Annotated in this window: 209 protein-coding genes, 1 tRNA gene and 9 pseudogenes (1 of these 219 cut by a window edge); 106 read left to right on the top strand and 113 right to left on the bottom strand. The window is 71.9% G+C overall.

What is annotated here, in order from left to right:
* The 4 genes from ACGFIO_RS14345 to adhP all read right to left on the bottom strand — a co-directional run.
* Nucleotides 1–518: the 5' portion of a DoxX family membrane protein gene (locus tag ACGFIO_RS14345; protein ID WP_392826354.1), read on the bottom strand. 67 nt of this gene lie to the left of the window's left edge; the window shows 518 of its 585 coding nt (coding positions 1–518); it begins with the start codon at nt 516–518; its stop codon lies beyond the left edge, outside the window.
* Between the two features lie 100 nt (nt 519–618).
* Complete coding sequence (pflA, locus tag ACGFIO_RS14340) at nt 619–1,338, bottom strand: pyruvate formate-lyase-activating protein (protein ID WP_392826420.1); 720 nt, start codon at nt 1,336–1,338, stop codon at nt 619–621.
* A 5-nt stretch (nt 1,339–1,343) separates the two neighbouring features.
* Nucleotides 1,344–3,578: a formate C-acetyltransferase gene (gene pflB / locus ACGFIO_RS14335; protein WP_392826352.1), complete on the bottom strand. Its 2,235-nt coding sequence runs from the start codon at nt 3,576–3,578 to the stop codon at nt 1,344–1,346.
* Between the two features lie 94 nt (nt 3,579–3,672).
* Nucleotides 3,673–4,683 (bottom strand): alcohol dehydrogenase AdhP, encoded by a 1,011-nt coding sequence (gene adhP / locus ACGFIO_RS14330; protein ID WP_392826351.1) that lies wholly within the window; start codon nt 4,681–4,683, stop codon nt 3,673–3,675.
* 117 nt (nt 4,684–4,800) lie between these two features.
* Here adhP and sulP point away from each other — a divergent pair, with 117 nt between their 5' ends.
* Nucleotides 4,801–6,474 carry a sulfate permease gene (sulP, locus tag ACGFIO_RS14325; RefSeq protein ID WP_392826349.1) on the top strand — a complete coding sequence of 558 codons (1,674 nt, stop codon included), beginning with the start codon at nt 4,801–4,803 and terminating at the stop codon, nt 6,472–6,474.
* Here sulP and ACGFIO_RS14320 read toward each other — a convergent pair.
* Complete coding sequence (locus tag ACGFIO_RS14320) at nt 6,434–7,444, bottom strand: Acg family FMN-binding oxidoreductase (protein WP_392826347.1); 1,011 nt, start codon at nt 7,442–7,444, stop codon at nt 6,434–6,436. The genes sulP and ACGFIO_RS14320 overlap by 41 nt on opposite strands.
* Nucleotides 7,445–7,596: 152 nt before the next feature.
* Here ACGFIO_RS14320 and ACGFIO_RS14315 point away from each other — a divergent pair, with 152 nt between their 5' ends.
* Nucleotides 7,597–7,923, top strand: a complete 327-nt coding sequence (locus ACGFIO_RS14315; RefSeq protein WP_392826346.1) for an HPF/RaiA family ribosome-associated protein — start codon at nt 7,597–7,599, stop codon at nt 7,921–7,923.
* 3 nt (nt 7,924–7,926) lie between these two features.
* Here the strand turns inward: ACGFIO_RS14315 and ACGFIO_RS14310 are convergent, their stop codons facing one another.
* From ACGFIO_RS14310 to ACGFIO_RS14285, 6 genes are all read right to left on the bottom strand, one after another.
* Nucleotides 7,927–10,335, bottom strand: a complete 2,409-nt coding sequence (locus ACGFIO_RS14310) for a phosphoketolase (protein WP_392826345.1) — start codon at nt 10,333–10,335, stop codon at nt 7,927–7,929.
* Nucleotides 10,336–10,457: 122 nt separating this feature from the next.
* Complete coding sequence (locus tag ACGFIO_RS14305) at nt 10,458–10,964, bottom strand: flavodoxin domain-containing protein (RefSeq protein WP_392826344.1); 507 nt, start codon at nt 10,962–10,964, stop codon at nt 10,458–10,460.
* Between the two features lie 10 nt (nt 10,965–10,974).
* Nucleotides 10,975–11,862 carry a class I fructose-bisphosphate aldolase gene (locus ACGFIO_RS14300; RefSeq protein WP_392826343.1) on the bottom strand — a complete coding sequence of 296 codons (888 nt, stop codon included), beginning with the start codon at nt 11,860–11,862 and terminating at the stop codon, nt 10,975–10,977.
* 23 nt (nt 11,863–11,885) lie between these two features.
* Entirely contained in the window at nt 11,886–13,412 is a 1,527-nt protein-coding gene (locus ACGFIO_RS14295) for an AAA family ATPase (RefSeq protein WP_392826342.1), read from the bottom strand.
* A complete protein-coding gene (locus tag ACGFIO_RS14290) occupies nt 13,409–13,585 on the bottom strand; it encodes a universal stress protein (RefSeq protein WP_392826341.1) in 177 nt (58 codons plus the stop codon). The genes ACGFIO_RS14295 and ACGFIO_RS14290 overlap by 4 nt, the downstream gene beginning before the upstream one ends.
* A 52-nt stretch (nt 13,586–13,637) precedes the next feature.
* Nucleotides 13,638–14,513 carry a universal stress protein gene (locus ACGFIO_RS14285; RefSeq protein ID WP_392826340.1) on the bottom strand — a complete coding sequence of 292 codons (876 nt, stop codon included), beginning with the start codon at nt 14,511–14,513 and terminating at the stop codon, nt 13,638–13,640.
* A 290-nt stretch (nt 14,514–14,803) separates the two neighbouring features.
* On the opposite strand from ACGFIO_RS14285, the gene ACGFIO_RS14280 reads away from it, so the two are divergent.
* From ACGFIO_RS14280 to ACGFIO_RS14270, 3 genes are all read left to right on the top strand, one after another.
* Nucleotides 14,804–16,036, top strand: coding sequence for a DUF4872 domain-containing protein (locus tag ACGFIO_RS14280; protein ID WP_392826338.1), 1,233 nt, complete (start codon nt 14,804–14,806; stop codon nt 16,034–16,036).
* Nucleotides 16,037–16,100: 64 nt separating this feature from the next.
* Nucleotides 16,101–16,742: an SRPBCC family protein gene (locus tag ACGFIO_RS14275; protein WP_392826336.1), complete on the top strand. Its 642-nt coding sequence runs from the start codon at nt 16,101–16,103 to the stop codon at nt 16,740–16,742.
* Complete coding sequence (locus ACGFIO_RS14270) at nt 16,732–17,592, top strand: universal stress protein (RefSeq protein WP_392826335.1); 861 nt, start codon at nt 16,732–16,734, stop codon at nt 17,590–17,592. The genes ACGFIO_RS14275 and ACGFIO_RS14270 overlap by 11 nt, the downstream gene beginning before the upstream one ends.
* A 66-nt stretch (nt 17,593–17,658) precedes the next feature.
* Here the strand turns inward: ACGFIO_RS14270 and ACGFIO_RS14265 are convergent.
* A pseudogene (locus ACGFIO_RS14265) lies at nt 17,659–17,832 on the bottom strand (hypothetical protein); the annotation flags it as partial.
* A gap of 176 nt (nt 17,833–18,008) precedes the next feature.
* Here ACGFIO_RS14265 and ACGFIO_RS14260 point away from each other — a divergent pair.
* On the top strand, nt 18,009–18,392 hold the full coding sequence (locus ACGFIO_RS14260) for a carboxymuconolactone decarboxylase family protein (RefSeq protein ID WP_392826334.1): 384 nt from the start codon (nt 18,009–18,011) through the stop codon (nt 18,390–18,392).
* Nucleotides 18,389–18,910 carry a flavodoxin domain-containing protein gene (locus ACGFIO_RS14255; protein WP_392826332.1) on the top strand — a complete coding sequence of 174 codons (522 nt, stop codon included), beginning with the start codon at nt 18,389–18,391 and terminating at the stop codon, nt 18,908–18,910. Before ACGFIO_RS14260 ends, ACGFIO_RS14255 begins: the two co-directional genes overlap by 4 nt.
* 222 nt (nt 18,911–19,132) lie before the next feature.
* Here ACGFIO_RS14255 and ACGFIO_RS14250 read toward each other — a convergent pair whose 3' ends face one another.
* The gene (locus ACGFIO_RS14250; protein WP_392826330.1) at nt 19,133–19,621 is read right to left on the bottom strand and encodes a pyridoxamine 5'-phosphate oxidase family protein; all 489 of its coding nucleotides are present in this window, start codon (nt 19,619–19,621) and stop codon (nt 19,133–19,135) included.
* Nucleotides 19,622–19,866: 245 nt separating this feature from the next.
* On the opposite strand from ACGFIO_RS14250, the gene ACGFIO_RS14245 reads away from it, so the two are divergent.
* Together ACGFIO_RS14245 and ACGFIO_RS14240 are read left to right on the top strand one after the other, a co-directional pair.
* Nucleotides 19,867–20,586: a CBS domain-containing protein gene (locus ACGFIO_RS14245; protein ID WP_392826328.1), complete on the top strand. Its 720-nt coding sequence runs from the start codon at nt 19,867–19,869 to the stop codon at nt 20,584–20,586.
* 28 nt (nt 20,587–20,614) lie between these two features.
* Nucleotides 20,615–20,737, top strand: a complete 123-nt coding sequence (locus ACGFIO_RS14240; RefSeq protein ID WP_392826326.1) for a hypothetical protein — start codon at nt 20,615–20,617, stop codon at nt 20,735–20,737.
* A gap of 47 nt (nt 20,738–20,784) precedes the next feature.
* On the opposite strand, the gene ACGFIO_RS14235 is transcribed toward ACGFIO_RS14240, so the two are convergent.
* Complete coding sequence (locus ACGFIO_RS14235; RefSeq protein WP_392826324.1) at nt 20,785–22,245, bottom strand: DUF4389 domain-containing protein; 1,461 nt, start codon at nt 22,243–22,245, stop codon at nt 20,785–20,787.
* 222 nt (nt 22,246–22,467) lie between these two features.
* Here ACGFIO_RS14235 and ACGFIO_RS14230 point away from each other — a divergent pair, with 222 nt between their 5' ends.
* Nucleotides 22,468–23,868: a wax ester/triacylglycerol synthase family O-acyltransferase gene (locus ACGFIO_RS14230; RefSeq protein WP_392826322.1), complete on the top strand. Its 1,401-nt coding sequence runs from the start codon at nt 22,468–22,470 to the stop codon at nt 23,866–23,868.
* Nucleotides 23,869–23,978: 110 nt separating this feature from the next.
* Complete coding sequence (locus ACGFIO_RS14225; protein ID WP_392826321.1) at nt 23,979–24,161, top strand: hypothetical protein; 183 nt, start codon at nt 23,979–23,981, stop codon at nt 24,159–24,161.
* Between the two features lie 13 nt (nt 24,162–24,174).
* On the opposite strand, the gene ACGFIO_RS14220 is transcribed toward ACGFIO_RS14225, so the two are convergent.
* The 6 genes and pseudogenes from ACGFIO_RS14220 to ACGFIO_RS14195 form a co-directional block, all read right to left on the bottom strand.
* Complete coding sequence (locus ACGFIO_RS14220; RefSeq protein ID WP_392826320.1) at nt 24,175–24,546, bottom strand: hypothetical protein; 372 nt, start codon at nt 24,544–24,546, stop codon at nt 24,175–24,177.
* A gap of 63 nt (nt 24,547–24,609) precedes the next feature.
* On the bottom strand, nt 24,610–24,966 hold the full coding sequence (locus ACGFIO_RS14215) for a hypothetical protein (protein WP_392826319.1): 357 nt from the start codon (nt 24,964–24,966) through the stop codon (nt 24,610–24,612).
* A gap of 22 nt (nt 24,967–24,988) precedes the next feature.
* A pseudogene (locus ACGFIO_RS14210) lies at nt 24,989–25,597 on the bottom strand (GAF domain-containing protein); the annotation flags it as partial.
* Nucleotides 25,598–25,768: 171 nt separating this feature from the next.
* On the bottom strand, nt 25,769–26,152 hold the full coding sequence (locus ACGFIO_RS14205) for a hypothetical protein (RefSeq protein ID WP_392826317.1): 384 nt from the start codon (nt 26,150–26,152) through the stop codon (nt 25,769–25,771).
* 32 nt (nt 26,153–26,184) lie between these two features.
* Nucleotides 26,185–26,649, bottom strand: a complete 465-nt coding sequence (locus ACGFIO_RS14200; RefSeq protein WP_392826316.1) for an FMN-binding protein — start codon at nt 26,647–26,649, stop codon at nt 26,185–26,187.
* Between the two features lie 16 nt (nt 26,650–26,665).
* Nucleotides 26,666–28,066, bottom strand: a complete 1,401-nt coding sequence (locus ACGFIO_RS14195; protein WP_392826314.1) for a ferric reductase-like transmembrane domain-containing protein — start codon at nt 28,064–28,066, stop codon at nt 26,666–26,668.
* Nucleotides 28,067–28,333: 267 nt separating this feature from the next.
* On the opposite strand from ACGFIO_RS14195, the gene ACGFIO_RS14190 reads away from it, so the two are divergent.
* Nucleotides 28,334–28,804 (top strand): hypothetical protein, encoded by a 471-nt coding sequence (locus tag ACGFIO_RS14190; RefSeq protein WP_392826313.1) that lies wholly within the window; start codon nt 28,334–28,336, stop codon nt 28,802–28,804.
* A 220-nt stretch (nt 28,805–29,024) separates the two neighbouring features.
* On the opposite strand, the gene ACGFIO_RS14185 is transcribed toward ACGFIO_RS14190, so the two are convergent.
* Both ACGFIO_RS14185 and ACGFIO_RS14180 read right to left on the bottom strand, forming a co-directional pair.
* Nucleotides 29,025–31,016, bottom strand: coding sequence for a SpoIIE family protein phosphatase (locus ACGFIO_RS14185; protein ID WP_392826312.1), 1,992 nt, complete (start codon nt 31,014–31,016; stop codon nt 29,025–29,027).
* 434 nt (nt 31,017–31,450) lie between these two features.
* Entirely contained in the window at nt 31,451–33,091 is a 1,641-nt protein-coding gene (locus ACGFIO_RS14180; protein WP_392826310.1) for an ABC transporter permease, read from the bottom strand.
* A gap of 206 nt (nt 33,092–33,297) precedes the next feature.
* Between ACGFIO_RS14180 and ACGFIO_RS14175 the strand changes: the two genes are divergently transcribed.
* Nucleotides 33,298–33,942: a hypothetical protein gene (locus ACGFIO_RS14175; protein WP_392826309.1), complete on the top strand. Its 645-nt coding sequence runs from the start codon at nt 33,298–33,300 to the stop codon at nt 33,940–33,942.
* On the opposite strand, the gene ACGFIO_RS14170 is transcribed toward ACGFIO_RS14175, so the two are convergent.
* Nucleotides 33,930–34,556, bottom strand: a complete 627-nt coding sequence (locus ACGFIO_RS14170; protein WP_392826307.1) for an NAD(P)H-dependent oxidoreductase — start codon at nt 34,554–34,556, stop codon at nt 33,930–33,932. The two genes, ACGFIO_RS14175 and ACGFIO_RS14170, sit on opposite strands and share 13 nt — an antisense overlap.
* 102 nt (nt 34,557–34,658) lie before the next feature.
* Between ACGFIO_RS14170 and ACGFIO_RS14165 the strand changes: the two genes are divergently transcribed.
* Nucleotides 34,659–35,531 carry a helix-turn-helix transcriptional regulator gene (locus ACGFIO_RS14165; protein WP_392826305.1) on the top strand — a complete coding sequence of 291 codons (873 nt, stop codon included), beginning with the start codon at nt 34,659–34,661 and terminating at the stop codon, nt 35,529–35,531.
* Nucleotide 35,532: 1 nt separating this feature from the next.
* Here ACGFIO_RS14165 and ACGFIO_RS14160 read toward each other — a convergent pair whose 3' ends face one another.
* Together ACGFIO_RS14160 and ACGFIO_RS14155 are read right to left on the bottom strand one after the other, a co-directional pair.
* Entirely contained in the window at nt 35,533–36,363 is an 831-nt protein-coding gene (locus ACGFIO_RS14160) for an SPFH domain-containing protein (protein WP_392826304.1), read from the bottom strand.
* Nucleotides 36,336–36,548, bottom strand: a complete 213-nt coding sequence (locus ACGFIO_RS14155; protein WP_392826302.1) for a hypothetical protein — start codon at nt 36,546–36,548, stop codon at nt 36,336–36,338. Before ACGFIO_RS14155 ends, ACGFIO_RS14160 begins: the two co-directional genes overlap by 28 nt.
* Before the next feature lie 388 nt (nt 36,549–36,936).
* Between ACGFIO_RS14155 and ACGFIO_RS14150 the strand changes: the two genes are divergently transcribed.
* Genes ACGFIO_RS14150 through ACGFIO_RS14140 form a run of 3 tightly spaced genes read left to right on the top strand, consistent with a single transcriptional unit; the run spans nt 36,937 to nt 38,114 of the window.
* A complete protein-coding gene (locus ACGFIO_RS14150) occupies nt 36,937–37,464 on the top strand; it encodes a Crp/Fnr family transcriptional regulator (protein WP_392826301.1) in 528 nt (175 codons plus the stop codon).
* Entirely contained in the window at nt 37,424–37,696 is a 273-nt protein-coding gene (locus ACGFIO_RS14145) for a DUF1876 domain-containing protein (RefSeq protein WP_392826299.1), read from the top strand. The genes ACGFIO_RS14150 and ACGFIO_RS14145 overlap by 41 nt, the downstream gene beginning before the upstream one ends.
* Nucleotides 37,697–37,748: 52 nt before the next feature.
* A complete protein-coding gene (locus tag ACGFIO_RS14140) occupies nt 37,749–38,114 on the top strand; it encodes a hypothetical protein (protein WP_392826297.1) in 366 nt (121 codons plus the stop codon).
* A gap of 162 nt (nt 38,115–38,276) precedes the next feature.
* Here ACGFIO_RS14140 and ACGFIO_RS14135 read toward each other — a convergent pair whose 3' ends face one another.
* From ACGFIO_RS14135 to ACGFIO_RS14125, 3 genes are read right to left on the bottom strand one after another with little or no spacing between them, the layout of a single operon-like run.
* Entirely contained in the window at nt 38,277–39,725 is a 1,449-nt protein-coding gene (locus tag ACGFIO_RS14135; protein WP_392826295.1) for an ABC transporter permease, read from the bottom strand.
* A complete protein-coding gene (locus tag ACGFIO_RS14130; protein ID WP_392826293.1) occupies nt 39,715–40,626 on the bottom strand; it encodes an ABC transporter ATP-binding protein in 912 nt (303 codons plus the stop codon). Before ACGFIO_RS14130 ends, ACGFIO_RS14135 begins: the two co-directional genes overlap by 11 nt.
* A 10-nt stretch (nt 40,627–40,636) precedes the next feature.
* A complete protein-coding gene (locus ACGFIO_RS14125) occupies nt 40,637–40,834 on the bottom strand; it encodes a DUF1918 domain-containing protein (protein WP_392826292.1) in 198 nt (65 codons plus the stop codon).
* Nucleotides 40,835–40,996: 162 nt separating this feature from the next.
* Here ACGFIO_RS14125 and ACGFIO_RS14120 point away from each other — a divergent pair, with 162 nt between their 5' ends.
* Both ACGFIO_RS14120 and ACGFIO_RS14115 read left to right on the top strand, forming a co-directional pair.
* Entirely contained in the window at nt 40,997–41,140 is a 144-nt protein-coding gene (locus ACGFIO_RS14120) for a hypothetical protein (protein WP_392826291.1), read from the top strand.
* A gap of 91 nt (nt 41,141–41,231) precedes the next feature.
* Complete coding sequence (locus ACGFIO_RS14115; RefSeq protein WP_392826290.1) at nt 41,232–41,627, top strand: Hsp20/alpha crystallin family protein; 396 nt, start codon at nt 41,232–41,234, stop codon at nt 41,625–41,627.
* A gap of 51 nt (nt 41,628–41,678) precedes the next feature.
* On the opposite strand, the gene ACGFIO_RS14110 is transcribed toward ACGFIO_RS14115, so the two are convergent.
* From ACGFIO_RS14110 to ppdK, 9 genes and pseudogenes are all read right to left on the bottom strand, one after another.
* Complete coding sequence (locus ACGFIO_RS14110; RefSeq protein WP_392826289.1) at nt 41,679–41,801, bottom strand: hypothetical protein; 123 nt, start codon at nt 41,799–41,801, stop codon at nt 41,679–41,681.
* A gap of 1 nt (nt 41,802) precedes the next feature.
* Nucleotides 41,803–42,108: a putative quinol monooxygenase gene (locus tag ACGFIO_RS14105; RefSeq protein ID WP_392826287.1), complete on the bottom strand. Its 306-nt coding sequence runs from the start codon at nt 42,106–42,108 to the stop codon at nt 41,803–41,805.
* 150 nt (nt 42,109–42,258) lie between these two features.
* Nucleotides 42,259–42,459, bottom strand: a pseudogene (locus ACGFIO_RS14100) (DsrE/DsrF/DrsH-like family protein); the annotation flags it as partial.
* A gap of 117 nt (nt 42,460–42,576) precedes the next feature.
* Nucleotides 42,577–43,161, bottom strand: coding sequence for a hypothetical protein (locus tag ACGFIO_RS14095; protein WP_392826286.1), 585 nt, complete (start codon nt 43,159–43,161; stop codon nt 42,577–42,579).
* A gap of 53 nt (nt 43,162–43,214) precedes the next feature.
* The gene (locus ACGFIO_RS14090; RefSeq protein ID WP_392826284.1) at nt 43,215–45,710 is read right to left on the bottom strand and encodes a cation-translocating P-type ATPase; all 2,496 of its coding nucleotides are present in this window, start codon (nt 45,708–45,710) and stop codon (nt 43,215–43,217) included.
* A 4-nt stretch (nt 45,711–45,714) separates the two neighbouring features.
* Nucleotides 45,715–46,686 (bottom strand): Acg family FMN-binding oxidoreductase, encoded by a 972-nt coding sequence (locus tag ACGFIO_RS14085; RefSeq protein WP_392826283.1) that lies wholly within the window; start codon nt 46,684–46,686, stop codon nt 45,715–45,717.
* Nucleotides 46,687–46,695: 9 nt separating this feature from the next.
* The gene (locus ACGFIO_RS14080; RefSeq protein ID WP_392826282.1) at nt 46,696–47,565 is read right to left on the bottom strand and encodes a universal stress protein; all 870 of its coding nucleotides are present in this window, start codon (nt 47,563–47,565) and stop codon (nt 46,696–46,698) included.
* 33 nt (nt 47,566–47,598) lie between these two features.
* Nucleotides 47,599–47,988 (bottom strand): hypothetical protein, encoded by a 390-nt coding sequence (locus ACGFIO_RS14075; RefSeq protein ID WP_392826281.1) that lies wholly within the window; start codon nt 47,986–47,988, stop codon nt 47,599–47,601.
* 9 nt (nt 47,989–47,997) lie between these two features.
* Nucleotides 47,998–50,631 (bottom strand): pyruvate, phosphate dikinase, encoded by a 2,634-nt coding sequence (gene ppdK / locus ACGFIO_RS14070; RefSeq protein ID WP_392826280.1) that lies wholly within the window; start codon nt 50,629–50,631, stop codon nt 47,998–48,000.
* Here ppdK and ACGFIO_RS14065 point away from each other — a divergent pair.
* Nucleotides 50,630–51,139: a cation transporting ATPase C-terminal domain-containing protein gene (locus ACGFIO_RS14065; protein ID WP_392826278.1), complete on the top strand. Its 510-nt coding sequence runs from the start codon at nt 50,630–50,632 to the stop codon at nt 51,137–51,139. The two genes, ppdK and ACGFIO_RS14065, sit on opposite strands and share 2 nt — an antisense overlap.
* Here ACGFIO_RS14065 and ACGFIO_RS14060 read toward each other — a convergent pair.
* Entirely contained in the window at nt 51,120–52,091 is a 972-nt protein-coding gene (locus ACGFIO_RS14060; RefSeq protein ID WP_392826277.1) for an Acg family FMN-binding oxidoreductase, read from the bottom strand. The genes ACGFIO_RS14065 and ACGFIO_RS14060 overlap by 20 nt on opposite strands.
* A gap of 187 nt (nt 52,092–52,278) precedes the next feature.
* On the opposite strand from ACGFIO_RS14060, the gene cydD reads away from it, so the two are divergent.
* From cydD to cydB, 4 genes are all read left to right on the top strand, one after another.
* Complete coding sequence (gene cydD, locus ACGFIO_RS14055) at nt 52,279–53,922, top strand: thiol reductant ABC exporter subunit CydD (protein ID WP_392826276.1); 1,644 nt, start codon at nt 52,279–52,281, stop codon at nt 53,920–53,922.
* A gap of 98 nt (nt 53,923–54,020) precedes the next feature.
* Entirely contained in the window at nt 54,021–55,730 is a 1,710-nt protein-coding gene (gene cydC / locus ACGFIO_RS14050; RefSeq protein ID WP_392826274.1) for a thiol reductant ABC exporter subunit CydC, read from the top strand.
* Nucleotides 55,717–57,105: a cytochrome ubiquinol oxidase subunit I gene (locus ACGFIO_RS14045; RefSeq protein ID WP_392826273.1), complete on the top strand. Its 1,389-nt coding sequence runs from the start codon at nt 55,717–55,719 to the stop codon at nt 57,103–57,105. Before cydC ends, ACGFIO_RS14045 begins: the two co-directional genes overlap by 14 nt.
* Nucleotides 57,106–57,116: 11 nt before the next feature.
* Nucleotides 57,117–58,112 carry a cytochrome d ubiquinol oxidase subunit II gene (cydB, locus tag ACGFIO_RS14040; RefSeq protein WP_392826272.1) on the top strand — a complete coding sequence of 332 codons (996 nt, stop codon included), beginning with the start codon at nt 57,117–57,119 and terminating at the stop codon, nt 58,110–58,112.
* 62 nt (nt 58,113–58,174) lie between these two features.
* Here cydB and ACGFIO_RS14035 read toward each other — a convergent pair whose 3' ends face one another.
* A complete protein-coding gene (locus ACGFIO_RS14035) occupies nt 58,175–59,125 on the bottom strand; it encodes an Acg family FMN-binding oxidoreductase (protein ID WP_392826271.1) in 951 nt (316 codons plus the stop codon).
* A gap of 64 nt (nt 59,126–59,189) precedes the next feature.
* Complete coding sequence (locus ACGFIO_RS14030; RefSeq protein WP_392826270.1) at nt 59,190–60,875, bottom strand: GAF domain-containing sensor histidine kinase; 1,686 nt, start codon at nt 60,873–60,875, stop codon at nt 59,190–59,192.
* An 86-nt stretch (nt 60,876–60,961) separates the two neighbouring features.
* On the opposite strand from ACGFIO_RS14030, the gene ACGFIO_RS14025 reads away from it, so the two are divergent.
* Both ACGFIO_RS14025 and ACGFIO_RS14020 read left to right on the top strand, forming a co-directional pair.
* Complete coding sequence (locus ACGFIO_RS14025; protein ID WP_392826268.1) at nt 60,962–61,603, top strand: response regulator; 642 nt, start codon at nt 60,962–60,964, stop codon at nt 61,601–61,603.
* Between the two features lie 74 nt (nt 61,604–61,677).
* Nucleotides 61,678–62,715, top strand: a complete 1,038-nt coding sequence (locus ACGFIO_RS14020; RefSeq protein WP_392826266.1) for a zinc-dependent alcohol dehydrogenase family protein — start codon at nt 61,678–61,680, stop codon at nt 62,713–62,715.
* A gap of 6 nt (nt 62,716–62,721) precedes the next feature.
* Here ACGFIO_RS14020 and ACGFIO_RS14015 read toward each other — a convergent pair whose 3' ends face one another.
* Entirely contained in the window at nt 62,722–63,249 is a 528-nt protein-coding gene (locus ACGFIO_RS14015; RefSeq protein WP_392826265.1) for a DUF2231 domain-containing protein, read from the bottom strand.
* A gap of 62 nt (nt 63,250–63,311) precedes the next feature.
* Between ACGFIO_RS14015 and ACGFIO_RS14010 the strand changes: the two genes are divergently transcribed.
* The 4 genes from ACGFIO_RS14010 (at nt 63,312) to ACGFIO_RS13995 (ending at nt 66,538) form a co-directional block, all read left to right on the top strand.
* A complete protein-coding gene (locus ACGFIO_RS14010; RefSeq protein WP_392826263.1) occupies nt 63,312–63,983 on the top strand; it encodes a response regulator transcription factor in 672 nt (223 codons plus the stop codon).
* Nucleotides 63,980–65,203 (top strand): sensor histidine kinase, encoded by a 1,224-nt coding sequence (locus ACGFIO_RS14005; protein WP_392826262.1) that lies wholly within the window; start codon nt 63,980–63,982, stop codon nt 65,201–65,203. Before ACGFIO_RS14010 ends, ACGFIO_RS14005 begins: the two co-directional genes overlap by 4 nt.
* Nucleotides 65,204–65,213: 10 nt before the next feature.
* Nucleotides 65,214–65,933: a VIT family protein gene (locus ACGFIO_RS14000; protein ID WP_392826260.1), complete on the top strand. Its 720-nt coding sequence runs from the start codon at nt 65,214–65,216 to the stop codon at nt 65,931–65,933.
* Nucleotides 65,934–66,034: 101 nt separating this feature from the next.
* Entirely contained in the window at nt 66,035–66,538 is a 504-nt protein-coding gene (locus ACGFIO_RS13995) for a nitroreductase/quinone reductase family protein (protein WP_392826258.1), read from the top strand.
* Nucleotides 66,539–66,733: 195 nt separating this feature from the next.
* On the opposite strand, the gene ACGFIO_RS13990 is transcribed toward ACGFIO_RS13995, so the two are convergent.
* Nucleotides 66,734–67,333: an NAD(P)-dependent oxidoreductase gene (locus tag ACGFIO_RS13990; protein ID WP_392826256.1), complete on the bottom strand. Its 600-nt coding sequence runs from the start codon at nt 67,331–67,333 to the stop codon at nt 66,734–66,736.
* Between the two features lie 9 nt (nt 67,334–67,342).
* On the opposite strand from ACGFIO_RS13990, the gene ACGFIO_RS13985 reads away from it, so the two are divergent.
* Nucleotides 67,343–67,483: a hypothetical protein gene (locus tag ACGFIO_RS13985; RefSeq protein WP_392826254.1), complete on the top strand. Its 141-nt coding sequence runs from the start codon at nt 67,343–67,345 to the stop codon at nt 67,481–67,483.
* Here ACGFIO_RS13985 and ACGFIO_RS13980 read toward each other — a convergent pair.
* The gene (locus ACGFIO_RS13980; RefSeq protein ID WP_392826252.1) at nt 67,455–67,994 is read right to left on the bottom strand and encodes a TetR/AcrR family transcriptional regulator; all 540 of its coding nucleotides are present in this window, start codon (nt 67,992–67,994) and stop codon (nt 67,455–67,457) included. The two genes, ACGFIO_RS13985 and ACGFIO_RS13980, sit on opposite strands and share 29 nt — an antisense overlap.
* A gap of 84 nt (nt 67,995–68,078) precedes the next feature.
* Between ACGFIO_RS13980 and ACGFIO_RS13975 the strand changes: the two genes are divergently transcribed.
* The 3 genes from ACGFIO_RS13975 (at nt 68,079) to ACGFIO_RS13965 (ending at nt 72,821) form a co-directional block, all read left to right on the top strand.
* Nucleotides 68,079–68,933, top strand: a complete 855-nt coding sequence (locus tag ACGFIO_RS13975) for an SDR family NAD(P)-dependent oxidoreductase (RefSeq protein WP_392826250.1) — start codon at nt 68,079–68,081, stop codon at nt 68,931–68,933.
* A 103-nt stretch (nt 68,934–69,036) separates the two neighbouring features.
* Nucleotides 69,037–69,468 carry an HIT family protein gene (locus tag ACGFIO_RS13970; RefSeq protein ID WP_392826248.1) on the top strand — a complete coding sequence of 144 codons (432 nt, stop codon included), beginning with the start codon at nt 69,037–69,039 and terminating at the stop codon, nt 69,466–69,468.
* A gap of 104 nt (nt 69,469–69,572) precedes the next feature.
* The gene (locus ACGFIO_RS13965) at nt 69,573–72,821 is read left to right on the top strand and encodes a DUF4132 domain-containing protein (RefSeq protein WP_392826246.1); all 3,249 of its coding nucleotides are present in this window, start codon (nt 69,573–69,575) and stop codon (nt 72,819–72,821) included.
* Between the two features lie 161 nt (nt 72,822–72,982).
* Here the strand turns inward: ACGFIO_RS13965 and ACGFIO_RS13960 are convergent, their stop codons facing one another.
* Nucleotides 72,983–73,732 carry an SDR family NAD(P)-dependent oxidoreductase gene (locus ACGFIO_RS13960; RefSeq protein WP_392826245.1) on the bottom strand — a complete coding sequence of 250 codons (750 nt, stop codon included), beginning with the start codon at nt 73,730–73,732 and terminating at the stop codon, nt 72,983–72,985.
* A 165-nt stretch (nt 73,733–73,897) separates the two neighbouring features.
* On the opposite strand from ACGFIO_RS13960, the gene ACGFIO_RS13955 reads away from it, so the two are divergent.
* Both ACGFIO_RS13955 and ACGFIO_RS13950 read left to right on the top strand, forming a co-directional pair.
* Nucleotides 73,898–74,434 carry a TetR/AcrR family transcriptional regulator gene (locus ACGFIO_RS13955; RefSeq protein ID WP_392826243.1) on the top strand — a complete coding sequence of 179 codons (537 nt, stop codon included), beginning with the start codon at nt 73,898–73,900 and terminating at the stop codon, nt 74,432–74,434.
* Nucleotides 74,435–74,775: 341 nt separating this feature from the next.
* Nucleotides 74,776–76,308 (top strand): M1 family metallopeptidase, encoded by a 1,533-nt coding sequence (locus ACGFIO_RS13950; protein ID WP_392826241.1) that lies wholly within the window; start codon nt 74,776–74,778, stop codon nt 76,306–76,308.
* Between the two features lie 53 nt (nt 76,309–76,361).
* Here the strand turns inward: ACGFIO_RS13950 and ACGFIO_RS13945 are convergent, their stop codons facing one another.
* The 3 genes from ACGFIO_RS13945 to ACGFIO_RS13935 form a co-directional block, all read right to left on the bottom strand.
* A complete protein-coding gene (locus ACGFIO_RS13945) occupies nt 76,362–76,631 on the bottom strand; it encodes a hypothetical protein (protein WP_392826239.1) in 270 nt (89 codons plus the stop codon).
* A gap of 212 nt (nt 76,632–76,843) precedes the next feature.
* Nucleotides 76,844–77,392 carry a hypothetical protein gene (locus ACGFIO_RS13940; RefSeq protein ID WP_392826237.1) on the bottom strand — a complete coding sequence of 183 codons (549 nt, stop codon included), beginning with the start codon at nt 77,390–77,392 and terminating at the stop codon, nt 76,844–76,846.
* Between the two features lie 28 nt (nt 77,393–77,420).
* A complete protein-coding gene (locus ACGFIO_RS13935; RefSeq protein WP_392826235.1) occupies nt 77,421–86,213 on the bottom strand; it encodes a DNRLRE domain-containing protein in 8,793 nt (2,930 codons plus the stop codon).
* A gap of 398 nt (nt 86,214–86,611) precedes the next feature.
* Here ACGFIO_RS13935 and ACGFIO_RS13930 point away from each other — a divergent pair, with 398 nt between their 5' ends.
* Nucleotides 86,612–87,640, top strand: a complete 1,029-nt coding sequence (locus ACGFIO_RS13930; RefSeq protein WP_392826233.1) for a YncE family protein — start codon at nt 86,612–86,614, stop codon at nt 87,638–87,640.
* Between the two features lie 4 nt (nt 87,641–87,644).
* On the opposite strand, the gene ACGFIO_RS13925 is transcribed toward ACGFIO_RS13930, so the two are convergent.
* Entirely contained in the window at nt 87,645–88,526 is an 882-nt protein-coding gene (locus ACGFIO_RS13925; RefSeq protein WP_392826231.1) for an SDR family oxidoreductase, read from the bottom strand.
* Nucleotides 88,527–88,611: 85 nt separating this feature from the next.
* On the opposite strand from ACGFIO_RS13925, the gene ACGFIO_RS13920 reads away from it, so the two are divergent.
* Nucleotides 88,612–89,178: a TetR/AcrR family transcriptional regulator gene (locus ACGFIO_RS13920; protein WP_392826230.1), complete on the top strand. Its 567-nt coding sequence runs from the start codon at nt 88,612–88,614 to the stop codon at nt 89,176–89,178.
* On the opposite strand, the gene ACGFIO_RS13915 is transcribed toward ACGFIO_RS13920, so the two are convergent.
* The 5 genes from ACGFIO_RS13915 to ACGFIO_RS13895 all read right to left on the bottom strand — a co-directional run bounded on the left by ACGFIO_RS13915 (nt 89,173) and on the right by ACGFIO_RS13895 (nt 94,860).
* Nucleotides 89,173–89,469 carry a DUF4387 domain-containing protein gene (locus ACGFIO_RS13915; protein ID WP_392826228.1) on the bottom strand — a complete coding sequence of 99 codons (297 nt, stop codon included), beginning with the start codon at nt 89,467–89,469 and terminating at the stop codon, nt 89,173–89,175. The genes ACGFIO_RS13920 and ACGFIO_RS13915 overlap by 6 nt on opposite strands.
* Entirely contained in the window at nt 89,462–90,811 is a 1,350-nt protein-coding gene (locus tag ACGFIO_RS13910) for an acyclic terpene utilization AtuA family protein (RefSeq protein WP_392826226.1), read from the bottom strand. The genes ACGFIO_RS13915 and ACGFIO_RS13910 overlap by 8 nt, the downstream gene beginning before the upstream one ends.
* A complete protein-coding gene (locus ACGFIO_RS13905) occupies nt 90,808–92,469 on the bottom strand; it encodes an FAD-binding dehydrogenase (RefSeq protein ID WP_392826225.1) in 1,662 nt (553 codons plus the stop codon). The genes ACGFIO_RS13910 and ACGFIO_RS13905 overlap by 4 nt, the downstream gene beginning before the upstream one ends.
* Entirely contained in the window at nt 92,466–93,413 is a 948-nt protein-coding gene (locus ACGFIO_RS13900) for a phosphoglycerate dehydrogenase (protein ID WP_392826224.1), read from the bottom strand. The genes ACGFIO_RS13905 and ACGFIO_RS13900 overlap by 4 nt, the downstream gene beginning before the upstream one ends.
* Before the next feature lie 199 nt (nt 93,414–93,612).
* The gene (locus tag ACGFIO_RS13895; RefSeq protein WP_392826222.1) at nt 93,613–94,860 is read right to left on the bottom strand and encodes an MFS transporter; all 1,248 of its coding nucleotides are present in this window, start codon (nt 94,858–94,860) and stop codon (nt 93,613–93,615) included.
* Nucleotides 94,861–94,963: 103 nt separating this feature from the next.
* Here ACGFIO_RS13895 and ACGFIO_RS13890 point away from each other — a divergent pair, with 103 nt between their 5' ends.
* Entirely contained in the window at nt 94,964–95,656 is a 693-nt protein-coding gene (locus ACGFIO_RS13890) for a GntR family transcriptional regulator (protein ID WP_392826221.1), read from the top strand.
* The gene (locus tag ACGFIO_RS13885) at nt 95,653–96,735 is read left to right on the top strand and encodes a tartrate dehydrogenase (RefSeq protein ID WP_392826220.1); all 1,083 of its coding nucleotides are present in this window, start codon (nt 95,653–95,655) and stop codon (nt 96,733–96,735) included. The genes ACGFIO_RS13890 and ACGFIO_RS13885 overlap by 4 nt, the downstream gene beginning before the upstream one ends.
* Nucleotides 96,736–96,906: 171 nt before the next feature.
* Here ACGFIO_RS13885 and ACGFIO_RS13880 read toward each other — a convergent pair whose 3' ends face one another.
* The gene (locus tag ACGFIO_RS13880; protein WP_392826217.1) at nt 96,907–97,812 is read right to left on the bottom strand and encodes an NAD-dependent epimerase/dehydratase family protein; all 906 of its coding nucleotides are present in this window, start codon (nt 97,810–97,812) and stop codon (nt 96,907–96,909) included.
* Between the two features lie 89 nt (nt 97,813–97,901).
* Here ACGFIO_RS13880 and ACGFIO_RS13875 point away from each other — a divergent pair, with 89 nt between their 5' ends.
* Nucleotides 97,902–99,083, top strand: a complete 1,182-nt coding sequence (locus ACGFIO_RS13875) for a YndJ family transporter (RefSeq protein ID WP_392826215.1) — start codon at nt 97,902–97,904, stop codon at nt 99,081–99,083.
* On the opposite strand, the gene ACGFIO_RS13870 is transcribed toward ACGFIO_RS13875, so the two are convergent.
* Nucleotides 99,055–99,681: a M15 family metallopeptidase gene (locus tag ACGFIO_RS13870; RefSeq protein WP_392826213.1), complete on the bottom strand. Its 627-nt coding sequence runs from the start codon at nt 99,679–99,681 to the stop codon at nt 99,055–99,057. The two genes, ACGFIO_RS13875 and ACGFIO_RS13870, sit on opposite strands and share 29 nt — an antisense overlap.
* 27 nt (nt 99,682–99,708) lie before the next feature.
* Nucleotides 99,709–100,359, bottom strand: a complete 651-nt coding sequence (locus ACGFIO_RS13865; protein WP_392826210.1) for a hypothetical protein — start codon at nt 100,357–100,359, stop codon at nt 99,709–99,711.
* A gap of 247 nt (nt 100,360–100,606) precedes the next feature.
* On the opposite strand from ACGFIO_RS13865, the gene ACGFIO_RS13860 reads away from it, so the two are divergent.
* Entirely contained in the window at nt 100,607–100,999 is a 393-nt protein-coding gene (locus ACGFIO_RS13860; protein ID WP_392826418.1) for a DUF805 domain-containing protein, read from the top strand.
* A 153-nt stretch (nt 101,000–101,152) separates the two neighbouring features.
* On the opposite strand, the pseudogene ACGFIO_RS13855 reads toward ACGFIO_RS13860, so the two are convergent.
* From ACGFIO_RS13855 to ACGFIO_RS13830, 6 genes and pseudogenes are all read right to left on the bottom strand, one after another.
* Nucleotides 101,153–102,157: pseudogene (locus ACGFIO_RS13855) on the bottom strand (beta-ketoacyl synthase N-terminal-like domain-containing protein); the annotation flags it as partial.
* Between the two features lie 119 nt (nt 102,158–102,276).
* A complete protein-coding gene (locus tag ACGFIO_RS13850; protein WP_392826207.1) occupies nt 102,277–103,272 on the bottom strand; it encodes an alpha/beta hydrolase family esterase in 996 nt (331 codons plus the stop codon).
* Between the two features lie 32 nt (nt 103,273–103,304).
* Nucleotides 103,305–105,062 carry a selenocysteine-specific translation elongation factor gene (gene selB, locus ACGFIO_RS13845; protein ID WP_392826417.1) on the bottom strand — a complete coding sequence of 586 codons (1,758 nt, stop codon included), beginning with the start codon at nt 105,060–105,062 and terminating at the stop codon, nt 103,305–103,307.
* 238 nt (nt 105,063–105,300) lie between these two features.
* A pseudogene (selA, locus tag ACGFIO_RS13840) lies at nt 105,301–106,590 on the bottom strand (L-seryl-tRNA(Sec) selenium transferase); the annotation flags it as partial.
* Between the two features lie 97 nt (nt 106,591–106,687).
* The gene (locus ACGFIO_RS13835; RefSeq protein WP_392826205.1) at nt 106,688–107,158 is read right to left on the bottom strand and encodes a helix-turn-helix domain-containing protein; all 471 of its coding nucleotides are present in this window, start codon (nt 107,156–107,158) and stop codon (nt 106,688–106,690) included.
* A 336-nt stretch (nt 107,159–107,494) separates the two neighbouring features.
* Nucleotides 107,495–107,588: transfer RNA gene (locus ACGFIO_RS13830), tRNA-Sec, on the bottom strand.
* 28 nt (nt 107,589–107,616) lie between these two features.
* Between ACGFIO_RS13830 and selD the strand changes: the two genes are divergently transcribed.
* The 8 genes and pseudogenes from selD to ACGFIO_RS13790 form a co-directional block, all read left to right on the top strand.
* Nucleotides 107,617–108,624, top strand: a complete 1,008-nt coding sequence (selD, locus tag ACGFIO_RS13825; protein ID WP_392826203.1) for a selenide, water dikinase SelD — start codon at nt 107,617–107,619, stop codon at nt 108,622–108,624.
* Between the two features lie 5 nt (nt 108,625–108,629).
* Nucleotides 108,630–111,893 carry a formate dehydrogenase gene (fdh, locus tag ACGFIO_RS13820; protein WP_392826201.1) on the top strand — a complete coding sequence of 1,088 codons (3,264 nt, stop codon included), beginning with the start codon at nt 108,630–108,632 and terminating at the stop codon, nt 111,891–111,893.
* A 2-nt stretch (nt 111,894–111,895) separates the two neighbouring features.
* Complete coding sequence (locus ACGFIO_RS13815; protein ID WP_392826199.1) at nt 111,896–112,816, top strand: 4Fe-4S dicluster domain-containing protein; 921 nt, start codon at nt 111,896–111,898, stop codon at nt 112,814–112,816.
* Nucleotides 112,813–113,760, top strand: coding sequence for an NrfD/PsrC family molybdoenzyme membrane anchor subunit (gene nrfD / locus ACGFIO_RS13810; RefSeq protein ID WP_392826197.1), 948 nt, complete (start codon nt 112,813–112,815; stop codon nt 113,758–113,760). Before ACGFIO_RS13815 ends, nrfD begins: the two co-directional genes overlap by 4 nt.
* Before the next feature lie 30 nt (nt 113,761–113,790).
* Nucleotides 113,791–114,543 carry a ZIP family metal transporter gene (locus ACGFIO_RS13805; RefSeq protein WP_392826194.1) on the top strand — a complete coding sequence of 251 codons (753 nt, stop codon included), beginning with the start codon at nt 113,791–113,793 and terminating at the stop codon, nt 114,541–114,543.
* A gap of 310 nt (nt 114,544–114,853) precedes the next feature.
* Complete coding sequence (locus ACGFIO_RS13800) at nt 114,854–117,808, top strand: hypothetical protein (protein WP_392826191.1); 2,955 nt, start codon at nt 114,854–114,856, stop codon at nt 117,806–117,808.
* 633 nt (nt 117,809–118,441) lie between these two features.
* Nucleotides 118,442–118,621 carry a hypothetical protein gene (locus ACGFIO_RS13795; protein WP_392826189.1) on the top strand — a complete coding sequence of 60 codons (180 nt, stop codon included), beginning with the start codon at nt 118,442–118,444 and terminating at the stop codon, nt 118,619–118,621.
* Between the two features lie 592 nt (nt 118,622–119,213).
* Nucleotides 119,214–119,603: pseudogene (locus ACGFIO_RS13790) on the top strand (transposase); the annotation flags it as partial.
* 57 nt (nt 119,604–119,660) lie between these two features.
* On the opposite strand, the gene ACGFIO_RS13785 reads toward ACGFIO_RS13790, so the two are convergent.
* Entirely contained in the window at nt 119,661–121,070 is a 1,410-nt protein-coding gene (locus ACGFIO_RS13785; RefSeq protein WP_392826186.1) for a pyridoxal phosphate-dependent decarboxylase family protein, read from the bottom strand.
* A gap of 190 nt (nt 121,071–121,260) precedes the next feature.
* On the opposite strand from ACGFIO_RS13785, the pseudogene ACGFIO_RS13780 reads away from it, so the two are divergent.
* Together ACGFIO_RS13780 and ACGFIO_RS13775 are read left to right on the top strand one after the other, a co-directional pair.
* Nucleotides 121,261–122,627, top strand: a pseudogene (locus ACGFIO_RS13780) (IS1380 family transposase).
* A 1,691-nt stretch (nt 122,628–124,318) separates the two neighbouring features.
* Entirely contained in the window at nt 124,319–124,522 is a 204-nt protein-coding gene (locus ACGFIO_RS13775) for a hypothetical protein (RefSeq protein WP_392826184.1), read from the top strand.
* A 66-nt stretch (nt 124,523–124,588) separates the two neighbouring features.
* On the opposite strand, the gene ACGFIO_RS13770 is transcribed toward ACGFIO_RS13775, so the two are convergent.
* Together ACGFIO_RS13770 and ACGFIO_RS13765 are read right to left on the bottom strand one after the other, a co-directional pair.
* Complete coding sequence (locus ACGFIO_RS13770) at nt 124,589–125,443, bottom strand: LLM class flavin-dependent oxidoreductase (RefSeq protein ID WP_392826181.1); 855 nt, start codon at nt 125,441–125,443, stop codon at nt 124,589–124,591.
* Nucleotides 125,440–127,161: an LLM class flavin-dependent oxidoreductase gene (locus tag ACGFIO_RS13765; protein ID WP_392826178.1), complete on the bottom strand. Its 1,722-nt coding sequence runs from the start codon at nt 127,159–127,161 to the stop codon at nt 125,440–125,442. Before ACGFIO_RS13765 ends, ACGFIO_RS13770 begins: the two co-directional genes overlap by 4 nt.
* Before the next feature lie 81 nt (nt 127,162–127,242).
* Between ACGFIO_RS13765 and ACGFIO_RS13760 the strand changes: the two genes are divergently transcribed.
* Complete coding sequence (locus tag ACGFIO_RS13760) at nt 127,243–127,719, top strand: MarR family winged helix-turn-helix transcriptional regulator (protein WP_392826176.1); 477 nt, start codon at nt 127,243–127,245, stop codon at nt 127,717–127,719.
* Nucleotides 127,720–127,980: 261 nt separating this feature from the next.
* Here ACGFIO_RS13760 and ACGFIO_RS13755 read toward each other — a convergent pair whose 3' ends face one another.
* The 4 genes from ACGFIO_RS13755 to ACGFIO_RS13740 are packed head-to-tail and all read right to left on the bottom strand — an operon-like array spanning nt 127,981 to nt 131,409.
* Entirely contained in the window at nt 127,981–129,216 is a 1,236-nt protein-coding gene (locus ACGFIO_RS13755; protein ID WP_392826174.1) for an ABC transporter permease, read from the bottom strand.
* Entirely contained in the window at nt 129,213–129,860 is a 648-nt protein-coding gene (locus ACGFIO_RS13750; RefSeq protein WP_392826416.1) for an ABC transporter ATP-binding protein, read from the bottom strand. The genes ACGFIO_RS13755 and ACGFIO_RS13750 overlap by 4 nt, the downstream gene beginning before the upstream one ends.
* A 5-nt stretch (nt 129,861–129,865) precedes the next feature.
* Nucleotides 129,866–130,906 (bottom strand): peptidoglycan-binding protein, encoded by a 1,041-nt coding sequence (locus ACGFIO_RS13745; RefSeq protein ID WP_392826171.1) that lies wholly within the window; start codon nt 130,904–130,906, stop codon nt 129,866–129,868.
* Nucleotides 130,906–131,409, bottom strand: coding sequence for a hypothetical protein (locus tag ACGFIO_RS13740; RefSeq protein WP_392826170.1), 504 nt, complete (start codon nt 131,407–131,409; stop codon nt 130,906–130,908). Before ACGFIO_RS13740 ends, ACGFIO_RS13745 begins: the two co-directional genes overlap by 1 nt.
* A gap of 88 nt (nt 131,410–131,497) precedes the next feature.
* Here ACGFIO_RS13740 and ACGFIO_RS13735 point away from each other — a divergent pair, with 88 nt between their 5' ends.
* Nucleotides 131,498–132,148: a response regulator transcription factor gene (locus ACGFIO_RS13735; protein WP_392826168.1), complete on the top strand. Its 651-nt coding sequence runs from the start codon at nt 131,498–131,500 to the stop codon at nt 132,146–132,148.
* Nucleotides 132,145–133,341 (top strand): sensor histidine kinase, encoded by a 1,197-nt coding sequence (locus tag ACGFIO_RS13730; protein ID WP_392826166.1) that lies wholly within the window; start codon nt 132,145–132,147, stop codon nt 133,339–133,341. The genes ACGFIO_RS13735 and ACGFIO_RS13730 overlap by 4 nt, the downstream gene beginning before the upstream one ends.
* On the opposite strand, the gene ACGFIO_RS13725 is transcribed toward ACGFIO_RS13730, so the two are convergent.
* Nucleotides 133,295–134,110 carry an SAM-dependent methyltransferase gene (locus ACGFIO_RS13725; protein WP_392826163.1) on the bottom strand — a complete coding sequence of 272 codons (816 nt, stop codon included), beginning with the start codon at nt 134,108–134,110 and terminating at the stop codon, nt 133,295–133,297. The two genes, ACGFIO_RS13730 and ACGFIO_RS13725, sit on opposite strands and share 47 nt — an antisense overlap.
* Before the next feature lie 48 nt (nt 134,111–134,158).
* On the opposite strand from ACGFIO_RS13725, the gene ACGFIO_RS13720 reads away from it, so the two are divergent.
* Complete coding sequence (locus ACGFIO_RS13720) at nt 134,159–134,857, top strand: VOC family protein (protein WP_392826162.1); 699 nt, start codon at nt 134,159–134,161, stop codon at nt 134,855–134,857.
* Between the two features lie 141 nt (nt 134,858–134,998).
* Here the strand turns inward: ACGFIO_RS13720 and ACGFIO_RS13715 are convergent, their stop codons facing one another.
* From ACGFIO_RS13715 to ACGFIO_RS13695, 5 genes are all read right to left on the bottom strand, one after another.
* Nucleotides 134,999–135,610, bottom strand: a complete 612-nt coding sequence (locus ACGFIO_RS13715; protein ID WP_392826160.1) for a nitroreductase family protein — start codon at nt 135,608–135,610, stop codon at nt 134,999–135,001.
* A gap of 53 nt (nt 135,611–135,663) precedes the next feature.
* Nucleotides 135,664–136,071 (bottom strand): TIGR03618 family F420-dependent PPOX class oxidoreductase, encoded by a 408-nt coding sequence (locus tag ACGFIO_RS13710; protein WP_392826157.1) that lies wholly within the window; start codon nt 136,069–136,071, stop codon nt 135,664–135,666.
* Between the two features lie 12 nt (nt 136,072–136,083).
* Nucleotides 136,084–136,713, bottom strand: a complete 630-nt coding sequence (locus ACGFIO_RS13705; RefSeq protein WP_392826155.1) for a hypothetical protein — start codon at nt 136,711–136,713, stop codon at nt 136,084–136,086.
* Nucleotides 136,714–136,734: 21 nt separating this feature from the next.
* Nucleotides 136,735–137,412: a lytic transglycosylase domain-containing protein gene (locus tag ACGFIO_RS13700; RefSeq protein ID WP_392826152.1), complete on the bottom strand. Its 678-nt coding sequence runs from the start codon at nt 137,410–137,412 to the stop codon at nt 136,735–136,737.
* Between the two features lie 245 nt (nt 137,413–137,657).
* Nucleotides 137,658–138,095: a MarR family winged helix-turn-helix transcriptional regulator gene (locus ACGFIO_RS13695; protein WP_392826149.1), complete on the bottom strand. Its 438-nt coding sequence runs from the start codon at nt 138,093–138,095 to the stop codon at nt 137,658–137,660.
* Nucleotides 138,096–138,192: 97 nt separating this feature from the next.
* On the opposite strand from ACGFIO_RS13695, the gene ACGFIO_RS13690 reads away from it, so the two are divergent.
* Complete coding sequence (locus ACGFIO_RS13690) at nt 138,193–139,227, top strand: LLM class flavin-dependent oxidoreductase (RefSeq protein WP_392826147.1); 1,035 nt, start codon at nt 138,193–138,195, stop codon at nt 139,225–139,227.
* 2 nt (nt 139,228–139,229) lie between these two features.
* The gene (locus tag ACGFIO_RS13685) at nt 139,230–139,898 is read left to right on the top strand and encodes an NADPH-dependent F420 reductase (RefSeq protein ID WP_392826146.1); all 669 of its coding nucleotides are present in this window, start codon (nt 139,230–139,232) and stop codon (nt 139,896–139,898) included.
* On the opposite strand, the gene ACGFIO_RS13680 is transcribed toward ACGFIO_RS13685, so the two are convergent.
* A complete protein-coding gene (locus ACGFIO_RS13680) occupies nt 139,899–140,261 on the bottom strand; it encodes a hypothetical protein (RefSeq protein WP_392826144.1) in 363 nt (120 codons plus the stop codon).
* 86 nt (nt 140,262–140,347) lie between these two features.
* On the opposite strand from ACGFIO_RS13680, the gene aroA reads away from it, so the two are divergent.
* The 8 genes from aroA (at nt 140,348) to ACGFIO_RS13640 (ending at nt 147,929) form a co-directional block, all read left to right on the top strand.
* Nucleotides 140,348–141,601 carry a 3-phosphoshikimate 1-carboxyvinyltransferase gene (gene aroA, locus ACGFIO_RS13675; RefSeq protein WP_392826142.1) on the top strand — a complete coding sequence of 418 codons (1,254 nt, stop codon included), beginning with the start codon at nt 140,348–140,350 and terminating at the stop codon, nt 141,599–141,601.
* Between the two features lie 179 nt (nt 141,602–141,780).
* Complete coding sequence (locus tag ACGFIO_RS13670) at nt 141,781–143,349, top strand: methyl-accepting chemotaxis protein (RefSeq protein WP_392826140.1); 1,569 nt, start codon at nt 141,781–141,783, stop codon at nt 143,347–143,349.
* A 29-nt stretch (nt 143,350–143,378) separates the two neighbouring features.
* Nucleotides 143,379–144,164: a maleylpyruvate isomerase family mycothiol-dependent enzyme gene (locus ACGFIO_RS13665; RefSeq protein ID WP_392826139.1), complete on the top strand. Its 786-nt coding sequence runs from the start codon at nt 143,379–143,381 to the stop codon at nt 144,162–144,164.
* Between the two features lie 90 nt (nt 144,165–144,254).
* The gene (locus ACGFIO_RS13660) at nt 144,255–144,803 is read left to right on the top strand and encodes an RNA polymerase sigma factor (protein WP_392826137.1); all 549 of its coding nucleotides are present in this window, start codon (nt 144,255–144,257) and stop codon (nt 144,801–144,803) included.
* On the top strand, nt 144,800–145,630 hold the full coding sequence (locus ACGFIO_RS13655) for a zf-HC2 domain-containing protein (RefSeq protein WP_392826135.1): 831 nt from the start codon (nt 144,800–144,802) through the stop codon (nt 145,628–145,630). The genes ACGFIO_RS13660 and ACGFIO_RS13655 overlap by 4 nt, the downstream gene beginning before the upstream one ends.
* Nucleotides 145,627–146,271 (top strand): hypothetical protein, encoded by a 645-nt coding sequence (locus ACGFIO_RS13650; RefSeq protein ID WP_392826133.1) that lies wholly within the window; start codon nt 145,627–145,629, stop codon nt 146,269–146,271. Before ACGFIO_RS13655 ends, ACGFIO_RS13650 begins: the two co-directional genes overlap by 4 nt.
* A complete protein-coding gene (locus tag ACGFIO_RS13645) occupies nt 146,268–147,041 on the top strand; it encodes a hypothetical protein (protein WP_392826130.1) in 774 nt (257 codons plus the stop codon). Before ACGFIO_RS13650 ends, ACGFIO_RS13645 begins: the two co-directional genes overlap by 4 nt.
* 9 nt (nt 147,042–147,050) lie before the next feature.
* The gene (locus tag ACGFIO_RS13640; RefSeq protein ID WP_392826128.1) at nt 147,051–147,929 is read left to right on the top strand and encodes an ABC transporter ATP-binding protein; all 879 of its coding nucleotides are present in this window, start codon (nt 147,051–147,053) and stop codon (nt 147,927–147,929) included.
* 62 nt (nt 147,930–147,991) lie between these two features.
* Here ACGFIO_RS13640 and ACGFIO_RS13635 read toward each other — a convergent pair whose 3' ends face one another.
* Both ACGFIO_RS13635 and ACGFIO_RS13630 read right to left on the bottom strand, forming a co-directional pair.
* Complete coding sequence (locus tag ACGFIO_RS13635) at nt 147,992–149,713, bottom strand: sensor histidine kinase (protein WP_392826125.1); 1,722 nt, start codon at nt 149,711–149,713, stop codon at nt 147,992–147,994.
* Complete coding sequence (locus ACGFIO_RS13630; RefSeq protein WP_392826123.1) at nt 149,710–150,393, bottom strand: response regulator transcription factor; 684 nt, start codon at nt 150,391–150,393, stop codon at nt 149,710–149,712. Before ACGFIO_RS13630 ends, ACGFIO_RS13635 begins: the two co-directional genes overlap by 4 nt.
* Nucleotides 150,394–150,472: 79 nt before the next feature.
* On the opposite strand from ACGFIO_RS13630, the gene ACGFIO_RS13625 reads away from it, so the two are divergent.
* The 7 genes and pseudogenes from ACGFIO_RS13625 to ACGFIO_RS13595 all read left to right on the top strand — a co-directional run bounded on the left by ACGFIO_RS13625 (nt 150,473) and on the right by ACGFIO_RS13595 (nt 157,369).
* Nucleotides 150,473–151,603 (top strand): efflux RND transporter periplasmic adaptor subunit, encoded by a 1,131-nt coding sequence (locus ACGFIO_RS13625; protein ID WP_392826121.1) that lies wholly within the window; start codon nt 150,473–150,475, stop codon nt 151,601–151,603.
* A pseudogene (locus tag ACGFIO_RS13620) lies at nt 151,600–152,256 on the top strand (ABC transporter ATP-binding protein); the annotation flags it as partial. The gene ACGFIO_RS13625 and the pseudogene ACGFIO_RS13620, both read left to right, overlap by 4 nt.
* Before the next feature lie 122 nt (nt 152,257–152,378).
* Nucleotides 152,379–153,578: an ABC transporter permease gene (locus tag ACGFIO_RS13615; protein WP_392826119.1), complete on the top strand. Its 1,200-nt coding sequence runs from the start codon at nt 152,379–152,381 to the stop codon at nt 153,576–153,578.
* A gap of 28 nt (nt 153,579–153,606) precedes the next feature.
* Nucleotides 153,607–154,176 (top strand): hypothetical protein, encoded by a 570-nt coding sequence (locus ACGFIO_RS13610; RefSeq protein WP_392826117.1) that lies wholly within the window; start codon nt 153,607–153,609, stop codon nt 154,174–154,176.
* Nucleotides 154,177–154,260: 84 nt separating this feature from the next.
* On the top strand, nt 154,261–154,533 hold the full coding sequence (locus ACGFIO_RS13605) for a DUF6412 domain-containing protein (protein WP_392826115.1): 273 nt from the start codon (nt 154,261–154,263) through the stop codon (nt 154,531–154,533).
* Between the two features lie 97 nt (nt 154,534–154,630).
* Nucleotides 154,631–155,275, top strand: coding sequence for a YidC/Oxa1 family membrane protein insertase (locus ACGFIO_RS13600; RefSeq protein WP_392826113.1), 645 nt, complete (start codon nt 154,631–154,633; stop codon nt 155,273–155,275).
* A gap of 351 nt (nt 155,276–155,626) precedes the next feature.
* Nucleotides 155,627–157,369, top strand: coding sequence for a hypothetical protein (locus tag ACGFIO_RS13595; RefSeq protein ID WP_392826111.1), 1,743 nt, complete (start codon nt 155,627–155,629; stop codon nt 157,367–157,369).
* A gap of 77 nt (nt 157,370–157,446) precedes the next feature.
* Here ACGFIO_RS13595 and ACGFIO_RS13590 read toward each other — a convergent pair whose 3' ends face one another.
* On the bottom strand, nt 157,447–158,961 hold the full coding sequence (locus ACGFIO_RS13590) for a LuxR C-terminal-related transcriptional regulator (RefSeq protein ID WP_392826108.1): 1,515 nt from the start codon (nt 158,959–158,961) through the stop codon (nt 157,447–157,449).
* Between the two features lie 39 nt (nt 158,962–159,000).
* Between ACGFIO_RS13590 and ACGFIO_RS13585 the strand changes: the two genes are divergently transcribed.
* The 3 genes from ACGFIO_RS13585 to ACGFIO_RS13575 are packed head-to-tail and all read left to right on the top strand — an operon-like array spanning nt 159,001 to nt 162,051.
* Nucleotides 159,001–159,495 (top strand): glyoxalase, encoded by a 495-nt coding sequence (locus ACGFIO_RS13585; RefSeq protein WP_392826106.1) that lies wholly within the window; start codon nt 159,001–159,003, stop codon nt 159,493–159,495.
* A complete protein-coding gene (locus ACGFIO_RS13580) occupies nt 159,492–160,814 on the top strand; it encodes a dihydrolipoyl dehydrogenase family protein (RefSeq protein WP_392826105.1) in 1,323 nt (440 codons plus the stop codon). The genes ACGFIO_RS13585 and ACGFIO_RS13580 overlap by 4 nt, the downstream gene beginning before the upstream one ends.
* Nucleotides 160,815–160,845: 31 nt before the next feature.
* Nucleotides 160,846–162,051: a hypothetical protein gene (locus ACGFIO_RS13575; protein ID WP_392826102.1), complete on the top strand. Its 1,206-nt coding sequence runs from the start codon at nt 160,846–160,848 to the stop codon at nt 162,049–162,051.
* A gap of 156 nt (nt 162,052–162,207) precedes the next feature.
* On the opposite strand, the gene ACGFIO_RS13570 is transcribed toward ACGFIO_RS13575, so the two are convergent.
* Complete coding sequence (locus ACGFIO_RS13570; protein ID WP_392826101.1) at nt 162,208–163,044, bottom strand: helix-turn-helix domain-containing protein; 837 nt, start codon at nt 163,042–163,044, stop codon at nt 162,208–162,210.
* 102 nt (nt 163,045–163,146) lie between these two features.
* On the opposite strand from ACGFIO_RS13570, the gene ACGFIO_RS13565 reads away from it, so the two are divergent.
* Nucleotides 163,147–163,359 carry a 4-oxalocrotonate tautomerase family protein gene (locus tag ACGFIO_RS13565; RefSeq protein WP_392826099.1) on the top strand — a complete coding sequence of 71 codons (213 nt, stop codon included), beginning with the start codon at nt 163,147–163,149 and terminating at the stop codon, nt 163,357–163,359.
* Between the two features lie 8 nt (nt 163,360–163,367).
* Here the strand turns inward: ACGFIO_RS13565 and ACGFIO_RS13560 are convergent, their stop codons facing one another.
* The 5 genes from ACGFIO_RS13560 to ACGFIO_RS13540 form a co-directional block, all read right to left on the bottom strand.
* Nucleotides 163,368–163,943 carry a DUF6518 family protein gene (locus ACGFIO_RS13560; RefSeq protein WP_392826097.1) on the bottom strand — a complete coding sequence of 192 codons (576 nt, stop codon included), beginning with the start codon at nt 163,941–163,943 and terminating at the stop codon, nt 163,368–163,370.
* Nucleotides 163,944–164,128: 185 nt separating this feature from the next.
* Nucleotides 164,129–165,859 (bottom strand): FAD-dependent monooxygenase, encoded by a 1,731-nt coding sequence (locus ACGFIO_RS13555; RefSeq protein ID WP_392826096.1) that lies wholly within the window; start codon nt 165,857–165,859, stop codon nt 164,129–164,131.
* A gap of 4 nt (nt 165,860–165,863) precedes the next feature.
* Entirely contained in the window at nt 165,864–166,217 is a 354-nt protein-coding gene (locus tag ACGFIO_RS13550) for a putative quinol monooxygenase (protein WP_392826094.1), read from the bottom strand.
* A 63-nt stretch (nt 166,218–166,280) separates the two neighbouring features.
* Nucleotides 166,281–167,891, bottom strand: coding sequence for a methyl-accepting chemotaxis protein (locus ACGFIO_RS13545; RefSeq protein WP_392826093.1), 1,611 nt, complete (start codon nt 167,889–167,891; stop codon nt 166,281–166,283).
* A 47-nt stretch (nt 167,892–167,938) separates the two neighbouring features.
* On the bottom strand, nt 167,939–168,820 hold the full coding sequence (locus tag ACGFIO_RS13540) for a polysaccharide deacetylase family protein (RefSeq protein WP_392826090.1): 882 nt from the start codon (nt 168,818–168,820) through the stop codon (nt 167,939–167,941).
* A gap of 105 nt (nt 168,821–168,925) precedes the next feature.
* Here ACGFIO_RS13540 and ACGFIO_RS13535 point away from each other — a divergent pair, with 105 nt between their 5' ends.
* Nucleotides 168,926–169,423: a metalloregulator ArsR/SmtB family transcription factor gene (locus ACGFIO_RS13535; protein ID WP_392826088.1), complete on the top strand. Its 498-nt coding sequence runs from the start codon at nt 168,926–168,928 to the stop codon at nt 169,421–169,423.
* Nucleotides 169,420–169,914, top strand: a complete 495-nt coding sequence (locus tag ACGFIO_RS13530; RefSeq protein ID WP_392826086.1) for an SRPBCC family protein — start codon at nt 169,420–169,422, stop codon at nt 169,912–169,914. Before ACGFIO_RS13535 ends, ACGFIO_RS13530 begins: the two co-directional genes overlap by 4 nt.
* Here ACGFIO_RS13530 and ACGFIO_RS13525 read toward each other — a convergent pair.
* The 4 genes from ACGFIO_RS13525 to ACGFIO_RS13510 all read right to left on the bottom strand — a co-directional run bounded on the left by ACGFIO_RS13525 (nt 169,893) and on the right by ACGFIO_RS13510 (nt 174,703).
* Nucleotides 169,893–170,873, bottom strand: a complete 981-nt coding sequence (locus ACGFIO_RS13525; RefSeq protein WP_392826084.1) for a phosphotransferase — start codon at nt 170,871–170,873, stop codon at nt 169,893–169,895. The genes ACGFIO_RS13530 and ACGFIO_RS13525 overlap by 22 nt on opposite strands.
* A gap of 60 nt (nt 170,874–170,933) precedes the next feature.
* Nucleotides 170,934–172,580: an EAL domain-containing protein gene (locus ACGFIO_RS13520; protein WP_392826082.1), complete on the bottom strand. Its 1,647-nt coding sequence runs from the start codon at nt 172,578–172,580 to the stop codon at nt 170,934–170,936.
* Between the two features lie 227 nt (nt 172,581–172,807).
* Nucleotides 172,808–173,623: an SAM-dependent methyltransferase gene (locus tag ACGFIO_RS13515; RefSeq protein WP_392826081.1), complete on the bottom strand. Its 816-nt coding sequence runs from the start codon at nt 173,621–173,623 to the stop codon at nt 172,808–172,810.
* Nucleotides 173,624–174,091: 468 nt separating this feature from the next.
* Nucleotides 174,092–174,703 carry an SDR family oxidoreductase gene (locus ACGFIO_RS13510; protein WP_392826079.1) on the bottom strand — a complete coding sequence of 204 codons (612 nt, stop codon included), beginning with the start codon at nt 174,701–174,703 and terminating at the stop codon, nt 174,092–174,094.
* Between the two features lie 213 nt (nt 174,704–174,916).
* Between ACGFIO_RS13510 and ACGFIO_RS13505 the strand changes: the two genes are divergently transcribed.
* The gene (locus ACGFIO_RS13505) at nt 174,917–176,833 is read left to right on the top strand and encodes an acyl-CoA dehydrogenase family protein (protein WP_392826076.1); all 1,917 of its coding nucleotides are present in this window, start codon (nt 174,917–174,919) and stop codon (nt 176,831–176,833) included.
* On the opposite strand, the gene ACGFIO_RS13500 is transcribed toward ACGFIO_RS13505, so the two are convergent.
* Complete coding sequence (locus ACGFIO_RS13500) at nt 176,830–177,288, bottom strand: MarR family winged helix-turn-helix transcriptional regulator (protein WP_392826074.1); 459 nt, start codon at nt 177,286–177,288, stop codon at nt 176,830–176,832. The two genes, ACGFIO_RS13505 and ACGFIO_RS13500, sit on opposite strands and share 4 nt — an antisense overlap.
* 110 nt (nt 177,289–177,398) lie before the next feature.
* On the opposite strand from ACGFIO_RS13500, the gene ACGFIO_RS13495 reads away from it, so the two are divergent.
* Nucleotides 177,399–178,340 carry an NADP-dependent oxidoreductase gene (locus ACGFIO_RS13495; protein ID WP_392826072.1) on the top strand — a complete coding sequence of 314 codons (942 nt, stop codon included), beginning with the start codon at nt 177,399–177,401 and terminating at the stop codon, nt 178,338–178,340.
* A gap of 14 nt (nt 178,341–178,354) precedes the next feature.
* A complete protein-coding gene (locus tag ACGFIO_RS13490; RefSeq protein ID WP_392826070.1) occupies nt 178,355–179,212 on the top strand; it encodes a hypothetical protein in 858 nt (285 codons plus the stop codon).
* A gap of 68 nt (nt 179,213–179,280) precedes the next feature.
* Here ACGFIO_RS13490 and ACGFIO_RS13485 read toward each other — a convergent pair whose 3' ends face one another.
* Both ACGFIO_RS13485 and ACGFIO_RS13480 read right to left on the bottom strand, forming a co-directional pair.
* A complete protein-coding gene (locus ACGFIO_RS13485; protein WP_392826068.1) occupies nt 179,281–179,964 on the bottom strand; it encodes an HAD family hydrolase in 684 nt (227 codons plus the stop codon).
* A 20-nt stretch (nt 179,965–179,984) separates the two neighbouring features.
* Nucleotides 179,985–180,665, bottom strand: coding sequence for an SDR family NAD(P)-dependent oxidoreductase (locus ACGFIO_RS13480; protein WP_392826066.1), 681 nt, complete (start codon nt 180,663–180,665; stop codon nt 179,985–179,987).
* A 101-nt stretch (nt 180,666–180,766) separates the two neighbouring features.
* On the opposite strand from ACGFIO_RS13480, the gene ACGFIO_RS13475 reads away from it, so the two are divergent.
* On the top strand, nt 180,767–181,618 hold the full coding sequence (locus ACGFIO_RS13475) for a helix-turn-helix transcriptional regulator (RefSeq protein WP_392826064.1): 852 nt from the start codon (nt 180,767–180,769) through the stop codon (nt 181,616–181,618).
* On the opposite strand, the gene ACGFIO_RS13470 is transcribed toward ACGFIO_RS13475, so the two are convergent.
* Nucleotides 181,601–182,665 (bottom strand): CaiB/BaiF CoA transferase family protein, encoded by a 1,065-nt coding sequence (locus ACGFIO_RS13470; protein WP_392826062.1) that lies wholly within the window; start codon nt 182,663–182,665, stop codon nt 181,601–181,603. The genes ACGFIO_RS13475 and ACGFIO_RS13470 overlap by 18 nt on opposite strands.
* Nucleotides 182,666–182,989: 324 nt before the next feature.
* Here ACGFIO_RS13470 and ACGFIO_RS13465 point away from each other — a divergent pair, with 324 nt between their 5' ends.
* Entirely contained in the window at nt 182,990–183,922 is a 933-nt protein-coding gene (locus ACGFIO_RS13465; RefSeq protein ID WP_392826061.1) for a hypothetical protein, read from the top strand.
* Nucleotides 183,923–184,267: 345 nt separating this feature from the next.
* Nucleotides 184,268–185,968, top strand: coding sequence for a hypothetical protein (locus ACGFIO_RS13460; RefSeq protein ID WP_392826059.1), 1,701 nt, complete (start codon nt 184,268–184,270; stop codon nt 185,966–185,968).
* A gap of 164 nt (nt 185,969–186,132) precedes the next feature.
* On the opposite strand, the gene ACGFIO_RS13455 is transcribed toward ACGFIO_RS13460, so the two are convergent.
* Nucleotides 186,133–188,559 (bottom strand): hypothetical protein, encoded by a 2,427-nt coding sequence (locus tag ACGFIO_RS13455; protein WP_392826057.1) that lies wholly within the window; start codon nt 188,557–188,559, stop codon nt 186,133–186,135.
* A 143-nt stretch (nt 188,560–188,702) separates the two neighbouring features.
* Here ACGFIO_RS13455 and ACGFIO_RS13450 point away from each other — a divergent pair.
* The 3 genes and pseudogenes from ACGFIO_RS13450 to ACGFIO_RS13440 all read left to right on the top strand — a co-directional run.
* A pseudogene (locus tag ACGFIO_RS13450) lies at nt 188,703–189,305 on the top strand (DedA family protein); the annotation flags it as partial.
* Between the two features lie 14 nt (nt 189,306–189,319).
* On the top strand, nt 189,320–190,447 hold the full coding sequence (locus ACGFIO_RS13445) for a sensor histidine kinase (RefSeq protein ID WP_392826055.1): 1,128 nt from the start codon (nt 189,320–189,322) through the stop codon (nt 190,445–190,447).
* Nucleotides 190,438–191,082, top strand: a complete 645-nt coding sequence (locus ACGFIO_RS13440) for a response regulator (RefSeq protein ID WP_392826053.1) — start codon at nt 190,438–190,440, stop codon at nt 191,080–191,082. The genes ACGFIO_RS13445 and ACGFIO_RS13440 overlap by 10 nt, the downstream gene beginning before the upstream one ends.
* Here the strand turns inward: ACGFIO_RS13440 and ACGFIO_RS13435 are convergent.
* The 3 genes from ACGFIO_RS13435 to ACGFIO_RS13425 all read right to left on the bottom strand — a co-directional run bounded on the left by ACGFIO_RS13435 (nt 191,067) and on the right by ACGFIO_RS13425 (nt 195,094).
* Nucleotides 191,067–191,417 carry a sigma factor gene (locus tag ACGFIO_RS13435; protein ID WP_392826051.1) on the bottom strand — a complete coding sequence of 117 codons (351 nt, stop codon included), beginning with the start codon at nt 191,415–191,417 and terminating at the stop codon, nt 191,067–191,069. The two genes, ACGFIO_RS13440 and ACGFIO_RS13435, sit on opposite strands and share 16 nt — an antisense overlap.
* A 246-nt stretch (nt 191,418–191,663) precedes the next feature.
* Nucleotides 191,664–193,649 carry a tachylectin-related carbohydrate-binding protein gene (locus ACGFIO_RS13430; RefSeq protein ID WP_392826050.1) on the bottom strand — a complete coding sequence of 662 codons (1,986 nt, stop codon included), beginning with the start codon at nt 193,647–193,649 and terminating at the stop codon, nt 191,664–191,666.
* A 50-nt stretch (nt 193,650–193,699) separates the two neighbouring features.
* Nucleotides 193,700–195,094, bottom strand: coding sequence for an Nramp family divalent metal transporter (locus ACGFIO_RS13425; RefSeq protein ID WP_392826048.1), 1,395 nt, complete (start codon nt 195,092–195,094; stop codon nt 193,700–193,702).
* A gap of 103 nt (nt 195,095–195,197) precedes the next feature.
* On the opposite strand from ACGFIO_RS13425, the gene ACGFIO_RS13420 reads away from it, so the two are divergent.
* Nucleotides 195,198–196,403: a serine hydrolase domain-containing protein gene (locus tag ACGFIO_RS13420; RefSeq protein WP_392826046.1), complete on the top strand. Its 1,206-nt coding sequence runs from the start codon at nt 195,198–195,200 to the stop codon at nt 196,401–196,403.
* A 73-nt stretch (nt 196,404–196,476) separates the two neighbouring features.
* Nucleotides 196,477–197,871: a flavin-dependent oxidoreductase gene (locus ACGFIO_RS13415; RefSeq protein ID WP_392826043.1), complete on the top strand. Its 1,395-nt coding sequence runs from the start codon at nt 196,477–196,479 to the stop codon at nt 197,869–197,871.
* A gap of 76 nt (nt 197,872–197,947) precedes the next feature.
* Here the strand turns inward: ACGFIO_RS13415 and ACGFIO_RS13410 are convergent, their stop codons facing one another.
* Nucleotides 197,948–198,343 carry a nuclear transport factor 2 family protein gene (locus ACGFIO_RS13410; RefSeq protein ID WP_392826042.1) on the bottom strand — a complete coding sequence of 132 codons (396 nt, stop codon included), beginning with the start codon at nt 198,341–198,343 and terminating at the stop codon, nt 197,948–197,950.
* A gap of 38 nt (nt 198,344–198,381) precedes the next feature.
* Between ACGFIO_RS13410 and ACGFIO_RS13405 the strand changes: the two genes are divergently transcribed.
* Nucleotides 198,382–199,269 (top strand): hypothetical protein, encoded by an 888-nt coding sequence (locus ACGFIO_RS13405; RefSeq protein ID WP_392826039.1) that lies wholly within the window; start codon nt 198,382–198,384, stop codon nt 199,267–199,269.
* A gap of 20 nt (nt 199,270–199,289) precedes the next feature.
* Nucleotides 199,290–199,829: a sigma-70 family RNA polymerase sigma factor gene (locus ACGFIO_RS13400; RefSeq protein WP_392826037.1), complete on the top strand. Its 540-nt coding sequence runs from the start codon at nt 199,290–199,292 to the stop codon at nt 199,827–199,829.
* 61 nt (nt 199,830–199,890) lie between these two features.
* Here ACGFIO_RS13400 and ACGFIO_RS13395 read toward each other — a convergent pair whose 3' ends face one another.
* On the bottom strand, nt 199,891–200,775 hold the full coding sequence (locus ACGFIO_RS13395; RefSeq protein ID WP_392826035.1) for a cyclase family protein: 885 nt from the start codon (nt 200,773–200,775) through the stop codon (nt 199,891–199,893).
* Nucleotides 200,776–200,828: 53 nt separating this feature from the next.
* Here ACGFIO_RS13395 and ACGFIO_RS13390 point away from each other — a divergent pair, with 53 nt between their 5' ends.
* Nucleotides 200,829–201,296 carry a nitroreductase/quinone reductase family protein gene (locus tag ACGFIO_RS13390; protein WP_392826034.1) on the top strand — a complete coding sequence of 156 codons (468 nt, stop codon included), beginning with the start codon at nt 200,829–200,831 and terminating at the stop codon, nt 201,294–201,296.
* Here the strand turns inward: ACGFIO_RS13390 and ACGFIO_RS13385 are convergent.
* Nucleotides 201,276–201,836, bottom strand: coding sequence for a TetR family transcriptional regulator (locus ACGFIO_RS13385; RefSeq protein ID WP_392826032.1), 561 nt, complete (start codon nt 201,834–201,836; stop codon nt 201,276–201,278). The genes ACGFIO_RS13390 and ACGFIO_RS13385 overlap by 21 nt on opposite strands.
* Before the next feature lie 92 nt (nt 201,837–201,928).
* On the opposite strand from ACGFIO_RS13385, the gene ACGFIO_RS13380 reads away from it, so the two are divergent.
* Together ACGFIO_RS13380 and ACGFIO_RS13375 are read left to right on the top strand one after the other, a co-directional pair.
* Nucleotides 201,929–202,999, top strand: a complete 1,071-nt coding sequence (locus ACGFIO_RS13380; RefSeq protein ID WP_392826031.1) for a hypothetical protein — start codon at nt 201,929–201,931, stop codon at nt 202,997–202,999.
* 54 nt (nt 203,000–203,053) lie between these two features.
* The gene (locus ACGFIO_RS13375; protein WP_392826029.1) at nt 203,054–203,773 is read left to right on the top strand and encodes a class I SAM-dependent methyltransferase; all 720 of its coding nucleotides are present in this window, start codon (nt 203,054–203,056) and stop codon (nt 203,771–203,773) included.
* On the opposite strand, the gene ACGFIO_RS13370 is transcribed toward ACGFIO_RS13375, so the two are convergent.
* On the bottom strand, nt 203,757–204,419 hold the full coding sequence (locus tag ACGFIO_RS13370; protein WP_392826028.1) for a GntR family transcriptional regulator: 663 nt from the start codon (nt 204,417–204,419) through the stop codon (nt 203,757–203,759). The genes ACGFIO_RS13375 and ACGFIO_RS13370 overlap by 17 nt on opposite strands.
* Nucleotides 204,420–204,435: 16 nt before the next feature.
* Between ACGFIO_RS13370 and ACGFIO_RS13365 the strand changes: the two genes are divergently transcribed.
* A complete protein-coding gene (locus ACGFIO_RS13365; protein WP_392826026.1) occupies nt 204,436–207,204 on the top strand; it encodes an FAD-binding and (Fe-S)-binding domain-containing protein in 2,769 nt (922 codons plus the stop codon).
* A 102-nt stretch (nt 207,205–207,306) separates the two neighbouring features.
* Here ACGFIO_RS13365 and ACGFIO_RS13360 read toward each other — a convergent pair whose 3' ends face one another.
* The gene (locus tag ACGFIO_RS13360; RefSeq protein WP_392826024.1) at nt 207,307–208,257 is read right to left on the bottom strand and encodes a GlxA family transcriptional regulator; all 951 of its coding nucleotides are present in this window, start codon (nt 208,255–208,257) and stop codon (nt 207,307–207,309) included.
* A 95-nt stretch (nt 208,258–208,352) separates the two neighbouring features.
* Between ACGFIO_RS13360 and ACGFIO_RS13355 the strand changes: the two genes are divergently transcribed.
* Both ACGFIO_RS13355 and ACGFIO_RS13350 read left to right on the top strand, forming a co-directional pair.
* The gene (locus ACGFIO_RS13355) at nt 208,353–208,769 is read left to right on the top strand and encodes a hypothetical protein (protein ID WP_392826022.1); all 417 of its coding nucleotides are present in this window, start codon (nt 208,353–208,355) and stop codon (nt 208,767–208,769) included.
* On the top strand, nt 208,766–209,002 hold the full coding sequence (locus ACGFIO_RS13350) for a DUF3817 domain-containing protein (protein WP_392826020.1): 237 nt from the start codon (nt 208,766–208,768) through the stop codon (nt 209,000–209,002). The genes ACGFIO_RS13355 and ACGFIO_RS13350 overlap by 4 nt, the downstream gene beginning before the upstream one ends.
* Here the strand turns inward: ACGFIO_RS13350 and ACGFIO_RS13345 are convergent.
* The 6 genes from ACGFIO_RS13345 to ACGFIO_RS13320 all read right to left on the bottom strand — a co-directional run bounded on the left by ACGFIO_RS13345 (nt 208,962) and on the right by ACGFIO_RS13320 (nt 214,059).
* Complete coding sequence (locus tag ACGFIO_RS13345; protein ID WP_392826018.1) at nt 208,962–209,792, bottom strand: alpha/beta fold hydrolase; 831 nt, start codon at nt 209,790–209,792, stop codon at nt 208,962–208,964. The genes ACGFIO_RS13350 and ACGFIO_RS13345 overlap by 41 nt on opposite strands.
* Nucleotides 209,789–210,472: a MerR family transcriptional regulator gene (locus tag ACGFIO_RS13340; RefSeq protein WP_392826015.1), complete on the bottom strand. Its 684-nt coding sequence runs from the start codon at nt 210,470–210,472 to the stop codon at nt 209,789–209,791. The genes ACGFIO_RS13345 and ACGFIO_RS13340 overlap by 4 nt, the downstream gene beginning before the upstream one ends.
* A 128-nt stretch (nt 210,473–210,600) precedes the next feature.
* Complete coding sequence (locus ACGFIO_RS13335; protein WP_392826012.1) at nt 210,601–211,410, bottom strand: SAM-dependent methyltransferase; 810 nt, start codon at nt 211,408–211,410, stop codon at nt 210,601–210,603.
* 71 nt (nt 211,411–211,481) lie between these two features.
* Nucleotides 211,482–212,411: a hypothetical protein gene (locus ACGFIO_RS13330; protein ID WP_392826009.1), complete on the bottom strand. Its 930-nt coding sequence runs from the start codon at nt 212,409–212,411 to the stop codon at nt 211,482–211,484.
* Nucleotides 212,408–212,944, bottom strand: coding sequence for an RNA polymerase sigma factor (locus ACGFIO_RS13325; protein ID WP_392826007.1), 537 nt, complete (start codon nt 212,942–212,944; stop codon nt 212,408–212,410). The genes ACGFIO_RS13330 and ACGFIO_RS13325 overlap by 4 nt, the downstream gene beginning before the upstream one ends.
* A complete protein-coding gene (locus ACGFIO_RS13320; protein ID WP_392826005.1) occupies nt 212,941–214,059 on the bottom strand; it encodes an acyltransferase family protein in 1,119 nt (372 codons plus the stop codon). Before ACGFIO_RS13320 ends, ACGFIO_RS13325 begins: the two co-directional genes overlap by 4 nt.
* A gap of 150 nt (nt 214,060–214,209) precedes the next feature.
* Here ACGFIO_RS13320 and ACGFIO_RS13315 point away from each other — a divergent pair, with 150 nt between their 5' ends.
* A complete protein-coding gene (locus ACGFIO_RS13315) occupies nt 214,210–214,746 on the top strand; it encodes an EVE domain-containing protein (RefSeq protein WP_392826003.1) in 537 nt (178 codons plus the stop codon).
* A gap of 130 nt (nt 214,747–214,876) precedes the next feature.
* Here the strand turns inward: ACGFIO_RS13315 and ACGFIO_RS13310 are convergent, their stop codons facing one another.
* The 3 genes from ACGFIO_RS13310 to ACGFIO_RS13300 all read right to left on the bottom strand — a co-directional run bounded on the left by ACGFIO_RS13310 (nt 214,877) and on the right by ACGFIO_RS13300 (nt 216,659).
* Nucleotides 214,877–215,179, bottom strand: a complete 303-nt coding sequence (locus ACGFIO_RS13310) for a winged helix-turn-helix domain-containing protein (RefSeq protein ID WP_392826000.1) — start codon at nt 215,177–215,179, stop codon at nt 214,877–214,879.
* Entirely contained in the window at nt 215,176–215,637 is a 462-nt protein-coding gene (locus ACGFIO_RS13305) for a hypothetical protein (protein WP_392825997.1), read from the bottom strand. Before ACGFIO_RS13305 ends, ACGFIO_RS13310 begins: the two co-directional genes overlap by 4 nt.
* A 65-nt stretch (nt 215,638–215,702) precedes the next feature.
* Entirely contained in the window at nt 215,703–216,659 is a 957-nt protein-coding gene (locus ACGFIO_RS13300) for an Lrp/AsnC family transcriptional regulator (protein WP_392825994.1), read from the bottom strand.
* Between the two features lie 78 nt (nt 216,660–216,737).
* On the opposite strand from ACGFIO_RS13300, the gene ACGFIO_RS13295 reads away from it, so the two are divergent.
* Both ACGFIO_RS13295 and ACGFIO_RS13290 read left to right on the top strand, forming a co-directional pair.
* Nucleotides 216,738–217,640, top strand: a complete 903-nt coding sequence (locus ACGFIO_RS13295) for an NADP-dependent oxidoreductase (protein ID WP_392825991.1) — start codon at nt 216,738–216,740, stop codon at nt 217,638–217,640.
* 149 nt (nt 217,641–217,789) lie between these two features.
* Complete coding sequence (locus tag ACGFIO_RS13290) at nt 217,790–218,089, top strand: antibiotic biosynthesis monooxygenase family protein (protein WP_392825988.1); 300 nt, start codon at nt 217,790–217,792, stop codon at nt 218,087–218,089.
* Between the two features lie 100 nt (nt 218,090–218,189).
* Here the strand turns inward: ACGFIO_RS13290 and ACGFIO_RS13285 are convergent, their stop codons facing one another.
* Nucleotides 218,190–218,795: a TetR/AcrR family transcriptional regulator gene (locus tag ACGFIO_RS13285; protein WP_392825986.1), complete on the bottom strand. Its 606-nt coding sequence runs from the start codon at nt 218,793–218,795 to the stop codon at nt 218,190–218,192.
* A gap of 49 nt (nt 218,796–218,844) precedes the next feature.
* Here ACGFIO_RS13285 and ACGFIO_RS13280 point away from each other — a divergent pair, with 49 nt between their 5' ends.
* The 4 genes from ACGFIO_RS13280 to ACGFIO_RS13265 all read left to right on the top strand — a co-directional run bounded on the left by ACGFIO_RS13280 (nt 218,845) and on the right by ACGFIO_RS13265 (nt 222,271).
* Complete coding sequence (locus ACGFIO_RS13280) at nt 218,845–220,059, top strand: FAD-binding oxidoreductase (protein WP_392825983.1); 1,215 nt, start codon at nt 218,845–218,847, stop codon at nt 220,057–220,059.
* Between the two features lie 77 nt (nt 220,060–220,136).
* Nucleotides 220,137–220,919 carry a DedA family protein gene (locus ACGFIO_RS13275; protein WP_392825981.1) on the top strand — a complete coding sequence of 261 codons (783 nt, stop codon included), beginning with the start codon at nt 220,137–220,139 and terminating at the stop codon, nt 220,917–220,919.
* A 169-nt stretch (nt 220,920–221,088) separates the two neighbouring features.
* Entirely contained in the window at nt 221,089–221,343 is a 255-nt protein-coding gene (locus ACGFIO_RS13270; protein ID WP_392825979.1) for a hypothetical protein, read from the top strand.
* Nucleotides 221,344–221,347: 4 nt separating this feature from the next.
* Nucleotides 221,348–222,271, top strand: a complete 924-nt coding sequence (locus ACGFIO_RS13265; RefSeq protein ID WP_392825977.1) for an AEC family transporter — start codon at nt 221,348–221,350, stop codon at nt 222,269–222,271.
* Between the two features lie 283 nt (nt 222,272–222,554).
* Here ACGFIO_RS13265 and ACGFIO_RS13260 read toward each other — a convergent pair whose 3' ends face one another.
* A complete protein-coding gene (locus ACGFIO_RS13260) occupies nt 222,555–223,157 on the bottom strand; it encodes an AAA family ATPase (protein ID WP_392825975.1) in 603 nt (200 codons plus the stop codon).
* A gap of 305 nt (nt 223,158–223,462) precedes the next feature.
* Between ACGFIO_RS13260 and ACGFIO_RS13255 the strand changes: the two genes are divergently transcribed.
* Nucleotides 223,463–224,478: FG-GAP repeat domain-containing protein (locus ACGFIO_RS13255; RefSeq protein ID WP_392825973.1), on the top strand; the 1,016-nt coding region annotated here is incomplete at its 3' end.

Here is a 224,478-nt window from a genome sequence, read left to right as displayed (position 1 = left end):
GAGCCGGCGTAGGTCAGGGCGAGGGTGACGGCGCTGACGGCGTAGACGAAGTGGTAGTCGGTGACCGGGTTGCTCGAGTGGGTCGCCTCGCCGGCGCTGGTGTGCTGGGCCAGGGGGAACTCGGCGAACCACATCATGGCCATCATCGCGACCGCGGCGACCGCGGCGATGCGCATGCCGACGCCCAGGATCAGGGCCACCCCGATGCCGAGCAGGCCGAGCATGAACGCCCAGTCGGCCCAGGCCGCGCCGGCGATGGTGTGGAAGAAGCCCTGCAGCGGGCCGACGTCGACGCTGGACAGGAAGCCCTTGGTCGGCGAGCCGCCGTTGAGCCAGGAACGCTCGGCCGGGGTCGAGTAGCCCAGGCCGAAGGTCTTGTCCAGGAACGCCCACAGGAACACGAACCCGGTGGCGACACGCAACACGGCGAGGGTACGGGCGGCGGTCTTGGTGAGCATGGCACCGGGCGCCTCGACGTGCTCGAGATGCGCCGCGTGGCTCCGGCCGATGATGGTCATGATGTCCTCCTCGATCTCTCTCTGACACCTCTGACTCTGCCCTGGTAAGGAGCCCCGCACCCGAGTCGAAGCACCCGCATGATCGGGACCAAGGTCCCGTTCAGACCGCCGGCAGACCGTGGTCGCGGAACTGGGCCCGGACCCGGTCGATCAGGGCGCCGTCCGGCGGCGGCGTGTCGGCGAGCGGGAACGGCAGGCCGAGCGCGGCGTACTTGGCCGCGCCGAGGCGGTGGAACGGCAGCACCTCGACGCGCTCGACGGTCGGGACCGACGCCGCGACGGCCGCCACGGCGTCGACGTTGGCCGGGTCGTCGGTGAGGCCGGGCACCAGGACGAAACGGACCCAGATGGGGGTGCCGCGGTCGGCCAGGCGATGGGCGAAACGTACGGTCGGGGCCAGGCGGCCCGTGCCGGTCACCGTACGGTAGGTCCGTGGGTCTCCGCTCTTGATGTCCAGCAGCACCAGGTCGACCGCGTCGAGCAGGGCCTCGCCGGCCTTTGCGCCGAGGAAGCCGCTGGTGTCCAGGGCCGTGTGCAGCCCCATCTCCTTGCAGCCGCGCAGCACCTCGGCGACGAAGGCCGGCTGCTGCAACGGTTCGCCGCCGCTGATCGTGACCCCGCCGCCGGCCACCTTGAGGAAGCGTTCGTAGCGGCGGATCTCGGCCAGCAGGCCCGGGCCGGTGGCCGGGGTTCCGCTGCGGCGGTACCACGTGTCGGGGCTGTGGCAGTAGAGGCAGCGCAGCGGGCAGCCGGCCAGGAACGCCACGAATCGCGTGCCGGGGCCGTCGACGCCGGTGGAGACGTCGTACGAGTGCAGCATGCCGTTCACAGCGCACCGTGGAAGGTCCGCGAGATGACGTCGCGCTGCTGCTCGGCGGTGAGCCGGACGAAGTTGACGGCGTAGCCGGAGACCCGGATGGTCAGCTGCGGGTACTTCTCCGGATGGGCCATGGCGTCCTCGAGGGTGGCCTGGTCGAGCACGTTGACGTTGAGGTGGAAGCCGCCCGCGTCGGTGTAGGCGTCGAGGACGCCGGCCAGGTTGGTGACGCGTTCGGCGCGGGTGTGCCCGAGGCCGTCGGGGGTGACGGTGCTGGTCATCGAGATGCCGTCGCGGGCGCAGCGGTACGGCAGCTTCGCCACTGACAACGCGGAGGCGACCAGCCCGTGGCGGTCCCGGCCGTTCATCGGGTTGGCGCCGGGCGCGAACGGCTCGCCCGCCCGCCGGCCGTCGGGCGTGTTGCCGGTGTGCTTGCCGTACACCACGTTGGAGGTGATGGTCAGCACCGACAGCGACGGCTCGGCGTTGCGGTAGGTCGGCTGGCGGCGGATCTTCGCCATGAACCGCTCGACCAGATCGACGGCGATCGCGTCGACGCGGTCGTCGTTGTTCCCGAACGCCGGGAAGTCGCCGTCGACCGCGTAGTCGACGGCCAGCCCGTCCGCGTCACGCAGCACCTTCACGTGCGCGTGCTTGATGGCCGACAGGCTGTCGGCGGCGATCGACAGCCCGGCGATGCCGGTGGCCATGAACCGGTGCACCGGGAAGTCGTGCAGGGCCATCTCGAGCCGCTCGTAGGCGTACCGGTCGTGCATGTGGTGGATGACGTTGAGAGCGTCGACGTAGGTCTCGGCCAGCCAGTCGAGCATCCGGTCGTACGCGGCGAGCACCTCCTCGTAGTCCAGCACGTCGCCCTCGACCGGTGGCGTGGGCGGGGCCACCTGCTCGCCGCTGATCTCGTCGCGGCCGCCGTTGATCGCGTACAGCAGGGCTTTGGCCAGGTTGGCGCGGGCGCCGAAGAACTGCATGTCCTTGCCGACCCGCATGGCCGAGACGCAGCAGGCGATCGCGGTGTCGTCGCTGTACGCCGGCCGGATCAGCTCGTCGTTCTCGTACTGGATGGCGCTGGTGTCCAGCGAGACCTGGGCGCAGAACCGCTTGAAGCCGGCCGGCAGCCGCGGCGACCACAGCACGGTCAGGTTCGGTTCCGGTGCGGGCCCGAGGTTGTACAGCGTCTGCAGGTAGCGGAAGCTGGTTCGGGTCACCAGCGGGCGCCCGTCGCCGCCGATGCCGCCCAGCGACTCGGTCACCCAGGTCGGATCGCCCGAGAAGAGCTGGTCGTAGTCGGGCGTTCGCAGGAACCGGATGATGCGCAGCTTGATGACGAAGTCGTCGACGAGTTCCTGGGCCGCCGACTCGGTCAGCGTCCCCTCGGCCAGATCCCGTTGCAGATAGACGTCAACGAAGCTCGAGGTACGCCCGAGCGACATCGCCGCGCCGTTCTGCTCCTTGGTCGCGGCCAGGTAGGCGAAGTACAGCCACTGGATGGCCTCCTGCCCGGTGGTCGCCGGCCCGGAGATGTCGTGGTCGTAGCGGGCCGCCATCCACTTCAGGTCCTCCAGCGCCCGGATCTGGTCGGCCAGTTCCTCGCGGTCGCGGATCACGTCGTCGCTGGAGAGCTCGGCGTCCAGCGCGGCCTTGCGGGCCCGGCGTTCGGCGATCAGGAAGTCGACGCCGTAGAGCGGGACACGGCGGTAGTCGCCGATGATGCGGCCCCGGCCGTACGCGTCGGGCAGGCCGGTGATCAGGTGCGAGCGGCGCGCGGCGAGGACGTCGGCCGGGTAGGCGTCGAAGACCGCGTCGTTGTGGGTCTTGCGGTACTGCGAGAAGATCATGCGTACGTACGGGTCGAGGCTGTAGCCGTACGCGGCCAGCCCGCTCTGCACCATCCGCAGCCCACCGGCCGGCATGATCGCCCGGCGCAGCGGCGCGCTGGTCTGCAGCCCGACGATCAGCTCGTGCCCGCGGTCGAGGTAGCCGGGCGCGTGCGAGGTGATGGTCGACGGCGTGTGCGTGTCCACGTCGTAGACGCCGCGGCGTCGCTCCTCGGCGAACATGTCCCGCAGGTCGTCCCAGATCCGCGTGGTGCGGTGGGTCGGCCCGGTCAGGAAGCTCGCGTCCCCCTCGTACGGGGTGACGTTGTCGTGGATGAACGCGCCGACGTCGATCGTCGTACGCCAGTCGTCGCCGGTGAACCCACGCCACGCCTCGGTGTGCCGCATGACCCCTCCTCGAATGTCTCTTTTCCAGCCTTTCGCGGCGGCCGGCCGCCCGGTCAGGGCCGAAGGTCCCGATCGGGCGGGCCCGGTCACCCGATCAGGGCATCAGCACCAGCCGGGCCGGCACCCGGGCGGCGAGGACGTCCTCGATCGCGGTGTTGATGTCCTCCAGCGGCCGCGGTTCGTAGAGCACCTCGGTGCGGCCCGCCGCGTGCAGCCGGAACACCTCGGCCAGGTCGGCGCGGCTGCCGACGATCGAACCGATCACCCGGATGCCCTTGAGCACGGTCTGGAAGATCGGCAGCGCCATCACGTTGTCCTTGGGCAGCGACACCAGGATCAGCCGTCCGCCGCGGCGCAGGGCGGAGTGGGCCTGCTCGACCACCTTGGGGTCGGCGGCCAGCACCACGGCCACGTCGGCGCCGCCCAGCTTCTCGATCTCGGCGACCGGGTCGGTGGTGGCGGCGTTGATCACGTGCGCGGCGCCGAGCTGCTTGGCCAGCGACAGCTTCTCCTCGGTGACGTCCACCGCGATGGTCTCGCCGCCGAATATCCGGGCGTACTGCAGCGCCAGGTGGCCCAGGCCGCCGACGCCGAAGATCGCCACTCGGTCGCCCGGGACGACTCCGCCGACCTTGATCGCCTTGTAGGTGGTCACGCCGGCGCAGGTCAGCGGTGCGGCCTCGGCCGGATCGATGCCATCGGGTACGCCGACCACATAGCGCGCGTCGGCCACCGCGTACTCGGCGTGCCCGCCGTCGATCGAGTACCCGGTGTTCTGCTGCGCCTCGCACAGCGTCTCCCACCCGGTGACGCAGTAGTCGCAGGTCCCGCAGGCGTGACCCAGCCACGGGACGGCCACCCGGTCACCCACCTGGTGCTCGGTGACGCCGGCGCCGAGTGCCTCGACGATGCCGACACCCTCGTGGCCGGGCGTGAACGGCGGCTGCGGCTTGACCGGCCAGTCACCGCGGGCGGCGTGGATGTCGGTGTGGCACAGGCCGCTGGCCTCGATGCGTACCAGCACCTGTCCGGGGCCGGGCTCGGGCACCGGCAGGTCCTTGATCTCCAACGGCTTGTCGAAGCCGGTAACGACGGCTGCTCGCATGGGGGCCTCCTTGATCGTTCTCCCAGCTCCCACCCTGTCGGCCCGGTTGATCGGCGAGCAGAGGCAGGTGGCCCGTCAGGCCGGGACCTCTTTCCCCGGATGAGCGAAGATCCTGATGTGGCGGCATCCAAGTTCCTGCCCGGCGTGGGCGTGCTCCGGGCGTACCGGAAGTCCTGGCTGCGTGGCGACCTGCTGGCCGGGCTCACCGTGGCGGCCTACCTCGTGCCCCAGGTGATGGCCTACGCCGGTCTGGCCGGGCTCCCGCCGGTGGCCGGGCTGTGGGCGATCCTGCCGCCGCTCGTGCTCTACGCCGTGCTCGGCTCCTCGCGGCACCTGTCGGTCGGCCCGGAGTCGACCACGGCCCTGATGACCGCGGCCGTCGTAGGGCCGCTGGCCGCCGGCGACCCGGCCCGCTACGCCGGTCTGGCCGCCGCGCTCGCCGTGGTCGTCGGCGTGCTGTTCCTGGTCGCCTTCGTGGCCCGGCTCGGCTTCGTCGCCGATCTGCTGTCCCGGCCGATCCTGGTCGGTTATCTGGCCGGGGTGGCCCTGACGATGGTCTCCGGGCAGCTCGGGAAGCTGACCGGGGTGCGGGTCGGCGGCGACACCGTGCTCGGCGAACTGGCCTCCTTCGTGACCCGGCTGGGCCAGGTGCACGTCGCCACCGCGCTGCTCGGGCTGGCCGTGCTGGCGCTGCTGTTCCTCGGGCAGTGGCGGTTTCCCCGGCTGCCGGTGCCGCTGGTCGTGGTGCTGCTCGCCACCGTCGCGGTGCTGGTCCTCGACCTTCGAAGCCATGGTGTCGCCGTGGTCGGCGAGGTGCCGCGGGGAGTGCCCGGGCCGGCGCTGCCCGACCTGTCGGAGGCCGCGTCGCTGCTGCTGCCGGCGGTCGGGGTGCTGGTCGTCGGGTACACCGACACCGTGCTGACCGCGCGGGCCTTCGCCGGGCGTAGCGGCGACGCCGTGGACGCCAACCAGGAGCTGCTCGCGCTGGGCGTGGCCAACCTCGGCGCCGGGCTGCTGCGCGGGTTCCCGATCAGCAGCAGCGGCAGCCGCACCGCGCTGGGTGTCGCGAGCGGAGCGCGTACCCAGATGTACTCGCTCTTCGCCCTGCTCTGTGTCGTGGCCGTGCTGCTGTTCGCCGGCCCGGCGCTCGCCCTGTTCCCGGCCGCGGCGCTGGGCGCCCTCGTCGTCTACGCGGCGATCCGCCTGGTCGACATCGCGGGGTTCCGGCGGCTGGCCGCGTTCCGCCGCACCGAACTGCTGCTCGCCCTGGCCGCGTTGGCCGGGGTGGTCGTGTTCGACATCCTGACCGGGGTGCTGCTGGCCGTCGGGCTGTCCGTCGCCGACATGCTGCACCGGGTGGCCCGCCCGCACGACGCGGTCCTCGGCATCGTGCCCGGCCTGGCCGGGATGCACGACGTGGACGACTTCCCGGCCGCTCGGACCGTGCCCGGCCTGCTGATCTACCGGTACGACTCGCCGCTGTTCTTCGCCAACGCCGAGAACTTCCGGCAGCGCGCCCTGGCGGCGGTGGCCGATGAGCGCGAGCCGGTCCGCTGGTTCGTGCTCAACGCCGAGGCCAACGTCGAGGTGGACAGCACCGGGCTGGACGCGCTCGACCGGCTGCGGGCCGAGCTGACCGGCCGCGGCATCGTGTTCGGGCTGGCCCGGGTCAAGCAGGACCTTCAGGCCCAGCTGGACGCGTACGGTCTGACCGCGTCGATCGGCCCGGACCACATCTATCCGACCCTGCCTACGGCTGTGCGGGCTTATCAGCGCTCGACCGGAACGTGATGACCTCATTCGCCGTCCGGCGCGGCGTCGCCGGCAGCGACTCGGCCTCGTCGACGTAACCCAGCCGGACCACCAGATACGGTTCGCCGATCCCGGAGAGCAGCTCGCCGAGCAGGTACTTCGACCAGGACACCTCGACCGCCTCGCTGAGCGGCGCGGTCGACAGGCCCCGCGCCGTCGCGGTGAGCAGCAGCGCGGACATCGCCTCGCCGGCGCGCAGCAGATCGGCCGGTTCGGCGTCCATGCCGTACAGAATCGTGTACGCCGCACCCTGGTCGTGGTCCTGACCGGCGGCCAGCACCTCACCGCCCTGCGGGGCGAACTCGCGCACCGGCACCCGGCGCAGGGCCGGCGCGACCGCCGTCGCCGGTGGCACCCCGTCGCCGGTCCAGGCCGGCCGGTTGGTCCAGCGGGTCAGATCCTTGCGGTACGCGGGGTCCAGGTATTCCGCGTCGGCCGCCTGCTCGACCAGAATGCCCAGCATCGGCACCTGGTCGTGCGGCACCACGTGCAGGTAGGCGCCGTGCGCCTCAACGACACGGCGCAGGTCCGAGAGCGTCTCCTCGTCCACCGCGCGGTCGCCGAAGGCCCGGCGGTCGGTGCGGCGCCGGGCGATCGCCTCGACCAGCGCACGGGCGGCGGGGTCGGGCGTCACCGGTCCGGCCTCGTCCAGGCGTACGCGGGCCAGCACGTCCCCGTCCCCGGCCGGGAACCGCGTGACGGTGGCCGGCCAGCCCGCCGCGGCCAGCCCGGTGAGCGCGTGGTGCAGGGCGCCGCCGCAGCTCATCAGCATGAGCCGCCGGTCCGGGTCGATGGCCGGCACTCGGCGTTCCGGGTCGGCCGACAGCTCCATCACCCCGGCCCCGATCGTCCACCGCCACGGTTGCGTGTTGAACACCGAGGGCGCGCGCAGCGCCACCCGGGCCGCACCTTCCAGAACGGCGCGCATCTCCTCTGGCAACGCACTCATGGCGGGACCTCCTATCTGCTGCTCCGTACCCACCCACGATGGCGGGCGGGGGTGCCGAGTCGTCAGGGCCGAAGGACCCTTTCGCCCGGCGGCGAACCGTTGATCAATTGAGGTATCCGGACACGCGGTCCGGGAAGGTCACGGGAGGCGTCATGACACGTATCGAGCAGGTCATCACCCCTCAGGTGCACACGCACGGCCGGGTCGGCGGCTGGGCCCGGGAGTACGCCGTCAGCAAGCTCGAGGCCGCCCTGCAGCACGCGCCGGGCCGGGTCCACCGCACCTCGCTGACGCTGGACTCGGCAGCACCGGGCAACCGGGTCGACGCCCACGTCGACGTGGACGGGACCGCCGTCCACGTCCACGCCGTGGGGGAGACCCTGCAGGAGGCGGCCGACCTCCTGCAGGAGCGGCTCCGCTCGCGGTTGCGCCGGCTGCGCCGCACGCACCACCAGGGCCCGGTCCCGTCCGAGTCGTAACCCTCAGTCGTGTCGCGGCTGGTCGCCCAGCGACCAGTCGCGCACCTCGGGCATGTCCTCCAGGTGCTCGACCACGTATTCCTCGTGCCGGGCGAGCTGGGCCTCGCACCACTTCTTGAGTGCGGTCGCCCCACGCGGCAGCCGCTTGGAGTTGTTGATCGCGTCCATCACCAGGTGGTAGCGCGACGCCCGGTTGCGCACCGTCATGTCGAACGGCGTGGTGGTCGTGCCCTGCTCGATGAAGCCGCGCACCCGGAACCGGTCGGCGTCCGGCCGGCCGTGCACCAGCTGGTGGATCGCGCCGGGGTAGCCGTGGAACGAGAAGACCACGTCGACCGTGTCGGTGAACAGTTCGGTGAAGTAGGTCTCGCTCATCCCGTGCGGGTGGTCGCGGTGCCGGACCAGGCTCATCAGGTCGACCACGTTGACCACGCGGACCTTCATGCCGGGCAGGCGTTCCTTCAGGATCTGGGCGGCCGCGACGGTCTCCATCGTGACCACGTCGCCGGCGCAGGCCAGGACGATGTCCGGGTCGCTGGTGCCGTCGTCGGTGCCGGCCCACTCCCAGACCCCCGCACCCTTCGCGCAGTGGTCGATCGCCTGGCCCATGGTCAGGTACTGCAGCTGTGGCTGCTTGTCGATGACGATCAGGTTGACGTACGAGCGGGAGCGGAAGCAGTGGTCGGCCACCGAGAGCAGGCAGTTGGCATCCGGCGGCAGGTAGACCCGGGCGACGTCGCCGCGCTGGGTGAGCACGGTCTGGATCAGGCCCGGTCCCTGGTGCGAGAAGCCGTTGTGGTCGTTACGCCACGCCGTCGACGTGAGCAGCACGTTGAGGCTGGGCACCTTGGCCCGCCAGGGCAGGTGCGACGCCTCCTGCAGCCATTTGCCGTGCTGGATCGTCTGCGAGGCGCTGACCATGGCGAACGCCTCGTAGGTGGCGAACATGCCGTGCCGCCCGGTCAGGTTGTAGCCCTCCAGCCAGCCGTGGCAGTTGTGCTCGGAGAGCACCTCCATCACCCGGCCGTCCGGCCCGATGGCCACGTCGTCCGGGGTCACGCGTTCCATGAACGCCCGGTCGGTGGCCTCGAAGACCGCGCCGAGCCGGTTGCTGTTGGTCTCGTCCGGGCAGAACAGCCGGAACCGGTCCGGGTTGCCGCGGTAGATGTCGCGCATCAGCTCACCGAGCTTGCGGGTCGACTCGGCCCGCAGCCGGCCCGGGGCGTCGACGTCGACCCCGTAGTCCCGGAAGTCCGGCAGATCCAGGTCGCGGGTGAGCAGGCCGCCGTTGGCGTGCGGGCTGGCGCTCATCCGCAGGTCGCCCCGGGGCGCGAGATCCCGGATCGCGGCGACGGGGGTGCCGGCGTCGTCGAACAGCTCCTCCGGCCGGTACGACCGCAGCCAGCGCTCCAGGATCGCCAGGTGTTCCGGGTTCTCCCGGACGCCGGACAGCGGCACCTGGTGCGACCGCCAGGTACCGGTCATCCGGATACCGTCCACCTCGGACGGGCCGGTCCAGCCCTTCGGTGACCGCAGGATGATCAGCGGCCAGCGTGGCCGGGAGCCGTCCGACTCGCCGGCCCGGGCCTCCCGCTGCACCTCCCGGATACGCGACCACGCGTCGGCCAGAGCGGCCGCGAAGCGCTGGTGCATGCCGGGCAGGTCCTCGCCCTCGACCTCGATCACGTCGTACCCGTGGCCGTGGAGAAGCCCGTGCACCTCGGCGCGTTCCTTGCGCGCCAGCACCGTGGGACCGGAGATCTTCGCGCCGTTGAGATGCAGGATCGGCAGCACCGCACCGTCCCGGGCGGCGTTGATGAACGACAGCCCCTTCCAGGAGCCTTCCAGCGGCGCCGTCTCGGCCTCGCCGTCACCCACCACGGCGACGGCCAGCAGATCCGGGTTGTCCATGACCGCGCCGTACGCGTGCACCAGCACGTAGCCGAGCTCGCCGCCCTCGTGGATCGAGCCGGGCGTGGTCACCGACACGTGGCTGGGAATGCCGCCGGGCGCCGAGAACTGCCGGAACAGGCGCAGCATGCCGGCCTCGTCCTGGGACACCCGCGGGTAGATCTCGCTGTAGGTGCCCTCCAGCCAGCCGGCGGCGACCAGGGCCGGGCCACCGTGCCCCGGGCCGGCCAGGTAGATCGCCTGCTGGCCGGTCATCCGGACCAGCCGCGACACGTGGGCGTAGATCAGCGACAGGCCCGGGCTGGTGCCCCAGTGGCCGAGCAGCCGGGGCTTGATGTCCTCGGCGGTCAGCGCCCGGCGCAGCAGCGGGTTGGCGCGCAGGTAGATCTGGCCGATGGTCAGATAGTTGGCGGCCCGCCACCACGCGTCCAGCTGCGCCACGTCGTTGTCGTCCGGGTCGGTGAGCTGCCGGAGCAGCTCCTCGTCGGTCACGGTGGTCACGGCGCTTCTCCCTCGAGAGGTTCGACTTTGGGGTCGCTCTCGAAGGTAGGTGCTCGCCGTACCGGTCGATCAGAGGCGAGCGGCAGCCCCCGGCGGCCCGGAGGTCCCTACCGTCCGGGACTTTAGTCCCGGTCGCCGACGGCCTCCGCGACCGCCTCGCCCCACCGCCGGGCGCGTTCCCGTTCGCCCGCCACCAGCGGCCCCGCCACCCCCGTGACATGGAAACTCATCGCCGGCAGGGCGGCCCGGCAGCCCTTGCGCCGCAGCCGGCGCAGGGCCTTGCGCCCGGCGGACCCGGTCAGCGGCTTGCCGATCGAGGTGTCGAACGCCGCCCCGATGGTGTCCCGGGGGAAATCCGGCGCGGTGTCCAGCCACTCCCGCAGGCCCACCTCGGCCACGCCCGTGCGGGTCGCGCCCTGCCGGACGGCGTCCTCACGGGTCGCCGGCCGGCTCAGCCCGAAGGCGTGGGTCGGCCCGCCCACCACGACGACGTCCACGCCGGCGGCGCGCGGCATGCTGCGGGCGTCGGCCAGGGTGACGTCGAACCGGTCGGCCAGGCCGTCGGCGACCGCCTGGGCGATCGTCTCGCTGTTGCCGAACATCGACTCGTAGACGACGAGAGCCTTCACGATGCGCTCCTCACGGGGTCGGATACTTGGCCAGCACGTCGCGCAGCTCGGCGACGAAACGCAGGGAGTCGTCGTAGTCGCGCTGCCAGACGTTGCGCCCGAAGATGAGCCCGGTCGCGCCGGCCGACATCGACTCGGCGGCCTTCTCGACCATCGCCTCGTCGCTGGCCAGCGAGCCGCCGGAGACCAGGACCAGGGTGCGGTTGGCGGCCCGGACGACCTCGTCGATCGCCTCCTGACTGCCGAGATCGGACAGGTACGCCGGTGGTACGTGCTTCTCCGGATGCGGGAAGTTGACCTTGACGACGTCGGCGCCGAGCTCACTCGCGGTCCGCGCCGCATAGTGCACGGCGTAGAACGAGTCCCGGCCGCCCTTGTTGTCGATGGCCTCACCCCGCGGGTACGCCCAGACGATCAGCGGTATGCCGAAGCGTTGCGCGTCCCGGCGGACCACGTGGAACTGCGCGAAGTCCTCCTCCTGGGCCGGCGTGCCGACGTACAACGTGTAGCCGACCGCGTCCGCGCCCAGCCGGACCGCGTCCTCGACCGAGGCGTGCACCGGCGACAACGCGTTCGCCTCCGGCGGGATCTCGGTCTTGCCGTTCAGCTTGAGGATCAGCGGAACCTCGCCGGCGTAGTCCCAGTAGAACTTCTCGGCCAGGCCGATCTGGATGGCGACGCCGTTGAAACCGCCCTCCAGGGCCAGCTTCATGATGTAGCGGGGGTCCGCGGCCCGCGGGTTGGCGAAGAAGTCCCTCGGCCCGTGTTCCAGCCCCTGGTCGTACGGCAGGAACAACGCCGTGCCGTTACGCAATCCGTGGTGGTAGAGAATGCGGTGCAGTCGGGCTTTCTTGCCCGCGCCCAACCCGCACTGTTCTAGTCGTAGCCGCGCGGTCATGGCGGCCTCCTTCCCTTCACCCTTCACCCTTCACCCTCGCGGCCGGCGGCCGGGACAGGTAGGGCAGTGGGGCCCGTAGCGAGCGGACCTTCCGCGGCTCGGATGAAGGCCAACGCCTCGGCCACCACCTCGGCCGGAGCGGTCTCGGTGGAGAGCGTGTGCGCTTCGGGCCAGTGATCCGCGTCGGCCGTCAGCGCCGCGGCGATCATCCGATTCGCGTCCGAGCCGGCCGTCACGGCTTCCGCCCGGCGGTGCAACCGCTCCGCGATGGTCCCCGGGTCCGCCGTGCACCGCAGAGACATCAGGGGGACGTGCGCCTCCGAGGCGAGCCGGGTCGCCGCCTTCCGCTGCCGGTCCCGCAGCCACGACGCGTCGAGCACCACGGTTTCGCCGCGCTCCAGCAGCCGGCCGGCCCGGTGCAGCAGCTCGCGATAGGTGCGCTCGGTCCACTCCAGGGTGTAGATACCGTGCCGATAGCCGGCCGCCGCCGAACGGTCCGGATCGAGCCCGGCGATCTCCTTACGGATGCGGTCACTGCTCAACAGCACCGCGCCGAGCCGGTCGGCCAGGCCGCCGGCCAGCGTGGTCTTGCCCGTCCCGGGGGTACCGCCGACCAGGATCAGACGGACCACCCCCTCCCGCAGGTGCCGCAGGGTCAGATCGGTGTAATGCGCGACGTCGGCCGCCGCCCGCGGGTCACCCTGGCGGTGGCGGAAACAGGCCACCTTGGCGCGTACGAAGGCGCGGTAGGCCGCATAGTGATGGCGCAACGCGATCGGCGCGGCGTCTCCGCTGAACTCGGCGTACCAGTGCAGGAACCCCCGGGCCGACGCGGTCGCGCCCAGTTGCTCGAGGTCCATGGCCAGGAAGGCGGCGTCGTCCCACCCGTCGACGTAGCGCAGCTGGTCGTCGAACTCGATGCAGTCCAGCACCCGGGGCCCGTCGTCGAGGCAGAAGATGTCGTCGGCCAGCAGATCGGCGTGACCGTCGACCACGCGTCCGGCGGCGATCCGATCCTCGAACAGCGGCGCACGGCCGGCCAGGAAGTCGTGGACGAGGTGCTCGACCGTGGTCGCGGCACCGTCGTCCAGCACGTTGCCGTGGAACGGGCGGAGCTGCTCGAAGGTGTCGTCCCACCGTCCGAGCAGGGCGTCGCGGCTACCCTCGGCTGAGATCTCTGGCCCGCGCCGGGCCTCCGCGTGGAACGCCGCCAGCATCCGCGCCAGCCGACGCAGCTGCTCCGCGACCGGCTGCCCGGCCCGGACCATCGTCGACAGCCGCCGGTCCTCGGGCATCCGGTGCATCACCACCAGGTGATCGCACGGCCGGCCGTCCGGGCCGAGCACGTCGGCCACCCCGAGGTAGACGTCCGGGGCGAGCCGGCGGTTGAGCTCGACCTCGCGGTGGCAGACCCGCTCCCGTTCGGCCCGGTCGCGGAAGTCGAGGAAGCCGAGATCCACCGGCTTCTTCAGCTTGTACGCCCGGTCGGCGACCAGGACTATGAGGGCCGCGTGGGTCTCCCGGACGGCGGGCGGGCCGAAGCTGGTCATGACCGCTCGCTCTCGACCACCACGACCGGGCAGGGGGCGTGATGGATGAGGTGCTGCCTCACCGACCCGAGCAGCAGGCCGGCGAAACCGCCCCGCCCACGGCGGGTCGCATCCAGCGCCCGGGCCGATCCGTCGATGCCGACGACCACCGGTGCGTCGTTCCGCGTCGTCATGGGATCACCTCGCAACGTCTGCTTCCAGCCTGCGCCGGTCGGCGCGGACCGGTCAGGGCCGATGGTCCCCACCCGCGGCCCGCTCGCGGACCACCCAGACCGGGCACTCGGCGTGGTGCATCAGGTAGGTGCCGGTCGAGCCGAGCAGCGCGCCGGCCACCACGCCGTGCCCGCGGTTGCCGACCACGACAAGCCGCGCGCCCGTCGACAGGTCGGCCAGCAACGAGCCGGGGCCACCGGGCCGGACCACCGTGCGAACCGGGATCCGCGGGTACTTCCCGCGCCAGCGCTCCACCAGATCCACGATCTGAGCGTGCTCGACGGCGTCCTCGTCCGCTCCGGCCGTCGCCGAGGACGGCAGGTCGATGCCCCACAGCGGTGCGATCGGCAGGTAGGTGTGGGCCACGACGAGGTCGGCGCCACGATCGGCGGCGGCGGCGAACGCGGTCTGGAGGACGTGTTCCGCGGTGTCGGCCAGGTCCACCCCGGCCACCACCGGGCCGCCGGTCGGGTCGCCGCGGCCGTGCACCACCACCAGCGGACACGGCGCCTGGGCGATCAGGTGCCGGCCGACCCGGTCGGAGAGCAGCCCCGCCAGGCCGGTCCGTCCCCGGCTGCCGACGACCAGCAGATCCGCGTACTCGGCCACGTCCAGCAGACACAGCACCGGATCGCCGGCGGTCGTCGACGTGACCACCTCCACGGCCGGGCTGATCGCGTGGACGGCGCGCTCGGCCTCGCCGACCAGCGCTTCCGCCAGGTGCCGGTCGGCTTCCCCGTTCGCGCACTCCGCCGGATCCGTCCGGTCGTACGCGTGCACGACCCGCAGCCGCGCGTGGCGGTAGGCCGCCTCCCGCGCCGCCCATTCCACCGCGGCCCCACCCGGCGGCGTGCCGTCGGTACCGACCACGATCTCCCTGATCCGCATGGCTCCTCCTCCCAGTTGCCTTCACCGTGGTCCGGACGCGGCCACCGCCGGGAGGGGCGAAGGACCGGTCCGGCCGGGCTGACCGGCTCTGCCCGGGGGACCCGCTACACTGCGCTCGGCGCGCCCGCGCGCCGTACCCCTCCGGCCGGTGGCCCACGCCCACCGGGAGCCTCACGGGGAAAAGGTGGCCCCCATGCCGTCGCGGACGACCGGTCCTGCCCTTTTCTGGCGGCGACCGCGCCGCCGGCGTGGGCGGGCGACGCGGTGGTGCCGCCGGTGAGGCGCCGACCATGACCACCCAGCGAGAGCTCAAGCGACTGATCCGGGAGCGCGCCGCGCGGACCGGCGAGTCCTACACCACGGCCCGCCGGCATGTGCTGGCCCACGCCGGCCGGTCCGGGCCGTCCCCGGTGCCCGGCTATCCGCGGTTCGGCGGCGGGCTGCATCACGAGAGCACGCTGCTGGCGCATCTGCTCGAGCAGGCCGGGCACGTCGCGCCGCACACCGGCCGGCCGTACACCGAGACCACGTTGTGCGGCCTCGCGGGCGGGATCGGCTTCCTGTACGCCGTCTTCGAGTACCGCGGGTTGCCCGCCCCGCTGGTCACCGTCGTCGCCCAGCACCACCCGCAGCCCTGGCTGCCGGCCGCGCTGGACCGGCTCGGCATCGGCTACCGGACCGAGCACGGCCGGGCGGCGGTGGCCCTGCGTACCGTCGACCAACCGATGCACTGCCTGGTCAGCCGGGCCGACCTGCCTTGGAACAGCGACGTGACCGCGCTCGCCGCCGACCCCTACCCGGTCGTGGTCGTGGCCCGCGACGGCGGCGACCTGCTCGTCGACGACGAGGCGCCGGAGCCGCGGCGGGTCCCCGAGGAGACGTTCCGCTCGGCCTGGTCGGCCTACCGCAAGGGCCGCAACCAGCGGATCCTGATCGATCCGCCGGCGGGGGCGCCAGACCTCGCGACCGCGATGCGCGCGGCCGTCACCACCACGGCCCGGCATCTGACCGGACCGGTTCTCGGCAACGCGTTCGACGTCAACATGGGCCTGTCCGGGATGGCCCGGCTGGCCGCGCAGCTGCGGGACCGGCGCGGGAGGTCCGGCTGGACACGCCGGTTCGCCGCACTGGGCGCACTGCCGTTCGCGGCCCTGCGACTGTACGAATGCCTGGAGCTGCGGTACACCGCACCGGCCGCCACCCGGCCGCTGTACGCCGGCTACCTCGACGAGGCGGCGACCGTGCTCGGCGACGTTCGGCTGACCGAGGCGGCGGTGGAGTTCCGCCGGTCCGGCGCCCGGTGGGCCGAGCTGGCCGAGCATGCGCTGGCCGTGGCCGGTGAGGCCGGACGACGGATCGAGGAACGTCTCTTCCAGCAGATGACCGGAGCCGGCCCGGACCCGGAACCCGAGAGCGGGGAGGTGCCGCCCGCCGATCACGACGAGTTCCTGGTCGCGGCGGCCGACCTGGTCGACGAGGCGCTGGCCGCCGAGACCCGTGCCGCCGCGTTGCTGCTGCCCTGATCGGGACCTCCGGCCCTGCCGGTGGAGGCCGGTGGCTTCCTAGCGTCAGAGGTGAGGAGGAGTCATGACGCCGGGACGACCGATGCGAGGCGCCACCTGGGCCGCTGCCGCGCTGCTGCTGACCGCCACCACCGTGCCGTTCCTCCGGCGCTGGTACCTCACCTGGGGTGCCACTCCGGAGGAGACACGGCGGACGTTACCCGGTGACGATCTGCTGTCCCCGGCCGACATGATCAGCACCCGGGCGATCACCATCGACGTACCGCCCGAGCGGGTCTGGCCGTGGCTGGTGCAGATGGGCAGCGGGCGCGGTGGCGCCTACACCTACGACTGGATCGAGAACCTGTTCGGGCTGGGCATGCACAGCGCCGACCGCATCCTGCCCGAGTTCCAGAACCTGGACGTGGGTGACGTGCTGCCGATGGGTCAGAACGGCCCCGGCATGCGGGTCGAGGTCTGCGAGCCCGGCCGCGCCCTGGCCTTCCGCTCCGAGGACGGCCAGTGGGTGTGGTCGTTCACGCTGACCCCGGAGGGCGGCGGGACCCGGCTGGTCAGCCGGAATCGGATCGCGGAGACCGGCGCCTCGACCGGCCGCCGGCTCGCCGACCGGCTGATCATGGAGCCGGGCAGCCTGGTGATGGAACGCAAGATGCTGCGCGGTATCCGCGACCGTGCCCAGTCGGAAGGGAAGAGCCATGTCGGGTAACAGGATCGTGGTGGGGTACGACGCCAGCCCGCCGTCGGACCGGGCGCTGGCCTGGGCGCTGGACGAGGCGGCGAGGACCGGCGCGACCGTCGACCTGGTGTACGCGCTGGCCTTCCCGGCGTACGCCCCGGCCGTGTACATCGTGCCCGGCACCGTGGCGTGGCCGGACGTACCGACCAAGGACGCGGCGTGGGCCCTGCTCGCCGCGGCCGCCGCGAAGGCCCGGGCCGGCCATCCCAAGGTGGCCGTCTCCGAGATCGTGGAGGAGGGCCCGGCCGCGGCGGTGCTGCGGGACAGCTCCACGGACGCCGCTCTGGTCGTCGTCGGCGGCCACAGTCATCACCCGGTCGCGGACCAGGTGCTCGGTTCGGTCGCGGTCTCGGTCGCCGCGCACGCGTTCTGCTCCGTCGTGATCGTCCGCGATCTCGAGGCGGTCGGCCGCCCGGTCGTCCTCGGGCTGGACGAGTGGGCGCACGCCGAGGAGGCGGGACAGTTCGCGCTCCGGCAGGCGGCCGCCCGCGGTGTGCCGCTGCGCGCGGTGCACGCCTGGATGCCGCCACCGGACCCGGCGATCGGCCGCCGGTTCCCGAACCGGGACGAGGCCGCGATCGCCGAACTGGTGTGGGCGAAGAACCGCCTGTCGCCGTGGCGGGCCGAGTTCCCCGGCGTGCACGTCGACATCGCGTCGGTCGTCGGCCACCCGTACCAGGTGCTGACCGCCGCGACGCGCGAGTCGCAGCTGACCGTCGTCGGCGCGCGTGGCCGCGGCGGGTTCCGTGATCTGCGGCTGGGCTCGGTCACCCGGCACCTGCTGCACCACGGCACCGGGCCGATCGCGATCATCCGCTGAGCGGCCGATCCGCTCGAGACGGCACCCCGCGGGACGATCGTCCCACGGGGTGCTTCGTTCCCAACCTCACCGCAGTCCGTACGGCAGGTGCCCCGGCGCCTCGATCTCGATCAGGCGGTTGTACTTCGCCACCCGCTCGCCCCGGGCCGGAGCGCCGGTCTTGAGCTGGCCGCAGCCCGTGCCGGTGGCGAGATCGGCGATGAACGTGTCCTCGGTCTCGCCGGAACGGTGCGAGACCATCTGCGCCCAGCGGCCTCCCGGCACAGCCGCATCGTCTCCAGCGTGTCCCGGCCCCGAGCCGCTCCACCAGGGACGATCGGCCCGCCAGGGCCGGGACCATGGCCCGTGGTGCGGAAGGTGCGACCCATCGACGATGAGGGCGGTCGATTCCCCCATCCGTCAGAAGGGCTTCTGCCATGACCTACGGCAACGCGGTACGCGAGGCGCTCAGAGGACCGACTCGAGCGCTGCGGCAGGCCATCCCCGACGTCTACCGGGGCTACCGTGAACTGCACGATGCCGCGCTGGCCGGCGGCGCTCTGGACGCGCGGACCAAGGAGTTGATCGCCTTGGCCATCGCGATCGGCAAGGAGTGCGACGGCTGCATCGCCGCGCACGCCCACGCGGCCGTCCGGGAGGGGGCGACCCCGGCCGAGGCCGCCGAGGCGATCGGGGTGACCTTCCTGATGAACGGCGGCCCGGCGACCGTCTACGGAGCACGGGCGTACGACGCTTTCCGCGAATTCTACGAGGAGCGCGCCGCCCGCGAGCCGGCCGCGGCGAAACGGAGCCAGACATGAGCGTCCTGGTCGCTTACGGCAGTACCGGCGGCGGAACGGCCGAGATCGCCGCGTGGATCGCCGGCCAACTGCGGGCCGAAGGCCTTGCGGTCCACCTCGAACCGGCGGCCGAGATCTCCACGGTCGACGATTACGACGCCGTCGTGCTCGGCTCCGCGTTGTACGCCCACGGCTGGCACGTCGACGTCCGCCGGTTCGTGCACCGGTTCGCCGGGCGGTTCACCGACCGGCCCGTGTGGCTGTTCAGCAGCGGGCCGCTGGACCGGTCGGCCGACACCGGTCCCGTCCCGCCGATCCACCACGCGGAGGCGGCCCTGCGTGACCTCCCGGCGCGCGAGCATGTGACCTTCGGCGGCCGGATGACCACCGAGGCCCACGGCTGGCTCGGCCGGGTGGCCGGACAGCTCGCCCGGGAGGGCCACGCCGGCGATTTCCGGAATCCGGAACGGGTACGGGCGTGGGCCAGCCGCGTCGCCGCCGACATCCGCTCGGTGCCCGGCCGTGACATTCGTGGCTGACGGCCGTGCGCCGAGGTGAGGGGCCTGGTCTGATCGGCCGGCGGCCGGGCGCGCTGATCCTGGCGGCGATCGTGCTGCCGCTCACCGCCATGGTGGCGGAGCCGGGCCGGGCCGCTGATGGCGAGCCGTCAGTTCGAGCCGGCCGGCGGCCACGGCCGGGTGCTCTACCGGCGGTAAGACGACCACCTGGGACTGCTCTCCGTCGGATGACGACCGCTCGGGTCAGATCGAGGCGGTCCGGGCACGGGCTTGCGCCGGGTCGCGCATCTGCCGGAGCGGCACGTCGACCCCGTAGGTGACGAAGTGACCGATCGGCCGGATCTCCACGATCGTGGCGTCCGACCGCCGGGCCGGCGGCACCAGACGGACCAGTTCCGGCATCCCGGCCAGTTGGTCCCCGGGGTGCAGCGTGGCCACACCGGCGAAGCTGATCGTCGCGGGCGGGATCGGCAGCATCAATGACAGCAGCCCACCCCGGCGGACCGGGACGGTGACCGCCACTATGCCGTCCGCGCCGATGTGCCGGGCCTTCCAGCTGTCCGGTGCGACGGCGACGTACATGCTGCCGCCGCTGACGGCGTACACGACGCCGCTCGAACGAGGGGCGCCGGTCGGCGTCACGTGACTGAGCACCGCGAATGACGCGCGTGACACCACCTTCCACACCTGCTGCGGGGACAGCCGCGCTGCTCCCACCTTCTCGATCACCATGAGGCACCTCCCGCGCTCGATCCAGGCATACCGCCCGACGGGAACCAGGTGACAGTGCCGGTCGACCCGGCACCTGGGGCGAAGCGGCCCTGACGCGCCCACCGGCCACCGCACGACCATCGAGGCTCCCCTCGTTCGCCAGGGCGCGGGGGGCGGACGGCCCGTGGTGTCGGGACCTCTGGCGCTGCCGGATTCGCAGCCCGGGCGCGACGCTCGACGTGACGCATCCCGGTGAGGAGAGACCGATGAAGCGATGGACGGTTGCTGACGTGATGACGCGGGACGTTGTTTCGATCCCGCCGGAAGCGTCCTACCGCGAGACGGTGGACACGTTGATCGTCGGCGGCATCAGCGCGGCCCCGGTCGTCGACGCGGACGGGCGTGTGCTCGGTGTCGTCTCGGAGGCGGACCTGCTGCACAAGATCGAGGCGGCCGACGACCACGAGCACCGCCGGGTGATCCGGGCGCCGCACCGCGCGGCGACGGCGAAGGCCCACGCCGCGACCGCGGCCGAGCTGATGAGCTCGCCGGCGATCACGGTGAAGCCCGAGGTCTCGGTCCCGGCGGCGGCCCGGCAGCTGGAACACGACCGGGTCAAGCGGTTGCCGGTGGTCGATGCCGGCGGCCGGCTGGTCGGGATCGTGTCCCGGCGTGATCTGTTGCGTGTCCACCTGCGCACGGATCAGGAGATCCGCGCCGACGTGGTCGACGACGTGCTGATGCGTACGTTGTGGATCGATCCGGCCACCGTCGCGGTCGAGGTCGACCGGGGCACGGTCACGCTCGGCGGAGGTGTGGACACCCGCACCCTGGCCGGGCTGGCGGTGGAGCTCACCGCCAAGGTGGCCGGCGTGGTCGCCGTCGTCGACAAGCTGGTCTGGGACGTGGACGACCAGGTGGTGTCCCGATCCCATGGTTACGCGTTCGGTGACGCCGACCGCCTGATGCGTCCCGGCCGGGACTGACCAGGTCTCCGGGAAGGGAGGAACCATCATGTTGAAGCGACAGTTCATCGCCCTCACCCACGCCATTCTGCTGCCTCTCGCCGGCGCCGTGGCCGCCGTGGCCGTGGCTGTGGTGGTCGGGGCGGCGGCGGACGATCATCACCGCCGTTGACACGGAGCATCCCCGGTGGATCCCACCGGGGATGCGTTTGTCCGCGGTCACCTCGTCGTCGTGACCAGCGGCGGCGGCCCGGTCACCGGCGGGCCCGAGGGCGCGGCCGGCGGTGGCAGGGTGCCGCTGTGCCGGCGGCCCAGGCCCATCGCCCCGAGCACGATCAGCAGGATCGCCAGGACATCGAGCAGGATGCCGGTGATCAACAGCCCGGTGCCGGGACCGGCCAGGCCGGGCACCTGGGTCGCGGCCCGGACGTCGGCGGTCACACCGGTCGAGCCGTCGGCGTTGGCGACCACGACCGCGTACGTGCCGGAGGTGGCCTCCCAGGTGAGGGTGGCGTCACCCGTCCCGGTGCCGCTGGCCAGCCAGAACGATTGCGCGGCGGGGGAGGGGGCGGCCCGGCGTGCGCCCGGCGCCCGGTCGTAGCGCGCGTCGCCCGACGACATGCCGATCAGCTCGTCGTGTGCGGTACCACGCAGCCACGCGTCCACATCGGACGAGCTGGCGATACCGACGAACAGCTCGTCGCCCGCCGGGCCGGTGGCAGTGACGCGGAAGCCGCCGATGTCGGCGAACCCACGGGTGAACACGTCGCCGGCCTGGAGCGTGATGCTCTCGGCGGTGACCGCGGCGGTGGAGGTCCGTACGCTGACGGCCGGACTGGTCACGTACCCGGCCGCGTCGCGGGCGTCGTTCAACGCGAGCAGGGCGCCGCCGCCGATCGCCAGGCCGGCCCCGGGCACCAGCAGCAGTACGCCGGCGATCAGCCCGAGGACCGGCCCCACGACCCCGCCTCGGTGCACGGGGGCGGCGGCCGGCGCCGCGGGCTCCGGCGGCGCCGGTGGCACCGGGTCGTCGACCGGTTCGCTGCCGCCCTGGTCCAGGCGGAACGGCGGGTAGCGGGGCGTCAGCAGGGTCAGGTAGGACACGACGCGCAGGTTCCAGCGGGTCACGCCGACCAGCAGGTCGTGCAGGCCGCCGGGGAGTCGGCCGGTGAACAGCAGGGCGACGCCGGCGACGATGACGGCCGCGCTGATCACGCTGAGCGGCGTCGTCGTGCGATCTCCGCCGTTCCCGCCCGACCAGGTGACCGCGCCGGACAGGGCGCCGAGCAGCAGCAGATGCGGTACGGCGAACAGCCAAGCCACCAGGGGCAGCCAGCGTGGTGGGTGCGGCGCCTCGGTCAGGCTGACCCGCGCCGGATGCTCCGGCACGTCGGCCATCGTGAACGGTGGGTACCGGTCGGTGCCGAGCGCCTGGTAGCCGTAGTAGCCCACCCGCCAGCTCCAGCGCAGGACGCCGAGATTGTAGGCCGCGATGGCGGGCGGGTAGCGCCCGGTGAACAGCACCGCGAGGTACGCGACCAGAGTCAGTACCACCAGGCCGAGGTAGAGGACGAGCAGGACGACGTAGTGCGGGATGAGCAGGAACCACTTGACGAGCCAGAGCCATCGGCTCGGCGACTCGTCGCGGCGTGCTTCGACCCGTAGTGGATAACCTCGCATGGGTTCCTCCCGGGACCGTTTTCTCCAGCACATCCCCGGTTTCCGGCGCCCGGCCAGGGCCGGACGTCCCGACCTGGGCCGCCGTGCCGCCCGGACGCGGCTGGAGGGACCATCGATGCTCCGGAGAGCAGCCCCGGCACACGGGTCATCCGGCCCTGTAGCGGGCCACCGGCCACGAGAGAGGCTGTCAGCAGAGCCGCGGACGGTTGCCGGGAGGTCGTGGTGGACTATCTGAGCCCGCTGGATGCAGCGTTCCTCGACGCCGAGGACGGGGATCCGCACGCGTCACTGGCCATCGCATCCATCGCCGTGGCGGACGGGCCGGCGCCGTCCGCGGCCGCCTTCACCGCTGCCGTCCGCGGCCGCCTCCCGCTCGTCCCGCGCTACCGGCAGAAGGTACGCCGGTTGCCGTTGAACCTGGGTCTCCCGGTCTGGGTCGACGACCCCGGCTTCGACCTCGACTTCCATCTGCGCCGCACCGCGCTGGCCGCACCCGGCGACGACGCCGCCCTGGGCCGCCTGATCGGACGGATCATGAGCCACCGGCTCGATCGCGAACGCCCGCTGTGGGAGTACTGGCTGATCGAAGGGCTACCGGAGGGCCGCTGGGCGGTGTTGTCCAAGGTGCACCACTGCATGGTCGACGGCATGACCGGCAACGAGCTCTACCGCATCATGTGCGACCCGACCCCGGAACCGCGCCCGCCGGTGCCGGACCACTGGCACCCGTCGCCCGACGGGGATCGCGCCGGCCTCACCCTCGACGCCCTGCGGCGGCTGGCCGCGCTCCCGTTCGAGCAGCTGCGGTGGATCGCCCGCGGGGTCCGCGACCCGGCGGCGACGGTGCGGCGCGCCCGCGACACCTGGCAGGGCGTGCGCGCCCTGGCCGAGGCGATCACACCGGGTCGGCCGACGTCGCTGAGCGGGCCACTGGGCCTGCCCCGGCGGTACGCGTTCGCGCGGATCCCGTTCATCGAGATCAGGTCGGCGGCGCGGCGGCACAAGGTGACCGTGAACGACGTCTACCTGGCCGCCGTGGCCGGTGCGTTCCGGCGGCTGATGCTCGACCGCGACGAGGAACCGGCCGCCGACGCCATCCGCACGCTGGTGCCGGTGAACGTCCGGCCCGACGGCGACACCACCATCGCCAACCGGATCGTCTCGCTGCTGGTCCAGCTGCCGGTGGAGGTCGCCGACCCGGTCGAGCGGCTCGCCGTCGTGCACCGGCGGATCGCCGAGCTGCGCGGGTCGCACGAGATCGAGACCGGTGCGGCCCTGCTCGAGCTGGCCGACCATGAGCCGTTCGCCGCGGTGGCCCTGGGCGTACGCACGGCTCTGCGCCTGCCGCAGCGGGCGATCGTCACCGTGACCACCAACGTCCCCGGGCCGCCCGGGCAGCTCTACCTGCTCGGCCACCCGATCCGGGAGATCCTGCCGTACGTGCCGATCGCCGAACGCATGCGCATCGGGGTGTCGGTGCTCACCTACGGCGGGCAGGCCGCCATCGGGGTCACCGCCGACTTCGCGTCCGTACCCGAGGCCGGCACCTTCCCCGCGGGCATCGTCGCCGAGATCCGCGCCCTGACCGCGCGTCCCACCCGGCCGACCGCGGACCTCGTCTGACCCGCCCGAGGAGACGATGTCGACTGCCGACGCCAGGCCCAGTTCCGCCGGTCGTCGCGGCTGACGCGCCCGGCGCGGTACCACCGAAGAATTGCACGAAGGGAGTCATCATGAGCACCACGTCGGCGTCGCCGGTCGAGATCAGGGAGGTCAGCCTGCCACCGCGGATCGTCGTCGGCCTGCGGGAGCGGGTCGGCGTCGGTGAGTTGGCCGGCTTCTTCGCCCGCACCATCCCCGCGGACGGGGAGGACGAGACGCCGTGCCGGACTCGGGTGGTCTTCCCGCTGCGCTGAAAAGGGGACCCGGTCAAGAGTTGTTCGGGTGGCCGAGGGCGAGCACGGTGTCGCGGATGTCGCGGATGATGGCGTCGACCTCGTCGATCTGATCCTGGACGCGCGACCGAACCTCCTCGGAGCGCACCCGGTTGCCGAGTTCCTGCAACGCGAGGCCGTGCCGGAAGAGACGCTGGATCGCGTGGTCCCGCAGGCCTTCGCCGATGTGCTCGCGGTCCCCCAGCAACCGCAGGCGTTCCGCGTCCCGCTGAGACTCCGACAGTTGCAGGATGAGGCCGGCATGAGCGGCCACGCCACCGATCAGGTCCCGGTCGAGTGCGTCGAAGGGCTCCCGGCCGCCGCGTACCGCCAACAGGACGCCGCGCGGGCCGTTCTCCGAGAGCATGGGCGCCGCTATGCATTCCATCCCGTCGGTCAGCTCGATCGGGTACGGGCCCTCGGGCAGCCGTCACCGGCCGGCCGTCACCGGCACGCCGGCCTCGACGGCGTCGGCGAGGATCGAGTTGTCCGTCGGGAGCGTTGCTCCGAGCCATCGGTGCAGGGAGCCCTCGGCCACCACGACCGCCGAGGTCCCGGCCTGCTCGGTGGCCATCGCCGCGGCGGCCCCGTCGACGTGGAGCACGTCCAGGGCGGATTGAACGATGCCGGCCAGGACGGCCTCGGGTTCGGCGCCGCCGAGCAGATCGGTCGTCACCCGGACCATCGCGGTCTGCCACGACTGCCGGCGGCGGCCCTCGGCCAGCAGGGTGGCGTTCTCGATCGCCACGCCCCGCGGCCGCAGCCAGGGCCAGGACCAGTTCCTCATCGTCGGCGGTGAACGCGCCGGCGTCCCGTTTCTCGGTCAGGTAGAGGTTGCCGAACACCCGGTCGCCGACCCGGATCGGTACGCCCAGGAAGCTGTGCATCGGCGGATGACCGGCCGGGAACCCGACCGAGGCCACGTGCTCGGCGATGTCCTCGAGCCGGACCGGCCGGGGCGCGTCGACCAACGCGCCGAGAACACCCTTGCCCTCGGGCAATCGTCCTATCCGGGCAACCGTCGCCGCTTCCATGCCGGTGTGGATGAACCGGACCAGACTGCCGCGGACGATCACACCCAGGGCGGCGTAGCGTGCGTCGACCAGGGCCCGCGCCGCCTCCACGATGTGCCGCAGGACGTCGTCGAGGTCGTCCGCCCGGGCGACGGCCAGATAGGCGCGGAGCAGCCCGCGCAGCCGTCCCTGGCTCGCCTGCACCTGGCGGGCACTGGCCACCAGGTTTTCCAGAATGTCGTCGAACTGCAATCGGGCGGCGTGCGCGAAGCTGAGGCCGCTGACCGGATCGTCGGGTGCCGTCACAGGTCTGCCGTCATCTTGGATCGCCTCCGAAGATGGGCTGTCGCGAGCATCCTCCCACCTGCGGTGACCACGCGTAACCCCCTGACCGGCAAGCGTCATGAGCCGCACTCGAGCCTCGTCGAGGGCCCGTTGCTGCTCGGGCGGCCTCCTCGTCGGTCAGGCGCCGGGCATAGCCACCCTCGCCGGTCGCGGCCGGTGCGTCCAGGCGCAGCACGCTCGCCCCGGTCGAGGCGATGTCGGCGCGGGCCGCCTCGCGGACGTCGTACCCGGTCACCACCGCGCCCGGCTGAGCGTGCGGGGGAGCAGGTCGAGGCTGAGGGCGGTCACCCCGGCGGCGGCGAGCCGCTGCGGCACCCGTGGGTCGTCGAGCGGCCCCAGCAGCCCGATCAGCGTCTGCCCGTCGTGCGTGGCGTCGAGATCGTCCGGCGCCCGCAGGCACACGATGATGTCGCTGCCGGCGTACACCTCGGATCGGCCGGCGACCCGCGCCCCGGCCGACGCGTACGCCTCATCCTCGTGCCACGCGCCCGCGCCGGCCTTCGACTCGACCATCACCCGCAGGTCGTGGCCGTGTAACCGGCCGACGTCCGCGGGTACCAGGGCCACTCGCCGTTCGCCGGGTGCGGTCTCGCGGATCACGCCGATGGTCACCATCCACCCAGCTTCCACCAAGCGTGAGTGTGCGGCTACCCGATGTTCGCGGCGTCCAGGGCGGCCTGCAGCGACTCCACGTACCCGTCGGTGGTGACCGTGGCACCGGAGACGCTGTCGATCCGGGCGCTCTGCGCGTCCACCGTCTCCTGGGTGAGGATCGGCAGGGCGTACGCGTTGATCTCCTCGTCGCGGTGGTTGCCGTTGGGGTAGACCGGCACCTGGACGGCGGTGATCTTCCCGTCGGTGACCGTGATGCTCACCTGCACGTCACCCCAGCGGGTCGACGCGGTGGAGCCGAGGTAGGTCTTGGTCGCGCCGGACGAGCTCCCCGACGACGTACTGCTGGGGCTCGGCGACGGCGCCGAGCCGGGCGTGGCCGGGGCCGCGGCCACCGCGGGGGTGGACGCCGCCGGGCCGGCGTTGGTGCTGGTGCGGTAGCTGAACAACAGCACCAGGGCGGCGATGGTGGAGAACAACCACAGGGTGATCCGTCGCATCATGGTTCCTTTCGGGTCACCAGGAGAAGAGTTCGGTGTGTACGCGGCCGGCCGGCACCCCGGCCTCGTGCGCGGCGGCGCGGGCGGCGTGGGCCCACTCGTCCGGGCCGCAGACATAGACCTGGGCGCCGGCGATGTCCGGGGCCATCTGCCGCAGCGCCGCGGCCTCGCCCAGGTGGGCGTACTGGGCCGGCAGCCAGGACGGGTGACCGGCCCGGCCGCCGAGCAGGTGCACCACCCGGACGCCCCGGTGGGCCGCGAACCAGTCCAGCTCGTCGCCGAACGCCAGCTCGGCCTGGTTGCGGGCCCGGTAGATCAGGGTCGCCTGGCCGGGCCGGTAGGACAGCTCACCGAGCAGCGACAGCAGCGGCGTGACACCGATGCCGCAGGCCAGCAGCACGACCGGCCCGCCGGTGTGGTGGTGCGCGGTCAGCGTCCCGTACGGTCCCTCGATCAGCGCGCGCGTCCCCGGCCGCAGCCCGGCCACCCGAGCGCTGCCGTCACCCAGGTCCTTCACCGTGATCCGCAGCATGTGCCCGTGCGGCGTCGCCGACAGCGAGTAGGGGTGCGCCCGGCTCCACCCCGGCCCGTCCAGGAACCGCCACTGGAAGAACTGCCCGGCCCGGGCGGGCAGCCGGTCGAGGTGCCGGCCGCTCAGATAGACCGAGGTCAGGCCCGGCCCCTCCGGGACCACCCGGTCGACCACGAGCCGGTGCCGCAGGTTGCGCCAGACCGGCAGACCGATCCGGTACGCGAGGACGGCGCCCGCCGCCACCCCGTAGAGAGTCCACCAGTACACCGTGGCGGCGGTCGAGCCGACGAAGTCGGTGCCGGTCCACAGCTGGTGCGGCAGGGCCAGGCCGACGCCCAGGTAGGCGTACAGGTGCATCAGGTGCCACGACTCGTACCGAAGCCGGCGCCGGGCCGCCCGGACCGATGTCACCACGACCATGACCAGCGCCGCCGTCGCCGCGGTGGCCAGCAGCATCCCGGGATAGGTCCGGATCAGGTCCCACAGCTCGGCCACCGCGTTCGCGTGATCGGCCGCCGCGTACCCCAGGGTGATCACCACGATGTGGGCGACCATCAGCCAGAACGAGCTGAACCCGGCCCAGCGGTGCCAGCGGGCCAGCCGGTCCTGGCCGAACGCGCGCTCGGCCGCCGGGATCCGGGCCATCAGCAGCACCTGCAGCAACAGCAGGTCCGAGGCCCACAGCCCGGCCAGCCGGCCGACCGCCGAGACCGCGTCGGCGCCGCCGCCGGCCACCTGCTGGATTCCGCCGTTGCCGACCCAGAGGGCGGTGACGACGAGCAGGGTCAGCCCGGCGGCGGCCCCGGCGACGTCGGCCCACCACCGCGGGGGCGCGGCGGCGACCGGCGCCGGGCGCCCGACCTGGGGTACGACAGTGGAAGTCATGCTCAGAGCATCGGCCGGAAACCTAAGCGTCCGAGGCCCCGGAGCTGTGCATCACTTATGAAGTCGCTGTGAACGCACGACCGCAGCATGGCCGGCGGCCGGGCGCCGGTCCATGCCGCACCGGTGCGGCATGGACCGGCCGGTTCGGATCGGCGACCATCGGGGCGGAGCCCGAAACCACATCCCGGAGGCGTGATGTCCCCACAGGATCCGGCTGCCCTCGGTGCGCATCCGGCCTCACCGCCGGCGGCATCCCGTCGAGGGCTGGTGATCGGCCTGGTCGCGGCCGTGGCGCTGGTCCTCGTGGCGGTGGCGGTGGCCGTGCCGATCATCCGGGGCCGCAACGGGCCGGCCGGCCAGTTCGAACGGGCGGCCCAGACGTTCCATGACGCCTACGACCGCACGGCGCGATCCCTGAACGACAAGCTCGCCACGTCGTCCGGCGGCGGCTTCGGCGATCCGTCCCGCGCGGCCGTCATGGTCGAGGCCGAGAAGCTCGCCGACGTCTTCGACGCTTACACCAGAGCCCTGCGAGCCATCTCGTTCCCCGCCGAGGCGACAACGGCGGCGAACCAGCTGATCAAGGTCACTGATTTCGGGCACACGCTGATGACGAACTTCGCGAACGGCTTCGGTGTCGGTACGGCGAACACGATGCTGGCGGAGTTCGGGCCGAAGATGGAAGCCGCTCTCGCCGACGCGGAAAAGGACCTCCGGACCGGATTGGCTGCCCGGTGAACGTCGCCCGGAGCGCCCTTTGGGCGCGTTCCAGGACGCGTTCAACGACCCGTCCGGCAGGGTACTCGCGCTGGCGGCCGGCGCTTTTCGGCGCTTTAGGTGCTTTTAGGCGTTTTTTTGGCCCGACCACTCACGCACGTGGAGCGGAGCGACCCTCGGCGTGAGCGACGGTCCGCACCACCCACCCCGCTACGACATCGGTCTTTGTGTGTTGAGGGGTTTACGGGTCGGGTTGGGCGCGGGTGAGGCAGAGCATAGCGACGTCGTCGCGGCGCGGGCGGGGGCCGACGTCGCCGGCCAGAATGTGGTCGATGATCTTGGTCGGGTCGGTTGAGGGGGCGGCGCGCAGCGCCCGGCGGAGCTCGTCCAACCCCAGGTCCAGCGGGTGCTGATGGTCCTCGACGAGGCCGTCGGTGTACAGCAGCAGCGTCGCACCCGAGGGCAGCACGAACGAGGTGTCACGATAGGCCGGCACACGCTGGGTGCCCAGCGGCGCGCCCGGCGGCAGGGCCAGGAAGGACGTCTGGCCGCCATGCCGGAGCAGGGGCGGCGGATGGCCGGCCAGCACGCCGGTGACCGCGCCCGTAGTGACCTCCAGCTCGAGATAGCAGCAGGTCGCGAAGGTGTCCAGGCCGATGTCGCGGATCAGCCGGCCGGTGCGTTCCATCACCGCCGAGGGGCGGTGGCCGTCCAGCGCGTACGCGCGGAGAGCATCCCGGACCTGGCCCATCGCCGCCGCCGCGGCGGTGTTGTGGCCGGCCACGTCACCGACGACGACGCCGACGACACCGTCCCGGATCGTGATGATGTCGTACCAGTCGCCGCCCACCTCGGTGCCACGGGTCCAAGGCAGGTAGCGGGCGGCGTGCCGCAGGCCCGGAGTGTCGGGCAGCCGGGCCGGGAGCAGGGCGTGCTGCAACTCGGTGGCGATCGAGCTGCTCGTCTCGTACAGCAGCGCCCGCTGCAGGGCCTGCGCGCTCAGGCCGGCCAGGGCCATCAGCGTCGTCGTGGTGTCGGCGTCGAAGTCGCGGGGCCGGTGGTAGCCGACCACCAGGGCGCCCAGCACGTCACCGGCCACGGCCAGCGGGAGGAAGGCCCACGCCTGCCGGTCGCCCGGCGGCACCGGGTCGGTGCAGGCCGACTGGGCCTGGTGGAAATGCGTGGGCGAAGAGAGGAAGCGGGGGCGGCCGGTGCGGGCCACGGCGGTGGCCGGGTACGGGTGACCGATCGGCAGCTCGGCCAGGCGGGCGGCGACGTCCGGCTCGTACCCGGCGTGGAAGCTCAGGCGCAGGTGCTCGTCGTCGCGCAGCAGCAGGGCCAGGCTCTCGCCGCCGGCCGACGGGCGCAGCACCGCGCCGATCGCGGCGTACACGTCGGTGGTGGTGCTGGCCGCGACCAGGGCGTTCGTCACGCTCTCGAGGGCGCCGGCCCGGGCCACACTGTCGGCGAGCTGGCGCTCCCGGCGTACCTGCTCGGTGATCTCCCGGAACGAGATGGCGACGAACCCGGCGCCGTCCCGCCCGATCTTGATCTCCCACACCTGGCTGATCGACGGGTACGACAACTCCTGCCGCCACGGCTCCCCGGACCGGACGACCGTGCGGTAGCGCTCGAACAGGCCGTCCGGCCACGCCTCGGGCGAGATCTCACTGAGCCGATGACCGATCACATCCTCCACCGCCCGGCCGGTGAGCTTGGCGCCGAGCTGGTTGACGTACTCGCAGACGAAGTCCGTGATCTCGCCGTCGGCGTCGTGCACCGGCCGCAGCACCGTGAACCCGTCGAAGGCGGCGTCGATCAGGTCGTACAGCCGGCTGCCGCCGTCCGACCGGGGTGACACCGTGACCTGCCGCAGGTCGATGAACCGGACCAGGAAACCGTCCCCGTACGGCCCCACGTTCAGCTCGAAGTGCCCGGAGACGGTGGAACGGTCGTAGAAGACCGTCCGCGTCGCGGGCCGCCCGGTCTCCACCACCGAGCGGTAGAGCGGCAGCGTGCCGTCGTGCACCGTCTCGGGCCACAACTCGCGGTAGCGCCGGCCGACCAGCTCACCGCGGTCACGGCCCAAGATCTGGCACCCGGCGTAGTTGATGTAGCAGAGGACGAAGTCGGCGATCGTGCCGCCCTCGCGCACCGCCCGGGCCAGCACCCAGCCTTGCGGATCGGCGTCCAGCATGGCGAGCATCTGGGCATCGGGAAGCTCCGAGACCACCCGGCACCTCCTGACCGCGACCCGGCGACGCAGACATCATCGCGCATCCGCACCCGCCTTGAAGAGACCCTCGGCGAGGGGTGTTGGCCCGTTCGGACGAGACCATCGGCCCTGCCCGTCCCTTCGTGGGCGACCAACGATGAAATCAGCGTCGTCCCACGCATTTGACCAGGACCGACTTGCCGGCGCCGTTGTCACCGCACAGTGCGGTCACCTGCCGGCCGGAACCTCCAGGTCGACGCCGTCCAGAGCATGCACGGGCCCGAAACTCTTGTGCAGGTCGCGCACCCGCAGCAGCGGCGTGGTGGTGTCCATCAGTCCCGCCGTCCTCCCGGTCCCGCCTGCCCGGCTCGGACAGTCCGCCATCTCCTGAATACGTCCGGACGGTGGCCGCGCCCAGAGGACAACGACCCGGTGCGCGCCGCCGGCCGACCTCAGCGAAGGTCACGCCGGCGGAACGCGGCGAGGCCACCGGTGGCGAGGACCACAGCCACGCCGGACAGCCACACCAGCGGCGTGCCGACCAGCCGGGTGCCGGGCAGCTTGGGCACGTGCGTGAACGGCGACGTGTCCATCACCCAGTGGTTGAGGCCGAGGATCGCCCCCAGCTCGACGATCAGCACCGAGGTGACCAGGACGGCCCAGGCGATGGCGGCCAGCCGGGCCGAGAAACCGAACAGGGCGACGCCGATCGCGCCCACCACCCAGGCGGCCGGAAGCTGGACCAGGGCGGCGACGGTCAGGCGGGCGACCTGCCCGGCGATGTCGCCGGTGGACGCGCCGTACACCAGTCCGGCCGCCGCGCCGAACACCGCCAGCAGCAGCGCCGTGCCCAGCGCGGCGAAGACCAGATGGCTGGTCGCCCACCGGGTCCGGCTGATCGGGGTGGCGAGCAGCGGCTCGGTACGGCCGCCGCTCTCCTCGGCGCGCAGCCGCATCGTCGCCTGGACCGTGTAGGCGGCGGCGGTCAGGCCGGCGATGCCCATCACCGCGGCCAGGAACTGGTCGGCCAGCGCCTTGCGGCCACCCATCCGGGCCAGCAGCTCGGTCATCTGCGGACTGAGATCGCCGGCATCGCTGACGCCGTGCACGGCGCCACCCATCACCGCGCCCGCCACCGCGAGCCCGATCATCCAGCCCAGCAGGGTGCCGCGGTGCAGCCGCCAGGCCAGCCCGAGCGGGCTGCTCAGCGAGGCGCCGGCGGTCGCCGGAGCGGGACGCTCGGGCAGCACTCCCGTGCCTTGGTCACGGGCGGCCACGAACCGGTACGCGACGGTCAGCAGCGCGACGAGCAGGGCCGCGAACAGGGCGACCACCCACCAGCGCTCCCCGGCGTACGGCCGCAGCCGCGTCGCCCAGCCGATCGGCGAGACCCAGCTCAACCCGGCCGGGCCGGTGTCGCCGAGCGCCCGGAGCAGATAGGCGACCCCGAGCACCGCGGCGGCCATCCCGTTGGCCGTACGGGCGCCGGTACCGAGCTGGGCGGTCACCGCGGCGACGGCGGCGAACACCAGGCCGACCAGCCCGATCGACAATCCCAGCGCGACCGAACCGGTCCCGGGCAGGCCCACGGCGACCAGGCCGGCGGCGGTCACCAGGGCGATGCCGCCATTCGCCAGCCCGGCGGTCAGCAGCGCGGCGGTGAGCGGGGCATTCCGCCCGACGACCGTGGCGCCCAGCAGTTCCAGCCGGCCGGTCTCCTCCTCGGCCCGAGTGTGGCGCACCACCGTGAAGATGCTCATCAGCGCGGCCATCAGGTACGCCGTCACGCCGATCTTCCAGCTGGTCAACGAGCCGATGGACACCCGGAACAGCGGCCCGTTGAGTGCCACCAGCGCCGGAGTGCCGACCACGCCACGGACGACGTCGAGGGACGCCTCGGTCGGGTACAGCTTCTGGTAGTTGGCGGCGGTCGCGGCCGGCATGGCCCCGACGACGAGCACCCACGCGGTCAGACGGACCCGGTCCAGCCGCAGCGCCAGCCTGGTGAGCGCCCCGGTACGGGCCAGGGCGTTCATGCCGCCGCCCGCGCGAGCCGGGGTGACGTCCCCGGCCGCGGTGATCGCATCGGCCATCGCGCATCCCCTCGCTGGAGTCCTGCTCCGACGCTCCTCCGGTGCCCGCCTTCCCGCCCGGGCCGGAACACCCGACCGGCCGGGACCAAAGTCTCGTCCGGACAGTGGCACACCGGAAGGGCCGAACGGCCCTGAACACGATCTGTACCGCCGACGAACGTGGTGTCGATACCCCCCTTTCACCCACCGACGAAATGGAGTTGGTCATGCGCGTACGTCTTCACCTCCGAGTTCTGCTGATGACGGCGGCCGGGGTCGTCTCGCTGATGGTGGCCGCCCCGGCGGCGGCGCGGAGCGGGATGGCACCGGCCGGGACCATCCCGGGCTCGGCCATGCTCCAGCCGGCCGACCTGGCCGGCGCCGTCCCGGTGCCGGCCGATCAGGATCTGTGGCCGTGGCTGCGTCCGCCGGCGCCACACGCCTATCTGTCGAGGGTGGGTGTCCGGACGGCCGAACGTGCGGTCCGGGTCGTCTATCCGGTGGCCGAGACCCAGCCGACGGTCCTGCTCGAGTACGTCGCGGTGTACCGGGGCATGGGTGCCGAGCGGTACCTGTGGCGGCTGCGCGGCGCGGTGTCCCGGCCGCACGCCCGTTGCGCCGCCGACGGCCGGACCTGGCGGCTGGCGGCAACGGGTGTCGCCGGCCGCGATTCGCTGCTGCTGAGCGTCAGCCAGACCGTGCAGTACCCGGACGGAACCGGCCGGGTGCAGACTGCCTACGTCGCGGTCGCCCGGGTCGGGCACGCCCTGGTCGTGGTCGCCGACGTGGGCTGGGAGTACGGCGACGGACATCGGTCCCTGACACGACGGCTGGCGCCGGTCGCCGTGCGCCGGGCGGCTCAGCTCCGATGATCCGCGGCGGGCCGTGACGTGTCCAGCATCGCGAGCTGTTTGTCCAGGTGAGTGGCGTAGTCCTCGATGCCGGCGGCGACGTCGGTGTGGTGGATGTCGTAGATCCCGTAGCTCTCCAGAATGGTGTAGCCGACGAATTTGTAGTTGGTACTGATGGCGAGCAGCAGGTCGTCCACGCTCTTTCCTTCGAACAGCACACTGTCGGCGTTGCTGAAGATGCCGGCCGGCGCGTTCCAGGTCGCGGCGGTGAAGAAGCCCCGGCCGTGCATCCGGCCGCCGGTGCCGTACTGCCGGGACGGGTCGGAGCGGGTGCGCCCATCGGTGGCGAGAAACGTCTTGCTGTGCAGGCCGGCGTTGAAGACCTCGTCGACGTACCGCTTGTAGATCCACGGAGCGCCGAACCAGTTGATCGGGGTCTGCAGGATCACCAGCCTGGCGTCGAGGTGCCGCCGCACCTCGACGGCCGGGTCGAAATGCTCCTCGACCCGGGTTTCGGTGACCTCGTGGCCGCGGTCGAGGAGGTACTCCTTGGCCTTCTCGGCCATCGCTCGGTTCAGAACGCCCTCGGACCAGTTCGGATAGGTCAGATGCGCATTGACGACATGTACCCTCATGCGCTCCACCCTTCGCGCCCGCCGCCGGTCGAGGGAGTCCCCGGCCATGGGGTCATTGCTGGTGCCCCCCTCCGCGGCCGGCGCGGCCGTAGATTCGACGGCATGGACGCCCAGAACGAGCTCCGCGAGTTCCTGACCTCGCGCCGCGGCCGGCTCACCCTGGAACGGGCCGGCCTGCCGGACTTCGGCGGCCGCCGGCGCGTGGCCGGGCTGCGCCGCGAGGAGGTCGCGCTGCTGGCCGGGATGAGCGTGGAGTACTACAAGCGGCTCGAGCGCGGCAACGCGACGGGGGTGTCCGAGGCGATCCTGGAGGGCGTCGGCCGGGCCCTGCAGCTCGACGACGCCGAGCGTACCCACCTGCACAACCTGGCCCGGGGCGCGCAGCCGCGGCGGCGAAGCACGCCGGCCCGCGCCGAAACGGTCCGGCCCATCGTCCGGCAGATCCTCGACGGGATGCGCGACATCCCCGCGTTCGTGCAGAACGGCCGCCTCGACATCCTCGCCACCAACCGGCTCGCCGGGGCCCTGCTGTCGCCGCTGTACGAACAGCCGCACCGGCCGGCCAACTTCGGCCGGTTCGTGTTCCTCGACCCGCGGGCGAAGACGTTCCACCGCGACTGGACCGCCACCGCGGCGCAGACCGTCGCCGTGCTGCGGGCCGAAGCCGGGCGGGCCCCGTACGACCGCATGCTCACCGGGCTGGTCGGTGAACTGTCCACCCGCAGCCAGGAGTTCCGGCAGCTCTGGGCGGCCCACGAGGTCCGCGAGCGCCGAGCCGACATCACCAGCCTGCGCCACCCTGTGGTCGGCGACCTCGACCTCGGCTGCGAGGGCATGGAACTCACCCACGACCACGGCCTTGTCCTGATCGCGTACGCGGCCGCTGACCAACCGTCCGCGGACGGCCTGCGCCTGCTCGCGAGCTGGTCCGCCGCCGCGACCTCGGGCGAAGCGGCGGACCAGCCCACGACATGACTCAGTGGGCGGCGAGCCGTTCCAGATCCGGGTGCAGCACCGGCGGCGCCGGTTCGGCCGTGGCTGCGGCCGTACCCGTCAGCTTGTCGAAGAACCGCAGCAGCTCCACCGGGAACGGCATGACCAGCGTGCTGTTCTTCTCCGCGGCCACGTCGACCACGGTCTGCAACAGGCGCAGCTGGTATGCGCCGGGTGTCGCCGCCATCGCCCTGGCCGCGTCGGCCAGCCGTTGCGACGCCTGGAACTCGCCGTCGGCGGCGATCACCCGGGCGCGCCGCTCACGCTCGGCCTCGGCCTGCCGGGACATGGACCGCTTCATCGAGTCGGGCAGGGCGACGTCCTTGACCTCGACCCGCTCGACCAGCAGACCCCACGGCTTCTCGGTGGGCGCGTCGATGACCGCCTTCAGCTCCGCGTTGATCCGCTCGCGGTCGCTGAGGACGACGTCCAGGTCGGCCCGGCCGATCACCGATCGCAGCGAGGTCTGCGCGACCTGGAGGATGGCGTTCGGGTAGTCACGCACGTTGACCAGGGCGCGTATCGGGTCGACGACACGGTAGTAGACGACCGCGTCGACGGTCAGTGTCACGTTGTCCCGGGTGATCGCGCCCTGGGCCGGTACCGGCATGACCACGGTCTGCATGGTCACCTTCACCATCCGGTCGGCGATCGGGATGATCACCCGCAGGCCCGGCTGCCGGGCCTGGTCGAGGACGCGACCGAAGCGGAAGACGATGCCGCGCTGGTACTGCTGCACCAGCCGCAGGCTCATCGAGAGCAGGATGACGACGCCGATGCCGATGATCAGTGCCGTGGTGGCCGGTGTGGACATGGCTGCCTCGTTTCCTCGTACTTCGGCTCACTGTGGTCGGGGGTGCCGCCGAGCTGGGCGATGAGCAGGGCCCGGCGTACGTCCGAGGCGCTGATCACGCCGTACGGCCGGCCGTCGCGGACCACCACGGCCAACTCCTCACCGGGCGAGAATCTGCCGGCGTGCACATGGCGGAGGGCGCTCACCGGAGGTGCCACCGCACCGGCCGGTGCCCGTCTTGGCGACGGTGGGTCTGGCGGCTCCGGTAGGGGGGCAGCCACCCGGATCATCAGCCGATCCGGTGCGGTGGTCGGGCTCTCCGGTGAGCGTCACGGCCAGCATGGCGCTCCGCGTACGCCATCGGCAGGGTCTTTGGTCCCCGGAACGGCCCGGCCCTCGCGGTGCGGTGAGCGGGACTGTCGGCCCTGTCGATCGCGGGCGGGCGCGGCCAGGCTGAACCGGAGGGAGGCGCCCGATGTCAGTCCTGGCCACTGCCGGAGTCCTGCTGCTGTTCGCGATCCTGATCAGCGCCGGACCCGTGCTGGAAGCCCTGTTCGACCGGGTCCGGCGCGGGCCGCGTGGAGGAGGTGGGTGATGACGTCCCTGACGGTCTTCGACCAGGTCGCCATGCACGGCTTCCTGAGCGACCTGCCCGCCGACCGGCTGCGGCGGATCGCCGTCCACGGCCGGCCGGTCCTACGGCACCCGGGCACCCGGCTGTTCGCCGAGGGCGACCCGGCCGAGTCGTTCTGGCTGGTGCGTTCCGGCGTCGTGGCACTCGATTTCGCCGTACCTGGGCGCGGCGACATCAGGTTCGAGCAGATCACCGGCGGTTCCGTCGTCGGGTGGTCGTGGCTCGTACCCCCGCACCGCTGCACGCTCGGTGCGGTGGTCGCGCAGGAGATGCGTGCGGTCGAGTTCCGCGCGGCCGGCGTCCGGGCCTTGATCGGCGAGGACCCCGACCTGGGCCGGGAGCTGCACACGCGTTTCCTGGCCGTGGTGGCCGACCGCCTGGCCGCCTCGCGGCGCCGGCTGGCCACTCTGTACGCCCTGTCACAGCCAACGGACGAGGAGTTCCGTCATGCACATCCGGACATGGACCGTCGAGATCAACATCAGTGAGCTGGAGGAGGACCGGCGCACCAGGGCGGTCGCCCGTCTGCACACCGACTGCCGGTCGCCGATGCTGGGCGAGGGGGAGGCACGGCGCCGGCCCCTCGACCGTGAGGTTCCCGAGATCGGCGATGAGCTGGCCACCGCGCGGGCTCTGGCCGACCTCGCCTACAAGCTGCTCGACGTCAGTGCCGCCGACATCGAGCAGTTCACCCACAAGCCGGTGCACCTGACCTCGTGAGGCGGGACCTCCGGCCCTGCCCGCCGGGCCGTCCCGGCCGGACGATGAAGGTATGACCAGCACCCGTGCGATTGTCGCGGCGGTGATCGGGCCGGCACCGGCCGACCCGGTGCTCCGGGCCGCGTTGATCGAGGCCGACCGTCGGCGATTGCCCGTCGTGGTCCTCGGCGTCGGCGCGGCCACACCGTCCGACGAGGTCGCTCTCGACGATCAGGTCCGGCGGTGGGCGGAGAAGTATCCGGACGTGACGGTGACCGTGTTCATCCGGCGGCAGCTGGACGCCGCGGTCACCCTGGTCGCCGCCAGCCGGACGGCCGAGCTGCTGGTGGCCGATCCGTCCGGCGGACCGGCGGCCGCGGCGGTCGTCCGGGCGGTGCGCCACCGGGCCGGGTGCCCGGTGACGGTCGTCCAGGACTGACCAGGGCCGGCTCAGGCGGAACGCCGCCACCGGACGACGACCGCCGCCGCTGCCGTCCAGAGCAATACCACCCCGAGATCGGCCCAGCTCACCCCGGCACCGCCGACATCCGGCCGGGTCGCCGCGAGCATCGCCTCGAACACGTGTCGCAGCGGGAAGACGTCACCGATCGCGGCCAGCCAGCCCGGCCACGAACACCTCGGACACGAAGCACAACGGCAGCAGCACGCCGAGCGTGATCGCGATCAGGGACCGCGCACCCGGCCGCAATGCGACCAGCGCCAGTCCCAGCAGCGCGAAGCAGAGCCCGCCGAGGACGACGGACAGGAGCAGCGCCAGCAGCCGGGCGAGATCCAGCCGGACGTCCTGGCCCACCACCGCGGTCACCATCAGCAGCATCACCCCGGCCAGACCGGTCAGCATGGCGGTGGCGATTCGCGCGCCGAGGAAGACCGGGTACGGCAGCGGGGTGCCGCGTAGCCGTTCGACCACGCCGGCGGTCCGTGCCGCGGCCAGATCCTCCGGCAGGTTGACGAAGCCGGCCACCGCGAGTGTGTAGGTCACCATGCCCGGCAGCTGGTACTGCGCCATGGGCAGGCCGTGCACCCGGGTGTCGCCGAAGACCGCCGGGAACAGGATCAGCATGAACACCGGGAAGACAATCGTGAAGAACACCGGCAGAGCGTTCCGGAACACACCCCGCAGCGCGTGCCGGACCTGCCCCTGGAACAACGCCGCCGTGCCCGGCCGGCCGGGCACGGCCGGCGCGGACAGCCGATCCCGCTCGTACCCGATGATCTTGGTCTTGGGTGTCGTGCCCGATGATGAGCCGCGCGGTGCCCAGCCGAACCGCCACGCCGCGACCGCCGCACCGGCGACGGTCCAGCCCGCCAGCACGGCGAGACGGCCGGGAGAGAAGCCGGACCCGGCGCCGGGTTCGAACGCCGTCGCGGCCACCCGCGCGAAGTGTTTGAGCGGGAGCAGGGAGCCGGCCACGTCGAGGACGCGGGGCAGGTCGGCGCCCACGATGAAGACGTCCGAGATGAAGGCGAGGGGGATCAGAATGCCCTGAGCAATCGCCTGCGCGGCCGTCACGGTGCGGGTGAGCGACGTCAGTGCCAGGCCGAGAGCGCACAGGCAAGCCACCCCGAGAACGACGGTGACCAGCAGGGCCGGCAGCTTGTGCCCGACGATGTGCACGCCGTACACCCCGGCCCCGACGCCGGTCACCAGGGCCAGCGACAGCAACGCGGCGACCAGTGAGGCCGCGATCCGCGAGGCGATCACGGCGGCGGCCGTCACCGGCGCGCCGCGCAGCCGCAGCAACACCCCGCTCTCCCGGAGAGCGGCGGTGTCGACCGCGAGCACGGTGAACGACGCCTGCGCCATGCCGAAGACCGCGAACGGCGTCACCAGGTATTGCGCCACCGGTACGCCGTCCGGAGTGCGCTCGTCACCGACGAGTGCCGCCACGATGATGAGGAACAGCAGCGGGAACGCCACCGTGAAGAACGCCGCCATCGGGTTGCGGAAGAACGCGCCGATCGCGTGCCCGGACAGGCTCACCCACGGCCGGACCGGTCCCGTGCGGACGGCGAGTTCACTGTTCACGACCGGCCTCCCCGGTCAAGGCCAGGTACGCGGCCTCCAGGGTCGGCTGCGTCACCGCGAAGTCGGCCAGCTCGAACCCGGCCGCGAGCGCCCAGTCGGTGAGCTGCCAGGTGTCGGACACGGTATGGCGGGTGTCGACCACGACCGTGCCGTCGTCGGCGCGCGCCTCGCCGGTGAGGGCGGGCAGATCCGCGACGGTCGTGGCGGGCGGCAACCGGAAGGTGATCGTGCCCGGCAGACGACCGCCCGCCCGCAACTCGTCCGGGGTGCCGATCGCGATCAGCCGCCCGGACCGCAGCACGGCCACCCGGTCGGCCAGCTCCTGCGCCTCCTCCAGATAGTGGGTGGTGAGCAGGACGGTGGTGCCGAGCTGCCGCAGCCGGCCGATCAGCTGCCAGGCACGGTGCCGGGCGGCGGGGTCGAACCCCGTCGTGGGCTCGTCCAGGAACAGCAGGTCGGGCGCGCCGACCAGGCCCAGCGCGAGGTCCAAGCGCCGGCGCTGGCCGCCGGAGAGCTCCTTGACCCGGCTGGTGCGCTTCGCGCCCAGCTCGACCAGGTCGATCAGCTCGTCCGGGTCGTGCCGGCGCGGATACAGCGACGCCTGCAGGCGGAGCAGCTCGCGTACGGTGAACTCCTCCTCGAACCCGGCCGTCTGCAACACGATCCCGATCCGTTCGCGGAACTCCCGGCCGCCGGTGTCCGGGTCGAAGCCCAGCACCCGCACCTCGCCGCTGTCCCGCCGCCGATACCCCTCCAGGATCTCCACCGTGGTGGTCTTGCCCGCGCCGTTGGGGCCGAGCAGGGCGAAGACCTCGCCGGCGGCCACCGTGAAGCCGATCCCGTCGACCGCGCGCACCGGACCGTAGGCCCGGCGCAGGTCCCGTACCACGATGGCGTCCATCGGTACGGCTTCAGCGCGCGGCCGTGGCCGGTTCGATGTGCGCCTCCGGCCCGGGGAAGATCAGCGACGTGTGGTCGTTGTCGAACCAGCGGACCTGGTACGGCGGGGTGCCGTCCACCCGGTCCACGGCGATCACCAGTCCCACCCGGCGGTGTTCACCGAGACGGGCTCCTTCCACGACGATCCGATCACCGACGTGCGCGAACATGGGGAACCTCCTCAGCTCGCGCGCCCCGGACGGGCGCGCCACGACCAGGATGCGCCGGCCCGGGCGGCCGTGACAGGGCCGTTGGACCGGGCCGATGGTCGCGTGGCGGAGTGGTCCAACGGCCCTGTCCCACCCTGGCCGGCATCGCCGCCCGGGGTGCGGGTGTCGCTCGATCTGCTGGCCGAGTTCGCCGACCGCGGTGCGGCCTTCCCGGCCCAGCTCGTCTTCGCGCGAACCCGCGTCCGCTCGGTCCGTCTCGCGATGCTGAGGGCCGCGCACCGGCAGCGCCGCCTCGCCCAGACGTAGGGCGCCCGCTCGCGGTGATCGGGTCTTTCGGCCCTGTCCGTCGCCCCCGCACCGCAGTGCAGTGGAGAGAGAGGAACGGAAGGAGGACACCATGGTGTCGCTGCTGCCGCGCCTGTTCGGTGACGTCACCGACTGGTTCGACATGGATTTCCCCCGCCCGATGCCGGCGATCCGGATCGAGGATCGGATGACCGACGAGGAGTACGTGCTGCGCGCCGAGTTGCCGGGACTCGACCCCGACAAGGACGTGCAGATCACGTCGCACGGCGGAATCCTGACGGTCAAGGCCGAACGGCACGAGGAGGACAAGGGCCTGAACCGCTCGGAGTTCCGTTACGGCATGCTCCAGCGCTCGTTCCGCCTGCCGTCCAATGCGGACGAGGCGGCGATCAAGGCCACGTACGGCAAGGGCATTCTCGAGGTGACCATCCCGCTCACGTCGCCGGAACCGACCGGCCGGCAGATCGAGATCAACGCCACGGAATGACCGCGAGAACACCGGCCGGCGACCGCGGGACGTCGCCGGCCGGCTCGCGTCTCAGACGGGATCGACGGCGGTGCCGGGGCCGGATCCGAGGAGGCGGGCCAGCCACGCGGTGCGGGTCCGGCGGGCGGCGACCGAGATCGGCGCGTCCGGGAAGAGGGCGTCGACCAGTTCCATCTCAGAACCGTGCCTTGCCGCCGACCGGCACCTCGTCGGAGTACCGCGAGTCCCCGGCGAGCAACGGCTGCAGTGCGGCGACCAGCGCCTGGGCCGGCTCGGTGGCGAAGAACTCGCTGTGCGCTCCGGCGCTGGTCCATCCTTCGGTGACGTGTACGACGTCGGGGTCCGCGGCCGAGCGGCCGACCAGGAACACGACGCAGTCCGGGTGCGGCAGCGACGGCGCGTCCAGCAGCAGCCGGATCACCTCGTCGCCCCGCCCGGGCCGGGCCGTCATGGTGGCGTGGAAGCCATGTGTCACGTTCATGCCTCCACGATGGCCGAGCGGACCGGGCGTTACCTAGATCGATCCGGGCGGGCCGTTGCCCGATCCTGCCCGGTCGGCGGATCCGCTCAGATGAAGAGCAGCTGGGCGCCGTCGGTCTTCTCGATGAAGTCGGCGGCGTTGATGACGGCCTCGACGCCCGGTGATCATGTCGAAGCCCCAGAAGGTGAAGAACAGGTGCGTCTCCACGCCTTCGCCGAGGGCGGCGTTGGCGAGCACCAGGCCCGGGTAGGCCATGTCCAGGTTGCCCTTGGAGCAGATGATGGCGAGCTTGCGGCCGGTGGTCTCCTCGTCGTCGAAGTTCGGGACGCGGCGGAGCTTGTTGACCACCATGGTGCCCGCCGTGCCGGCACCCAGGACGAGTAGACGTCGCATCGTGTCCACCTCCGGAAGAATCGGCGGGCCGGCATGGTCGCCGGCCCGCCGATCGGTACTGCGCGGTGCTGTGGGTCAGATGAGCCAGCGGTGCTTCTGGACGAAGGGGAGCTGCGCCCACCAGCGGCCGAGGCCCCAGGTGTGTCCGGCGTAGGTGACGGCCAGGGCGATGGCCGCGACGCCGTACATGAAGTGGTAGTCGGTGATCGGGTTGGTCGAGTGCGTCGCCTCGCCCGCCGCGTTGTGCTGGGCCGGCGGGAACTCGGCGAACCACATCAGGGCCATCATCAGGGCGCCGGCGCCGGCCGCGATCCGCATGCCGATGCCGAGGACCAGGGCGAGCCCGACACCGAGCAGGCCGAGCATGAACAGCCCGTCCGCGTACCAGGTGCCGGCGATGGAGTGGAACGTTCCCTGGAAGGGGCCGACGTCGACGCCGGAGAGGAAGCCTTTGGTCGGCGAGCCGCCGTTGAGCCACGAGCGCTCGCCGGGAGTCGCGTAGCTCCAGCCGAAGGTCTTGTCGAGGAACGCCCACAGAAAGACGAACCCGGTGGAGATGCGCAGCACGGCGAGGACACGAGCCGCGGTGGTGGTGAGCATGGAGCCAGGCGCCTCGACCTTCTCGAGATGGCCTGCCGGGCCCCGGCCGGTGGTGGTCATGATTTCCTCCTCAGTGGATTTCTCTTATGCCCTTACGATCGCCGACGCGGCGGTCACGCACCCGGGCCGGCAGCCCGTCGCGTGCGGGACCTAAGTCCCGAACTTCGCGTGACCCGGAGGGCCAGGCCGGGCAGGACGGCGACCGCGGCGCAGGCCAGCAACTCGGCCAGAGTCAGGGGATCGGTGCCGAGCAGGACCCGCAGCGACGGCACGAGCACGCCCGCCACCTGGAGCAGACCGGACACACCGACCGCCACGAGCAGCCACGGGTTCCCGGGTCGCCCGGGTCCGGGCACCGCGCGGACCGCCAGCGCCACGCCGAGCTGGGCCAGGCCGAGCACCACGAACATCACCGACTGCCAGGGCCGGTCGAGCCGGTGCGCAGCCACCCCGGCGGCCAGGACGACCGACGCCACACAGAGGCCACCGAGGAGCACATCGCGCAGCAGGCCGTCGCCGAGGACGGACTCCTGCGGCGACCGGGGCGGGCGGCGCCGGACATCCGCCTCGGCCGGTTCGGCGCCGAGCGCGACCCCGGGCACGCCGTGGGTCAGCAGGTTCACCCACAGCAGCTGGGCCGGCAGCAGCGCCAGCGGCATGCCCAGCAGCGGGCCGGCCAGCATCACGAGCAGTTCCGCGACCCCGCCGGACAGCGCGTAGCGCAGGAAGCGGCGGATGTTGTCGTAGATGCGGCGGCCCTCACCGATCGCGTCGGCCACGGTGCCGAGGTTGTCGTCGACCAGGATCAGGTCGCCGGCCTGCCGGGCCACCTCGGTACCCCCGCCCATCGCGATCCCGATGTCGGCCCGGCGCAACGCGGGGGCGTCGTTGACACCGTCGCCGGTCATCGCCACGATCTCGCCCCGCCGCTGCAGCGCGGCGATGATGTCGAGCTTCTGCTCCGGCCGGGTCCGGGCGTACACCCGGGCCTCCTCCGCGGTCACCCCCCGATCGCCGTTGACTACCTCGTCCCCGGGGCCGAGGATGCCGAGCCGGCGGCCGATCGCCGCGGCCGTCGCCGGGTGATCCCCGGTGATCATGACCAGCCGTACGCCGGCGTCGTCGAAGTCGGCCGCGGTGTGGCGGGCCGCGTCCCGCAGCGGGTCGCCGACGCCGACGATGCCGAGCGCCCGCATCGGCGCCTCGTCCGTGGAAGTCGCGGTGGCCAGGGCGAGTACCCGCAGGCCACGGGCCGCCATCGCCGCCGCGGCGGCCAGCAGCACGCGGTCCCGGTTCTGGTCCAGCACCGTCTCGGGAGCTCCCTTGCAAGCCACCAGGCCGGATTCGTGCACCGTCACCATCCGCCTGGTGCGCTGGTCGAAGGGGTGCTCGGCGACCCGTGGCGCGGATTCCCGTTCGGCGGCCGGGTCGAGCCCGCACCGGCCCGCGAAGGCGAGCAACGAGGCCTCCATGGGATCCCCGGCCGCCTCCCAGCCGGCCCGGTCACCCCCGGGTGCGACGAGTTCGGCGTCGTTGCACAGGACCCCGGCGCGGGCGAGTTCACGCAGGTCCCCGCCGGCGACGACCGGCGCGCCGTCGCGGCGGACGACGCCGTCCGGCGCGTAGCCGGTGCCGCTGAGTGTGTACCGTGCCCCGTCCGGGCACACCGCCTCCTGGACCACCATCCGGTTCTGGGTCAGGGTGCCGGTCTTGTCCGACGCGATAACGGTGACCGAGCCGAGGGTCTCCACGGCCTGGAGCCGGCGGGGGATGGCGCTGGTGTGCGCCATCCGGCGGGCCCCGAGGGCGAGCGCCAGTGTCACCACGGCGGGCAGCGACTCCGGGACCGCGGCGACCACCAGACTCACCGCCGTGACGGCCATCCGGATCACCGGCTGCCCGGCCAGCACTCCGGCGGCGAACACCACCGCGGACACCGCGACCGCGACCATGCCCAGCGTCCGGCCGAGAGCCGCCAGCCGGCGCTGCAGGGGGGTTGGTCCCGGCCGGGTCCGCGCGACCAGGCCGGCCACGCGGCCCAGGGAACTGGCCGGTCCGGTCCGGACGACCACGCCGGTCGCGCGGCCGGTGGTGAGCACTGTTCCGGCCGCCGCGATCGCGCCGGGTTCGCGGGTCACCGGGACGGACTCACCGGTCAGCGTCGACTCGTCGAAGGCGGCCCGCTGTGCCTCGGAGAGTTCCAGGTCGGCGGGCACGATGTCGCCGGCGTCCAGCCGTACCAGGTCGCCGTGCACCACCTCCGCCGCGGGCACGATGACGTCGACGCCGTCCCGTACGACGCGGGCGGTGGGCGCGGCCAGCCGGTCGAGGGCCGCGATGGCCCGGTCCGCCCTGACCTCCTGGACCACCCCGATCACGGTGTTGACCAGCACCACCAGCACGATCACGGCGGTGTCGGGCAGGTCGCGCAGGACGGCGGTGACCACGGCCGCCGCCAGCAGCAGGGCGACCAGGGGGTCGCCGAGCTGACGGCCGATCCGGCCGGCCAGCCGGCGTGGCCGCGGCGGGGTGACCGTGTTCGGCCCGTCCGCGGCCAGCCGATCGGCGGCCTCGGCGGACGTGAGTCCGGCGACGAGTAGATCCGTCATCGGGTCAGGTCCTTCCGGCAACGTGCTCGATGATCGCCGCGGCCGGCAGACGCGGGCTACGGGGTGGGGTGCAGGCCGGTTCGCCGGCCGCGAACCTCAGGACGAGATGTGGGTAGCCGTCGCCGACCAGGTCACGGACCATCGAGCGGCTGGCCGCGACCTCGATCACGCCGCTCAGCGGCAGCACCGAGACCTCGATGCGGGTTGCGGTCAGCCAACCCGCGGAGAGGGCCTCGCCGGCGCGGAGCCACGCCGGCCGGGTGTCGGTCGTCGTGCTGAGCACACCCAGCACGGCGGCATGGTCCCGGAGGTCCCGGACGCTCGTCGTGCCCGCCCCGAGGAGCGCCGGTCCCGGGCCGCCGGGCAGGGCCGCCGCGGGAATTCCGGTGTACGCCCGCCGTACGCCACCGAGCCAGGTCTCGACCTCGGCCTGCCACGCCGGGTCCGCCGTCTCGGCCGCCGCCAGCCGCACCGCGGCCGCGAGCAGGTGGATCTGCCGGGGACGCAGCAGCGTCAGCCGGGCCTCCTCGCGGCGGACGGCCGCGGCGACGGTCCGAAGCTTGTCATGGTCCAGCGGTGCGCTCGGACGGGTACGCCGGTCGGTGCTCCGGCGCAGGGTCGCCCGGACCATCCGCCCCGCGTACCGGTCGGGTTCGGCGCGGCCGCCCAGGCTGATCCGGGCGAGCTGGTCACCGTCGTCCGCCGGGTGACGGTCCACCCCGGTCCGCCACCCGCTCGCGGCCAGCTCCAGCCGGGCGTGATGCAGCGCGGCGCCGCAGCTGACCACGGCCAACCGCGCGTCCGGGTCGGCCGTGGTGAGCAGCCGGGACCGTTCCAGCAGCAGGTCGAGCGTGTCCGGCCCGATCCGCCAGCGCCACGGCTGACTGTTGTGGATCGACGGCGCCGTGCCGCCGAGCACGGCCGCCCTGACCAGCGCGGAGGTGCGCTGGTCAGGGCGGACGTCACCGGGGACCATGACCGTGCCTCAGGTCGACGCGGGGGTACGGACGACCGCGACGCTGACCGGGCACCGGTGCAGCAGATGCCGGCTGACCGAGCCGAGCAGCGCCCCGCGGACCGGGCCCCGGCCGCGGCTGCCGACGACCACGAGCCTGGCCCCGGCCGATGCCCGGTCCAGTGCCGCCGCGGGGTGCTCGGGCACGACGTCGGCGGTGACCTTCACACCGGGGTAGCGGGCTCCGAAGACGGCCAGACGATCGTCCAGCAGCCTGGCGCGGGCGGACAGTTCCTCCTCCGGCACCGGCTCGCGGACACCGCGCAGCCAGTCGAAGGATCCGGGGCACGCGTGCACCACCCGCAGCTCGCCACCCCGGCCGGCGGCGGCCTCGAAGGCGAACGCCAGCACGGCGGTGGCGCCGTCCGTATCGTCCACGCCGGCCACCACCGGACCGGTGTCGGGGTCACCACGAACCACCACGACCGGGCACCGGGCATGCGTGCTGACCGCGGTGCTCACCGAGCCGAGCAGGCCCGCGACGGCGCTGTGGCCCTGCCCGCCGAGCACCACCAGGCCGGCGCCCGCCGACCGGTCGATCAACGTCAGCGCCGCGGGTGCCTGGACCAGCCGGGCGGTCGCCGGGACGCCGGGGTGGCTGCGGTGCGCGTCGGTCACCACGGTCTCGAGCAGGTCGTGGATGACCCGCTCGGTCTCGTTGTCCGGCCACACCGCCGTGCCGAGCATCATCGAGGCCGCGGGCGTCCAGGTCGGCCACTCGTACGCGTAGAGGAACTCGACCGATGCTCCGGTCCGTTCCGCCTCGTCCAGCGCCCACCGGGCAGCGGCCGCCGCTCCCGTCGACCGGTCGTATCCCACCAGGACCTTGTTGGCGGCCATGGCTGCTCCTTCCACGAGCCGATATCTCCGTCCTCAGCGTCGGCCGCCGCGCCCGCTCCGGCACAGGGCGGGAGGTCCCGTCCGTACGGGACCCAACGCCCCCAGCCGGTGGGCCCGCAGCACATGGGCCCACCACGGCCGGGGCGTGGCGTCGTGCAGGGGCGGGACACCGGTCCGCTTCAGGCTGACCCAGCCGCCCGGCCCCATCGAGATGGCGCCGACCACCGGCCGCCGTCGCAGCGCGACCGCGGCCGAGAGGGCGACGGCCATCGCCGTGGCGGCTCCGAGGGCCGCCATGGCGATGCGGGACACGTCGACCGCCGGCACGTACGTCACCCGGTCGTCCGGTCCGGGGACGTAGGCGCCGATCGTGCGGTCGCCGTGCCGTACCGGAACGATCGTGAGGTTGCCGCCGTCGTCCATGGCCGGCGCCTAACGGCTGTCCGACGCGGTGGCCGACTCCGCGACGGCGGCCCGGCCGGCCTCCAGCCGGGCGATCGGGACCCGGAACGGTGAGCAGGACACGTAGTCCAGCCCGGCCTCGTGGAAGAACCGGATCGAGGCGGGGTCCCCGCCGTGTTCGCCGCAGACTCCCATGGTGAGGTTGGGCCGGGCGGCGCGGCCGCGTTCGACGGCGATCCGGACCAGTTCGCCGACGCCGCCGCTGTCGATGGTCTCGAACGGCGAGACCGCGAAGATGCCCAGCGACAGGTACCGGCCGAAGAACGCGCCCTCCACGTCGTCGCGGGAGAAGCCCCACGTCATCTGGGTGAGGTCGTTGGTGCCGAAGGAGAAGAATTCGGCCGCGTGCGCGATCTCGCCGGCGGTCAGCGCCGCCCGCGGCACCTCGATCATGGTGCCGATCGGGATCCGCGAGGCTCCGGTGACCGCCGCGAGGACGGTCTCGGCCTCCGCGCGTACCGTCTCCAGCTCCTGCACCGTGCCGACCAGCGGGATCATGATCTCCGGGCGGGGGTCGCCGCCGGCGGTGACCCGCCGGGCCGCGGCCTCGGCCACCGCCCGGATCTGCATGGCGAAGAGCCCGGGGATGACCAGGCCCAGACGTACGCCGCGCAGCCCCAGCATCGGGTTGGCCTCGTGCATCCGGCGGACGGCGGTCAGCAGCGTCGCGTCCCGCCCCGGATCCGTGCCGCGGGCTTCGGCGGTGGCCACCCGGGCGGCCAGCTCGTCCAGCGGCGGCAGGAACTCGTGCAGCGGCGGGTCGATCAGCCGGATCGTCACCGGCTGCCCGTCCATCGCCGCGAGCAGGTCCTCGAAGTCGGCCCGCTGCAACGGCAGCAGGTCGGCCAGGGCGGCGTCCCGTTCCACCTCGTCCTCGGCCAGAATCAGCCGCTCGACCAGCACCCGGCGATCGCCCAGGAACATGTGCTCGGTGCGGCACAGCCCGACCCCGGTGGCGCCGTAGCGGCGGGCCCGGGCGGCGTCGCGGGCGGTGTCGGCGTTGGCGTGCACGCCCAGCCGGGCGACGTGGCCGGCGTGGGTCATCAGCCGCTGGATGGCGCCCAGGAGCTGGTCGCCGTGGGGCGGCAGCTCGCCCTCGAAGAACCGCACCACCGGCGACGGGCGCACCGGCAGTTCACCGGCGTACACCCGGCCCGTGGTCCCGTCGATCGAGATGATCTCGCCGGCCCGCACCACGCGGCCGCCCACGGTGAACTGGCCGTCGCCGACCTCGATCTCCTCGGCCCCGCAGACACAGGTCTGGCCCATGCCCCGGGCCACCACGGCCGCGTGCGAGGTCTTGCCGCCGCGGCTGGTCAGGATGCCCTGCGCGGCGATCATGCCGGGCAGGTCGTCGGGGTTGGTCTCGCGGCGGACCAGGATCACCGGCCCGGTGGCGGCGGACGCGGCTGCCGAGTCGAACACCACCGCGCCGGATGCGGCCCCCGGCGAGGCGGGTACGCCGGTGGTCAACGCGGGTGGGGCGGCGGCCAGGTCGAAACTGGGGAACATCAGGTGGGCCAGCTGCTCGCCGTTGACCCGCAGCAGCGCCTCGTCGAGGGTGATGACGCTCTCGTCGACCAGCTGCGCGGCGATCACGAAGGCGGCCGCCGGCGTCCGCTTGCCGACGCGCGTCTGCAGCATCCAGAGCTTGCCGTTCTCGATGGTGAACTCGATGTCGCAGAGATCGCGGTAGCGCTGCTCCAGCCGTTCCATGATGGACAGCAGCTGCCGGTAGCTCGCCGGGTCGATGCCGGCCAGCGCGCTCAGGCTGACCGTGTTGCGGATGCCGGCCACGACGTCCTCGCCCTGCGCGTTCGGCAGGTAGTCGCCGTAGACACCGCGGCGCCCGGTGGCCGGGTCCCGGGTGAACGCCACGCCGGTACCCGAGTCCGGGCCCCGGTTGCCGAACACCATCGCCATCACGTTGACGGCGGTGCCGAGATCCTGCGGGATCCGCTCCTGCCGCCGGTAGAGCACCGCGCGTTCGGCGTTCCAGGACCGGAAGACCGCGGTGATGGCGAGGAAGAGCTGTTCGTGCGGCGCCTGCGGAAATTCCCTTCCGGTGTACGCCCGGAACGCCTTCTTGTGTGCCTCGACGAGATCGCGCAGCTCGGCCACACCCATCTGCTCGGTCGGCGACCCGGTCTCGAACTCCGCAGCGGGCACGTCGAACACCGTCCGGCCAAGCATCTGGATCAGCCGCCGGTAGGAGTCCCAGGCGAAGCGCTCGTCGCCGCTGCGGGCGGCCAGCCCCTCGACGCTGGCGTCGGACAGCCCGATGTCGAGGATCGTCTCCATCATCCCGGGCATCGAGAACTTGCCGCCCGACCGCACCGACAGCAGCAGCGGGTCGTGCGCGTCGTCGAGCCGCTTCCCGAGCTGTGTCTCGACCCGGCGCAGATGGTCCTCGACCTCGGCGAACAGGCCGGACGGAACGTTGCCGGTCCGTAGGTAGGCGCGGCAGGCCTCGGTGCTGATGGTGAAGCCGGGCGGCACCGGCAGACCCATCCGGGTCATCTCGGCGAGGTTGGCGCCCTTGCCGCCGAGCAGGTCCTTCTGGTCCTTGCTGCCTTCGGTGAAGTCGTACACATACCTCGACATGCCCAACCGCCTCCCGGTGTCGATGTCTCTCCCGCCGAGGAAACTCCGCGTGAGGACCCGCCCAGTAGGGCCGGAGGGCCCGTCCACCAGCCCTGGAGGACCTTCGGCCCTGCTGCGGGTGCACCACGGCGGCCGACGGTGGAGTCATGACCGAGACGACCGCCGGCGTCGGCGTGGTCGACGAACGCACGCCTACCAACAGGCCACCACGATGACGTTCGCGGGCATCGTGGCCTGCCAGATCGGTACGGCCTTCGCGGCCCGCACCGACCGGGCCGCGCTGCGCTCGATCGGGCTGTTCAGCAACCGGCCGCTGCTCGCCGGCATCGCGTTCGAGCTGGTCTTCGCGGCCGCCCTGATCTACCTGCCGCCACTGCGGGCGGTGTTCGGCACCGCGGCCCTGCACCCGGCCCAGCTCGCCGTGCTGCTCCCGTTCCCGTTGCTGGTGTGGGGAGCCGACGAGTGGTACCGGGCGCATGGGCGCCGTGTCACGGCTCGATCTCGATGACCTGCTCGGCCCGGCGGCGCGGGGCGGGCGGCAGATCGCGGCCGGCGTCGCTGTAGCCCAGGCGCACCACCACGAACGGCTCGCCCGTTCCGGCCAGCAGCTCGCGAACCAGGTGCCGGGGCCAGCTCACCTCGATCGCGTCGGTCAGCGGCGCGGTGCTGAGCCCGTCGGCCGTCGCCCGGAGCAGCAGGGCGGACAGGGCCTCGCCCGCGTGCAGCAGGTCGATCCGGTCGTCGCCGGTGCCGAAGACCACGGCGTACTCGGCGCCCTGGTCGCGGCCGCCACCGACTGGCAGACCGGCGATCCGGTCGGGCGCGAAGTCGCGCACCGGCACGCGCCGCAGACCGGGTGCGACCGCGGTGGTCGCCGGCACGCCGTCACCGTCCCAGGGCGTACGGGTGGTCCACCGGTCGATCTCGGCCCGGTAGTCCGGGTCGTCGGCCTCGGCCGCCTCGGCCAGCTCGGCCGAGATGCCCAGCATCACCACCTGGTCCGGGCGCAGCAGGTGCAGGTAGGCGCCTTCGGCCTCGACCGCGGCGCGCAGACCGTCGATCACCGGACCGGGTACGGCGCGGTCCCCGAACGCCCGCCGGTCGGTCCGCCGCCGCTCGATGGCCGCGGCCAGCGCCTCGGTCGCGGGCGCGACCGGGGTGGTCCCGGTCACCCGCAGCTCGGCGATCAGGTCCGGGCGGTGGTGGTCGGGCAGCCGGTCGACCGCCACGTCGTGCCCGGCAGCGGCGAGCGCGACCCGGGCGTGATGGAGCGCGGCGCCGAGACTCAGCATCAGGAGCCGGCCCTCCGGGTCGGTGATCTCGAGCTGACGGGCCGGGTCGGACCACAGCTGCAGCGCGTCGGCGGTCACCCGCCAGACCCACGGCTGGGTGTTGAACACGGACGGCGCGTGCAGCGCGGTACGCGCCGCCGACGCCAGGGTCTCGCGGATGGCGGACATGGCCTTCCTCCTTGATTCGGTCACCACCACGGTGCCGGGGCCGTCCCGGCCGGGCTCAGGGCCGAAGGTCCCGTTCCGCCGTGCCGTCCGCCCGGGCCGGAGGCCTGTCCGGGTCGGGACCTTCGGCCCTGCGGGAGCCGGACTGAAGATCCGCAGACTGAGGCCGTACCCGTGGAAAGGAACGCCCGTGCGCCCTCTCGACCCGCGCCTGATCCGGTACGCCCGGACCACCCGGGTGTTCCTCGCCGGGACCGTCGCGCTGGGCCTCGCTCTGGCCGGCCTGATCGTCGCCCAGGCCACCCTGCTGGCCGACAGCATCACCGCCGTCTTCCTCGACGGCGCCGGCCTTGCCGCGCTGACCCCGGCCCTGGCCTGGCTGGCCGTCGTGGTGGCCGCCCGCGCGCTGCTCTCCTGGGCGCAGGAGGTGCTGGCCGCCCGCTCAGCCGCCGGCGTGAAGAGCGAGCTGCGGGCGCGGCTGCTCGCCCGGCTGGTCGAGCGCGGCCCGGCCGGGGACACCGGCGCGTCGGTCACGCTGGTGGTCCGCGGGCTGGACGCGCTCGACGCCTATTTCGCCCGCTACCTGCCCCAGCTGGTGCTGGCCGCGCTGGTGCCGGTGATCGTGCTGGCCCGGCTGGCGCCCGCTGACCTGGTCGCCACGGCCACGGTCGCGGTCACGCTGCCGCTCGTCCCGGTCTTCATGGCGCTGGTCGGCATGCACACCGAGGCGGCCAACCGGCGCCAGTTCCGGCGGTTGTCCCGGCTGGCGCACCACTTCCTCGACGTCGTCACCGGACTCCCCGCGCTGAAGATCTTCGGGCGGGCGAAGGCCCAGGCGTCGATCATCCGGCGGTTCAGCGACGAACAACGGCGGCTGACCATGCGTACGCTGCGCACCGCGTTCCTGTCCTCGCTGGTGCTGGAGCTGCTCGCCACGCTGTCGGTGGCGCTGGTCGCGGTCGGTATCGGGCTGCGCCTGGTCTCCGGCCACCTCGACCTGGCCACCGCGTTGCTGGTGCTGATCCTGGCGCCGGAGGCGTACCTGCCGCTGCGCCAGGTCGGTGCCAACTACCACGCCAGCGCCGAAGGTCTGGCCGCCGCTGAGGACGCGTTCGCGATCCTCGACGCGCCTGTGGACAACGCGTCAGTTCGTCATCTTCGTGCGCTACATTCCTGCCCACCCACAGGGGCGGGGGAGGCGGGCGGCGGCGCGAACCCCGGCCAAGATCGACTGAGGTTCGAGAACGTCGTCGTCAGCTATCCCGACCGCGCCGAGCCGGCCCTCCGGCTGGACGCCACGATCGAGCCAGGTGAAACCGTCGCGCTCACCGGCCCGAGCGGCTCCGGCAAGTCGACCGCCCTCAACCTTCTGCTCGGCTTCGTGCAACCGACGACGGGCAGCGTTCAGACCCCGGACCGCCACCGGATCGCCTGGGTGCCACAGCGGCCGCGCCTCTTCGCCGGCACGATCCGCGACAACGTGCGCCTCGGCGCCGGGGCGGCGACCGACGTCGACATCCGGCGGGCCCTCAACTACGCCGGCGCCGCCGAGTTCGTGTCCGCGCTGCCCGACGGCCTGGACACCCGCCTGAGCGACGACGGCGCGGGTCTGTCCTCCGGCCAGCGCCAGCGGATCGCCCTGGCCCGCGCGTTCCTCCGCGACGCCCCGATCGTCCTGCTCGACGAGCCGACGGCCAACCTGGACGCCGCCACCGCGGCCGACGTGACCGCCGCGATCCGGCGCCTGTCGGCCGGCCGCACGGTCCTGATCGCCGCGCATCGCCCCGAGCTGATCGCCATCGCCGACCGCGTGATCACGGCCGGTGCCCGATGAGCCGCCCGAGGCTGGCCGGTGATCGGGCGGGTCGGTTGAGGCTGGCCGGTGATCGGGCGGGACGGCTGAGGCTGGTCGATGATCGAGTGGAACACCGGATGCCCACCGGTGGTCGGGGCGGATGGCTCGGGCCCGCGATCGTCGCCCTGCTCGCCGGCACCGGCGCGGCTGCCTCCGGGGTCGGGCTGATGGCCGTCGCCGCCTGGCTGATCTCCCGGGCCGCCCTGCACCCGCCGGTCCTGCATCTGATGGTCGCGATCGTCGCTGTCCGCGCCTTCGGCCTCGCCCGCGGCGTGCTGCGCTACGTCGAGCGGCTGCTCGGCCACGACGCCGCGCTGCGCGTGCTCACCGAGGTCCGGGTCCGCATGTTCCGCCGCCTGGAACTGCTCGCCCCGGCCGGGTTGCCCGCGTTCCGCCGCGCCGATCTGACCCAGCGGCTCGCCACCGACGTCGACGCCGTCCTCGACCTGCTCACCCGGGTGGTGCTCCCGTACGCCGTCGCGATCCTGGTCGGCGGGGCCGCCGTGGCCGTCGTCGGCGCGCTGTCCCCGCTCACCGGCGTCGTGCTGGCCGCCGGCCTGATCGTGGTCGGGGTGCTGGTGCCGCTGCTGCAGGCGGCCACCGCCCGCCGCGCCGACGGACGACTGGCCGACCTGCGCGGTGAACTGGCCGTCCGGACCGCCGACCTGGTGCAGGGCCTGCCCGACCTGATCGCCTACCAGGCCACCGGGACACACCTGGCCGGCCTGGCCGAGGCCGACGCCCGGCTGCGGCGAGCCGAGCGGCGGGCCGCCCTGACGGCCGGCACGTCGGCCGCGGTGACCGCCCTGGTGACCGGGCTGTGCGTGCTGACCGGCCTGGCGGCGGGTGCGGCCGGGGTGCGGTCCGGCGCGCTCGGCGGGGAACTGCTGGCCGTGGTCGTGCTGACCCCGCTCGCGGTCTTCGAGGTCGCCGGTGGGCTGCCGGCCGCGGCCCAGCGTTTCGCCGGGGTCCGGGCCGCGCTGCGGCGGGTTTCGGCCGTGCTGACCGCCGAGCCGGTGGTGACCGAGCCGGCCGATCCGCTGCCGGTGCCGGACGGGCCGCACACCCTGCGCCTGGAGAACGTCAGCGCCGCCTGGGAGCCGGGCCGCCCGGCGGTGCGGGACCTGAGCCTGGAGGTGCGCCCGGGGGAGCGCGTCGCGCTGGTCGGCCCGAGCGGGTCGGGCAAGAGCACTGTCGCGGCACTGTTGGTCAAGTTCCTTCAGCCGTACGCCGGGAAGGTCACCCTCGACGGCCTCGACCTGCGCGACCTGGCCGGGGACCGGGTCCGCGAGCTGGTCGGATACCTGCCCGAGGACGCACACCTCTTCGACACGACGATCGAAGGCAACCTGCGGATCGGCCGTCCGGCGGCGACGCCCGGCGAACTGCGCGCCGCCCTGGCCGATGCCCGCCTGCTCGACTGGGTGGACGGTCTGCCGCTGGGCCTGGAGACCCCGGTGGGGGAGCACGGGATGCGGCTCTCCGGCGGGCAGCGGCGGCGGCTCGCGCTGGCCCGGACGCTGCTGGCCGGCTTCTCGACGGTGATCCTGGACGAGCCGACCGAGCACCTCGACGACGAGACGGCCGCCGCCCTCACCCACGACCTGCTCCGTGCGGCCGGCGACCGCGCCGTCCTGCTGATCACCCACCGCGCCGACATCGCCGCCGAGGTCGATCGCGTGGTGGCGATCGGGACCCCGGCGGGACCTTCGGCCCTGAGCACCGGCGCGAAAGAACCGCAGAATCTGGGCGTACTCACCGAAAGGAAATCCCGTGGACGCGCTTGACCTGGCCCGATGGCAGTTCGGCATCACGACCGTCTACCACTTCATCTTCGTGCCGATCACGATCGGGCTGTCCGCGCTGGTCGCCGGTCTGCAGACCGCGTGGGTCCGCACCGGCAAGGAGCACTATCTGCGGGCCACCAAGTTCTGGGGCAAGCTGTTCCTGATCAACTTCGCGATGGGCGTGGTCACCGGCATCGTGCAGGAGTTCCAGTTCGGCATGAACTGGAGCGACTACTCGCGCTTCGTCGGGGACATCTTCGGTGCCCCGCTGGCGATCGAGGGCCTGCTCGCGTTCTTCCTCGAGTCCACGTTCCTGGGACTGTGGATCTTCGGCTGGGACCGGTTGCCGAAGCGGCTGCACCTGGCCACGATCTGGCTGGCGTCGATCGGGACGCTGCTGTCGGCGTACTTCATCCTGGCCGCCAACTCGTGGATGCAGCACCCGGTCGGGTACGAGGTGAACACCATGAGCGGCCGGGCCGAGCTGCACAGCATCGGCGCCGTGCTGACCAACGTCACCACGCTCGTCACGTTCCCGCACACCATCACCGCCTGCTTCCTGACCGCCGGCGCGCTCATGCTCGCGGTCAGCGCCTGGCACCTGCGTAAACGCAGTCAGGAGGAGGTGTTCCGCCCCGGCCTGCGGCTGGGCGCCTGGGTGGTGCTGATCGCCGGGCTGGGCGTACTGATCACCGGTGACCTGCAGGCCCGGGTGATGACCGAACAGCAGCCGATGAAGATGGCCGCCGCCGAGGCGCTCTACGAGACGTCCTCGCCCGCCTCGTTCTCGCTGTTCACCGTCGGGTCGCTGGACGGGCGCGAGGAGGTGGCCAGCGTCCGCATCCCCTCGCTGCTGTCGTTCATAGCCACCGGCAGCCCGTCGGGCCAGGTCGAGGGCATCAACAACCTGCAGGCCGAGTACGCCCGGAAGTACGGCCCCGGTGACTACACCCCGTACGTGCCGGTGACCTACTGGTCGTTCCGCCTGATGATCGGCTTCGGGGGGCTGGCCATGCTGATCGCCGCCCTGGCCCTGTGGACCAGCCGGAGGGGCCGCACACCGGCCAACCGCTGGCTGTGGGCCGCCGCCGTCGCCACCGTCGGGATGCCGCTGCTGGCCAACTCGTTCGGCTGGATCTTCACCGAGATGGGCCGCCAGCCGTGGACCGTCTTCGGTGTCTTCAAAACCGCCCAGAGCGGCTCGCCGTCGGTCAGCGCCGGCGAGGCCGGCACGTCGCTGGTGGTGCTGACGCTGCTCTACGGCGTACTCGCGGTGATCGAGGTCGGCCTCTTCCTGCGGTACGCGCGGGCCGGCGCGCCGGCGATCGAGCCGGTGTCCGAAGACCCCGACCGTCCCCTGACCTTCGCCTACTGAGGACAACGACCATGGAACTCACCACCGTCTGGTTCAGCCTGATCGCCATCCTCTGGGCGGGCTACTTCCTGCTCGAGGGCTTCGACTTCGGCGTCGGCATGCTGCTGCCGGTGCTCGGCCGCGATGACCGCGAACGCCGCCTGCTGATCAACACCATCGGCCCGGTCTGGGACGGCAACGAGGTGTGGCTGCTGGTCGCCGGCGGCGCCACCTTCGCGGCGTTCCCCGAGTGGTACGCCACCCTGTTCTCCGGCTTCTACCTGCCCCTGCTGCTCATCCTGGTGGCGCTGATCCTGCGCGGCGTGGCGTTCGAGTACCGCGGCAAGCGCGACGACGCGGCCTGGAGACGCCGGTGGGACTGGTGCATCATCGGTGGCAGTCTCGTCCCCGCGGTGCTGTGGGGCGTGGCCTTCGGCAACATCATCCGAGGGGTACGCCTGGACGCCAACCACGAGTACGTCGGCGGCTTCTTCACCCTGCTCAATCCGTACGCGCTGCTCGGCGGTCTCACCACGCTCACGCTGTTCCTGCTGCACGGGGCGGTGTTCCTGGCCCTGAAGACGGACGGCGAGACCCGCCGGCGAGCGGGCGCGCTGGCCGCCGGGCTGGCCTTCCCGGCGATCGCCGTGGCCGGCGGCTTCCTGCTGTGGACCAGCCTGGCCCAGGGCGACGCGATCGGCGCGCTGCTGTCGGTGGCCGCCGCGGCCGCGCTGGCCGGTGCCACCGTCGCCGCCCGGTTCCGCCGCGAGGGCTGGGCCTTCCTGGCCACCGGCGCGACCATCGTGCTGGCGACCTTCGCGCTGTTCGTGACCCTGTTCCCCAACGTCATGCCCTCCAGCATCGATCCGGCGTACAGCCTGACCGTGCACAACGCTTCCTCGACGGCGTACACGCTGAAGGTGATGACCTGGGTGGCGGTCGCGTTCACCCCGATCGTCCTGGCCTACCAGGGCTGGACCTACTGGGTGTTCCGCAAGCGCCTGACCATGGAAAACATCCCGGTCTGACACCGGACGAACGAGATGGCCGGTACGTCCACCAGGACGTACCGGCCATCGGCGTCGCGGCCTCAGACGAGGACGTCGGCCAGGTCGCGCCGGGGCGAGAGGCGGCCCGGGTCGCCGTAGCCGACCCGGATCGCGATCTGGGGTGTGCCGGTGCGGCGCAGTGAACGGCGTAGCTGGTCGCGCGCGGCCGGGACCTCGATCGGCTGGGAGATCATCGACGTGGCCAGGCCGGCCGCGGTCGCGGTGAGCAGCACACGTTGCAACGCCTGGCCGGCCGCGATCTGGTCGGCCGGGTGGTCGCCGGTCGTGCCGAGGATCGCCACCAGTGGTTCCGGCTCGAAGTCCCGTCCGGGGGCACGACCACGGGTCCCGTACGGCCGCTGCGGCAGCAGATCGTGCGGCTCGGCCACCGGGCCGCCGGCGTACACCGGGACACCGTCGGGCGCCGCGTCGGCGTGGATCCAGCTACTCATCTCGGCCTGGTACGCGAAGTCCCGCCGCAGCACCCGCTCGGCGCTGCGGGCGATCTCGGCGAAGCCGCTGAGCGCGGTCATCCCCACCAGTAGGTCCATCCAGACGCCCTGGTCCCGGGCGGCGGCCAGCAGGGCCGCGCGTGCCTCGGGCGGCACCGGGTCGGGCCAGAACGGCCGCCGGTTGCTGTGCCGGCGGCCGATGGCGCGGGCGAGCTCCAGTTCCGGGTAGCCGGGCCGCCGCGGGCCGGCCGGCGTGAGCCGGGCGACGACGTCGGATCCGCGGTCCGGCCGCAGCGCGACCGTCGCGGGGGTCCCGGCGGCGGCGAGGGCCAGCCCGGCGTTGAACGTCGCGGCGCCACAGGCGATCCGGACCGCCCAACCGCCGCTGTCGGCCACCGCGAGTTGCCGTTCGTTGTCGGCGATCACGTCGATCGCGCCGTCGGCGAGCCGGAAGCGCCAGGGCTGGCTGTTGTGCAGCGATGGGGCCCTGATGGCGGCTTCGGCCGCCCGGCGCAGATCCTGCTGGTCGTACGGTGTCATACCACCACGGTGCCGGGCCCGATCGGGGACCGGGCAGGGCCGAAAGACCCGTTCTTGCGGGCCCTCAGGTGAGCGGCACCCGCCACATCACAACGGTGCCGCCCGCGGGGCCGGGACCGATCTCGAAGGTGCCCCCCAGATCGTGGGCGCGCTCGCCCATGTTGACCACGCCGCCGCGGGCCAGGGCCGGGTCGATGCCCACGCCGTCGTCCTCGACCCGCAGCGTGACGGTGCCGTCCCCGGCGCTGACCGACACCCGGGCCGTGGAGGCGCCGGCGTGCCGGGCGACGTTGGACAACGCCTCGCGCAGCACGGCCAGCAGCTCGGCCACGATGTCGTCGGGTACCGCGCTGTCCACCGGGCCGGACACGTCGATCGTCGGACGGAAGCCCAGCGTCCCGGCCGCCGCCTCGACCGCGTCCCGCAGCTCGGTCCGCAGGCTGGTGCCGGCCGGCGCGCGTAGCTCGAAGATCGACCGGCGGATGTCGCGGATGGTGGCGTCCAGGTCGTCCACGGCCGCGTTGATCCGCTGCGCCGCCTCGGGACGGACGGCCTGGGCGGCCGCGCCCTGCAGCTGCATCCCGGTGGCGAACAGCCGCTGGATCACCACGTCGTGCAGGTCGCGGGCGATGCGCTCACGGTCCTCGAGGACGACCAGCTGCTCGCGTTCCTCCTGCGCGCGGACGCGTTCCAGGGCGAGGGCGGCCTGACCGGCGAAGGAGGACATCAGAACGGCGTCCTCCTCCTGGATGGCGTACCCGGGCGCGAAGGCCACGACCAGCACGCCCAGGAACGTCCCGGCGCCGGCCAGCGGTGCGGCCAGCGCCGGGCCGGCCGGCACCGCCTCGGGCCAGTCGGCGCCCTTCTGCAGGTTCTCGATCAGGCGGTAGTTCTCGTGTGCGAACTCCCGTGCCGTGGCCGACTCGACGGGCACGAACTGACCCGTGAGACTCGACGCCGCGTCGTCGCCGTCGGCCACCTCGATCCGGTGGCGGGCGTTCTGCTCGTCGTACAGCAGCACCATCACCAGGGCCGCGTCCGTGACGTCACGAGCATGCCGGGCGATCAGCCGCAACGCCTCGGTCCGGCGGACCCGGCCCAGCAGCAGGCTGGTGATCTCGGCGGTGGCCGACAGCCAACGTTCCCGGCGCTGGGCCAGGGCGAACAGCCGGGCGTTGTCGATCGCCACGCCGGCCGCCGCGGCCAGGGCCACCACGATCTCCTCGTCGTCGTCGGAGAACTCGGCCGCGCCCCGCTTGTCGGCCAGGTAGAGGTTGCCGAAGATCTGGTCCCGGGTGCGCACCGGGACGCCGAGAAAGCTGTGCATCGGCGGATGGTGGGCCGGGAAGCCGTACGACCGGGGGTGCTTGGTGATGTCCGGCATGCGTACCGGTTGGGGATCGGTGATCAGCAGGCCCAGAACCCCGCGGCCGTGCGGCAGGTCGCCGATCGCGGCGTGGGTCTCGGCGTCGATGCCGTGCGTGATGAAGTCGGACAGGTCCCGGTCGGCCCCGATCACGCCGAGAGCGCCGTACCGAGCCCCGGCCAGGCCGCACGCCGCCTCGACGATGCGTTGCAGGGTGCTGCGCAGATCGAGGTCGGAACCGATGCCGACGACCGCGTCGAGCAGCGACCGGAGCCGCTCCCGGCTGGTGACCACCTCGCTGACCCGGTCCAGCATCTCCTGCAGCAGTTCGTCCAGTCGCACCCGGGACAGCGGCGACAGGCCCAGCGAGGGAGGGTCTTCCATGCCGTCAGGCTATCGGTGCCGGAGAGTTCGGTGTGGCGGGACTTTGGTCCCTTGGGCGCGGCCGGACGACAGGGTAGGAATAAGGCATGATCCGAGTCTTCCTGCTCGACGACCACGAGGTCGTCCGTCGTGGCCTCGCCGACCTGTTGCAAGCCGGCGGGGACATCGAGGTGGTCGGCGAGTCGGCCTCCGCGCAGGAGGCCACCCGCCGGATCCCGGCGTTGCGGCCCGACGTCGCGGTCCTCGACGCCCGACTGCCCGACGGCAACGGCATCGACGTGTGCCGGGACGTGCGCGCCATCGACTCGACGATCAAGGGCTTGATCCTGACCTCGTACGACGATGACGAGGCGCTGTTCGCCGCGATCATGGCCGGCGCGTCCGGTTACGTGCTCAAGCAGATCCGCGGCACCGACCTGGTCGACGCGGTGCGCCGGGTCGCCGAGGGCCAGTCGCTGCTCGACCCGGCGGTCACCCAGCGCGTCCTGGAACGCATCCGGCACGGCGTCGAGCAGCCCCGCGAGCTGGCCGCCCTGACCGACCAGGAACGCCGCATCCTGGAGTACATCGCCCAGGGCCTGACCAACCGCGAGATCGCCGGGCGGATGTTCCTGGCAGAGAAGACGGTCAAGAACTACGTCTCCAGCCTGTTGGCCAAGCTCGGCCTGGAACGGCGTACCCAGGCCGCCGTGCTCGCCACCCGCCTGCTCGGCGAACACCCGCACTGATCAGGTCTTCCGGCCCTGCCCTCGACCCGACGGGCGGTGCAGCGTCAGGGGTGACATCGACGCGAGGAGGCGTGATGAAGGCCCTGGTTTACGGCGGTCCGGGTGTGAAGTCCTGGACGGAGGTTCCCGACCCGGTGGTGAGCGACCCGCGGGACGCGATCATCCGGGTCGACGCGGTGACGATCTGCGGTACGGATCTGCACATTCTCGGCGGCGACGTGCCCGAGGTGCGGCCCGGCCGGGTGCTCGGCCACGAGGCGGTCGGCACGGTGGTGGCGGTCGGATCCGGGGTGGCCGGGCTGGCCGAGGGCGACCGGGTGCTCGCTTCCTGCATCTCGGCGTGCGGCGTGTGCCGGTTCTGCCGCGAGGGCGCCTACGGCCAGTGCCGCGGTGGCGGCGGCTGGATCCTCGGGCACCTGGTCGACGGCGTGCAGGCGGAATACGCGCGCGTCCCGTTCGCCGACCTGTCCACCTACAAGCTGCCGGAGCAGGTCTCCGACGAGGCGGCGGTGCTGCTGGCCGACATCCTGCCCACCTCGTACGAGGTCGGCGTGCTCAACGGCAACGTGCGCCCCGGCGACACCGTGGCGATCGTCGGGGCCGGCCCGATCGGCCTGGCCGCGATCATCGGCGCGCGGCTCTTCTCGCCTGCGCACATCGTTGCGATCGACAAGGCCGACAGCCGGTTGCAGGCGGCGAAGATGCTCGGCGCCGACACCACGGTGCTGGCTGACGAGGATCCGAAGGCCGTCGTCGACCAGCTGACCGGCGGCCTCGGTGCGGACGTGGTGATGGAGGCGGTGGGCGTACCCGAGACCTTCGAGCTCTGCACCCGGCTGGTCCGTCCGGGCGGGCGGGTCGCCAACATCGGCGTGCACGGCAAACCCGCCACGCTGCACCTCGAGGACCTGTGGATCCGCAACGTCACCATCACCACCGGCCTGGTCGACACGTTCTCCACGCCGAAACTGCTCGGCATGCTGGTGGCCGGGCAGCTCGACGTCGGTCAGATGGTGACCCACCGGTTCCCACTGGAGGACATCATGGCGGCGTACGACGTGTTCTCCCGCCCGGCACAGACCGGCGCGCTGAAGGTCGTGCTGTCCCGCTGAGCCCGGTCAGCGCGGCCGTTCCGGGCCGCCCTCGACCGGGGTCGCGCTGAAGTTGCCGGTCCAGGCCGCCTTGGCGCCGGAGTCGCCGATCCGGTAGGTGCCGATGCCACCGGCCAGGCCGGCCAGGATGGCCAGGGCGGCGATCACCCGGGTGACGGCCATCGACTGCGGCGCGAGCCAGGTCCGGCCGCCGACCCGGGCGGTGCCCTCGGTCGCCTCCCGCTGCCGCCACCACACCAGCACGGCCAGTACCGCGATCGGGATGGCGATGAAGAGCGCGAGGTCGCCCAGCTCGGCGTGCTGGTGGATGAGCTCGGTCGAAGGCACCCGGTGCTCCAGCCACTCGCCGGCCTCGGTGGTGATCGGTGTCAGGATGAGGACGCCGACCGCCAGGATGGCGTTCGGGCCGGCCAGCCGGCGTCGCGCGGCCGGCCAGACGGCCGTGAGGACGAGCAGGAACGCCGCGAGTGGCAGCAGCACGACGACGGCGTGAACCAGCAGGATGTGGGCCGGGAGCCCATTCACAGTGCTCATGATCGAAGGGTATGGGCGCGAATCTTGGAGTTTTCCCATCTTCGGGAAGGCAGGGTGGTCCGATGATGGTGAGCGGCACGCGGATCCTGGTGGTCGAGGACGACCGGGAGGTCGGCGAGTTGCTGTTGCGTCTGTTCCGGTCGGCCGGGTACGCCGCCGATATCGCCCCGGACGGCCAGGCCGGCCTGCACCGGGCGCTGGTCGGCCGGTACGACGTCCTGATCGTCGACCGGGGCCTGCCCGCGATCGAGGGCCTGGACCTGCTGGCCCGCCTCCGGCGTTCCGGTGTCGAGGCGCCCGCCCTGATCCTCACCGCTCTGGGCGCGGTCGAGGACCGGGTCGCCGGGCTCGACCACGGCGCCGAGGACTACCTGGTCAAGCCGTTCGACGTGGAGGAGCTGCTGGCCCGGGTCCGGGCGTTGCTGCGCCGCCGGCCGTCCCGGACCGAACCGGTCCTGACCTTCGGCGAGGCGGAGTTCAACCTGGTCACCCGGAAGGTGTCGGTGGGCGACGGGGAGCCGGTCGGATTGTCCGGCCGGGAGAGTGACCTGCTGCGGCTGTTCGCCGAGAACCCCGGGCAGGTGTTCCGCCGGGAGGAGATCGTCGACCGGGTGTTCCCCGACGCCTCGGCCGTCGCGCTGGTCGACACCTACGTGCACTACCTGCGCCGCAAGCTCGGTCCCGACGTGATCACGACGGTCCGCGGCCAGGGCTACCGGCTGGGCCGGCCGTGAGCGCGGCCGACCCCGACCGCCGGCTCCTGCACAGGGCCCAGCGGACCCTGACCGTGCAGACCGCCGCCGCGATCGTGCTCGGCATGCTGGTGGTCGGCGCGCTCGCGATCGTGGTGGTCGCGCGGACCCAGCGCTCCACCCTCGATTCGTCGATGCGACGCACGGCGGCCGCCGCCGAGGACACCGACGACCCACCACCCGACATGTGGATCTTCGAGGAGAACACGGCGGGCCACCTTTCCGGAACCCCGGGCGCCCCCGACGACCTGCCGGACCGCGCCGACCTGGACCGCGTCCGGTCCGGTGGCACCTCGGGCATCCGCCGCGTCATCGCCGGCGACGAGGACTACATGGTGCTGACCACGCGCCGCGAGGACAAACTCGTCCAGGTCGTCGCCGACCTGGAACCGACCGAGCGGGAGCGCCACCGCCTGTTCTTGGCGTTGCTCCTGGCCGAGGTCGTGGGCCTGGCCATCGCCGTGTTGCTGGCGCTGCCGCTGGCCCGCCGGGCCACCGCCCCGCTGGGCGAGGCGCTGAGCCGGCAACGCCGGTTCGTCGCCGATGCCAGCCATGAGCTGCGCACCCCGCTCACCCAGCTGCACACCCGGGCCCAGCTGCTCGCCCGCGACCTGCGGGCCGGCGCCGCCCCGGGCGCGGTGGCCGACGACGTCGACCACCTGGTGTCCGGCACCCGGCAGCTCGGCGAGATGGTCGAGGACCTGCTGCTGTCGTCGCAGATGGGGCGGGGTGAGGACGGCCACCGGACCGCCGTCGACCTCGGCGTGGTGGCCGCCGGGGCGCTCAGCGAGATGGCGCCGCGGGCGGCCGACAAGGGCGTCGCGCTCGAGCTCGTGCCCGATCCGGACCGGCCCGCGGTGGCCGGTGGGCGGGAGGCGGCGCTGCGCCGGGTCCTGGTCGCCCTGGTCGACAACGCGATCAGCCACACGGCGGCCGGCGGTTCGGTCGTCGTGACCCTGACCGCCGGACCGGACCAGGTCACCATCGTGGTCCAGGACGACGGCGAGGGCTTCGACCCGGCCGACGCCGAACGTATCTTCGGCCGGTTCGCCCGGGCCGGCGCCACCGATCAGCGCCGGTTCGGGCTGGGCCTGGCCCTGGCCCGCGAGGTGGTGACCGGCCACGGCGGCAGCATCCGGGCCGAGGGAAGGCCCGGGCGGGGCGCGACGTTCACCGTACGGTTGCCCGCGCACCGGGACTGAGGAGGTCACCATGTCCGAGCCCACCGTCACCCATGCCGGCGAACCGCACGACCCGGCGATCGCCACCCGGCTCAACTGGCTGCGGGCCGGTGTGCTCGGCGCCAACGACGGCATCGTGTCCACGGCCGGCCTGGTGCTGGGTGTGGCCGCCGCCGGCACGGCCACCGGCCCGATCCTCACCGCCGGGGTGGCCGGTCTGGTCGCCGGCGCGGTGTCGATGGCGCTGGGCGAGTACGTGTCGGTGAGCAGCCAGCGCGACACCGAGAGGGCGCTGCTGGCCAAGGAGCGCGCCGAGCTGGCCGACTTCCCCGAGCAGGAGCTCGAGGAGCTGATCGCCCTGTACGAGGCGAAGGGCCTGTCGCCGCGGACCGCCCGCCTGGTGGCCGAGGAACTGACCGAGCGGGACGCCTTCGCCGCGCACGCCGACGCCGAGCTGCACATCGACCCGGACGAGTTGACCAACCCGTGGCACGCGGCGGGCGCGTCGGCGCTGGCCTTCACCGTCGGGTCGCTGCTGCCGCTGGTCGCGATCCTGCTGCCGCCGGCCGGCGCCCGCGTCCCGGTCACGTTCGTCGCGGTGGCCGCCGCGCTGGCCCTGACCGGCTATCTGAGCGCCCGGCTGGGCGGTGCCGCCGCGCGGCGGGCGGTCGTCCGGTTGGTCGTCGGCGGTGCGGTGGCCATGGCTGTGACCTTCGCCGTCGGCCATCTCGTGGGCACCGCCGTCGGCTGACGGCCGGTCCGGATCGGGACCAACGGCCCTGACCCGGGCGACGGCCGCGGGCGCATCGTGGTGGAGTCAGTCAGTCGCCGACGGCACCCGGGACGGCAATCATGGAAACCATCGGGGTACGCGAGCCAGGCCGGATTCGCCGGTGGATGTACCGCTCCGGCCGGCCGAACCGGCTGGCCGCCGCGCTCAACCGGGTCACCGTCTGGGCCGGCGAGACCGGCTGGTTCCGGAGCCGGCTGATCACACTCGAGGTCCGGGGCCGGCGCACCGGTCGCCCGATCACCCTGCCGCTCGTCCCGGTGGTCCACGACGGGCACCGCTATCTGGTCGCCATGCTCGGCGAACGCACGGGCTGGGTCGCCAACGTGCGTGCGGCGGGCGGTCGCGCGGTCATCCGGTCCGGTGGCTGGGAATGCGTCCGGCTGGTCGAGGTCGAACCGGAGCTGCGGCCGCCGATCCTGGCGGCGTACCTGCGGGTGGCGCCGGGCGCGCGTCCGCACATCCCGGTCGACCGGCACGCGGACCCGGCCGCCTTCGCCGCGATCGCCGCCGGCGTCCCCGTGTTCCAGATCTGTGCCGACCACGGCGTCGCCGATCCGTCCTGACCAACCGGCCGGGCTCGGTGCTGCCCTTCTCTCGGCCGGGCTCGGCGCTGGCCCTTCACTCGGCCGGGCTCGGCGCTGCCCTTCTCTCGGCCGGGCTCGGTGCCGGCCCTTCTCTCGGCCAGGCTCGGCGCTGGCCCTTCACTCGACCAGGCTCGGGCGCCGGCCACTCGCTCGGCCGGGCTCGGTGTCGGCCATTCACTCGGCCAGGCTCGGCGCGCGCCGCGACCAGCGGTGCTCGGTCAGCTCGGCGGCGATGAAGCGGGCCAGATCGGTGCGGGTGATCCGCCGGCCGCCGGGCGGGGTGGCGTTGTCGGTAACCCGGTAGGTGCCGGTGGGTGGGTGGTCCCGCAGATGGCTCGGGCGTACGAACGTCCAGTCCAGCTCGGTGGCCCGCACGATCTCCTCCATCCGGTGCATGTCGGCGTAGAGGTCGGCGGCGATCGGGCGTAGCAGGTAGCGGTACCACCAGGCGGCGTGCGGGTCGTCGGGGCGGACGCCGACCGAGCTCAGTGCCAGGTAGCGCCGGACGCCGGTGGCCCGCATGGCGGCGACGGTGGCCCGGGCGCCGTCGGAGTAGAGGTTGCCGGAGCGGCGGCCGGGCGGGCCGATCGCGGACACCACCACGTCGTGCCCGGCGATGGCGGAGCGCAGGCTGGCCTCGTCGCGGACGTCAGCGTGGACCATTCCCTCGGCGCGGCGGGCGGCGGCGGTCACGTGGTGGCCGGCCCGCGCCACTTCCTCGACGATCAGTTGCCCGGTCCGGCCGGCGGCACCCAGAACGATGACTCGACTCATGGACGAACAATGTTCGCCACGAACGCCGTTCGTCAATCGGCCGCCGCGTACGACCTGAGGCTGTCCGAGGTGGAGCTGCCGGGCGACGGCGACTGGCGTACCCGGCTCGAGCTGCGGGTGATCATCGACGGGCGGCCGGCGGCGCGCTGATCCCCTCGATCGACAGGGTGATCAGGCGGATGGCGTCGTCCGCGTTGCGCGTGGCCAGCGAGACGGCGTTGGCCACGGTCAGCAGGTCGACGATGGCGACGTCGGGGCGTACCGCGTCGGCCGCCTGGGCCCGTCGCAGCAGCTCGCCCCCGGCGTCGAGCAGCATGACCTCGCAGTCGCTGGTCGCCGGGGCGGCGTAGAGCACCGACTCGGCCAGCCCGCGGGTGGTCGCGCCGTGGACCGCGACCTCGCGCAGCCAGTCGGCCAGGGCCCGCCCCGGGTCGGCCGTCGTGGCCAGCTCGCGGGCCCGGGCGCACAGCCCCTCGACCCGGTCGTGGAAGACCGCCTCCAGCAACGCCTGGCGGCTGGGGAAGTGCCGGTGCAGTGTGGCCGAGCCCACCCCGGCGTCGCGGGCGATCTTTTCCAGCGAGGCGTCGGCCCCGGACCGGGCGATCTCCGCCTCGGCCGCGGCGACGATCTGCTCGTAGTTGCGTCGTGCATCCGCTCGCACGTTCCGCATCCTAGTGAGTTGACAAACGGGGTACCACCCCGCTTTAGTGGGGTGGTGCCCCACTTTCTTCGTACAGGGAGAACCATGGATGTCTTGGTGACCGGCGCGAGCAGCGGCTTCGGGCGGTTGACGGTGGAGAGCCTGGCCCGGCGCGGGCATCGCGTCGTGGCGGGACTGCGGGATGTGGGCGGCCGCAACGAGAAGGCCGCGGCCGAGCTGACCGCGTTCGCCGGCAACCCGCGGGTGGTCGAGATCGACGTCACCGACCAGGATTCGGTCGACCGGGCGGTGGCCGGCCTGGATCGGCTCGACGCGGTGGTCAACAACGCCGGCGGCATCTTCGCCGGGCCGGTGGAGGCGTTCACCGCCGAGGAGGCGGCCCGCCAGCTCGACGTCAACGTGCTCGGCGCGCTGCGGGTCGGCCGGGCCGTGCTGCCCGGCCTGCGCCGGCAGGGGAGTGGGGTGCTGATCCAGATCGGCTCCCTCTCGGGGCGGGTCGCGCTGCCGTTCTCCGGGCTGTACGCGGCCAGCAAGGCGGCCCTGGGCAGTGTGACCGAGGCATGGCACCACGAGCTGGCGCCGTTCGGGGTGGAGTCGGTGGTCGTGGAGGCGGCGTCGTACCCGACCAACATCGGCCTCAACGCCACCGTGCCGGCCGACGCCGAGCGGATGGCCCCGTACACCGAGGCGGTCGGCGGTTTCACCCAGGCCGTGATCAAGCGGTCGACCGAGCTCGCCGCCGACCCCCAGGTCGTGGCCGACGCCGTCGTCGCCCTGGTCGAGACACCCGCCGGCCGGCGTCCGCTGCGGACGGTGGTCGCCCACCCCGGCCAGCTGGAGGCGGTCGAGGCCTTCAACCGGCTCGGCGCCGAGACCACGCGGGCGGTCGCCGACGCGATGGGTGTGGGCGCCTACCTGACGGGTGGCCGATCGTCCTGATGTCGAGGAGGCGCCCAGCCTCCGACTGTGGACGGTGGGTGACACTGGCGGACCACCCCACCTGATCGCACCCGGCTGCCCGCCGGACCGGTACCGTCCGGGCATGACCAGCATCTTCTCGAAGATCATCGCCGGCGAGTTGCCCGGCCGTTTCGTCTGGCAGGACGACCAGGTGGTGGCGTTCCTGACCATCGCACCGCTGCGCGCCGGGCACACCCTGGTCGTACCCCGGCAGGAGATCGACAAATGGACCGATCTGCCGCCGGAGCTGCTGACCCGGGTGATGACCGTCGCCCAGACGATCGGCCGGGCCGTCGAGCGTGCCTTCGACGCCCCGCGCGCCGGGCTGGCCATCGCCGGCCTCGAGGTGCCGCACTGCCACGTGCACGTCAGCCCGATGTGGGAGATGGCCGACCTCGACTTCGCCCACATGGCGCCCGAGAACGACGCGGCGAAGCTCGACGACGCCGCCCGCCGCCTGCGGTCCGCGTTGCGTGAGCTGGGCGAGCCGGCCCACGTGCCGCGGGTGGACTGAAGGGGCGGCTCCTCGGCCGGCCGCGCGACCGGGCGGTCCGAGGGCACCCGCGGCCTGGGCCTGCGACAACCCGCCAATGACGGCCTGCCATATGCTCCATCGTCATGCGTGAGAACGTGACGTACCTGGACGAGGACGTGCTGCTTCTGCCGGATGACTGGGATCCGCCGCTCGCTGTGCGCGGCGAGACCGAGGTCAGGCCGGTGAAAGCACGTTCCCTCGAGGTGGTGGACGGCATCCTGGCGGCCACGGCTCCCGAGGCGGCCGCCGTGCTGGCCCGGGAGGCCGTGGCGCCGGAGGTGGCGTCGGCGCCGCCGGACAGCCCTCTGCGGGCGGCCACGCTGGCCTACATCGCCGACCGGAACACCGGAGGCCTGTACAACGACCTTCGAGAGGAGAGTCGCGAGAGCCCCACGCTGCGTCGCCATCTCGCTGACGCGTGGGTCTCGGGACGGGGCCTCGCCTTTGCCGTCCGAGCCGTGACCGATCTGGCGAGGATGTCGCACGACAGCAGGATGTTGTACGAATTCGACACGCACTTCATGCGGCGGCACGACCCGCAGAGGTTCGAGGACGAGAAGCACACCGGCCTGTGGCGTACGGACGAGGTGTCCAGTCTCGCTGCTGCTGGTCCGATCCTGGTGCGCCTGCGGGAGCTCGTGGCCGGCCTGCCGGACGACGAGTACGCCGCGATGCTCGAAACGCTCGCCGAGCTCCGGGCCGAGTTGCCGGCGGAGATGCGGGTGATGACCTCGTTCCTGGCGCCGACACAGTCGGCGTGGATCGAGGAGGATTTCGCGACCTGGGAGCTGCCGACGACGCCCGACTGGCGGAAGGGGGCGCAGTCCGTGCTGTTGACGGGATGCGTCCGGGATCCGGATCGGCTGGCATCGCAGATCGGCCGGGCCGGATTGTCGGGCGACCTGCCGGGGATCCTGACGACCTACGTGTCGCTGGTCGGCGAACGGTCGGTCGAGCATTTCAAGGGGTCGTCGCAGTCGGGCAAGTGGCTCTGGGCGCTGCCCTACGACTCGGCCTATCGGCTCCAACGTGACCGGATGGGGGATGTCGACGCCCTGCCCTGGCTGGCCCTGGCCTCGGAGCGGTTCCCCGCGCGGGCCGTCCGCCTGCTCGCCGAGGACGACGACCACGAGCCGGCCGCGGAGTTGTTGCGCCAGCATGTGCTCGCCCATCCCGAGGTGGCGGCTCAGGTGCTGCCGGCGCTGACCGGCGCTCAGCGGGAGAAGGTCGCGGTCGTCCTGGCCGAGCTGGACGCCGTCGGGCCCGGTGCGGTCCCGCCGATTCTGGCTCAACCGCCGTGGACGATCAAGACGAAGGCCACGAAGCCGGTCGTGATCGAGGGACTGCGATGCGATGATCCGCTCGAAATCGACTGGCTACCCGGTGAGCGACCGAAAATCACCGACGGGGAGTGGGCCGGTCAGGTCAACCAGGCACTGGCCCAGAACTTCGACGTCGGGATGTTGAAGGGGACGGTCGATGACGTCCGCCCGCTGGTGCGCGAGTTCCGCGTCTCGCACGAGTATCTGGCGAGGGTACTGCTGCCCGGGCTGATCGACCGGTTCGAGCTGGACGCGTTTCCGGTCGCGTCCGATTATCTGCGGCAGGATGTGAAACGGGCAGCGCGGTTCATGCTTCCGTACACGTCGCCGGAGCTGGCGGTGACCGTCGCGACCTGGAACAGCCGGCTGAAGAGCGTACGCGGTGTCGCTCGCGAATGGTTCGACCGCCACCCGGCGGCGGCCGCCCGCGCGCTGATCCCGAACGCGCTCGGCCGGTCCCGAGCGGCCCGGCGAGAGGCCGAAGAGGCGTTGTCGCTGCTCGCCGAGCTGGGGCATGACGGCACCGTCCGGGAGGCCGCGGCCGGGTACGGTCCGGAGGCCGCCGCGGCGATCGGTGCCCTGCTGGAACCGGGCCGGAAGGCGGTCGGGCCGGTACGGATCCCGAAGATCTGGCCGCCGTTGCGGAGCGGCGTCCTGCCTCCGCTGCTGCGCGACGGGACGGGGCGGCTGCCTGCCTCCGTGGTGCCGGACCTGCTCACCGTCTTCATGTTGAGCACGTTCGAGAAGCCGTACGAGGCGGTCGCGGCGGTCAAGGACGCACTCGACCCGGCCGACCTGGCCCGGTTCGCCTGGGACCTGCTCCGGCGCTGGTGCACGACTGGCACCCAGTCGAAGCACGACTGGGTCTTCACGGTGCTTGGGCTGGCCGGGGACGACGACACCGCCCGACGGCTGGCCAAGACTGTCCTTTCGGCACCGTACGTCTTGGGCGCCCGGGCCGGCCGGGCCCTCGAAGCGATGCAGGCCATCGGCACCGACGCCGCCCTGATCCAGTTGCAGCGCGTGGCGCAGCGCAGCTCGGTCCGGCCGTTCCGGACCATCGCCGAGCAGCGGATCTCGGAGGTGGCCGCGAAGCTGGGGCTCACCGCCGGTCAGCTGGCCGACCGGCTGGTGCCGGACTTCGGGCTGGCCGCCACCGGCGCCTTGACGATCGACTACGGGTCGCGGCGATTCTTCGCCCGCTTCGACGAAAAGCTGATCCCGTACGTGACCGACGAGAACGGCCGGCGGTTGAGTGCGCTGCCGAAACCGGGCGCGAAGGACGACCGGGAGCTGGCCGAGGCGTCGGCGAAGAGCTTCGCCGAGGTGAAGAAGAACCTCCGCACCGTTGTCGACGGCCTGCTCAGTCGGTACGAGCTCGCGATGGTCGAGCGGTACGAGTGGTCGGTCGCCGACTTCCGGACCTATCTGGCCGGGCATCGGCTGGTGGCTCAGATCGTCCGCCGGCTGCTGTGGACGGTCGACGGAGTGCCGGTGCGGATCGCCGAGGACGGCACGTTCGCCGACGTCGACGACGAACTCGTCGAGGCGGCGGAGGGGATCGTCACGGTCGCCCATCCCGTACAGCTGGGCACCGACCTCGAGGCGTGGTTGAAGGCCTTCGACGACTATCAGATCATGCAGCCGTTCCCGCAGCTGACGCGGGAAACGTATCGGCTGACCGCGGAGGAGACCGAGTCCGGCCGGCTGGTGCGGTTCGAGGGCGCCGAGGTCACCATCGCACGGTTGCGCAGGCTGGAGGAGCGCGGCTGGCGGCCCGGTGCCGAGGAGCACGGCGGCATCGTGTACGAGTTCTCCCGCCGGTTCCCGCGCGGCGGTGGCCTGACGATAACGCTGGAGACCGGCTTTCCGATCGGCGGCGCCCGCGACTCGGTGAGCCGCCTGGACACGATCGAGCTGGACGGGGCTCCCGGCGACGCGCACGATCCGATCGCCTGCTCGGAACTGATCCGCGACCTGTCCGGCGTGATCACCCCGGAGGCCTCTTGAGCGGGTGACATCGGTGACCCTCCGAGCGGGCCGCCGCGCGGTGGCCGTCGTGTACGTCGCCCGCCGGGTGTAGTTCCCGGCGGCACTCGTTCGATGGCCGGCCATCGATCCCGGCCGTGCGGTAGCACGGCCGGGACGGGGCGGGAGGGGCTCGGTCGTGGTCAGATCTGCCGTTCGCCGCCGTCGACGAACAGGTTGGCCCCGAGCAGGAAGGTGCTGTCGTCGGAGGCGAGGAACGCCAACACGGCGGCTACCTCCTCGGAGCGGCCCATGCGGCCGACGGGCAGCCTGGCGGCCTGGCTCGCCTTGATGCTGGCTGCTTCCTCCGCGTCGAAGAGGCTTTCGACCGCGCCCGTGTCGATGGGGCCGGGGGAGATGGCGTTGACCCGGATGCGGCGGCTTCGGAGCTCGTTGGACCACGTACGGGCGAAGGACCGGACGGCCGCCTTGGACGCCGCGTACGTGGTGAACGCCTCGTCACCCTTGTCCAGCGCGGTGGATGCGTTGAGGACGACCGAGGCGCCGTCGTTGAGTAGCGGCAGGGCCTTCTGGACGGTGAACAGCGTACCCCGGACGTTGACGCCGAAGGTCTGGTCGAAGTGCTCCTCCGTGATGTTCTCCAGCGGTACGGCCCATCCGATCGCCGCGTTGGCGAAGAGCACGTCGATGCCCCGGCCCCGGGTGCGAACGGCGTCGTAGAGCCGGTCCAGGTCATTCAGTTTGGAGATGTCCGCGACCACGGCAGTGGCGGCCGCCGCGCCGATGCTCTCGACTGCCGCGTCCAGCTGGGCCTCGCGTCGTCCGGTGACGAACACGTGTGCGCCCTCGGCGGCCAGCCGCTGGGCCGTCGCCAAGCCGATCCCGGTGCCGCCACCAGTGATGACAGCGGTCTTCCCGTCAAGTCGTCCCACGTCGACAGATCCCTCCACTTTGGTCTTGATCATTTGCGTCAGCCGAACGTAGCACTTCTGCAGTGGTCAATACAGAAGTAGTAGACTTCTCACATGGAAGAGTGCCGGAAGCCGCCGATGGGCAGGCCGAGAGGCTTCGACACGGAGGCCGTACTCGAGCGGGCCATGCTGGTCTTCTGGCAGTACGGCTACGATCGCGCGTCGCTGACCGATCTGACCACCGCCATGGGCATCGCGGGCACCAGCATGTACGCCGCCTTCGGCAGCAAGGAGGAGCTGTTCCGCAAGGCGCTCGTGCGCTACACCGACGCATTCACCCAGTACGAGGCCCGGGCGCTGGCCGAGCCGACCGCTCGCGAGGTCGCCGCGAACCTTCTCAACGGTACGGTTCAGGCGACCACCGCCCCCGGCCACCCCACCGGCTGTTTCGCCGTCCAGAGTTCGCTCATCGCCGGAAATCCGGGGCGCGACATCTTGGCGGCCTGGCACGACGTGGGCTGGGGCCGCCTCCGCGACCGCTTCCGGCGAGCCATCGACGAGGGGGACCTGCCGCCCGAAACCGATCCCGGCGTGCTCGCTCGATATCTCAAAACAGTGGCCAACGGCCTCGCGGTTCAAGCGGCGGGCGGCGCCTGCCGCGCGGAACTGCAACAGGTCGCCGACGCGACGCTACGAAGCTGGCCCGGCCCTGCCGAGCGGTGACGGCCGGGGCGAGTCAGCCGGCGTCGGCGGCCATGATCGAACCGGCGCCGAGGGGTGTGTCGGTGGCGAAGACCTGATGCCGTTGATCGTGTCGAACAGCCACAGCCGCGCGCCCGGGTGCGGGCGTTGCCGGCGGCAGATCAGCCGGGTGCCGGCCGGGAACGAGGCTGGTCCTTCGGGTGGATGCCCAGCACGCCCGGCCGGCCTGCTGTCCCGCGTCGACGCGGGACAGCAGGCCGATGGCGCGATGCTCCCGCCCGGGGGCCGGCGTCGGGAAAATCACCCCTGACTCGATGGCAATTGAATTGCGGTGAGGGTCCGGTGGCGTAACGTCACCCGCCATGAGAACCCACATAGGCAGTCGTCTCTCTGTCTTACTGGCGAGCACCACAGTGGTGCTCGTCGGGTCGGTCGGTGCCGTGGCGCCGGCGTACGCGGGGGGCGCCGGCCCGACGCCCGGCTCGGCCGGCGTCGGTGACCGTCTGTATCCGACACTCGGCAACGGTGGCTACGACGTGCAGAATTACGACCTGCACGTCACGTACCCGCAGAAAGATCCGAAACAGACAGTGACCGGTGACGTGACGATCACCGCGGTCGCCACGCAGAACCTGTCCCGTTTCGACCTCGACTTCGGCGGTGACTCGGTCGGGTCGGTCAAGGTGAACGGTGACCCCGCGACGTTCACCCGGGACGGTGACGAGCTGGTCATCACGCCCAAGCATCACCTGCCCAAGGGGCAGCGTTTCCGGGTGAAGGTCAGCGGTTACAAGTCCACGCCGATCGCGGCCAACGCGAGCTCGCCGGCCGGCTTCGTGACCACCACCGACGGCACGTTCGTGGCCGGTCAGCCCAGCGAGTCGCACAACTATTTCCCGAGCAACGACCACCCCAGCGACCTGGCCACGTACACCATCGCCCTGACCTTCCCGCAGGGCTGGATCGGCGTGGCCAACGGCGTGCACCTCGGCGACACCACCGCCGGCGGGCAGGTGACCTCGACCTATCGCGAGAGCAAGCCGTTGGCCAGCGAGCTGATCCAGGCCGCGGTCGGTGACTACGTGGTGCAGGACCGCCCGGCGGTGCAGGGCATCCCGATCCGTGACGTGGTGCCGCGCCGGCTCGCCGCCGGCCTGCTGCCGAAGGCCGAGGTCGAGCGCGATCAGCTGGCCTGGATGATCGGCAAGGTCGGCAAGTACCCGTTCGAGAACTACGGGTCGCTGGTCGTCGACACCAACCTGGGTTTCGCCCTCGAGACCCAGACCATTTCGCTGTACGACACCAGCCTGTTCGCCGCGCCGAAGTTCGTCCTCGACCCGGTGATGACCCACGAGCTGTCGCACATGTGGTTCGGTGACAGTGTGGCGCCGTCCGAGTGGAGCAGCGTCTGGCAGAGCGAGGGCCACGCCACCTGGTACGAGCTGCAATACGCCGAGGAGACCGGCGTCTTCGAGGACTACACCGGCACGCCCGACCGCGAGACCTACTTCAAGCAGGTGTACGCCCGCGGCGACTCGTATCGCAAGCGTTACGGCCCGGTTGCGGCCCCGCTCAAGGCCGACGTGATCTGGGACGTCTTCAACCCCAACGTGTACGACGGGGGAGCGCTCGTCCTCTACGCCCTGCAGCAGAAGATCGGCGAGCGTGACTTCCAGCGCCTCGAGCGCGAGTGGGTCAAGCTCAACCGCGGCAAGGCCGTCGACAGCCACGACTTCATCAACCTGGCCTCCGCGATCTCCGGCCAGAACCTGAAGCCGTTCCTGACCGACTGGCTCTACGGCACCAAGACCCCGCCCATGCCCGGCCACCCGGACTGGACGGTAACTCCCGCCGCGTCGAGCGCGCCCCTCGCCGCCACGGCCCGGCACCGCTGACCCGACCCGCCCCGGGGACCCACGTCCCCGGGGCGGTCACCGCGGGTCACCGCTCACTCGTCCGGTTCGTAGGGCACCGGCTCGAGCCCGTCCTCACCCTGCCACCAGCGCGAATCCGGCCCGTAGTAGATGTCGCGGGCCCACTCGTCGGGCGACTGGTGAAAGATCAGATCGGTGTCGCCGATGTAGTCGATGTGTCCCCAGGTCTGGTTCACCCGGCCCACCGCTTCGTCCTGGGTGATCGGGAACCGGGCGGCCATCTGGTACACCACCTGCCCGACGAAGCGACGGGCCCGGTCGGACATGCGCGGCTTCAGTCCCACGACGCGCTCCCGGGCCGCCGCCTGCCGCGTGTCACGACGCCGGCTCCTTGTGGTGCTCGGCGACCTCACGGAAGAAGGCCGCGGCCTGCGCTCCACTCGTGCTCATCACTCCTCCGTCGACCTCGCCCGCCCCGCCCGCCGGCCCGCCCCGCCCGCCGGCCCGCCGCGCTCACCGGCCCGCCCCGCCGACGTGAGGCGGGGCGGGACCGGGTTCAGTCCTCGGGACGGTCGAAGGAGACCAGCTTGGTCCGGTAGGTCTCCTTCCCCGACTCGGGAACGATCTCGATCACGAAGTCGGGGAGCGCGCCCTCCTTGGGCTCGTCGTTCTCGTCGGCCATTCCGGGCTCGTCCATCCAGTCGATCATGTGGATGGTGACCGCGTACCGGCCCGCCTCGGTCGGCAGCACCGTGATCTCGTCGTCGCCGAGGTCACGGCCCACTCGCTCCAGCCCGCTGAGCGCGGTTTCACCCTCGGCGACCAGGAGGTATGGCTCCGACGAAACCGTCAGGAACTGCCGCTCGCGGTCGCTCAGCGGCTCGACCGGATCGCCGAGCCGGACAGTGAACTGCCAGGACCCGTCGCTCTCGATGTTGACCGGTACGAAGGCACCGGCTTCGACGTGCTGGAGCAGTGCCGCGTCCTCGGCCAACCGGTCGTCCCAGTTGTCCTCGGTCACGTCCGCGAAGTGTTCGGGCTGCCAGAGTCCGAACATTCCGGCGTCGGTGCGGACCGGCTGGGTCGTCTCCCACTGGTTGGGCACGGCACTGCTCCTGTCAGTCGTACTGGCGTCATCTGTCCGAGATGTTGACCCTAGCGACGGGATCGCCAGGTTTCAGTCCGAGCTTGTTCATCTGATTGCTGATCTGGGCGCCGATACTTCGGTTGACCGAGGAATCCAGTGGCCACATGTTGCCCGCGTCGTCCTTGCCGCCGAGCTGCAGCTCGATCTTGTGGTCGATGTCGGAGCCCGGAACCGTCTTGTTGCCGGCCTTCTTCCAGGTCCGGCTGGCGCCGGCGCCCCGCTTGACGTTGGTGACGACGAGCTTGTCGGCCTTGTTGAGGAAGCCCACCTTCTGGTCGGCGGCCTTGCGCTGCGCCTTGCCCCAGGTGTCCTTGTACTTGAGTTCGAGCGTGGCGCCCTTGCAGTTGTGCACCAGGACGGGCGCGTCGCCGACCCGTACGTAGTAGGTGTGGATCCCGTCGACGGTGAGGTTGTGAACCGTGCGGTTCTCGGTCCAGTGCTTGACCGACAGCACGGTCACCAGGTGGCCGTCCGGCGTCCGGATCTCGTCCCCGGCGACCAGGTCACCGGCGTCGAGGAAGACGCCCTGGTTGTCCACCCAGAACGGGTGTCCGTCGGTGGCGACCACCGAGCCCGTCCGGTCACCGGCCGCGCCGTCGGTGTCGACGGTGACCCGGACCAGGTCTTTCTGGCCGTGGCCCTCGATCAGGTCGACCACCGGCCGGCCCGCGGTGATGCCGAGTTCGGGGTCGGTGGCGAGCACCTCGTCGCCGACCTGGACGTCCTCGATGGGTTCGTAGGTGCCGTCGGCCATGAGCACCGCCGTGCCGGGGATGAAGCTGTTCGCGGCGCAGTTTCCGCCTCGCGCGGCCGCGCTGCTGCCGCCTCCACCGGCCTTGCCCGCACCGCCGCCTCCGCCGCCGGCGCGGGACGGTGAGCCACCGCCGGTCCGGGCGCCGGGGCCGCCGGCTCCCTTGCCGGCCGAGCCGCCGCTCCCGCCGGCCTTGGCCGGTCCGGCGCTGCCACCACCGCCCGCGGCCCGGGCGCCACCTGTCGCTCCGCCACCACCGGAGGCGGCCTTGCCCGGTGACGGTGCCGCCTTGCCGGCGCTCTGGGCGCCGTTGGCCGCCTTGGCGCCGCTGCGGGCCGCGTCCGCGCCCTTGGCCGCCGACTGGGCCGCGTCGGCACCCTTGGCGGCGTACTTCACGCCCTTGGCCGCGGAGGCCGCGTACCCGGCGAACGGGATGGCCGAGGCGGCCGATAGCGCGGCGTTGGCGTAGTCGCCCTCGGCCGCGTACCAGGCCGCGTTGGCCAGGTCGGCGACCTCACCGACGCCCGGCACGAGGCCGGCCACGTCGAGGGCGGCGTGCCCGATGTCGCTGAGCGAGAAGTGGCCGTCGATCTCGACCTGGGAGACCGGGTTGCCGCCACCGAACGCGTACCGGTTGTTGGTGAACGGGTCGGTGGTCAGGTTCATGTCGTCCAGGGCGCCGTTGTAGTTGTCCTGGGTGAGGAACCTGTTCAGGCCGGGGTCGTAGTCGCGGAACCCCATGTCGTAGTCGCCGGACGACTGGTCGAGCCGCTTGCCGTTGAAGCGGTACGCGTTGTACGGCTCCTGGGCCGGCTCCTCCGGGTTGGAGGGCTTGTCGACGCCGCTGAACTGGCTGTCGTCTTCGTTGCCGTAGGCCGAGTATCCGTACGTCGACCGCGAATCACCCTGCTCGTCGGTGATCTGCTCGACGTCGGTGTGCGGGTTGTAGCCCTGGTACGACGTCTCGAAGCTACCGTCGTCGGAGAACTTGGCCTGTGACAACATCTCGCCGTCGGGCCCGTACTGGTAGGTCTTGCGAAGCTTGCCGCCCTCCTCCTCGGACAGCAGCTGGTCGGTCAGCCCGAGGTACGAGAACGTGGTCGTCTTGCCGCCTTCCTTGCGGGTCAGCTGCCGGTCCAGCGGGTCGTAGGTGTACTCGGTGTCCTTGTCCGCCTTCTTGGTGTGCTTGATGACCCGGTCGAAGCCGTCGTAGGTGTACTTCTCCATCTCCAGCTGGCCGGTCACCGTGCGCGACTGCCGGCCGAAGTCGTCGTACTCGTACTTCGTCTCGACACCCGAGGTGGAGGAGGTCTTCAGCCGGTTCCGGTCGTAGTTGAAGGTGGTGACGGTGTTCTTGATCTCTTGCCGGATGACGTTGCTGTTGGCGTCGTGCAGGTATTTCTCGGTGCCCGCCCCACTGCCGGTCTTGGTCTGCTCACGGATCCGGTCACGCGGGTCGTAGTCGTACGTCGTCGTGGTGTCGATGTTCGCCGACTTGTTGTCCGCGTTCTGCTTCTTGGCGACGTCCTTGGAGCGGTTGCCGTTGGCGTTGTACTCGATGGTGTGCTCGTTGACGACCGTCGAGTTGTTCGACTTCTTCTCGACCTGGTGCTGCATCTGCTCGTCGAGGTAGTAGTCGTACGTGACGGTGTTGCCGTTGCCCTTCTTCTCGGTCTTCACCTGCTGCCGGGGCGTGTAGGTGAAGCTCGTCGTCTTGGCGTCCGGGTCGTCCGAGGTCTTGCCGTTCTTGACGCTGGCGACCAGGTCGGCGTCGTCGTAGGTGTATTCCGAGAACGTCTTGTCGTGGGTCCGCTTGAGCAGGTCGTCGTTGACGTCGTAGTCGTAGGTCGTGGTGTTCTTGACCGACCCGTTCAGCTTCTCCTCGATCTTGGTGGAGCGGTTCACGACGTCGTACGTCATCAGGTAGGTGTCGATCTTGGCGTCGCCGCTCTTGTCGAGCATCTGCGTGAGGTTGGCGTTGACGTCGTAGGTGAACTCGAAGTTCTTGCGCGGCTTGTCCCCGCCCTCGCCGTCGTCCCGTTGCGTCTTCTGCTTGCCGTCCGGGAAGAACGTCCACGTCTGCTGGCGGGTCTTGCCGTTCGCCCCGGTGAGCTTGCGGGACGTCTGGTCGCCGATCGCGTCGTAGTCGAACTCGGACTTGATGTTCCACGGGTCGGTGCTGGTGCGGTTCCAGCCGTTGTCCCAGTACGTGTACGTCGTGTCGGCCCGCTTGTCCTCACCGTCGGAGGGCGGCGCGCTGACCTTCGCGGTGTTGCCGGCCTTGTCGTACTCGTAGATCGTCTTGGCCGCGGTGCGGTAACGCGGCTCCGGATCGTCGTCGTTGACCGGCTGCTGTTCCTCCTTCACCCGGTTCAGCACGTCGTAGACGGTGACCGCGGTGAAGTCGTTGGGGTCGGAGGTCTCGGTGCCACGCGGCGACTCGACGTGGGTCTGGTTGCCCACCTCGTCGTAGCGGAACCGGGTGGTGCGTAGGACGAGGTCGCTGCCGGAGCCCTTGTGCGGCACCTGCTGCTCGGAGAGCATCGAACGCTCGTCGTACTTGAGCAGAGTGCGGTTGTGCTCCTCGTCCTCGCTGACGGTCATGTTGCCGTCGCGGTCGTACTCCTGCTTGCTGACGTTGCCCTTGGCGTCGGTGACCGCGGTGGTCCGGCCGTTGAGGTCGTAGTCGTATTTGACGTTGTAGTCGTCCGGGTTCGGGGTCTTGGACTTGCGCTGGTCGGCGAAGGTCTTGAGGTTGCCGACGACGTCGTAGGTGGCGGTGACGTCGCCGTTGATGGCGTCCCGGGCCTTGAGCATCTGGTTGAGCTCGTCGTAGGTGTACGTGATCGTGTAGTCGTCCGGGTTGGCGGTCAGCGTCCCCTTGGGCTCGGTCTCCCGCCGCAGGTTGCCGACGTTGTCGTACTCGTAGGTGGTGATCCGGTCGGCGGCGCCGGTGCCGTCGCTGGGGTCCTTGCGGAACACCACCCGGTCGGACGGGTCGTGTCCGGCTTCCACGACGGCGCCGTTGGCGGCCTCTTCACGGACCACGTTGTCGTTGCCGTCGTAGGTGGCGCCCGGCGTGAAGATGTAGACGTTGTTCGCGGCGTCCTTGGGCTCCCGCGAGCCGAGCGGCCGGCCGAAGACGTCGTAGGTGTATGTCGAGGTCTTGTCGGCCGCGTCGGTGATCGACACGACGTTGCCGATCCCGTCGTACTCGTACTTCTCGACCTGGTTGAGCGCGTCGGTGATGGTCGTCGGGTACCCGACCGGGTCGTAGTCGGAGTACTTCGTGGTGTTGTCGTTGGCGTCGGTCGAGGTGAGCTGCTGTCCCCAGGTGTCGTACGTGTAGACCGACGTGTAGTCGCCGGTCTCGGGCGTGGCGTTGCCCTTGGGGTCGGTGACCGAGGTCAGGTTGCCGTACTGGTCGTAGCCGAAGGTGTGCTTGCGTCCCCCCGGACTGGTCTTCGCGGTCAGGTCGGCGACGTGCCCGTTGAGCCCGAAGCGGTACTCGTATTTCTGTGGCGCCGTGTTGTTCTTGTTGGCCTCGGGGTCGCGGATCTCCAGCGGCAGGCCGGTCTTCTCGTCGTAGGTCCAGGTGGTGACCGCGCCGTTGGCCTCCTGCATGCGCCGGACGTTGTTGTCGGCGTCCCAGGTCAACTCGGTCTTGTTGCGCTTGACGTCGGTCAGCAGGGTCGGCCGGCCGTAGCCGTCGAGCGAGTAGGTCGACGCGTTGCCGTTGGCGTCGGTGACCACGTTCTCGATGGACGAGCCGGTAGTGCCGTCGGGGTCGCGGTAGCCGAACGCGGTCGCCTTGTCGTTGCGGTCGCTGACCCGTTCGGTCCGCCACTTCAGCAGTTCACCGGCCGACGGCTGGTAGTAGCCGAGCGTCGTCCCGTTGCCCCGTGGGTCGTCCACCCGCACCAGCCGGGGGTTGAGCAGGCCGCCCGCGTCGTCGTAGTAGAAGCCGAACGGTTTCTCGGCCGGGTCGCCCTGGCCGTCGATCACCTGACGCAGCTGCCCGGAGTCGTTGTAGGTGAAGGTGATCCGCCGTCCGGTGACGTCGGTGATCGCCCGCAGCTGGCTGACGATCTGCGCGTTGTTCAGGTTGGCGGCGCTGCGCTTGTCGTCGCTGTTGCCGACGTAGTAGTCGAAGCTGTCGCCGAGGTTGTGGTACTCGAAGGTCAGCGTGCGGCGGCCGGTGGCGTCGGTGATGTATTTGAGCACTCCGGTGTTGCGGTTGCCGATCGCCACCCGTTCGTAGGTGAACCGCATCTCGTTGCCGTTCTTGTCGACGACCGCGGTCTGGTAGCCGTCGGAGTCGAAGTAGAACTGGCTGCGGTCGGGCCGGGTCATCACCCAGGTGCGCATCGGGTCGCTGTCGCCGTTGCGCTGCAGATAGAGGTGTACGCCGGCCGGGCTGTCGTAGTCCCAGTCCTTCTCGTCGGTGCTGTCGTGCCGGTTGAGCTCGAACCAGTGGCTGGTGCCGTCGCCGTCGGTCAGCGTGATCTTCTCGGGCCAGCGTGGGTCGAGCCCGGTGAACTGCAGCGGGGAACCGAGCCGGGTCACTGTCGAGGTGGACAGCGACCAGCCGTACCCGAGGTAGGAGTTGGAGCTGTCCTGGCTGTTGTAGGACAGGCGCAGGAACGTGGACAGCCCGCGGCTCGGGTTGCTGAACGCGTTGTAGCTGAACACCGCGTTGCCGGAGAACTGGTTGACCATCACGGTCGAGCCGGAGCCCGCGTTCTGCCCGGTGTACTGGTAGAACTTTTCCAGGCCGAGCTGGTCGGAGGTCGGGTCCTCGACGGTGATCGGCTGGGCCAGCGGCGGGATCTCCCACACCTGCGACAGCCACTGCCCGGTGGTCTTGTTCTTCAGGTCCCACTTGAGGACGAACTTCTGCCGCTTGTTGCCCTGGTCGAACCGGACCGGGGTCATGATCTTGGCGTTGACCGTGGTGACCGCGCCGGACGCGAGGTCAACCGGCAGCGCCGTCTCGCGCTGGTTGTCCGGGTTGGTGACGTCGGTGCCGTCGGCCAGCTCCCAGTGGTACGAGAGCACCCAGTCGTTCTTGGCCCAGGTCGAGCTGGTCGAGTTGGTGATGGTGACCGGCGCGGTGTACTCGTCGCCGGGGATCATCCGGGACGGCACGGTCGGCGCGTAGTACGTGTTTTCCGTGGCCGGCGCGGTGTAGATCACTTCGAGCCGGGGCCGCTGGCGCAGGTCGGGCACCTCGCCCGCGGTGAAGAGCACCCGCTGGCTCGGCGACGTCTCGTTGGCCAGCCGGAACAGCACGCCCTTGTTGCTGGTGGCGCTGTTGACCCAGCCCTGCACCAGCGAGGTGGCGTCCCAGTTCTGCCAGCGCGGATCGGTGCCGACGTTGTCCACGTAGGAGGCGGCCGCGGCGGTGTAGTCGCCGCCCGCCGTGGTCCACGCGGCGGCGCTGCTGGCGCGGTCCCACGAGCCCGTCGCCTCGTCGAAATCCCTGGTCAGGCCGTGCATCTGGAACCGGGCCCCGGTGCCGCCCTCGGAGTAGACGCCCCACATGCTGGCCGTGGCCCGCAGCACCTTGGTCCCGGTCGGCAGGCCGGTCATGCTCGGCCACTTCACCACGGTGCGGCTGGTGCCGTAGACGGTGCCGTTGTTGCCGACCTGGACCAGGCCGCCGCCGTCGAGCACGTCGTGCCCGGTGGTCGGCTCCTTGCTGGTCAGCGTGGTGTCGGTGGAGTTGCCCTGCAGTACCCGGACGATGTGGCCGGCCTTGGGCAGCTGCACCTGCTCGGTCGGCGACGGGATCAGTTCGCCGGACTTGGTCTTCACCACGATCATGTAGTACGACGGCGGCCCGAACTCGCTCGGATTGTTCGCCGGCGTCGGTTTGCCGCTGGTGTCGCTGTAGCTGGTGCGGTCGGCGCGGACCGGCGCGACAAGCGTGCGGTCGGTCGGGATGAAGCTCTGTGCGGTGCTGCGGTGGACCTGGTATTCCAGGATGTCGTCGCCGGCGTAGGCGCTCCAGGCGAGTTCGGCCCCGGTTGACCTGACGGTCGTCGGCATCTGCAGCGTGACACCGGGCTTGCCCCAGGTCAGCAGCAGCGTCGGGAAGGTGTCGACCTCGCCACCGAAGGCGTTCTCGGCGCCCTCGTAGCGCGGGCCGCTGAGCACCTGGGCCTCGTTCGGGGTCTTCAGGACGAAGCCGTTGTTGGTCTGCTTGCCGTCGACCCAGTCCTGCACGATATTGCGCACGCTGAACGTGTGCCAGACGTGGTTCTGCTTCTTGCCGCGGTGCTCGGTGGCCGACTTGACCAGCCGGATGCCGTCGGCGACGACTGTCTTGTTGGCGACGTCGCCGAGCATGACCTTGTGGGTCGTGCCGGCGTTGAAGGTGAACCGGCCGAGCGAGACCCACGCGCCGTTGCCCGAGCCGGTGGTCTGGTTGACGTCGACCTTGGTGCTGCCGCCGGCGTGGAAGACGGTGTACGGCGTCTTGGTCGACCGGTCCGAGCCGGGCACGTAGTGGGTGAACACCTCGTACGAGCCGGCCTCGGTGACCCGCGGCACCCAGGTGAACGTGTCACCGGTCTTGGCGCCGCTGTTGGCGCGGTACGAACCGCCGAGGGCCGCGGCCGACGTGACCGAACTCCACTCGCCGTTGACCGCGACCTTCGTGCCGTCGGAGTTGTCGATCTGCTCGGTATTGGTGCCCAGCTCGCCGACGGCGTTCTTGACCGTGTTCCAGGTGACCGAGTTCTCCGACCAGGGCACGGTGGCCCGGTGGGCGCTCACGTCCATCTCGGTGTCGTCGTACGTGTTGAGCATGTTCTGGTCGAAGTAGAGCTTGAGCTGCGCCGAGTCGAGGCGGGTGCCGGCCGGCACCTCGGTCAGCGGGAACTTGACCAGGCTGCGGAACGTCGCGTTGGTGCTGGCGTCGATCGGGTTGGTGCCGACCGACAGCCGCCAGTTCGCGTCGTAGTTGGTGGCCGGCTCGTACGAGTTGACCATGCCGTCCTGCGCGTCGCCGACCTGCGGCTGCACCTTGATCGTGGGGTCGATGACCACCGGGTAGCGGCGGTTCCGGTCGCGCAGCCAGGCGTTGTCGGCGGTCACGGTCAGCCGCAGGTCACGGCCGGTGCCGCTGAGCGTCTGGGTGACCTTGCCGCTGAACCCGGTGCCGGTGGCCGTGCCGGGCGCCGCCGCGCTGTCGTACATGAACGGCTTGGGCAGGTAGAACAGCGGCCGGCCGTCGGCGTCGGCGGCCCGGAACGCGACCGAGCCGTCGGCCTGCTGGGCGGCGGTCACACCGTCGAGGGAGAGCCGGAACGTGTACGTGGCCGGACCGCTCGGCGCGCGGTCGAGGACGATCTTCTCCTTGAGCGCGGAGGAGGTCACGTCGTACGCCACGTCGGCGGTCCCGAACACGTCCGGGAAGCTCACCTTGCTGCCGGTCACCGCCGGTGTGACCGCCCGGCCGGTGCCCTCGGCACCCACCACGACCGAGCGGCCACCCAGCTCGTAACGGACCAGGCGGTCGGTCCGGTCGCCGAACTGGCCGGCGAAGGTGTTCCGGAGCGAGGCGTACGGGTACCCGGCGGCGTTCGAGCGGGTGATCCGCGTGTCGATGTCCTGCCAGCGCCCCTTGCCGTCGCGGTAGTGCACCGGGGTGGCGCTGACCTCGGCCTGGGTACGGCCGTCGGCGAGCCGCCACACCGTGGCGTTGGCCGTGCGTGCGCCGGTCACCTCGGCCACCCGCTTGGCCGCGGGCATGGCCTTGGCCGCGGGCGGATGCGCCGGATGGGCCATCGTGCTGCCCGGCCCGGGCGGCGTCGCGGCGACCGGCCGGCCGCGGACCGGCTGCAACCCGGCGGCCCGGTCGGCGGCCTCCTGTGCCGCGTGGATCTCGGCGTCGGACAGACGACCGTCGTCGCGCAGCAGCCGCGGTGCGACCACCGCGGTGGTGCCGGCCACGGCCAGGGCGAGCAGGCCGGCACCGATGGCGGTGCGCCGCCGACGATTCCGGTCGGGTGAGCTTTGCATTGCGAATCCCCCCGATTGCGCAATTGCGCACGATTCAGCGCCACACGCCCCGTCGATAAAATGGGCGTGCGTGAATAAGAGTCGGAACAGATGTCTCAGACGCGTACAGAGCGCGTCGGACCGAGCAGACTCGGCCCCCCGTGTGTGGTTGCTCTACGGCAACTGACCGTGAAAATATCAGCACCGCCGCGCTTCGGCAACGACCATCCTCAATGGTCAGTCCTCTGTGCTGCGGCGGATTGTCCGTTTCCCCGATAACCAAGAATCACATTCGAACCGCCCGGCGCGATCATGAAAGGTGTGGTTAGCCTTCCTGCGCTCAAGCTTTGTACCCACGGGGGGAGTACACAATGAGGCTTTCCGTAAAACGTGTGCTGGCAACCGCATCCGCTGTCGTATTGACGACCGCATTGGGCGTTGCCGCGACGGAGGGACCGGCCGCCGCCGACACCGACCTGGGCCTGCCCGGATACGGCGACCTGATCGCCAACGACGAGCACGACCGGGTCTTCGTCAGCGGCGGTCCGTCGTCCAACGGCATCACCGTCACCGACCTCGACGGCGAGGTCGTCAAGCACATCAAGAACCAGTACGGCGCCACCGGCCTGGCCCAGGACGCCGATACCGAGTGGGTGTACGCCGCGCTGGCCGCGGGCGACGCGATCACCGAGATCGACGTGCACACGCTCAAGGAGTCCGACCACATCCAGCTGCCGGCCAACACCTGCCCGACCCATCTCGCCATGGCCGACGACGTGCTCTGGTTCGGGCACGGCTGCGGCGACAACTGGAGCGGGGGCATCGGCCGGGTCACCTGGCCCGAGCCGACCGAGGAGAACCCCGACCCCGAGCCCGTGGTCGACCTGAACGTGCAGGGTGACCTGCGCTTCCAGCGCGCGCCGCTGCTCGCGGTGCGCGACGACGGCGACCCGGACGAGCGCGGCACCCTGGTGGCGGCCCAGCTCAACCTGAGCTTCTCCACCGTGTCCGTCTACGACATCGGCGAGGACCGCGGGCTCACCTCGCGCGCGTCGTCCAGCGCGCCGGGCAGCAACCTCTTCGACATCGGCCTCGACCAGTACGGCGAGACGCTGCTGACCGGCGCCGGCGGCCGCAACGCGACCCAGGCGTACGCGACCGCCGACCTGTCCGGCCGTGGCTCGTACTACACCGGCTACCACCCGCTGGCCGTGGCCGCCTCACCCGACGACTGCTACGTGGTCAGCGGCGTCCGCGCCACCGGCGACGACATCTATCTGTACGAGACCGGCGGCGTCGTCCCCGAGAAGCGCATCGACATCACCGACGACGTGCTCGCCCCGCGCGGCCTCACCTTCTCGGACGACATGGAGCACCTGTACGCCGTGACCGTCCCGGCCGCCGGCGGCGCCCCGGAGCTGCACGTCATCCACGACTGGCGGCCGTGACCGCTCAGGGCTGGATGTTCTCCAGGTCGGCCAGCAGGCTGGGGTGCTTCGGCTCCCAGCCCAGGGCCTGCCGGGTGTAGGTGCTGGTCGCGGGCTGGTCGGCGGCGAAGATGGGGCCGATCGGGCCGAAGTTCGCGGCCGGGACGGCCTGGACCGGCAGGCCCAGGCGCCGACCGATGACCGCCGCGATGTCGCGCACCTGGTCGCCCTCGTCGGCCACCGCGTGCCAGGCGGTGCCGGCCGGCGCCTGCTCCAGGGCCAGCCGGAACAGCACCGCCGCATCCAGCGCGTGCACGGCCGGCCAGCGCTGGGTGCCGTCGCCGGGGTAGCCGGCCACCCCGGTCTGCCGGGCGATCTGGGTCAGCAGGCCGGCGAAGCCACCGTCGCCGTTGTTGTGGACCGTGCGGGGCAGGCGGATGGCCGAGCTGCGTACGCCGCGGGAAGCGAGGTCCAGCACGGCCATGACGGCGCGGCCGCGACCGCCGACCGGCCCGTCGGTCGAGGTCGGGTCGGTTTCGGTGGACGGGCGGCCGGGCGCCCAGGGCGTGCCCGAGACCGTGACGAGCGGCCGGTCGCTGCCCTCCAGCGCCGCGCCGAGGGCCTGCTGGGCCGCCGTTTCCTCGGCGACCGACGCGGCCAGGGCCTCGTCGCTGCTGAAGTCGTTGCTGAAGGCCAGGTGGATCACGCCGTCGGCCTGCGCGGCGCCCGCCCGCAGGACGTCCAGGTCGGCCAGGCCGCCCCGGACCGGCTCGGCCCCGGCCGCGTCGGCGGCCTTGGCCGAGGCGTCGGAACGGGCCAGGGCGAGGACGGTGTGGCCGTGATCGAGCAGTTCGGCGACGACGGCGGAGCCGATCAGGCCGGTGCCGCCGGTGATGAAGACGCGCATGGAACACTCCCCAAAGCGATGGGACCTTTGTCCCGTCACTCTAGCAGGGTGATGGGACAAAGGTCCCGTCAACTATGATGGGCCGATGGCGCGATGGGAACCGGGTGCACGCGAACGGCTGGTCCTGGCCGCCCTCGACCTGTTCACCGAGCAGGGGTACGACGCCACCACCGTCGCGCAGATCGCCGAGCGCGCCGGAGTCACCAAGAGCACCTTCTTCCGGCACTTCCCGGACAAACGCGAGCTGCTGGTGGCCGGGCAGGACGCGCTCAGCCAGCTCCTGGCCGAGGGCATCGCCGCGGCGCCCGCCGACGCCGGCCCGCTCGAGGCGGTCGCCGCCGGCCTGCGACGCGCCTCGGACTCGATGGGACCGGTGAACCGTGAGCTCGGCCCGCGGCTGAAAGCGGCCGTCGCCGCCAGCGCCGAGCTGCGGGAACGGGACGCCCTCAAGAGCGTCGGGCTCGCCGCCGCGATGACGACCGCCCTGGTCGCCCGGGGCGTGCCCGAGACCACCGCGGCGGTCGCCGGTGAGTTCGGCGTGCTGGCCTTCAAGCGGGGGTACGCCGCCTGGGTCGAGGACGACCGCGCCGACCTGGCCACGCACACCCTGGCCGCCCTGCGTGACCTGAGGGCGGCCAGCGCCTCTCTATAGGTCGAGCTCGGCCAGCGGCACGTGATGCTGGCCCGCGTGCATGTCCCGGTCGCGCAGGCTGCCCTGGGTGACCGGCCGCGGGAACGAGATCTTGACGACGTTCAGTGACGGGATCCGGAAGATCTGAACGCTGTCCTCGGCCACGCCGTAGAGCCGGGCCACCAGCGACGCGTCCACGAAGGACACCGCCCGGAAACCGGCCTCGTCGCGCATGAACAGCTCCATCGTCGTCCAGAACGGCCCGGCGTTCTTGGAGCGGACCTCGACGGCGAGATCGCCGATGCTAGCCACGTGCGGCCTCCGGGAACTCGATGCGGAACAGGGCGGTGGGGGAGTCGGCGTCGACGACGTGGTTGAGGACGAACTCGTACGCGGCGCCGCGCTCGGTCTCGGCCGGCGAGAACGGGAACGCCAGGCTGGGCAGGTGTTTCATGTCCGGCGTGGGCAGGTGCAGCATGAGCGGGTTGGCGATCTTCGCGATGGCCGTGGCGGTCGCCTGGTCGGCCGCATTGACCAGCAGCATCACGCCGACCTCGCGCGGCGGCGTCTCCTCACGCGTGCCCAGCACCGCGTTGTGGCCGTAGAGGCGGATGTCGAACGCGTAATCGTCGGGCGCGAGGGCGAGGGTCTGGCTGACCCGCTCGACCAGGACCTGTCGCAGCAGGGCGGCCCAGGTGGCGATCTGACCGAGGATGTGCGGGTCACGGATCGCGGTGAACGACATCGTCTCGTAGCCGGTGATCCGTGAGCCTTCGAGCTTGTTGGTGTACTGCTCGGCGAGCTCGAAACGGGAGCCCTCCACCCGTACCCGCCGATGGTCCAAAGCCTTGTAGACCGCGTCGGCGACCTGCAGAGTGCCGGCCGGCTCGCGCATCGAGAACGGGTTCACGGTCTCGTAGAGCATGTGCGCGGCCACCGAGTGCGGCGTGCAGGCGACGCCCTCGGAGAGCGGCTCGACGGTGAAGCCGGTGGCGTCGATGGTGGCGAACACGCCGCTCGACCGCGGGTCGGTGGTGCACTGCGCGCCGCACTCGACGATCTTCGCCGCGTGCCAGGTGGGCCCGGCCGGCATGCCGTGCAGCAGCGGAAAGGCGGCCGCCACGGCGGTGTCGGTGGCCCGCCCGGCCAGCACCACGCCGGCGCCATCGGCCAGGGCCTGGGCGATCGGCTCGTGGCCCATCATCGCCACGATGTGCTCGCAGCTCTCCAAGGTGGACGAATCCAGCTCGCCGTGCGGCGCGAGCGGATGGATCCGGTCCAGGCGCTCCTTGAGATCGGTGGCCCGCTGCTCGCTGTAGATGCGGGCAACCCTCAGATCCGTGCCGATCTCTTGAATCAGGGAGAAGACCCAGTCGACGCCGGAATCGGTGCCGCTGGTCCCGCACGAGCCGACGATCAGCGGAATGCGCGCCGACTCGGCCGCCCGCAGCAACATCCGCAGGTCACGCCGGACCGCCGCCGCCGTCGTCTTGGCCGTGCCCGTGCCCAGGTAGTAGGGCCCCGAGTCGGTCGAGCCGCCGTCCACGGCGATCACGTCGGCGCCGAGTTCGAGCCCGCGGTCGACTATCGACTGCGGGAAGCCGGCCCCGAGCATGCCGGTCGGCACCAGGATGCGTACGGAATCGCGTGTCACAGTGATCCTTTCAGGGATTGGCCGGCCCGTCGTCCGGAGAAGAGGCAGCCGCCCAGGAACGTGCCCTCGAGCGCCCGGTACCCGTGCATGCCACCGCCCCCGAAGCCGCTGACCTCGCCGGCCGCGTACAGCCCGGGAATGGGTTCGCCGCCGGCGTCGAGGACCCGGGCGTCCAGGTCGGTGTGCAGGCCGCCGAGGGTCTTGCGGGTGAGGACGTGCAGGCGTACGCCGATCAGCGGTCCCGCCTTCGGGTCGAGGATCCGGTGCGGCGCCGCCACCCGGATCAGCCGGTCCCCGCGGTACCGGCGGAAGTTGTGGATGGCCGCCACCTGCATGTCCTTGGTGAAGCCGTTGGCCAGCTCGCGGTCCCGGGCCTCGACGACCCGCCGCACCTCGACCGGGTCCAGCAGCGGCTCCGGCGTGAGCTCGTTCATGCCCTTGACCAGCTCGTCCAGGTCGCGGGAGACGACGAAGTCGGGCCCGTTCCGTTTGAACGCCTCGACCGGCGGGGTCGCCCCCGGACGCACCCGGCCCAGCGTCTGCCGCCAGCTGCGCCCGGTCAGGTCCGGGTTCTGCTCGGAGCCGGAGAGCGCGAACTCCTTCTCGATGATCTTCTGGGTGAGCACGAACCAGCTGTGGTCGTGCCCGGTCGTCCGCAAATGCGCGAGCGTGCCGAGCGTGTCGAAACCCGGATACAGCGGTACGGGCAGCCGCTTGCCGGTCGCGTCGAGCCAGATCGGCGACGGGCCGGGCAGGATCCGGATGCCGTGCCGCGGCCAGATCGGGTCGAAGTTCTTGATGCCCTCGACGTAGTGCCACATCCGGTCCGGGTTGATGACCGCGCCACCGGCCTGTTCGGTGATGCCGATCATCCGGCCGTCCACGTGCGCCGGCACGCCGCTGATCATGTGCTCCGGGGGCGTGCCGAGCCGCTCCGGCCAGGCCGAGCGGACGAGCTCGTGGTTGCCGCCGATGCCGCCGGAGGTCACCACGACGGCCTGGGCGGCGTACCCGAAATCACCGATCTCGACCCTGGAACTGGCCTGGCCACGCTCCACGTCGCTCGGTTCCAGCAGGGCGCCCGAAACGCCGGTGACCCGCCCGGCGGTGGTGGTGAGCGCGTCGACCCGGTGGCGGAAACCGAACGTCACGCGGCCCTCGGCCGCCGCCTGCCGCACGACCGCGACGAACGGCTCGATCACGCCCGGTCCGGTACCCCAGACGATGTGGAAGCGCGGCACCGAGTTGCCGTGCCCGGTCGCGTCGTAACCACCCCGCTCGGCCCAGTTGACCAGGGGAAAGAGCTTTATGCCGAGGGTACGCAGCCACGCGCGCTTCTCGCCCGCCGCGAAGTCGACATACGCCTCGGCCCAGCGCCGCGGCCACGCGTCCTCCTCCCGGTCGAAGCCCGCCGTGCCCAGCCAGTCCTGCCACGCCAGCGCGTGCGAGTCGCGGATGCCCATCCGCCGCTGCTCGGGCGAGTCGACCAGGAACAGCCCGCCGAACGACCAGAACGCCTGCCCGCCCAGACTCTGCTCGGGTTCCTGGTCGAGCAGCAGCACCGACTTGCCCGCCGCGGCCAGCTCGGCCGTGGCGACCAGCCCCGCCAGCCCCGCTCCGACGACGATGACGTCCGCTTCCGCGGTCCTGCTGCTCATGGGCGTTCCCCTGTCAGGTGGGCGTTCACGGACGAGGCCGGGCGGCCCGCGAGCGCGGCGACGAGTTCGGTGGCCCCGTCCAGTCCCGCGGCGCGGCGGGCCTCGACGGTCTGCCCGGCCATATGTGAGTAAATCTCAAGTCCGTCCACGCCGCGCAACGCACTGGCCTCCGGCAGCGGTTCGGTGCCCACCACGTCCAGGGCGGCGCCCGCGATCCGGCCCGCGCGCACGGCCTCGGCCAGCGCGTTCTCGTCGACGATCGGCCCGCGCGCGGTGTTGATCAGGTGGGCGGTCGGCTTCATCCTGGCGATGGCCGCGGCGTCGATCAGATTCCGCGTACGCCCGGTCAAGGCCGTGTGCACCGAGACGAAGTCCGACTCCCGCAACACCTCATCCAGCCCGGCACTCTCCGCGTCGGGCACGCTCGTGTGGCACAGCACCCGCATCCCGAACGCCGCCGCCAGCGGCGCCACCGCCCGGGCCGCCGCACCCCAGCCGATCAGCCCGAGCGTCTTGCCGCGCAGCTCGAACCCGTCCCGCCGCGGCCACCCGCCGCCCCGCACCGCCGCGGCCATCGGCACCAGCCGCCGCGCCTGGGCCAGCATCAGCCCGATCGTGTACTCGGCCACCGCGTTGGCGTTGACGCCGGGCAGATTGCTGACGCTGATCCCGAGGCCCGTGGCGGCGTCCACGTCCACCGAGTCGTAGCCGACACCGGTGCGCACGATCGCCTTGAGGGTGGGCGCGTGGCGCAGCACGTGGGCGGTCATCGGCTCGTTGGCGATCAGCGCGCCGTCGACGTCGGCCAGGGCGGCGATCAGCTGGTCCTGGTCGCGCGGGCCGCGCATCGGATCGTGCCGGGTCGTGAAGCCCAGGCCGGTCAGGTAGGCGTCCACCTCGTCGCCCGGTAACAGGTAGTCGGTGGTGATCAGGATGGTCGGCATCGCTCTCTTCCGGTCCGGCGTTCGAGTCGGGCGGCTCTTGGTGCGCAGAGCGGCTCTGCTTACGAATAGGGCTCGTTCGGGTGGGGCGATTCCTGGTGCGCAGAGCGGCTCTGCTTACCAATAGGGCGTGTTCGGGTGGGGCGACTCCTGGTGCGCAGAGCGGCTCTGCTTACCAATAGGGCGCGTTCGGGAGGGGTGGCTATCGGTGCGCAGAGCCGCTCTGCGCACCGAGAGGGGACAGGCGGGCCAGTCGGGTGACTACCAGGACGGCGAGCAGGGCGAGGACGGCGACGTAACCGAGCATCCCGGTCCAGCCGAACAGGTCGACCACGCCGCCGATCAGGGCCGGCCCGCCGAAGCCGCCGAGATACCAGGTCACCGCGTACAGGCCGGTGTAGGTGCCGAGCACCCGGCTGGAGGGCGCCAGGTTCCACAGGGCGACCGCCGCGTTGATCGTGAAACCGGCCGCACCGACCGACGCGACGCAGAACACGACGACGGTCGCGGTGGCCGTCTGCGCGACGGCCCCGGCGGCCAGGGCGACCGCGAAGACGGTCATCCCGATGCCGATCACCCGGAGTCGCCCGAACCGTTCGGCCAGCAGCGCCGCCGGGTAGGCGGCGATCACGTAGGCGATGCCGCTGGGCAGGGTCAGCCCGCCGGCGTCGCCGCGGGACAGGCCGAGCACCTCCATGCCGTACGGAGTGATCAGCGACCGCGACGCGAACCAGGCGCCGCCGAACAGCAGCACGGTCAGCAGCAGGAGCAACCTTCGCCGGTCCCGGTCGGTGATCAGGTCGGCGACGATCGCCCGGAACGGCACCCGCGACTCGGCCGGGCCGGCCGCCGCGTCCTCGGCCACCGCCGCCTGGTAGGCCCGGGACGCGCTGTCGCGCACCTTGACCAGCAGCACGGCCGTGGCGGCGAGCAGGATCACCGACGGGATGGCGAACGACAGGCGTGGATGGTCGTCGACCACGAGCAGGCTGATCAGCGAGGCGACGATGATGGTCAGGGCGGTCGCGATCTTGACGACGGCGTTGGTGCGGCTGCGGCGCTCGGGTGGGATGAAGTCGGGGGTCAGCGATTCGGCCAGCGGTCGCATGGTGTTGGCGACCAGCGCGTACCCGAACATGACGGCGATCAGCATCGGTAGCGACGTGGTCCACGGCAGCAGCGCGAAGATCAGTGCGGCCAGGGGCATGCCGACGGCGAGGTACGGGATGCGGCGGCCCCATCGGGTGCGGGTGTTGTCGGAGCGGTTGCCGATCCAGGGCTGGATGAAGATGCCCAGCAGGTTGTCCAGGCCCATCAGCGCACCGACCAGGGCGGCGCTGGTGACGTGTTCGCGCAGTAGGACGGGCACCTGGTTGTCGTAGAAGTTCCAGGTCGACTCCTGCGCGAACAGCGCCAGGGCGATGTAGAAGGTGATCTTCCGTTGAGACAAAGCCGCTCACCCCCTCGGTGGTGACCGTCACGTTATTTTGCTGTAGCAAAATCGTCAAGAGTTGCAAACGCGGATGCTATGGCAAGGTTGTATTCTCGCGGACATGACAGCAACCGCGCCGACGCTTGCGGACCAGGCGTATCTCGACGTCCGTGACGCGATCCGGCTTGGCCAGCTCGCACCGGGTGAAAAGGTGACCGAGCGGGGCATGGCCGAGCGGCTCCGGATCAGCCCGACGCCGGTTCGCGAGGCGCTGCGCCGGCTCGAACTCGACGGGCTGATCGAGCGGATCGGACCGCGTACGGTACGAGTGGCCAGCATCCGGTCGGCCGCCGTCGACGACCTGGTCGAGGTCGAGATCGGGCTGCGCGGCCTGGTCGCCCGGTTCGCCGCCCGGCACGCCACCACCGAGCAGATCGACGCCCTCGACGCGATCCTCGACCGGGCCGACGACCTGCTGTTCCTGGTCAAGGAGCGGCAGGACAAGCGGGTCCCGGTCGAGCGCTACCTGACCGACCTGTTCGACACCATCCAGGAGTTCAACGACGCCGTGATCGCCTGCGCGCACAACCCGGTGCTGGCCCGGATGGTCGAGCAGAGCCGGGTGTTCTCCGTGCCGCAGCGCCGCCAGGTGGTGGTGCTGACGGCGATGAACACCGGCACCTGGGGCATGGACCGCTACAGCAGCCACCGCGCGCTGGTCCGGGCCCTGCGGGCACGCGACTCGGCCGAGGCGGAGCGGATCGCGCTGGCCGACGCGCAGGGCGGGCTGGCGGCCATCCGGGAGGCGCTGTGACAACGCACCGGATCGCGGTCATCCCCGGCGACGGCATCGGCCCGGAGGTCGTACCCGCCGGCCTGGACGCCCTGTCGGCGACCGCCGAGCGCTTCGGCCTGCGGCTCGAGTACGACACCTTCGACTTCGCCAGCGCCGGTTACTGGCAGCGGCACGGCACGATGCTGCCACCGGACTGGGAGGAGACGCTGCGACGGTACGACGCGATCTTCTTCGGCGCGGTGGGCTGGCCTTCGGTCGTACCCGATCATGTCTCGCTTTGGGGCAGCCTCCTGCAGTTCCGCCGGGTCTTCGACCAGTACGTGAACCTGCGGCCGTGCCGCCTCATGCCCGGCGTCCGCAGCCCCCTGGCCGGCCGGGCGGCGGGCGACATCGACTTCGTCGTGGTCCGCGAGAACACCGAGGGCGAATACTCCAGTGTGGGCGGTCGCGTCTTCGCCGGCACCGAGCGCGAGACCGTCCTGCAAGAGACGGTGATGACCCGGGTCGGCGTCGACCGCGTGCTGCGCTTCGCCTTCGAGCTGGCCGACCGGCGCCCGGCCCGGCACCTGACCTCGGCGACCAAGAGCAACGGCATCAGCATCTCGATGCCGTACTGGGACGAGCGCGTCGAGGCGATGGCAGATCGATTTCCCGGGGTACGCCAGGACAGGTTCCACATCGACGCCCTGGCCGCCCAGTTCGTGCTCCACCCCGAGCGCTTCGACGTGGTCGTGGCCAGCAACCTGTTCGGCGACATCCTCTCCGACCTGGGCCCGGCCTGCGCCGGCACGCTGGGCATCGCGCCGAGCGCCAACATCAACCCCGACCGCTCCAGCCCCAGCCTCTTCGAACCGGTGCACGGCTCCGCCCCCGACATCGCCGGGCAGGGCATCGCCAATCCGGTCGGCCAGATCTGGTGCGCCTCGATGATGCTCGACCACCTGGGCCATCCGGAGGCGGCGGCCCACCTGCTCGGCGCGATCGAGGACGTGCTGGCCCTCGGCCCGTCCGGGGCGCCCCTGACCCCCGATCTGCACGGCAAGGGAACCACCGCCGAGCTGGGCCGGGCCATCACCGAGCGCGTCCGCGAGCGTTAGGCCGACCGTCCCGGCCTCACTCCGGCGCAGGTGATCACGGTCGAGCTCGCGCTGTTCGGCTCCGGGCCGCCCGGCCCGGGGCCGAGACCGGGGCCCGCGTACCCGCCGGCTCGCCTCCGGCCGGCCCCTGCTGGTTTCCGCCTGAGCGGTCCGGCTCCGGAAACCGGTCCGTCACACTGACTCCAGGATGGTCGTCGCGGCCGGGCGGGGCTTCCAGCCCAGGGTCTTGGCACGGTCGTTGTGGATGACCGGGCCCTCGGCCGCGTGCTCGACCGGCCGGCCGTGCAGGACGTCCGCCACCTCGGCGAAGTTCCAGGTCGGGCCGTCGGCGACGCAGAGGAAGCGGCGGCCGGCGGCGTCGGGGGCGGCCATCACGCGCAGGTGCAGGTCGGCCACGTCGCGGACGTCGGCGATGCCGAAGCGGTGCTGGGGCAGGCCTTCGGTCGTACCCTCGCGAAGGGTTTGAATCAGGAACATCGAGGAGCCGATGTCGGTGGTCAGCGCCGGGCCGAGGATGAAGGTCGGGTTGACCACGGCCAGGTCGAGGCGGTTGCGCCGGGCGAAGTCCCAGGCCGCGCGTTCGGCGACGGCCTTCGACCGCGGGTAGGCGGCCAGGCCGGGCGTGTCGGGGTCGGTCCAGTCGTCCTCGGTGAACTCGGGGGACGGCTTGGGCGTGTAGCCGATGGCGGCGAAGGACGAGGTCAGCACGACCCGGCGCACGCCGGCCTGGTGCGCGGCGCGTAGTACCCGTACGGCGCCGTCGCGGGCCGGGCGGATCAGGTCGTCGGGGTCGTCGGGCTGGGCGACGGGGATGGGTGAGGCGACGTGGTGGACCTCGGCGCAGCCGGCGACCGCCGCGGCCCAGCCGTCGTCGGCGGCCAGGTCGGCCTGGACCACCTCGAGCGCGGTGTCGTCGGCGCCGCCACGGCGGACGGCGGCCCGCAGCCCGGCCTCCTTGGCGAGGGTGCGGACGGTGGCGCGAACCGGGCGGCCGGCGCGCAGCAGGGCGGCGACCAGGTGCGTGCCGACGTACCCGGAACCCCCGGTGACCAGGACCGGAATCTCAGCTTCAGTCATGTGACAAAGGGACCAGACCTCAAGCGCTTGAGGTCAAGCGCCGGCCTGATACCTTCTACTTGAACACGTTCAAGTCTGGGGTGAGTGCCATGGATCGGCTGACCGGGCCCGGCTGGGCCGGAGTGCACGTGGTGGTCGCGGTCGCGGTGCTGCTGTTCGTGCCGCTCGGGCTGCAGATCCTCGGCCGTGGCGACCGGCTCGTCCGGTGGTGGCCGGTCGCGGCCGGGCCGGCCGTGGTCGCGCTGCTCCTGCCGCGTGGGCCGGTCGCGGCGTTGCTCGGCGTGCCGTACCTGATCGCGTGCCTGGCCGTGCCGGTCGTCCTGCGGCGGGACCGGCCGGCGGCGTTCGCGGCGGCCTGCCTCCCGGTCGCCGCGGCCGGGCTGCTGGCCGAACGGGCCGGCTACCAGCTGTTCGGCTTCCCGCTGGGAGTGCTCGGGCTGACCGCGGCCCACTTCCATGTGGCCGGATTCGGCGCGATGTTGCTGCTCGCGCTGGCCCGGCCGCGGTTGCGGTTCCTGGCGCCGCTCGGCATCGCCGTCGTCGGCGCCGGGTTCTTCATCGGCGACGCGGTCGAACTGGTCGGGGCCGGCCTGCTCACGGCCGGGCTGTGGCTCGCGCTGGCCTCCCGGCGGACCCGGCCGCTCTTCGCTCTGAGCGTGGTGACCATGGGGCTGGCGCTGCTCTACGCGGCGGGCGAGGTCTTCGAGATCCCGCACCTGAACCTGACCTGGATGGTCCTGACCCACGGGGTGCTCAACGCCGCCGCGGTGCTGACCGCGCTGGTCGTCGCCTGGGTCCGGCGTGAGCAACCCTGGTCGGAACACCGGTGGTCGCATCCGGCGGGCGACTTCACCGCCGCGTCGGACGCGCTGCTGCGGTGGGAGATGCACCGCCGGGCGGGCGCGTGGGTCGACCCGGCCACGCCGCCCGCGACGACCGGGCAGCGGATGGTCTCGGCCGTCGGGGCCGGCCGGCTGCGGCTGCCGGAGCCGTGCGAGGTGATCGAGGTGGTGCGGGCTCCCGGCCGTACGGTGATGCACTACCGGACGCTTCCCGGGCACACCTTCACCGGCGACGAGCGGTTCGCCGTGGTGGCCGACGGCACCGGCCGGGCCCGGCTGGAGGTGGCGGTGCGGTCGCAGCCCGTACACGTGATCGCGCGACTGGCCGGCCCCCTCGTCGCCGTCGCGCAGTGGCTGTTCGTCGCCCGGTGCGCGGCCGTCCTGCGCGCGGCGTCGCACATCACCTCTCGAAGTGCTGGTAGTCCTTGAGCGAGGTCCAGTCGCCACCCCAGCGGAAGCCGCGGGCGGCGAACGTGCGCCAGACCCGGTCGCCGTGCCGGATCAGGCCGGGGCGGAGGGCGGTCCGGCCGGTGAATCGCTTTCCGCTCGGCGGCAGCACGACCCGGCCCTTGACGTACGGATTCTCCATCGGATTGAGGTCGATGGCCCGGCCGTACGAATGCACCGAGAAGCCCCGCGACGAACCGGTGGCCGGCCGGCAGTTGAACGCCGAGGTGTTGTCGGCGGCCATCGACGCGTTGTCGTCGCCGCGGTAGAGGTCGACGCGGTTCATCCGGCGGATCGGGAAGCGCATCGCGTACAACGTGTGGAAAACGGTCACGACGCTGCTCGCGGCATCCCTGTGCACGATCAGCTCACCGCGGTGCCGGATCCCGTCGAAGCCCCAGTAGGTCAAGCCGACCAGGCGCAGGTCGGCGATGCGCACCGGGCAGCCGCGGCGCCAGGAGACCCCGGTCATCGCCCGTGCGGTGGCCGTGTCGATGCCCCGGATGGCGGCGCGGTACCCGTCGTCGGGCGCGGACAGCCCGGTGGCGGCCAGGACCGCGCTGAGCACGAAGGCGATCACGCAGTCATTTTGGCATGGTTCGTGACGTTACTTGACCTTTACCGCATGGGCGACGCTGTACGCCGCCAGCAGCCCCGACTCGGTGTCCCCGCTGACCCAGGCCCGATAGGTGTACGTCTTCTTCGACGTCTGCTTGACCACGACCGAGTAGACGCCGTGCTCGAGCGTGTACCCACGGTTGACCACCGACCAGGTGCCATTGGCGTTCTTGCGCTGGATCTGCACGGCCAGCCACGGCTGGGCCGGGGTCTGAACGATCCGCGCCGTGACCGTGCCGGCCCGGCCGGAGACGACCGTGAGGACCGGCACCACCCGGTTGTAGACCACGACGGTCCGCGACATCACGCCGTCCACCGCCACCGCGAACTCGAAACCGGTGTCCACCCACCGGGTCATCCGGTAGGTGCCGTTCGCCGCGGCCTTGGTCGTGATCGGCGCGAAGGAGCCGTCCTGCCAGTTGAGGGACGGCGCCAGGGCGTGGAACTGGTACGCGGACTCGTACAGCTCGACCGTCGCGCCCGGCGTGGCCGTCCCCGTGATGGCGATGGTCTGGTAACCCGCTGTGCTGGCTGGTGCCGAGATCGTCGGCGTAGCCGAGGCCGCTCGGGCCGGTGTGACGACGATGTTAGAGCAGGTCAAAGCCATGGCGGCGGCCAGGAGAGCGGTTCGGAGGCGCATGGACGGAGCCTAAGTTCGATTACCGTACGCAATCATGGCCCGTTTGGGCAGATGTAGCCGCTGAATGGCAGGGCGCCTCGACCCCGACGAGGGCAGTCACTGCTCATCTCCACCGCCACCCCCGGCTCGGAGAGTTACGGCAAGCTGTCCCTGCTCACCGTCCTCGGCGCGGACATCTTCACGGGACGGCGCTGACGCCCTCGGTTCCCTAGAATCGGCCGCTCGGTGACCGTCCAAGGAGGACTGCGTGACGATCGATTCGCGGCCAGGGGTGAGCCCGCTGGGCTACTGGCTGGGCTGCTTCCGCAAGTACGCCACGTTCAGCGGCCGGGCGCGCCGCGCCGAGTACTGGTGGTACACGCTCTTCAACCTGATCATCTACGCCGTACTGGTCGGGATCGGCTTTCTGATGGGCGACTCCGACACCGGCACGACGGTGTTCGGGTTCATGGTCATGGCGTACATCCTCGTCGTGTTCCTGCCGACCCTGGCCGTCACCTGCCGGCGGCTGCACGACGCCGGGCTGAGCGGCGGGTGGCAGTTGCTGGGCTTCGTACCCATCGGTGGCCTGGTCGTGTTCATCATGACGATCCTGGACAGCAACCCGGGCCCGAACCAGTACGGCCCCGACCCGCGCTGACACCGCCGGCCCGGGGGACGCGCCGATGACGACGACCGCGTTGTGGCCGCCCATGCCCAGGGACGACTTGACGGTGAGGCCGGGCTCGACCGGCTGAACACCGGACAGCAGCCGGGGGTGGGCGTCCGCGACGGCCGGGGGAGCGGGCACGACACCCCGGCGGTAGGCCAGGGCGCTGACCGCGATCTCGACCGCGGCGGCGGCGCCCTGGCAGTGGCCGGTCAGCGGCTTCACCGAGAAGACGCGGGTGGCCGGCGGGAACAACTCGTCGAGGATCGTCGCCTCGGCGGTGTCGCACTGCCGGGTGCCGGGGCCGTGCGCGTTGAGATAGCGGACGTCGCGAGCGTGCACGCCGGCCGCGGTCAGCGCCTCGGTGAAACAACACCGGACGGCCGCCAGACCCGGGTCGATCGAGGTGACGTGGTACGCGTCGTGGGTCATCGCGCCGCCGAGGATCTCCGCGTACGGGTGGCCGCCGCCGGCCGACAGCACGAAGGCGACCGACGCCTCGCCCATCACGAAACCGCGGCTGCCGGCCTGGAACGGACGGCAGGCCCGCAACGGCTCCACGTCCGTGACGGCGACGCCGAGACCGACGAAGTGGTCCAGCGTCTCGGGGGTGCAGGACAGATCGGTGGCGACGACGAGCACATCGTCGGCGGCGCCGGTGTCGATCCAGGACCTGGCCGTGAGCACGGCGGCGTTGCCGGAGGCGCACATCGCCGACACCGCCATCGCCGGGCCCCGGAAACCGAACTCCCGCATCAGCAGCGACACCGGGGTGGAGGGCATCAGCGCCAGATAGTCCCGATTGGACAGCCGTCGGTCGGGCCCGGTGTAGAAGTCCCGCCACAGGTCGACCTCGCCGAGCACGACCGCGTGTACCAGCCCGACCCAGCGGCCCGGCACCCAGCCGTTGGCCCGCGCGTCCGCGACGGCCTCGCGGGCCGCCGCGCGCACGGCCCGGGCGAACCGGCTCGGACCGTCGGCCGGATCGCCGCCGTCGGGCACGTGTGCGGCGTACCCGGCGTCCGGGTGCGGGCGGTAGCCGGGACTGGGCGTGGCGGCGGAGCGACCGGTGAGCAGCCCGTTCCACAGGTGCTCACGGCCCCAGCCGTACCCGGTCACGGCGCCGATGCCGTGGATGGCCGTACCCATCGCACCACCGTGATCCGGCCACCGCGCCGGGACCAGCGGTTTCGACCTCGCTCGAAAGGCTCAGGCCGTCGCGTACGCCCACGACCGGATGGCCGTGCCGTCCGGCGGGGCCGGCGCCGTCACGCCGGCAGCCGATAGCGTTTGAGGAAGTCCCACAGGATCCGCGTGGCGTCGATCTCGCTGCCCGGTTCGGTCACGCCGGGCCAGACGTGGCCGCCGTTGCTGATCCGGTAGAGCACGACGTCGGCATTCTTGCGGCAGTCGGTGTACGTCAGCCGGGTCACGTGCGCGGTGACGGTCTCGGGCTGCGGGCCGGTGCGGCAGTCGTTGAGCCGGGCCCAGGTCTGCGCGGCCAGCGGAACCGCGTACCCCCACCGCAGGTCGTTGCTGCCCGGGTACGGGTTGGTCGTGTCCTGCTGACCGTGCCAGGTCACGATCGGCACCGGGCGGCTGGGCCGGCAGTCCTCGACCTCGGGCACGCTGACATCGTCGGGGTCGGGGCGGCCCGCCCGCAGCCCGGCGCTGGCCGCGATCGCGGCGATCTTGTCGGCCCGGCGGCAGGCCAGCGCCGACGACATCCGGGCGCCGCCGGAGTGCCCGGCCGCGTAGGTGCGGCGCGGGTCGGTGCAGAACCGGTCGGTGATCACGTCGATCACGTGACTCAGGTATTTGATGTCGTCGCGGGCGTCCGGCGGCGGCATCTGACCGGCGGTCGTGGGCACGCCGGGCACGTTCCAGGCCCAGCTGCCGTTGGCCGGCATCGGGTTCTGCGGCAGCGAGATCGCGCCGTTCGGCGCGGCCACGATGAAGCCGTTGGTGCCGGCCACGGGGCGCAGGCCGCTGTAGTCCATCTGGCCAGGCCCGTTGCCGCTGCTGCCGTGCAGATTCAGGAGCAGGGGTACGCGGCCCGCGCGCAGAATCGGCGGGATGTACAGCAGCACCGGGTAGGTCTGACCCTGGAACGGGACCTCGATGGTCGTGTCACCGCTGACCGCCGGCCGGGAGCAGTCGGGCGGGGCGGGGGCGGCCGAGGCCGGCACGGCGGTTCCCGTGACCAGCAGCGTCACGGCCCCGGCGAGCACGCCGATGGTGTTACGAATGGATCGGTCAGACATGAACGACACGTTACGGAATCGGCATCCATCGATCAATGCTCAACGTGGACGACCCGCCGATCGTCGGGCCCGCGCCGAGTCAGGCCCCGCTCGTCCAACCGTTCCAGCAGCGGCACGGCCACCCGGCGCGTGGTGTTCAGAGCCTTCCGGGCATCACTGAGCGTGAACGGCTGCGGGATGGTCGCGAGCACCCCGGCAGCGGCCTCGATCGCATCCGGGGCCAGCACCACGGCGTCGGCCAGGCGGAGCAGGGCTCCCGTGCGTGCCGCGGCCGCGATCTGCCGGGGCCCGAGCCCCACCTCGGCCAACCGTCCCGCCTCGGGCGCCGCGAACGGGTTCTCCGCCAGATCGGCGCGGATCAGGGCGACGGCGTGCGCGACCGGCGCCGGCAGCCCCGCCCCGCCCAGCTCGCCGACCCGGCCGTTGCGATACCCCAGCGGTGGCCTGACCAGGGCCTCGACCAGGGCGCGGTCCGGCAGGCCGAGCAGCCGGCGCAGCTCCTCGACCGGCATGCCCGGCTCCAGCGGATGCTGCTCGACGTATACGCCGACCGCGGCCGCCAACGCCTCACCGAGTTCGGCCCAGTGCCCCGGATCGGCCAGCCAGTCGCCGGTCACCGGTGTCATCGCCGCCGGCACACCCATCCGCCGCAGATCGGCCCGGCGAACCAGCCGCCGGCGGCGCACCTCGTCCCGCTCGTCCGGCCGGCCGTCCATGGTGGCCAGCTCGACCGCCCGCCCGGCGGCCGAACCCCGGCGCCCGAGCGGCGGCGGCAACACATCGAGCACTGTCACCCCACCGGCGAGCCGGCGCAGCCCCGGATCACGCAACAGCGCCCGGTCACCCAGCCGCAGCGGCAGCGCCCGCTCCAGCCGCAGCCGCGCCGTGTCCTTGCCCAGCGGCCGCACCCGCACCGGCACGGCCGCCGCCCCGACGTGCAGAATCGCGGTGCGCGGCAGTTCCCGGACGTCGTCCCCCGCGACCCGGACGTCGATCAGCTCGGCCACCCCGAACTCACCCGGCGTCAGCAGCGCCGACCCGCGGCCCACGTCGGAGGGCTCGACCCCGCGCAGGTTCACCGCCACCCGGGCCACGGCGGCCACCTCGGTCTCCGTGCGGCCGAGCGACTGCAGCCCGCGTGCCCGCACCGGCCGCCCGTCGGTGAGCGTCAGCTCGTCGCCCACCCTGATCCGTCCCGCGCCGAGCGTGCCGGTCACGACCGTTCCGCTGCCCCGGATCGTGAACGACCGGTCCACCCACAGCCGCACCGGCGCGTCCGGGTCCGGGGCCGCGAGCGAGGCGGTCAGCCGGTCGAGCGCGGCCACCAGCTCCGGGAGGCCCAGCCCCGTGGCCCCGCTGACCGCGACCGCGGGCACGTCACCGAGCGAGGTCGAGGCCACTTCGGCGCGGGCCTGGACGATGGCCGGCCCCGGATCGGCGAGATCACTGCGGGTGACGGCGATCAATCCATGGCGTACGCCCAGAGCGTCCAGCGCGGCCAGATGCTCGGCTGACTGCGGCATCCACCCGTCATCGGCCGCGACCACGATCAGCGCGGCCGGCACGGGTCCGACGCCCGCCAGCATGTTCGGCACGAACCGTTCATGCCCCGGCACGTCGACGAACGCGACGGTGGCGCCGGACGGCAGCTCGGTCCAGGCGAACCCGAGATCGATCGTCATGCCGCGGCGCTTCTCCTCGGCCCACCGATCGGGCTCCATCCCGGTGAGCGCCCGCACCAGCGTCGACTTCCCGTGGTCCACATGGCCCGCGGTCGCCACGACATGCACGTCAGCCGTCCCGCCCGGCGCGCGCGTCGCCGCGCTGCCCGCGCTCGGCGGTTCCATCCGCGCGTCGCTCGCTCTGTTGTGCCGGGTTGTTGGGCTGTCCGTGCTTGGCGGTTCCATCCGCGCGTCGCTCGCTCTGTTGTGCCGGGTTGTTGGGCTGTCCGTGCTTGGCGGTTTCATTCGGGTGTTGCTCGCTCTGTTGTGCCGGGTTGTTGGGCTGCCCGCTCGCGGCGGTTCCGGAGGCGGCGGCGACGGCCGCGGCCAGGGTGGCGTCCTGGTTGGGCGGGACGCAGCGCAGGTCCAGCAGGAGGCGGCCGCCCTCGACCCGCCCGACCACCGGTGGGTTGCCCGTGCGCAGGGGGAGAGCCAGGTCGGCCGGCACCGACACCGCCCACGACGGGAGCTCGACGCCCGGGGCACCGCCGCCGCCGACCACGGCCGCGGATTCCGTCGCGGTGGCGTCGACGTCGTCGCCGCGCAGGGCATTGGCGAGCGCTCTGCAGCGTACCCTCAGATTTTGGGGTTCGGCGCGCAGCGCATCCCAGGTCGGGTTGGCCGCCGAGCGCAAGGTGGCCGCCAGCGCGGCCAACGTCAGCTTGTCCACCCGCAGAGCCCGCGCCAGCGGATGCCGGCGCAGCCGCTCGACCAGCCCCGCCTCGCCCAGCAGCAGCCCGGCCTGCGGCCCGCCCAGCAGCTTGTCCCCACTGGCCGTGACCAGGCCGGCGCCGTCCCGCAACGAGGTCGCCGCGTCGGGTTCATCCGGCAGCAGCGGATCCGGTGCGAGCAGCCCCGACCCGATGTCCACGACCACGGTTACCCCGAGCGTCGCCAACGATGCCACCGGAACCGCCGAGGTGAAGCCGGTGACCACGAAGTTCGACGGATGCACCTTGAGCACGAACCCGGTCGCCGGGCCGATCGCCGCCGCGTAGTCAGCGACCGACGTGCGATTGGTCGTGCCCACCTCCCGCAGCCGCGCTCCCGTCGACGCGAGCAGATCCGGCAGCCGGAACCCGTCCCCGATCTCGACCAGCTCACCCCGGCTGACCACGATCTCCCGCCCCACCGCCAGCGCGGTAGCCGCCAACACCAGCGCTGCCGCCCCGTTGTTGACCACATGCACGCCGCCGGCCTCCGGAACGGCCGCCCCCAGCGCCGCCATGGCGTCCCGCCCCCGCCCGGCCCGCTTGCCGGTGCGCAGGTCGAGCTCGACATCGGTGTACCCGGCCGCCGCGACCAGCGCGTCCACGGCCGCCGCCGAGAGGGCGGCCCGCCCGAGGTTGGTGTGCAGCACGACCCCCGTGGCGTTGAGCACCGGCTTCGGCCCGCCCGCGACCAGCGTGGCGGCGGCCTCCCGGGCAATCTCCTCCGGGGCGATCTCGCCGCGCCGGGCGCGCGCCTGCGCGGCCGTGACCGCGTCCTTGACCACGGCCCGCCCCAGCGAGGCGGCCGCGCTGGCCAGCAGCGGGTCGGCGAGCAGCGCATCGGTACGCGGAATCCGCCGTCGCGGATCCGCCGTGGTGTGGTTCACGCGTACTCCTCGGGAGCTGCAGCGGGGTGTCACACGGATACGCCGGATAGCGCACACACGTGTCGAAGAACGCGGGGAAAGCGGCCACTGCTGCCGGTCACCTCGTCGGCCTGGCTTCGATGGTGGCTTCGTAGAGGCCGTCGTCCTCCGTGTCGGCGGCCATCTCGTCGAGGGTGGTGCGGCGCTCGGTGCGGGTTCGTTCGGTGTAGTCGAGGATGTCGCGCAGCAGCACGCGGCGGTGGCGGCCGCGCATCGTGTGCGGGATCTCGCCGTCGGCGAGCAGGCGGACCAGGGTGGGCCGGGAAATGTTCAGCAGGTCGGCGGCTTCCTGGGTGGTGAGCATCGTGTTGTGCGGGGCGATCGAGATGGCCATGCCTTGGGAGAGTGCGCTGACCACGTCGCGCAAGACGGCGTAGAGGTCGTCCGGGATGTCGATCTGCGACCCGTCCGGCCCGATCAGTTTGGCTCGCGCCGCCGGCTCGGCATCGCTCAGGCCGCGCGCGAATCGAACCAGGTCGGCGGGGTCCTGGGGCGGAAGAACGGTCCGTTCGCGCAGCGTGGGGGGCATGATCGCAGCATACCGATATTCGAAAAAAGCGAAAGCGATCGCAGATGCCGGGTCGGTCAGTGGCGCAGCAGGGACTTCACCTCGAGCCGGAAGGGAAACGGCTCTTCGGCGGTCAGATCGTCCGCGGGCCCGGCGATGTCGAACCACCCTCCTTCGCTGCGCTGACCGAACGTTTCTCGCGGCTCGGCGGGGTCGACCTCGTTCCGGCTCGGGCGACCCTGCCCGGGCGGCGGACTTCGGCGTGGCCTCCGCGCCCGGTGACCGGTCATGGGCGGCTTTCGATACGTAGGCATTGTGTTTCCCGCTTGGCGAAATGAGCTGGAACAAAAGCGTTGAGCGGAGGCGGACGGGAATCGAACCCGCCTGACCCGGATGCCGGGTCACACCGGTGTTGAAGACCGGGAGGGGCACCAGCCGCCTGAACGCCTCCACCCGGCAGCGTATGCCACAGTCGACGGGTGACGACGACTGAACCGCGGCGGTTGACCGGATACGCCCACGGCGGTGGCTGCGCCTGCAAGATTCCGCCCGGTGAGCTCGAGTCGGTCGTGGCCGGCCTGCTCCAGCCGGGCACCGGCGACATGAACGCCGAGCTGTTGGTCGGGCTGGACGACGGGGACGACGCCGCTGTGGTGCGGGTGCCGGGTGGGCCGACGATGGTGGCCACGGCCGACTTTTTCACGCCGGTCGTCGATGACCCGTACGACTGGGGGCGGATCGCCGCGGTCAACGCGCTGTCCGACGTCTATGCCATGGGCGGTACGCCGGTTGTCGCCGTGAATCTGCTGGCCTGGCCCCGGGATCTGCTGCCGATGGAGCTGGCCGCCGAGGTGCTGCGCGGCGGGCTGGACGTGGGGCGGCAGGCGGGGTGTCACGTCGCCGGCGGGCACAGCGTGGACGATCCGGAGCCCAAGTACGGCATGGCCGTCACCGGTGTCATCGACCCGGAGCGGATGCTGCGCAACGACGCCGGTGTGCCGAGGATGCCGCTGACGTTGACCAAGCCGCTCGGCATCGGGGTGCTGAACAGCCGGCACAAGGCCACCGGCGAGACGTTTCCGCAGGCAATCGCCACGATGACCACGCTCAACCGGGATGCCTCGCGGGCCGCGGTGGAAGCGGGCGTCACCTGCGCCACCGACGTCACAGGCTTCGGCCTGCTCGGTCACCTGCACAAGCTGGCCCGGGCGAGCGGCGTCACCGCCCACATCGACGCGTCCAGGGTCCCGTACCTCGAAGGGGCGAGAAAGGCCCTGACCGACGGCTACGTCTCCGGCGGCACGCGGCGGAACCTGGACTGGGTGCGGCCGCATCTGGACAGCGACCTGTCCGAGGACGAGTTGCTCCTGCTGGCCGACGCGCAGACCTCGGGCGGTCTGCTGGTGGCCGGTGAGCTGCCCGGACACCCGGTGATCGGGGAGCTGCGAGCGGCGCGCGGCGAAGGGATCACACTCGTAGTACGGTGAAATCCATGGGCGTCCGTACGTGGATCGAGGGCTGGCCGGTCTACCGGCAGCTCACCGGCACGGACCCGCTCGGCCGCGGCGCCGCCGCCCAGTCGGAACGCAGCCGGTCGCTGACCGCCCGCACCGAGACCGCCGATTCGGTGGCCAAGTCCGTCTGCCCGTACTGCGCGGTCGGCTGCGGCCAGCGCATCTACGTCAAGGACGGCGCGGTCACCCAGATCGAGGGCGACCCGGACAGCCCGATCTCCCGCGGCCGCCTCTGCCCCAAGGGCTCGGCCAGCAAGAGCCTGGTCACCAGCGACCGCCGCCAGCACAAGGTGCTGTACCGGCGGCCGTACGGCACCGACTGGGAAGAACTCGACCTGGACACGGCGATGGAGATGATCGCCGACCGGGTGGTCGCCGCGCGCGACGAGACCTGGGAAGAGCAGGACGACGACGGGCGGCCGCTCAACCGCACGCTCGGGTTCGCCAGCCTCGGCGGCGCGACACTCGACAACGAAGAGAACTACCTGATCAAGAAGCTGTTCACCGCGATGGGGGCACTTCAGATCGAGAACCAGGCGCGTATTTGACACTCCGCCACCGTTCCCGGTCTGGGAACCAGCTTCGGCCGTGGCGGGGCCACCGGATTCCTCCAGGATCTGGCTAACGCGGACTGCGTCATCATCCAGGGTTCCAACATGGCCGAGGCCCACCCGGTGGGCTTCCAGTACGTGGTGGACGCCAAGAATCGTGGTGCCAAGGTCATCCACATCGACCCGCGGTTCACCCGGACCAGCGCCCTCGCGCACAGCTACGTGCCGATGCGGGCCGGCGCCGACGTGGCGTTCCTGGGCGGGATCATCAACTACATCCTCAGCAACGAGAAGGACTTCCGCGAGTACGTTCTGGCCTACACCAACGCGGCCATGCTGGTCAGCGAGGACTTCAAGGACACCGAGGACCTGGACGGCCTGTTCTCCGGGTACGACGAGGAGCTGAACGCCTACCACCAGGCCAGCTGGGCCTACGCGGGCCAGGAGGAGCAGGCCCAGAGCGAGGGCGAGGCGCACGCCGACCGCGAGACCGCGTCGGGGCTGGAGCAGGAGTCGCACGGTCCGCCGGTGCCCGGCGGCGTGCCCCGCGACGACACGCTGCAGCACCCGCGGTGCGTCTACCAGGTGCTCAAGCGGCACTACGCGCGGTACACACCGGAGATGGTCGAGCAGCTCTGCGGCGTACCCCAGAAGAAGTTCTTGGAAGTCTGCGAGGCGTGGACCGCCAACTCGGGGCGGGAGCGCACGACGGCCCTGGTCTACTCGGTCGGCTGGACGCAGCACAGCACCGGTGTGCAATACATCCGCACCGGGGCGATCATCCAGCTGCTGCTGGGCAACATGGGCCGGCCCGGCGGCGGTGTGATGGCGCTGCGGGGGCACGCCAGCATCCAGGGCTCGACCGACATCCCGACGCTGTTCAACCTGCTCCCGGGCTATCTGCCGATGCCGCACCACCGGCAGCACGAGACCTACCGGCAGTGGATCGACGCGATCCGGCATCCGGGGCAGAAGGGCTTCTGGTCCGAGGCCGAGTCGTACGCGGTCAACCTGCTCAAGGCCTACTGGGGCGACGCCGCCACCCGGGAGAACGACTGGGGTTACGGCTGGCTGCCGCGGATGACCGGCGACCACGGCACCTACCGCACCGTGCTGGACATGATCGACGGCAAGGTGAAGGGCTATTTCCTGCTCGGGCAGAACCCGGCCGTGGGCTCGGCCCAGGGCAAGGCGCAACGCCTGGGCCTGGCCAACCTGGACTGGCTGGTGGTCCGCGACCTCTTCATGATCGAGAGCGCCACGTTCTGGAAGGACGGGCCGGAGGTCGCGACCGGCGAGCTGGTGCCCGCGGAGTGCCGGACCGAGGTGTTCTTCATGCCCGCCGCCTCGCACGTCGAGAAGGAGGGCACGTTCACACAGACCCAGCGGATGCTCCAGTGGCGCGAGAAGGCGGTCGAGCCGCAGGGTGACTGCCGTTCCGAGCTGTGGTTCAGCTACCACCTGGGCCGCCTGGTCCGCGAGCGGCTGGCCTCCTCGACGCTGCCCCGCGACCGGGGCATCCAGCAGCTGGCCTGGGATTATCCGCTGATCGGGGCGCGCGGTGACGAGCCCGACGCCGAGGCGGTGCTCAAGGAGATCAACGGGTACGAGATCGCCACGGGCAAACCGCTGTCGGCGTTCACCGAGATGAAGCCGGACGGTTCGACGCTGGGTGGTTGCTGGATCTACACCGGTGTTTTCACCGACGGAGTCAATCAGGCCGCCCGCCGCAAGCCGCACACCGAGCAGAACTGGGTGGCTCAGGAGTGGGGCTGGGCGTGGCCGGCCGACCGCCGCACGCTCTACAACCGCGCGTCCGCCGACCCGGAGGGCAAACCCTGGTCGGAACGCAAGAAGTACGTGTGGTGGGACGAGGAGGCCGGGCAGTGGACCGGCTACGACATCCCCGACTTCGAGAAGACGAAGCCGCCGTCCTACCGTCCGCCGGAGGGTGCCACCGGGGTTGAGGCGATCGCCGGCGACGACGCGTTCATCATGCAGGGCGACGGGAAGGGCTGGCTGTACGCGCCGAGCGGCCTGATCGACGGCCCGATGCCGACGCACTACGAGCCGGCCGAGTCGCCGGTCCGCAACCCGCTCTACGGGCAGCAGGCCAACCCCACCCGCAAGGTGTACGACCGCCCGGACAACCCCACCAACCCGGACGCCACCCAGCGTCACGCCGAGGTGTTCCCGTTCGTGTTCACCACCAGCCGGCTCACCGAGCACCACACCGCCGGCGGGATGAGCCGGCAGCTGGCCTACCTGTCCGAGCTGCAGCCGGAGATGTTCGTCGAGGTGTCGCCGGAACTGGCCGCCGAGCGAGGCCTGGAGCATCTGGGCTGGGCCCACGTCGTCACCTCGCGGTCGGCCGTCGAGGCCCGGGTGATGGTCACCGACCGGCTGACCCCGCTGCGCATCGAGGGGCGGCGGATCCACCAGATCTGGCTGCCCTATCACTGGGGGAGCGAAGGGCTGGTGACCGGCGACTCGGCCAACGACCTGATCGGCATCGCGCTCGACCCGAACGTGCTCATCCAGGAGAGCAAGGTGGGTACGTGCGACATCCAGCCGGGCCGCCGTCCGGCCGGCGCCGATCTTCCCGCGTACGTTGAGGGGTATCGGAGACGGGCCGGTCTCACACCGGACCACCGGACGCCCATCCTGACGACCGACGCTGACGAGGACTGAGCATGGCCGGACCGAACAGCTTCTACGGGCCGCTGGACCCCGCGCCGGACGCGGGCTACACCGACGCGCCGCCGCGCATGGGGTTCTTCACCGACACCAGCGTCTGCATCGGCTGCAAGGCGTGCGAGGTGGCCTGCAAGGAGTGGAACGCGGTCCCCGACGACGGCTTCGACCTGCTCGGCCAGTCGTACGACAACACCGGCTCGCTGTCGGCCAACACCTGGCGGCATGTGGCGTTCATCGAGCAGCCGGTGCCCGGCGGGACAGAGAGACACGAGGAAAAGGCCACGGGCCCGCAGTTTCTGGGGATGCCGGGCAAGGACCTGCCGGGGCGCGAGATCGATGCTCCGCGTACGGATTTCCGCTGGCTGATGATGTCCAACGTGTGCAAGCACTGCACGCACGCGGCCTGCCTGGACGTCTGCCCGACCGGTTCGCTGTTCCGCACCGAGTTCGGCACCGTGGTCGTGCAGGAGGACATCTGCAACGGCTGCGGGTACTGCGTGCCGGCCTGCCCGTACGGCGTGATCGACCGCCGCGAGGACGACGGCCGGGCCTGGAAGTGCACGCTCTGCTACGACCGCATCGGTGACGGGCTGACCCCGGCCTGCGCCAAGGCCTGCCCGACCGAGTCGATCCAGTTCGGTGAGCTCGACGAGCTGCGGTCCCGCGCCCAGCACCGGCTGGAAAAACTTCAGGAGCAGGGCGAGACCTCGGCCCGGCTGTACGGACACGACCCCGAGGACGGCGTCGGCGGTGACGGCGCGTTCTTCCTGCTGCTGGACGAGCCCGAGGTGTACGGCCTGCCCCCGGCCCCGGTGGTGACCACCCGTGACCTGCCGTCGATGTACAAGCGGGCCGGCCTGGCCGCGCTGGCCATGGTCGGCGCGGCCGTGGTCGCCTTCGCCGGAGGCCGCCGATGACCACCAACCCCCGCAAGGGCCGCCGTGGCGGTGGCGCCGACCGCTCGATGGTCCCGCCGGCCGACTTCAAGTCCTACTACGGCCGGCCGGTCGTCAAGGCCGCGCCGTGGAAGCACGACATCGCCGCGTACCTGTTCACCGGCGGGCTGGCCGCCGGCTCGGCGCTGCTCGCGGCCGGTGGGGACGCGACCGGCCGCCCCGCGCTGCGCCGCGCCGGCCGCCTCACCGCGATCGGGGCGGTCGCCGCCAGCACCTACTTCCTGGTCGCCGACCTGGGCCGGCCGGAGCGGTTCCTCAACATGCTGCGGGTGGCCAAGCCGACCTCGCCGATGTCGATGGGCACCTGGATCCTGAGCGCCTTCGGTGCCGCGTCCGGTGCGGCCGCCGCGGCCGAGCTGGCGCCGAGTTTGGCCTGGCCCCTACTCGATCCGTTGGGAAAAGTCGGACAATACGGCGCTGCCGCGGTGGCTCCGGCCCTGGCCACGTACACCGCGGTCCTGCTGGCCGACACGGCCACGCCGAGCTGGCACGAGGCGTACCCCGAACTGCCCTTCGTCTTCGGCGGCAGCGCCCTGGCCAGCGGCGCCGCGGTCGGCCTGATCGCCGCGCCCACCGACCAGGCCGGCCCCGCGCGGCGGCTGGCGGTGGCCGGCGCCGCCATGGAGCTCTACGCCACCCACCAGGTGGTGAACTCGAAGGGCCTGGTCAGCGAGCCCTACCGCCAGGGCCGGGCCGACAAGCTGCTCCGCTCGGCGGCCGCGCTGACCGCCGCCGGGGCGATCGGGTCCGTGCTCGGCCGCCGCAGCCGCGTCGTCTCGGCCCTGTCCGGTCTGTCCCTGCTGGCCGGTTCCCTGGCCACCCGGTTCGGCATCTTCGAGGGCGGCATGGCGTCGGCCCGCGACCCGCGCTACACGGTGATCCCACAGAAGGAGCGCGCCGGTTAGCGCCCGGCCCCGCGGGGAATGCCCTTGATCATGCCTGGATGGTTGCAAGCCGGCGGCTGGGGCCTGCTGGCCGGATCGGCCCTGCTGATCGGCGCCGCGGTCGGATACCTGGCCAAGGTCCCGCAGAAGGTCATCGCCTCGGTCATGGCGTTCGGGGCCGGCGTGCTGCTGTCGGCGGTGGCGTTCGAGCTCATCGCCGAGGCGCACGAGCGGGCCGGCCTCACCCCCACGGTCCTCGGGGCGGTGGCCGGCGCGGTCATCTACACCGGCTGCAACGTGCTGCTGGCCCGCCGGGGCGCCCGCCACCGCAAACGTTCCGGCCAGCAGCAGCCCTCCGAACAGCAGCAGGGCGGCTCCGGCACCGCCCTGGCCCTAGGCGCCCTGCTCGACGGCATCCCCGAGTCCATCGTGATCGGCACCAGCCTGCTCGGCGGCGGCGCGATAAGCGTGGTCACCGTCGTGGCCGTGTTCATCAGCAACGTGCCCGAGGGCCTGTCCAGCGCGGCCGGCATGCGCAACGCCCACCGCTCCGGCCGCTACGTCTTCGGTCTGTGGGCCGGCATCGCGCTGATCAGCGGCCTGGCCGCGGTCCTCGGCTACACCGTGCTCGGCTCGGCCCCCGCCGCCGTCCTGGCCGCCATCACGGCCCTGGCCGGCGGCGCAATCCTGTCGATGATCGCCGACACCATGATCCCCGAGGCCTTCGAGGACGCCCACCTGCTGATCGGCCTGATCACGGTGGCCGGCTTCCTGGTCGCCTTCGCCCTCTCCCACGCCGCCTAGAGCCGCACAGACCTTCCCCGACTGACGCGACGTCCGGGTCAACGCCCCGTCATACAGGGGCGTCGGCGTCCCACACGCAGTTCGCGTCAACGGTGTCACATCAGCGGAGAGAAACACGGGCCGCTGCTGGGGAGATCTCAATAACCGTTTAACAGAACGGGCCCGTCGGCCTCCTTTAAGGGTCCTTTTTTCTGGCTTTTTGGCCGACTATTCGATCGCTTGTCCTGTTGGGAGCCTGGATCAGATGTGAAGTGGTCGAGAGGGGTCCAAGATGGGTGGCCGGTGGGGCAGGCATGGCTGGCCGGCTGGTGTGTCGACGTTGCTGGGCGTGATGGTCGGCGCGTTGACGAATCTTGCGACCGCGGGCTGGTCGTGGGGATTGTCCGTGGGCCTGCTGGCGGCGGCGGCATGTTGGACGTTCTGGGAGGTTCGGCTGAGGGGCTCGGAGCAGCGGGCAGCCGAGGTAGAGGCGCGGGACAAGGTGCTCGCCCCGCTGGACCGTGCCGGGGCCGGCGAGGCGGGCGCGTTCGGTCTGCTGGTGGCGGATCGCCGGGTGGTGCCGTTGCAGGGGCGGCGGGCCACTATGGAGCTGTTGCAGGCGTGGTGTGACAGCGAGGAACCGGCCGGCGTTCTGGTCGTGTCGGGTCCGGCGGGGGTGGGCAAGACCCGGCTGGGTTTGGAGTTCGGGTTGCAGCTGCCGGAGCCATGGGTGGCGGGCTGGCTGCGGCCGGGGCAGGCTGCGGCGGCCATGTCGGCGGTTGTGGACTGTGGTGATCCGGCGCTGATGGTGATCGATGACGCGGACACCAGGGCTGAGCTGCCGAGGTTGCTGGAGGTGCTCGCCGAGCATGGCGGGCGTCCGCGGGTACGGTTGCTGCTGATCGCCCGAGACGGCGACGCGCTGCTGGCCGGCTTACGGCCGCTGGTGGCGGATGCGTCGCGGTGGCTCGTGCAGGGCGCCAACGTGGTCGAGGTCGGTGCCCTCGGCGGTGCTGGGGATCGGGAGCGCTGGTATGCCCTGGCCGTGGGTCGCTTCGCGCGGAAGGTCGGCGTCCTGGCGCCGTCGACGGCGAGCCTGGCCGGGGTGGTCGGGGCGGATGACGAGACGATGCTGGCACTGCAGGCGCGGGCACTGTTGACGGTGTTGACTGCTCCAGGTCAGGTCGGCGCGGTGACGGCGGTACGGCGGTTGCCGGTCGGTCAGGTGATCGCTGAGTTGTTCACCCACGAGCAGGCCTGGTGGGAAGGCTCCGCGGCGTTGGAGCGATGGGGCATGTCCGGGTTCGCGAGCGAGACCCGGGAGCGAGCCATCCTGGTGCTGGCGGTGCGCGGGACGACCGACGAGGAATCCGCGGTGCGCGCACTGCGGCGGGTGCCTGATCTGGCTGACGCGACCGGGTCTCAGCTGCGCAGCCTGGCGCGGTGGGTGGCGAGCCTCTACCCGGCGGTTGGTTCGAGGATCCTGATGAAGCCGGATCTGTTCGGGGACTGGTTCATCACCGACCGACTGACCAGTCAACCGCGGCTGGCCGCCGCCCTTCTGTCCGACCTGGATGCGGCCGAGATGGAGTGGGCTCTGGCGGTGCTGACGCGTGCGGCCGCTGTGTTCCCGAGCATGCTGCCGGTCCTTGCTCAGGTATGGGAAGCAGCCGGCGGCAGTCGCATCGAGGCGGCGGTCAGGACGGTCGTCGTGCATCACACGGCCCGGCTCGACCAGCAGTTCGCCGTTTTCCTCGCACACGCCGACATACCGGTCGCAACGCTGGAGGCAGTCGATGCCCAGCTTCCGGAGCACCAGATGCCGCGCAGCAAAGCAGCCGTTGCCCAGCGGTTGGTTGCCCTCTACCGGGGGTTGGCCGCGGATGATCCCGCCCACCAACCCAACTTCGCCAGCGCCCTCAACAACCTCGGCACCCGTCTGTGGGCGCTGGGTGAGCACGGGCCGGCCTATGAGGCCACCAGTGAGGCGGTCACGCTCTGCCGGGCGTTGGTCGCTGAAAGTCCCGCCCATCAACCCACCCTCGCCAGCGTGCTGAATAACCTGGGCATTCGTCTGTGGGCGGTGGGCGAGCACCGGCCGGCCTATGAGGCCACCAGTGAGGCGGTCACGCTCTACCGGGCGTTGGCCGCTGACAATCCCGCCTACCAACCCACCCTCGCCAGCGTCCTGGACAACCTCGGCATCTTTCTGTGGGCGCTGGGCGAGCACCGGCCGGCCTATGAGGCCACCAGTGAGGCGGTCACGCTCTACCGGGCGTTGGTCGTTGACAGTCCCGCCCATCAACGCAACCTCGCCAGCGTCCTGGACAACCTGGGCACCCGTCTGGGGGAGGTGGGTGAGCACCGGCCGGCGTATGAGGCCGCCAGTGAGGCGGTCGTGCTCTATCGGGCGTTGGTTCTTGACAATCCCGCCCACAGATCTGGCCTCGCCAGCGCCCTGGACGGCCTCGGCGGCTGTCTGGGGGCGCTGGGCGAGCACCGGCGGGCCTTTGAAGCCGCCAGTGAGGCGGTCGTGCTCTACCGGGCGTTGGTCGCTGACAATCCCGCCCACCAACGCAACCTCGCCAGCGCCCTCAACAACCTCGGCACCCGTCTGTGGGCGCTGGGTGAGCACGGGCCGGCCTATGAGGCCACCAGCGAGGCCGTCGTGCTCTACCGGGCGTTGGTCGTTGACAATCCCGCCCACCAGCCCAACTTCGCCAGCACCCTGGACAACCTGGGCACCCGTCTGGGGGCGGTGGGGGAGCACGGGCCGGCCTTTGAGGCCGCCAGCGAGGCGGTCACGCTCTACCGGGCGTTGGTCGTTGACAATCCCGCCCACCAGCCCAACTTCGCCATCGCCCTCAACAACCTCGGCACCCGTCTGTGGGCGCTGGGCGAGCACCGGCCGGCCTTCGAGGCCACCAGTGAGGCGGTCGTGCTCTACCGGGCGTTGGTCGTTGACAATGCCGCCCACCAGCCCACCCTCGCCAGCGCCCTCAACAACCTCGGCACCCATCTGTGTGAGCTCGGCGAGCACGAGACCGAGTTTCGTCACCGACAGGAGGCGGTAGATCTCTATAGAACGATGGCCGAACGAGACACAGACATCTACGGCGCCGATTACGAACGAGCCGTCACCAACCTCCAAGCTGTCTACGTCCGCCACGGTAAGGACAATGAAGCCGTCCGCCTTGGACTATTGCCACAACCCCGAGACTCGGGCGACTCCAAGAGACGGCCGGAAAGTCCCGCCACCCCAGACAGCCCGCGAATGCAGGACTGATCTTCGCGACCATGTGACAGAGGATCGATGCGGCTGGCATCGCGTCGCCGTCACACCCGGTTCACCGGCGCGACCTGGACCGATCCGGGCCGGCTGCGGAGCCGCCTCGCCGACATCCGCGCGGCTGATTGCGGACGGGCTATTGCCACCTATCCGCTCCTTCGTGGTCAGCAGGGGCGAACTGGACCCCGGCGGCCTCGGCGTGGCCGTACCGGTGCGTACCGAGGGTGGCCGCGTCGTCGCCGCGATCAGCATCGCCGCACTCGCACGCGCATCATCGCGATCGAGGAGCGCTCGTGGACCGGGGACCTGTTCCGGGCGCTGCGGGCGCTGCGGGCGCTGCGGGCGCTGCGGGCGCTGCGGGCGCTGCCGGCACGGCCGGGCTCGACTTCTTCGAGCTGGACTTCTTCGCAGGGCGGGACACCGCGCGCGCAGCATCGAGGACCTGGCCGGGGACCGGCTCGCGGCCATGGACGAGATGGGCATGGACGTGCAGGTCGCTGTCGGCCGGGCCCTCAACTCGACAAGCTCGACGAAGCCGAACTCCCGTCGCCCGTCATAGTCTGGGCACCCGAGCAGACCGGAGAATTCCTCAAGCTGCTCCGCTCGGCGGCCGCGGTCCTCGGCCACACCGTGCTCGGCTCGGCTCCCGCCGCCGCCCTGCCCGCCATCACAGCCCTGGCCGGCGGCGCCATCCTGCCGATGATCGCCGACACCATGATCCCCGAGGCCTTCGAGGACGCCCACCTGCTGATCGGCCTGATCACGGTGGCCGGCTTCCTGGTCGCCTTCGCCCTCTCCCACGCCGCCTAGAGCCGCACAGACCTTCCGGATGACCCACGTGTGTGATCTTCCGGCGGCGATTCTCTGGTACGAGCGGCGGCTCGGCGCCCCCACCCACGCGCACTTCACCCTCGGGCCGGCCCAGTTCGCGCGCCCACGACGGTCTATCACGGGGGGCGCGGCCCGGCCGACTACTCGCGCGACCCGACCGGAGCACGGATCTGCCGATGTGAGTCGCTTTCGTCGCGAGCCGTGATGAGGCCGACTTCGCTCTTTTCCGGTTTCAGTAATTGCCGGCCGATGGCAGCAATGCGCGCCCGCCGTCGGCGGGCGGATTCGGGTTGTCAGATCGTTTCTGTAGTTTCGGGCGGGTCCGGGTCGGCGTTTGACGCGGTTCCGGATACACGTAACAGCTTTTCTCCGAGACAGGCCGGTGGGGGTTCCTCCTGTGTGGATGGGCAAGACATTTGCGTCGCCGCCGGGTTTTGCGATTGTCGCAGGTGAGGTCGCTGGATCCGGCACCGCGAGGTCCGGCACTGCGGGTCCAGCCGCAGCAACGCTAGCCTGGGCCCTTCGTTAAGGTTTGTCCAAGGGCTGGGCTGAAATAGAAAAGTGCCTTCCGATCAGGGGAAATAGGGCTTGTCGAAAGTCCTGTTGTCCCGCCACGGAAGGCACTTGCAGGGTGAAGGTTACCGCAACACGTCCGAAGATCACGGCGGCCGGGGACGGTCCGGGCGTGGTCGGTCACGCCGGCGCCCGGCTGCTCGCTGACCTGGCCGACACTACCGGCTTGACCAGCGGTTTCAGTCAGGCTTTGGCCGGGTTGCGGCAGCGGCGGCGCGGCCACGATCCGGGCCGGATCACGGTCGATGTGGCGGTGATGCTCGCCGACGGTGGTGAGGCCATCGCCGATCTGGCGGTGCGGCGTAACGAGGCCGGCCTGTTCGGGTCGGTCGCCTCGGACCCCACGGCGTGGCGACTGTTGTCGCTGAGCCAGGTCCTCTCGCTCGCCACGCCGCCCGGCGCGCTGGAGATGATCAGCGCTGGGAGATGACGCTCGGGCGTCGTGTCATCCGCCTGTGCGCAGCGCCGTTGCGGCGTCTCGCAGTGCGTTGGCGAGTCGATCGACGTCATCGTCTGTGGTGGCCCAGTTCGAGAAGGACACCCGCACCGCTGCTCGACCGTGCCATACGGTTCCGGCGACCCAGGCCTCGCCGCTGTGGCGTACGTGCTCGCACACCTGCCAGGTGGTCTCGTCGTCGTCGACCCGGACGAGGACCTGGTTGAGCACGACGTCGTTGCAGACGATGAAGCCGGCGTCATCGCGGACGGCGTCAGCCAGGCGGCGGGCGTGATCACAGCAGCGTTCGATCAGGGCCTGGACGCCGGGGCGGCCCAACGATGCCAGTGCCGCGTACACGGGCACGGCGCGAGATCGGCGGGACATCTCGGGGACGAGGACGCCGGGTTCACGGGCGGTGCTGGTGGGCAGGTAGCTGGTGGTTGCGCCGAGCGCGGCGCGAGCGGCGTCGGGGTGATTGACGATGGACAGGCCGCAGTCGTATGGGACGTTGAGCCATTTGTGGGCATCGGTCGACCAGGAATCGGCTCGCTCGACCCCGGCGACGAGCTCCGACAGTCGTGGTGATGCCTGTGCCCACAGTCCGAATGCGCCGTCGACGTGGACCCATCCGCCGTGTTCGCGGGTCAGGTCGACGATCTGTGCCATGGGGTCGCAGGCGCCGGAGTTCACGTTGCCGACTTGTGCGCACACGATGGCGGGAGTTGGGTCGGCGGCGAGGGCGTCGGCGAGCGCGTCGGCGCGCATCGCTCCTTGGTCGTCGACGGCGACGCGTTCGACGAGGCGCGCTCCCAGGCCGATCATCTGGATTGCCTGCAGCACCGACGGGTGGACCTCGTCGCCGGCGATCACGCGGATGCGGGGGGCCTGAGTGAGCCCATCGGCCTCAACGTCCCAGCCCTGCCGTTGCAATAGGACGTGGCGTGCGGCGAGCAGACCGACGGTGTTGCCGGCCGTGGCGCCGGTGACGAACCCGACCGTCGCTTCAGTCGGCAGACCTAGCACCTGCAGGATCCACTGTTCAGTGACGGCATCGACCGCGGCACCTGCCGGCGAGGACATCCGGCTGTAGGCGGTCTGGTCCCAGGTGGACACCAACCAGTCGGCAGCCAGCGCGGCGGGAAGGGACCCGCCGACGACGAGCCCGAAGTAGCGGGGACCGGCGCTGGCGATGGTGGCCGGGCCGAGGATCGCGGCCAGCCGTTGGACCACTGCCACTGCATCCGTCGCGTGCTCCGGGACCGGGCCGCTGAGAAGGTCCAGGACCTCGTCGTAGCCGGTAATCGCGTCCACATGTCGGTCCGGCAGATCCCGCAGGTACTCCATCGCCAATTCCGCCGCCCGCCGAAGAACGATATGTGCCCCATCAAAGGAATCAGAGGCGGTGCTGTGATCCATCTACTTCTCCTTCACCCGAACTCGACCGTGCAGGACTAGCCTCGGCGCTTCGTTAAGGGCTGTCCAAGCAGTGGACCGGAAGCGAAGAAGTGCCTTCTGATCAGGGAAAATAGGGCTTGTCGAGAGTCCTAATCAACCCGTCACGGAAGGCACTTGCTGGGTGAAGACTACCCGAACACGTCCGAAGATCATGGTGGCCGGGGACGGGCGGGGCGTGGTCGGTCATGCCGGTGCCCGACTGCTCGCCGACCTGGCGGATGCGACCGGTTTGACCAGCGCATTCGGCCAGGCATTGGCAGGCTTGCGGCAGCGGCAGGGCGGGCATGATCCGGGTCGGGTCGCGGTCGATCTCGCCGTGATGCTCGCCGACGGCGGCGAGGCCATCGCTGACCTGGCAGTACTGCGAAATCAGCAGGCCCTGTTCGGGACGGTCGCGTCCGACCCGACCGCGTGGCGGCTGTTGTCGCAGCTCGACGCCACGATGCTGGCTGAGCTGCAGGACGCCCGGGCCCAAGCCCGTGAGGTCGCCTGGGCCCAGCACGCCGAGGTCCGTGGCGACCTGCCGCAATCGATGGTGGCTGGTCAGCAGGTGGACGGCCTGGTCCTGGACATCGACGCGACCATCGTGATCTGCCACTCCGAGAAGGAGTCCGCGACCCGCACCTGGAAGAAGACCTTCGGGTTCCACCCGCTGCTGTGTTTCCTGGACAACACCGGCGAGGCCCTCGCCGGTGTGCTGCGCGAGGGCCGGGCCGGCTCGAACACCACCACCGACCACATCACCGTCCTCGACCAGGCCCTCGCCCAGATCCCCGACGCCCACCGACACGGGACCCCGATCCTGCTCCGCTCGGATTCGGCCGGATCCAGTCACGGTTTCCTCGCCCACATCCGGTCCTGGCGCCAGCGGTACCTCGACATCCGATTCAGTGTCGGCGCCGCGATCACCGAAGCGGTCCGGGAAGCGGTCCGGGCCGCGACCGGCTGGGTCCCCGCCCTCGACACTGGCGGTGATCTGCGTGAACACGCCGAGGTCGGCGAGATCACCGGCTTGTTCGAGGCGACCGGCTGGCCCGGAGGGACCCGGTTCCTGGTCCGTGGGGAACGCCCGTATCCCGGCGCCCAACTGAGCCTGTTCGACACCATCGAGGGCTGGCGGCACCAGATCGTGGCCACCGACACCCCGCCCGGCACCGGCAGCATCCAGCTCCTGGAAGCCCGACATCGGGCTCACGCCAGGGTGGAGGACAAGATCCGAACCGGCAAGACCACCGGCTTCGGACGGTTCCCGTCTCGCGTCTTCGCGATCAACCAGGCCTGGCTCCAACTCGCGTTGACCGGCATCGACCTGCTCGCCTGGACTCAGACCCTGCTCCTGGACGGCGACCTCGCCAAAGCCGAACCCAAGAAACTGCGTTACCGGCTGCTGCACGTCGCGGCCCGGATCACCCCCACCGCCCGGCGGACCGCCTCGCCATCGCCGCCGACTGGCCTTGGGCAAATGCACTGACCAGCGCATTCAGCAACCTCGCGGCACTACCCCGCCCCACCGGCTGACCCCGCAGCTCACTCCTCAACCAGCAACACGGAGGAACCCGGCCCCGCGCCGGGCATTCGGCATGCCAACAAAACAGCGACAAAAACCCAAATCGTATTCATCGAACAAAGGCTATGGGGCGACGCTCAAGTGAAAGACCGAGGCTAGGCGTGGCCGCCGGGTCGGTCAGGGCGAGGTAAGGCGTGGCCGCTGGGTCGGTCAGGGCGAGGTGGGGCGTGGCCGCCGGATCGGTCACGGCGTCGTGGGGCACGGCGGCCGGGTCAGTCCCGGGGACGTTGGGTGTGGCCGCCGGTTCGGTTACGGCGGCGGTTGCCACCGTCGGCGCGTGACCGCACGCAGCCTGTTGCTCCGACGACCCCACTCCAATCGGCTCCGCGACGTGCGCCTCGGCCGTATGGGTCGTCAGGACCGGCGACCCGCCGCCGCCCGGTGTCGAGCCGGCGGTGCTGGGTCCGGCACCCGCGGCGACTGATCTGTGTCTGCTCCAGACCGCAACCGGCGCAGCTTCGTGGCATGCCTCTGTGACAAGCCCCAGACCCGATGACGAGCATGCTCCCGGCGAAATTCCTCGCCCTCAACAGAATAGCGACGCGACGCAGCCCGATCACGCATGGCGGCCAATCCCGCCGACGTGAACAATTGAAGCTGTCGCATACCAAAAATTGTTCCGCACGCCGCCCGAACCATCACACTGAACGATCACCCAGAAAGAGCGACGATTGTCACCATCGCACACAGACCCAGTCGCGACAGGGGCCGCCTTCGTGCAAAGAAGGGCGCCCCATCGGCCGCGATCCGCGCCAACGCGACGGGACTATTGTGCGCTGCGAGCCGCGCTCACATGCCGCGGGGAAGGCGCGGAGGGTGAGGCGGAGCAACGCCATCGCCAGTCCGATCGGTGGCAGGGGTGGCGTGGATCGGCCTGGCGACATCGGCGGGGTGTGTACGGCCCTCGGGCGCTTACGGTGTTAGCGGAACAGCACCGTGGTCCGATGCTCCGTCTCGGCGCTCGGGTGGCCAAGTGTTGCACCACAGGCATGACCAGTTGAGATTGTCGCGGTCGTTGGTTCCGCCGTTGAATCGGGCGACGAGGTGACCGAGTGACCCGATCCGGCGACCGACGTGAGCCCAGGCTGCGGGTCGGCCGTCCGCGCCGGACGGCCGACCTTCCACAGCGAGTGAACCGCAATGAGTGCACCGGCCCTCGGCGGCCTCGAGAACTTCCCTCACCGTTTCCGGAGTCACTCTGCCGCCCGCGACCCCTGACATGAGGCGCGGGCGGTTCGCGGTCCTAGCCTTCAACCGATACCACTTCAGCCGTTGTTCTGCCGTGGTGAGGGCCAGGAACTCGGACCATGACCGATAAATCGGTGGGGGTGCATCGACAGTGTCCGGTTCCGGAGTTGTCGGCAGTGGACGAGCCTTGGCGAGAAGGCGCTCTCCCATTGGAGCGGGAAGCGTCGCAGCGAACGCTTGAAGCTCCTCCAACGTTGGGGCTTCGCGGTCAGGCTCCACATCGCAATTCTGGGCCTGGAGATTGCCTCTGGACTCATCCTTCTGGTTCGACCTCGGCGACGAGCCGCGAGCCCGTCATCGGCTCGTCGCTCTACGCGGCGCAGCCGGGCTTGTTCGGGCGGGTGGCCTCGGACCCGACCGCGTGGCGGGTCCTCGCCGCGATCGACGAGTCGGCTTGGGCATAGCGATCGGGGGCACGATCGGCGCCGCGATCGGCGGCCCGCCCGGAGCGGTCATCGGTTGCGTGGTCGGCGCCGTGGACGCACGGGTGACCGGCGGGTCAATGAGTGACGCGGGCGGCGCTTGCGCCCGCAACGCGGCCTACGGCGCCGGGTTGGGCGCGGGCAACGCCCTAGCCAACGCGATCACCGGGAACTGATGGCGGGGGCCCGCGCCGGGGTAGTGACGAAAGGCCGGTGCGGGCCCGCGGCGTTCGGGCGGACGATCAGCCTCGCGCCTTGGCGACCAGGTCGCGCACCTCGGGTGCCACCTCGGCGGCCAGCCGCTCGTACGACCGGGGGTCGTCCCCGCCGACGATGAAGCCGCTGATGCCGTACTCGAGGGTCAGTTCGGCCAGTTGCTCGGCGGAATAGTCGAACCGCATGAAGTTCATCAGCCTCCGCACCGCGGCGGGGGAACGGCCCGCTTTCTCGGCCCCCTCGTCGATCCGCGCGTTCATCCCCGGCAGCGAGGCGACACCGTCGGGCAGGTATTCCATCGACGGCAGCCACCCGTCGCCCTGCGCGCCGGTCAGCGCCAGGATCCGCGGCTTGTACGCACCGACCCACACCCCGATGTCGTGCGCCGGCTTGGGGCCCCGCTTCGCCCCGCTGACCTGGTAGTACTCGCCGTCGTGGCGGACCCGGCCGGTGCTGTCGGTGTCCCACAGGTCGCGGATGATCCCGATCGCCTCGCCCAGCGCCTCGATGCTCTGCCCGGCGGTCAGCCGCCGGCCGCCCATCGACACGATCGCGTCCCAGAAGCCGCCCGCGCCGATACCCAGCTCGAGCCGCCCGCCGCTGAGGATGTCCAGCGAGGCGGCCGCGCGGGCCAGCACGGCCGGCGGCCGCAACGCCAGGTTGGTGACGTTGGCGGCGATCCGGATCCGCGACGTCCGCGCGGCCACATAGGACATCAGCGTCCACGTGTCCAGGAACGACGGCTGGTACGGGTGGTCCTGGAAGGTCACCAGGTCGAGCCCGGCGCGGTCGGCCGTGACGGCCAGATCGACGGCCGCCCGGTCCTCGGCGCTGGGCGTCACGAACGCGCCGAACAGCAGATCATGCCCGTAGTCGGTCATGCCGTCACCCCAAAGACGTTGAAGTTGTCGCGGAACAGATTGTCCGGGTCGTAGCGTCGCTTCAGCACCCGCAGCCGGTCCAGCACCGGCGGCGGGAAGGCGTCGTGCAGCCGCTCCGGCCGGGGGTCGGTCTCGAAACTCAGGTACAACCCGTCGAAATGGCGGGCCAGGCGGTCCCAGACCCGGTCGAGCCCGTCCCGGTCGCGGCCGATCGCGGTCACCTGAAATTCCGGCGTACGGTGCCAGAACGCGGTCGCCTCGGGTGCGGTGTCGCCGATCGCCCCGCCCATCTGCCGCAGTTGGAAGAAGAAGACCTCGCCGGTACGCAGCAGAGCCGCCGCGTCCCGCGCGAACTCGTCGGTCAGCTCGGGCAGGAACGCCGACCGCGACACCGGTTCGCCGACCCCGTGATGTCCCTCGGCCCCCACGTCCGCCGCCGACGCCATGACCCCGGCGTAGCGGGTGAGGACCACCTGCTGTTGCGCCAGCAGGCCGGTCGACGCGAACGGGGTGAGCCGCTCGACCACCACCTCCGGGTCGGCCGCGTCCACCACCCCGTACATCTGGATCACCGACTGCCCCTGCCGCGGCGGCCCGGCCAGCCAGAACACCGTCGTGTCGCGCGGCGCTGCCCGGGCCACCCGGCCGTATTCCCGCAGCGACTGCTCGACGTCCGGGCTGACCAGCACCAGCTGCGCCCAGCCGACCTCGTGCACCTCGCTCGCCTGGAACTCGAACGCGGTGACGACACCGAAGTTCGCGCCGGCACCGCGTACACCCCAGAAAAGCTCTTGATCGTGGGTCTCGTCCGCCCGGATCTGGGTGCCGTCGGCCAGCACCAACTCCACCGCCCGCAGGCTGTCGATGGTCAGCCCGTGCTCGCGCGACAGGAAGCCGATGCCGCCGGCCGTGGCCAGCCCGCCCACCCCGACCCCGCCGTAGTCGCCCGAACCCAGCGCCCAGTCGTGCTTGTCCAGGGCGGCGGCGACCTGCTTCCAGGTGGCGCCCGGCCCGATCCGTACCAGCCGCCGCCGCTCGTCCAGCACCTCGATCTCGTTCATCCGGCTGACGTCGATCACCAGCCCGCCGTCGTTCGTGCTGCGCCCGCTCACGCCGTGGCCGCCGCTGCGCAGCCCGAGCGGCAGATCCGGGTGCCGCCGCGCGAAGGCCAGCGCGTCGGCGACCTCGTCGGGCGTGCCCGGCTGGAGTACGAGCCCCGGTGCCCCGCCGCGCATGTACGTCGACCGGCGCCCGCGATAGCCCGGATCGCCCGGCTCGATCACCGCGTCGGCCAGCGAGCCGGGCACCCCGTCGTAGTCGATGCCCGGCCGCCGCCGCGCCCGGGCGGCCGAGGTCCGGCGCTGCTTGTTCGCGGTGCCCCGCAGCTGCCCGATCTCGCCGGCGGGCCGGATCGTCACGTCCGGCGGCGCGCCGACGACCAGGCGGGTGCCGGCCAGGGTGGCGAGGCTCTCCTTGGCCTTGGCGACCATGGCCGGGGAGGCGGCGGCGGGGTCGTGCGGGATGCCGATCTGGATCCGCTCGGTGCGGCCGGCGAGCCAGGCGGCGGTGGTCCACGGGTCGAGGCCCTGCACGTCGTCGTCGGTGTCCGGCTCGCTCAGCATGACCAGGTCGAGGTCACGGGCCTCGGCCTGCTCGGCCAAGGCGGCCAGCCGGTCTGCGTGCGCGAGGTCGAGCTCAACGCCCAACTCGACGGCCATCGCGATCCTCCAGATCTTCGATCGTATTCTGCCTAGATAGTATTCCTGGCAGACGATCTGTCCAGCAGATAGCATGGCGGGGTGAGCAACGCGACAGCAGCCGACGACTTCGGCGCGGCCATGGGCATGGTCCTGCGGTCGTACGCGGAAATGGTCGGCCCCCAACTGGTCGACTTCCCGCAGGGCGCGCGCGGCTACGAAACGCTGTGCGAGGTCCTCAAGGGCGAGCCGCCCAGTCAGGCCGCCCTCGCCGCCAAACTCGGCATCGACCGCACCATCATGACCTACCTCCTCGACGACCTGGCCGCGGCCGGCCTGGTCGAACGCCGCCCCAACCCCGCTGACCGCCGCCAACGCCGCATCGTCGCCACGCCTCACGGCCGGGCGGCGGTGTCCGAGCTGTGCGGCCGGGTGGCCGAGGCCGAGCAGGCGGCGCTGGCCCGCCTGGACGAGAACGAGCGGGTGCTCTTCCGGCGCCTCCTGAGCAAGGCGGCCGGCACCGCGCCCGCCCACACCGAAGAGGCCTGCGCCATCGTCACCGGCGCCCTGGCCGAGTGACCGGCGCTGCTCCCGCCCAACCGGCCAGGGCGCGGCAGCGCTTCTCGCGCGCATGGCCGGTGGCAGCGAGGGTTCAGCTCGACACCATCGGCCGTGAGCTCACCTCCGCGCTCGCGGAGGCCGACGACGGAACGCCGCGAGCAGTCGCCGCGATGCGTGCGTTGGAGATCGCGCGGCCCACTGAACTGCCGGAGCTGGCGCCGTCGGTGGCGGCACGGCGAAACGCCGTTGTCGCCTCCGGCGGACCACAGCGAAGCCTCATCAGCGGGCCAGGGCCTCGGTCGGAGCCAGGCGGGCAGCCCGGATCGCCGGGTAGAGGCCCGCGATCACGCCGACCACGACGGTCGCGGCCAGGCCGCCGGCCAGGGCCCAGGGCGGGATGGCCACCGGCCAGGAACGCCACCACGACCAGCCGGCGGTGACCAGGGCGCCGGTGGCCGCTCCGGCCAGGCCGCCGACCGTGGACAGGAGCAGGGACTCGGTGAGGAACTGCTGGCAGACGTGCAGGCCGGTGGCCCCCAGAGCGCGGCGCAGGCCGATCTCGCCGCGGCGTTCCAGGACGGAGATGACCATGGTGTTGGCCACCCCGACGCCGCCGACCAGGAGGGCCACCGCGCCCAGGCCGAGCAGGAGGCCGCTGAGGGCCGAGTCGGTGGCCCGGGCGGCGGCCAGCGCGTCGGACGGGCGGGACACCTTCACCTCGTTGGGGGCGGCGGGATTGACCGTGGCGCCGAGGACGTTGCGGGTCGCCTCGACCGAGGTGGAACGGGTGTAGATCGTGGTCGGGTGGCCGTCGAAGCCGAGGAGGTTCTCGGCCGTGGACCAGTCGACCAGCGCCGCCGAGTCCAGCTCGGGGGCCAGCAGCGCCGGCTCGAGGATGCCGACCACCGCGAACCACTGGCCGCCCAGCCACACGCGTACGCCGGGGGTGTGGATGTCCAGGCGGTCGGCCGCGCCGGAGCCGAGGACCACCGTCGGCGTACCCGGCTTGGTGGTGGTCAGCCATCGGCCGTGGGCGGTGCCGCCCTCGAGGACGGCGAGCAGGTCGGGGCGGGCGGCCAGCACGTTGACGCTGCTGTGTTCGGCGACGGGAACGTACGGGTTGCGGTAGACGTGGGCGGCCAGGTGGCCGGTCGCGCTGACCGAGCTGACCGACGCGATCCGGCCGGTCATGGTCAGCGACTCGCGGGGCAGCACCGCGTCCTCGCCGCCGAAGGTCTGGCCCGGCGCGACGGTGAGCAGGTTGGTGCCGAGCCGGGCCAGGGCGCGGTCGAGGTCGGCGCGGCTGGACGCGGAGATGCCGACCACCGCCAGCATCGCCGCGATGCCGATCGCGATCCCGGCCGCCGAGAGGACCATGCGCAGCGGGCGGGCCCGCAGACCGGCCGCGCCCAGCCGGGCGACGTCGGCGGCGGCCAGCCGGGCCGGGCGCAGGCCACGACGACCGTCGGCGGTGGAACGGCCGCGCCGGCCGGGGAGGTGAGAACCGGCGGTCATGCGGCCACCAGCCTTCCGTCGCGGAGGGCGATGCGGCGGGGCAGGGCGGCGGCGATGTCCCGGTCGTGGGTGATGACGACCGTGGTCGTGCCGGCCCGGTGCAGGTCGTGCAGCAGGTTCATGACCACCGAGCCGGACGCGCTGTCCAGGTTGCCGGTGGGCTCGTCGGCCAGCAGCAGGGCCGGGTCGGCGACCACCGCGCGGGCGATCGCCACCCGCTGCCGCTCGCCCCCGGACATCTCGTGCGGGCGGTGGTGGGCGCGGTGGGCGAGGCCGACCCGGTCCAGGGCGTGCTGGGCCCGGGCGCGGCGTTCGCGGCGGCGTACCCCGGTGTAGAGCAGGCCGTCGGCGACGTTGTCCACCGCGGGTACGCCGGCGGCCAGGTGGAACTGCTGGAAGACAAAGCCGATGGTACGGGCGCGCAGCGTCGACAGGGCCCGGTCGGGCAGCGCGGCGACGTCGTGGCCGGCGATCTGCACGGTGCCGGCCGACGGGCGGTCCAGCGCCCCGAGCAGATGCAGCATGGTCGACTTCCCGGAGCCGGACGGCCCGACCACGGCGAGCAGTTCGCCCCCCTCCACCGACAGGGACACGTCGTCCAGGGCGGTCACCCCACCCGGATAGGTCTTGCTGACGTTACTCATCGTGATCACGCGGGCATCCCGACCGTCATGCCCTCGGCCAGCCCGGCCCCGCGTACCTCGACCTTGCCGTCGGCGAAGAACCCCACCTGGACCGGCAGGAACCGCGGACCGGAACCACCGACCACCTCCAGGCCGTACCCGCCCTCGGCCAGCGCGACCAGCGCGGCGACCGGCACGGTGAGTACGTTCTTGCGCCGCTCGCTGACGTACGTCGCGGTGACCGGCCCCTCACGTAGCCGGCCGAGCGGCGCGTCGGCCCCCAGCGCGACAGTCACCGGGATCGTGGGCGCCTCACCCTTGTCCTTGGGCTCGGCCTTGGTGCCGATCGACGCCACCGTTCCGGGGGTGTCCTTGCCGTTGGGCAGCGTGACCGTCACCTTGACGCCGGGCTGAGCCCAGCCCGCCTTGTCGGCGTCCAGCTTCACCGTGACCACCGACTCGGCCCCGGTGTAGCTGAGCACCTCGCCGGTCGCCGGGGCACCGAGCCGCACCGGGCGGCCGGCCACCCGGATGGCCCCGTCCGCGACCACCACCCAGGACGGGTCGACCACCCCGGTCTTCTCCCGCCCCAGGTCCTCCTGCCAGCGCCGGACCGCCTGACCGGTCAGATCGGTGTACTCGTCGTCGACGGTGAAACCCGCGTAGCCCAGGCCGCGCAGGTTGCGTTCGAGCAGGGCCACGTCGGGGCCCTCGACGCCGGGCCGCAACTCGCGATACATCGGCAATACCCCGTAGAGGAGTACGACGGGCTTGTTGTCGGCGCGCAGCATGACACCGCCGCGCTTGATCGTGGCCCCGACCTTGGGCAGCCAGGTGACAGTGCCGGGGGCCTTGGCGGCGATCGGGACGACCTCGCCGTACCCGAGTTCGCCGTCGACCGACACGGAACCGGCCAGCGTCTCGCGCCGCACCGTGGTGGTGGCACCGGGTGGCGGCGCGCCGGCCGGCGCGCCACCGGAGCGGCGCTCGGCGACAACGGCCGCCGTACCCGCTCCGGCCAGCGCGACGACCGCCGCGGTGACGCCGATGGCGGTTCGGCGCCGCACTACTTTCCCCGGACCAGCGGAGCCGTGAACGAGGCCGAATCGCCGCCGCACTTCTTGCCCGCCGACTGCAGTTTGCTCACGTCCATCTGCTTCTCGGGCAGGGCGATGGCGCCGGTCTCCGGGTCGGGGTCGGGGTAGTCGGGTACGCCGTTCTCACGCATGCACTTGGCCTGCGCACGGGCCTTGGCCAGGTCCTCGGGGGTCATCTTCTGCGGCGCGCCGCCGACGTCGGCCGGCAGCAGCGGCAGGCACTTCTCGGACGCGGCCTCCATCTTCTTGTCGACCGGGGCGCCGGCCTTCATGGCGGGGGCGCGCAGGACGCCGTCGCCGTCCGGATCGGGCATGTCCACGCCGTTCTCGCGCATGCATTTCGCGTACGCCCGCAGCTGGGTGATCTTGTCCGCGGACTTGGACGGTGCCGGAGCGGCGCTCGTGTCATCGGTGCCGCCGCACCCGCCCAGCGCGACGACGAGCAGCAGCAGAGGAATAGCCAACTTCTTCATGCCGAGCAGCACACCGGACCGGGCATAAGATCATCATCAGCGCGGACCCTTACAGCTTTCTTACGGCCGGGGCGGTCATCATGTCCCGATGCGTGTGTTGATCGCCGAGGACGAGGTCGTACTGGCGGAGGCGATCGCCGAGGGGCTGCGGCTGCGGACCCTGGCCGTCGACACCGTCCACGACGGTGACGCCGCACTGCAACGGCTCGCCGTCAACCAGTACGACGTGCTGGTGCTCGACCGTGACCTGCCCCGGGTGCACGGCGACGACGTGTGCCGGGCGGTGGCCGGCGGCAGCGTACGCATCCTCATGCTCACCGCCGCCGGCGAGCTCACCGACCGGGTCCACGGCCTGGGCCTGGGGGCCGACGACTACCTGGCCAAACCGTTCGCGTTCGCCGAGCTGGTGGCCCGGGTCCGCGCGCTCGGCCGCCGTGCCCGCCCGGCCGCGCCACCGGTCCTGGAACGCGCCGGCATCCGGCTCGACACCACCCACCACGAGGTGTTCCGCGACGGCCGGGTGGTCGGGCTCTCCCGCAAGGAGTTCGCTCTGCTGGAGGAGCTGCTGCGGGCCGACGGCGCCGTGGTCAGCGCCGAACAGCTGCTGGAACGCGCCTGGGACGAGAACACCGATCCGTTCACCAACATCGTGCGGGTCACCATGGTGACCCTGCGCCGCAAGCTCGGCCCACCGCCGGCGGTCGAGACAGTCACCGGAGTGGGGTACCGGATCCGATGAGCCACCGCTGGACCGTCCGTCTCCGCCTGACCGCCCTCTACGGCGGCCTGTTCGTGCTGGCCGGGGCGGCGCTGCTGACTATCACCTACCTGCTGCTGGCCCAGGTCCTGAACCGGCAACCGGTCAGCAGCGCCGCGGTGCTGGAGATCGCCCGGGTGCCGGCCAGCCGGGCGGTCTCCAGCACCACCACGGTCGAGCCCGCCATGCCGCTGGACACGCTGACCCCGACCGAGCAACTCGACGTGGTGCGTGGCGTGCAGGTGGCGCAGCGGATCCAGTCGGACGTCCGGTCCGAGACGCTGGGGTCGCTGCTGCGGCTGGGCGGTCTGACGCTGGCCGGCGTGGGGGTCGCGGGTGTGTGGGCGGCCTGGTTCGTGGCCGGGCGTACGCTGCGCCCGCTGGCCGAGATCACCGCCACCGCCCGCCGGGTCGCCGACCGCAACCTGCACGAACGCATCGGCCTGACCGGTCCGCGCGACGAGTTGCGCCGGCTTGCCGATACCTTCGACGACATGCTGGCCCGCCTCGACGCGGCGTTCGCGGCCCAGCGCCGGTTCGCGGCCAACGCCTCGCACGAGCTGAAGACCCCGCTGGCCATCAACCGGACGCTGATCGAGGTGGCGCTGAGCCATCCCGAGCCCTCGCCCGACGTCCGGCGCCTGGGCGAGACCCTGCTCGTGGTCAACGCCCGCCACGAACGGCTGATCGACGGCCTGCTGCTGCTCGCCCGGGACGACCTGTCGACGGCCGACGGGGTGCCGGTCGACCTGGCCGAGATCACCGGGCACGTGGCCGCGCAGCACGGTGTCACCGACCTGACGACGACGTCCTCGCCGATGACCGGCGACCCCGTCCTGCTCGAGCGCATGGTGCAGAACCTGGTCGAGAACGCGGTCGCCTACAACGTGCCGGGCGGGACGGTGACAGTGATCTGTTCGCACGGCACGCTGACCGTGACCAACACCGGGCCGGAGATAGCGCCGTTCGAGGTGGGGCGGCTGTTCGAGCCGTTCCAGCGGCTGACCGACCGGGTCGGCTCGGCCAAGGGCAACGGGCTGGGGCTTTCCATCGTACGGGCGGTCGCCCGGGCCCACGACGGCACGGTCACCGCCACCCCGAACCCGGGCGGCGGCCTGACCGTGACAGTCAGTTTTTGCGAGCCACCCCGGCGAAGTGGGAAACGTCCTCGGTGACCCCGCCGGTGGCCCGCGGCCGCCACCGCGAACAGGTCACCACGCCCGGCTCCAGCAGCTCGAGCCCGGCGAAGAACGCCCGCACGCCGGCCTGGTCACGCAGCCGCATCTCGGCGCCGCCGGTGGAGTTCCACAGGCGTACCGCCTCGGTCATCGCCTCGCCGTGCACCTCGGTGGTCGGGTGCGACACGACCAGGTAGCTGCCCGCCGGCATCGCGTCGACGAGCTGCCGCAGGATCGTCTGGGCCTCGTCGTCGCCGATGATGAAGTTGAGGATGCCGAGCAGCATGACGGCCACCGGCCGGGTGAAGTCGAGCGTGCCGGCCGCGGCGTCCAGGATCGTGCGCGGGTCACGCAGGTCGGCGTCGATGTAATCCGACGCCCCCTCGTCGGTGCTGGTCAGCAGCGCGCGGGCATGGGCCAGGACGAGCGGGTCGTTGTCCACATAGACGACCCGCGTGTCCGGGGCGACGTTCTGCGCCACCTCGTGCGTGTTGTTCGCCGTCGGCAGCCCGGTGCCGATGTCGAGGAACTGCCGGATGCCGGCCTCTCCGGCCAGGAACTCGACCGCCCGGGCGAGGAACTCGCGGTCCGCCCGCGCCGAGGTCACCAGGTCGGGGACGAGGGCGAGAATCTGCTCGCCGGCCGCTCGATCGGACTCGAAGTTGTCCTTGCCCTGCAGCCAGTAATTCCAGATCCTGGCGCTGTGCGGGATTCCGGTATCGAGGCTCACAGCGCGACTGTAGACCGTCCGGGCCCGCGGCTCCATCGAGGAATTCGGCTGCGCCGGGCCCGGCCGGCTCGTAAGGTCGGTGCGGTGACGGCCGAGTTGTTCGCCCTGTGTTTCGACGCCAACGACCCCGAGCGCCTGGCCCGCTTCTGGGCCGAGATCCTCGGCCGCGAGGTGGGGGAAGACCTGAGCCTCGACCCGGTCCACGACCCCGGCCTCCGGATCCGGTTCCGGCCGTCGGCCGCGGTGAAGAACGGCCCCAACAAGATGCACTTCGACCTGACCAGCACCTCGCCCGAGGACCAGCAGGCCAAGGTCGACCGGGCCATCACCGCGGGCGCCCGCCGCCTCGACATCGGCCAGGGCCCCGACGCCCTCCACGTCGTGCTGGCTGACCCCGAGGGCAACGAGTTCGACGTGATCGAGCCGGGCAACCGGTTCCTGGCCGGCACCGACCTGATCGGGGCGGTGAGCAGTGACGGCACCCAGGAGCTGGGCTATTTCTGGAGCGCGGCCCTGGGCTGGCCGCTGGTCTGGGACCAGAACCAGGAGACTGCGATCCAGTCGCCCCGCGGCGGCACCAAGATCACCTGGGGTGGCCCGCCGCTCAACCCGAGGAGCGGCCGCGAGCCCCACTTCGACCTGGTGGCACCGCCCGAGGAGGTCGCCCGCCTGGTCTCGCTGGGCGCGACTCGCACCGGCACCGGCGCCCCCGACGGCGTGGTCCTGATGACCGACCCGGACGGCAATGACTTCTGCGTCCTGACCGGCGGCCACGCCGCGTAGTCAACTCAGTGGTTGGCAAATCGGGCATCGCGTATCGCGATGCCCGATTGCCTATCACTGGTGCTCGGTCTGTCCCCGATGGACGCGGTCACTTTCGGTCCGGAGCAGCGCGCCTTCGCGGTCGAGCCCGGGGCGGCACAGCTAAGGCGTGTCGGCCGGGGGCTGCCAGCGGCCCCGGTGTACGACGTCCGTCCGCGGGCGCCGCCGGGAGCTCAGGTCGCGGGCCGGTTCGTCGCTGTAGCCGATCGAGATGGCGCCGATCGGGTTGAACTCGGCCGGCACCCCGAACTCCGTGCGGAAAGTGTCGACCCGCTCGGCCGGGATGCCGAAGAAGCAGGCCCCCAGCCCGGCGTCGACCGCCGTGAGCAGCATCAGCAGCGAGGCCATGCCGGTGTCGATGTCCCAGTACGGCGCCGGCCACCACGCGTCCGAGCGGTCGTCGTGGCCCTTGTCGGCCTGCGCGTACCGATCGAGGTAGACGCTCTTGTTGGCCATCGGCACGATCAGCAGCGGCGCCTCGACGGTCGCGGAGAACCAGCGCTCGGGGTTCTCGGGCGGGGTGGCGGCGGCCCGGAAGAGCTCGACGTCGGCCGGCGTGTCGAGGACCAGGAAACCCCAGCCCTGCGAGAATCCGCCCGACGGGGCCCGCAGCCCGTTGTCGACGATGCGGTCGACGACCTCGGGCGGGATCGGCCGGTCAGGGTCGTAGCGGCGGATCATGCGCCGGCGGCGGACAACGTCCTGGAACTCCATCGGCACAACGTACCGCCGCCGTCTTGCCGGGCCGACCCCTCCCGGCCGAGCGGTCAGCTCTGCTTCCACCTGCCCCAGCCGTGCCAGCGCTCGATCGTCATGTGGGTCTTCACCCGCGGGCTGGTCCGGTTGGCGTAGGGCTGGCCGCCGTAGTGCTTGGACAGCCGGTCGATCTCGTGCAGGTCGACGTCCTCGGTCAGCGGCCCGACCGTGCCCTGCAGGCTGACGTGGGTGTACCAGTCCTCGGCGAGCACGGTCAGCGAAATGCGCGGCTCGACCTCCATGTGCTTGATCCGGGCCCGTGTCGCGTCCAGCCCGAGCAGAATCGTCCCGTCGTCCTCGAGCAGGTACCACGTGGCGACGCTGACCGGCCGCCCGTCCGGGGCGACGGTGGCCATCACCGCCGGGTTGGGGCGGCGGAGGAACTCGACGATGTCATCGGGCAACGGCTTGATCGGCATACCGCCAGCCTCTCACAGGCACGGCGGGGTGTAGCGGGGGACGTGGAGCCCCCGGAAGTCCAGCCGGTTGGCGGTCTTGCCGACGAAGACCAGCCCGCGCGCCGCACCCCGGGCCACGCTGTACGGGTGCGCCGGCTCGCCCAGCTCGGGCACCGACGTCCAGGCCTCCGGGCGCAGGCTGAAGAACCGGGTCACGAGCCGCCCGCGGGTGGACGGGATCGCCGTGGCCCACTGGGCCCCGCCACTCCAGTGCGAGGCCGGCCGCAGCTGCACCCACAGGTCGTCGGTGGCGCTGTAGGTCAGCCAGAAACCCGCCGACCGCGTGAGGTCGACCTGAGCCTCGAACTGGTTGCCCAGCCACAGGACGGCCACGTGCCACTCGTCCCCGACAAAGGCGATGCGCGCCGCGTACTCGCCGTCCGCAGCCCCACCGCCACCCTTGACCGGGCTGAAGGCTGAGCCGTGGATCGGCACGAGCATGCTGCCGGTCGCCGGGAGCGTCGTCCCCTCGCCGCTGGCCAGCCACTGCTGGTACCGGTCGATCGAGGGCGTCGCACACTCCCGTGCGTGTGCCTCAGCGATGGCGGGGGAGAGGACGAGCGTCGTCAGGACGGCCACGGCCGCCACGATCAACCTGCGCATAAATCGACATTCTACGATGTCTTAGTAGTTGCCCGCGCTCTGGAAGTGCGACCACGCGCCACACGGCGACTTGTAACGGCCCCGCACGTACCCCAGGCCCCATTTGATCTGCGTGGCCGGGTTGTTGCGCCAGTCCGGGGCGATCGAGCCCATCTTGCTGCCCGGCAGGGCCTGCGGGATTCCGTACGCCCCACTGCCCTTGTTCTCGGCCTTGTGGTTCCAGCCGCTCTCGTGGCTCCACAGCTTCTCCAGGCACGGAAACTGGTCGATGCCGAAGCCCGCCGCCAGCATCAGCGCGCACCCGGTCTTGCGGTTGCCGCTGTACTCCGTGCAGGAGGAGGGGATCGGCCCGCTGTAGGGCACGGTCCCGTTCTTGGGCTTGGGCGGCGCCGCCTTCTTCTCCTTGGCCTTCTTCTCGACCTGCTCGGCCCGCACGGCCGAACTCTTCGCGGCCGTGGCCGCCCGGACCGCGGCGTCCCCTTCGGCCGCACGCTGGTAGGCCCGCGCCGCGGCGATCTGGTTCTGCCGCGCCCGCAGCAGCTGCGACTCGTCCTCGCCGGCCCGCAGAACCAGCTCGGCCGCGTCCCCTCGCTCGCGGCTGACCCGGTCCTGGGTGAGTTGCACGCCCGCCACCACGCCACCGACCAACAGCGCGATCGACACGATCCGGACACCCACCGTGTTCCACGGTCGCTTCACGTCGGTCCTCTCCTCGCCAGGCGGCCGCCGCCCGACCCGGCGGGCACAGGGAGCCTAGTCACCGCGTCCCGACCTCCCGCCGCCGGTGCGCTCATGCCGAACTCCCGAGCAAGCGACCAGTGCCGGTGCGCTCATGCCGAACTCCCGAGCAAGCGACCAGTGCCGGTGCGCTCATGCCCGAACTCCCGGGCAAGCGACCAGTGCCGGTGCGGACCCGCGGGACGGGCGAGGCCGGGCGAGGAGTCTCAGGCCAGGTGGCGCCGGATGGCCGCGGCCACCTCGCCGGCGGCGGTCACCTGTTCGGGTGTGAGGGCGTTCACGAACAGCTCGCGGATGGCCAGCAGGTGGGGGGCGGTGGCGGCGTGGAAGGCCTGGTCGCCGGCGGGTTCGAGGAGGATTTCGGAGCCGCGGCTGTCGTCGGCGCAGTGCTCGCGCCGGATCAGGCCCCGGCGTTCCATGCGGCCCAGGTGGTGGGAGAGGCGGCTGCGTTCCCAGCCGATGGCCGCGGCCAGGTCGGACGAGCGGTAGCGCCGGCCGGGCGCCTCGGTCAGGGCCAGCAGCACGGTGTAGTCGCCCATCGACAGGCCGGCGTCCTCCTGCAGGCGGGCGGCCACGGCCGTACGCAGCAGCTCTGTCGCCTCGATGAACTCCCGCCACATGGCCAGCTCGTGACGGGAGGGCAAGCGTCGCGTCCCGGGCATAACCGCGCCTCCTCCAGTGTTTGACGTGTCAATTACATCATGCTTTAGTTGACGTGTCAGCCAGTGGAGGGCAGAAACCATGAGCAGCGAACTCGTGATGGGTCTCGACACCTTCGGTGACGTGCCGGTGGACGACTCGGGGGCTCCGCTCACCGGCGCCGGCGCGATCCGTCAGGTGATCGAGGAGGCCGTCCTCGCCGACCAGGCCGGGGTCGACGGCATCGCGCTGGGCGAGCACCACCGCCCGGAGTACTCAATCTCCAGTCCCGAGACGGTGCTGGCCGGCATCGCCGCGCGTACCCAGCGCATCAGACTGGCCTCGGGCGTGACCGTGCTGAGCTCGGACGACCCGGTGCGGGTGTTCCAGCGGTTCGCCACGGTCGACGCGATCTCGAACGGCCGCGCGGAGGCGATCCTCGGCCGCGGGTCGTTCACCGAGTCGTTCCCGCTGTTCGGGTACGACCTGAGCGACTACGACATCCTCTTCGAGGAGAAGCTCGACCTGTTCGTCAAGCTGCTCGACGAGAAGCCGGTGACCTGGAGCGGCACCACTCGCCCGGCGCTGGACGACGCCGACGTGTTCCCCAAGACCGAGTCCGGGCGGCTGACCACCTGGGTCGGCGTCGGTGGCTCGCCGCAGTCGGTGGTACGCACCGCCCAGCACGGGCTGCGGCTGATGCTGGCCATCATCGGCGGGCAGGCCGCGCGCTTCGCCCCGTACGTCGACCTCTACCGCCGGGCCACCGAACAGCTGGAGACGCAGGCGTACCCGGTCGGCATGCACTCGCCCGGCTTCATCGCCGACACCGACGAGCAGGCCAAGGAGATCTTCTGGCCGGCCTACAAGGAGCAGATGGACCGGATCGGCAAGCTGCGCGGCTGGCCCCCGATGAGCCGGATCGCGTTCAACAACGAGGTCGCCGACGGCTCGCTCTACGTCGGCTCACCGGAGACCGTGGCCAAGCGCATCGCCGCCTCGGCCCGGGCGCTCGGCGTCGGCCGCTTCGACCTGATCTACACGGTCGGGCCGCAGCCGATCAGCGCCCGGAGCCGCGCGGTCGAGCTCTACGGCACGAAGGTGATCCCGATGGTCCGCGACATCCTGGCCGGCTGACCATGACCACGGTGGGCATCATCGGGGCCGGCAAGGTCGGCACCGTCCTGGGCCGGCTCGCCGTCGCGGCCGGCTATCGCGTGCTGATCGCCGGCTCCGGCGACCCGGCCAAGATCGCGCTGATCGTCGAGATTCTGACCCCCGGTGCGACCGCGGTGACCTCGGCGGCGGCGACCGAGGCGGACATCGTGGTGCTGGCCCTGCCGCTGGGCAAGCACCGCGACATCCCGGTCGAGCAGCTGCGCGGCAGGCTGGTGGTGGACGCGATGAACTACTGGTGGGAGGTCGACGGGGTGCGCGACGACCTGACCGACCCGCGGACGTCGTCCAGTGAGATCGTGCAGGCGTACCTGCCCGGGTCGCGTGTGGTCAAAGGCTTCAACCACATGGGCTACCACGACCTGGAGGCGGGCGCGCGGCCGCCGGGCGCGCCCGATCGCAAGGCGATCGCGCTGGCCGGCGCGGCCGAGGATGTCGCGGTAGTGGCCGCCTTCGTCGACGCGCTGGGCTTCGACCCGGTCGAGGCCGGTGCACTTCCCGAGGGGGTACGCCTGCAGCCCGGCGCCGAGGCCTTCGGGGCGAACACGGACGCCGCCGAGCTCCAGGCGATGCTCGACCGTCACCCCGACTCGGAGCATGGTCGCCTCGTCGCCGAGGCCCGCCGCGGCTGACTACTTCTGCTTCCAGCCGTTGCTGGTGCAGGCCTTGGTGAAGGCGTCGGCATGCGCCCGCCACTGGCGACTGTCGTCGGCGTCCTGACCCAGCGCCACGGCCTGGTCGGCGATGGCGTCGTTGTCGGTGTCCATGGTCGACTTGGTCACCTTGTCGGCCAGGCTGAGCCGGGCGGCCGCCGTTTCCGCCGCCGACCGCCCGGCGGCGAAGTCGTCACAGGCCTTGACCGCGGCCGCGTCCAGGGCCTGGGCGGCCTTGCCCGAGTCACCGGACCCGCCGAAGCTCCGGGCCAGCAGTGCCACCCCGACAACGACCACGACGGCCACGATGATGAGCGTGCGCTTGTCCAGTTTGAGCTTCACAACTTCTCAACCTACGTCCGCTTCTGAATGCCCACAATGTGGAAAATCACCTACTCGCGGGTATGCCGGGCGGCGAAAATGATCGCATGACGTCTTCTCGCATGGTGAGACCAGCGGCCCGGCCGGTCGACGCGGTGGTCCGGCCGCCGGGCTCCAAGAGCATCACCAACCGGGCATTGATCTGCGCCGCCCTCGCGCCCGGCCGGTCCACCCTGACCGGGGCGCTGTTCGCCGACGACACCCGGGCCATGATGGACGCCGTCGCCGCCCTCGGTGCGACCGTAACCGCTGATCCGGGTGCGCGCACGATCACCGTGGCCGGCGGCGGCACCCCGGCCGCCGAGGGGACGATCGACGCCCGGCAGTCGGGCACGACGTCACGGTTCGTGCTGCCGGCGGCGGCGCTGTTCGGCGCGCGGACGGTCGTCGACGGCACCGAGCAGCTGCGGGCCCGCCCGTTCGGTCCGGTCCTCGACGCGTTGCGCCAGGCCGGTGCCAAGGTCGAGGAGCTGGGCCCGCCCGGTTACCTGCCGGCGGCGGTCAGCGGGCCCATGCGCGGCGGGACGGTGCACGTCAGCGGGCACGTCTCCAGCCAGTTCCTGTCCGGCCTGCTGATGGCCGGGCCGCTGATGCGCGACGGCCTCGAGGTGTCGCTGACCTCAGAACTCGTGTCCGTGCCGTATGTCGAGATCACCAAGGCGGTGATGGACGCTTTCGGCGTACCCGTCGACGGTTTGAAGGTCTCACCCGGCACCTACCGGGCGCGCGCCTACCACATCGAGCCCGACGCGAGCGCGGCGTCCTACCTGCTCGGCGCGGCCGTCGTGACCGGCGGCCGGGTGACGGTCGAGGGCCTCGGCGCCGGCAGTCTGCAGGGTGACGTGCGGTTCGCCGACCTGCTGGAACGCATGGGGGCGACAGTCACCCGGACGATGGATTCGGTCACCGTCACATCTACCGGGCGGCTGCACGGCATCGACTGCGACATGGCCGACATCTCCGACACGGCCCAGACGCTGGCCGCGGTGGCCGTGTTCGCCGACTCGCCGACCCGGGTGCGGGGCATCGGCTTCATCCGCCACAAGGAGACCGACCGCATCGCCGCGATGGTCACCGAGCTGCGCCGCGCCGGCATCGACGCCACCGAGGACGAGGACGGCTTCACCATCGATCCGGGTACGCCCCACCCGGCCGTCCTGGAAACCTACGAGGACCACCGCATGGCGATGAGCCTGGCCCTGCTCGGCCTGCGCGCCCCAGGCATCGAGATCAGCTACCCCGCCTGCGTGGCCAAGACCTACCCGGCCTTCTTCGACGACCTGGCCGCCCTGACCCCGTAACCGGCCGACCGTGCCGCGGCCGGCCGGCGCCGAGCGCGGGCGGCTCGTGCCGGAGTTCACTCCGGGGCAATGCTCAACCTGGGGTGCCTGCTGCCGATGGGTCCCGCGTTATCGGTTCAGCAACGTGGGAATGGTGCCGGGTGCGCAGAGTCAAGATCTCCGTGAGGTTGATCGGCAGTATGACGCTGCTGCTGGCCCTCATCGTCGGCATCATCGCGGTGGCGTTGTCGGCCATGACGGCGCAGCGGCGGGCGACGGCCGAGGTGCAGCACTACCAGACGGTGACCCGGCTGGCCATGCAGGTCAAGTTCCGGTCGGCCGACTTCAACGGCTGGCAGACCGCGTACGCCTTCGACATCGTCCGCGGCGCCGACGGAGCCACCGCCGACACCGGCGAGGCCCGGGCGGCCTTCCTGGCCTCGGCCGGCTCGTTCCGCACCGAGCTGGCGGCCCTGCGCGGGGCCGGGCTCAGCGCGGGCCAAGAGGTCGCCGCCGCGTCCGCGGTGCGGATGTTCGATGATTTCATGGCCATGGACGAGCGCGTCATCGCCGACTTCCGCAGCGGGGACCCGGCCCGGGCCGCGCAGGCCCAGAAGCTCGTCGCGGTGGACGAGATCGCGATCTTCAACCGGGTCGCGGCGTCCGTCGACGAGCTTGTCACCTCGGTCAACCGGGACGCGGGGGCGGCGGTCGTGGCGGCCGGCGCGGCATCGCGGCGGGCCTCCGTTTCGATCTTCGTGGCCGGCGGCGCCGTGGTGGTCCTCGGTGTGGTGTTGGCCGTCCTGCTCATCGGGTCGATCAACCGTCCGCTGCGCAACCTCAACCACCGCCTGGCCGAGATCGCCGACGGCGACGCCGACCTGACCCAGCGGATCGACGACGGCAGCCGGGACGAGATCGGCGACGCGGCCCGCAGCTTCAACCGCTTCGTCGGTCGGATGCAGCAGCTGGTCGGCCAGGTCGCGACCGGGGCCGGCCGGGTGTCGGCCGCCGCCGACCAGATCGGCGCGATCAGCACCAAGCTCACCGGCGGGGCGGAGCAGACCAGTTCGCAGGCCGACGTGGTGAGCGCCGGGGCCGAGGAGGTGTCGGCCATCGTCTCCACCATGGCGGCCTCGGCCGAGGAGATGACCGCCTCGATCGCCGAGATCGCTCGGAGTGCGTCCCGGGCCACCGAGGTCGTCGAGAGCGGCGTACGTGCCGCCGGTGCCGCCAACGAGACGATCGCCGAGCTGGGCCGCTCCTCGGCCGAGATCCAGTCCGTGGTCAAACTGATCACGGCCATCGCCCAGCAGACCAACCTGCTCGCGCTCAACGCCACGATCGAAGCGGCCCGGGCCGGCGAGAGCGGCAAGGGGTTCGCGGTCGTCGCCGGCGAGGTGAAGGACCTGGCCCTGCAGACGGCCACCGCCACCGAGGAGATCGCCGCCAAGATCGGCATCATTCAGCAGGGCAGCCAGGAGGCGGTGCAAGCGATCGACCGGATCGGCGAGGTGGTGGCCGAGATCAACGACACCCAGCTGACCATCGCCTCGGCGATCGAGGAGCAGACCGTCACCACGGCCGAGATGAGCCGCAACGTCGGTGAGACCGCCATCGGCGCCGGCGAGATCGCGACCAGCATCCAGGGCGTCGCGCTGACCGCCCAGGAGACGCACGCCGGCGCCGACCACGCGCAGCGCACCGCCCGGGAGCTGACCAGCGCCTCCACCGACCTGCGCCGGCTGGTCTCGACCTTCCGCTTCTGACCGTTTCAACGGCCATCTAGGTTGAAGGTATGACTACCCTTGCCGGCCGCACCATCGCGGCCCTGCGCACCGAACACGACACCCTGGCCGGTGCGGTCTCGGCGCTGACCCCCGAGCAGCTGACGGGGCCCTCCGGCGCCGCCGAGTGGACCATTGCCGACGCCCTGTCCCACCTGGGCAGCGGCGCCGAGATCTCACTGGCCGGGTTCCGGGCGTCCATCGGCGCGGCCGACGCCCCGGGACCGGACTTCAACCAGGGCGTCTGGGACCGGTGGAACGCGCTGAGCCCACCGGACCAGGCGGCCGGCTGGGCCCGGTCCGACGAGGCGCTGGTCACCACCCTGGAAGCGGTGCCGGCGGACAGCTACGACGAGCTCAAGCTCAAGACCTTCCTGCCCCAGCCGGTGCCGGTGGCGACGTACGCGGCCCTGCGGGTCAGCGAGGTGATCCAGCACGGCTGGGACGTGCGCGCCGGGATCGACCCGGCGGCGACCCTGGCCGCCGGGTCGGCCGAGCTGCTGGCCGAGCACCTGTCCGGCGCCCTCGGCTTCCTGTTCGGCTTCGCCTCCAAGGCCGACCAGGCCCCGGAACCCGCCGTCGTCGAGATCACCGGCACCGCGTACCGCGTCGTCATCGACGAGTCGGTCCGTTTCACCACCGACGCCGCGCCCGCGACGGCGACCTTCACCGGCTCGCTGGAGTCGGCGCTGCGCCTGTTCTACGGCCGCCTCAAGCCCGGGTACACCCCGGCCGGCGTCGAGGTGACCGGCAACGTCACCCTCGACCAGCTGCGGGCGGTCTTTCCCGGCTTCTGACCGGGCCCGTCGGCGCCCGCGATCCCGGTCGCGCGCGCCGGCGCGCCCGGCGGTGAACCTTTGTGGCGCGGCAGTGCTACTCACCGGGTGATGGGTACGGACGAGGCGGACGCCGCACTGGTCGGGCTGGTGGCTCGGGGGGACAGCGCCGCGCTCACCCGGCTCTACGAGGCGCACGGCGGGCGGCTGTTCGGGTATCTGCTGCGGCTGGCCGGCGACCGGATGACGGCCGAGGAGATTCTGCAGGACACCATGCTCGCGGTGTGGCGGTCGGCCGGGGGGTACGTGGGCGGGTCGCGGGTCACCACGTGGTTGTTCGGCGTGGCGCGGCGGCAGGCGCACAATCGGCTGCGGAACGCTGCTCCGCCCGTACCCGCCGAACCTCTCGACCAGCCCGACCCTCACCCGGGGCCGGACGAACTCGCCATCGCCGCGGCCGGCGGAACCCCCGTCGCCGCGGCGATCGGACGGCTGCCCGAGCACCAACGGGAGGTCATCGGGCTGGTCCTCGTGGCCGGCCTGCCGCTGGCCGACGCGGCCGAGGTGCTGGGCGTGCCGGTGGGGACGGTCAAGAGCCGCCTGCATCACGCCCGGGCCAGGCTGACCCAGCTGCTCAGTCACCAGGGGGTGCCGGAATGAACGATCGGTTGGTGGAATACGCGGCCGGAACGCTGACGCCGGCCGAGCGGGCGACGGTCGACGCGCACCTGGCCGGCTGCGCCACGTGCCGGGCCGACCTGGCCGCCTGGCGAGGCATCGCGGACGCGCCGGTGCCGTCACCCCCGCCCGCGTCCGAGCTGATTCACCGGGTGCTGGTCCGGAGTGCGATGTCCGAGGTGAGCCGGACGACTCCCCGGCGTGCGGAACTGATCAGAGCCCAGTTGCGGCTGCTGCGGGCCGGCGTGCTGGTCGCGTCGGCGCTGGTCATGGCGCTCGGCGTGGTGCTCGGCCCGGCGGGGCTGGTGCTGGTCACGCCGTTCGTGGCCGCGGCCGGGATCAGCGGCGCGTACGGGCCCCGGCGCGATCCGGCCTTCGAGGTGGTCGCGGCCACCCCCACCTCGCAGCGGCTGATCCTGGCCATCCGGGTGCTGCTGGTGCTCGGGTACGACCTGGTCCTGGCCCTGGCGGCGTCGGCCCTGCTGGTGGCGGCCGGAGCCGCCGGGGGAGTGGGGACGCTGGTCGCCGGATGGCTCGGGCCGACGGCCGTGCTGTCGGCGCTGTGCCTGCTGCTGGTGGTGTGGCTCGGCCCGGACGTCGCCATCGGTGCGGCCCTGGCGCTGTGGTCGATGCGGGTGCTGGCCGACAACGTGCTGGCCCCGGCGACCGGGCTGGTCCACGTCGTACGGCTGGTGTGGACGACCGGACCGGCCACCGGGCTGACGGCGGCCGTGCTGGCCGCGGCCGCGATGATTCTGGTCGGCCGGGGTGAACCCGTACGCCACTCGCGCGCTACCCACCTGATGTGAGACCACTTGCACTGTGGCGGCATGAGATCCGCCGGGCCGGATGGGCCCCCCTGCTCGCTCCACCGTTGCTGGCCGCCGGCCTCGTCGCGATCACCTGGGCCGAACACCCGATGCGAAACCTGTTCGTGTTCCTCGAACTCGGGGTGCCGCTGGTGGCCGGGCTCGGCGCCGCCTCGCTGATCGGCCGTGACCCGGCGGCGGAACTGCAGCTGACCATGCCGATGCGGTACCGGTCGACGCTGCTGCGCCGGCTGGCCGTGGTCGCGGGGTGGAGCGGGCTGGTCGCCGTACTCATCTCATCGCTCCTGATCCTGACCGGCCGCTGGCCGGCCGGGCACGGGCCGATCGTGGGTCAGCTCGTCTGGCTGGCGCCGGGGCTCTGGCTGACGGCGTTCGGCCTGCTCGCCGGCGTGCTGCTGCGCGGGCCGGCGGCGGCGAGCGGGCTGGTGGCCGTGCTGTGGCTGGTCGAGCAGCTGTTCGGCGCGGTCGTCCAGGAACACGGCTGGTCGCGGGCCGTCTACCTGTTCGCCACCACGCAGGGCACCGTGCCGGCCGAGTGGGCCGGCAACCGGATCACCCTCATCGCCACCGCCCTCGGCCTCGGCGGGGGAGCATTCATGCTGCTGGGACGGGCGGAATGATCGCGGCCGCGCGGTACGAGTTCCGGATGATGCTGCGGAAGCGGTCGCTGTGGATCAGCGTCGGCGTCATCGTGGCGCTGCTCGGCGTGGTCGCGGCCCGCCAGCTCGGCGACGTGATCCGGCAGGGCGACGCCAAGGGCGCCATGCTGTCGGCGGCGCTGCTGGTCAACATCTTCCTGCCGGTGGCGTACGGGTGCCTGCTGGCCGACCGCCTGGTCCGCGACCACCAGCTGGGCGTGGAGTCCATCCTGGACAGTACGCCCGGCCGCCCGGCCGCTCGCCTGGTCGGCAAGTATCTGGGGGTGTGCGCCGCGGCGGCCGTCCCGATCGCCGTCGTCTACCTCGGTTTCGCCGTCGGCTACGCGGTCGCCGCCGGCCGCTGGACCGGGCTGCCGTGGGCGCTCGCCGCCTTCGGCGTCGTACACCTGCCCGCGATCCTGTTCGTCGGAGCGTTCGCGCTGGCCGTGCCCCTGGTCATGCCCGCGCCGCTGTTCCGTGTGCTGTTCGTCGGCTACTGGTTCTGGGGCAACGCGATCGGCCCCGACAACATGCCGACCCCGGCGCAGAGCATCCTCTCGGCCAGCGGCAACTATCCGCTGCAGGCCCTGCTGGGTTTCGACGACACCGCCATCGCCGGTCCGGTGCCCGGCGCCGCCCTGAACATCCTGCGTCCCGAGGCCACCGCCGCCACCGCGTGGCTCTCGGTCGGTGTCCTGCTCGTCATCGCCGCCCTCACCCTGACCGCCGCCACGCTCCGCCACCGCCGTTAGGACACCGCCATGCAGATCGACATCTCCGACCTGACCAAACGCTACCGAGGCGGTGTGACCGCGCTCGATCAGCTCAGCCTGGTCGTGCCGACCGGCATGTTCGGCCTGCTGGGCGCGAACGGCGCCGGCAAGACCACCCTGATGCGGATCCTGGCGGGCCTGTTGCGGCCGTCGTCGGGCCAGGTCACGATCGGCGGGTACGACGTGAGCACGCGCACCGGCCGCCAGGCGGTCCAGCGCGCCCTGGGCTACCTTCCGCAGGAACTGGGCGTCTACCCCGACCTCAGCGCCCGCGAGTTCCTCGACTACGTCGCCCTGCTCAAGGGCATCGACGACCGGACCGAGCGGCGGCGCCGGGTCAGCGAGGTGCTCGAGATCGTCGCGCTGACCGGCGACGCGGGCCGCAAGCTGCGCGGCTACTCCGGTGGCATGCGCCGGCGGGTCGGCATCGCCCAGGCGCTGCTGGCCGACCCGCGGCTGCTGATCGTCGACGAGCCCACGGCCGGGCTCGACCCGGAGGAGCGGATCCGGTTCCGGACCCTGCTGTCCCAGCTCGCCGGCGACCGCACGGTGCTGCTCAGCACCCACATCGTCGACGACATCGCCCAGACCTGCCGCGAGCTGGCCGTGCTGGCGTCGGGCCGGCTGGTGTTCCGCGGCACGGTCGAGTCCCTGACCCGCCGGGCCGCCGGTCGGGTGTGGACGGTCGTGACCGCCGGCCCGGCCCCGACCGGCGGCACCATCGTGTCGGCGGTCCCCCACGAGGCCGGCATGCGCTACCGCGTGGTGGCGCCGGCCCCACCGGCCGTCGACGCCGAACCCGCCGAACCGAACCTGGAGGACGGCTACCTCGCCCTGGGCCGGGCGGAGATCCTGTCCTCTCCGTAGCCGATCGGTCCGCCGCCACGCCCGCCGGGTCGTTCGGCGAGATCGTCCGGAGCACACCGCGGTCAGGCCGGGACGTCGATGGTGAAGGTGCTGCCCGCGCCCGGGGTGCTGGTGACCGTGATGTCGCCGCCGTGGGCGCGGGCCAGCCGGCGGGCGATCGGCAGGCCCAGGCCGCTGCCGCCGGTTGCGCGGGAGCGGGACGAGTCGGCGCGCCAGAAGCGGTCGAAGATTCTCGGCAGGTCGGCGGGGGCGATGCCGGAGCCGGTGTCGGTCACCCGGATGGTCAGGCGGCCGGCGGTGACGCCGGCGTCGATCGTGACCCGGCCGCCGGGCGGGGTGTGGCGCAGCGCGTTCGAGACCAGGTTGCCGACCATCTGGCGCATGCGGACCGGGTCGACGTAGGCCATCAGGTCGGGGTCGGCGGTCAGCTCGACGCCGGGACGGCCGGACAGCAGGTCGTGGATGTAGGCGTGCTCGCGGTGGATGCGCAGGCTGCCGGCGTCGGCCGCGGCGATGTCGCGCAGGTCGTCGACCACGTGGTGGAGCAGGATGGACTCCTCGACGAGCAGGTCGAGCACCTCGGGGCCGAGGTCGACGGCGCCGTCGCGGGCGGTCTCGAGCCAGGTGCGGATGTTGGTCAGCGGGGTCCGCAACTCGTGCGCGATGTCGTTGACCATGTCCTGGCGCTGCTGTTCCAAAGCCTCCCGGCGCGCCGACAGGTCGTTGAACGCGGTCGCCAGGTGGCCGATCTCGTCGTGGGTGGTCACCGGCACCGCCCCCTGCCGGTCGACGGGCTGGCGGGCCGCCTCGGTCAGGGCCCGCAGCGGCCGGACCAGGCGGCGGCCGACCACGACGGTGGCGATGACGGCCAGCACGAGCACGATGCCGGTGGTGCCGGCGATCCGCAGCTGGTTGCCCGGCGACAGGTCGACCGACGGGGCCGGCATGGCCCGGCCGGTGACGAAGAGCAGGGCGGGCGGGGCGACGTACGGGCGCAGCTGCGCGCGGCGACTCTCTCCGACGCAGTTGTCCACCTGCTGTTCCCGGTCGCTGTCGGGGGCGCCGGAATACCGTACGTCGAACAGCGGCGTGAGCGAGAAGTCGTCTCCGGCGCACGACCGGACCAGCCGGTTGAGGGCGGCCAGGGGCTTCCGCTCCGATCCGACCGGCGTGAAACCGCGGTCGAGGCGGTCGCACCGGGTCGCGGCCGGCGGTGCGGCGCTGAGCCGGCGTACGACCGGGCGGCCGCTCGGCGTGTCGACGATCTCGGCGGCCGCGTGGAACGAGCGCAGACAGTCGACGTAGGACGACGCGTCGCGGCGCAGCGAGCGGCGTTCGTCCTCGGTGAGGCGGTACGGGCCGACAGCCCGGGCGTCGATCCGGCCGCCGGTGTTGCGGGCGATGCCGGGGTCGAGGAAGAGCGGGTCGACGGTGGCCGTGGGCACGTCGGACACCGCGGCGGCGTCGAGCGCGTCGGCCGGGAACCCGGCGATCGGCCGCCGGCCGGGGGTGGTCAGCGCGATCCGGGCGCCGGTCAGGTCGGCCAGCCGGGCCACCTTGGCCTGGGCGCCGGCCCAGCTGTCGTGGGTGGCCGCATACTCGATCAGGGCGTCGTAGATGTCGGTGTCGGCCGACAGGGTGCGGCTCTGCTCCTGGGTCACGGCCTGCTTGGTGAGCTGTACGGCCAGCCAGGCCGTCGCCGCGATCGAGCACACGGCGATCAGCAGGGACGTGGCGAGCAGTTTGACCAGCAGGCTGCGGCGGGCCGGAACCGGGCGGCTCATCCGGCCACCAGCTTGTAGCCGACCCCGTACACGGTCAGCAGGTGCACCGGGCGGCGCGGGTTGGGTTCGAGCTTGCGGCGCAGGTTGGACACGTGTGTGTCGATGGCGCGTTCGGCCGATTCCCGGTCGTACCCACTGGTCTCCTGCAGCAGCGCCGCCCGGCTGAACACCCGCCCGGGCCGGCGCATCATCGCCACCAGGATGGCGAACTCGTCCGGCGTGCACTCGACCGGCCGTTCGCCGACGGTGACGACACGCCGGGCCAGGTCGACGGCGAACGGGCCGGCCCGTACCATGTCGTGCGCGGCCGGGGCCGGGGCCGCGCGCCGCAGCAGCGCCTGGATCCGGGCCAGCAGCTCGCGCGGGCGGTACGGCTTGGTCAGGTAGTCGTCGGCGCCGCGCCCGAGCCCGGCGAGCAGGTCGTCCTCGCCGGCGCGGGCGGTCAGCATGAGCACGGGTACGGACGACTCGCGGCGCAGCACTTCGCACAGGTCGAGCCCGTTCAGTCCCGGCATCATCACGTCCAGTAACAGCAGGTCGGGGTTCAGCCGGCGGGTCCGGTCGAGTGCGGTCGGGCCGTCGTGGGTGATCGTCGTCCGGTAGCCGGCCGACTCCAGGTAGCGGCGCAGGATCTCGGCGTGCTTGCGATCGTCCTCGGCGACCAGTACATGTGCGGGCACGGCAGCGACTATAGGACGACGTTCGAAGTTTTCCGCCGTCCCGACAAGTTCCTGTAAATCGTCCGCCACGATCGTCGCCATGCCACCGAACGACGGCCCGCGCCCCCGGCGGACCCGCATCCTGACCGCACTCTCGGTAGCGGTAGCGGTGGCGGTGTCAGCGGCGGTCGGGGTGGCAGTCTGGGCGCGCGGCGCGGAGCCCCCTCCGGCGACGCGCGCCCAGACCATCCCGGTGCGGACGGTGAAGGTCACCCGCACCGACCTGTCGACGAGCCGGTCGCTGGCGGGCTCGATCGGCTACGGCGCGAGCCGGGTGGTCAAGGGCGGCCGGTCGGGCGTGGTCACGTCCCTGCCGCGGACCGGTCAGCTTTTGAAACGCGGCACGGTGACGTTCCGGGTCGACGACGAGCCCGTCCCGCTGTTCTTCGGCAATCCGCCGCTGTACCGCACGCTGAGCGCCCGCGACACGGTCGGCCGTGACGTGGCGATGGTTCTCGAGAATCTCCGAGCGCTGGGGTACGCCACCGGCGGCCAGCCCGGCCCCGGCTCCCGCGTCAAGGTGGCGGGACCGGAGAGGCCACCGACCGTCCGCACCGGCGAGGCCGTGCTCACCGCCACCCTGATCGCGGCGATCAAGCGGTGGCAGCACGATGCCGGGATGACCGCCGACGGTGTCCTGGAGGTCGGTGACGTGGTCGTCCTGCCCGGTCCGGTGCGGGTGGACAGCGTGTCCGGGGTGATCGGCGACGACGCGGCCGGGCCGATCATGTCGGTGACCCAGCCCGCGAAGGTGGTCAGCGCCCAGGTCGGCGCCCCCGACGCCGGGTCGCTGAGGAAGGGCGCCGCGGTCACCCTCCGGATGCCCGACGGCGCCGAGGCGCCCGGCCGGATCAGCGCCGTCGCCAACGTCGCCACCACCCCCGAGGGTCAGCCGGCGGGCGGCCCCCAGCAGGTCGCGGTGACCATCGAACCGCGCAAGCCGGTCAAGCTCGACGGCGGCACGGTGGAGATCAAGGTCAAGGGTGAGACGCGTACGGACGTCCTGGCCGTACCCGTCAACGCCCTGCTCGCCCTGCGCGAGGGTGGCTATGCCCTGCAACTGCCCGACAACCGGCTGCTGCCGGTCGAGACCGGACTCTTCGCGATGGGCCTGGTCGAGGTCAGCGGCGACGGCGTCGACGACGGCCTGACGGTGGTGACCACGTCGTGAGCCGGGTCCTGTCGATCCGCGACGCCGAGAAGGTCTACCCCGGCGGGGTCACCGCCCTCGACCGGGTCAGCCTGGACATCGACCGCGGCGAGCTGATCGCGATCGCCGGCCCGTCCGGCTCGGGCAAGTCGACGCTGCTCAGCATCATGGGCACGCTCGACCGCCCGACCCGTGGCGACGTGGCCGTGGCCGGGCACGACGTGGCGACGCTGGGCGACCGCCGCCTCTCCGCCCTCCGGGGCCGGTGGCTGGGCTTCGTGTTCCAGCAGTTCCACCTGACCGACGGGCTGACCGCCGCCGACAACGTCACCACCGGGCTCCTCTACGCCGGCGTGCCCCGCCGGCACCGCCGGCGCAGGGCGGCCGAGGCGCTGGACCGGGTCGGCCTGGCCCACCGGATCACCCACCGGCCACACCAGCTCTCCGGGGGTGAACGCCAGCGCGTGGCCATCGCCCGCGCGATCGTCCACGAGCCGGCGCTGCTGCTGGCCGACGAGCCGACCGGCGCCCTCGACACGGCGACCGGGCGGGCCGTCCTCGACCTGTTCACCCGCCTGCACCGGGAGGGCACGACCATCGCGATCATCACGCACGACCGTGAGATCGCCGCCCGGCTGCCGCGCCGCGTCGAGATGCGCGACGGCCGGATCGTCGGCGACACCCGCTTGCGCGACGCCCGGCCGGCCGGGAGCGACGGCCGTTTCGTGGGCGCGGCCCGCGTTCCGGGCGCCGGCGGCCCCGGTGACGACTCGGTTGACGGCTCGGGTGACGGGCGATGACCGACATCCGGCCGGTGCGGCTGGCCCCGCTCGACGTGCTGTCGCTGGGCACGATCGGGCTGCGGATCCGGCGGACGCGGGCGGTGCTCTCGGCGCTGGGCATCGCCGTCGGTATCGCCACCATGGTCGCGGTGACCGCGATCCCGGCGTCGAGCTCACGGGCCCTGATGAACGAACTGGCCGCCCTCGGGCCCAACCTGCTGCAGGTCATGCCCGCCCCCGACCGGGAGGCGGAACGGCCCAGCCTGCCCGCCGCCGCGGTCGCCATGGTGTCCCGGATCGGCCCGGTGACCAGCGTGTCGGCGGTGGCCAACCTGAACACGGTGGCCCGCCGCTCGGACCTGACCGACGAACGCGACGGCTCCGGCCTCACCGTGCTGGCCAGCCGGCCCGACCTGCTGAGCGCGCTCGACGGGCGCGTGCTGTCCGGCCGGTTCCTGGACGGCGGGAAGTTTCCCACGGTGGTGCTCGGCTCGGTCGCGGCGGCGCGGCTGGGCATTCCCGGCGTACCCGCGGACGGTCCGCCCCGGCAGATCAACGTGGCCGACGCCTGGTTCAGCGTGGTCGGGGTGCTCGCGCCCACGCCGCTGTCGCCCGAGATCGACCGTTCGGTGCTGGTCAGCTGGGAGGCGGCCCGGACCGTGCTGGATTTCGACGGCCGGCCGACCGTGCTCTACCTGCGGGCCCGCGAGCCGGCGATCGAGTCGGTGCGCGCGGTGCTGCCGGCCACCGTCAACCCCGAGGAGCCGAGCAAGGTGCTGGTCACGCTGCCGTCCGACGCGCTGGCGGCCAAGCGGGTGACCGAGCGTACGTTCTCCGTCCTCTTCCTCGGCCTGGCCCTGGTCGCGCTGCTGGTCGGCGGGATCGGCGTGGCCAACACGATGGTCATCTCGGTGCTGGAGCGGCGCTCCGAGATCGGCCTGCGGCGGGCCCTGGGCGCGAGCCGGGGCCAGATCCGCATCCAGTTCCTGACCGAGTCGGTCGTGCTCTCCGCCCTGGGCGGCGCGACCGGCCTGCTCCTGGGCGTCGCCGGCACCGCCGTCTACGCCGCCCGTCAGCACTGGCCGGTCGTGATCCCGGCCGGTGCGGTCGGCGCCGCGCTCGGCGGTGCCGTCCTGGTCGGCGTGATCGCCGGCGGCTACCCGTCGATCCGCGCGGCGCGGCTCACCCCGACCGCCGCCCTTGCGTCGGCCTGATCAACTGTCCCCGGGAAGGAAACCCACGATGAAGGTACGCACGACCGGCGCGGTTCCCGCCGTCCTGCTCGGCCTCCTGCTCGCCGGCTGCGGTTCCGCCGACGCCCAGGACGGCGAGGACGTCGCGACCCTGGTCAGCGTCAAGCCACCGGCACCGGCCGCGTCCTCGGCCGCGCCGGTGCCCGCGGAGCGTCCGCTGATCCGCACCGACACCTCGTCCGAGGAGGAGGAGCGGCTGTACGACGTGTGGCAGTCCTGCCTGGAGGACAACGGCGGCGGAACCGGTGCGAAGCGGAAGGCGGCCGCCGATGCCGCCGCCGAGCCGAAGGTGGCCCAGAATGTCGATCCCGGCTTCGAGGAGCGCTACAAGAAGGCCGAGAAGAAGTGCGCGAACAAGGAGCCGGAGGAGCTGTGGGAACGGGCCAAGCGGCTCGACCCGGCCTACGGCGACAAGCTGCGCGACTGGGTGACGTGCATCCGCTCGCACGGCATCGACGCCTGGGAGAGCGACGGCTTCCTGACCTTCGAGAGCCTGCCGCCGGACAACCAGATGAAGAAGGTCGACGATTGCCAGGACAAGGCGTTCGGCAAGGGCTGAGTGGTAGGCGAATCGGGCATCCGCCCCGCCGATGCCCGATTCGCCTACCACTGAGGGTTGCCATGGGCGGGTAGCGTTGTCGCCATGATCCAGGCGCTCTGGCTGTTGCTGAGCCCTGTGCTGCCCGGCACCCCGACCGCCTCGGCGACCGAATTCGTGCTCGGCCTGGCCGTGGTGGCCGCCGCGCTGCTGGTCGTGGTCGCGGCCGCCAGCGTCAGCCTGCCAAGGGTGCGGGCCTTCGGCGTCGCCTCACGGCTGCGGCCGCGGTCCGTCGCCCGGCTCGCCCGAGTCAGCGATCCCGACGCGGCCGGTCGTCCGCGCCCCCGAGCACCGTCGGCGTACCCCGCGGCCCCCTGATACCTATTTGTGCTCAGAGCGCTCTGAGCACAAATACGCATCACGGCTGCCGTTTCCGCGTCCGTCATACCTTCGTGGAACGCAGGGGTACCCCTTCATGTCCTTTTTCATTGGCTTTGCCCACTCGATCATCAACCTGCTGGCCGCCGCGACCACGCCGGCGCTGGCCATCGTCCTGTTCACCGTGGCCGTCCGGCTCCTGATCAGCCCGATCACCTACTGGCAGGTCCGGGGGGAGCGCCGCCGCGCCGCCCTCGCCCCACAGCTGGCCGAACTGCGAACCAAGCACAAGAACGACCCGATCGCGCTGGCCACGGCCCAGCTCGACCTGCAGCGCGAGCACGGGATCAGCCCGTTCGCCCCGCTGCTGCCCGCGCTGGCTCAGGCGCCGTTCTTCATGCTGATGTACCGGGTCAGCAGCGACGGGTTGGTCACCGGATCGCTGTTCGGCTATCCGCTGACCGCCCACGTCGGTGCGGCGGTGCCGATCTTCGCCGCGCTGATGGCCCTGTCGGCGCTCCTGGCGTGGTGGTCGGCGCGGCGGATGCGGCGGCTCAACCCGGAGACGCCGAGCTGGATGACGTGGCTGCCGTACCTCGGCGTACCCGTCATGTTGATCCTGCCGTTGACCGCGGGTCTCTACCTGGTGACCTCGGCCGCGTGGACGGCACTGGAGCACGCCGTGCTGCGCCGGCCGCGGGTCAGCGCTGTCGTCCCGACGCCGGTACCCCGTCGCCGGTGATCTGGCGGGTGTGGGCTGTGGGTCAGTGTTGTCGTTTCGGCGCTGGTACCGCTCGTGCCGACATTGTTGACCAAGCACGTCGACCGGTCCGAAGGCGTCCCGGGCGGCGGCGAAGAGCCGGTCCACGCCGGCGGGGTCACCTACAGCCTGACCGAGCTCGGTGCGTGCCTGGCCGGACCGCTGACCGAGCTGATCGGCTGGTTGACGCCCACGGGAGGAGCTTCGAGGCGATGGACGCGTACGACCGCGGGGCCTGATCGGGCAACCGACGCTGCCCTCACGACGGCCCGGGCCGACCGGGACACCGGCCGGCGCCCCTGCCAGTCTCCAGGCTGGGGGAGAGGGCGGGGGATGACGACCAAGGCGAAACTCACGACCAGCCGGAGCACCACGAAGCCGGTCACGGCCCCGGTGCGACCCGGCCCGGGACCGGACCGGCCGGGGCGACCGGACCAGCTGCACCACGCCGACGACGTGCTCGCGCTGCAGCGGACGGCGGGCAACCAGGCCACCACGGCGGCGATCCAGGCCCAGCAGCCGGTCGTGCAGCGCAGCCCGGAGAGCGACGCGATCCGGGCGGCCCTCGACTCGATCACGGTGACCAGCAGCACCGTGAAGGTGGACAGCCTCCAGCCGTGGGTGATCTTCGAGACGCTGCCCTGGAATCCGCACGGCGGGGGCAAGCAGCGACTGTTCGCCGCGCTCAAGGGCGCCCACAAGCAGCTCGGCGACCGGAAGAAGGCGCTGGCCGCGGCCGAGAAGGTGGAAGCGGCCGTGTCGGCGGCGCCGGCCCCACCGGCTCCGGCCCCACCGGCGAAAACGAAGAAGAAGGGCAAGAAGGTGCCGACGCCGGCCGAGGCCCAGAAGGCCGTCGCCGACGCGCGGACGGCGGTCGAGAAGGCGCAGACGGCGGTCGAGGCGGCGACCACGGCCCTCAAGGACTACGTCAAGAGCATGCTCGACTCCAAGTACAACCCCAAGCTGGCCGAGGTCCGAGCCCAGCTGGCTCGGACCAAGTCCGATCTGGCCGGTGCCGAAAACGCGCTGCGGCTGGCGCGGAAGGCCAAGCGGCCGGTCGACGTGCTGACCACCCAGCGCGAGCAGGCCAAGGCGGCCGTGACCAAGGCACAGGACCAGATCAAGAGCAGGCTGGCCGAGCTCAGGGCCGGGATCGACGCCGCCGACTGGGGGATGACCCAGGTGGATCAGACCCGGTCGGTGTACGAGGTGGACGGGGCCAAGGCCTCGATGCACAACCGGGTCGAGGCGTACGCCACGGTGACCGCGGACGGCCACGAGGGCAAGGCCACCCGCAACGACGGCAAGGACGCGAGCGTGGCCGAGCTGCTGGCCAAGGACCCGACGATCGGCGCGTCCACCCGCAAGATCCTGGCCATCATCTCCAGCTTCGAGGGCGACTTCACCTCGGTCAACACCTGGGACATCGCCGACGTGACGTTCGGCATGGTGCAGTGGACCACCGGCAAGGGCGGCGACGGCGACCTGATCAAGGCGCTGACCATCATGAAGGAGGCCGCCCCGGCGGCGTTCGCACGGCGGCTCACCCGGTACGGCATCGACGTCGCCACGGACGGGCTGGTGGTCACCCGGGCCGACGGGACAGTGCTCAGAGGCGTACCGGCCGCGAAAGCAGTCCAGGGTGACCCCAAGCTCACCGCGGTCCTGTCGACGGCCGGGACCGACCCCGAACTGCGCACCGGTGAACTGCGCGCGGCTAACGAGTTCGAGGTGCTCCGCCCGCTGCGCACGAAGGTGACCCTGACCGTTCCGGGCACCGGCCCGGACGCCAAGCCGACAGTGGTCAAGGTGCCGATCTCGGCCCTGATCACCTCCGAGTTCGGCGTCGGCGTGCTGGCCAACCACACCGTGCACGGCGGCCTGCCGCTGGGCGACCTGCAGCACGCCGCCGCGGCCTACGTCGCCGCGCATCCCGGTCTCGACCCCAAGCAGGTGGCGACTTGGGGGCCGCAGGCCGAGGACGGGATGGTCAAGGCCATCAGCCGGGGCGGCGACGCCAAACGGATCAAGAAGATGCGCGAGGAGCTGGACACCGCCGCCGGCACCTTCCAGTGAGCGATCCCCCAGCTGGGGGAGGCCGGGCGGGCGCGCGTGGGTGACGATCCGGCGCCCGCCGGTCCCTAGACCGGCCGTCACGGCTCCAGGCCGGTGATCGTGCGGAGCTGGCGGCGGGACGTGATGCCGAGCTTGGTGAAGATCTTGCGCAGGTGCCACTCGATGGTGCGCGGGCTCAGGAACAGCCGTTCGCCGACCTCCGGATTCGAGTAGCCGTCGCGGACCAGCAGGGCGATCTGGCGTTCCTGGGCGGTCAGGCCGATCTCGCGTACGGCGCGACCGCGCTCGCGGAGCGTCTCGCCGCAGGCCCGCAACTCGCGGCGGGCGCGCTCGGCGAACGCGGTCATCCCGATCTCGGTGAACAGGTCGTAGGCCAGGTGCAGTTGCTGCCGGGCGGCCGGCCGGCGTCGTTCCCGGCGCAGCCACTCGCCGTGCAGCAGGTGCGCGCGGGCCAGGTCGGGCCGCGGACCGGCACGGGACAGCCGCTCGACCGCCTCGGCGTGGGCCGCCCCGGCGTCCGGGCCGCTGGTCACCAGGGCCCGGCCGCGGGCCCGGAGGCCCGGGTCGGCGCCGGCCCGGGTCAGCCGGTCGAGGGCGTCGCGGGCCAGGTCCAGGTCGCCGCTGAGGGCGGCCGCCTCGATCAGTTCGGGCAGCGCCCACCGCGCGATCACCGGGTCGGTCACCGGGGCGACGGCCTGCTCCGGGCGGCCCAGGCCGTTGTAGAGGACGGCCGCGCACCACCGGGCCACGTCGCTGTCCTGCTTGATCAGCGGCGCCGCCTCCTCCTCGCGCCCCTGGAACGCGGCCAGGCACGGCGCGCCGGCGGGCAGGAATCGTCGCGCGGCGTCCCACTCGCCCACCGCCAGGGTGGCCGCGGTGGCCGTCAGAATGCGCTCGGTCCGGCGTACCCCCTCGTCGCTCATCGCCACCGCACGCTGCAGGAACGCGGCCGCCGCGGCCGGACCACCCACCTGCGCGGCCGCCTGTTCGAGCGCGGCCGCCACCGTCTCGTCGCGGCCGGGCGACGCCGCGGCGAGGTGCCACGCGCGCCGGTCCGGACGCGGGTCGGCCTCGGCCAGCGCCCGATGCGCGGCCCGCCGGTCGTGGGGCTCGGCCACGTGATAGGCCGCCAGCCGGACCCGCGGATGCCGGAAGGTCGCCCGCTCGTCCAGCGTGAGCAGCCCGGCCGCCCCGTCCAGCGCCTCCTCCAGGACGACGCCGAGCCGGTTCGCGGCCCGCAGCACCAGATCAGCGTCACCCACCGGGTCGGCCGCCGCGATCAGCAAGATCATCCGGGGGTACGCGGCCAGCGCGCGAATCCGCCGGACCTCACCGTCGTCCGGGGCGGCGTCGAGCAGACCCAGCCCGCCGGCCAGCCCGACCCCGGTCAGCCTGCCCGGCCACTCGACCAGGGCCCCCGGATTGCCCGCGGCCTCGGCGACGATCCGTCCGGCGATCAGCGGGTCGAGCGGAGCCGCCGCGACCTCGTCCAGCAACCGCCGCGCATCCTCCCGGCCCAGCCCGGACACCACGAGCTCCGGCAGCCCGGCCAGCTCCGGCCCGACCGCGCGGGCCCCGATCAGCAGCAGCACCTGGACGCCGACGTCGCCACCGGCGACGACTTCCGGGTCGTGCAGGTCACCCCGCCCGGGTCGCCCGCGTCGGTCATCTTCGGCACGTCGGTCACCGCCCAGGAGCCGGGTACGGCCCAGGGCCTGCACCTGATCGTCTCCGACATCGACGCGGCCCACGACGAGCTCGAGCGCCTCGGCGCCGATCCCGGCGAGATCTTCCACGACGCCGGCGGCGTCTTCCACCACGGCGGCACCGACGCCCGGGTGCCCGGACCCGACCCGCAGCGCAACAGCTACGGCTCGTTCCTGTCGTTCAGCGACCCGGACGGCAACGGCTGGCTGCTGCAAGAGATCACCACCCGGCTGCCCGGCCGCGTGGACCCGGCCGCCACCACCTTCGCCTCGACCGCCGACCTGGCCGCCGCCCTGCGCCGGGCCGCCGCCGCGCACGGCGAGCACGAGGCCCGGACCGGCGCCGAGGACCCCGACTGGCCCGACTGGTACGCCGACTACCTGGTCCGCGAGCAGGCCGGCCAGGACCTGCCACAATGACCACCGACTACGACGTCATCGTCATCGGCGGCGGGTCGCCCGGCGAGCACTGCGCCGGCGCCCTGGCCACCGGCGGCCTGCGGGTCGCACTGGTCGAACGGGAACTGGTCGGCGGCGAATGCTCCTACTACGCGTGCATCCCGTCGAAGACGCTGCTGCGCCCGGGCGAGGCCGTGCAGGCCGCCCGGGACGCCGAGTCGACCGCCGAGATCGACGTCAAACGGGTCCTGGCCTGGCGCGACTTCATGGTCTCGAACTACTCCGACGAGGGCCAGCAGCGCTGGCTGGCCGGCGCCGGCATCGACCTGCTGCGCGGCCGCGGGCGGCTGGCCGGTCCGGGCACGGTCGAGGTGGCCGGGCAGCGGTACACCGCCCGGCACGTGGTGCTGGCCAACGGCGCCGACCCGATCATCCCGCCGATCCCCGGCCTGGCCGGCCTCGACGGCGTCTGGACCAACCGCGAGGCGACCGGCCTGACCTCGGTCCCGGAACGGCTGATCGTGCTCGGCGCCGGACCCGTCGGCGTCGAGATGTCCCAGGCCGTGCGGCGGCTCGGCGGCGAGGTGGTGCTCACCGCCCACGGCCGGCACGTGCTGCCGCGCGAGCCGGCCCAGCTCGGTGAAGGGCTCGGTGAGGCGCTGCGCCGGGACGGCGTCGAGCTGGTGCTGGGCCCGTCCGCGGTCGCGGCGAGACGCGACCGTGAGGAGTACGTCCTGACCCTCGACGACGGCCGTGAGCTGCGCGGTGACCGGTTGCTCGTGGCCACCGGCCGCCGCCCCCGGGTGCGCGACATCGGGTTGGAGACGGTCGGCGTGACCGCCACCGACCGCGGCATCCCGGTCGACGCCCGGCTCAGCGCGGCCGACAACCTGTGGGTGGTCGGCGACGCCACCGGCCTCTGGATGCTCACTCACGTCGGCAAGTACCAGGGCGAGGTGGTCGCCGACAACATCCTCGGCCGGCCGCGTGAGGCGGACTACACGGCCGTACCCCGGGTCGTCTTCACCGACCCGCAGGCCGCCTCGGTCGGCGCGAGCGACGCACCGCACCGCGCCACAGTGCCCCTGGCCGAGGTGGCCAAGACCGAGACCTACACCCGGCGGTACGCCGAATCGCCCGGCTTCCTCACCCTGCTCAGCGACGGCGAGGTCCTGACCGGGGCGTACGCCCTGGGCCCGGAGGCCGGAGAGTGGCTGCAGCAGGCCACCCTGGCGATCCGCGCCCGCGTCCCGCTGGCCGTGCTGCGCGACACCATCCAGCCGTTCCCGACCTTCTCCGAGATCTACGTCGCCGCCCTGCGGAAACTCGTCAGCCCTTGACCACAGTGGCCGGTGGGCGGACCGTGTAACAGTGCCCGGACGCCTGCGCAAACCGGTACCGCTGTCCACACACGACGAAATCCCGGCCGCGGGCCGGCCCCGGCCCGCGGCCCGCGGCCTGCTCGAACTGCAGCAGACCGCGGGCAACCAGGCGGTCACCTCGCTGGTCGCGCAGCGGGCCCCGGCCCCACCACACACCGCGCCGCCGCCCTGGTGGCCGAACGGCCCCACCGTCGCGCGCAAAGGACAGACGGCGACGCTGGCCCAGTACGTCAGCTGGGTCAAGCAGGTGGAGGCGGCCTACCCGGGCCGGGAAGAAGTGGTCCACCGGCTGCGACGGCTCTACTACAGCGATTTCGTGGCCAAGGCGCCGGCCAAGGGCATGAACCCGTCCCCGTCGGCCGGCCCGCGGTTCGACACGTTGATCGAGGGCAACGACACACCGGCCCCGATGACCAGCCCGCCGGTAAGCCTGGCCGCGCTCAACGGGCTGTTCGAAACCGACACGGTGACCACGCCGGCCGGCGAGAGCATCGACCCGACCCACTTCCTGCCCGCCCTCGACCTGGCCCTGCAAGGCCCGTCGACCACCGGCTCCACGCTCGAGACGGTCAGCGGCGCCCCGCTCACCGGTGTCTTCACCTGGACCGGCGACCTGGGCTCGTGGTTCGTCGACTGGGCCGACCAGAAGAAGAACAACCCGAAGGCGAACGACTTCCAGTTGCTGACCTCGCGGGCCGGCGCCAAGGTGTCGATCGACGACCTGCTGGCCGACCTGGACGCCCAGGCCACGGTCAAGGCCGACGTGACCACCAAGGTCACCGTGCACGACTCCGGAGCGCCCGAGATCCCGCCGGCGATCCAGGTCGACCGCTCGCTCAACCGGCCACTGTCGGACATTCTCCAGAGCCTTTACGGTACGCCCGCGGCACCGAACGCCGCGGGCACGCCGAACCGCTTCGTCCGCTTCGTCAAGGCCGCCGTGCCGGCCATCCCGCACGTCGTACCCGACCCGAAGAAGCCGCACGAGGTCCGGTTGGCCGCCGACGCCGAGGCCAAGATCTACGACGCCGTCTACGCCGCCGCGGAAGCCCTGCTCGAAGGCAACCGCACGATCACCCGGATCGGCACGCCGGCCGCCCTCGACCAGAACCCGCACGTGGTCAAGGAGATCGCCCGGCGGTTCCGGGTCTACCTGGAGGCCGGCCTGGCCGGCGGGAGCGCCACCTGGCCGTGAGCGGTGCACGGCTCACCGCATCGTCACCGGCCGGCGTCACTGGTTCGGGCCGGTCAGTGTCCTGTCCCGGCCGGCCTTACTGGTTCGGGCCGGTCAGTGTCCTGTCCCGGCCGGCCTTACTGGTTCGGGCCGGTCAGTGTCCTGTCCCGGCCGGCCTTACTGGTTCGGGCCGGTCAGCGCCTGGGTCCCGATCACGGCCAGGAGGCGGAGCTGCTCGACGGCGGCACCGCCCACCGGTGCGGTGAAGAACTGCAGGCGCTGGCGGCCGTCCTCGCTGAACAGGTTCTGACAGTTGATGTCGACCACGCCGAGCTCCGGATGGTTGATCCGCTTGCGTTCGCCCCGGCGTACCGCCACATCACCGCTGTCCCAGAGCGCGGTGAACTCCGGGCTGACCTTCCGCAGCCGGCCGACCAGAGCGCCGGCCCGCGCGTCACGGTCGCGGTGTGCGACGGCCGCACGCAGATCGGCCACCAGCACTCGGGAATGGTGCGGATGGTCGTCGACCGGATAGACGTCCCGGCTCCCCGGATCGGTGAACCACTGCTCGACGAAGCTTTCCGGACCGGCCGGCCCGAGCAGGGCGTCGGCCAGCCGATTCTGAACCAGCGTCTCGTGCAGATCGGTGATGATCCGGGCGGGCGTGGTCTCCAGCCGGTCGAGCAGCGCCAGCATCGCCGGCGCCACGTGCGCGGCCGTCCCACCGGCGCCGGGCGGCGGGGTCCGGCCGGCCAGCCGGAAGAGGTGGTCGCGCTCGTCGTGGTCCAGCCGCAGGGCCCGGGCCAGCGCCGCCAGCATCTGCGCGGACGGCTGGGCGCCGCGCCCGCGTTCCAGCTCGATGTAGTAGTCGACCGACGCCCCGGCCAGGTGCGCGACCTCGTCGCGGCGCAGCCCCGGCACCCGGCGGCGGGGACCGGTGGGCAGGCCCACCTCGGGCGGGCTGATCCGGGCTCGCCGGGACCGCAGGAAGACACCGAGCTCGTCGAGGTTCACCCGGCCAGTCTGCCTCGGCCGCGCGGATGGCACCCAGGGGTCGGTAACCCCTGGGTCGGCGGCTCCTGGTTCGCCGCGCCGGCGCCGGTCAGGGTGGGTGGCATGCCATTCGCGAATTTGAAGGTGCCGGCCGGTCTGCTGACCGCCGAGCAGAAGGAAAACCTGGTCACCAAGGTGACGGATCTCTACGCCGAGACGTTCGGGGACGCGGCCCGGGACAACACGATGGTTCTGGTCGACGAGGTCGCCGACGGCGGCTGGGGCATTCGCGGGGAGGTGCTCACGCTGGCCCAGCTGAAGCCGGACCCGGCCTGACCGCCGGGTCAGAGGCCGCGGAAGGCGGTCGTGATCATCAGCAGGTAGCCGAGCGCGCCGAGCGGGACAGACCAGGCCAGCGCCAGGATCCGGTCCCGCCCGGTGCGCCCGGCCAGCACGGTGATGAGCACGGCCAGACCGATCAGGACCAGGGTGTACGCGAGCCCGTCGGGCCGCAGGACGATCTCCGCCAGCAGCACGGCGGCGGGCAGTCCCAGAGCGGGCCGCCGCAGCCGGCCAGGGGAGCGGGCCAGCACCCCGCCCGCGCCGAAGACGACGCCGGCGACCACCCCGAGCCCCATCCACAGCACCGACGACGGCGCCCCGATGTTCGACCAGTCGTCGTTCTGGATCAGTGTCGCCGCCACGTAGTAGGTGGGCACGGCCACCACCAGCATGATCACGGCACCCGCGATCGCCGGCCCCATCGCCCACCGCCGGTAGTAGGTGAGCAGGAACGCCGCGACGGCCCAGACCGCGATCGAGTTGCCCAGGCCGCCGAACGGGGCCGGCACGAACTTGATCCACACGAAGTCCAGAAATCCCAGCAGCAACCCGGCGAGCGGCGCGAAGACGGCGACCATGATCGGGATCGTAGGCGCCGCGATCCACAAAGGCCCAGGGCTACCCGTGGCTCTGGCGGTGGTAGGCCGGGCGGTGCCTGGGCGCCGTGTTCGGCACGGTGGTCAGGTGGGGGTGTGCAGGCGGGAGGCGATCTCGGTTACGTGGCGGCCCTGGAAGTGGGCCATGCCGAGTTCGAGAACTCTGGTCATGCCGGTATCTCCTGATCGACGGGGATGTGTACGCGGGCGAGGAAGGCGCGGCAGGCGTCGACGTCGAGTTCGTCGCAGCGCCAGGCGACGTAGCCGTCCGGGCGGATCACGTACAGCGCCTGGGACTCGTTGCCGCGCAGGCCGTACGCGTCGAAGACCTCGGCCGAATCGACCAGCTCGACCCGCTCGTCGCTGCGGCAGACGACCCGGGCGACCAGGTGGAACGAGGTGCCCGCGAGCCCGGCGGCCAGGTCGCTGATGGTGGCGTCGTCCAGCGGCTTGCGTGACAGCGCGACGACGTGCAGGCGGTAGCCGGACAGCAGGTCGAACATCTGCCGGCCGGTGCGGATCCGGGCGTCGGGGGCCCGCTGCCCGGCCCACGGCCCGCGCAGCGAGTGCAGCAGATCGTTGACGACGTACGGGCCGGTCCGGTAGGCCAGGCCGATCTGTGACAGGCGGCGGAACGCCTTGCGGTGTGGCAGTGGCATGACCGACGCCCGCCGCACCAGGAACGGGCCGATCCGGTCGCGCAGCCGGGCCCGCCAGCCGTGCAGGCCGGCCGCGACGGTGAAGAGCCGGTCGGTGAACCGCAGCAGCTCGACACCGACCGGGTGCCGCTCGTCGTGGTAGCTCTCCAGCAACGCGTCGCCGGCGCCGGCGTGCAGTGCGGCGGCCAGCTTCCAGGCCAGGTTGGCCGCGTCCTGCAGGCCGGTGTTCATGCCCTGCCCGCCGGCCGGGGAGTGGATGTGCGCGGCGTCGCCGACCAGGAAACCTCGGCCGACCCGATAGCGGGCGGCCTGCCGCAGATGCGCCTGGTAACGCGTGGTCCACACCGGATCGGTGAGCGTGACCGGCACGGCCGTCGCCGCCCGCAGCTCGGTCTGCAACTCGTCCAGGGTCAGGGGCCCGGTGCCGTCGCCCGGATCGTTGGTCATCACCCGCGAACGGTTGGTCCCGTCCAGCGGCAGGAACAGGCCGATCCGGTCGCCGGCCATGAAGATGCGGAAGCTGGTGTGGTCGAACGGCCACTCGACCCGGCAGTCGGCGAGCAGGAAGCGCTGGGCGTACCCATCGCCTTGGAAATCGAGGCCGAGTTGCTTGCGGACCGTGCTGTGCGCGCCGTCCGCCCCGACGATGTAGCGGCAGGTCAGATCGCCGGAGTTCAGGCGTACCCGGACATGATCTTGATCTTGGGTGAAGGACTCCAGCCGGGTGCCGCGCTCGACGCTCAGCCCATGCCGGGCCAGGTCGGCCAGCAGGATCTGCTCCACCTCGCTCTGCGGAGCCATGAGAATGAACTGGTACGGCGTGTCCGCGGCGTGGGCCCGATCGAAGTCGAGCCCGCCGGCGGGCCGTCCGCGGAAGTGGAACAGGATGCCGGTGTCGATCACGCCGTGCGCCAGCAACTCGTCGGCCAGTCCCAGTGAGCGGAACAGCTCGATGGTCCGCGCCTGCACCGCGAACGCCCGCGACTCGGTCGACGGCCCGGCGCCGGCGTCGATGACGCGGACCGCCACCCCCTGCCGCACCAGCAGCGCGGCCGTCATCAGCCCGCTCGGTCCGGCGCCGACGACCAGAACCTCGCCGTCCTGACGCGGACCGGTGGCCACCAGCGGGGCCGGGTGCCGGACATGCAGGCGGGGGAGCGGCCGGCCCCTCAGCCGCGCCCACGCCCGCCGGCCGAACGCCAGTGTCACCGTGATCAGCGCCAGGACGACGAGGCCCATGGGATCACCCGGCCGCGGTGGGCAGAGTGCTGACCATCCGGAGGAACTGCTGCCGCAGAGGCCCCTCGACGTGCGGTTGCATGCTCCGGATGAAATCTTGGGTGTACGGCTGCGCGACGTGCCGTTCGAGATCCTTCTTCGAGCGGAACATCTCGTAGATGACGAACGTCCGCCGGTCGGCGCGGTCGCGGTGCACGTGGAACTCGATCGCGCCCTCCTCGGCGCGCAATGGCTCCACCAGCGCCAGGATCAGCGCCTCGACCTCGTCCTCGTGACCAGGCTTGGCAACGGCAAAACCGAGGTGGGTGTACGGGCCGGTCTCGTCCGGATCGGGCTCGGGAAACTGAGGTCGCTCCATCGCCACAGTGTTGTGCGCGTCGCCGCCCCGGCAGAACGACCAGTCCCACTGAGCGGTACTCCGTCAGTAGCGGAAGGCCCCGACCAGCGCCCGCAACTCGTCCGAGGCACGGCTCAGCGTCTCGGCCGTGGCGCTCGTGCTCGCCGCCGCCGTCGTGGTGCGCTGGGCGGTGCCGGCCACCCCGCCGATGCTGGCCGCGATCTCGCCCGCACCGACCGCGGTCTCGCCCACGTTGCGGCTCAGCTCGCCGGTCGTCGCGGTCTGCTCCTCGATCGCCGACGCGATGGTCAGCTGCGCGCTGTTGATCTCGCTGACCACCTCGGTGATCTGGCCGATCGCGCGGACCGCCTCCTCGCTGCCGGCCCGGATCGCCTCCACCTGCCGGGCGATCGACTCGGTGGCCGACGCCGTCTGCTGGGCCAGGTCCTTCACCTCGCCGGCGACCACCGCGAAGCCCTTGCCGGCCTCACCGGCCCGGGCCGCCTCGATGGTCGCGTTGAGGGCCAGCAGGTTGGTCTGCGCGGCGATCGCGGTGATCAGCTGCACCACCGACTGGATCTCGTCCGAGGCGGTGCCCAGGCGGCCGATCGTCTCGCCCGCCGCCGCCGACGCCCGTACGCTGCTCTCCACCGTCTCGGACGCCTGCCCGGCACTGCGGGCGATCTCGCCGATGGAGGCGTTCATCTGCTCGGCCGCCGCGGCCATCGTCGACACGATCGCCGAGACCTCCTCGGCGCTGCTGCTGACCACGCCGGCCTGGACGCTGGTCTGCTCGGCGCCGTCGGCCAGATCGGCGCTGACCGTACGCAACTGGTCGGCCGCCGTGGCCACTTCGTCGGCCCGCGCGCCCACGTCCGCGACCAGCTTCTGCATCCGGTCGGCGAACCGGTTGAACCCCGAACCGGCGTCGGCCACCTCGTCCCGGCCATGGTCGTCGATCCGTTGGGTGAGGTCGCCGTCGCCGTCGGCGATCTCGGCCAGCCGCCGGTTCAGCGCACCCAGCGGGCGGACGATCGACCGCGCCAGCAGCACGGCCAGCGCCACCCCGACCAGCAGCGCGGCCGCACCGGCGACCAGGATGATCGTGATCGATTGGCTGGCCGCGGCGTCGGCGTCGGCCACCGCCGCCTCGGCCTCGGAGTCGATCGCGCCCACAAGCTTGTCGATGTCCTGGGCGATGGTGTTGAACAGCGTGATCTCGTCGCCCATGACCAGGTCACTGGCGGCTTTGGTGCCGGTCGCGGTGCCCGCCCGGTAGCCGTTGGCGATCTGCTGGTCCAAGGTCATGAACCGGTCGAAATCGGCGAGGGCGGAGGCGAGGGTCTTCCGTTCGGCGTCGGTGAGCCGGCCGGCCTTGTCCAGGTCGGCGAGCTCGGCCCGGAAGGCGTCGGCCGAGGCGAGGAACGATTTGCGGCTGGCGCCGGTGTCGGCGGCGGCTCCCTCGACACCGCGTACGGCGTCGAAGGCGTACGCCGTCTGCCAGCCGTTGAAGTCGGCCGCCCGGAACTTGACCTGCCCGGCCAGCCGGGTCGTCTCCCGATAGTCACCCACCGTCGCGGTGGCCTGCCGGAGCGAGGAGATCGCCACGATCCCGACCACCGCGATGCCACCGAGCAGCACCAGCAGGATGAGCATGGTGGCACTGAGACGAGCGCTGATCCGAAACCTTCGCACGCACCGATTGTGCCGAATTAACCCGCTCTTAACCGGCGAACCAGCCGCTACGGCGCCACCTTGCGGTCGAGTGCGACGAATCGCAGGCCTCGCGCCTGAAGCGCCGGAATGACCTGTTTGAGCGCCGTGTACGTCTGTGAGCGGTCGCCGCCGCCGTCGTGACAGAGCAGGATCTGGCCTGGCTTGGCCGCGGTCAGCCGGTGCACGATGTGCGGGACGCCCGGTTTCGACCAGTCCCGCGGGTCGTCGCTCCAGTCCAGCGAGACCAGCCCCTGCCCCGCTGCCGCGCCGAGCAGGGACGGCGACCAGTCACCACCGGGCGACCGGAACAGCTGCGGCACCAGTCCCGTGGTGTCGTGGATCTTCTCTTGGGCCCGGATCATCTCCCGGCGCATCGGCCGGCTCGCGGCGCGGCCCAGGTGGGTGGGGTGACTCCAGGTGTGATTGGCCAGGTGGTGGCCGTCGCGAGCCACGTCCCGGGCGGTCGACTCGTGGCCCAGCACCTGGTTGCCGATCATGCAGAACAGCGCCGGCACGTGGTATTTGTGCAGCAGCCGCAGGATCTTCGGCGTCCACACCGGGTGTGGCCCGTCGTCGATGGTCAGCGCGATCGCGTCGGCCGGGAAGGCCGGCCCGCCGACCAGGCGGCGGTAGTCGCCGAGCGTCTTGACCGGCTTCTTGGGCGTCGCCACCACCGGCGGTTTCCGCGGCTTGGCCGGGCGGTGCGAGGGTTTGGGCGGGGCACTCGGGCGCGGTGTGACAACCGCCCGGGCCTGTTGCTCCGACGTCGACGCGGCCGATGCCGACCCGCCCAGCGCGAACGCGCCGACCGCCACCGCTCCGGCTCCGATCAGCCGCCGCCGCGTCAAAGGCGACATCTCGGACAGTTTCGACAACCGGGTGAGCCGCGCGACCTCCTCGATTCCCACGACGAGGCAAGGTATCAAGCAGGATCAAATCCCCCGAACCGAATACCGATTTCTGTGACTTCCGCTTCCTTGCCTGAAGCGTAACTTGGTGGTTACGCTTTCCGGGTGGACGAGGTGGCGGCGGCGATCGCCGACCCGGTGCGGCGGGACATCCTGGTGATGTTGCGGGCCGGGCGGCTGGCCGCCGGCGTGATCGCCGACCGGTTTCCGATCAGTCGGCCCGCGGTCAGCCGGCACCTGCGGGTGCTGCGGGCCAGCGGCCTGGTCCGTGACACGCTCGTCGGCCGGCAGCGGCTCTACGAGCTGGACGCGAGCCGCTTCGCGGGGCTGATCGCGTGGCTCGGCCAGTTCGACCCGGCCGCCGGCTGGGAGCACCGCCTCGACGCGCTGGAGACCGAGGTCTACCGCACCCGCCGCGAGCGCCGGGAAAGCCCCGCAGTCGGGCACCCAGCGGCCGAGCAACCCGCAGTGGAGCACCCGGCGGCCGGGCACCCCGCGGCCGAGCATCCGGCAGTCGGGCACCCGGCGGCCGAGATCCATCGCAGCCGCCGCGAGCGCCGGGAGGGCGGCGCGGCCGATCAACGACAGGAGCGCACCGCATGACCAACCCACCCGTCGGCCGGCTCTTCCCGACCGCGACCGGACACGACCTCACCCTGACCCGCACCTTCCGGGCCCCGATCGAGGACGTCTGGGCCAGCGTGACCGAGCCCGGCCGCACCGCGCGCTGGTTCGGCCCCTGGGAGGGTGACGCGGGCCCGGGCCGCACGATCAAGGTCCAGATGGCGTACGAGGAACAGACCCCCTGGTTCGACATGACCATCGACGCCTGCGAACCGCCGCGCCGCCTGGCCCTGTCGACCAGCCCGGATTCCGGCGGCTGGCGCGTCGAGTTGCTGCTCGCCGAGACCGATGGTCGCACCGAGCTGCGGTTCGTCCACCACCTCGACGACACCGACCAGCTCGGCGAGGTCGGCCCGGGCTGGGAGTATTACCTCGACCTGCTCGTGGCCGCCCGCGACGACCGGCCCGGGTCCAGCTTCGACGACTACTATCCGTCGATGAAGGCCTACTACGAGGGGCTGATCGGCTGACGCCGGCGCAGGTCGGCGGTGACGTTGCCGGCCCGCTCGACCAGCTCGTCGATCCACGTGGTCGACTCGGGCACCACGTGGATGCCCTCCTCGAGGACCCACCGCAACGCTCGCAGGGTCCAGGCCACGCCGCCCAGCGCGAGCTGCCACTCCAGGTCCACGGTCGACGGCGCCTCGTCCGCGTACGCCGCGACGATGTCACCGACCGGCCCACCGGCCAGGCCCGCGTCCCGGATCAGGCCGTACAGATCGCCGAGGTGGGAGCCGACCTGCGCGGCCGACCAGTCGACGGCGACCGGGCCGGTGCCGCCCAGCACGATGTTCTTGGCCTCGAAGTCGCCATGGATGATCGTCTCGGGCACGGTCCGGGTGAGCCGCTCGAAACTCGGCGCCAGCAGCGGCTCGCACGCGTCCAGCGCCCCGGCCAGGTCCGGCCGCACCGCCGCGAGCGCATCCGCCGCCCGGGCCCGCGTCCCGACGATCTCGGCCAGACCGAACCGGAACCGGGCGGCCGTGCCCAACCGGTCCTGGGCGGCCGTGCCCGACCGGTCCTGGGCGGCCGTGCCCGACCGGTCCTGGGCGGCCGTGCCCAACCGGCTCTGCGCCGCCGTCCGCAGCCGGGCGAGCAGCCGCGCCGCCGCGATCCAGCCCTCCGCCGACGGCCGCTCGGCCAGTGAGTGCGGCCCGACGTCGACGAAGCCGAGCACGACGAAACCGTCGCCCCGATGCGCCGCCGTCAGCCGGGGCGCGTCGATCGCGTACGGGATCAGCAGTTCCTCGTACACGTCGAGCGCCAGCGCCTCATCACCGGCGCCGCGCTTGACGATCGAGCTTGACCCGTCGGCCCAGCGAATCCGCCAGGTCTCGCTGATCCCCCAGTGGCGCAGCTTGTCGCCACCGGCGGCGACGCGCCCCTCGGACACCAGCGGCAGCCACGCGGGAAGGTGATGATCCGACACCGGCCGAAGCATAGGCGGCCGGCGCGTCAGTCGGTCGGCAAGGTCGTGGGCCGGTCCCGTCTAGCGGGGCGAGGCCGGTTCGGGGCGGCCGAGGTGGAAGCCCTGGCCGAACTGGTAGCCGAGGCCGGCGAGCAGGTACTGCTGGGCCTCGGACTCGATGCCCTCGGCGATGACCGTCACGTCCAGGCGGCGGAACAGGCCGAGCAGGTGCCGCAGCAGGGCCGGGGCGGCGTCGTTACCGGCGGCGGCGTCCTGGGTGAAACGGCGGTCCAGTTTGACGCAGGTGATCGGCAGGCGGGTCAGGGCGGACAGGTTGGCGAAGCCGGTGCCGAAGTCGTCCAGGGCCAGGCGGACGCCGAGCCGGGACAGGTCCCGCAGGACGTGCCGGTAGCGTTCGACCGCCGCGCTCTCGGTGATCTCCAGCTGGAGGCCGATGGCGGGCAGGCCGGTGGACTGCAGGACGGACGCGACGGTGGCGGGCAGGGCCGGGTCGGCGAGCTGGTACGGCGACACGTTGACGCTCATCAGCAACGGGCGACCGGCCTCGCGCCACGCCACGGCCTGACGGCACGCCTGGGTCAGGATGTCCGCGCCCAGCCGGTGGATGAGGCCGTTCTGCTCGGCCGGCGCGATGAACTCCGACGGCGGCCGCCGACCCCAGCGGGCCAGGGCCTCGACGCCGATGACGCGGCCGGTGCCCAGGTCGGCGATCGGCTGGTAGTGGCAGGTGATCTCGCCACGGTCCAGGGCGGCCGGCAGCGCCGCGGCGGCGGTGCGCCGGCGGACGTCGGCGGCGGCCCGGTCCGGTTCGAACACGGCCCGGTCGAGGCCGTCCTGCCGGGCCCAGCGCAGGGCGTGGCGGGCGTCGCGGATCCAGCGGTGCGGGTCGGTGCCGGCCGCCCGGCCCTCGACCAGCCCGTCGACCGTCGGCGGGGCGCCGATCGCCTGGCGGGCCTGGTCGGCCGCCTTGATCAGGTCGTCCGGGGAGCTGGTGGTGATGACCACGGCGAACAGGTCGTCGCCCAGATGCGCGGCGAAGAAGCCTTGCTCGGCGGCCAGCCCGCGGATCCGGGCGCCGATGCCGGCCAGCAGGTCGTCGAGGGCGTCGCCGTGCTCGTCGGAGAGCCGGCCGAAGTCGCCGATGCTGAGCAGGCCGACGCCCAGCCGGGTGTCGGTCGCGGCCGTCGCGATGCGTTCGCCCAGGTGGGCGTAGAGGTGGGTGCGGTTCGGGAGATGCGAGTACGGGTCGTGCAGCTGCCGGTGCTCCTGCTGCCGGGCGAACACCCGCCGCCAGTGCACCTTCTCGGCCCGGTTCAGGGTTTCCGCCGCCTGGACGGCCGCGGTGCGCTGGGCGTTGCTGGCGCCGGCGGTGAGCTGCCCGAGGACGCCGGGAATCCGGTCGCGGGCGATGGCGTCGCCGGCCAGCACCGGCAGTTCCTCGGCGAGCACCGTGACCGTGGCGCCGATCACGGCCGGGGAGCTCATTCTCAATTCGACGAGGTGTACGCCGGCCGCGTACCCGGCCGCAGGATCGGGATCGGCCGCGTGCAGGGCGGCCAGCAGCTCACCCAGCAGCCGCTCGAGGGCGGCGCGGGTGCGGGCCCGGCCCATGGGCAGGAAGCCCACAGCGGCGACCGCGGCGGTCCACCGGCGGGCGGTCTCCTGCAGGGCCATCGTGGCTGTCCCTTCGCTCAACGCGAGGAACATCCGACCATGGTGGACAACCGTCGGCCACCGGACAGTCGACGGCCCGCCGCCAAGATCGACGCGGAGTAGCCGCTGGCCGACGCCCAGTTTCCGGGCGTGGCGAGCGTGGCTGTTTGGGCACCATGCGTTGAATGCGGCGCCTCGAACGAGTGACTTCGTCAGCGCCGGCGGCCCGCTGCGGTCAGCGTCGGCGGCCTACCGCGGTCGGGGTCGGCGGCCCGCTGCGGTCAGCGTCGGCGACCCACCGCGGCCAAGGCCGACGGCGCCGGCGGATCGTCGGCGTCCTCCGGATCGGGGAACCAGTCGGTCACGGCGGCCACACCCGGGCCGAGGATCTCGAAGGCCGCGCCGAACAGGGCGGCGACCTCGTCGGCGGAGCGTACGGTGACCGGGGTCGGGGTGCTCTCGTACAACCTGACCGCCCGCGCCTGCTCGGCCCGGCCCTCCGGCGTCGGATCCGGCCCCAGATGTGACAGCGCCAGATAGCTGCCCCTGACCAGGGCATCGCCGATCGTCGCGACGATCTCGGCCGGTTGCGCGGCGTCCGGCACGAAATGCCAGACCGCGACCGTGAGCACGGCGACCGGGCGCCCGAAGTCCAGCAGCTCCAGCACCTCCGGGTGGAACAGGATCGACTCCGGCCGGCGCAGGTCGCCCTCGATCACCCCGGCCCGCGGGTCGCCCCGGAGCAGGCTGCGGCTCTGCTCGACGGCGATCGGGTCGATGTCGACGTACATCACCCGCGCCTCCGGGTTCGCCTCCTGGGCCACCGCGTGCACGTTGCCGATGGTCGGGATGCCCGAGCCGATGTCCAGGAACTGGTCGACCCCGGCGCCGGCCAGCCATCGGACCACCCGGCCGAGGTACGCCCGGTTGGCCCGCGCCAGCAGCTCGGCGCTGGGCATGAGCTTCTTGGCGCGTTCCCAGAACTCCCGGTCGACCTCGAAGTGATGGTCGCCGCCGAGCGCGTAGTCGTAGATCCGTGCCGCGTGCGGCACGGTGATGTCCACGCTGCCCGGTACCCAGTCCGGTTTCGGTGTCATCGTCCGATCATCCTATGTGTCCGTTACCTTCGTCGATCACTATAGTCACACGACTATCCCCGCCCGGGACCCGGGCATGCCCGCTCCCGCCCTCGCCGGGCCTGATCGTCAGGCGGCCTGGCTGCTCGAGTCCTCGGGCCAGTGCGGGTGGTCGGGCGGCGACCGGGTTTGCGTCCTCGGGCCAGTGCGGGTTGCCAGGCGGCGACCGGGCCTGCGCCCTTGTGCGGGGTCAGGGGCAGGTCGCCAGGCGGCCGGGCTGCCCGCTCGTTGTGACCGCCGCCCCCCACGCGCCGTCGCGACGAAACAGTGGTAGCCCCGAGCGGTATCCGTGCCGCGCATACCGCCCGCGCCTACTACTGCTCCGATCAGTGGTAGTCCCGCGCGGTGTCGAGGCTGCGGATGCCGCGCGGGTCTACCACTGGTTCGGTCGGTGGTAGACCTGGGTGGTGTCGAGGCCGCGTGGGCCTGTCAGGACTTTGGTTGGTGGCCGAGGGTCTTGATGCGGCGGTTGGAGATGATCGCCTCGGTGGTGGCCGGGGTGTCGACGGCCACGCGGATCATGGCTCGGGCCAAGGTGTCCACGCCGAGGGAGAGGGGGCCGTAGAGGGCGTGGGTCAGGCGGCCGGCGGAGGTGGGGAGGACCTTGGCCGGGCGGAAGCTGTGGACGCTGAGGTCGGGGCGCCGGGTGGCTAGTTGGCGCAGCTCGTTCTCGGCGCGGCCCTTCACGGTGGGCCCGCCGCCCCACGCGCTCAGGTAACAGAAGCGGAAGGGGCGCTCGGGAAGGGACGCTACGAACGCCGTCGGGTAGGCGACGGTCAGCTGCTCGTGCCCGGCCTTGTCGCCGTCGGGGGCGGAGCGGCTGCCCATTGCCCAGAGGCACGCGTCGTTCGCGGCCAGCAGGTCGGAGTCGTAGCTGGTGAAGTCGTCGACGACGATCGACTCGACCTTGGCCGACGTGGGCGGGATCGGGCGCCGGGTCAGGCAGGTCACGCGGCCCACGTCCGGGCGCTCGATCAGCTGCCGCAGGATCTCGCCGCCGATGAAGCCGGTCGCGCCGGTCAGGATCACATTGATCGTCACGGCTACAGGATGCCGGGTGGGGTTGGGCGCGGAGCGGCCGGAGGGTGACCACGCACGGACGTGGAGCGGAGCGACCTCGGCGGGAGCTGCGGTCCGCACCACCCATCCAGCTGCGAAATCTTGATCTTGAAGTTGCGCTTCTCGGGGCTGCTACTCACGAGTAGCCTGGCGTCTGGCGGGGTATGTAGCCGTCCTCCGAGCGAGGAGGTAAGCGTGACCACGACGCAGCCGAACCAGGCCCAGGTCTCCGAGAAGCAGGCCCGGCAGGTGGCCGAGGCCGCCCGCGAGGCCGAGTGGCGCAAGCCCAGCTTCGGCAAGGAACTCTTCCTCGGCCGCTTCCGGCTCGACCTGATCGACCCCTGGCCGTCCGCCCCGCCCAGCGACGAGGCCGACGACTTCCTCGGCCGGCTGGGTGCCTACGCCCGCACCGAGATCGACGGTGCGCGGATCGAGCGCGACGCCCGCATCCCGGATGAGGTCTTCCGCGGGCTGGCGGGGCTCGGCGCCTTCGGCATGAAGATCGACAAGCGGTACGGCGGGCTCGGCCTGTCCAATCTGCACTACTGCAAGGCACTGACTCTGGTCGGGTCGGCCAACCCGTCGATCGGCGCGTTGCTGTCGGCGCACCAGTCGATCGGCGTGCCGCAGCCGCTCAAGATCTTCGGCAGCCCGGAGCAGAAGGAGAAGTTCCTGCCCCGGCTCGCGGGCGGCGAGGTGTCCGCGTTCCTGCTCACCGAGCCCGACGTCGGCTCCGACCCGGCCCGGCTGGGCACCATCGCCGAGCCGGTCGAGGGCGGCTTCAAGCTCAACGGGGTCAAGCTCTGGGCGACCAACGGCACCGTGGCCACGCTGCTGGTCGTCATGGCCCGGGTGCCGGACAAGGGGATCACCGCGTTCGTGGTCGAGGGGGACGCCGAGGGCATCACCGTCGAGCGGCGCAACGAGTTCCTCGGCCTGCGTGGGCTGGAAAACAGTGTGACCCGCTTCCACGACGTGTTCGTGCCGGCCGAGAATGTGATCGGCGGGCTCGGCAAGGGGTTGAAGATCGCGCTGACCACGCTGAACACGGGGCGGCTGTCGCTGCCCGCGATGTGTGTCGGTGCGGGCAAGTGGTCGCTGAACGTCGCCCGGGAGTGGTCGGCCGATCGGGTCCAATGGGGACGGCCGGTCGGTCAGCACGAGGCGGTGGCCAAGAAGCTGTCGTTCATCGCGGCGACCACCTATGCCATGGAGTCCATGCTCGATCTCTGCTGTCTGATCGCCGACGACGACAGCAACGACATCCGGATCGAGGCCGCCCTGGTCAAGCTGTTCGCCAGCGAGATGGCCTGGCTGGTCGGGGACGAGCTGGTGCAGATCCGGGGCGGGCGCGGGTTCGAGAAGGCGGACTCGCTGGCGGCCCGGGGCGAGCGGGCCGCGGAGGCCGAGCAGATGCTGCGCGACCTGCGGATCAACCGGATCTTCGAGGGTTCCACCGAGATCATGCACCTGCTCATCGCCCGGGAGGCGGTGGACGCGCACCTGTCGGTGGCCGGTGACATCATCGACCCGGACGCCGACCTCGGTCGCAAGGCCCGCGCGGGGGCGCGAGCCGGTGCGTTCTACGCCAAATGGTTGCCCACGCTGGCGGTGGGTCGCGGTCAGATCCCCGGTGGGTACGCCGAATTCGGGCCCCTGGCGGCCCATCTGCGGTATGTCGAGCGTGCCGCCCGCAAGCAGGCCCGGTCGACCTTCTACGCGATGTCCCGGTGGCAGGGCAAGATGGAGCGCAAGCAGGGCTTCCTCGGGCGCATCGTGGACATCGGGGCCGAGCTGTTCGCGATGTCGGCGGTCTGTGTCCGCGCCCGCGCCGAACGCGACCCGCACCCGGAGGGCCTGGAACTGGCCGACGCGTTCTGCCGCCAGTCCCGGTTGCGGGTCGAGGCGCTGTTCGCCGGCCTGTGGGACAACACCGACGCGGTCGACGTCAAGGTGGCCGAGCGGGTCATGGGTGGCCGCTACACGTTCCTCGAGGAGGGCATCGTCACGCACTCCGGCGACGAGGCGTGGGTCGCCGCCTGGCAGCCGGGGCCGGCCACGGTTCCGGACGTGCGCCGCCGCATCCCTCCGGCCGCCGGCCCGGCCGATTAGATCGTGTCGGTGACGCGGCGGGCGATCTCCCGCAGCTGACGTTGCTGGGGGCGGGTCAGCGGGTCGAAGACGTGCCGGCGGACGGAGGTGACGTGGCCGGGCGCGCTGGCCACCATCTTGGCGTGGCCCTCGTCGGTGAGGATGCCGAGGGTGGCGCGGCCGTCGTTCGGGTCGGGCCGGCGCCGCACCCAGCCGCGTTTTTCGAGGCGGCTCACCGCCTGTGACAGCCGGGGGAGGGTGCCCTCGGCCCGGGCGGCGACGTCGCTGAGCCGCATCGTGCGGTCGGGTGCGTCGGAGAGTGCGGCCATCACCAGGTATTCGAACAGGCTGATGCCGGCGTCGCGCTGCAGCTGGGTGTCGAGGGTGGCGGGCAGGCGGAGCAGGGCCTTGATCAGGGCCAGCCACGTCTCGCGCTCGTCCGGGTCGAGCCAGGGCGGCTCCGGGTCGTGTTCCATGGGGTCCATCATACTTGCACGGTGAAGTGATGTGCATCACTATTTACTTGCGCGCTTAATCAATTCGTTTCTACCGTTTGATTAATCGTTGAACTATTTGAGGAGCGAACGTGCGCGCACTGCATGTCCCGGCCGCCGGTGAGAGCCCGCGGATCGGCGACCTTGAAATCCCGGCCGTGACCGAGGGGACCGTGCTGATCCGGGTCCTCGCGGCCGGTCTCAACCCCCTCGACAACGCCATCGCCGCCGGCGCGCTCGCGGCCCTCATGCCGCACGCGTACCCGCTGGTGCTGGGCCGGGACGCCGCCGGGGTGGTGGAGGCCGTCGGCGCCGGGGTCGACCACGTCAAGCCCGGCGACGAGGTGCTCGGTCACGTCACGCTGACACCGCCGATCCAGGCCGGGACGCTGGCCGAGTACGCGCTGCTGCCGGCCGTCGCCGTCACCCCCAAGCCCGCCACCCTCGACTTCGTCCAGGCGGCCGCCCTGCCCCTGGCCGCCGCGGCCGCCGCGCAGGCGGTCGACGCCATCGACGCCCGGCCCGGCCAGACCGTGCTGGTCAGCGGCGCGTCCGGCGGCATCGGCTCGTTCGCCGTCCAGCTGCTCGCCGCCCGCGGTGCCACGGTCGTCGCCACCGGCCGTGACGCCGGGCGGCTGACCCGGCTCGGTGCGACCACCGTGGTCGACCGGGCCGCCGGGCCGGTCGACGAGCAGGTGCTGGCCGCGTACCCCGGCGGTGTCGACGCCCTGGTCACCCTGTTCGGCCGGGCCGAGGCCGACGTGCCGCTGGCCGCCGTCCGCCGTGGCGGCAAGGTGTCCACGCTGGCCCAGGTGCCCAGCGGCGACGCCGGAACGGCCGCCGGGATAACCGTCACCAAGATCATGACCAAGGCGGTCGGCACGGTCACCGGGCCGCTGGCCGAGCAGGCCGCCGCGGGCACGCTGACCGTCGACGTCGGAGCGGTGCTGCCTCTCGACCAGGCCCTCGACGGACTCGCCGCGATCGCCGCCGGGCGGGCCCAGGGCAAGACCGTCGTCACGCTCGACCGCTGAACGGGGGCCGCCACATGATCGAGCTCGAGAGCCGGTTGCCGGTCGTCCTCGCCGATCTGCGCCGAGCCGTCGACGACGTGATCCTCAGACACCAGATCACCCTGGACGAGCTGCGGGCCACGACCGGATGGCTGCGGAAGGTCGCCGACGCCGACGAGATCCCGGCGCTGGCCATCTTCTTCTACAAGGCCGTCCTCCGGGCCACCGACGGCGCCACGTACGCCCACCCGGAGAAGGACGGTGCGAGCCCCTGGGAGATGCGGGGCTCCGCCCACCTTCCGGGCGCCCCGGTGCTGGACACGCCGGCGGTGTTGCCGATGCGCCCGGACGAGCCGGGGGAGCCGCTGATCGTGTCCGGTGCCGTTCGCACCACCGGCGGCGATCCGGTGCCCGGCGCCGCCCTGGACCTGTGGCAGATCGACGCCGACAACGTCTACGCCGGGCTCGACAGCAGCGACTTCGGGCTGCCCGGGATCCCCAACGACTCGACCGGCATCCCGCGGTACAACCTGCGGGCCAAGGTCGTCGCCGACGCGGCCGGACGGTACGAGTTCCGGACCGTGATGCCCGGCGTGGAGACGTTCGGGCTGACCCCCGGCGGGCCACTCGACACGCTGGTCCAGGCCGTGCAGCTCCGCGGCCAGCGCCCCCGGCACATCCACGCCATCGTCACCGCCGACGGCTGCCTGCCGCTGACCACGCAGGTCTACTTCGACGGCGACCCACTGGTCGAGGGCACGGTCGAGGGCGCCGTCCCGGCCGCCGCGGTCCGCGGCACCAGCCGCCACGACGACCCGGACGACTACGCCGCCCGGGGGCTCGACCAGCCGTACCGCACCCTGGCGTACGACTTCGTCCTGCGCCCGGCCTAGGGCGAAGCTGACGGATCACCCAGGTGCGAGGCGTGGTCCGGCCACCGCCGGAGCAGCCGAAACGCAGATCAGGCGGTGGCCGGGCGGGCCAGCGGTGTCTCGTCGAGGTGGTCGCGCAGCTCGACCAGCGAGTCGAAGACCCGGATCGCGCCCGCCTCGGTCAGCTCCTCGACCGAGAACCCGCCGGTGCGAACCGCGATCGTCGGCACGTCGAGCTTGCCCGCGGCGACACAGTCCCAGGTCGAGTCGCCGACCATCACCCCGGTGGCGCCGTCCACCCGGGCCAGCGCGTTGCGGACCAGGTCGGGCTCGGGTTTGCTGTGGTCGGCGTCCTCCGAGGTGGTCCACGCGTCGGCCAGCTCCCGGCCACCGATCAGGTCCAGGTACTGCTCGACGTGCGGCTTCTTGCCCGAGCTGGCCAGCACCAGCTTGAACCCGCGGTCCTTGACCTCGGCCAGCAGCTCCCGGGCCCCCTCGAACGGCTGCACCTCGTCGATCAGCCGGTCGAACTCCTCCCGCCAGGCGTCCTCGAGCGCCTCGCCGTGCCGGTCCTGCGCCTCCTGACCGGCCACGGCCGGCACGAGCTGGTCGCCGCCCATCCCGATGGCCCGGTGGATGCGCCACAGCGGCCGGGTGATCCCGAACCGCCGGAACGCCCGGAACCAGGCCACGGCGTGGTGGTAGTTGGTGTCGATCAGCGTGCCGTCGACGTCGAAGATCGCGGTATCGGCCACGCCCCCGGCGTACCCCATCGGCGGTCTTTCTAACGCGTTCAGTAGACGATCCGGCCGTGGCGGTTGTGGAACTCCGCGGTCGGGCCGTCCGGGCCGATCAGGGCGAGCGCGACAGTGGCGTCGGTGCCCTCGGTGACGGTCTGGTGCCCTTGGTGCCCGTTGAGGTCGGTGGCCGTGTAGCCCGGATCGGAGGCGTTGACCCGCATCCCGGGCAGGTTCTTGGCGTACTGGATGGTCAACCCGAGCACAGCGGCCTTCGAGCTGGAGTACGGCACCAGGTACGCGGTGTAGGAGTCGTCCCGCGGGTCCAGCAGCGCCCGCGGGAAGCCCAGCCCCGAGGCCACGTTCACGATCACCGGGTGCGACGAGCGCCGGAGCAGGGGCAGGGCGGCCTGGGTGACCCGGACAATCCCGTACACGTTGGTCTCGAACGGTATGCGCATCGCCTCGACGTCCAGGTCGTCCAGGGTCCAGGACGGGCCCACGACGGCCGCGTTGTTGATCAGCACGTCGAGCTCGGGCAGTGACGCGATCGCCCGGTCGACGCTGTCCTGATCGGTGACGTCGAGCTGGACCAGGATCGCGCCGAGATCCTTCGCCGCGCCCCCGGAACCCAGGTCACGCATCCCGGCGTAGACGGTGTGACCGGCGTCGATCAGACGGCGGGTGGTTTCCAGACCGAGGCCCTTGTTGGCCCCGGTCACCAGAGTTGTGGTCATGCCGCCAATCTGCGCCGCCGCCGGGCCCGCTGACAGGGAACGTTCGACGGTGGGATCGGCAGTACCACCCGCCGCGCCCGGACCCGAGGCACCATGGGGACATGGACGAGTTCGCGCAGATCCTGCGGGCGTGGCGGGACCGGGTACGCCCGCAGGACGTCGGCCTGCCGCCCGGCCTGAACCGCCGCGCCCCCGGCCTGCGCCGCGAAGAACTGGCCCTGATCGCCGGGGTGAGCGTCGACTACATCGTCCGGCTGGAGCAGGGCCGGGCCCGCAACCCCTCCCCGCAGCTGCTGACCTCGCTGGCCCGCGCGCTGCGGCTGACCGACGCCGAACGCGACCACCTGTTCCGCGTGGCCGGTGCGGCCGTCCCGCCCGCCGGGCACGTGCCGCGGCACGTCACGCCGAGCGCGCAGCGGATGGTCGACCGGTTCCGCAACGCGCCGGTGGCGGTGGCCGTGCACACCGCGATGTACGAGCTGGTGCTGTGGAACCCGCTGTGGGCCGTCCTGTTCGGCGACCCGTCGAGCCAGAGCGGGCTGGAACGCAACGTCGCCTGGCGCTACTTCGCCGGTTCGATCCCGGTGACGCACACGCTCGAGGACGAGGAGGCGTACCGCCGGGACCTGGTCGGCCACCTGCGCAGCGCCCTCGGCCGCTACCCCGACGACCCCGAGCTCCCGAGGCTGATCGACCGCCTGATCAAGGAGTCACCCGACTTCGCGCGGCGCTGGCTGGCGGGCACTGTCGGCGAGCTGCGGACCAGCCGCAAGACGCTGCACACCGACCTGGTCGGGGACATCGTCGTCGACTGTGACACCTTCACCGGCGGCCCGGGCGACCAGACCATCGTGGTGATGACGGCCGTACCGGGCTCGGAGGACGAGCAGAAACTCGACCTGCTGCGCGTGATCGGCCTGCAGAACCTCGAAAACTCAACGCCAACCGCGTAGCACCTCGTCGAGCGAGGCGGGCGCCGGTGGCCGAGGCGGGGCCGGCGGAGTGCGGCTGAACCGCGGGGCCGGGGCCGGCTGCAGGTCGGGACCGACCTGGGTGAAGGTGGCCCGCTCGCGATTGTGCGGGTCGGCCGGGGCCTCGGACGGGGAGAGCACCGGGGTCACGCACGCGTCGCGGGTGGTGAAGACCAAGGTCCAGTCCGCCCGGGTACGCTGCGCGAACCGCTCGGCGAACCGCCGGCGCAGGACCGGCCAGCCCGCGGGATCGTACTGCTCGGGCAGCGGCTCGCCGGCCAGGTCCAGGCCGGCCAGCAACTCGGCGTAGAACGCGGGCTCGATCGCGCCCACGGCCATGAACTCGCCGTCGGCCGTGGCGTACGTGTCATAGAAGGGCGCCCCGCCGTCGAGCAGGTTGCCGCCCCGCCCGCCCGACCACTGACCGGCCGCGATCAGGCCGTGCAGGAACGTGGTCAGCAGCGCCGAACCGTCCACCATCGCGGCGTCGATCACCTGGCCGGCGCCGGAGCGCTCGCGTTCCAGCAGGGCGGCGAGCACGCCCACGGCCAGCAGCAGGCCGCCCCCGGCGAAGTCGGCGAGCAGGTTGAGCGGGGCGTGCGGACGTTCGCCCGGGCGCCCCAGCGGATGCAGGGCGCCGGCCAGGGCCAGGTAGTCGATGTCGTGGCCGGCCCGGTCGGCGAGCGGGCCGGACTGCCCCCAGCCGGTCAGCCGCGCGTACACCAGCCCCGGGTTGCGGCGCAGGCACACGGCCGGACCGAACCCGAGGCGCTCGGCCACCCCCGGGCGATAGCCTTCGACCAGAACGTCGGCCCGCTCGACCAGGCTGAGCAGCCCGGCCGTCCCGGACGGCGACTTGAGGTCGAGGGTGACCACGCGACGGCCGCGGCGCAGCAGGGCCGGCGGCAACGGATCGGGCCGGTCGACCAGCACGACGTCGGCGCCCAGGTCGGCCAGCATCATGCAGCCGAACGGGCCCGGGGCCAGGCCGGCCAGCTCGATCACGCGTACGCCGTTCAGCGGTCCCATGTGCTCAATGCCTCAGCTCGCCGCGCGGTGGTGCCCAACGCTATTGCCGCCAGAAGACCTCGTCCCGTCCAGGTGCGTTGCCGGCCATGAGGAGCTCGTCGAGTGCCTTGACGAGTCGCTGCAGGTCAACGGCTCTTCGCGGGAAACGTCGACTGTTCACAAAGACTATCCTGGCGTGACCGAAACCCGGTTGAGCCAAGCGGGCGAAATCGCTGACGTTTCTGTGACGACCCAACGATTACTTCGAGCGGCCCAGTTCGCGGCCGGCGGTCGGGCGCGTACCTTCGTCGGTCGATGGTTCTCGGCCGGGATGGGGGATGGGCCGTGGTCGAACTCGACGGTGTGCATGTGCGCCGGGCTCCGGCGGGCGACGATTCCGAGCAGATCTACTGGCGGGTCGAGGTCTCGCCGGTCGACGGCGTCGTCAAACGTACGGTTCAGCGCGGCGCCGGCCCTGCGACGCTGGCCGACTGGCCAGGGGACGACACGTCGTGGGAGCCGGAGGCGGTGATCTGGCCGGCCTGGTCGCCGAGCCTCGACCCGGAGGCCGATCGGCGGACCACGCCGCTGCGCGGGGCGAGGGAACACTGGGGTGCGCTGGGCGACCGGCTCCGCGAGTCGGCCAAGTGGATGTCCACTGTGCTGGGCGCCGCCCTGGCCCTGCTGCTCGGCACGTCGCCGCTGGGCGAACTCGGTGAGAAGCCGTTGAACGCCCGGGCGGTCGTGTGGGGCCTGCTCGGTCTGGCCATGTTGCTGTGCACCATGTTTCTGCTGTTGCAGGTCATGCAGCCCAGGGCGGTGTCGTTCGAGGACGTGCAGCGGTCCGGTCGTGGCCCCCTGGCCCGCTGGCGCAGTGTGGTCGAGACGCAGCAGGACCTCTACCTGCCGGACGGCGTCAACGATCTCAACGGGCTGCGCAACGCGATCATCGTCGAGGAGTCGACGCTCGCCGCCCTGGCCTGTGCCGTCCAGCGGGCCAGCGAGGCGGAGAGCCAGGCCGCGGAGGCGGACGACGAGGCGGCGGAGGACAACCACGACGCGGTACGGGCGACCCGGCGCCGTGCCGACCTCGAGCAGGCGCGCAGGACCCGGACGGCGCGGCTGCGGGACCTTCGCGCCGCCGTCGACGAGGTCGCGGCCATCGGTGAGTTCTATTGGCTGCGGCGGCGCGGCCAGTACGCGTGCTACGCCGGGGCGTCCTTCGCGGCCGTGGGTATCGCCTGCATCGTCGCCGCGCTGACAGCACTGCACGGCTGAAACGCAGCGCTTTCCGGATAAGGCGTACGGACGCCGCAGGATGCATTCACGGATCCGCGGTGGAAGGTCCGTATTGATCGATTTCCGGCACATTTCATGATCGCTTTTTCGGCGTACGCCATTTCCCTTGACTGACCGTGCTAGACCGGTACCCTGAGCGCCTGCGAAGCGACAGGGCTCGATTTACCGGGGGAAACAAGCCGCATGGACACGTATCTCGTATCGCGCATTCCGGCCGAGGCGACCGATCAATTCGTCGCGCGGGCAGAGGCGCGCGGTGCCGAATTCCTAGGGCCGCAATACAAGATCACGACGCGTACGATTCCCGGTAATTCGATCACCACCGTGGTAACGATCGCCCGGAACGTGCACAGTCCGCTGCCGGAGTACGTCTACGAGGACGAGTCGACGATCTACGTGTTCTCCGGCTACCTGGTCGACGACGTGTCCAGCCCCCGTGCCCGGCGGAACCTGTTCGCGTCGGCCGACCGCGACGAACGGCCGATCGTGCGGTCACCGGGCGGGATCTACAGCTACGTGACGGTGCGGCGCAAGGACGGCCAGGTGTGCGCCGGGCACTCGACGCCGTCGCTCGAACCGGTCCACTACGCCGAGACGTCCGACGGCCTGCACGTGGGCAACAGTCCCCTGCTCGTGCACGTGGCGAGCACCGGCATGGAACAGCCGCGGATCGACGAGTCGTTCTATCTGGCCACGGTGGGTGCCGGGGCGGCGATCGACGGGTCGACCCCGTTCATCGGCTGTTACCGGGTGCCGCCCCGATCCATTCTGATCAACCGGCCCGGCACGTTCGGGACGCTGATCCGCCCCGCGCCCCGCCCCTCGTACGGTCGATATCAGGTCGGCACCTTCCAGCAGCGTCTGGACTCCGTGTCCGAGGCATTGATCCGTGCCGGGTCGGTTCTCGGGAAGCTTCCGCAGGGCGAGATCCGTGTTTCCGGCGGCAAGGACTCGAGGACTGTCGCCGCGGCCCTCATGCACGAGGGCATTGCCGCCACGCCGGTGAACAACAACTTCCCCGGCGAGCTGGAGGGGCAGATCGCCGACAAGGTGGCGAGGGTGATGGGCCACGAGTCGTGTCTGCGTCCGCCCCGGCAGAAACGCCCGCAAGGCGACGAGATCGATATGGAAACCCGCCGGAAGATCGCCTACACGGGCGGCCTGCCGACCGCCACGTCCCTGCTCTACACGATTCGCGGCGAGGGCACCGTCCCTGGTCCGCCCCTGATCATGGGCCACGCGCATCTGCAACGTGGCGGCCTCATCCAGCGGGTCCGCTCCCTCGAGGAGGCGGTGGCCAGCGCGTCCAACCGCACCGTGAGCCCGTATCTCCGCCCGCAGTTCGCCCAGCGCAACGCCCGCGCCGTCCGCGAGTTCGCCAACGAGACCCTGGCCGCCCCCGGCGCCGTCCCGCAGAGCATCACGTTCCACGCCTACCTGCAATATGTTTTGAGTTTCCAGTTCCAGTCGCAGTACGCGTACGCCCGCAACTGGAACCCGCTCATCACCCCCATGGTCGACGAGCGTTTCGCCCTGCTGTGTGAAGACATCGTGGCCAGCGGCGCGCCCCGCTTCCGCACCAACGAGCACCCCGGCGTCATCGACCTCCGCAACGAGCGGGTAGCGATGGGCGTCATCGAGTCCCTGGCCCCGTCCCTGCTCGACTTCCCGCTGGCCGGCGGCCGCTTCCGCTGCGACAAGCCCCACCGCCGAGGCTACGACCTACGCGACCCCGATTCAGTGACGCCGATCCCGGTGACCCGGGAGGAGGCGAACATGGTCTTCAACACCCGCCGCACAAGACCTTCGGTCCGAGCCCACCTGTGGCAACGCATCCAGGGCACTCCCGTAGAGTCGTGGGGCGAGCTCACCTGCCGCCCCGAGGTCTGGCAGTACGTACGCAACCCCAACTCAGATGCCCCCGAGGGCGAGAGCGTGGTCGCACTCAACCAGTTCCTGTGGAGCCTGTATGGCTACGCCCTGATCCTCGGCACCGACTGGTGGACCGAACTGTCCGCGTTCTGACCGACCTTCCCCGGCCCTGTTCGGTGCTTGGTTCTCGGTCGTGTTCGGTGCTTGGTTCTCGGTCGTGTTCGGTCCCCGGTTCTCGGTCGTGTCCAGTCCCCGGCCCTGTCCTGCTCCAGGAGCCGCGCCGGGCCGCGGTGAGGCGGCTGCGTTCTCGTTCGTGTTCAGCTTAGGTCGACGGTCAGCGTGTGGCGGCCGCCCGTATTGCCGGCCGCAGTGTGCAGTTCGGTGCCGCGGGATGTGGCGAGCAGTCGGAACGGCGCCCGTCGGCCGTCGAGAGTGGCCGAGGCCGCGGTAGCTCCGGGTGGCAGGACCACGCCGAGGGTCAGGCGCGCCCGGACCGCGGCGTCGACCGCGACAGTGAGGGCGTTGTTCCGGGCTGCGGCTCGGACGTCGACGTGACCCTTGCCCACGGCGATGTTCCGCCCGGCGATCGGGCCCGCGCCGGGCTGGAGCTGAGGCGCCACGGTCAAGGCATCGTTGCCCAGATCGGGTGAGACGCCCAGCTGCTGATGAATCACCGGCCACAGCACGCCGTAGGCGCCCCAGGCCTGCAGGACGCTGGAGCGGCTCAGGAAGTCCTTCTCCAGGTTGGAGCCGAAGTCAGGCGACGGCAGGATCTCGGGCATCGCTCCCGGCATTTCCCACGCCGCCGGATCGAGCTGGCTGCGCGCATTGGCCGTGGTGTAGCGGCGTTGCTGAGCCAACCGCCCGGTGTTGCCCTCGGCAACCGCCATGATCGCGTTCCCGAGCGAGAAGACGCTGCGCTCGGGCGGCACCGACGACACCACGCTGTCACAGCCGGGCGTGCCGGTGTGGAAGAAGCCGAACTCGCCGGTGAAACAGCCCCGCTCACGTTGCGACAGAGCAGTGCTCGCATGTGGTCGGCTAGCCACGATGCCGCCGCCGGACAACGACGCCTCCATCGGGACGGCGCCGATCCAGAAGCGTTGATACAGCTTGGAGTCGGCCAGCGAGTCGGCGTAGGAGCGGGCGTCCCCGCCATACCACCAGGCTCTCTCGAACCCGCGCATCCGGCTTGCCGCGTTCTCCGACGCCCAGGCCGCAGTCGCGCGGTCGCCTTTCGACGCGGCGAGCGAAGCCAGGTCGAGCAGGCCACGGATCGTGTAGACGGCCACGTCCAGCTTCTCGGGGCCCATGCCCTCGCGCTCGACGTTGCCGCTGCCTTCGGGCCAGCCGTCATGGTCGGCGTCCAGTGCGAGCGCGTAGCGCATGCCACGCACGGCGGAGTCGTACATCTCGTCCCGGAAGGCGTCGTCACCGGTCCAGCGCCAGACCAGGGCCACCGCGCTGGGCAGCTTCACGGTCTCGTCGGTGTTGCCCGGATCATCGTTGGTGCCGAAGTAGACCTGCCCGTCCGGCGTCACCTCGTGGACGACCTTGCCGGAGCGGTGATTGATGACGTCGCTGATGTCGCGCAGCGTACGCAGATGATCTTTGACGGCCGGGAACTGACCGGCCGCGACCGCGGCGAAAGCGGTGTACTCGCCATCGGTAGCGAAAATCCACGGATAGTCCGGCCAGCCCGCGCCGATCCAGCGGGCCCGTGCGAGCATGCCGGCCGGTGGCGGCATCGCGGTGCCCTCGTCGCTGGCGAACAGACGCAGGTCACGTGACTCCTGAACGGAGTCGGCCAGGTTCTGCTTGGACCACTCGACGCTCTGCTCCAGCCGCCGGTCGCCGGGCAGGTCGACGCGGCTGCGCTCGGCCACCGCACGCCGGGCGGCCGCCTTCGCCGCCAGCGCCGCCTCGGGGTTGCGCAGAGCCCGGGACAGGGAGGAACGCGCGGCGGCGAGACCTTGGTCGGACCCGGCTACCGCGAACCACACCGTGTGGCCGCCACGCACGTCGTAGATGAGTCGTCCGCCCGTACCCCTGCCGTCGGGGCCGTCGTCGCACTCGGCCGGAGCCGGGTCACCGCAGATCACCGCCCCCTGGGGCCCGCGCATCCCGGCGCCCAGCGCGTGACCACCCGGCGTGAGATCGCTGCCCACCACGGCCGCGCGCTCATGATCGGTGAAGACCAGGTTGTGCCCGTCGAAGGACCCCACGTCGGGCCGGTTGGTGCCGCCCGCGGAGGGCGTCGTGGACGTCCACGGGTACGCGGCCAGCAGCTCGGAATGCGCCTCGACGGTCAGCCGGAGCGAGCCGGCGGACGGCGGGAACCGCAGGCCGATGAGCGCCGCGCGACCGCCGTCCGGCACCACGTCGACGCGTTGCACCGTCAGGCCTCCCGGCCCGTTCAGCGTCATCGTCGTGAAGCCGGGCCCGGAGGAGAATCGGCCGGCCCGCAACCACGTGCCGCCGACCCTGAACCAGATGCCGTCGAGCAGCTTGATCGGCGGCGACCAGAACCCGCCCATCTCGCCGCGGATGTGCCAGCCGGTGGCGGGATAGGTGCCGTCCGCGGCGCCGACCTCGTACATCCGGTCGCCGGTGACGACGAAGCGCCGGTCAGCGAGCCTGCTGGTCTCCGCGAGCGCGCCAGCGGCGGACGCGTGGGCCACCGGACCTGGACCGGCCAGGCTGATGACGACGCCGATGACCACAGCGGCCGCGAGTGACTTCATGACACGCTCCCGGATTGATCTTCACTGATCTCCTGCGTCCACCCTTCTCCGGGCGTAGGGCCGCCGCAAGCTGTGGTTTTCCGCAAAAAAGCAGGCGGCGAACCCCATGGGAACCGCTCGCCGCGCTCCATAACGTCGACCGCATGATTTCTGCAGACGAAGGCGGTATCGCTGGTTGGGCCGTCGCCCTGATGGACTCCCTCGGCGGTCCGGGCGCGGGCCTGGCCATCGCCCTGGAAAACCTTTTCCCGCCGCTGCCCAGCGAGGTGATCCTCCCGCTGGCCGGGTTCGCCGCCAGCCGGGGCGAGCTCAGCCTGACGGGTGCTCTCTTCTGGACCACGCTGGGTTCGGTCGTCGGCGCGGTGGTTCTCTATCTGCTGGGCGCGGCTTTCGGCCGTGATCGGGTACGCGCTGTCGCCGCCCGCCTTCCACTGATCAACCTGGCCGACATCGATCGCACCGAGGAGTGGTTCGCCCGGCATGGCGGCAAGGCGGTGTTCCTCGGCCGCATGATCCCGATCTTTCGCAGCGTGATCTCGCTACCGGCCGGCGTCGAACGCATGCCGATGAGCCGGTTCCTGGTCTACACGACGACCGGCAGCGCGATCTGGAACTCGATATTCGTGCTGGCCGGCTACCAGCTGGGCGAGAACTGGGCGCTGGTGGAGCGCTATGCGGGAGTCCTGCAGAAGGTCGTGATCGCGGTGGTGCTCGTCGCGCTGGCTTGGTTCGTGGTGCGCCGGGTCGGGACACTGGTCCGGTGAACATCGTGGCTCGCTGGGTGCGGGAGATCTTCGGGGTGCTGGTCGGCGGCGCCACCGCGCTGGGCGCACTCGTGTTCTTCCTGGGCGCGGGGTTGCTGTGGGCGGTGCCGGCCGGCCGTCGATGGGTACGCGGCGGAGCACGGCAGTTGGCCGTCTTCGACCGGTCCCGGGTCAACCAGTGGCTCGGCGGACCGCACATCGACGGCGATGTCGAGCCCGCCCGGGCCGCCGCCTATCTGGCCCTGCACCTGCCGGTCGGACTGCTCGGCGGCCTGGTCGTGATCCTCTACGGATGGGGTGCGATCACGGTGGCACTGCTCGTCCTCGGCTGGTTCATCGGCCAGCCGGTCGACGACATCCCGCCAACTCCGTTGAACGTGATCTACATCCTGGGCGCCGCCGCGTTCCTGGCCTTCCTCGGTTTGCAGGGCCTGCTCACGATGGCCGGGCTCGACCGGGCGCTGGCGGCGCGGTTCCTGGTGCCGAGCGACCGGGTGGCCTACGAGCGGCGGATCGCCGAGCTCTCGACGGCGCGGGCCGAGGTGGTGGCCGCGGTCGACGCCGAGCGCCGGCGGATCGAGCGTGACCTGCACGACGGCGTGCAGCAGCGACTGGTCGCGCTGGGCCTGCTGCTCGGCCGGGCGCGGCGGGCCCAGCCGGATCGGGTCCCGGAGCTGCTCCGCCAGGCCCACGGCGAGGCGGCCGACGCGCTGTCCGAGTTGCGGGAGGTGTCCTGGCGGGTGTTCCCGGCGGCGCTGGACGCGGGCGGGTTGCCGGCCGCGCTGGAGACGGTCGCCGATCGGTCGCCGGTGCGGGTCCGCCTGGCGGTGGAGCTCGATGACCGGCCGGTGTCCGCGGTGGAGACAGTGGCGTACTTCGTGGTCTGCGAGGCGGTTACCAACGCGGTCAAGCACGCCGGGGCCGCCGCGATCGACGTCGCCGTCCGTCGCCATGGCGGTGACCTCCACGTCCGTGTGGCGGATGACGGCTCGGGGGGTGCCGATCCGGCCGGGGGAGGGCTGACGGGGCTGGCCCGCCGGGTGTCCGCGCTGGACGGTCGCTTCTCGGTGCAGAGCCCGGCCGGCGGCCCGACCACGATCGCGGCGGTGCTGCCGTGCGCCTGATTCTGGCCGAGGACTCGACACTGTTGCGGGCCGGGCTCGAGCGGCTGGTCGCCGACGAGGGGCATGACGTTGTGGCCTCGGTGGGGGACGCCGAGGCGCTGCTGGCGGCGGTCGCGGCCGATCCGCCCGACGTCGTGGTGGCCGATGTGCGGATGCCGCCCACGCACACCGACGAGGGGCTGCGCGCTGCTCTGCGGATCCGGTCGGACTGGCCCGCGGTGGGGGTGCTCGTGCTGTCGCAGTATGTCGAGAAGCGTTACGCCGGCGAGTTGCTCGGGAGTACCGCGGCCGGGGTGGGCTACCTGCTCAAGGATCGGGTGGTGCAGGTCGGCGAGTTTCTCGACGCGCTGACGCGGGTGGGTGAGGGCGGGGCGGCGTTCGATCCGGAGGTGGTGCGGCAGTTGTTCGCGCGGTCCGATCATGTTGATCCGCTGGCTTCGCTGACCGGTCGCGAGCGCGATGTGCTCGGGCGGATGGCGCAGGGGCTGACCAACGCGCGGATAGGTGCCGAACTGCACATCTCGCAGAGTGCGATCGAGAAGCACGTCAACGCGATCTTCGACAAGCTGCGCCTGACGGCTGAGGCGGGGTACAGCCGTCGGGTGCTCGCCGTTCTCCGCTACCTCGGTGCGTGAGCGATGACGTCAGTGGTTCGGCGGCGGGCCGAGTACGAGGCCTGGCGCGGTGCGGCGGCATTGTTCGACCAGGATGATTCGGTCGACGTCGAGGATCGGCGGTTCGGCGGGGCGTCCGTTGCGCGCCCCGGGCCGAGTCGATCACGATGCGCCGGGCTCCCCTCGGCGGCCCGGCGCCGCTGTTCGGGCTCGTGGGCGGGCAGCTTTTCGACGTGCCGCCAGGCCCGGAGCATCGTCTCCTGCAGCATGTCCTCCGCCGCCGGCCGGTCACCGTTGGTGAGCCGGAGCAGGCGACGGAGGACGCTGGGCGCGTGCCGCCGATCGATGCAGGTCATGCTGCGAAGCGACGAAGAACATCCGACGCCGCACTGACACCGGACTGAGGTGGAAGTGCGGTGCCACGGCGTGACAGCGGTGCCACGGCGTGACAGCGGTGCCACGGCGTGACCGCAGTGGTTGTTGCGTTGCCGTGGTGCCACGGCGTGACCGCGGTGGTTGTTGCGTTGCCGTGGTGCCACGGCGTTGCCGCGGTGGTTGTTGCGTTGCCGTGGTGCCAGGGCGTTGCCGCGGTGGTTGCTGCGTTACCGCGGCGGTGCGGCGATGCCGTGTGCGGCGAACACCGACGCCTTGGCGGCCTTGCCGGACACGTTCTGGCGGGTGTAGATGCGGGTCGCGTCGTTCTGGTTGCGGAAGGCGATCAGGTACGTCTGGCCGCCGCCGTTGGTGAACTCGGTGATCGTCGGCTCGGTGACCGACGGGTCGGACGTGCCGTCGGGGGCCAGCGGGAGCCAGTCGCCCCACGTGCCCGCGCCGGCCGCGGTCTCGAACACCCGGTAGATCTCGTTGTCCGTGCCTCGGGCGACCACGAAGAGCCGGCCGGTCAGCGGGTCGAGCACCGCCGCCGGGGCGCCGGCCGCGGTGAACGTACCCACGGGGGTCCAGGTGCCGGGGAACGCGCCGCCGGAGGTCTGCTGCTGGGTCAGGATCTGGCCGTCGGCGGCCCGAGCGAACACCCGCAGGACCTGACCGGGCAGCTTGACCGCGGCGGGGCTGGCGGTGAAGCCGCTGCCGCCCAGCTCGGTCCAGGCCGTGACCGTTCCGTCGACGTACGAGGCGGTGACCGGCGTGCCGTCCGCGTCCAGCGCGAACAGGGTCGCCTTGCGGTCCGCGCCGGGCACGACGACGAGTTCGCCGCCGAGGCCGCTGCCGCCGAGCTTGCGCCAGCTGAGCAGGTTGACGTCGCCGACCGTGCCGCTGTACCGGCGGTGCCAGAGCGCGCCGTCGACGTCCAAACCGAACGCGGCGGGCGTGCCGTCGGACAGCCGCACCACGGCCGGGCGGGACTTCAGCGCGCCGCCGAGGCTGAGGCCCGGCGCCCAGGACGTGCTCGGGGCCGGCTGCCGGGTGAACGACCAGGCGTCGCTGTTCGTGTTCTGGGCCAGCAGCTGGATGTTGCCCTGCGGGTTGGCGACCAGCGCCGGCCGGCCGCTGAACGCGTCGTCGGTGGGCACGGCGGCCCACTGCGGCGCGCCGAAGTTGTCCGGGTCGGACTGGTAGGCGTGGCGGAGCCGGCCGATGTTGTCGGCGTACACGTACTCGATCGGGCCGAGCTGGGTGCCACTGGCCGGCCGCTGCAGGGCGACGATCGGGCTGTTGGCCTGGATCGGCGTGGCGGGGCGGGCCGGCTCGTGGCGGTCGGTGAGCTGGCACGAGTTGGTCGTACCGGTCGTGTTGGTGAAGTTCTGCCAGCCGCTGTTGCCGGCGATCCGGTTCTGCACCGGCCAGGTGTCGTTGTCCTCGCGGTAGCGGTAGTGGGCGAGCTCGCCGTTGGAGCCGCGCGGGGCGTAGAAGGTGTCGCCGCCGATGGCGAAGATGCCCTTGGTGTACTGCTGCCACGAGCTGTGGCCGACCTCGTGGTGCTCCTGCAGCCAGCGCTGGCTGGCCGGCTCGTAGCGGCTGCGGAAGAGCTTGCCCTCGGGCGTCCGGCCGTAGATGACGCCCGGCCCGGCGGCGAAGATCAGGTCGTAGCGGTCCCAGCCGGTGCTCAGCACCCGGCCGTTGATCGTCCACACCCGGGTGGCCTCGTCGTAGCGCCACTGGCGCAGCCGGCCGTCGCTGTCCACGGCGTAGAAGTCACCGAGCTCGTCGACAGTGATCTTGTCGCGCCAGGCGGCCGTGGCGTACTGGGTGAACTCGGTGCTGATCTTCCAGTTGATGACGCCGTCGACCTTTTCCCAGCCGGTGCCGACGTTGCGGTAGCGGAACAGGCCGTTGGCGTTGATGCCGTAGACCTTCAGGTCGGGTCCGCCGAGGACACGGCCGTAGGTGTTCCAGCCCCCGCCCAGGTCGACCCGGGTGCCGTGCGCGGCGGTGTTGGTGCCCGGTGCCGTGAACGGGTAACGCCAGAGGTGGGCCGAGCTGTCCACCGCGAAGCCGTAGGCGGCGGTGGTGCACTGCCAGGTGTCGGCGGCCGAGGCCGGGCCGGTCGAGGTGAGCACGACGAGCGGAACCGCGACGGCGGCCGCGGCGGCCGCCGTGCGCAGACGGATGCCCCAGTGAGTTTTCAATTTTCCTCCCCGTTGGTGGTGCTGCGGGGAGGTTATACCACTGTGGTCCATCAATCGAAGAAGTCGCCGATCCGGTCCTGGAAGGTCAGCGCGGACAGCACCCCGAACAGCAGGAAGGACCAGATCAGGGCGGCCAGGCGGACCCCGCGGACGCGGATCGGCGCGGGCAGGATCCGGCGGTTGATCAGGATCAGCAGGGCGGAGTAGATGAACATCATGAAGCCGCCGACCACCGCCGAGGTGACCAGCAGGACGATCGGCTGGCTGAAGCCGGCCACCAGCACCACGATGCCGATGGCGACCAGGCCCCAGACCAGCCCGGCGTACACCTTGCTCTCGTTGGCCCGGCGGGCGTATGAGGTCTTGATCACGTCGGCGGCGAGCCGGCTGGTGTAGTCGACGATGCCCAGCGCGGCCGCGAACAGCGAGAACGCGCCGATCACCCAGAACAGGTACTGGAACCACGAGCCGACCCGCTCGGCCAGGATCTGCCCCTCGATCTGCAGGAAGGAGATGCTGTTCTCGAGGCCGTCGCGGCCGAAGACGGTCGAGTACGCCAGCAGCGAGGTGAACAGGATCGTCAGGAACGTGATCAGCACGAACGTGGTCAGCTGCTCGACGTTGGCGAACTTCCACCAGCCCCGCCAGCGCCGCAGGTTCTCCGGCGTCGGTTCGAAGGTGTACCCGGTGCTCGGTTCCGCCTCGGGCTGACCGGTCACCGGGCTGACCAGGCGTGGAACGTACGTACCCATGCCGAAGCCCTTGTCCCGGATCCAGTTGGACTGCACCAGGTTCTGGCCGCCGCCCGCCCCGGCGAAGGCGAGCGCGCCGAGGAGCAGGGCGAAACCGAGTTCGGTGGGTACGCGCGGCTGAGTCACCACCTGCGGCACGTCGCTCCACGCCTTGGCACCGACCGCGAAGATCGCCGCCACGACGACGAAGGTCAGCACCGCCGCCACCTTGAGCATCTGCGCGCGTTCCAGCGCCACGTAGACCACCGGCGCCAGGGTCAGGATCAGGCCGATGGCCAGCAGCATGCCGACCGCGATGACCGTCTTGTCGCCGCCGAACAGGTAGGTGGTCAGCGTGGCCGAGCTGGTCGCCCACCCGGGCCACAGGTTGGCGAAGTAGGTGAGGATCGCGAAGACCAGGCCCCAGTGCTTCCAGAAGCGGCTGAACCCGGTCAGCGCGGTCTCACCGGTGGCCAGCGTGTACCGCTCGATCTCCATGTTCAGGAAGTACTGGGTCACCACCCCGACCATCGCGGCCCAGACGAAGACCAGACCGACCTGCGACGCGATGTACGGGAAGAGGATGAACTCGCCGGATGCGAGTCCCACGCCGGCGGTGACGATGCCCGGGCCGATCAGCCGCCGGTAGCGCCGTGGTCCGTCGGGCAGGTCACGAAGCTCGGGAGCGGGAAGGTAACGAGTCGGGACGGCCACCATGCCTCCTCGATCGGGATATCAACCCTCGTGGATCTACCCGGGAGTGTCAAGGGTCACAGTGCGGGCCTGTGGGCGACCGGGGCCGACATACGCTTCGAGCATGACCCTCGGTTTCGACCCGGACCGGTTGCAGACCCTCGATCGGCACTTCCAGCGGTACGTCGACGAGGGCCTGCTCCCCGGCTGGCAGATCGTCGTCACCCGCGACGGCGGCATCGCCCACGACAGCGTCTACGGCCTGCGCGACATCGCGTCCGGCGCTCCCGTGCGGAACGACACGCTCTGGCGGATCTTCTCGATGACCAAGCCGATCACCTCGGTCGCCGCGATGAGCCTGTGGGAGGAGGGCCGGTTCCAGCTCACCGACGAGATCAGCCGCTGGCTGCCCGCGTTCAAGGACATGCGGGTGTACGCGAAGGGCTCGGCGTTGAAGCCGTACTCCACCCCGGCCACCGAGCCGATCCGGGTGTGGCACCTGCTGACCCACACCGCCGGGCTGACCTACGGGTTCATGGAGACCTCGGTCGTCGACCGGCTGTACCGGGAGGCCGGGTTCGGTCTGGACGCGCTGGACGCGTTCGACCTGGCCGAGGCGGTCGACCGGTACGCCCAGCTGCCGCTGTTGTTCCAGCCCGGCAGCGCGTGGGGCTACTCGGTGGCCACCGACGTGCTGGCCCGGTTCGTCGAGGTGGTGGCGGGCAAGGACTTCGACTCCGTACTCCAGGAACGGGTTTTCGGACCGCTGGGCATGGCCGGCGTACGGCGCTGGGCCGACGCGGCCGACGCCGACCGGCTGGCCACCCTCTACGTCCCGCACCCGGCGACCGCCCGGGCGGTGCCGATGCCCCAGGCGCCCGGCTCGGACCGGGAACCGCCGACCATGCGGGCCGGCGGTCACGGCCTGATCTGCACCGCCGACGACTACCACCGGTTCACCCAGATGCTGCTCAACGGGGGCGAGCTCAACGGCACCCGGGTCCTCGCCCCGCGCACGCTGCGCCTGATGACCCGTAACCACCTGCCCGGGGGCCAGGACCTGGAGGCGCTGTCCGCCGGTGGTTTCACCGAGACCAGCCTGGAGGGCGTCGGCTTCGGGCTCGGGTTCGCGGTCGTCGAGGACACCGTTCCCGGTCACGCCGCGGGCAACGTGGGCGAGTTCTACTGGGGCGGCATGGCCAGCACGGCCTTCTGGGTCGACCCGGTCGACCGGGTCACCGCCATGTTCTTCACCCAGCTGATGCCGTCCAGCACCTACCCGATCGGGCCGCAGCTGCGCCAGCTGGTCTACTCGGCGCTGGTGGACTGAGGCGCGGCCGAGGGGTCGAACGTGAACGCACTCATGCCCTAGCGTCGGGTCACGGCCTGGGGGAGGCGGACACGTGAAGGTTCTCATCATCGGAGGCGGGATCGGCGGTTTCGCGGCGGCGTTGAGCCTGCACGCGGCCGGCATCGACAGCGAGGTGTACGAGCAGTCTCCGGAGATCCACGAGTCCGGTGCCGGCATCAACATGCTGCCGCACGCGGTGAAGGAGCTGGCCGCGCTCGGTCTGCTCGACCGGCTGGACGCCGTCGGTGTGCGTACCCGGGAACTGATCTATTGCAACCGGCTCGGCCAGCGGATCTGGCGGGAGCCGCGCGGCCTCGACGCCGGGTACGACCACCCGCAGTTCTCGATCCACCGCGGCCGGCTGCACGCCGTGCTGCACTCGGCCGCCCGTGAGCGTCTCGGCGCCGCGCGGATCCGTCCCGGACACCGGCTGGTCGCCTACGACCAGGACGAGCACGGCGTCACCGCCACCTTCGCGAACGGTGTGATCGCCCGTGGCGACCTGCTCGTGGCGGCCGACGGCATCCACTCGACCGTGCGGCGGAGTCTCTATCCGGCCGAGGGGCCGCCGACCTGGAACGGCATGATGATGTGGCGCGGCACGGTGCCGTACCCGCGCTTCGGCACCGGCCGCTCGATGATCATCTCGGGTGGGCTGAACCGGGCCAAGCTGGTGCTCTACCCCATCTCGAACGACGACCCGCCGCTGCTCAACTGGGTGGTCTGCGTCAAGCTGGGCGATGGTACGCGGCCGCCGCCCCGGCGCGAGGACTGGAACCGCCCGGGGCGCGTCGAGGACGTGCTGCCCCACGTCGAGCGCGAGTTCCGGCTGTCCATCGTGGACGTGCCCGAGGTGATCCGGCGCGCGGGGCGCTGCAGCGAGTTCCCGATGTGCGACCGCGACCCGGTGCCCCGCTGGTCGTTCGGCCGGGTGACGCTGCTCGGCGACGCCGCCCACCCGATGTACCCGGTCGGCTCGAACGGCGCCAGCCAAGCCATCCTCGACGCCCGCTGCCTCGCGTCCCTGCTCGCGCCCGCGCCGCCACCGGGCGAGAAAGCGTCACCACTGAGCGACCAGGCGCCGCCACCGGGCGAGAAAGCGCCACCACTGAGCGAGCAGGCGGCGCCACCGGGAAAGCAGGCGGCGCTCCTGAGCGAGCAGGCGCCGCCCCTGAGCGAGCAGAGCGCCGGGGGAGGCGTCGCGCCGGCACTGATCGAATACGAGGCGCGGCGCCTCCCCGCGACCGCCGAGATCGTCCGGCTCAACCGCCTCGGCGGCCCCGAGGGCGTGATCGATCTGGTGGCCGAGCGTGCCCCGGACGGCTTCACCGACATCGACGAGGTGGCGACCCGGGCGGAGCTGGAGGCAGTCATCAAGGGCTATTCGGTCACCGCCGGCTTCGACCAGTCCCAGGTCAACCGTCAGATGCCACCATCGGCCGGGTGATGGCGGGTTAGCGGCGGCCTCGTCGGCGATCTGGCCGAGCGGGCCGGTCAGTGGCTGTTCCTGTTCGCGCGGTCCGTTACGGGTTAGCGGCCGCCTCGTCGGCGATCCGGCCGAACTGGGTGGCCATCGCGGTGGCCAGGGCGTTCGCCGCCGACAGGGGCCGCACCATCACGGTCAGCTCGTCGATCAGCCCGTCCGGGTTCAGGTGCAGGAAGTCGCAGCCGTGCAGGTCCTTGCCGGCCACCGTGGCCCGGAACATCAGCGCGTGGTCCCGGCCGTCGGCGCTGACGATCGACCGTACGTAACGGAAGTCCTCGAACACCCGCAGCACCCCGCGCAGGATCGCCGCGGTCATCGCCTTGCCCGGGTACGGCTTGTGGGCCACCGGGCTGGTGAACACCACGTCGTCGGCCAGCAGCGCCTCGATGGCGGCGGAGTCGCGGGCCTCGGCGGCCCGGCGGAAGGAATCCATGCCGGCGACCCTACCCAAGGGCTCCTACAGTGGCGTCCATGATCGTGCGCATCGGTGCCTGGCTCGGCTGGATCGTGGCCGCGCTCCTGCTCACCCCGGTCTGGCTGGACAACAGCGGGTACGAGGGCTTCCGCCCCGAGGGCGGCGACATCTGGCTCACGGCGACCGTGTTCGCCGTGGTCGCGGGGCTGATGCTGGGCTTCGCGTACCGGGCCTGGCGGCTGGTGTGGGTCCTGGCCCTGACGGCGGTCAGCGCGGCCGTGCACCTCGGCGCCGTCGTGCTGGTGTACCGCTACCTGATCCCGGTCGAGTTGTCCGGCGGGCTGCCGACGGTGCTGGTCGTCGTGCTGCCGGTGGTGGGCGCCGCGCTCGGGTTCGGCGCCGGGACGCTGGTGCGGCGCCCGGCCGGGTGGGCCTCCGGCGGTCGCTGGTGGGTGGTGGTGCTGCTCGTGGCCATCGGCGGGGTGTACGCGGTGACCGGCTTCGTGCGGGTCGGCGCCGAGTGGGCCACGGAACGGTTCCTGCCCGCCGACGCGTCCACGGCCACAACGCTCGACCTGGCCGCCGGCCGCCACGCCGTCTACGCCACCTACAACGACCAGCCGTCACCGTGCGTCATCACCGACAGCCGCGGCGGCCGGGTCGAGGTGCGCCAGCCGACGGTCGAGTTCACCGACAACAGCGACAGCGTGGTGACCGTCCTGTTCGGCGTCTTCGACCTGCCGCGGGCCGAGCGGGTGCGGGTGGATTGTCCGCGTACCCAGATCGGGAGCCCGCCGGACGTGCGCGGACCGCTCGGCCGGGCCATCTTCTGGCCGATCGCCGTGCTGGTCGCGATCGGCGCCCTGCCCGGCCTGCTGCTCGCCGCCGGATCGCTCGCGCGGCGTACGAAAGATACCGCCGCCGCCGGACGACGGGGCCGATGACCGGACATAGCGTCGGGGCGGTGCGAGATGTGTACGCCGCCCACGCCCGGCCATTGCGCCGCTATCTGATGCGGCTGACCAACGGGTCGGCCGAGACGGCCGAGGACCTGCTGCAGGAGACCATGCTGCGGGCCTGGCGCCACCGCGACGCGCTGCCGGCCGGCGCCGAGCCGCTGCGCCGGTGGCTGTTCACCGTGGCCCGCAACCTGACCATCGACGCCGTCCGGGCCGGCCGGGCCCGTCCGGCCGAGGTCAGCGACGACGACCTCGGCCGGCTGCCGGCGACCGGCGACCCGATCGACGGCGTCCTGGACCGGCGGCTGCTCGACGAGGCGCTGCGCCGCCTGACCGCCGAGCATCGGGCGGTGCTGGTCAGCCTCTACTTCCGGGACGCGACGGTGGCCGAGGCGGCGGCTGCGATCGGCGTACCCGAGGGAACTGTGCGTTCGCGCAGCTTTTACGCTCTGCGTACCGTGCGGGCTCTGCTCTCATCAGAGATGGACCAGGTCGGTGGTGGTCGTGTTCACGGGCCGCCCCGGTGGCCGTGCCGGGCCGGCTGAGCCTGCCCGCGTGGCCGTGCCGGGCCGGCTGAGCCTGCCCGCGTGGCCGGGCTGGAACGGGCTAGAACACGGCCAGCGGGTTCACCGGCAGGCCGCTGGTGCCGAGGATGCGCGGAATGGCCACCACCAGCATGAAGGTGTGCCGGCCGAGCTCGGCGCAGACCCCGGCCAGGGCCTCGGCGTCGGCGCCGTCGATCAGGGGGATGGCCAGGCGGCCCAGGCCGAGCCGGTGCAGGGCGCCGGGGACCTCGTCGGCCAGGGGCGGCATCGCGTCGCCGATGTCGCCGGCGTACACCGAGACGCCCTGCTCGTGCATCCAGCGGACCGCTCCGGCGGTCATGCCGGGCAGGCCCCGGTGCAGGTCGGCGGCGTGGTCCCAGCCGCCGCGGACGACTATCGCGTCGCCCGGTCGCGGCTCGACGTTCGCGTGGCGGGCGGCGGCGGTCAGGTCGGCGGCGGTGACGGGGTGGCCGTCGGGGAGGCGGCCGCCGGGGGCCAGGTCGAGCAGGATGCCGCGGGTCAGGATGCCGTTGCCGTAGACGTCGGCGGCGCCGTGGGTGACGCCGGCCGGGCCGGAGCTCTCGGCCTGGGGGACTCCGGGGTAGACCTGGCCGTCGACGATGAAGTGGCCCATCGCGTCGAGGTGGGTGATCAGCCGGTGGTGCGACGGCATCATCAGGTACTCGGCCATGGCGGGGGCGGGCGAGCCGGTGAACATCATGACCGTGTGCACGGCGGCCGTGGGCAGTTCGACGGGGGAGGCGGGGCCGGCGTTCAGTGACGCGATGGCGGATTCCCGGGCCAGGGACACGGTCTTTCCGGTACGCGCTTCCGCGACACCCCGCGCCCGCGCCTCGGCGGTGATGAGGTTGACCGCTCCGAGCTGGTCGGTGGCGCCCCAGCGGCCCCAGTTGGTCGGGAAGTCGGCGATGCTGTTCTGATCCATGCTCCGGTACGACGGGCGGCGACTCCGGCGCGTTCAGCCGATATTCTCACTCGATGTCGTGGCAGTCGATGTGGCGTGCGGCCGGTCGGTCGCGGGCCTTCGCGCCGGTGGTCAGCCGGCTCCTGGTCGCCGACCGGTGGGTGAGCCGGCTGAGCAAGGGGCGGGTGGTGGCCCTCGGCATGACGCCGTCGCTGCTGCTCACTTCGACCGGGCGGCGTTCCGGCCAGCCGCGGCGGAGCCCGCTGCAGTACGTGCGGGACGGTGCCGCGTACGTGGTCGTGGGCTCGAACTGGGGCCGTCCGACCGACCCGGCGTGGGTGTACAACCTGGCGGCGGAGCCGAAGGCGACGGTCACCATCGGGGGCGCCGACCGGCCGGTGGTGGCGTCCGAGGTCACCGGGGCCGAGCACGAGCGGCTGTGGCGACTGCTGCTCGATCAGTGGCCGGGGTATTCCCTGTATCGCCAACGCGCACCGCACCGCACGTTCCGGATCTTCGAGCTACGAGAGCACGACGCGTAACGACGCCAGCGTGTCCAGCACGATGTCGGCCAGCGGCCGGTCGCCGTCCTGGTCGAGCCACTCCTCGACCGACACGAACAGCAGCGTCGCGCAGGTCTCGCCGAGCAGGGCGGCGGTCACCTTGTCGACGCCGCGGGCGACCATGGCCTTGCGTACCTCTTCGCGCAGCACGCTCCGTTTGCGCTGGTCGCGTTCCCGCAGGCCGTCGTCGGAGTTGACGATGTCGCGCCGGATGCGCAGGTCGTCGCGGCGGCCCTCGAAGCGTTCGGCCGCGACCGCGCGCAGCCCGGAGACGATCAGCGCCAGCGGTTCCACGTCGGCCGGCGCCTCGGCCAGCATCCGCTGGGCCGCCGCGGCCGCCTGATCGCCGCCGAACAGCACCTCGCGCTTGTCGGCGAAGTAGCGGAAGAACGTGCGGGTGGTCAGCCCGGCCCGGGCGGTGATCTCGGGCACGGTCGTGGCCGCGAAGCCCTGCTCGACGAACAACTCGATCGCGGCGGTCTCGAGCCGCTGCCGTGCGTCCGGCTCCCATCTGCCCACCCGGCGAGTGTACTGATGACATGGCATGTCATGGTGAGCTATCTTCCATGACACGAGATGTCATCGAGTCGAGTGCGTCGAGAGGACAGCCGATGGAGACCTGGATCCTGGGCGGGACCGGCCGCAGTGGCCGCGCCGTCGCGACGGCACTGGCCGGCCGGGGGATCGCACCGGTGCTGGCCGGCCGGGACGCCGGTCGCCTGACCGAGGCGGCGGCCGAGGTCGGCGCGGCCCGCACGGTGGTCGCGGGCACGGTCGAGGAGACGATCGCCGCCCTGCGCCGGGACCGCCCAGCCGCGGTGATCAACACGATCGGGCCGTTCGGTGTCACCGGCGTCCCGATCGCCACCGCCTGCTTGCCCTTCGCGCACTACGCCGACCTGGCCAACGACGTCGGGGCGGTGGCCGCGCTGCTCGCCCTGGACGCGCGGGCGACGGCCGCCGGCCGGTCGGTGGTCACCGGCGCCGGGTTCGGGGTGACCGCCACCGAGAGCGTGGTCGTCAAGCTGTGCCAGGACCGGCCCCCGGCGGCCGAGGTCCGGGTCGACATGGTTCCGTCGCTGGCCATGGCGGAGGGGCGGCTGGGCGAGGCGCTGGCCGCGTCCCTGCTCGACGGTCTGCCCGGCGTCGAGGGCGGTCGCCGGTTCCAGGGGCGGCGCTACACCGGGGGGCGGCTGGCCCCGGCCCGGCTCGGCGGTGCCGCGCGACAGCTCACGCTGCCCGACGGCAACCGGGTGACCACCGTCGGCGTGCCGTTCGGTGAGCTCGTCGCCGCCCAGCGGGCCAGCGGCGCGCCCGAGGTGGTCTCCGCCACCAGCGAGCTGGCCCCCGCCCGGCCGGTGCTGCCGCTGGCCGGGCTGCTGGCGATCGGGCCGTTGCGCCGGTTCCTGATCCGGCGGATGGCCGCGGTCCGGGTCAAGGCCGCGCCCAAGCCGCGCGAACGTTCCTGGGGGCACGCCCGCGTCCGGTGGGCCGACGGCACGGTCCGGGAGGGCTGGCTCGGCATCGGCGACGCGCAGGCCTACACCGGGGCGGTGGCGGCCGAGGTGGTCCGCCGGCTGCTGGCGGGGGAGGGCCGGCCCGGCGCGTACACCCCGGCCGCGCTCTTCGGCCCGTCGCTGGCCGAGTCCTGCGGCGGCGAGTACCGGGTGGATCGCGCATGAAGCCGGGTGGCCGGAGCATGGGCGGCGCGGGCGCGGGCCGCTTGACTGGGCCGCGTGACCGAACAGAACCTGATGCGGCTGCTCTCCGGACTCGCCGCTCCGATCCTGGCCCCGCTGCGTGACCTCCCGTCCGGCGCGCATGTCGTGCAGCTCGCCTGCGGCACCGGGACGCTCAGCCTCGAGCTGGCCCGGCAACGGCCCGACCTGCGGATCACCGGCATCGACAACAACCCGGCGGTGCTGCCGTCCGGCACCGCGAACGCCGAGTTCCGGGTCATGGACATGGCCCGGCTCGACTTTCCCGACGGCGGAGCCGACGCGGTCATCTCCCGGATGGGCCTGCTGCTGCCGAGCACGGCGCCGGTCGGCGTGGCCTCGCGCGAGGCGGCGCGGGTGCTGCGTACCGACGGGATCCTCAGCCTCGCCACCTGGCCCGACCTGGCCTCCAGCCCGTACACCGGCATCGGTCTGTCCGTTCTGCGGGAGTTGCTCCCCGACGTGCCGGACGTCGAGGCGGCCTTCGCCGGCTACACCGAGGAGCTGGAGGGTTTCCGGGACGTCGCGGCGACCACCTACCACTGGGACACCGAGTACCCGGATTTCGAGAGCTGGTGGGCGTTCTGCGCCGGCTTCGGGCCGCTCGCGGGTCTCTTCGCCCGTGCCGACGAGCAGAAGGCGCGCGCGGTGATGGCCGAGCACATCGCCGGGTTCCGGACCGGGTCCGGCGGCTACCGGCTGCCGGCCAGCTGCCGGTTGATCACCGCCCGGCGATGAGGGCGACGAGCACGGCCCGGGTGGCCTCCAGGTGGGCCCGCATGGCGCCCTCGGCGGCGGCGCCGTCGCGGGCCAGGACCGCGGAGACCACCGGCTCGTGCTCGGCCAGGATCGCGGTCAGGGTGCGGCCGGCCGCGGTCGTCGGCGGTCCGAGCAGGGCCGTCGTGCTGCGCAGGCGGTCGACGATGGTCGCGGTGCGGGGTCTGCCCGAGGTGCGCAGCAGTGCGTCGTGCAGCGCCCGGTCGGCCGGCCAGAACGCCGCCTCGTCGCCCCGGGACGCCGCGCCGGCCATCGCCGCCAGCGACGCCCGAATCTCGGCCAGTTGCTCGTCGGTGCCCCGCTCGGCGGCCCGGCGGGCGGCCGGTGGTTCCAGGGCGAGGCGGATGCCGATGATCTCCTCGATGTCGTCGGTGCGCGGCGGCAGCACCCGGAAGCCGCGGTTGCGCCGGATCTCGACCAGCCCGGCCTCGGCCAGCCGCAACATGCCCTCGCGGACCGGGCTGCGCGAGACGCCGAGGATCTCGGCCAGCTGGTAGACCGAATACGTGGTCTCGGGCACGAGCTGCCCGGACGCGACGCCGTCGCGGATGGCCTGGGCGACCGCGTCGGCCAGGGACGGAGCCTCGGGAAGGCGGAGCGAGGGCATGAGTAACATGTTACTCATGGGAGATGTGGTGGCAGAGCTGGAGAGGGCCGGGCTCGAGGTTCGATCCGATCCGGGTACGCGCGGCATGTACGCCTCCGACGCCTCCCTCTACCGCATCCCGCCGCTGGCCGTGGTCCGCCCCCGCGACGTCGACGAGGTGGCCGCCGCCCTGGCCGTCGCCCGCGCCACCGGGGTGCCGCTGACCAGCCGGGGCGCCGGCACGTCGGTGGCCGGCAACGCGGTCGGCCGGGGCATCGTGCTCGACTTCTCGCGCCACCTCAACCGGGTGCTCGAGGTCGACCCCGAGGCCCGGACCGCGGTCGTCGAGCCCGGCACCGTGCACGCCGTCCTGCAGAAGGCGGTCATCCCGCACGGCGTCCGCTTCGGCCCCGACCCGTCGACCCACCCGCGCTGCACGATCGGCGGGATGATCGGCAACAACGCCTGCGGTTCCCGGTCCCTCGCCTACGGCCGCACCTCCGACAACGTGGCCGGGCTCGCCCTTCTCACCGCCGCGGGCGAAAAGATCACGACCGGGCCGTCCGGCGTCACCGGCGCCGCGTCCGTCCTGGCCGGGGTGCGGGAAGCGGTCGACGCGCACCTCGCCATCGCCCGCACCGAGTTCGACCGGTTCGGCCGGCAGGTCTCCGGCTACGCCGTGCAGCACCTGCTGCCCGAGCGCTTCGACCTGACCCGGGCCCTGGTCGGCTCCGAGGGCACCCTGGCCGTCATCACCCGCGCCACCGTGAAGCTGGTCGTGGACGCCCCGGTGCGGGTCGTCGTCGTGCTCGGCTTCCGCGACATCGTCGCCGCCGGCGAGGCGTCCCCGGCCGTGGTGGCCCACGGTCCCACCTCCTGCGAGGGCCTCGACTCGCGGCTGCTCGACGTGCTGCGGGCCCGCCGCGGCGCCGACGCCGTGCCGGCCCTGCCCCGCGGCCGCGCCTGGCTCTTCGTCGAGCTCGCCGGCGACGACCCGGGCGAGGTCGAGGCGCGGGCGCGGCGGCTCGCGGCCGACGGCATCGGCGACGACGCGCTGGTCGTCACCGACCCGGCCACGCAGGCCCGGCTGTGGCGCATCCGCGAGGACGGCGCCGGGCTGGCCGGTCGCGCGCCCTCGGACAAGCCGGCCTGGCCGGGCTGGGAGGACGCGGCCGTGCCGCCCGATCGGCTGGGCGCCTACCTGGCCCGGTTCGACGAGCTCGTCGCGTCGTACGGGATGACCTCGGCGCCGTTCGGCCACTTCGGTGACGGGTGCATGCACGTGCGCCTGGACCTGCCGCTCGACCAGCCCGGCGGCACGAAGGTGATGCGAGAGTTCCTGACCGACGCGGCCAAGCTGGTGGGCGAGTTCGGCGGGTCGCTGTCCGGCGAGCACGGCGACGGCCGCGCCCGGTCCGAGCTGCTGCCGCACATGTACTCGGCCGGCGCCCTGAAACTGTTCGCCGGGGTCAAGCACGCCTTCGACCCGGGCAACCTGCTCAATCCCGGGGTGCTGGTCGACCCCGATCCGATCGACGCCGACGTGCGCCCGGCCGGCCACTTCTCGTTGCCACGCCTCGCGCTGGCGTACCCGCACGACGACGGCGACCTGGGTCAGGCCGTGCACCGGTGCACCGGCGTGGGCAAGTGCCGGGCCGACAACGCCGCCGCCGGTGGTGTGATGTGCCCGTCGTACCTGGCCACCCGGGAAGAGAAGGACTCCACCCGGGGCCGGGCCCGGGTGCTGCAGGAGGTGGTCCGCGGCGAGCTGCCCTGGTCGCATCCGTCGGTGCACGACGCGATGGACCTGTGCCTGTCCTGCAAGGGCTGCGCCTCCGACTGCCCGACCGGCATCGACATGGCCACCTACAAGTCCGAGGTGCTGCACCAGACGTACGCCGGAAAGGTCCGTCCCCGCTCGCACTACACGCTCGGGAAACTGCCGTTCTGGGCGCGCCTGGCCGGCTGGACGCCGCGGCTGGCCAACCTGGCGACCCGGCTACCCGGCGTCCGCGGCCTGGCGCTGTGGCTGGCCGGTGTCGACAAGCGACGGTCGGTGCCGGCCTTCGCGCGGCGCCCGTTCCGCCGCACCTTCGAACCCCGGACCGGCGGCAAACCGGTCGTGCTCTTCGCCGACTCGTTCTCCGACGCCTTCTCGCCCGAGGTCGCCGAGGCCACGGTCCGCGTGCTGCGGGCCGCCGGCTACGAACCGCGGCTGCCGTCCGGCCCGGTGTGCTGCGGTCTGACCTGGATCACCACCGGGCAGCTGGACAAGGCCAAGACCATTCTCCGCCGTACGGTCACAGCGCTCGCCCCCGACGCCCGCGCCGGCCTCCCGATCGTCGGCATCGAACCGTCCTGCACCGCCGTGCTGCGGTCCGACCTGCACGAACTGCTACCCGGCGACGACGACGCCCGCGCGGTCGCCGGCTCGGTGCACACCCTGGCCGAGCTGCTGGCCCGGACGGACGGCTGGACCCCGCCCGACCTGTCCGGCGTCGAGGTGGTCGCCCAGCCGCACTGCCACCACCACGCCGTGCTGGGCTGGAAGACCGACGCCGACCTGCTCGCCGACAGCGGGGCCACGGTGCGGCGGCTGGCCGGGTGCTGCGGTCTGGCCGGCAACTTCGGCGTGGAGATCGGCCATTACGAGGTGTCGGTGGCGGTCGCCGAACAGAACCTGCTGCCCGCCCTCGACGCGGCCCCGGACGCGGTCGTGCTGGCCGACGGCTTCTCCTGCCGTACCCAGATCGCCGACCTCCGCGACCGCCCGGCCGTGCACCTGGCCCAGCTCCTGGACCGCTGAGCCGTTTCCGGTCGCGCCCAACCCTCCGATCCGGCGCGTGACCGTCCGATCCGGCGCGTGACCGTCCGATCCGGCGCGGGGCCCTCAGGTCGCGCGGGATCCTCAGGTCGTGCGGGAACGGAACGCGCGGCGGTACGCCTGGGGGCTGATCCCGACGACGCTCTTGAACCGGTCGCGGAAGGCGGTCGGCGAACCGAAACCGGCCGTGTCGGCGATCCGGTCCACGGTGTCGTCGGTGTTCTCCAGGAGGTACTGCGCGCGGCGCACCCGGGCCCGGTGCAGCCAGCGCAGCGGTGTCGTCCCGGTCTGCTCCCGGAACCGCCGGTTCAGCGTGCGGGTGCTCATCCCCGCGTGCGCCGCGATCTGCGCGGTCGTGAGCTCGGCCGGCGCGGCCTCCTCGAGCCAGCGCAGCACCGGCTCCAGCGCCGACCCGCGCGGAGCGGGCGGCTGCTCGTGCACGATGAACTGGGCCTGACCGCCCTCACGTTCGAGCGGTACGACCGACAGCTTGGCCGCGTCCGCCGCCACCGCCGAGCCGTGGTCGCGACGGATCAGGTGCAGGCACAGGTCGAGCCCGGCGGCGGCACCGGCCGAGGTGGCCAGCAGGCCGTGATCGATGTAGAGCACCGTCGGATCGACCTCGACCTCCGGATAGGACGAGGCCAGCAGATCGGCCGCGACCCAGTGCGTGGTCGCCCGCAGGCCGTCGAGCAGGCCGGTCGCGGCCAGAATGAAGGCGCCCGAGCAGAGCGAGGCGATCCGCGTGCCCCGGGCCGCGGCCGCGCGCAGGCTCTTGAGCACCTCGGGGTCGATCGGGATGCTCAGGTCGGCACAGCCGGGCAACAGGATCGTGTCGGCGCTGTCCAGGGCGTCCAGGCCCCAGGCGACGTCGAGCGTGAAGAGGCCGGCGTCGACCCGGGGCGCGGGGGAGCACACCCGTACCTCATAGGGGTTGCCGCCGTCGGCCAGCCGGACCCGGGCGAAGACCTCGAGCGGCGTGGCCAGGTCGAACGGGATCACACCGGGCAGGGCCAGAACAGCGATGGTGTGCATGGTCGCCAAGCCTAGACCGGCCGTGGCGGGAATCCGTTGGCACCTGGCATTCGCGCCACTGTTCGCGCGCGCGGGCGCCGCCTAACTTCGCAACCGTGACAAAAGTGCTTCTCAGCATCCATGTGCTCGCCGCGATCATCGCCGTCGGACCCGTCACCGTGGCGGCCAGCATGTTCCCCGCCCTGGCCCGCCGCGGCGACGCCCGCGCATTGCGCCTGCTGCACCGGATCTGCACGGTCTACGCGACGATCGGCGTCGCGGTGCCGGTCTTCGGCCTGGCCACGGCGACCAGCCTCGGCGTGCTCGGCGATGCGTGGCTGCTGACCTCGATCGGGCTGACCATGGTGGCGGCCGCGCTGCTCGGGCTGGTCATCCTGCCGCGCCAGAAAGGGCTTCTCGACCAGGCCGGACCGGATCCACGGCTGGGCATGCTCACCGGCGTGTTCAACCTGCTGTGGGCGGTCGTGGTCGTGCTGATGATCGTCCGCCCCGGCTCCACCACCGGCGCATGAGCCTGCTGCGGGCGGCCGCCATCGCCGACCTCGTCACCCTGGTCGTGCTTCTGACCAACCTGGCCACCGTGCACATCCCGCAGGTGGCGTCGCTGATGGGCCCGATACACGGATGCGCCTACCTGCTGGTCATCGGAGCCACCTGGCACCTGACCCGATCGGGGCGCGCCACGGTGCTCGCCGCGATCCCGATCATCGGGGCAGCGCGGACCATTCTTCGATCCGGTCGATGACCGCCCGCGGGGTGCGGCGGGCCCAGCTGAAATGGTCGAAGCCGCCGGGCCGGTCGGCCGCCCCGGCCGGCACGGTCAGCCGCGAGACCGGGCCGCCGACCCGCCGGGCCAGATGGTCGACGGCCCCGGCGGGGATCAGGCGGTCGCCGTCGAGGTCGATCAGCAACGCGGGTACGCGCGACCCGGCCAGCGCCGCCTCGTAGTCGGTGGGGTCGCCGGCCAGCCGGTAGCGGCCGTGCCGGGCCTCGTACGCCCAGTCCCGCATCAACGACCGCGGCTGCCGCCCGGCGAACCGCATCACGTGCCCCGGCCAGTGCCCCGCCGCCCACGAGACCACGCTGACCACGCCGACCCCGAGCCGGCGCTGCCACCGCCGGCCCCACGGGAGGTGGCCGCCGGCGCTGCTGCCGGTGGCCACGGTCACCACCGCGGCCGGGGCGACGGTCCCGCCGGCCGCGGCGAGCAGGGCGATCTGCCCGCCCAGGCTGTGCCCGACGAGTACGACCTGAGGGGCCCCACGTTCGACGGCCAGCGCCACCGCGGCGGGCAGGTCGCGGCGCAGCAGGTCGGAGTAGCCGAACCGGGCCCGGCGCAGGTCACCGACCCTGCTCTCGGGCATCCCGCGCCACTCGACGGCGATGACGTGCCGTGGCCACGCCGCCAGCAACCGGTGGTAGTAGCTGAGCGGCACGCCCATCGCGGGCAGGAACACCACCGACGGGCGGGCGTCCGGCGTCCCGTACTCGCGAACGCCGATGGTGAATCCGTCGACCTCGATGCTGAGTTTCATCGGCCGTCCTCGTTCAGCACCCGGTCGGCGGCGTGCTCGAAGGCCGCCACCAGCCCCTGGACGGCCACCGCGCGCAGCCGGTTGACGGTTTCCGGCAGCAACGCCGGGTCGATGGCGAGCTGACCGTCGCGCAGCGGCTGCCAGATGCCGGCCCGGAACACCTCGGTCAGCTCGGCCGCCAGGGCGTCGGTGTGCCGGGTGAGGACGGCGGCCGCCGCGCGCAGGGCCGGCAGCGGCAACGGCAGGTCGAGCAACTCCTGGCCGACGGCGAGCTGCGACGGGGTGCTCTGGTGGCGGCCGTCCGGCAGCCGGCGCACGAGGCCGACGTCCTCGAGGAAGGCGACCTGCTCGGCCGTGAACGGCTGCCCGTCCCGCGTGGTCAGCTCGTCGTGGTGCGTGACCGGCGCCCACGGGGTCAGCAGCGAGCCGCGGACGGCGAACTCCTCGGGCGTGGCGTCGGCCGGGATCGACTCCAGCACCCGTCGGATCGCCGCCAGCGTGTAGCCGTGGTCCTGCAACCGGTGGATCAGCTCCAGCCGCACTCGGTGGCCGGCGTCGTACCAGGCCGTGCGCCCCTCCCGTGCGGGCGCGGGCAGCAGTCCCTCGGCCGCGTAGAACCGCACGGTCCGCACGGTCGTCCCGGTCGCCGCGGCCAGGTCGTCAACACTCCAGCGAGCCACAACTGTGACAGTACTACTGTCACAGTGCCGCTGCCACGATCAGTGGTAGGCCCAAGGCGCCATTCGCTGCGCGGATGCCGCCCAGGCCTACCACTCGGGCTTCCGGTGGTGGGAGGGGGCGCTGGTAGCTAGGGCTTGCGGAGGACGCCACACCACTGGTCGACCTCGACCGGCAGGGTGCCGTCGGGCAGCGGCACCGGGCGCCAGCGCGAGCACGACACCCAGCCCGGCTCGACCAGCTCCAGGCCGTCGAAGAAGGCGGCGATGCGCTCGGGGGTACGCAGCTTCAGCTTCGGCTGGGCGTCGATGTTCCACACCCGTACCGCCTCGGCCGTGGTGTCGCCGTTGACCGCCGTGGTCGTGTTGGCCACCGCGATGTAGCTGCCCGACGGCACCGCGGCCAGCAGGGCGTCGATGATCTGCCGTAGCTGGTCGTCGTCGTTGATGAAGTGCATGACGCCGAGCAGCATGATGGCCACTGGCCGGTCGAAGTCGAGCGTGTTCGCCGCCGCGCTCAGGATCGAACCGGGGTCGTGCAGGTCGGCGTGCAGGTATTCGGTGACGCCCTCGGGCGAGCTGGTCAGCAGGGCGCGGGCGTGCGCCAGGACCAGCGGGTCGTTGTCGACGTAGACGATCCGCGTCTCGGGGGCGACGGCCTGCGCCACCTCGTGCGTGTTGTCCTGGGTGGGCAGACCGGTGCCGATGTCGAGGAACTGGCGGATGCCGGCCTCCTCGGTCAGATAGCGCACCGCGCGCCCGAGGAACAGCCGGTCGGCCTGGGCCAGCTCGATGACCACCGGGAAGATCTCGCGGACCTGGTCACCGACCCGCCGGTCGGCCGCGAAGTTGTCCTTGCCGCCGAGCCAGTAGTTCCAGATGCGCGCGGTGTGCGGCACGTCGGCCCGGAGATCGTCCTGCTTGACGGGTTCGTCGGCCATCATCAGCCTTTCGGGCTCGGCAGCACGACCCACAGTGGATCGCCGGCGGATGATGATGCTACTGAATGCCGCTACTCTCCGCTACCTGTATCCAGTCTGGGTTGATCGAGCAGAACGGACGCGGCCAGTCCACTTTCGGTGGTTCCGTCGGCCCGCGTGAGCGTCAGGGTGGCCCGGTTGGTGCTGGCCTCGTCCTTGCCCTCGGGATACCAGGCGGCAAAGAAATTGTCACGGACGGTAGCGTGGACCGTCCGGCTGGAACCGTCACGGCCCCGCACGACGATGTCCACCTTCCGGATCCGCGAGCCGAGCCGGCCCGACATCAGCCGGGCGTATCCCTCGTCGGTCCGCAGCTGGCCCCACCCGTACATCTCGATGCCGGTGCGGCCGAGCTGGGCGGCGCCGGCCGGGCCGACCAGGACGCTCGACTGACGGACATCGCCGTCGTGGTCGCGGAAGCAGGTCCGGCTACCGTCCGCGGTCAGCACGTCCAGGTACGCGTACCGGCCGCGCGCCTCGCCGATCGCCACGCGGGCACCGGGCCGCTCGGCCGTCGGCACGCAGCGGTCCACGATGGCCCGGGCGTCGGCGGCGGGCAGGGGAGCGGGGTCCGGCGTCCATGACGCGTACGCCCGGCCCGGCCCGAGTCCGTTCACGACGGCGACGGTGGCGGCGACGAGGATCAGCGCCGAGCCGGCCACGGCCAGGCGCGGGAATCGCCGCCGCCGCGCGGAAAGGGCGGCCGGCGCCGGAGCGACCGGCGTGCGGGCGGCGGCCTCACGAGCGGCCGGCGTGCGGGCGGTGGCCTCATGCGCGGTGGGAATGCGGGCGGTGGCCTCATGCGCGGTGGGCGTGCGAGCGGCCGGCGTGCGGGCGGCGGCGGTAAGGGCGACGGAGGGATCGCTGTGGACGATGTCGTCGAGCAGCTTGCGGGCCGGTGGCCGGGCGACCCGGCTCGGAACCGGTTCGGCGGCCGCGCGGAGGGACTGGTCGATGTTCATGCGGAGGCTCCGGTGGGGTGAGCGGCGGGTGTGGGGTCGGGCAGCAGCAGGTGGTGCAGGCGGCGGCGGGCGCGCAGGAGGCGGAGGCTGAACGCGGGGCGGGAGATGCCGAGAAGGCGGGCGGCCTGCGTACCCCGCAGACCCTCGAAAACGGTGAGGGTGAGCACCTCCTGGTCGGCGGGACCGAGCCGATGCCAGGCTCGGACCAGGTCGACGCGGGCGGCCACCCCGTCGGCCTCGGTCCCGGGGGCGTCACCCGGCTCGCGCAGAACGCGCAGGGCCAGGCTGTGCTGACGCCGGCGGCTGCGCTGCCCGTTGCGGAGCAGGTTGTGCGCGACGGTGAACAGCCAGGCGCGGGCGTCGTCGAGCGGTTCGGGCACGTCGTCGAAGCGCCGCCACGCGGTCAGGAACACCTCGGCCACCACGTCGTCGGCCACCGCGAGGTGGATCCGGCGTTCGACGAAGCAGAGCAGGTCGTCGTACGCCGCCTCGAACAGCTCGCGGAAGGCGGTCTCGGCGTCCGGTCGTCTCATACCGCCTCCATGTCCGGCGCGGCCCGTCCTGCTACAAGATTCTCGAGTACGGGCGCCAGCCGCCGTTCGACCAGGTGGTGCACGAGCCCGGCCACGACCAGCAGCAGCACCACGGCCCCGGCCACGAGCGGCGCCGCGTCCCAGCCGGTGACCGCCTGGCACCAGCGGATCAGGCTGTATCCGACCCGCTGGTGCAGCAGGTAGAACGGGTAGGTCAGCGCACCGGCGGTGCCCAGCAGGCGCAGGCGCAGCCGGTCGGTGGCGCCGAGGGCGATCGCCGTCAGCGTGGCGTACACGATGGTGATCAAGACCGGCGCCGGCCAGACCGCGACCGGGAAACCGGGCTTCAGATCGACCACCCGCAGATGTACGAGGTGCAGGCTGACCAGCCAGCACCCGGCCAGCAGCACCCACAGCGAGCGGTCGCGCGGATTCCGGCGCAGCAGGAACATCGTCATGCCCGCGATGAAGTACGGCGCGAACCTGGGCATCACGACGTCGTCCAGCCACGCGCCCGGGAACGCCGGCATCGCGATCGCGGCCAGCAACCAGCCGGCGCCGAACAGTTTGACCCGGCGGTCGGTGAGCCCGCCGGCGATCAGGACCGCGACGACGAGATAGAAGCGCATCTCGTACCAGAGGGTCCAGTAGACGGTGTCGACCAGCGGGGTGTTCAGCGGCTCGGCCAGCATGGTCAGGTTGACCAGCACGTCGCCGCCCTCGGCGGCCCGCGGGAACGGTAGCCCGCCGCTGATCGGCAGAACGGCGGTCACCACGGTGGTGAGCAGCACGCACGCCCAGAAGGCGGGGTAGAGGCGGGCGGCGCGGGAGGCGGCGAACTCGCGGACCGTCCGTCCCCACCCGCTCATCAGGATCACGAAGCCGCTGATCAGGAAGAACGTCTCGACGCCGAGGAAGCCGTAGATGAGGATCGGGGCGGCGTCGGGCAGGTGGTAGGCGGGCCGGTGCACGCCGTCGAGCCGCCACGAGTCGCCGAAGTGGAAACCGGCCACGGCCAGCGCGCAGATCAGGCGCAGCCCGTCGATCGCGTAGAGCCGGGTGGTGCGGCGGCGGCCCGTGGGCGAGACGGGCCGTTCCAGCGTGGCGGTGGTCATGCGGCTGCTCCTGTCGGTCCGGGGTCTCCGGGCCGTACATGTGCGGCACCGCGGTGACTGCTACGCCGGATGGCCGCCCGACCTGAGGTCTCGATCGGGCACTGCCCCGAATCGCCGGTGGTAGCTGCGCGATTTCGTCAGACTGCGCATATGGGGCAATGGCTACTGCGGTGCAATCCGGCGCACTGGCGCATCCGGGACTTCTTCACCGATGGGCACACCAGCACCGGCTGGACCATCAAGCAGCACTGGAAACGGATACGGCCCGGTGACGACGTCGCCGTCTGGCTCTCGGGGGAGGGCGGCGGCGTGGTGGCGATCGGGTCGGTGGCCGGGGAACCGCACTTCGGCCCGTTCGCCGACGAGGACGCGCACTACTGGACCGGGGACCGGGACCCGGCCGGGGAGCGCTGGGTGGTGCCGGTCGAGTTCACCGCGCACTTCCTGGACCACCCCATCGGCCGGGAGGTGCTCGAGGCGGACCCCCGGTTCGCGCACGCGCTGATCCTGCGGATGACCGGTGGCCGGAATCCGTCCCCGCTCACCGACGAGGAGTGGGCGGCCGTCGCCGACCGGGTTCCGCCGCCCGGCCCGCAGGTGGTCGCGACCGCGGTGCGGGGCGCGGCGGCGGTGGTCGTGGCCGGGGCCAGTGCCGTCCGGGAGGCGTTCCGCTCGGTCGTGGGCTGACCCGGCTTCCGGTCGCCGCCGGCCGGGGTGTGGGCGCCCGGTACGTCGTCGCGGCTCGGGCGGCCGACCGGCGCTGGCCTGGGCCGCGTAACTCGGCCCGGCCGCACGCCCGCGCTGGGACTGTGCGGCCTCAGTCGACCCGGGCGGCGCGGGTCGCGATCTCCTGCAGGGCGGCGATGTGTCCACTGAGGGCGGCGCGGCCGGCCTTCGACAGGTTGAGCCAGGTGCGCGGGCGCTTGCCCACGTAGCCCTTGCGTACCTCGACGTAGCCGCTCTCGGCCAGCGCGGAGACCCGTTTGGACAGCGTGGAGTCGCTGACGTCGACCGAGTCGCGGACGAAGGCGAACTCGGCCCACTCGGTTCCGGCCAGCACGGCCAGGATCGCCAGCCGGGTCGGTTCGAGCAGCGCCTGGTCCAGTTTGGGCTCGGTCATCGCCGGGCCGCTCGGGTCAGCACCCGCCGCTGCCACCACGGGCCCACGGCGGCCAGCAGCACGCCACCGACCAGGCCGGCCCAGATCGGGTAGTGCGGGGTGTGCAGGTGGACGGCGAACACCTTGCCCCCGATCAGGATGGCGATCACCAGCAGGAACCACAGCATGCTGGCCGGATCGTAGGCGACCCGCGGCCGCGCCTGCCGCCGGAACAGGCTGCCGCCCCACCGCGAGTTGGCGATCAGCGAGACCGCCAGCACCAGGACGATCGCGGCCGAGCTCCAGCCACGGTTGAAGTCGGGCACCTGGTCGGCCAGCACGCCCCAGACCAGCACCGCGGCGCCTGAGGCGATCCAGACCCACCGCTTGCGGCCGGTCGCGGCCGCGGTCTCGGCCTGGTGCCGCTCGACATCCTGGAGAGCCTGCCGTGCCTCATCGGGCGTGGGTGTCGTACTCATCGAGCACCTCCTCTTTCCATAGCGGAAAGTACCCCTTCACTTTCCGCATTGGCAAGTACTTTCCGTCAGGCTCGTTTGAGAACGCGGATGACCGGAGCCGTCTGGACCTGGGTGATCGCGGGCAGGGCGCCGAGCCGGTCGGTCAGGTAGCGGTAGAGGTCGCGGCTGTCGCGGCAGACGACCGACATCAGCAGGTTGGCCGGGCCGGTGGTGGCCGCGCAGAAGGTCACCTCGGGGTGGCCGGCCACGGCCGCGCCGGTAGCGGCCAGGTGGGCCGGTGGCACGCTCGCCCACAAGCGGGCCTCGGCGCGGTGGCCCAGGGCCGCCGGGTTGACGTCGACGTCGAAGCGGAGCAGGCCGGCCGCGCGCAGGGCGTACACGCGGCGGGCGACTGTCGACTCGGACCAGCCGGTCGCGGTGGCCAGCGCGGCGTGCGAGGCGCGGCCGTCGGCGGCCAGGGCTTCCAACAGCGGGCGGTCGGTTCCGGCGAGGTCGGTGGTGCCGGTCTTTTCGTCGTACGCGGGGCGCAGCGCCGCCACCTGCGCGTCGGTGAGCGGGCCCGGGCCCTCGAAGGCGTGCTGTCCGCCGGTGAAGACGTTCAGCACGCTGTGCGCCGACACCGACACCACCGAGGCGGTCCGCTGCACCCGCCGCAGGATCAGTTCGTCGCGTTCCGCCACCGACCAGGAACGCAGGTTGGCGCTGATCTCGGTGCCTCCGGAGAGCAGCGTGACCCAGCGGGTGTCGTCGCGCCGGGCCAGGGCCTCGGCCACCGCTTCGGCGGCGCCCGTCCGGCACTGCATCCGGACCACCCATTCGGCGCCGCCGAGGCGGCTCGCGTCGACCATGCCGACCAGATTGATCACCCGGGCCTGGCGTAGCCGGCCGTAGCGCCGGGCGACCGTCCGGTCGGACACGCCGAGGACCTCGCCGATGCGGGCGAACGGAACCCGCGCGTCCAGGTGCAGGGCTTGCAGCATGCCGCGGTCGACCTCGTCGAGAGTGACGGAATCCGTCGTCATGACCATAACAGTGCCAGATTCCTGCAGAGTGTCGTCCGCGTCATCGGGATACCGCAACAGCGACCGATGCTTCCGGGCATGAAGGCAGTGCGATTCGCCCGGTACGGCGGGCCCGAGGTCCTCGAACTCAGCGAGGTCGGCGCCCCGCACGCGGCGGCCGGCCAGATCCGCATCCGGGTGCGGGCGGCCGGGGTCAACGGGCTGGAGTGGAAGGCCCGCCAGGGGCTGCTGCGCGACCACGTTCCCGTGCGGTTCCCGGCCGGCGTCGGTGGGGACGCGGCGGGCATCGTCGACGAGGTCGGCGCCGGGGTTGCCGACGTCGCGGCCGGCGACGCGGTGTTCGGGTCCGGGCGGGCCACCTACGCCGAGTACGCCGTGCTGACCTCGTGGGCGCGAAAGCCGGACCAGGTAACCTTCGCGGAGGCGGCCGGCTTCGCCACCCCGTTCGAGACCGCGCTGCGCCTCCTCGACGACGCCGAGGTCGGGGCCGGGCACACGGTCGTCGTCAACGGCGCGAGCGGTGGCGTCGGGTCGGCGGCGGTGCAGTTCGCCCGGGAGCGCGGCGCCCGTGTCATCGGTGTCGCCGGACCATCCAATCAGGACTACCTGGCCGAGCTCGGCGCCGTGCCGACCACCTACGGTCCCGGGCTGGCCGACCGGATCCGTGCCCTCGCCCCCGACGGGGTCGACGCCGCGCTCGACATCGCCGGATCGGGCGTCCTCCCGGACCTGATCGCACTGACCGGAGACCCGGCCGCGGTGGTGTCGATCGCCGACTTCACCGCCCCGGAGCACGGCGCCCGGGTGTCGATCGGCTTCGACCGCGACCGGGCGCCCGCCCTGCGCGAAGGTGCGCGCCTGGCCGCGGCGGGCCACGTCACGCTGCCCGTCACCCGCACCTTCCCCTTGACCGAGGCCGGCGCCGCGCAGTCCGCGTGCGCGACCGGCCATGTTCGCGGTCGCATCGTCGTGACCGTCTGACCGAGGCCGGTGCCGCGCAGTCCGCGTGCGCGACCGGCCATGTTCGCGGTCGCATCGTCGTGACCGTCTGACCGAGGCCGGTGCCGCGCGGCGTCCGGCCATGTTCGCGGTCGCATCGTCGTGACCGTCCCCTGAATCGGAGGTATTCCATGCCCATCACCCTGATCAACAGCTTCGCCGTCGAGCCGGAGCACGAGGAACGGTTCCTCGCCGAGTGGCGCGGCTCGATCGCCCACTTCGCCGCGGCGCCCGGGTTCCTCCACGCCCGGCTGCACCGCAACACCGGCCTGACCGGCACGGCCTTCCAGTACGTGAACGTCGCGCTCTGGGCCGACGCCGACTCGTACCGCGCGGTCTTCGAGGGCTACGTGCCGCCCGGGCAGCGGGTGCCGGGAGTGACGGCGTACCCCGGCCTCTTCGAAGTCCTGCACGAGGTCGACCCGTCCTGAACCCGAAAGGCGTCAGCCCGCGCCTACCACTGTGCAGAGCAGTGGTAGGGGCGGGCGGTGGTCGGGGCGTGGTTGCCGCTCGGGTCTACCACTGGTTGCGTCATGGGTGGAGGAGGGCGGAGTGGGCGGCGTTCAGCAGCCACCGTTCCGCCCGATCGAGCGACCAGCCGTTCTCGTCGGTGAGCGTGAAGTACGACGAGTACCCGAAGTAGAACCACAGCACGTCGGCGGCCTCGGCGGCGGTCAGGTCGTCGCGCAGCGCCCCGATCGCCGCGAGCCGGTCGGCGGTCAAGACCATGCCCTTCCGGTACGCCGCGGTCGCCGCCGCCAGGATCTCGGCCGCCGCCTCGTCGTGCGGCGCCGTGCCGAGGACCACGCGCATGATGTCGGCCCACTCCTCGCGGACCCGGCGGGTGCCGGCCGCCGTCACGCGCAGGATCTCGGTGCCGTCGGTCAGCTCGGCGACCCGCCGGTAGGTGCTCTCGATGACCGTCGCCGACACCCACATCTCCATCAGCGCGCGGAGCAGAGCCGGCTTGCCGCCCGCGGCGTACACCGTGGGCGGGGCGACCCGGGCCCGCGCGGCGATGTCGTCGACCCTGGTCGCGAAGTAGCCACGGGTCGCGAACAGCTCGCGGGCCGCATCGACGATGGCGCGGCGGGTCGCGGCCGCGTACTCGGCACGGCGGGTCGGTCGCTCACTCACCAATCGATCATAGCCGATCGTACTCGATGTAATTGTCTATACTGAAAACATGCAGCTATGGAACGCGGCCGTCACGCACCGACCCGCCGAGGTCGTGACCTGCCGGAATGTCGACGACGTGCGGTCCGCGCTGGGCCGGGGGTCACCGCTGTCGGTGCGCGGGGGCGGGCACGACTGGGCCGGCCGGGCGATCCGGCCGGGTGGGCTGATGCTCGACCTGTCCGGAATGCGTGAGGTGACCGTCGAGGGGGACGTCGCGACCGCGGCCGGCGGCGCCACGCTGCTCGAGGTGATGACCGCGGCCCAGACGACCGGGCAGGCGGTGGTGGCCGGCTCGGTGGGCGCGGTCGGCCTGGCCGGCCTCGCGCTCGGCGGCGGGTACGGGCCGCTGATGGGCCGGGCCGGCCTGGCCGCCGACAACATCGTCGGCGCGGACGTGGTGCTGGCCGACGGCACGCTGGTCCGCGACGACCCCGACCTGCTGTGGGCCCTGCGCGGCGGGGGCGGCAACTTCGGCGTCGTGACGGCGCTGCGGCTGCGCCTCCAGCCGGTGGCGACGGTGCTGGCCGGGCATGTGATGTTCGGCCTGGGTCAGGCCCGTGACGTGCTGACCGGGCTCGGCGCGATCCTGGGCGAGCTGCCCGACGACCTGACGTTGTCGTGCGGGATTCTGTGCGCACCGGACGGCACCCCGTTGCTGTTCGTGGGTCCGACCTGGGCGGGGGAGCCTGCGGCGGGCCGGGAGTGGATCGCGCGGATCGAGGCGCTGGGCCGCCCGGTCGCCAACACGGTCGCCGTCGTCGCGCCGACGGTTCCCCTGGAGCGCGGAGATGCGATGTTCGCTCCGGACGGGCGGCACTACGCCATCCGTACCGTCAATGTCGAAGCTCTGCCGATCGACGCTCTGCTCGCCGGCGAGGCGGCGCGGACGTCGCCGCTGAGCATGCTGAACATGCACCACTTCCATGGGGCGGCCGCCCGCGTGCCGGTCGAGGCGACGGCCTTCGGGCTGCGCCGCGACCACCTGATGGTCGAGATCATCGGCGCGTGGCGGCCCGGCGACGGCACCCGCGACAGCGGCTGGGCCGACCAGGTGGCCGAGCTCATGCGCCCGTCCGCGCTGCCCGGTGGCTACCCGAACCTGCTCGGGCCGGACCACCACGAGCAGATCCGCGACGCGTACGGGCCCAACGCGCACCGCCTGCGCGAACTCAAGCAGCGGTTCGACCCGGACGGAGTGTTCGCGGCGATCCCACTGCCCTGATGGTGGTGCTAGCCCCACCATCGATCGACGTGCCCACACTATCGAGGTGCTGGCGCATGATCCGTACCGTCGATCTCATGCTTGACCACCTGATGCCGCTGATCTCGTCGCCGTGGCTCTACGTGATCGTCTTCGTGGCGGTCGCCATCGACGGGTTCATCCCGATCATGCCTTCCGAGACCGTGGTGATCGGCCTCGGCGCGCTGTCGGCGACCGGCCGGCCCAGCCTGGCCGCGCTGGCCACGGCCGTGATCGCCGGCGGGATGGCGGGCGACCGGGTGTCGTACTGGCTCGGGCGCCAAGCCGGTGGGCGGATTCGCAACGGCAAGCTGGCGATGGCCAAAGAGAAGGCGGAGCGGGCGTTGCTGCGCTACGGCGGGGCGGCGATCCTGGCCGGGCGGTTCCTGCCGTACGGGCGCACCGCCACCACCACGACGGCCGGTTCGGTGCGGCTCCCGATCGGGCGGTTCACGCTGTTCAGCGGGCTGGCCAGTGCGGCCTGGGCGGCGTACGCGATCGGCCTGGGCTGGATCGGCGGTGCCACCTTCGCCGGGTCGCCGCTGCTCGGCACCGCCTTCGGCCTGGTCCTCGGCTCGTTCCTGGCCATCGTGCACACCGTGGCCGAGCGCCGGCGCCGCCCGGCCCCCGAGACGCGGGCGCTCCCGGCCGAAGGCGGTGCCGTGGCTGAGCGGCGGCGCCCGGCCCCCGAGGCGCGGGCGGTCCCGGCGGACGGCGGTGCCGTGGCTGAGCGGCGGCGGCCGGTCGCACAGACGCGGGCGATCCCGGCTGTTCAGCCGGTCGTGATCAGGTCGAGGGACATCACCCAGAGGCGGGTGGCCCGGGCCGGGTCGACGGCTTAGGCGGCGACACCACCCGGGCGCCGCCCGGTGACTACCGCGCGCCGGCCGGTCAGGTCGGCGCCGGTGAGACCGGCGGCGGTGGAGGTGGCGCCGAAGGGTGTGATCATGGCGGTGTCCCTTGCTACGGTTGCCTCGACGTCCGGCGGCGCTCCCGACCCGAGAGGCGCTGGTGGAGGCGGTTTACCGGCAGGTTGTGGAACGGCTCTGTGCGGCCGCCGCCGACCTTGCCCGGACCAGGCCGGGCGCCGAGGGGCTGCGAGCCTGGATGGAGATGTTCGTCGACTTCATGGCGGCCAAGCGTGGGCTCGGTGAGACGCAGCGGGCCGTGCTCACCTCCGAGGATGATCGGCGGCAGACCCGCGACCGGCTGGACCTCGCCTCGCGGCTGCTCGACCTGCTCCTGACCGGCATCGCGAGCCGGTAGCGACGTGCTCGACGTCATCACCGGCTTCGCCGTCATCTGGGTGCTCGTGCTGATCGGGTACCTGGTGGCCCGGTTCGGGCTGCTGGGCGAGGCCGGGCCGGCGACGCTCACCCGGCTCGCGTTCTTCGTCCTCGCGCCGGCCCTGATGGTCAGCACGCTGGCCGCGTCGTCGCCCGGCCGCATCTTCACCGGGGCGCTGGCCGCGTTCGTGCTCAGCACCCTCACCGTATCGGTGCTGCACATCGTCTTCGCCCGGCTGCGGCGACAGCGGGACGTGGCCGAGCTGACTGTCGGCGCGCTCGCCGCCGGCTACATCAACGCCGGCAACCTGGGCATCCCGATCGCCGCGTACATCCTGGGTGATGTTGGTTTCATCGCGCCGGTCCTGATGTTCCAGGTGCTGCTGGCCAGCCCGGCCGCCCTGGCCGTCCTGGACGTGGCGACGGGGGAGGGACGGCCGTCGTGGCGCCGGCTGGTCGCGTTGCCGCTGCGTAACCCGCTGATGATCGCCTCGGTCGCCGGGATCGCGGTGATGCTCAGCGGTGTCGAGCTGCCCGAGCCGGTGCTGCGGCCGTTCACCCTGCTCGGTTCGGCCGCGGTGCCGATGACACTGCTGGCGCTGGGCATGTCGCTGCGGGGGAGCCGGCCGCTCAACGGTGGGCCGGATGCCGCCGAGCGAACCGTCGCGGTGCTGCTCAAGTCCGTGGTCCAGCCCGCGCTGGCGTACCTGATCGGCCGTTTCCTGCTCGGTCTCGAAGGCCCGATGCTGCTGGCCGCCGTGGTCACCTCGGCCCTGCCCACTGCGCAGAACGTCTACGTCTTCGCCGCCCGCTATGGCCGCGGCGTGGCCTTCGCGCGCGACGTCATCGTCCTCTCCACCGCCGCCTCGGCGATCACCCTGGTGGCCGTGGCGGCGCTGCTCCGCTGACCAGGGGTGATGCGTATTTGTGCTCAGAGCGGCTCTGCGCACCGGGCCAGAAGTCTTGGCCGTAACCGGGCGGGAGCCAGGGTGAGGTCCAGGGCGGGCTTGTTCCCGGATACGGCGGTGCGGGGTGGACAGGCTCAGCTGTGGCCCGCCCAAGCGCTGGGGGGTGAACAGGCTCAGCTGTGGCCCGCCCAAGCGCTCGGGGGTGAACAGGCTCAGCTGTGGCCCGCCCAAGCGCTCGGGGTGGACAGGCTCAGCTGTGGCCCGCCCAAGCGCTGCGGACCTGTCATCTGTCGATGAGGGGCTCGGTCAAGCTTTGAGCGAGCGAAGGCCAAAATCGCTGGGCCCAGTCCAACCAGCTCTCATCCCCGAGCGGTGGGGAGGGTAGATCCGAACCGGAGAGCTCCTCTGGGCCGGGCACCTCAAACTGCTCTCGCCAGGGGTCGAGCTCGGCCTCGGCCATGGGGAATGTCTGCTCTGGCGTGTGTTTCCAGCGGTTCTGAATGCGGCTCCATTGCACGTCGCGTTCCACTGGCAGGTACACGATTTCACCTGACGCTCCCACTGAAGCGGCCATCCAGCGCAGGGCGGAGCGCTCATCGCGCGACCAGAGTCCGAAGTCGAGGATGACGCTGATCCCCAGGCGCAGGGCGTCGACGGCCAGCGCGAGGAGCCGGCCCTCCAACAGCCACCGCATGCCGCCGGGTTCCTGGTGTCGGTCTTCTTGGCCGAAGATGGTGAGTGCCCAGTCGTCGGGGGTGAGCCGCAGGGCTCCACGTTCCGCCGCCAGTTCCCGCGCTCGAAAGGTCTTCCCGGACCCGGGAAGACCTACCATCAAGAACAGTGTGGGGCTTTTGCCCGCCTGCGTATCTCGCGCCGTCTTGTTCACGTGATTCATGGTGCGGGATCCGAACTGGTGACGGGGTTCTTGCATCGGTATGTCCCTCATCCCGAGTGGGTTACAGACAGAACTTCGGACTGAACGCTCGCCTGCTCTGAGCACAAATACGCTGCACCGTGCTGGATACCGCACTGTGCGTGCGCGGGCGGTCATCGATCCCTATGCTTCCCGGCGGGGCGAGAACGAGATTCTGTGGTGATCGTCGTGCGCTGAAAGCGCGCCGCCCCAAAGTGTTCGCCGCGGATCTCTTCTCGTTCTGTCCACATTGGTCATACAGATTCCATGGGGGATTCATGAGAGTAAGGACCGTCGCCGTCATGGCGGCGATCGTCTGCGGGTTGACGTCGGTGGCCGGGGTCCCGGCCTACGCGGCCGACCCTCCGCCGATCGCCGAGGAGGGCGAGAGCCAATACGCGCTGACCGGCGAGCCGCTGGGCGTCCAGCAGCTCCGGACCGAGCAGCAGCGGGCGCTGGCCGCCGTGCCGACGCCGCGCACACCGAGGTTCGGCCCGAGCATCGACGGCTACGCCGCCAACGACCCGCAGAACACCTGCCAGAGCGGCGAGCGGCCGGGCCCGGTGGCGTTGCGGGCGCTGCTGAACGACACGTACGACCTGAACCGCACCGGCAACATCACCCGTGGCTGCGACGTCGGCGGCACCTCGGAGCACAAGGAGGGCCGGGCGCTGGACTACATGCTCGACTCGACCGACGCCCACGAGCGGGACATCGCCGAGACGGTGGTCGACTGGATGCTGGCCACCGACCAATACGGCAACAAGCACGCGATCGCCCGCCGGATGGGCATCATGTACATCATCTGGAACCGGCGGATCTGGTCGTCGGCGCGGGCGTCGGAGGGCTGGCGGACCTACAGCGGCTCCAACCCGCACACCGACCACGTGCACTTCAGCTTCGGCTGGCCGGGGGCCCGTAAGGAAACCACGTGGTGGACGGGGGCGCGCTCCGGTGCGAGCGCGGACTTCAACGGCGATGGTACGTCGGACATCGGCGTCTACCGGGTCAACGCGGGCCAGTGGCACATCCTCAACCTGCGTAACCGTGAGCAGATCGTGGCCAGCTACGAGTACGGCGGTGATCCCAGTGACATCCCGCTGAGCGGTGACTTCGACGGCGACGGCTACACCGACATCGCGCTCTACCGCAAGGGTGCGGGTCAGTGGCACATCAAGAGCACGCACCGCAACGTGCAGATCGCCGGCAGCCTGCCGTACGGCGGGGACCCGTCGGACGTGCCGGTGGTCGGTGACTTCAACGGTGACGGCTTCGACGACATCGGTGTCTACCG

Origin of the sequence: Actinoplanes sp. NPDC049265, from assembly GCF_043197135.1 — a bacterium.
Taxonomy (GTDB): domain Bacteria; phylum Actinomycetota; class Actinomycetes; order Mycobacteriales; family Micromonosporaceae; genus Actinoplanes.
This window is presented reverse-complemented; position numbering and strand designations above follow the sequence as displayed.

Bases quoted from the DNA above. Each gene is read 5' to 3' on its own strand.
- nrfD (WP_392826197.1), top strand. From the start codon at position 112,813: ATGACCACCAACCCCCGCAAGGGCCGCCGTGGCGGTGGCGCCGACCGC.
- ACGFIO_RS13625 (WP_392826121.1), top strand. From the start codon at position 150,473: ATGCCACCGAACGACGGCCCGCGCCCCCGGCGGACCCGCATCCTGACC.
- ACGFIO_RS13975 (WP_392826250.1), top strand. From the start codon at position 68,079: ATGGATGTCTTGGTGACCGGCGCGAGCAGCGGCTTCGGGCGGTTGACG.
- ACGFIO_RS13875 (WP_392826215.1), top strand. From the start codon at position 97,902: ATGGATCGGCTGACCGGGCCCGGCTGGGCCGGAGTGCACGTGGTGGTC.
- ACGFIO_RS13990 (WP_392826256.1), bottom strand. From the start codon at position 67,333: ATGAGTCGAGTCATCGTTCTGGGTGCCGCCGGCCGGACCGGGCAACTG.
- ACGFIO_RS13580 (WP_392826105.1), top strand. From the start codon at position 159,492: ATGACCACCGACTACGACGTCATCGTCATCGGCGGCGGGTCGCCCGGC.
- ACGFIO_RS14175 (WP_392826309.1), top strand. From the start codon at position 33,298: ATGCGCGTACGTCTTCACCTCCGAGTTCTGCTGATGACGGCGGCCGGG.
- ACGFIO_RS14200 (WP_392826316.1), bottom strand. From the start codon at position 26,649: ATGCGACGGATCACCCTGTGGTTGTTCTCCACCATCGCCGCCCTGGTG.
- ACGFIO_RS13755 (WP_392826174.1), bottom strand. From the start codon at position 129,216: ATGACCGCCGGTTCTCACCTCCCCGGCCGGCGCGGCCGTTCCACCGCC.
- ACGFIO_RS14165 (WP_392826305.1), top strand. From the start codon at position 34,659: ATGGACGCCCAGAACGAGCTCCGCGAGTTCCTGACCTCGCGCCGCGGC.
- ACGFIO_RS13670 (WP_392826140.1), top strand. From the start codon at position 141,781: ATGACGCTGCTGCTGGCCCTCATCGTCGGCATCATCGCGGTGGCGTTG.
- ACGFIO_RS13950 (WP_392826241.1), top strand. From the start codon at position 74,776: ATGAGAACCCACATAGGCAGTCGTCTCTCTGTCTTACTGGCGAGCACC.
- ACGFIO_RS14235 (WP_392826324.1), bottom strand. From the start codon at position 22,245: ATGCGAGGTTATCCACTACGGGTCGAAGCACGCCGCGACGAGTCGCCG.
- ACGFIO_RS13705 (WP_392826155.1), bottom strand. From the start codon at position 136,713: ATGCGCAGGTTGATCGTGGCGGCCGTGGCCGTCCTGACGACGCTCGTC.
- ACGFIO_RS14290 (WP_392826341.1), bottom strand. From the start codon at position 13,585: ATGACGACGCGGAACGACGCACCGGTGGTCGTCGGCATCGACGGATCG.
- ACGFIO_RS14260 (WP_392826334.1), top strand. From the start codon at position 18,009: ATGACCTACGGCAACGCGGTACGCGAGGCGCTCAGAGGACCGACTCGA.
- ACGFIO_RS14285 (WP_392826340.1), bottom strand. From the start codon at position 14,513: ATGCGGATCAGGGAGATCGTGGTCGGTACCGACGGCACGCCGCCGGGT.
- ACGFIO_RS13925 (WP_392826231.1), bottom strand. From the start codon at position 88,526: ATGCGCGTCTTCATCACCGGCGGCACCGGCCTGATCGGCTCCGCCGTC.
- ACGFIO_RS13725 (WP_392826163.1), bottom strand. From the start codon at position 134,110: ATGGAGCCGCGGGCCCGGACGGTCTACAGTCGCGCTGTGAGCCTCGAT.
- ACGFIO_RS13500 (WP_392826074.1), bottom strand. From the start codon at position 177,288: ATGGAACACGACCCGGAGCCGCCCTGGCTCGACCCGGACGAGCGCGAG.
- ACGFIO_RS13805 (WP_392826194.1), top strand. From the start codon at position 113,791: ATGCCTGGATGGTTGCAAGCCGGCGGCTGGGGCCTGCTGGCCGGATCG.
- ACGFIO_RS14125 (WP_392826292.1), bottom strand. From the start codon at position 40,834: ATGTTCGCGCACGTCGGTGATCGGATCGTCGTGGAAGGAGCCCGTCTC.
- ACGFIO_RS13770 (WP_392826181.1), bottom strand. From the start codon at position 125,443: ATGACCGACTACGGGCATGATCTGCTGTTCGGCGCGTTCGTGACGCCC.
- ACGFIO_RS14295 (WP_392826342.1), bottom strand. From the start codon at position 13,412: ATGACCAGCTTCGGCCCGCCCGCCGTCCGGGAGACCCACGCGGCCCTC.
- ACGFIO_RS14130 (WP_392826293.1), bottom strand. From the start codon at position 40,626: ATGGACGCCATCGTGGTACGGGACCTGCGCCGGGCCTACGGTCCGGTG.
- ACGFIO_RS14275 (WP_392826336.1), top strand. From the start codon at position 16,101: ATGACGCCGGGACGACCGATGCGAGGCGCCACCTGGGCCGCTGCCGCG.
- ACGFIO_RS14245 (WP_392826328.1), top strand. From the start codon at position 19,867: ATGAAGCGATGGACGGTTGCTGACGTGATGACGCGGGACGTTGTTTCG.
- ACGFIO_RS13295 (WP_392825991.1), top strand. From the start codon at position 216,738: ATGAAGGCAGTGCGATTCGCCCGGTACGGCGGGCCCGAGGTCCTCGAA.
- ACGFIO_RS14025 (WP_392826268.1), top strand. From the start codon at position 60,962: ATGATCCGAGTCTTCCTGCTCGACGACCACGAGGTCGTCCGTCGTGGC.
- ACGFIO_RS13835 (WP_392826205.1), bottom strand. From the start codon at position 107,158: ATGCCCCCCACGCTGCGCGAACGGACCGTTCTTCCGCCCCAGGACCCC.
- ACGFIO_RS13970 (WP_392826248.1), top strand. From the start codon at position 69,037: ATGACCAGCATCTTCTCGAAGATCATCGCCGGCGAGTTGCCCGGCCGT.
- ACGFIO_RS13370 (WP_392826028.1), bottom strand. From the start codon at position 204,419: ATGCCCTCGCTCCGCCTTCCCGAGGCTCCGTCCCTGGCCGACGCGGTC.
- ACGFIO_RS13330 (WP_392826009.1), bottom strand. From the start codon at position 212,411: ATGAACATCGACCAGTCCCTCCGCGCGGCCGCCGAACCGGTTCCGAGC.
- ACGFIO_RS13600 (WP_392826113.1), top strand. From the start codon at position 154,631: ATGTCCTTTTTCATTGGCTTTGCCCACTCGATCATCAACCTGCTGGCC.
- ACGFIO_RS14255 (WP_392826332.1), top strand. From the start codon at position 18,389: ATGAGCGTCCTGGTCGCTTACGGCAGTACCGGCGGCGGAACGGCCGAG.
- ACGFIO_RS13390 (WP_392826034.1), top strand. From the start codon at position 200,829: ATGTCGTGGCAGTCGATGTGGCGTGCGGCCGGTCGGTCGCGGGCCTTC.
- ACGFIO_RS14095 (WP_392826286.1), bottom strand. From the start codon at position 43,161: ATGACCACCACCGGCCGGGGCCCGGCAGGCCATCTCGAGAAGGTCGAG.
- ACGFIO_RS13515 (WP_392826081.1), bottom strand. From the start codon at position 173,623: ATGACACCGAAACCGGACTGGGTACCGGGCAGCGTGGACATCACCGTG.
- ACGFIO_RS14015 (WP_392826265.1), bottom strand. From the start codon at position 63,249: ATGAGCACTGTGAATGGGCTCCCGGCCCACATCCTGCTGGTTCACGCC.
- ACGFIO_RS13660 (WP_392826137.1), top strand. From the start codon at position 144,255: ATGGGTACGGACGAGGCGGACGCCGCACTGGTCGGGCTGGTGGCTCGG.
- cydC (WP_392826274.1), top strand. From the start codon at position 54,021: ATGCCCACCGGTGGTCGGGGCGGATGGCTCGGGCCCGCGATCGTCGCC.
- ACGFIO_RS13335 (WP_392826012.1), bottom strand. From the start codon at position 211,410: ATGGCCGACGAACCCGTCAAGCAGGACGATCTCCGGGCCGACGTGCCG.
- ACGFIO_RS13995 (WP_392826258.1), top strand. From the start codon at position 66,035: ATGGAAACCATCGGGGTACGCGAGCCAGGCCGGATTCGCCGGTGGATG.
- ACGFIO_RS13685 (WP_392826146.1), top strand. From the start codon at position 139,230: ATGACCACGGTGGGCATCATCGGGGCCGGCAAGGTCGGCACCGTCCTG.
- ACGFIO_RS13640 (WP_392826128.1), top strand. From the start codon at position 147,051: ATGCAGATCGACATCTCCGACCTGACCAAACGCTACCGAGGCGGTGTG.
- ACGFIO_RS14240 (WP_392826326.1), top strand. From the start codon at position 20,615: ATGTTGAAGCGACAGTTCATCGCCCTCACCCACGCCATTCTGCTGCCT.
- ACGFIO_RS14020 (WP_392826266.1), top strand. From the start codon at position 61,678: ATGAAGGCCCTGGTTTACGGCGGTCCGGGTGTGAAGTCCTGGACGGAG.
- ACGFIO_RS13965 (WP_392826246.1), top strand. From the start codon at position 69,573: ATGCGTGAGAACGTGACGTACCTGGACGAGGACGTGCTGCTTCTGCCG.
- ACGFIO_RS13305 (WP_392825997.1), bottom strand. From the start codon at position 215,637: ATGAGTACGACACCCACGCCCGATGAGGCACGGCAGGCTCTCCAGGAT.
- ACGFIO_RS13315 (WP_392826003.1), top strand. From the start codon at position 214,210: ATGGGGCAATGGCTACTGCGGTGCAATCCGGCGCACTGGCGCATCCGG.
- cydB (WP_392826272.1), top strand. From the start codon at position 57,117: ATGGAACTCACCACCGTCTGGTTCAGCCTGATCGCCATCCTCTGGGCG.
- ACGFIO_RS14320 (WP_392826347.1), bottom strand. From the start codon at position 7,444: ATGAGTGCGTTGCCAGAGGAGATGCGCGCCGTTCTGGAAGGTGCGGCC.
- ACGFIO_RS14205 (WP_392826317.1), bottom strand. From the start codon at position 26,152: ATGGTGACCATCGGCGTGATCCGCGAGACCGCACCCGGCGAACGGCGA.
- ACGFIO_RS13395 (WP_392826035.1), bottom strand. From the start codon at position 200,775: ATGGATCAGAACAGCATCGCCGACTTCCCGACCAACTGGGGCCGCTGG.
- ACGFIO_RS13280 (WP_392825983.1), top strand. From the start codon at position 218,845: ATGCAGCTATGGAACGCGGCCGTCACGCACCGACCCGCCGAGGTCGTG.
- ACGFIO_RS14220 (WP_392826320.1), bottom strand. From the start codon at position 24,546: ATGCTCTCGGAGAACGGCCCGCGCGGCGTCCTGTTGGCGGTACGCGGC.
- ACGFIO_RS13715 (WP_392826160.1), bottom strand. From the start codon at position 135,610: ATGGAGTTCCAGGACGTTGTCCGCCGCCGGCGCATGATCCGCCGCTAC.
- ACGFIO_RS13345 (WP_392826018.1), bottom strand. From the start codon at position 209,792: ATGAAACTCAGCATCGAGGTCGACGGATTCACCATCGGCGTTCGCGAG.
- ACGFIO_RS14080 (WP_392826282.1), bottom strand. From the start codon at position 47,565: ATGGCCGCCAACAAGGTCCTGGTGGGATACGACCGGTCGACGGGAGCG.
- ACGFIO_RS14170 (WP_392826307.1), bottom strand. From the start codon at position 34,556: ATGAGGGTACATGTCGTCAATGCGCATCTGACCTATCCGAACTGGTCC.
- ACGFIO_RS14010 (WP_392826263.1), top strand. From the start codon at position 63,312: ATGATGGTGAGCGGCACGCGGATCCTGGTGGTCGAGGACGACCGGGAG.
- ACGFIO_RS13325 (WP_392826007.1), bottom strand. From the start codon at position 212,944: ATGAGACGACCGGACGCCGAGACCGCCTTCCGCGAGCTGTTCGAGGCG.
- ACGFIO_RS14075 (WP_392826281.1), bottom strand. From the start codon at position 47,988: ATGGACGACGGCGGCAACCTCACGATCGTTCCGGTACGGCACGGCGAC.
- ACGFIO_RS14065 (WP_392826278.1), top strand. From the start codon at position 50,630: ATGCCCAACCGCCTCCCGGTGTCGATGTCTCTCCCGCCGAGGAAACTC.
- ACGFIO_RS13735 (WP_392826168.1), top strand. From the start codon at position 131,498: ATGCGTGTGTTGATCGCCGAGGACGAGGTCGTACTGGCGGAGGCGATC.
- ACGFIO_RS13310 (WP_392826000.1), bottom strand. From the start codon at position 215,179: ATGACCGAGCCCAAACTGGACCAGGCGCTGCTCGAACCGACCCGGCTG.
- ppdK (WP_392826280.1), bottom strand. From the start codon at position 50,631: ATGTCGAGGTATGTGTACGACTTCACCGAAGGCAGCAAGGACCAGAAG.
- ACGFIO_RS13300 (WP_392825994.1), bottom strand. From the start codon at position 216,659: ATGACGACGGATTCCGTCACTCTCGACGAGGTCGACCGCGGCATGCTG.
- ACGFIO_RS14090 (WP_392826284.1), bottom strand. From the start codon at position 45,710: ATGACGGATCTACTCGTCGCCGGACTCACGTCCGCCGAGGCCGCCGAT.
- ACGFIO_RS13785 (WP_392826186.1), bottom strand. From the start codon at position 121,070: ATGGATCACAGCACCGCCTCTGATTCCTTTGATGGGGCACATATCGTT.
- ACGFIO_RS14110 (WP_392826289.1), bottom strand. From the start codon at position 41,801: ATGGAACTGGTCGACGCCCTCTTCCCGGACGCGCCGATCTCGGTCGCC.
- ACGFIO_RS14195 (WP_392826314.1), bottom strand. From the start codon at position 28,066: ATGACTTCCACTGTCGTACCCCAGGTCGGGCGCCCGGCGCCGGTCGCC.
- ACGFIO_RS13665 (WP_392826139.1), top strand. From the start codon at position 143,379: ATGACTACCCTTGCCGGCCGCACCATCGCGGCCCTGCGCACCGAACAC.
- ACGFIO_RS14060 (WP_392826277.1), bottom strand. From the start codon at position 52,091: ATGTCCGCCATCCGCGAGACCCTGGCGTCGGCGGCGCGTACCGCGCTG.
- ACGFIO_RS14300 (WP_392826343.1), bottom strand. From the start codon at position 11,862: ATGACCGCGCGGCTACGACTAGAACAGTGCGGGTTGGGCGCGGGCAAG.
- ACGFIO_RS14085 (WP_392826283.1), bottom strand. From the start codon at position 46,686: ATGGTCCCCGGTGACGTCCGCCCTGACCAGCGCACCTCCGCGCTGGTC.
- ACGFIO_RS14105 (WP_392826287.1), bottom strand. From the start codon at position 42,108: ATGAACGTGACACATGGCTTCCACGCCACCATGACGGCCCGGCCCGGG.
- ACGFIO_RS14160 (WP_392826304.1), bottom strand. From the start codon at position 36,363: ATGTCCACACCGGCCACCACGGCACTGATCATCGGCATCGGCGTCGTC.
- ACGFIO_RS14280 (WP_392826338.1), top strand. From the start codon at position 14,804: ATGACCACCCAGCGAGAGCTCAAGCGACTGATCCGGGAGCGCGCCGCG.
- ACGFIO_RS13560 (WP_392826097.1), bottom strand. From the start codon at position 163,943: ATGGTCGCCGTCTTCGCGCCGCTCGCCGGGTTGCTGCTGGGATTTCTG.
- ACGFIO_RS13455 (WP_392826057.1), bottom strand. From the start codon at position 188,559: ATGAAGTCACTCGCGGCCGCTGTGGTCATCGGCGTCGTCATCAGCCTG.
- ACGFIO_RS14140 (WP_392826297.1), top strand. From the start codon at position 37,749: ATGACCAGCACCCGTGCGATTGTCGCGGCGGTGATCGGGCCGGCACCG.
- ACGFIO_RS13405 (WP_392826039.1), top strand. From the start codon at position 198,382: ATGATCGTGCGCATCGGTGCCTGGCTCGGCTGGATCGTGGCCGCGCTC.
- ACGFIO_RS13645 (WP_392826130.1), top strand. From the start codon at position 146,268: ATGATCGCGGCCGCGCGGTACGAGTTCCGGATGATGCTGCGGAAGCGG.
- ACGFIO_RS13900 (WP_392826224.1), bottom strand. From the start codon at position 93,413: ATGCCGACCATCCTGATCACCACCGACTACCTGTTACCGGGCGACGAG.
- ACGFIO_RS14180 (WP_392826310.1), bottom strand. From the start codon at position 33,091: ATGGCCGATGCGATCACCGCGGCCGGGGACGTCACCCCGGCTCGCGCG.
- ACGFIO_RS13955 (WP_392826243.1), top strand. From the start codon at position 73,898: ATGCTGGTCTTCTGGCAGTACGGCTACGATCGCGCGTCGCTGACCGAT.
- ACGFIO_RS13635 (WP_392826125.1), bottom strand. From the start codon at position 149,713: ATGAGCCGCCCGGTTCCGGCCCGCCGCAGCCTGCTGGTCAAACTGCTC.
- ACGFIO_RS13890 (WP_392826221.1), top strand. From the start codon at position 94,964: ATGACAGCAACCGCGCCGACGCTTGCGGACCAGGCGTATCTCGACGTC.
- pflA (WP_392826420.1), bottom strand. From the start codon at position 1,338: ATGCTGCACTCGTACGACGTCTCCACCGGCGTCGACGGCCCCGGCACG.
- ACGFIO_RS14000 (WP_392826260.1), top strand. From the start codon at position 65,214: ATGTCCGAGCCCACCGTCACCCATGCCGGCGAACCGCACGACCCGGCG.
- ACGFIO_RS13485 (WP_392826068.1), bottom strand. From the start codon at position 179,964: ATGGGGTACGCCGGGGGCGTGGCCGATACCGCGATCTTCGACGTCGAC.
- ACGFIO_RS14030 (WP_392826270.1), bottom strand. From the start codon at position 60,875: ATGGAAGACCCTCCCTCGCTGGGCCTGTCGCCGCTGTCCCGGGTGCGA.
- ACGFIO_RS13480 (WP_392826066.1), bottom strand. From the start codon at position 180,665: ATGACCACAACTCTGGTGACCGGGGCCAACAAGGGCCTCGGTCTGGAA.
- ACGFIO_RS13615 (WP_392826119.1), top strand. From the start codon at position 152,379: ATGACCGACATCCGGCCGGTGCGGCTGGCCCCGCTCGACGTGCTGTCG.
- ACGFIO_RS13275 (WP_392825981.1), top strand. From the start codon at position 220,137: ATGCTTGACCACCTGATGCCGCTGATCTCGTCGCCGTGGCTCTACGTG.
- ACGFIO_RS14215 (WP_392826319.1), bottom strand. From the start codon at position 24,966: ATGAGGAACTGGTCCTGGCCCTGGCTGCGGCCGCGGGGCGTGGCGATC.
- ACGFIO_RS13815 (WP_392826199.1), top strand. From the start codon at position 111,896: ATGGCCGGACCGAACAGCTTCTACGGGCCGCTGGACCCCGCGCCGGAC.
- ACGFIO_RS13470 (WP_392826062.1), bottom strand. From the start codon at position 182,665: ATGGGACCGCTGAACGGCGTACGCGTGATCGAGCTGGCCGGCCTGGCC.
- pflB (WP_392826352.1), bottom strand. From the start codon at position 3,578: ATGCGGCACACCGAGGCGTGGCGTGGGTTCACCGGCGACGACTGGCGT.
- ACGFIO_RS14225 (WP_392826321.1), top strand. From the start codon at position 23,979: ATGAGCACCACGTCGGCGTCGCCGGTCGAGATCAGGGAGGTCAGCCTG.
- ACGFIO_RS13565 (WP_392826099.1), top strand. From the start codon at position 163,147: ATGCCATTCGCGAATTTGAAGGTGCCGGCCGGTCTGCTGACCGCCGAG.
- ACGFIO_RS13610 (WP_392826117.1), top strand. From the start codon at position 153,607: ATGAAGGTACGCACGACCGGCGCGGTTCCCGCCGTCCTGCTCGGCCTC.
- ACGFIO_RS13435 (WP_392826051.1), bottom strand. From the start codon at position 191,417: ATGACCTGCATCGATCGGCGGCACGCGCCCAGCGTCCTCCGTCGCCTG.
- aroA (WP_392826142.1), top strand. From the start codon at position 140,348: ATGACGTCTTCTCGCATGGTGAGACCAGCGGCCCGGCCGGTCGACGCG.
- ACGFIO_RS13365 (WP_392826026.1), top strand. From the start codon at position 204,436: ATGGGAGATGTGGTGGCAGAGCTGGAGAGGGCCGGGCTCGAGGTTCGA.
- ACGFIO_RS13920 (WP_392826230.1), top strand. From the start codon at position 88,612: ATGGCGCGATGGGAACCGGGTGCACGCGAACGGCTGGTCCTGGCCGCC.
- ACGFIO_RS13865 (WP_392826210.1), bottom strand. From the start codon at position 100,359: ATGCGCCTCCGAACCGCTCTCCTGGCCGCCGCCATGGCTTTGACCTGC.
- ACGFIO_RS14250 (WP_392826330.1), bottom strand. From the start codon at position 19,621: ATGGTGATCGAGAAGGTGGGAGCAGCGCGGCTGTCCCCGCAGCAGGTG.
- ACGFIO_RS13475 (WP_392826064.1), top strand. From the start codon at position 180,767: ATGGACGAGTTCGCGCAGATCCTGCGGGCGTGGCGGGACCGGGTACGC.
- ACGFIO_RS13730 (WP_392826166.1), top strand. From the start codon at position 132,145: ATGAGCCACCGCTGGACCGTCCGTCTCCGCCTGACCGCCCTCTACGGC.
- ACGFIO_RS13530 (WP_392826086.1), top strand. From the start codon at position 169,420: ATGACCAACCCACCCGTCGGCCGGCTCTTCCCGACCGCGACCGGACAC.
- ACGFIO_RS13655 (WP_392826135.1), top strand. From the start codon at position 144,800: ATGAACGATCGGTTGGTGGAATACGCGGCCGGAACGCTGACGCCGGCC.
- ACGFIO_RS13555 (WP_392826096.1), bottom strand. From the start codon at position 165,859: ATGGGCCTCGTCGTCCTGGCGCTGATCACGGTGACACTGGCGTTCGGC.
- ACGFIO_RS13360 (WP_392826024.1), bottom strand. From the start codon at position 208,257: ATGCACACCATCGCTGTTCTGGCCCTGCCCGGTGTGATCCCGTTCGAC.
- ACGFIO_RS13905 (WP_392826225.1), bottom strand. From the start codon at position 92,469: ATGAGCAGCAGGACCGCGGAAGCGGACGTCATCGTCGTCGGAGCGGGG.
- ACGFIO_RS14145 (WP_392826299.1), top strand. From the start codon at position 37,424: ATGCACATCCGGACATGGACCGTCGAGATCAACATCAGTGAGCTGGAG.
- ACGFIO_RS14150 (WP_392826301.1), top strand. From the start codon at position 36,937: ATGACGTCCCTGACGGTCTTCGACCAGGTCGCCATGCACGGCTTCCTG.
- ACGFIO_RS13740 (WP_392826170.1), bottom strand. From the start codon at position 131,409: ATGAAGAAGTTGGCTATTCCTCTGCTGCTGCTCGTCGTCGCGCTGGGC.
- ACGFIO_RS13690 (WP_392826147.1), top strand. From the start codon at position 138,193: ATGAGCAGCGAACTCGTGATGGGTCTCGACACCTTCGGTGACGTGCCG.
- ACGFIO_RS13420 (WP_392826046.1), top strand. From the start codon at position 195,198: ATGACCCTCGGTTTCGACCCGGACCGGTTGCAGACCCTCGATCGGCAC.
- ACGFIO_RS13880 (WP_392826217.1), bottom strand. From the start codon at position 97,812: ATGACTGAAGCTGAGATTCCGGTCCTGGTCACCGGGGGTTCCGGGTAC.
- ACGFIO_RS14035 (WP_392826271.1), bottom strand. From the start codon at position 59,125: ATGACACCGTACGACCAGCAGGATCTGCGCCGGGCGGCCGAAGCCGCC.
- ACGFIO_RS13380 (WP_392826031.1), top strand. From the start codon at position 201,929: ATGGAGACCTGGATCCTGGGCGGGACCGGCCGCAGTGGCCGCGCCGTC.
- adhP (WP_392826351.1), bottom strand. From the start codon at position 4,683: ATGCGAGCAGCCGTCGTTACCGGCTTCGACAAGCCGTTGGAGATCAAG.
- ACGFIO_RS14270 (WP_392826335.1), top strand. From the start codon at position 16,732: ATGTCGGGTAACAGGATCGTGGTGGGGTACGACGCCAGCCCGCCGTCG.
- ACGFIO_RS13935 (WP_392826235.1), bottom strand. From the start codon at position 86,213: ATGCAAAGCTCACCCGACCGGAATCGTCGGCGGCGCACCGCCATCGGT.
- ACGFIO_RS13750 (WP_392826416.1), bottom strand. From the start codon at position 129,860: ATGAGTAACGTCAGCAAGACCTATCCGGGTGGGGTGACCGCCCTGGAC.
- ACGFIO_RS13595 (WP_392826111.1), top strand. From the start codon at position 155,627: ATGACGACCAAGGCGAAACTCACGACCAGCCGGAGCACCACGAAGCCG.
- ACGFIO_RS13550 (WP_392826094.1), bottom strand. From the start codon at position 166,217: ATGGAGCGACCTCAGTTTCCCGAGCCCGATCCGGACGAGACCGGCCCG.
- ACGFIO_RS13605 (WP_392826115.1), top strand. From the start codon at position 154,261: ATGATCCAGGCGCTCTGGCTGTTGCTGAGCCCTGTGCTGCCCGGCACC.
- ACGFIO_RS13410 (WP_392826042.1), bottom strand. From the start codon at position 198,343: ATGGATTCCTTCCGCCGGGCCGCCGAGGCCCGCGACTCCGCCGCCATC.
- ACGFIO_RS13850 (WP_392826207.1), bottom strand. From the start codon at position 103,272: ATGTCTGACCGATCCATTCGTAACACCATCGGCGTGCTCGCCGGGGCC.
- ACGFIO_RS13350 (WP_392826020.1), top strand. From the start codon at position 208,766: ATGAGCCTGCTGCGGGCGGCCGCCATCGCCGACCTCGTCACCCTGGTC.
- ACGFIO_RS13320 (WP_392826005.1), bottom strand. From the start codon at position 214,059: ATGACCACCGCCACGCTGGAACGGCCCGTCTCGCCCACGGGCCGCCGC.
- ACGFIO_RS13710 (WP_392826157.1), bottom strand. From the start codon at position 136,071: ATGCCGATCAAGCCGTTGCCCGATGACATCGTCGAGTTCCTCCGCCGC.
- ACGFIO_RS14115 (WP_392826290.1), top strand. From the start codon at position 41,232: ATGGTGTCGCTGCTGCCGCGCCTGTTCGGTGACGTCACCGACTGGTTC.
- ACGFIO_RS13985 (WP_392826254.1), top strand. From the start codon at position 67,343: ATGTTCGCCACGAACGCCGTTCGTCAATCGGCCGCCGCGTACGACCTG.
- ACGFIO_RS13520 (WP_392826082.1), bottom strand. From the start codon at position 172,580: ATGTTCCTCGCGTTGAGCGAAGGGACAGCCACGATGGCCCTGCAGGAG.
- ACGFIO_RS13290 (WP_392825988.1), top strand. From the start codon at position 217,790: ATGCCCATCACCCTGATCAACAGCTTCGCCGTCGAGCCGGAGCACGAG.
- ACGFIO_RS13490 (WP_392826070.1), top strand. From the start codon at position 178,355: ATGATCGAGCTCGAGAGCCGGTTGCCGGTCGTCCTCGCCGATCTGCGC.
- ACGFIO_RS13765 (WP_392826178.1), bottom strand. From the start codon at position 127,161: ATGGCCGTCGAGTTGGGCGTTGAGCTCGACCTCGCGCACGCAGACCGG.
- ACGFIO_RS14315 (WP_392826346.1), top strand. From the start codon at position 7,597: ATGACACGTATCGAGCAGGTCATCACCCCTCAGGTGCACACGCACGGC.